At 60.5% G+C, this 229,312-nt stretch carries 207 protein-coding genes, 9 tRNA genes, 3 rRNA genes and 1 pseudogene (2 of these 220 cut by a window edge); 111 read left to right on the top strand and 109 right to left on the bottom strand.

The features are described from left to right. The 7 genes from KSS96_RS05155 to mreB all read right to left on the bottom strand — a co-directional run. Positions 1-220: the 5' end (the start) of a carbon-nitrogen hydrolase family protein gene (locus KSS96_RS05155; protein WP_017529089.1), read on the bottom strand. Its footprint begins 629 nt before the window's first position; the window shows 220 of its 849 coding nt (coding positions 1-220); its start codon is at positions 218-220; the stop codon falls past the left edge of the window. A 48-nt stretch (positions 221-268) separates the two neighbouring features. After that, positions 269-4,084, bottom strand: a complete 3,816-nt coding sequence (locus KSS96_RS05150; protein WP_068936332.1) for a YhdP family protein — start codon at positions 4,082-4,084, stop codon at positions 269-271. A 75-nt stretch (positions 4,085-4,159) separates the two neighbouring features. Beyond that, positions 4,160-5,617 (bottom strand): ribonuclease G, encoded by a 1,458-nt coding sequence (gene rng / locus KSS96_RS05145; RefSeq protein ID WP_003171790.1) that lies wholly within the window; start codon positions 5,615-5,617, stop codon positions 4,160-4,162. A 70-nt stretch (positions 5,618-5,687) separates the two neighbouring features. Further along, positions 5,688-6,284 (bottom strand): Maf family protein, encoded by a 597-nt coding sequence (locus KSS96_RS05140; RefSeq protein WP_065877287.1) that lies wholly within the window; start codon positions 6,282-6,284, stop codon positions 5,688-5,690. Positions 6,285-6,334: 50 nt separating this feature from the next. Beyond that, entirely contained in the window at positions 6,335-6,823 is a 489-nt protein-coding gene (gene mreD / locus KSS96_RS05135) for a rod shape-determining protein MreD (RefSeq protein ID WP_017530097.1), read from the bottom strand. Then, positions 6,823-7,944 carry a rod shape-determining protein MreC gene (mreC, locus tag KSS96_RS05130; protein ID WP_116078458.1) on the bottom strand — a complete coding sequence of 374 codons (1,122 nt, stop codon included), beginning with the start codon at positions 7,942-7,944 and terminating at the stop codon, positions 6,823-6,825. Before mreC ends, mreD begins: the two co-directional genes overlap by 1 nt. Positions 7,945-8,082: 138 nt before the next feature. Beyond that, positions 8,083-9,120, bottom strand: coding sequence for a rod shape-determining protein MreB (gene mreB, locus KSS96_RS05125; protein ID WP_002555108.1), 1,038 nt, complete (start codon positions 9,118-9,120; stop codon positions 8,083-8,085). Between the two features lie 210 nt (positions 9,121-9,330). Here mreB and gatC point away from each other — a divergent pair, with 210 nt between their 5' ends. From gatC to KSS96_RS05095, 6 genes are all read left to right on the top strand, one after another. Continuing rightward, positions 9,331-9,618, top strand: a complete 288-nt coding sequence (gene gatC / locus KSS96_RS05120; protein ID WP_065877289.1) for an Asp-tRNA(Asn)/Glu-tRNA(Gln) amidotransferase subunit GatC — start codon at positions 9,331-9,333, stop codon at positions 9,616-9,618. Positions 9,619-9,634: 16 nt separating this feature from the next. Next, positions 9,635-11,086 carry an Asp-tRNA(Asn)/Glu-tRNA(Gln) amidotransferase subunit GatA gene (gene gatA, locus KSS96_RS05115; protein WP_065877290.1) on the top strand — a complete coding sequence of 484 codons (1,452 nt, stop codon included), beginning with the start codon at positions 9,635-9,637 and terminating at the stop codon, positions 11,084-11,086. 10 nt (positions 11,087-11,096) lie between these two features. Continuing rightward, the gene (gene gatB, locus KSS96_RS05110; protein ID WP_017530101.1) at positions 11,097-12,542 is read left to right on the top strand and encodes an Asp-tRNA(Asn)/Glu-tRNA(Gln) amidotransferase subunit GatB; all 1,446 of its coding nucleotides are present in this window, start codon (positions 11,097-11,099) and stop codon (positions 12,540-12,542) included. A 96-nt stretch (positions 12,543-12,638) separates the two neighbouring features. After that, positions 12,639-13,010 carry a septal ring lytic transglycosylase RlpA family protein gene (locus tag KSS96_RS05105; protein WP_017530102.1) on the top strand — a complete coding sequence of 124 codons (372 nt, stop codon included), beginning with the start codon at positions 12,639-12,641 and terminating at the stop codon, positions 13,008-13,010. A 58-nt stretch (positions 13,011-13,068) separates the two neighbouring features. Beyond that, positions 13,069-14,115: a calcium/sodium antiporter gene (locus tag KSS96_RS05100; RefSeq protein ID WP_083221626.1), complete on the top strand. Its 1,047-nt coding sequence runs from the start codon at positions 13,069-13,071 to the stop codon at positions 14,113-14,115. Then, positions 14,112-14,492, top strand: a complete 381-nt coding sequence (locus KSS96_RS05095) for a carboxymuconolactone decarboxylase family protein (protein WP_065877292.1) — start codon at positions 14,112-14,114, stop codon at positions 14,490-14,492. Before KSS96_RS05100 ends, KSS96_RS05095 begins: the two co-directional genes overlap by 4 nt. On the opposite strand, the gene KSS96_RS05090 is transcribed toward KSS96_RS05095, so the two are convergent. The 5 genes and pseudogenes from KSS96_RS05090 to kdgD all read right to left on the bottom strand — a co-directional run bounded on the left by KSS96_RS05090 (position 14,489) and on the right by kdgD (position 21,221). Then, a complete protein-coding gene (locus tag KSS96_RS05090) occupies positions 14,489-15,430 on the bottom strand; it encodes an AEC family transporter (RefSeq protein ID WP_017530105.1) in 942 nt (313 codons plus the stop codon). The two genes, KSS96_RS05095 and KSS96_RS05090, sit on opposite strands and share 4 nt — an antisense overlap. Positions 15,431-15,603: 173 nt before the next feature. Beyond that, on the bottom strand, positions 15,604-17,157 hold the full coding sequence (gene garD / locus KSS96_RS05085) for a galactarate dehydratase (RefSeq protein WP_017530106.1): 1,554 nt from the start codon (positions 17,155-17,157) through the stop codon (positions 15,604-15,606). Between the two features lie 314 nt (positions 17,158-17,471). Next, positions 17,472-18,713, bottom strand: a pseudogene (locus KSS96_RS05080) (MFS transporter); the annotation flags it as partial. Between the two features lie 96 nt (positions 18,714-18,809). Next, on the bottom strand, positions 18,810-20,255 hold the full coding sequence (locus KSS96_RS05075) for an aldehyde dehydrogenase family protein (protein ID WP_065877293.1): 1,446 nt from the start codon (positions 20,253-20,255) through the stop codon (positions 18,810-18,812). A gap of 54 nt (positions 20,256-20,309) precedes the next feature. Then, positions 20,310-21,221: a 5-dehydro-4-deoxyglucarate dehydratase gene (gene kdgD / locus KSS96_RS05070; RefSeq protein ID WP_017530109.1), complete on the bottom strand. Its 912-nt coding sequence runs from the start codon at positions 21,219-21,221 to the stop codon at positions 20,310-20,312. Positions 21,222-21,455: 234 nt separating this feature from the next. On the opposite strand from kdgD, the gene KSS96_RS05065 reads away from it, so the two are divergent. Together KSS96_RS05065 and KSS96_RS05060 are read left to right on the top strand one after the other, a co-directional pair. Beyond that, positions 21,456-22,613: a phospholipase gene (locus tag KSS96_RS05065; protein WP_068936141.1), complete on the top strand. Its 1,158-nt coding sequence runs from the start codon at positions 21,456-21,458 to the stop codon at positions 22,611-22,613. A gap of 137 nt (positions 22,614-22,750) precedes the next feature. Beyond that, the gene (locus KSS96_RS05060) at positions 22,751-23,074 is read left to right on the top strand and encodes a hypothetical protein (protein WP_017530111.1); all 324 of its coding nucleotides are present in this window, start codon (positions 22,751-22,753) and stop codon (positions 23,072-23,074) included. An 11-nt stretch (positions 23,075-23,085) separates the two neighbouring features. Here KSS96_RS05060 and KSS96_RS05055 read toward each other — a convergent pair whose 3' ends face one another. The 8 genes from KSS96_RS05055 to rplM all read right to left on the bottom strand — a co-directional run bounded on the left by KSS96_RS05055 (position 23,086) and on the right by rplM (position 28,882). Then, a complete protein-coding gene (locus KSS96_RS05055) occupies positions 23,086-23,835 on the bottom strand; it encodes a FadR/GntR family transcriptional regulator (RefSeq protein ID WP_116078461.1) in 750 nt (249 codons plus the stop codon). 157 nt (positions 23,836-23,992) lie between these two features. After that, entirely contained in the window at positions 23,993-24,412 is a 420-nt protein-coding gene (locus KSS96_RS05050) for a ClpXP protease specificity-enhancing factor (protein ID WP_065877296.1), read from the bottom strand. A gap of 17 nt (positions 24,413-24,429) precedes the next feature. Beyond that, positions 24,430-25,047, bottom strand: coding sequence for a glutathione S-transferase N-terminal domain-containing protein (locus KSS96_RS05045; protein WP_017530114.1), 618 nt, complete (start codon positions 25,045-25,047; stop codon positions 24,430-24,432). Between the two features lie 146 nt (positions 25,048-25,193). Further along, a complete protein-coding gene (locus KSS96_RS05040) occupies positions 25,194-25,976 on the bottom strand; it encodes a cytochrome c1 (protein WP_217855780.1) in 783 nt (260 codons plus the stop codon). Continuing rightward, complete coding sequence (locus KSS96_RS05035) at positions 25,976-27,187, bottom strand: cytochrome b (RefSeq protein ID WP_003171746.1); 1,212 nt, start codon at positions 27,185-27,187, stop codon at positions 25,976-25,978. Before KSS96_RS05035 ends, KSS96_RS05040 begins: the two co-directional genes overlap by 1 nt. Then, positions 27,187-27,780 carry a ubiquinol-cytochrome c reductase iron-sulfur subunit gene (gene petA, locus KSS96_RS05030; protein ID WP_034095877.1) on the bottom strand — a complete coding sequence of 198 codons (594 nt, stop codon included), beginning with the start codon at positions 27,778-27,780 and terminating at the stop codon, positions 27,187-27,189. The genes KSS96_RS05035 and petA overlap by 1 nt, the downstream gene beginning before the upstream one ends. A 266-nt stretch (positions 27,781-28,046) precedes the next feature. Beyond that, positions 28,047-28,439 (bottom strand): 30S ribosomal protein S9, encoded by a 393-nt coding sequence (gene rpsI / locus KSS96_RS05025; RefSeq protein WP_003216038.1) that lies wholly within the window; start codon positions 28,437-28,439, stop codon positions 28,047-28,049. 14 nt (positions 28,440-28,453) lie between these two features. Next, positions 28,454-28,882 carry a 50S ribosomal protein L13 gene (rplM, locus tag KSS96_RS05020; protein WP_003171742.1) on the bottom strand — a complete coding sequence of 143 codons (429 nt, stop codon included), beginning with the start codon at positions 28,880-28,882 and terminating at the stop codon, positions 28,454-28,456. Between the two features lie 248 nt (positions 28,883-29,130). On the opposite strand from rplM, the gene KSS96_RS05015 reads away from it, so the two are divergent. Further along, positions 29,131-30,171 carry an NADP(H)-dependent aldo-keto reductase gene (locus KSS96_RS05015; RefSeq protein WP_017530118.1) on the top strand — a complete coding sequence of 347 codons (1,041 nt, stop codon included), beginning with the start codon at positions 29,131-29,133 and terminating at the stop codon, positions 30,169-30,171. Positions 30,172-30,279: 108 nt separating this feature from the next. Here the strand turns inward: KSS96_RS05015 and KSS96_RS05010 are convergent, their stop codons facing one another. Then, the gene (locus KSS96_RS05010; protein WP_065877298.1) at positions 30,280-31,416 is read right to left on the bottom strand and encodes an acyl-CoA dehydrogenase family protein; all 1,137 of its coding nucleotides are present in this window, start codon (positions 31,414-31,416) and stop codon (positions 30,280-30,282) included. Positions 31,417-31,636: 220 nt separating this feature from the next. Between KSS96_RS05010 and KSS96_RS05005 the strand changes: the two genes are divergently transcribed. Continuing rightward, entirely contained in the window at positions 31,637-32,557 is a 921-nt protein-coding gene (locus tag KSS96_RS05005) for a GlxA family transcriptional regulator (RefSeq protein ID WP_175404191.1), read from the top strand. Positions 32,558-32,692: 135 nt separating this feature from the next. Here the strand turns inward: KSS96_RS05005 and zapE are convergent, their stop codons facing one another. The 3 genes from zapE to KSS96_RS04990 form a co-directional block, all read right to left on the bottom strand. Next, positions 32,693-33,787 carry a cell division protein ZapE gene (gene zapE, locus KSS96_RS05000; protein ID WP_017530121.1) on the bottom strand — a complete coding sequence of 365 codons (1,095 nt, stop codon included), beginning with the start codon at positions 33,785-33,787 and terminating at the stop codon, positions 32,693-32,695. Between the two features lie 79 nt (positions 33,788-33,866). Then, complete coding sequence (locus tag KSS96_RS04995) at positions 33,867-35,222, bottom strand: tryptophan--tRNA ligase (protein WP_017530122.1); 1,356 nt, start codon at positions 35,220-35,222, stop codon at positions 33,867-33,869. A 25-nt stretch (positions 35,223-35,247) separates the two neighbouring features. Next, positions 35,248-35,877 (bottom strand): alpha/beta hydrolase, encoded by a 630-nt coding sequence (locus tag KSS96_RS04990; protein WP_116078465.1) that lies wholly within the window; start codon positions 35,875-35,877, stop codon positions 35,248-35,250. A gap of 146 nt (positions 35,878-36,023) precedes the next feature. Here KSS96_RS04990 and KSS96_RS04985 point away from each other — a divergent pair, with 146 nt between their 5' ends. Beyond that, on the top strand, positions 36,024-36,461 hold the full coding sequence (locus tag KSS96_RS04985) for a Z-ring associated ZapG family protein (RefSeq protein WP_003171734.1): 438 nt from the start codon (positions 36,024-36,026) through the stop codon (positions 36,459-36,461). Positions 36,462-36,589: 128 nt separating this feature from the next. Here the strand turns inward: KSS96_RS04985 and KSS96_RS04980 are convergent, their stop codons facing one another. The 3 genes from KSS96_RS04980 to KSS96_RS04970 form a co-directional block, all read right to left on the bottom strand. Continuing rightward, entirely contained in the window at positions 36,590-38,314 is a 1,725-nt protein-coding gene (locus KSS96_RS04980; RefSeq protein ID WP_065877299.1) for an ABC transporter ATP-binding protein/permease, read from the bottom strand. 100 nt (positions 38,315-38,414) lie between these two features. Further along, the gene (locus KSS96_RS04975; protein WP_003171731.1) at positions 38,415-38,975 is read right to left on the bottom strand and encodes a response regulator transcription factor; all 561 of its coding nucleotides are present in this window, start codon (positions 38,973-38,975) and stop codon (positions 38,415-38,417) included. Then, positions 38,968-40,230: an ATP-binding protein gene (locus KSS96_RS04970; RefSeq protein WP_017530125.1), complete on the bottom strand. Its 1,263-nt coding sequence runs from the start codon at positions 40,228-40,230 to the stop codon at positions 38,968-38,970. Before KSS96_RS04970 ends, KSS96_RS04975 begins: the two co-directional genes overlap by 8 nt. Before the next feature lie 204 nt (positions 40,231-40,434). Here KSS96_RS04970 and KSS96_RS04965 point away from each other — a divergent pair, with 204 nt between their 5' ends. The 11 genes from KSS96_RS04965 (at position 40,435) to KSS96_RS04915 (ending at position 56,828) form a co-directional block, all read left to right on the top strand. After that, entirely contained in the window at positions 40,435-41,145 is a 711-nt protein-coding gene (locus KSS96_RS04965) for an SIMPL domain-containing protein (protein ID WP_065877300.1), read from the top strand. 281 nt (positions 41,146-41,426) lie between these two features. Continuing rightward, entirely contained in the window at positions 41,427-44,129 is a 2,703-nt protein-coding gene (locus KSS96_RS04960; RefSeq protein ID WP_225913310.1) for a hypothetical protein, read from the top strand. A 94-nt stretch (positions 44,130-44,223) separates the two neighbouring features. Beyond that, positions 44,224-45,825 carry an ABC transporter substrate-binding protein gene (locus KSS96_RS04955; RefSeq protein WP_017530128.1) on the top strand — a complete coding sequence of 534 codons (1,602 nt, stop codon included), beginning with the start codon at positions 44,224-44,226 and terminating at the stop codon, positions 45,823-45,825. Between the two features lie 258 nt (positions 45,826-46,083). Further along, entirely contained in the window at positions 46,084-47,712 is a 1,629-nt protein-coding gene (locus KSS96_RS04950; protein WP_017530129.1) for an ABC transporter substrate-binding protein, read from the top strand. A 364-nt stretch (positions 47,713-48,076) separates the two neighbouring features. Then, positions 48,077-49,621: an ABC transporter substrate-binding protein gene (locus KSS96_RS04945; protein ID WP_370737714.1), complete on the top strand. Its 1,545-nt coding sequence runs from the start codon at positions 48,077-48,079 to the stop codon at positions 49,619-49,621. Positions 49,622-49,792: 171 nt separating this feature from the next. Further along, positions 49,793-51,190, top strand: coding sequence for an OprD family outer membrane porin (locus KSS96_RS04940; protein WP_017530131.1), 1,398 nt, complete (start codon positions 49,793-49,795; stop codon positions 51,188-51,190). A gap of 80 nt (positions 51,191-51,270) precedes the next feature. Further along, a complete protein-coding gene (locus tag KSS96_RS04935; RefSeq protein ID WP_017530132.1) occupies positions 51,271-52,869 on the top strand; it encodes an ABC transporter substrate-binding protein in 1,599 nt (532 codons plus the stop codon). A gap of 76 nt (positions 52,870-52,945) precedes the next feature. Next, complete coding sequence (locus KSS96_RS04930; RefSeq protein WP_026067443.1) at positions 52,946-53,956, top strand: ABC transporter permease subunit; 1,011 nt, start codon at positions 52,946-52,948, stop codon at positions 53,954-53,956. Positions 53,957-53,966: 10 nt separating this feature from the next. Next, the gene (locus tag KSS96_RS04925) at positions 53,967-54,878 is read left to right on the top strand and encodes an ABC transporter permease subunit (protein ID WP_017530134.1); all 912 of its coding nucleotides are present in this window, start codon (positions 53,967-53,969) and stop codon (positions 54,876-54,878) included. Between the two features lie 10 nt (positions 54,879-54,888). After that, positions 54,889-55,857, top strand: a complete 969-nt coding sequence (locus tag KSS96_RS04920; protein WP_017530135.1) for an ABC transporter ATP-binding protein — start codon at positions 54,889-54,891, stop codon at positions 55,855-55,857. Then, entirely contained in the window at positions 55,857-56,828 is a 972-nt protein-coding gene (locus KSS96_RS04915; protein ID WP_068938064.1) for a peptide ABC transporter ATP-binding protein, read from the top strand. Before KSS96_RS04920 ends, KSS96_RS04915 begins: the two co-directional genes overlap by 1 nt. A gap of 198 nt (positions 56,829-57,026) precedes the next feature. Here KSS96_RS04915 and KSS96_RS04910 read toward each other — a convergent pair whose 3' ends face one another. Continuing rightward, positions 57,027-58,610, bottom strand: a complete 1,584-nt coding sequence (locus KSS96_RS04910) for a peptide chain release factor 3 (protein ID WP_017530137.1) — start codon at positions 58,608-58,610, stop codon at positions 57,027-57,029. Positions 58,611-58,904: 294 nt separating this feature from the next. Here KSS96_RS04910 and KSS96_RS04905 point away from each other — a divergent pair, with 294 nt between their 5' ends. The 5 genes from KSS96_RS04905 (at position 58,905) to KSS96_RS04885 (ending at position 63,974) form a co-directional block, all read left to right on the top strand. Beyond that, a complete protein-coding gene (locus tag KSS96_RS04905; protein WP_263290767.1) occupies positions 58,905-59,657 on the top strand; it encodes an ABC transporter permease in 753 nt (250 codons plus the stop codon). A 20-nt stretch (positions 59,658-59,677) separates the two neighbouring features. Beyond that, positions 59,678-60,571 (top strand): glycine betaine ABC transporter substrate-binding protein, encoded by an 894-nt coding sequence (locus KSS96_RS04900; protein ID WP_135196376.1) that lies wholly within the window; start codon positions 59,678-59,680, stop codon positions 60,569-60,571. A 12-nt stretch (positions 60,572-60,583) separates the two neighbouring features. After that, a complete protein-coding gene (locus tag KSS96_RS04895) occupies positions 60,584-61,237 on the top strand; it encodes an ABC transporter permease (RefSeq protein ID WP_017530140.1) in 654 nt (217 codons plus the stop codon). Then, positions 61,234-62,391 carry an osmoprotectant ABC transporter ATP-binding protein OsmV gene (locus tag KSS96_RS04890; protein WP_017530141.1) on the top strand — a complete coding sequence of 386 codons (1,158 nt, stop codon included), beginning with the start codon at positions 61,234-61,236 and terminating at the stop codon, positions 62,389-62,391. The genes KSS96_RS04895 and KSS96_RS04890 overlap by 4 nt, the downstream gene beginning before the upstream one ends. A gap of 419 nt (positions 62,392-62,810) precedes the next feature. Beyond that, the gene (locus tag KSS96_RS04885) at positions 62,811-63,974 is read left to right on the top strand and encodes a type III PLP-dependent enzyme (RefSeq protein ID WP_014716890.1); all 1,164 of its coding nucleotides are present in this window, start codon (positions 62,811-62,813) and stop codon (positions 63,972-63,974) included. A gap of 55 nt (positions 63,975-64,029) precedes the next feature. On the opposite strand, the gene KSS96_RS04880 is transcribed toward KSS96_RS04885, so the two are convergent. Both KSS96_RS04880 and KSS96_RS04875 read right to left on the bottom strand, forming a co-directional pair. Further along, a complete protein-coding gene (locus KSS96_RS04880) occupies positions 64,030-64,785 on the bottom strand; it encodes a tetratricopeptide repeat protein (RefSeq protein ID WP_068938061.1) in 756 nt (251 codons plus the stop codon). Position 64,786: 1 nt separating this feature from the next. After that, complete coding sequence (locus KSS96_RS04875; RefSeq protein ID WP_017530143.1) at positions 64,787-65,467, bottom strand: Fe2+-dependent dioxygenase; 681 nt, start codon at positions 65,465-65,467, stop codon at positions 64,787-64,789. A 205-nt stretch (positions 65,468-65,672) separates the two neighbouring features. Here KSS96_RS04875 and KSS96_RS04870 point away from each other — a divergent pair, with 205 nt between their 5' ends. Both KSS96_RS04870 and KSS96_RS04865 read left to right on the top strand, forming a co-directional pair. Continuing rightward, on the top strand, positions 65,673-67,973 hold the full coding sequence (locus KSS96_RS04870; RefSeq protein ID WP_065877304.1) for a TonB-dependent receptor: 2,301 nt from the start codon (positions 65,673-65,675) through the stop codon (positions 67,971-67,973). A 136-nt stretch (positions 67,974-68,109) separates the two neighbouring features. Continuing rightward, a complete protein-coding gene (locus tag KSS96_RS04865) occupies positions 68,110-70,635 on the top strand; it encodes a PepSY domain-containing protein (protein ID WP_065877305.1) in 2,526 nt (841 codons plus the stop codon). 56 nt (positions 70,636-70,691) lie between these two features. Here the strand turns inward: KSS96_RS04865 and KSS96_RS04860 are convergent, their stop codons facing one another. From KSS96_RS04860 to ptsP, 4 genes are all read right to left on the bottom strand, one after another. Further along, on the bottom strand, positions 70,692-72,233 hold the full coding sequence (locus tag KSS96_RS04860) for an alkaline phosphatase D family protein (RefSeq protein WP_135196375.1): 1,542 nt from the start codon (positions 72,231-72,233) through the stop codon (positions 70,692-70,694). Positions 72,234-72,355: 122 nt separating this feature from the next. After that, positions 72,356-74,074, bottom strand: coding sequence for a PTS fructose-like transporter subunit IIB (locus KSS96_RS04855; RefSeq protein ID WP_135196374.1), 1,719 nt, complete (start codon positions 74,072-74,074; stop codon positions 72,356-72,358). Positions 74,075-74,085: 11 nt separating this feature from the next. Continuing rightward, a complete protein-coding gene (gene pfkB, locus KSS96_RS04850) occupies positions 74,086-75,006 on the bottom strand; it encodes a 1-phosphofructokinase (RefSeq protein WP_217855778.1) in 921 nt (306 codons plus the stop codon). Then, positions 75,007-77,865, bottom strand: coding sequence for a phosphoenolpyruvate--protein phosphotransferase (ptsP, locus tag KSS96_RS04845; RefSeq protein ID WP_217855776.1), 2,859 nt, complete (start codon positions 77,863-77,865; stop codon positions 75,007-75,009). 294 nt (positions 77,866-78,159) lie between these two features. Here ptsP and cra point away from each other — a divergent pair, with 294 nt between their 5' ends. Then, positions 78,160-79,155 (top strand): catabolite repressor/activator, encoded by a 996-nt coding sequence (gene cra, locus KSS96_RS04840; RefSeq protein ID WP_017529851.1) that lies wholly within the window; start codon positions 78,160-78,162, stop codon positions 79,153-79,155. Between the two features lie 2 nt (positions 79,156-79,157). Next, the gene (locus KSS96_RS04835) at positions 79,158-79,934 is read left to right on the top strand and encodes a TatD family hydrolase (protein ID WP_217855774.1); all 777 of its coding nucleotides are present in this window, start codon (positions 79,158-79,160) and stop codon (positions 79,932-79,934) included. On the opposite strand, the gene KSS96_RS04830 is transcribed toward KSS96_RS04835, so the two are convergent. The 5 genes from KSS96_RS04830 to KSS96_RS04810 all read right to left on the bottom strand — a co-directional run bounded on the left by KSS96_RS04830 (position 79,881) and on the right by KSS96_RS04810 (position 86,252). Further along, positions 79,881-80,312, bottom strand: coding sequence for a hypothetical protein (locus KSS96_RS04830; protein WP_017529853.1), 432 nt, complete (start codon positions 80,310-80,312; stop codon positions 79,881-79,883). The two genes, KSS96_RS04835 and KSS96_RS04830, sit on opposite strands and share 54 nt — an antisense overlap. Before the next feature lie 127 nt (positions 80,313-80,439). Then, the gene (locus tag KSS96_RS04825) at positions 80,440-82,470 is read right to left on the bottom strand and encodes a methyl-accepting chemotaxis protein (RefSeq protein WP_065877310.1); all 2,031 of its coding nucleotides are present in this window, start codon (positions 82,468-82,470) and stop codon (positions 80,440-80,442) included. A 176-nt stretch (positions 82,471-82,646) separates the two neighbouring features. Then, positions 82,647-83,483 carry a regulatory signaling modulator protein AmpE gene (gene ampE / locus KSS96_RS04820; protein WP_017529855.1) on the bottom strand — a complete coding sequence of 279 codons (837 nt, stop codon included), beginning with the start codon at positions 83,481-83,483 and terminating at the stop codon, positions 82,647-82,649. Continuing rightward, complete coding sequence (gene ampD, locus KSS96_RS04815) at positions 83,480-84,043, bottom strand: 1,6-anhydro-N-acetylmuramyl-L-alanine amidase AmpD (protein WP_017529856.1); 564 nt, start codon at positions 84,041-84,043, stop codon at positions 83,480-83,482. Before ampD ends, ampE begins: the two co-directional genes overlap by 4 nt. Positions 84,044-84,104: 61 nt before the next feature. Further along, positions 84,105-86,252: a DUF1631 domain-containing protein gene (locus KSS96_RS04810; RefSeq protein ID WP_217855772.1), complete on the bottom strand. Its 2,148-nt coding sequence runs from the start codon at positions 86,250-86,252 to the stop codon at positions 84,105-84,107. A 245-nt stretch (positions 86,253-86,497) separates the two neighbouring features. Between KSS96_RS04810 and nadC the strand changes: the two genes are divergently transcribed. Then, the gene (nadC, locus tag KSS96_RS04805) at positions 86,498-87,346 is read left to right on the top strand and encodes a carboxylating nicotinate-nucleotide diphosphorylase (protein WP_017529858.1); all 849 of its coding nucleotides are present in this window, start codon (positions 86,498-86,500) and stop codon (positions 87,344-87,346) included. Positions 87,347-87,398: 52 nt separating this feature from the next. Here the strand turns inward: nadC and KSS96_RS04800 are convergent, their stop codons facing one another. The 4 genes from KSS96_RS04800 to KSS96_RS04785 all read right to left on the bottom strand — a co-directional run bounded on the left by KSS96_RS04800 (position 87,399) and on the right by KSS96_RS04785 (position 89,841). After that, complete coding sequence (locus KSS96_RS04800) at positions 87,399-87,704, bottom strand: DUF6388 family protein (protein ID WP_017529859.1); 306 nt, start codon at positions 87,702-87,704, stop codon at positions 87,399-87,401. A 164-nt stretch (positions 87,705-87,868) separates the two neighbouring features. Further along, positions 87,869-87,941: transfer RNA gene (locus KSS96_RS04795), tRNA-Thr, on the bottom strand. 50 nt (positions 87,942-87,991) lie between these two features. Beyond that, positions 87,992-89,392 carry an O-antigen ligase family protein gene (locus tag KSS96_RS04790; protein ID WP_065877312.1) on the bottom strand — a complete coding sequence of 467 codons (1,401 nt, stop codon included), beginning with the start codon at positions 89,390-89,392 and terminating at the stop codon, positions 87,992-87,994. 35 nt (positions 89,393-89,427) lie between these two features. Next, positions 89,428-89,841, bottom strand: coding sequence for a pilin (locus tag KSS96_RS04785; RefSeq protein ID WP_026067420.1), 414 nt, complete (start codon positions 89,839-89,841; stop codon positions 89,428-89,430). A gap of 202 nt (positions 89,842-90,043) precedes the next feature. On the opposite strand from KSS96_RS04785, the gene KSS96_RS04780 reads away from it, so the two are divergent. The 4 genes from KSS96_RS04780 to yacG are packed head-to-tail and all read left to right on the top strand — an operon-like array spanning position 90,044 to position 92,932. After that, positions 90,044-91,252 carry a type II secretion system F family protein gene (locus KSS96_RS04780; protein WP_065877313.1) on the top strand — a complete coding sequence of 403 codons (1,209 nt, stop codon included), beginning with the start codon at positions 90,044-90,046 and terminating at the stop codon, positions 91,250-91,252. Next, positions 91,249-92,115: a prepilin peptidase gene (locus KSS96_RS04775; RefSeq protein ID WP_068938053.1), complete on the top strand. Its 867-nt coding sequence runs from the start codon at positions 91,249-91,251 to the stop codon at positions 92,113-92,115. Before KSS96_RS04780 ends, KSS96_RS04775 begins: the two co-directional genes overlap by 4 nt. Next, the gene (coaE, locus tag KSS96_RS04770) at positions 92,112-92,735 is read left to right on the top strand and encodes a dephospho-CoA kinase (protein WP_017529864.1); all 624 of its coding nucleotides are present in this window, start codon (positions 92,112-92,114) and stop codon (positions 92,733-92,735) included. Before KSS96_RS04775 ends, coaE begins: the two co-directional genes overlap by 4 nt. Then, complete coding sequence (gene yacG, locus KSS96_RS04765) at positions 92,732-92,932, top strand: DNA gyrase inhibitor YacG (RefSeq protein ID WP_003188437.1); 201 nt, start codon at positions 92,732-92,734, stop codon at positions 92,930-92,932. Before coaE ends, yacG begins: the two co-directional genes overlap by 4 nt. Here the strand turns inward: yacG and KSS96_RS04760 are convergent. Both KSS96_RS04760 and KSS96_RS04755 read right to left on the bottom strand, forming a co-directional pair. Continuing rightward, entirely contained in the window at positions 92,929-93,144 is a 216-nt protein-coding gene (locus KSS96_RS04760; RefSeq protein WP_003171680.1) for a hypothetical protein, read from the bottom strand. The two genes, yacG and KSS96_RS04760, sit on opposite strands and share 4 nt — an antisense overlap. Before the next feature lie 66 nt (positions 93,145-93,210). Further along, positions 93,211-93,900, bottom strand: coding sequence for an energy-coupling factor ABC transporter permease (locus KSS96_RS04755; RefSeq protein ID WP_017529865.1), 690 nt, complete (start codon positions 93,898-93,900; stop codon positions 93,211-93,213). 129 nt (positions 93,901-94,029) lie between these two features. On the opposite strand from KSS96_RS04755, the gene KSS96_RS04750 reads away from it, so the two are divergent. The 3 genes from KSS96_RS04750 to KSS96_RS04740 are packed head-to-tail and all read left to right on the top strand — an operon-like array spanning position 94,030 to position 96,248. Further along, positions 94,030-94,659, top strand: coding sequence for a DUF1780 domain-containing protein (locus KSS96_RS04750; protein WP_010213242.1), 630 nt, complete (start codon positions 94,030-94,032; stop codon positions 94,657-94,659). Positions 94,660-94,715: 56 nt separating this feature from the next. After that, complete coding sequence (locus KSS96_RS04745; RefSeq protein WP_065877314.1) at positions 94,716-94,889, top strand: DUF3094 family protein; 174 nt, start codon at positions 94,716-94,718, stop codon at positions 94,887-94,889. 60 nt (positions 94,890-94,949) lie between these two features. Further along, on the top strand, positions 94,950-96,248 hold the full coding sequence (locus KSS96_RS04740) for an NAD(P)/FAD-dependent oxidoreductase (RefSeq protein ID WP_065877315.1): 1,299 nt from the start codon (positions 94,950-94,952) through the stop codon (positions 96,246-96,248). Positions 96,249-96,361: 113 nt separating this feature from the next. Here the strand turns inward: KSS96_RS04740 and KSS96_RS04735 are convergent. The 7 genes from KSS96_RS04735 to rluD form a co-directional block, all read right to left on the bottom strand. Continuing rightward, positions 96,362-96,438: transfer RNA gene (locus KSS96_RS04735), tRNA-Pro, on the bottom strand. A gap of 94 nt (positions 96,439-96,532) precedes the next feature. Then, positions 96,533-96,608, bottom strand: a tRNA-Lys gene (locus KSS96_RS04730). A 5-nt stretch (positions 96,609-96,613) separates the two neighbouring features. Then, positions 96,614-96,690, bottom strand: a tRNA-Pro gene (locus tag KSS96_RS04725). Positions 96,691-96,699: 9 nt separating this feature from the next. Further along, positions 96,700-96,775, bottom strand: a tRNA-Asn gene (locus tag KSS96_RS04720). A 297-nt stretch (positions 96,776-97,072) separates the two neighbouring features. Continuing rightward, positions 97,073-99,637, bottom strand: coding sequence for an ATP-dependent chaperone ClpB (gene clpB, locus KSS96_RS04715; RefSeq protein WP_065877316.1), 2,565 nt, complete (start codon positions 99,635-99,637; stop codon positions 97,073-97,075). 131 nt (positions 99,638-99,768) lie between these two features. Further along, on the bottom strand, positions 99,769-100,494 hold the full coding sequence (gene pgeF / locus KSS96_RS04710; RefSeq protein WP_065877317.1) for a peptidoglycan editing factor PgeF: 726 nt from the start codon (positions 100,492-100,494) through the stop codon (positions 99,769-99,771). Then, positions 100,491-101,453, bottom strand: a complete 963-nt coding sequence (gene rluD / locus KSS96_RS04705) for a 23S rRNA pseudouridine(1911/1915/1917) synthase RluD (RefSeq protein WP_003171668.1) — start codon at positions 101,451-101,453, stop codon at positions 100,491-100,493. Before rluD ends, pgeF begins: the two co-directional genes overlap by 4 nt. A gap of 149 nt (positions 101,454-101,602) precedes the next feature. On the opposite strand from rluD, the gene KSS96_RS04700 reads away from it, so the two are divergent. Together KSS96_RS04700 and KSS96_RS04695 are read left to right on the top strand one after the other, a co-directional pair. Next, positions 101,603-102,628 (top strand): outer membrane protein assembly factor BamD, encoded by a 1,026-nt coding sequence (locus KSS96_RS04700; protein ID WP_017529870.1) that lies wholly within the window; start codon positions 101,603-101,605, stop codon positions 102,626-102,628. 124 nt (positions 102,629-102,752) lie between these two features. Further along, complete coding sequence (locus KSS96_RS04695; RefSeq protein WP_017529871.1) at positions 102,753-102,986, top strand: PP0621 family protein; 234 nt, start codon at positions 102,753-102,755, stop codon at positions 102,984-102,986. On the opposite strand, the gene thiO is transcribed toward KSS96_RS04695, so the two are convergent. The 5 genes from thiO to pilV all read right to left on the bottom strand — a co-directional run bounded on the left by thiO (position 102,973) and on the right by pilV (position 106,276). After that, a complete protein-coding gene (gene thiO, locus KSS96_RS04690) occupies positions 102,973-104,082 on the bottom strand; it encodes a glycine oxidase ThiO (protein WP_065877318.1) in 1,110 nt (369 codons plus the stop codon). The genes KSS96_RS04695 and thiO overlap by 14 nt on opposite strands. Positions 104,083-104,144: 62 nt before the next feature. Beyond that, complete coding sequence (locus tag KSS96_RS04685; RefSeq protein WP_065877319.1) at positions 104,145-104,546, bottom strand: type IV pilin protein; 402 nt, start codon at positions 104,544-104,546, stop codon at positions 104,145-104,147. A gap of 11 nt (positions 104,547-104,557) precedes the next feature. Beyond that, entirely contained in the window at positions 104,558-105,082 is a 525-nt protein-coding gene (locus KSS96_RS04680; protein WP_116078484.1) for a pilus assembly PilX family protein, read from the bottom strand. 10 nt (positions 105,083-105,092) lie between these two features. Further along, the gene (locus KSS96_RS04675; protein ID WP_017529875.1) at positions 105,093-105,800 is read right to left on the bottom strand and encodes a PilW family protein; all 708 of its coding nucleotides are present in this window, start codon (positions 105,798-105,800) and stop codon (positions 105,093-105,095) included. Beyond that, complete coding sequence (gene pilV / locus KSS96_RS04670; protein ID WP_065877320.1) at positions 105,797-106,276, bottom strand: type IV pilus modification protein PilV; 480 nt, start codon at positions 106,274-106,276, stop codon at positions 105,797-105,799. Before pilV ends, KSS96_RS04675 begins: the two co-directional genes overlap by 4 nt. 202 nt (positions 106,277-106,478) lie before the next feature. On the opposite strand from pilV, the gene KSS96_RS04665 reads away from it, so the two are divergent. Next, positions 106,479-107,051 (top strand): GspH/FimT family pseudopilin, encoded by a 573-nt coding sequence (locus KSS96_RS04665; RefSeq protein WP_017529877.1) that lies wholly within the window; start codon positions 106,479-106,481, stop codon positions 107,049-107,051. Here KSS96_RS04665 and ispH read toward each other — a convergent pair. The 6 genes from ispH to murJ all read right to left on the bottom strand — a co-directional run bounded on the left by ispH (position 107,014) and on the right by murJ (position 114,530). Then, a complete protein-coding gene (gene ispH, locus KSS96_RS04660) occupies positions 107,014-107,961 on the bottom strand; it encodes a 4-hydroxy-3-methylbut-2-enyl diphosphate reductase (protein WP_017529878.1) in 948 nt (315 codons plus the stop codon). The two genes, KSS96_RS04665 and ispH, sit on opposite strands and share 38 nt — an antisense overlap. 179 nt (positions 107,962-108,140) lie before the next feature. Then, the gene (fkpB, locus tag KSS96_RS04655) at positions 108,141-108,578 is read right to left on the bottom strand and encodes an FKBP-type peptidyl-prolyl cis-trans isomerase (RefSeq protein WP_175404195.1); all 438 of its coding nucleotides are present in this window, start codon (positions 108,576-108,578) and stop codon (positions 108,141-108,143) included. A 7-nt stretch (positions 108,579-108,585) separates the two neighbouring features. Then, on the bottom strand, positions 108,586-109,095 hold the full coding sequence (lspA, locus tag KSS96_RS04650) for a signal peptidase II (RefSeq protein WP_017529880.1): 510 nt from the start codon (positions 109,093-109,095) through the stop codon (positions 108,586-108,588). Next, complete coding sequence (gene ileS / locus KSS96_RS04645) at positions 109,088-111,919, bottom strand: isoleucine--tRNA ligase (protein WP_065877322.1); 2,832 nt, start codon at positions 111,917-111,919, stop codon at positions 109,088-109,090. The genes lspA and ileS overlap by 8 nt, the downstream gene beginning before the upstream one ends. 14 nt (positions 111,920-111,933) lie before the next feature. Then, the gene (ribF, locus tag KSS96_RS04640; protein WP_017529882.1) at positions 111,934-112,872 is read right to left on the bottom strand and encodes a bifunctional riboflavin kinase/FAD synthetase; all 939 of its coding nucleotides are present in this window, start codon (positions 112,870-112,872) and stop codon (positions 111,934-111,936) included. A gap of 119 nt (positions 112,873-112,991) precedes the next feature. Further along, a complete protein-coding gene (gene murJ / locus KSS96_RS04635) occupies positions 112,992-114,530 on the bottom strand; it encodes a murein biosynthesis integral membrane protein MurJ (RefSeq protein ID WP_065877323.1) in 1,539 nt (512 codons plus the stop codon). 253 nt (positions 114,531-114,783) lie between these two features. Here murJ and rpsT point away from each other — a divergent pair, with 253 nt between their 5' ends. Further along, complete coding sequence (gene rpsT, locus KSS96_RS04630) at positions 114,784-115,062, top strand: 30S ribosomal protein S20 (protein ID WP_016976313.1); 279 nt, start codon at positions 114,784-114,786, stop codon at positions 115,060-115,062. Positions 115,063-115,244: 182 nt separating this feature from the next. On the opposite strand, the gene KSS96_RS04625 is transcribed toward rpsT, so the two are convergent. Then, a complete protein-coding gene (locus KSS96_RS04625; protein WP_003171645.1) occupies positions 115,245-115,730 on the bottom strand; it encodes an FKBP-type peptidyl-prolyl cis-trans isomerase in 486 nt (161 codons plus the stop codon). On the opposite strand from KSS96_RS04625, the gene KSS96_RS04620 reads away from it, so the two are divergent. The 3 genes from KSS96_RS04620 to yihG all read left to right on the top strand — a co-directional run bounded on the left by KSS96_RS04620 (position 115,729) and on the right by yihG (position 119,095). Beyond that, positions 115,729-116,016 carry a DUF3565 domain-containing protein gene (locus tag KSS96_RS04620; protein ID WP_065877324.1) on the top strand — a complete coding sequence of 96 codons (288 nt, stop codon included), beginning with the start codon at positions 115,729-115,731 and terminating at the stop codon, positions 116,014-116,016. The genes KSS96_RS04625 and KSS96_RS04620 overlap by 2 nt on opposite strands. A 79-nt stretch (positions 116,017-116,095) precedes the next feature. Beyond that, on the top strand, positions 116,096-118,195 hold the full coding sequence (pta, locus tag KSS96_RS04615; RefSeq protein ID WP_017529885.1) for a phosphate acetyltransferase: 2,100 nt from the start codon (positions 116,096-116,098) through the stop codon (positions 118,193-118,195). Beyond that, positions 118,196-119,095, top strand: coding sequence for a 1-acylglycerol-3-phosphate O-acyltransferase, YihG family (yihG, locus tag KSS96_RS04610; RefSeq protein ID WP_068935949.1), 900 nt, complete (start codon positions 118,196-118,198; stop codon positions 119,093-119,095). A 50-nt stretch (positions 119,096-119,145) separates the two neighbouring features. Here the strand turns inward: yihG and cysN are convergent, their stop codons facing one another. From cysN to KSS96_RS04595, 3 genes are all read right to left on the bottom strand, one after another. Continuing rightward, positions 119,146-121,044, bottom strand: coding sequence for a sulfate adenylyltransferase subunit CysN (gene cysN, locus KSS96_RS04605; protein ID WP_017529887.1), 1,899 nt, complete (start codon positions 121,042-121,044; stop codon positions 119,146-119,148). A 9-nt stretch (positions 121,045-121,053) separates the two neighbouring features. After that, positions 121,054-121,971 carry a sulfate adenylyltransferase subunit CysD gene (cysD, locus tag KSS96_RS04600; protein WP_017529888.1) on the bottom strand — a complete coding sequence of 306 codons (918 nt, stop codon included), beginning with the start codon at positions 121,969-121,971 and terminating at the stop codon, positions 121,054-121,056. Positions 121,972-122,127: 156 nt separating this feature from the next. After that, positions 122,128-122,886: a Nif3-like dinuclear metal center hexameric protein gene (locus KSS96_RS04595; protein ID WP_017529889.1), complete on the bottom strand. Its 759-nt coding sequence runs from the start codon at positions 122,884-122,886 to the stop codon at positions 122,128-122,130. 102 nt (positions 122,887-122,988) lie between these two features. On the opposite strand from KSS96_RS04595, the gene algW reads away from it, so the two are divergent. Next, the gene (gene algW / locus KSS96_RS04590) at positions 122,989-124,143 is read left to right on the top strand and encodes a Do family serine endopeptidase AlgW (RefSeq protein WP_017529890.1); all 1,155 of its coding nucleotides are present in this window, start codon (positions 122,989-122,991) and stop codon (positions 124,141-124,143) included. A gap of 112 nt (positions 124,144-124,255) precedes the next feature. Continuing rightward, positions 124,256-126,349, top strand: a complete 2,094-nt coding sequence (locus tag KSS96_RS04585; protein ID WP_065877325.1) for a TonB-dependent siderophore receptor — start codon at positions 124,256-124,258, stop codon at positions 126,347-126,349. Positions 126,350-126,411: 62 nt separating this feature from the next. On the opposite strand, the gene hemH is transcribed toward KSS96_RS04585, so the two are convergent. Next, positions 126,412-127,437 (bottom strand): ferrochelatase, encoded by a 1,026-nt coding sequence (hemH, locus tag KSS96_RS04580; protein ID WP_217855770.1) that lies wholly within the window; start codon positions 127,435-127,437, stop codon positions 126,412-126,414. Between the two features lie 14 nt (positions 127,438-127,451). Beyond that, positions 127,452-128,351, bottom strand: coding sequence for a TIGR01777 family oxidoreductase (locus KSS96_RS04575; protein WP_137219983.1), 900 nt, complete (start codon positions 128,349-128,351; stop codon positions 127,452-127,454). Between the two features lie 222 nt (positions 128,352-128,573). Between KSS96_RS04575 and KSS96_RS04570 the strand changes: the two genes are divergently transcribed. The 12 genes from KSS96_RS04570 to KSS96_RS04515 all read left to right on the top strand — a co-directional run bounded on the left by KSS96_RS04570 (position 128,574) and on the right by KSS96_RS04515 (position 138,554). Then, positions 128,574-129,560, top strand: coding sequence for an NAD(P)/FAD-dependent oxidoreductase (locus KSS96_RS04570; RefSeq protein ID WP_065877327.1), 987 nt, complete (start codon positions 128,574-128,576; stop codon positions 129,558-129,560). After that, positions 129,557-129,772: a TIGR02450 family Trp-rich protein gene (locus KSS96_RS04565; RefSeq protein WP_217855768.1), complete on the top strand. Its 216-nt coding sequence runs from the start codon at positions 129,557-129,559 to the stop codon at positions 129,770-129,772. The genes KSS96_RS04570 and KSS96_RS04565 overlap by 4 nt, the downstream gene beginning before the upstream one ends. Before the next feature lie 112 nt (positions 129,773-129,884). Then, complete coding sequence (locus KSS96_RS04560; RefSeq protein WP_017529896.1) at positions 129,885-130,844, top strand: YbgA family protein; 960 nt, start codon at positions 129,885-129,887, stop codon at positions 130,842-130,844. Positions 130,845-130,847: 3 nt separating this feature from the next. Further along, positions 130,848-131,777 carry a MerR family transcriptional regulator gene (locus KSS96_RS04555; protein ID WP_217855766.1) on the top strand — a complete coding sequence of 310 codons (930 nt, stop codon included), beginning with the start codon at positions 130,848-130,850 and terminating at the stop codon, positions 131,775-131,777. After that, on the top strand, positions 131,778-133,220 hold the full coding sequence (gene phrB, locus KSS96_RS04550) for a deoxyribodipyrimidine photo-lyase (RefSeq protein ID WP_116078496.1): 1,443 nt from the start codon (positions 131,778-131,780) through the stop codon (positions 133,218-133,220). Next, positions 133,213-133,635 carry a nuclear transport factor 2 family protein gene (locus KSS96_RS04545; protein WP_017529899.1) on the top strand — a complete coding sequence of 141 codons (423 nt, stop codon included), beginning with the start codon at positions 133,213-133,215 and terminating at the stop codon, positions 133,633-133,635. Before phrB ends, KSS96_RS04545 begins: the two co-directional genes overlap by 8 nt. Beyond that, positions 133,632-134,414, top strand: coding sequence for an SDR family NAD(P)-dependent oxidoreductase (locus tag KSS96_RS04540; RefSeq protein WP_017529900.1), 783 nt, complete (start codon positions 133,632-133,634; stop codon positions 134,412-134,414). The genes KSS96_RS04545 and KSS96_RS04540 overlap by 4 nt, the downstream gene beginning before the upstream one ends. Then, a complete protein-coding gene (locus KSS96_RS04535; protein WP_217855764.1) occupies positions 134,411-135,658 on the top strand; it encodes an NAD(P)/FAD-dependent oxidoreductase in 1,248 nt (415 codons plus the stop codon). The genes KSS96_RS04540 and KSS96_RS04535 overlap by 4 nt, the downstream gene beginning before the upstream one ends. Continuing rightward, the gene (locus KSS96_RS04530) at positions 135,655-136,464 is read left to right on the top strand and encodes a DUF1365 domain-containing protein (protein WP_017529902.1); all 810 of its coding nucleotides are present in this window, start codon (positions 135,655-135,657) and stop codon (positions 136,462-136,464) included. Before KSS96_RS04535 ends, KSS96_RS04530 begins: the two co-directional genes overlap by 4 nt. Then, the gene (locus tag KSS96_RS04525; RefSeq protein ID WP_065877331.1) at positions 136,451-137,722 is read left to right on the top strand and encodes an SAM-dependent methyltransferase; all 1,272 of its coding nucleotides are present in this window, start codon (positions 136,451-136,453) and stop codon (positions 137,720-137,722) included. The genes KSS96_RS04530 and KSS96_RS04525 overlap by 14 nt, the downstream gene beginning before the upstream one ends. Next, positions 137,715-138,194 (top strand): DUF2878 domain-containing protein, encoded by a 480-nt coding sequence (locus KSS96_RS04520; RefSeq protein WP_017529904.1) that lies wholly within the window; start codon positions 137,715-137,717, stop codon positions 138,192-138,194. Before KSS96_RS04525 ends, KSS96_RS04520 begins: the two co-directional genes overlap by 8 nt. A gap of 54 nt (positions 138,195-138,248) precedes the next feature. Beyond that, complete coding sequence (locus tag KSS96_RS04515) at positions 138,249-138,554, top strand: YkgJ family cysteine cluster protein (RefSeq protein WP_017529905.1); 306 nt, start codon at positions 138,249-138,251, stop codon at positions 138,552-138,554. Between the two features lie 74 nt (positions 138,555-138,628). Here the strand turns inward: KSS96_RS04515 and KSS96_RS04510 are convergent, their stop codons facing one another. The 6 genes from KSS96_RS04510 to hemA all read right to left on the bottom strand — a co-directional run bounded on the left by KSS96_RS04510 (position 138,629) and on the right by hemA (position 143,985). Then, a complete protein-coding gene (locus tag KSS96_RS04510; protein ID WP_065877333.1) occupies positions 138,629-139,147 on the bottom strand; it encodes an acyloxyacyl hydrolase in 519 nt (172 codons plus the stop codon). Positions 139,148-139,249: 102 nt separating this feature from the next. Beyond that, positions 139,250-140,044 (bottom strand): glutamate racemase, encoded by a 795-nt coding sequence (murI, locus tag KSS96_RS04505; RefSeq protein ID WP_017529907.1) that lies wholly within the window; start codon positions 140,042-140,044, stop codon positions 139,250-139,252. Beyond that, the gene (locus KSS96_RS04500; RefSeq protein ID WP_017529908.1) at positions 140,037-140,792 is read right to left on the bottom strand and encodes a molybdopterin-synthase adenylyltransferase MoeB; all 756 of its coding nucleotides are present in this window, start codon (positions 140,790-140,792) and stop codon (positions 140,037-140,039) included. The genes murI and KSS96_RS04500 overlap by 8 nt, the downstream gene beginning before the upstream one ends. Beyond that, on the bottom strand, positions 140,786-141,616 hold the full coding sequence (gene prmC, locus KSS96_RS04495; protein ID WP_217855762.1) for a peptide chain release factor N(5)-glutamine methyltransferase: 831 nt from the start codon (positions 141,614-141,616) through the stop codon (positions 140,786-140,788). Before prmC ends, KSS96_RS04500 begins: the two co-directional genes overlap by 7 nt. Beyond that, complete coding sequence (prfA, locus tag KSS96_RS04490; protein WP_017529910.1) at positions 141,617-142,699, bottom strand: peptide chain release factor 1; 1,083 nt, start codon at positions 142,697-142,699, stop codon at positions 141,617-141,619. Next, positions 142,696-143,985, bottom strand: a complete 1,290-nt coding sequence (gene hemA / locus KSS96_RS04485) for a glutamyl-tRNA reductase (protein ID WP_017529911.1) — start codon at positions 143,983-143,985, stop codon at positions 142,696-142,698. The genes prfA and hemA overlap by 4 nt, the downstream gene beginning before the upstream one ends. Positions 143,986-144,167: 182 nt before the next feature. On the opposite strand from hemA, the gene KSS96_RS04480 reads away from it, so the two are divergent. The 17 genes from KSS96_RS04480 (at position 144,168) to hrpT (ending at position 157,857) form a co-directional block, all read left to right on the top strand. Then, the gene (locus tag KSS96_RS04480) at positions 144,168-145,892 is read left to right on the top strand and encodes a tetratricopeptide repeat protein (protein ID WP_065877337.1); all 1,725 of its coding nucleotides are present in this window, start codon (positions 144,168-144,170) and stop codon (positions 145,890-145,892) included. A gap of 4 nt (positions 145,893-145,896) precedes the next feature. Continuing rightward, the gene (gene lolB / locus KSS96_RS04475) at positions 145,897-146,514 is read left to right on the top strand and encodes a lipoprotein insertase outer membrane protein LolB (RefSeq protein WP_017529913.1); all 618 of its coding nucleotides are present in this window, start codon (positions 145,897-145,899) and stop codon (positions 146,512-146,514) included. Between the two features lies 1 nt (position 146,515). After that, complete coding sequence (ispE, locus tag KSS96_RS04470; RefSeq protein WP_065877338.1) at positions 146,516-147,367, top strand: 4-(cytidine 5'-diphospho)-2-C-methyl-D-erythritol kinase; 852 nt, start codon at positions 146,516-146,518, stop codon at positions 147,365-147,367. A gap of 37 nt (positions 147,368-147,404) precedes the next feature. Beyond that, positions 147,405-147,479: transfer RNA gene (locus KSS96_RS04465), tRNA-Gln, on the top strand. A gap of 46 nt (positions 147,480-147,525) precedes the next feature. Beyond that, positions 147,526-148,467 (top strand): ribose-phosphate pyrophosphokinase, encoded by a 942-nt coding sequence (locus tag KSS96_RS04460; protein ID WP_003171603.1) that lies wholly within the window; start codon positions 147,526-147,528, stop codon positions 148,465-148,467. 138 nt (positions 148,468-148,605) lie between these two features. After that, entirely contained in the window at positions 148,606-149,205 is a 600-nt protein-coding gene (locus tag KSS96_RS04455) for a 50S ribosomal protein L25/general stress protein Ctc (RefSeq protein WP_003171597.1), read from the top strand. A gap of 166 nt (positions 149,206-149,371) precedes the next feature. Continuing rightward, positions 149,372-149,956 carry an aminoacyl-tRNA hydrolase gene (gene pth, locus KSS96_RS04450; protein ID WP_017529915.1) on the top strand — a complete coding sequence of 195 codons (585 nt, stop codon included), beginning with the start codon at positions 149,372-149,374 and terminating at the stop codon, positions 149,954-149,956. A 21-nt stretch (positions 149,957-149,977) separates the two neighbouring features. After that, positions 149,978-151,078: a redox-regulated ATPase YchF gene (gene ychF, locus KSS96_RS04445; protein ID WP_017529916.1), complete on the top strand. Its 1,101-nt coding sequence runs from the start codon at positions 149,978-149,980 to the stop codon at positions 151,076-151,078. A 257-nt stretch (positions 151,079-151,335) separates the two neighbouring features. Beyond that, the gene (locus KSS96_RS04440; RefSeq protein ID WP_017529917.1) at positions 151,336-152,250 is read left to right on the top strand and encodes a sigma-54-dependent Fis family transcriptional regulator; all 915 of its coding nucleotides are present in this window, start codon (positions 151,336-151,338) and stop codon (positions 152,248-152,250) included. A 167-nt stretch (positions 152,251-152,417) separates the two neighbouring features. Continuing rightward, positions 152,418-152,576, top strand: a complete 159-nt coding sequence (locus KSS96_RS04435) for a hypothetical protein (protein ID WP_017529918.1) — start codon at positions 152,418-152,420, stop codon at positions 152,574-152,576. An 87-nt stretch (positions 152,577-152,663) separates the two neighbouring features. Further along, the gene (locus KSS96_RS04430; protein WP_017529919.1) at positions 152,664-153,029 is read left to right on the top strand and encodes a hypothetical protein; all 366 of its coding nucleotides are present in this window, start codon (positions 152,664-152,666) and stop codon (positions 153,027-153,029) included. A gap of 4 nt (positions 153,030-153,033) precedes the next feature. Then, positions 153,034-153,816 (top strand): type III secretion system inner membrane ring lipoprotein SctJ, encoded by a 783-nt coding sequence (sctJ, locus tag KSS96_RS04425; protein WP_017529920.1) that lies wholly within the window; start codon positions 153,034-153,036, stop codon positions 153,814-153,816. Beyond that, on the top strand, positions 153,809-154,390 hold the full coding sequence (locus KSS96_RS04420; RefSeq protein ID WP_017529921.1) for a hypothetical protein: 582 nt from the start codon (positions 153,809-153,811) through the stop codon (positions 154,388-154,390). Before sctJ ends, KSS96_RS04420 begins: the two co-directional genes overlap by 8 nt. Continuing rightward, positions 154,368-154,958: a type III secretion system stator protein SctL gene (gene sctL / locus KSS96_RS04415; RefSeq protein ID WP_068933662.1), complete on the top strand. Its 591-nt coding sequence runs from the start codon at positions 154,368-154,370 to the stop codon at positions 154,956-154,958. Before KSS96_RS04420 ends, sctL begins: the two co-directional genes overlap by 23 nt. A 107-nt stretch (positions 154,959-155,065) precedes the next feature. Beyond that, on the top strand, positions 155,066-155,299 hold the full coding sequence (locus KSS96_RS04410) for a hypothetical protein (RefSeq protein ID WP_017529923.1): 234 nt from the start codon (positions 155,066-155,068) through the stop codon (positions 155,297-155,299). 225 nt (positions 155,300-155,524) lie between these two features. Continuing rightward, the gene (gene sctC, locus KSS96_RS04405; protein WP_017529924.1) at positions 155,525-157,657 is read left to right on the top strand and encodes a type III secretion system outer membrane ring subunit SctC; all 2,133 of its coding nucleotides are present in this window, start codon (positions 155,525-155,527) and stop codon (positions 157,655-157,657) included. Continuing rightward, positions 157,654-157,857, top strand: a complete 204-nt coding sequence (gene hrpT / locus KSS96_RS27930; RefSeq protein ID WP_017529925.1) for an HrpT family type III secretion system protein — start codon at positions 157,654-157,656, stop codon at positions 157,855-157,857. The genes sctC and hrpT overlap by 4 nt, the downstream gene beginning before the upstream one ends. Positions 157,858-157,971: 114 nt before the next feature. Here hrpT and sctU read toward each other — a convergent pair whose 3' ends face one another. Genes sctU through KSS96_RS04350 form a run of 11 tightly spaced genes read right to left on the bottom strand, consistent with a single transcriptional unit; the run spans position 157,972 to position 168,070 of the window. Next, complete coding sequence (sctU, locus tag KSS96_RS04400; protein ID WP_017529926.1) at positions 157,972-159,069, bottom strand: type III secretion system export apparatus subunit SctU; 1,098 nt, start codon at positions 159,067-159,069, stop codon at positions 157,972-157,974. After that, entirely contained in the window at positions 159,066-159,854 is a 789-nt protein-coding gene (sctT, locus tag KSS96_RS04395) for a type III secretion system export apparatus subunit SctT (protein ID WP_217855760.1), read from the bottom strand. Before sctT ends, sctU begins: the two co-directional genes overlap by 4 nt. 10 nt (positions 159,855-159,864) lie before the next feature. Beyond that, positions 159,865-160,128, bottom strand: a complete 264-nt coding sequence (sctS, locus tag KSS96_RS04390) for a type III secretion system export apparatus subunit SctS (RefSeq protein WP_017529928.1) — start codon at positions 160,126-160,128, stop codon at positions 159,865-159,867. A 7-nt stretch (positions 160,129-160,135) separates the two neighbouring features. Further along, the gene (gene sctR, locus KSS96_RS04385) at positions 160,136-160,786 is read right to left on the bottom strand and encodes a type III secretion system export apparatus subunit SctR (RefSeq protein ID WP_217855758.1); all 651 of its coding nucleotides are present in this window, start codon (positions 160,784-160,786) and stop codon (positions 160,136-160,138) included. Next, a complete protein-coding gene (locus tag KSS96_RS04380) occupies positions 160,783-161,796 on the bottom strand; it encodes a FliM/FliN family flagellar motor switch protein (RefSeq protein WP_017529930.1) in 1,014 nt (337 codons plus the stop codon). The genes sctR and KSS96_RS04380 overlap by 4 nt, the downstream gene beginning before the upstream one ends. After that, positions 161,793-162,242, bottom strand: coding sequence for a type III secretion system HrpP C-terminal domain-containing protein (locus KSS96_RS04375; RefSeq protein ID WP_068933659.1), 450 nt, complete (start codon positions 162,240-162,242; stop codon positions 161,793-161,795). Before KSS96_RS04375 ends, KSS96_RS04380 begins: the two co-directional genes overlap by 4 nt. Beyond that, positions 162,239-162,652 carry a type III secretion system stalk subunit SctO gene (sctO, locus tag KSS96_RS04370; RefSeq protein WP_017529932.1) on the bottom strand — a complete coding sequence of 138 codons (414 nt, stop codon included), beginning with the start codon at positions 162,650-162,652 and terminating at the stop codon, positions 162,239-162,241. The genes KSS96_RS04375 and sctO overlap by 4 nt, the downstream gene beginning before the upstream one ends. Beyond that, positions 162,639-163,997: a FliI/YscN family ATPase gene (locus KSS96_RS04365; protein ID WP_017529933.1), complete on the bottom strand. Its 1,359-nt coding sequence runs from the start codon at positions 163,995-163,997 to the stop codon at positions 162,639-162,641. Before KSS96_RS04365 ends, sctO begins: the two co-directional genes overlap by 14 nt. After that, the gene (locus KSS96_RS04360) at positions 163,994-164,887 is read right to left on the bottom strand and encodes an FHA domain-containing protein (protein ID WP_217855756.1); all 894 of its coding nucleotides are present in this window, start codon (positions 164,885-164,887) and stop codon (positions 163,994-163,996) included. The genes KSS96_RS04365 and KSS96_RS04360 overlap by 4 nt, the downstream gene beginning before the upstream one ends. A 37-nt stretch (positions 164,888-164,924) precedes the next feature. After that, positions 164,925-167,018, bottom strand: coding sequence for a type III secretion system export apparatus subunit SctV (gene sctV, locus KSS96_RS04355; RefSeq protein WP_017529935.1), 2,094 nt, complete (start codon positions 167,016-167,018; stop codon positions 164,925-164,927). Beyond that, positions 167,015-168,070, bottom strand: a complete 1,056-nt coding sequence (locus tag KSS96_RS04350; protein ID WP_026067423.1) for a TyeA family type III secretion system gatekeeper subunit — start codon at positions 168,068-168,070, stop codon at positions 167,015-167,017. Before KSS96_RS04350 ends, sctV begins: the two co-directional genes overlap by 4 nt. A gap of 262 nt (positions 168,071-168,332) precedes the next feature. On the opposite strand from KSS96_RS04350, the gene KSS96_RS04345 reads away from it, so the two are divergent. From KSS96_RS04345 to KSS96_RS04305, 9 genes are all read left to right on the top strand, one after another. Next, on the top strand, positions 168,333-168,884 hold the full coding sequence (locus KSS96_RS04345) for an RNA polymerase sigma factor (RefSeq protein ID WP_017529938.1): 552 nt from the start codon (positions 168,333-168,335) through the stop codon (positions 168,882-168,884). A 325-nt stretch (positions 168,885-169,209) separates the two neighbouring features. Then, positions 169,210-169,286, top strand: a tRNA-Met gene (locus KSS96_RS04340). A 196-nt stretch (positions 169,287-169,482) separates the two neighbouring features. After that, positions 169,483-170,007 (top strand): sigma-70 family RNA polymerase sigma factor, encoded by a 525-nt coding sequence (locus tag KSS96_RS04335; protein WP_017529939.1) that lies wholly within the window; start codon positions 169,483-169,485, stop codon positions 170,005-170,007. Further along, complete coding sequence (locus KSS96_RS04330; protein WP_137219990.1) at positions 170,004-170,948, top strand: FecR domain-containing protein; 945 nt, start codon at positions 170,004-170,006, stop codon at positions 170,946-170,948. Before KSS96_RS04335 ends, KSS96_RS04330 begins: the two co-directional genes overlap by 4 nt. 93 nt (positions 170,949-171,041) lie before the next feature. After that, positions 171,042-173,471, top strand: coding sequence for a TonB-dependent siderophore receptor (locus KSS96_RS04325; RefSeq protein ID WP_217855754.1), 2,430 nt, complete (start codon positions 171,042-171,044; stop codon positions 173,469-173,471). A gap of 183 nt (positions 173,472-173,654) precedes the next feature. Continuing rightward, positions 173,655-174,434, top strand: coding sequence for a PhzF family phenazine biosynthesis protein (locus KSS96_RS04320; RefSeq protein ID WP_065877345.1), 780 nt, complete (start codon positions 173,655-173,657; stop codon positions 174,432-174,434). Positions 174,435-174,469: 35 nt separating this feature from the next. Next, complete coding sequence (ggt, locus tag KSS96_RS04315) at positions 174,470-176,299, top strand: gamma-glutamyltransferase (RefSeq protein WP_217855753.1); 1,830 nt, start codon at positions 174,470-174,472, stop codon at positions 176,297-176,299. A gap of 22 nt (positions 176,300-176,321) precedes the next feature. Then, positions 176,322-177,047: a purine nucleoside phosphorylase YfiH/LACC1 family protein gene (locus KSS96_RS04310; protein WP_026067424.1), complete on the top strand. Its 726-nt coding sequence runs from the start codon at positions 176,322-176,324 to the stop codon at positions 177,045-177,047. 112 nt (positions 177,048-177,159) lie between these two features. Continuing rightward, positions 177,160-177,474 carry a helix-turn-helix domain-containing protein gene (locus tag KSS96_RS04305; protein ID WP_017529945.1) on the top strand — a complete coding sequence of 105 codons (315 nt, stop codon included), beginning with the start codon at positions 177,160-177,162 and terminating at the stop codon, positions 177,472-177,474. A gap of 25 nt (positions 177,475-177,499) precedes the next feature. Here KSS96_RS04305 and ddlA read toward each other — a convergent pair whose 3' ends face one another. Continuing rightward, positions 177,500-178,594 carry a D-alanine--D-alanine ligase gene (gene ddlA / locus KSS96_RS04300; RefSeq protein ID WP_065877347.1) on the bottom strand — a complete coding sequence of 365 codons (1,095 nt, stop codon included), beginning with the start codon at positions 178,592-178,594 and terminating at the stop codon, positions 177,500-177,502. A 44-nt stretch (positions 178,595-178,638) separates the two neighbouring features. Continuing rightward, positions 178,639-179,277, bottom strand: coding sequence for a LysE family transporter (locus KSS96_RS04295; protein WP_116079863.1), 639 nt, complete (start codon positions 179,275-179,277; stop codon positions 178,639-178,641). A 141-nt stretch (positions 179,278-179,418) separates the two neighbouring features. Here KSS96_RS04295 and KSS96_RS04290 point away from each other — a divergent pair, with 141 nt between their 5' ends. Together KSS96_RS04290 and KSS96_RS04285 are read left to right on the top strand one after the other, a co-directional pair. Further along, the gene (locus tag KSS96_RS04290; RefSeq protein WP_135196356.1) at positions 179,419-180,228 is read left to right on the top strand and encodes an AraC family transcriptional regulator; all 810 of its coding nucleotides are present in this window, start codon (positions 179,419-179,421) and stop codon (positions 180,226-180,228) included. 208 nt (positions 180,229-180,436) lie between these two features. Next, positions 180,437-181,807: a GntT/GntP/DsdX family permease gene (locus KSS96_RS04285; protein WP_017529949.1), complete on the top strand. Its 1,371-nt coding sequence runs from the start codon at positions 180,437-180,439 to the stop codon at positions 181,805-181,807. Between the two features lie 6 nt (positions 181,808-181,813). On the opposite strand, the gene KSS96_RS04280 is transcribed toward KSS96_RS04285, so the two are convergent. Then, positions 181,814-183,103 carry an MFS transporter gene (locus KSS96_RS04280; protein WP_017529950.1) on the bottom strand — a complete coding sequence of 430 codons (1,290 nt, stop codon included), beginning with the start codon at positions 183,101-183,103 and terminating at the stop codon, positions 181,814-181,816. A 184-nt stretch (positions 183,104-183,287) separates the two neighbouring features. On the opposite strand from KSS96_RS04280, the gene KSS96_RS04275 reads away from it, so the two are divergent. From KSS96_RS04275 to KSS96_RS04255, 5 genes are all read left to right on the top strand, one after another. Next, positions 183,288-184,706 (top strand): short-chain fatty acid transporter, encoded by a 1,419-nt coding sequence (locus KSS96_RS04275; RefSeq protein WP_065877350.1) that lies wholly within the window; start codon positions 183,288-183,290, stop codon positions 184,704-184,706. Between the two features lie 319 nt (positions 184,707-185,025). Then, positions 185,026-185,346: a hypothetical protein gene (locus KSS96_RS04270; protein ID WP_017529952.1), complete on the top strand. Its 321-nt coding sequence runs from the start codon at positions 185,026-185,028 to the stop codon at positions 185,344-185,346. A gap of 80 nt (positions 185,347-185,426) precedes the next feature. After that, positions 185,427-187,127 (top strand): acid phosphatase, encoded by a 1,701-nt coding sequence (locus KSS96_RS04265; protein WP_065877351.1) that lies wholly within the window; start codon positions 185,427-185,429, stop codon positions 187,125-187,127. A 121-nt stretch (positions 187,128-187,248) separates the two neighbouring features. Next, a complete protein-coding gene (locus KSS96_RS04260; RefSeq protein ID WP_065877352.1) occupies positions 187,249-188,418 on the top strand; it encodes a hypothetical protein in 1,170 nt (389 codons plus the stop codon). Between the two features lie 147 nt (positions 188,419-188,565). After that, positions 188,566-189,090: a hypothetical protein gene (locus KSS96_RS04255; RefSeq protein WP_017529955.1), complete on the top strand. Its 525-nt coding sequence runs from the start codon at positions 188,566-188,568 to the stop codon at positions 189,088-189,090. On the opposite strand, the gene can is transcribed toward KSS96_RS04255, so the two are convergent. Next, the gene (gene can / locus KSS96_RS04250) at positions 189,087-189,731 is read right to left on the bottom strand and encodes a carbonate dehydratase (protein ID WP_003188288.1); all 645 of its coding nucleotides are present in this window, start codon (positions 189,729-189,731) and stop codon (positions 189,087-189,089) included. The genes KSS96_RS04255 and can overlap by 4 nt on opposite strands. Before the next feature lie 139 nt (positions 189,732-189,870). Here can and KSS96_RS04245 point away from each other — a divergent pair, with 139 nt between their 5' ends. After that, the gene (locus KSS96_RS04245) at positions 189,871-190,275 is read left to right on the top strand and encodes a hypothetical protein (protein WP_017529956.1); all 405 of its coding nucleotides are present in this window, start codon (positions 189,871-189,873) and stop codon (positions 190,273-190,275) included. A 68-nt stretch (positions 190,276-190,343) separates the two neighbouring features. Here KSS96_RS04245 and rimI read toward each other — a convergent pair whose 3' ends face one another. Then, positions 190,344-190,796, bottom strand: coding sequence for a ribosomal protein S18-alanine N-acetyltransferase (gene rimI, locus KSS96_RS04240; protein WP_017529957.1), 453 nt, complete (start codon positions 190,794-190,796; stop codon positions 190,344-190,346). Beyond that, complete coding sequence (locus KSS96_RS04235) at positions 190,789-191,532, bottom strand: energy transducer TonB (protein ID WP_065877353.1); 744 nt, start codon at positions 191,530-191,532, stop codon at positions 190,789-190,791. The genes rimI and KSS96_RS04235 overlap by 8 nt, the downstream gene beginning before the upstream one ends. A gap of 187 nt (positions 191,533-191,719) precedes the next feature. On the opposite strand from KSS96_RS04235, the gene mksB reads away from it, so the two are divergent. The 3 genes from mksB to mksF are packed head-to-tail and all read left to right on the top strand — an operon-like array spanning position 191,720 to position 196,531. Further along, the gene (gene mksB, locus KSS96_RS04230; protein WP_017529959.1) at positions 191,720-192,997 is read left to right on the top strand and encodes an Mks condensin complex protein MksB; all 1,278 of its coding nucleotides are present in this window, start codon (positions 191,720-191,722) and stop codon (positions 192,995-192,997) included. Next, positions 192,987-193,694, top strand: coding sequence for an Mks condensin complex protein MksE (gene mksE / locus KSS96_RS04225; protein WP_017529960.1), 708 nt, complete (start codon positions 192,987-192,989; stop codon positions 193,692-193,694). The genes mksB and mksE overlap by 11 nt, the downstream gene beginning before the upstream one ends. Beyond that, complete coding sequence (gene mksF / locus KSS96_RS04220) at positions 193,691-196,531, top strand: Mks condensin complex protein MksF (protein ID WP_137219995.1); 2,841 nt, start codon at positions 193,691-193,693, stop codon at positions 196,529-196,531. Before mksE ends, mksF begins: the two co-directional genes overlap by 4 nt. Before the next feature lie 168 nt (positions 196,532-196,699). On the opposite strand, the gene KSS96_RS04215 is transcribed toward mksF, so the two are convergent. From KSS96_RS04215 to aptA, 10 genes are all read right to left on the bottom strand, one after another. Then, positions 196,700-199,003, bottom strand: a complete 2,304-nt coding sequence (locus KSS96_RS04215) for a PqiB family protein (protein ID WP_217855751.1) — start codon at positions 199,001-199,003, stop codon at positions 196,700-196,702. Then, complete coding sequence (locus KSS96_RS04210) at positions 198,996-199,619, bottom strand: paraquat-inducible protein A (protein WP_017529963.1); 624 nt, start codon at positions 199,617-199,619, stop codon at positions 198,996-198,998. Before KSS96_RS04210 ends, KSS96_RS04215 begins: the two co-directional genes overlap by 8 nt. Beyond that, entirely contained in the window at positions 199,606-200,265 is a 660-nt protein-coding gene (locus tag KSS96_RS04205) for a paraquat-inducible protein A (RefSeq protein ID WP_017529964.1), read from the bottom strand. The genes KSS96_RS04210 and KSS96_RS04205 overlap by 14 nt, the downstream gene beginning before the upstream one ends. A gap of 163 nt (positions 200,266-200,428) precedes the next feature. Further along, a 5S ribosomal RNA gene (gene rrf / locus KSS96_RS04200) occupies positions 200,429-200,544 on the bottom strand. 157 nt (positions 200,545-200,701) lie between these two features. After that, a 23S ribosomal RNA gene (locus KSS96_RS04195) occupies positions 200,702-203,593 on the bottom strand. A gap of 234 nt (positions 203,594-203,827) precedes the next feature. Continuing rightward, positions 203,828-203,903 (bottom strand) — tRNA-Ala (locus KSS96_RS04190). A 30-nt stretch (positions 203,904-203,933) separates the two neighbouring features. Then, positions 203,934-204,010: transfer RNA gene (locus tag KSS96_RS04185), tRNA-Ile, on the bottom strand. 82 nt (positions 204,011-204,092) lie between these two features. Then, positions 204,093-205,629 (bottom strand): 16S ribosomal RNA (locus KSS96_RS04180). The 16S, 23S and 5S rRNA genes sit together here with 2 tRNA genes alongside, the layout of an rRNA operon. 571 nt (positions 205,630-206,200) lie before the next feature. Further along, a complete protein-coding gene (locus KSS96_RS04175; RefSeq protein ID WP_017527825.1) occupies positions 206,201-207,694 on the bottom strand; it encodes a CoA-acylating methylmalonate-semialdehyde dehydrogenase in 1,494 nt (497 codons plus the stop codon). A 39-nt stretch (positions 207,695-207,733) separates the two neighbouring features. Next, the gene (gene aptA, locus KSS96_RS04170; protein ID WP_116079073.1) at positions 207,734-209,083 is read right to left on the bottom strand and encodes an omega-aminotransferase AptA; all 1,350 of its coding nucleotides are present in this window, start codon (positions 209,081-209,083) and stop codon (positions 207,734-207,736) included. 125 nt (positions 209,084-209,208) lie between these two features. Here aptA and KSS96_RS04165 point away from each other — a divergent pair, with 125 nt between their 5' ends. From KSS96_RS04165 to KSS96_RS04140, 6 genes are all read left to right on the top strand, one after another. Further along, positions 209,209-210,129, top strand: coding sequence for a LysR family transcriptional regulator (locus tag KSS96_RS04165; RefSeq protein WP_065879397.1), 921 nt, complete (start codon positions 209,209-209,211; stop codon positions 210,127-210,129). A gap of 87 nt (positions 210,130-210,216) precedes the next feature. Then, on the top strand, positions 210,217-211,611 hold the full coding sequence (locus tag KSS96_RS04160; protein ID WP_065879398.1) for a uracil-xanthine permease family protein: 1,395 nt from the start codon (positions 210,217-210,219) through the stop codon (positions 211,609-211,611). Between the two features lie 87 nt (positions 211,612-211,698). Continuing rightward, positions 211,699-212,358, top strand: coding sequence for a TetR/AcrR family transcriptional regulator (locus KSS96_RS04155; RefSeq protein ID WP_017527829.1), 660 nt, complete (start codon positions 211,699-211,701; stop codon positions 212,356-212,358). Between the two features lie 12 nt (positions 212,359-212,370). Beyond that, positions 212,371-212,952 (top strand): IMPACT family protein, encoded by a 582-nt coding sequence (locus KSS96_RS04150; protein ID WP_017527830.1) that lies wholly within the window; start codon positions 212,371-212,373, stop codon positions 212,950-212,952. Between the two features lie 43 nt (positions 212,953-212,995). Then, positions 212,996-213,682, top strand: coding sequence for an SDR family oxidoreductase (locus KSS96_RS04145; RefSeq protein ID WP_017527831.1), 687 nt, complete (start codon positions 212,996-212,998; stop codon positions 213,680-213,682). 184 nt (positions 213,683-213,866) lie between these two features. After that, positions 213,867-215,222, top strand: a complete 1,356-nt coding sequence (locus tag KSS96_RS04140; protein WP_017527832.1) for an 8-oxoguanine deaminase — start codon at positions 213,867-213,869, stop codon at positions 215,220-215,222. Here KSS96_RS04140 and KSS96_RS04135 read toward each other — a convergent pair whose 3' ends face one another. Then, entirely contained in the window at positions 215,223-216,314 is a 1,092-nt protein-coding gene (locus tag KSS96_RS04135; protein ID WP_065879399.1) for a calcium:cation antiporter, read from the bottom strand. Positions 216,315-216,507: 193 nt separating this feature from the next. On the opposite strand from KSS96_RS04135, the gene KSS96_RS04130 reads away from it, so the two are divergent. Beyond that, positions 216,508-217,461 carry an adenosine deaminase gene (locus tag KSS96_RS04130; RefSeq protein WP_065879400.1) on the top strand — a complete coding sequence of 318 codons (954 nt, stop codon included), beginning with the start codon at positions 216,508-216,510 and terminating at the stop codon, positions 217,459-217,461. Between the two features lie 42 nt (positions 217,462-217,503). Here the strand turns inward: KSS96_RS04130 and KSS96_RS04125 are convergent, their stop codons facing one another. Next, the gene (locus tag KSS96_RS04125; RefSeq protein ID WP_017527835.1) at positions 217,504-218,190 is read right to left on the bottom strand and encodes an ArsR/SmtB family transcription factor; all 687 of its coding nucleotides are present in this window, start codon (positions 218,188-218,190) and stop codon (positions 217,504-217,506) included. 134 nt (positions 218,191-218,324) lie between these two features. After that, positions 218,325-219,254, bottom strand: a complete 930-nt coding sequence (vimR, locus tag KSS96_RS04120; protein ID WP_065879401.1) for a transcription regulator VimR — start codon at positions 219,252-219,254, stop codon at positions 218,325-218,327. Positions 219,255-219,370: 116 nt separating this feature from the next. Between vimR and KSS96_RS04115 the strand changes: the two genes are divergently transcribed. The 3 genes from KSS96_RS04115 to KSS96_RS04105 all read left to right on the top strand — a co-directional run bounded on the left by KSS96_RS04115 (position 219,371) and on the right by KSS96_RS04105 (position 221,024). Then, a complete protein-coding gene (locus KSS96_RS04115; RefSeq protein ID WP_017527837.1) occupies positions 219,371-219,664 on the top strand; it encodes a putative quinol monooxygenase in 294 nt (97 codons plus the stop codon). Positions 219,665-219,689: 25 nt separating this feature from the next. Beyond that, positions 219,690-220,703, top strand: coding sequence for a zinc-binding alcohol dehydrogenase family protein (locus KSS96_RS04110; protein ID WP_065879402.1), 1,014 nt, complete (start codon positions 219,690-219,692; stop codon positions 220,701-220,703). Between the two features lie 147 nt (positions 220,704-220,850). Continuing rightward, the gene (locus tag KSS96_RS04105) at positions 220,851-221,024 is read left to right on the top strand and encodes a hypothetical protein (protein WP_017527839.1); all 174 of its coding nucleotides are present in this window, start codon (positions 220,851-220,853) and stop codon (positions 221,022-221,024) included. A 7-nt stretch (positions 221,025-221,031) separates the two neighbouring features. Here the strand turns inward: KSS96_RS04105 and KSS96_RS04100 are convergent, their stop codons facing one another. After that, positions 221,032-222,225: a multidrug effflux MFS transporter gene (locus KSS96_RS04100; RefSeq protein WP_017527840.1), complete on the bottom strand. Its 1,194-nt coding sequence runs from the start codon at positions 222,223-222,225 to the stop codon at positions 221,032-221,034. A gap of 84 nt (positions 222,226-222,309) precedes the next feature. Next, a complete protein-coding gene (locus KSS96_RS04095) occupies positions 222,310-222,507 on the bottom strand; it encodes a heavy-metal-associated domain-containing protein (RefSeq protein ID WP_017527841.1) in 198 nt (65 codons plus the stop codon). A gap of 147 nt (positions 222,508-222,654) precedes the next feature. Between KSS96_RS04095 and KSS96_RS04090 the strand changes: the two genes are divergently transcribed. The 3 genes from KSS96_RS04090 to cueR all read left to right on the top strand — a co-directional run bounded on the left by KSS96_RS04090 (position 222,655) and on the right by cueR (position 225,700). After that, positions 222,655-223,035 carry a hypothetical protein gene (locus KSS96_RS04090; RefSeq protein ID WP_017527842.1) on the top strand — a complete coding sequence of 127 codons (381 nt, stop codon included), beginning with the start codon at positions 222,655-222,657 and terminating at the stop codon, positions 223,033-223,035. Positions 223,036-223,100: 65 nt separating this feature from the next. Further along, a complete protein-coding gene (locus KSS96_RS04085) occupies positions 223,101-225,302 on the top strand; it encodes a heavy metal translocating P-type ATPase (protein WP_065879403.1) in 2,202 nt (733 codons plus the stop codon). Then, entirely contained in the window at positions 225,299-225,700 is a 402-nt protein-coding gene (gene cueR / locus KSS96_RS04080) for a Cu(I)-responsive transcriptional regulator (protein ID WP_065879404.1), read from the top strand. Before KSS96_RS04085 ends, cueR begins: the two co-directional genes overlap by 4 nt. A gap of 158 nt (positions 225,701-225,858) precedes the next feature. Here the strand turns inward: cueR and KSS96_RS04075 are convergent, their stop codons facing one another. Then, complete coding sequence (locus tag KSS96_RS04075; RefSeq protein ID WP_017527845.1) at positions 225,859-226,758, bottom strand: PA4780 family RIO1-like protein kinase; 900 nt, start codon at positions 226,756-226,758, stop codon at positions 225,859-225,861. A 134-nt stretch (positions 226,759-226,892) separates the two neighbouring features. Beyond that, positions 226,893-228,170, bottom strand: coding sequence for an acetyl-CoA C-acetyltransferase (locus KSS96_RS04070; protein ID WP_065879405.1), 1,278 nt, complete (start codon positions 228,168-228,170; stop codon positions 226,893-226,895). Between the two features lie 116 nt (positions 228,171-228,286). Between KSS96_RS04070 and KSS96_RS04065 the strand changes: the two genes are divergently transcribed. Then, positions 228,287-229,312 carry the 5' portion of a 3-oxoacyl-ACP reductase gene (locus KSS96_RS04065; protein WP_217855749.1) on the top strand. The gene runs 318 nt beyond the window's last position, so 1,026 of the gene's 1,344 nt are visible here — the first part of the coding sequence; it begins with the start codon at positions 228,287-228,289; its stop codon lies beyond the right edge, outside the window.

The following is a 229,312-nucleotide window of genomic DNA, read 5'->3' as shown; positions in this document are numbered from 1 at the left end:
CGCGGGCGGTCTGTTTCAACCAGGGCAGTATCGGACCTTCACCCAGCGCTTCGGCACGACCGATATCCGCCACATCGCGACGGCCCATGGCGGCGAAGTTTTCCGGCAGCACCGCAAGCTTCGCACCGCCGGCCGCCGCTTGTTCCAGCAAACGCCGGGCCTGGGCCAGGTTGGCCAGTACATCGCTCTGGCTGACCATTTGAATTACCGCAAAGGACATGGGCCGACACTCCGTAATGGGCATGCGGCCATGCTACTCCACAGACCCTCAGTTTGGTTTTTCAAATGGTTTGTCGAAGCTGATTTTCGGGTCCTTCCACGGCCCTTCCACTTTGTATTGCACGCTGGCAAAACGCGAAACCCGGTCGCCGATCAGCTTGTCGATCAGGAACAATGCACCGCCAATGGCCGGTGCGCCGACGATCAGCGCCGCGATCGGCAAGTTGTTGGTCACCGGCAACGTCACCAACAGCTTGGCATCCACGCGGTCAGCCACAAGGTCCAGGGTGCCGTTGAGCTCCAGGTTGCTCGACGGGCCGGTCAATGTGATCGGTTCGCGGGTCACGAACACACCATTGCTCGCGGCCAACAACCCTTTGACCCGGTCATAGCTCAAGCCTTTGCCAAGCAGGTCCGAAAAGTCCAGGCGCAGTCTGCGCCCGATGGAGTTGAAGTTGAGCAGGCCGAAAACCCGCAGCGCCTGCGCACCGCCTTCCACTTCAACGAACTGGCCCTTGCGAAAGGTTGCATCCAGGCTGCCGGAGAAGCGTTTTGGCCCGACCCAGGCCGGCGAACCCGGCCAACGCCCATCCACATCCAGATGGAAGTCCTCGCTGGTTACCGTTGGCGCATAGCCCCAACCCTTGAGCACGTCGCCGATGTTCTTGCCGTCCAGGCGCCCCTTGTACCAACTGCCGCTGTCGCCCTGTGCGCCTTCCCATCCTCCGGCCCCCTTGAGCAGCATGCCCTTGAGGCCCAGGTCCAGATCGTTGAAGGCCAGGCCCTTGGCGGTAGGTCGAATCTTCAGCGACCAGGCGCCCACCAGGTCCGGGCCCTGGAACAGCTGGTCAATAGCGATATCCAGCGCTGGAATATCCTTGGGGTCGATGCTCGCCAGTGGGTCCGGCGCATTTTCATCCGCCTGTACGGAAGGGTCCACTGCCGGCAGTTTTACGTATTGCAGGTTGATCGCAATCGGTGCGCCCTTGGCATCCGGCAGGTTCACGCGCCCCTTGGCCTGCTGACTGTCGAACTGCAGGCCCCACGCCGCGGCTTTGCGATCGAGTTGCAAATTGACCTGATCGAACTGGGTGCCTAAACCCGTGAGCTTGCCAATCTTGAAATCGGCACTGCTCAACAGTTGCTTGGCGCTGCCGCCCGGATCGTTGCCGGCGTATTGGTTGACCAGCTTTCTCCACGGATCGATGTCCAGCTCCGACAGCACGCCCCGAATGCGCAAACCCTTGGCGCCCGGCAGTACTGCGTCGCCATCGCCGAGGAACAACTCGCCACGGCCCTCATTGAATTTGTCCGGCGGCGCGGCGAAGGTGAAGTTCGCCAGTTCACCATAATCGAACCAATACCGGCGCTCGGCGCCTTGCAAGGTCATGCGAAAGACGCTGTCACGCCCCTGGCTGGCCGGCATGCCGAACGGCGCCGGCAGGTCCAGCGCAACGCCCTTGAGGTTGGAACTGATCATCAACTGGCTGTCGGCACCGTCCAGGTTCAGTTGTAACTGGTACGGAATGTCGCCGGACACCGGCAGCGGCTGAGTTATTTTTAGCCAGTCCATCAGTCGCTTGACCGTGACCTGCCCTTTGGCTGCGACACGGGTACTGATATTGCCCGGCTTGCCATCGGCAAAAATCTGCGCGGTGATAGGCCGGTCAAACGCCTGGGCGGTAATTTTTTCGCCACTCAGGCCCTTGGTGCTGTCAAAACGGAAATCGCCCTTGAGCTGCGTCAGGTCCAGGGTGGGTTCCGCCAATTGCAGCCGTGCCTTATCGGTCTGGAAGTCCACCACGATCTTGGGCTCAGTGCCTTTGGCCAACGGAATATCCAGGTCCAGCTTGCCTTGCAGGTCGCCCTCGCCCTTCCAACCGGCAAAGGTCGAAGCGGTGCCGATCGGCGCCTCTTGAAGAATTTTCAGGCCATCACCCAGGCCGCCGGCAAACGCCCCGGTCAGCAGTAAATGGCTGTCCTTGCCGGGCAGAGCGTGGGGAATATTGACGTAGATGTCCTTGACCTGGGTGTCGAGCAACTGGCCTTTGTCGGCCAGAATGCGGACGCCGCTCTCCTCGACAAACACCTCGCCATCAACCTTGCTCACATGGGGCCAGCCCGGCTGGAACGCCAACTCGGCGTCATGCACCTTGAAGAACAGGCTGATATTGCGCGAGGCCGGCAGCGCACCATGGCTCAGCGAGCCCTGATACTGGAAGAACCCCTGGTCTACCGCGCCCTTGAGAATCGCGGTGCGCAGCCACTCATCCAATGCGGGGCTCAGCACTGCGGGGAGGTATTTGGGGGTGAAGCGCCCATCGCCATCGACCAGGCCGACCCGCAGGTCCATATAGTCTTCCTGGTTATGGTCGAAATTGAGGCGAATAAGGAAGTCGGCGGCAATCTTGCCCTCTTCACCCAGCACCTTGATATAAGGGGCGATCAGGGTGAAGCCTTGCTTATCGAGCTTCCAGGTCAGCCGCGCATTGGCCTGCAGGTATTGCCAGGGCTTGGCGAAGATCGGGTCGAGGTGCAGGGAGAAATCCTTGCTGTCCATGCGCAGTTCGCCATGGCCCAGGTCGCCGCTGATGCTACCGGATACATTGCGTGCGGCCGGCGCGCCAAAGTAGGCATCAAAGCCCACCCGTTCCAGGTTGGCGGCAAAACTGACTTTTTGATCGGTAGTGTCCTGGGGACGAAAATCCACCAGCACATTACGCAGCAGGCCAGTGGCCTTGAGATGTTCGACGGTTTTGGCGAAGCCTTCCGGCAATGGCGCCAGAGCGTTGAGCAGCGGCGTGATCGGTGTCAGGTCGAGGCGGTCAGCCTGCAGTTTCCAGACCTCCTGGCCCTTGTCGGTCGCCAGGCTCTGCTGCAATTGCAGGCGCGATTCCCAACGGGTATCGCCCAGGTTCATCGCCAACGAATCAAACAGCACTTTCATGCCGCTATCACTGCGTTGCAGGTAGGCGGTAAGGGCGAGGTTTTCGATGTGCACCGGCTTGCGCTCGGCGTAACTGCCCTTGACCTGCGGCGAGTTGAGGCGCACCACCGCGCTTTGCACGGCGCCTTTGCCCCAGTTCAGCCAGAACTCCCCGCCGGCCTTGAACTGCGTGAGCTTCCACTGCTGGGTCAGCTTGCTCGGAATCCACTTGGCCCAATCGCTCTGCGGCAGGCTGAGGTAGGCCTGGACTTCGGCGTCTTTCCATTGACTGGCACGTATGCGGCTGCGCAGGCTGACAGCCAGGGGCTGGCCGTCGGGCAGGGTCAGGCGCGCGTCGAGACGTTGGCGGGTGATGCCGGTATGCAGGCTAAAGCCCACATAGGTAAGGGTGAGGGGCGATTGGTCGAGCGGTTGCAAGGTGACCTGGCTGTCGAGCAGCGACACGCGCTTGACCCTCTGCAGGCGCGTGAGCAGTTGCTGCGGGTCCAGCGGTTGGTCGTCCTGCATCGGCAGGCCTTGCAGTGCCCAATGGCCGTCCCTGTCTTCCTTGGCACTCAGTTGCAGGCCACTGACTTGCAAGTGAGCCAGGCGCACTTCACGCGCCATCAGGCTGGCCCAGATATCCGGCACCACTTCCACCTGATCCAGGCGCAAGGCATTGCTGCCTTCGCCCACCATCACATCGCGGGCCAGCAGCACCGGTGCGAAACCGCTCCAGCGCCCTTCAAGCATGCCGATGTGCATCGGCATGCCGACCGCGGCCTGGGCCTTGGCCTCGACCTGCGCTCGGTATTCGGCAACAAGCGGTGTCAACTCACGCCCCAGGCTCACGTACACCGCCGCCAAAACCAGCAGCAAGGCGCACAGGCCCAAGCCCCAACGGGTCAAAGCGGCAAAAAAGCGTGTCAGACGCTCCATGTCAGGCGACCCTCAAGGCAGTAGGCAGGCGGCAGACAAGGTCTGCCGGGATCAAAAAAGGCAAGCGAATGGGGATCAGAGCAGCACCACGTCGTATTGTTCCTGGGAATACATGGTTTCTACCTGGAAGCGAATCGTGCGCCCGATAAATCCCTCCAACTCGGCAACGTTACCGGACTCTTCATCCAGCAGGCGGTCGACCACTTTCTGGTTGGCAAGCACTCTATAACCTTCGGCCTGGTAGGCCCGCGCCTCTCGTAAGATTTCCCGGAAAATCTCGTAGCAAACCGTTTCCGGAGTTTTCAACTTACCGCGCCCCTGGCAACTGCTGCACGGCTCGCACAGCACCTGCTCCAGGCTTTCGCGGGTACGTTTGCGGGTCATTTGCACCAGTCCCAGCTCGGTAATACCGATGATGTTGGTCTTGGCGTGATCGCGTTCCAGTTGTTTCTCGAGCGTGCGCAGCACCTGGCGCTGGTGCTCTTCGTCTTCCATGTCGATGAAGTCGATGATGATGATGCCGCCCAGGTTGCGCAGGCGCAGTTGGCGCGCAATCGCGGTGGCCGCTTCGAGGTTGGTCTTGAAGATGGTCTCTTCGAGGTTGCGATGGCCGACAAAAGCGCCGGTGTTGACGTCGATGGTGGTCATGGCTTCCGCCGGGTCCACCACCAGATAGCCACCGGACTTGAGCGGCACCTTGCGCTCCAGGGCCTTCTGGATTTCATCTTCGACGCCGTATAGGTCGAAGATCGGCCGCTCACCAGGATAGTGTTCCAGGCGGTCGGCAATTTCCGGCATCAGCTCGGCAACAAATTGCGTGGTGCGCTGGAAGGTTTCCCGCGAGTCGATGCGAATTTTCTCAATCTTGGGGCTGACCAGGTCGCGCAGCGTGCGCAAGGCCAGGCCCAGGTCTTCATAAATGACACTCGGCGCGCCGATGGTCTTGATCTGGGCGCCGATCTGATCCCACAGCCGTCGCAGGTAACGGATGTCCATCAGAATCTCATCGGCCCCGGCGCCTTCCGCGGCGGTACGCAGGATAAAACCGCCGGCCTCCTTGATGCCTTCGGCGGCCACGCAGTCGCTGACCACCTTCTTCAGGCGTTCGCGCTCGCCTTCATCCTCGATCTTGAGGGAGATACCGACGTGGGCGGTACGCGGCATGTACACCAGATAACGCGAAGGAATCGACAGTTGCGTGGTCAGGCGCGCGCCCTTGGAACCGATGGGGTCCTTGGTGACTTGCACCACCAGGCTCTGCCCTTCATGCACCAGGGCGCTGATACTTTCGACCGCCGGGCCTTCACGCAGGGAGATTTCCGAAGCATGGATAAACGCGGCACGGTCCAGGCCGATGTCGACGAATGCCGCCTGCATCCCCGGCAGCACGCGCACTACCTTGCCTTTGTAGATATTGCCAACGATCCCGCGCTTCTGGGTGCGCTCGACGTGTACTTCCTGCAAAACACCGTTCTCTACCACCGCCACGCGCGATTCCATCGGCGTGATATTGATCAGAATCTCTTCACTCATGGCTGGGTCTCGTTCAGGCGTTTTCACAATAGTGGCCGGTCGCTTAAGGCTGGGCGCTGGAGTAACGCGTTCAGCGCGCGGTAAGGTGTTGCCAACAGGGTATGCCGAATCGGCCAAGCAGTTGCGCGGTTTCGCACACCGGCAGGCCTACCACGGCGGAATAACTGCCGTTGAGCCCGGCGACAAACACCGAGCCAAGCCCTTGAATAGCATAGCCGCCCGCCTTGTCTTGCGGTTCGCCGCTGTGCCAGTAGGTTGTAGCCTCCTCGACAGAAACCTCGCGAAAAAGTACACGACTCCTGACACATCGGGTTTCGCAGCGCAGCCCATCGGTGAGGGCAATGGCCGTGAGCACCTCATGCTCACGGCCCGCCAAGGCCATCAACATCGCCAAGGCGTCGGCTTGGTCTACCGGCTTGCCGAGGATCTTGCCGTCGACAATCACCGCCGTGTCGGCACCCAACACGCAGGCATCCGACGTTTGCTCAAGCGCAGCAAAACCCGCCGCCGCCTTGCCGCGCGCAAGACGCTCGACATAGGCAACAGCGGATTCATTGGGGATGGGAGTTTCGTCAATAGCGGCGCTGACCACCTTGAAGGGCACACCGATCTGGGTCAGCAGTTCACGTCGCCTCGGGGAGCCGGAGGCCAGATAAAGCGAATTCATGCAGACTCTCCCTGTAGGGTTCGATAACCAGGCAGAGCCTCGCAATCCATTCAATTGATTTTATAGCGACGACGCAGCCCACGCAGACCGAAACTGATCCATGGCCACAGCAGCGCGCTGACCAGCGCCGGCAGCACCAGCGCCAGGGTTGGCTGGCGGTTGCCGGTCAAGGCGCTGAGCCATAACTGAACAAGCTGCGCCAGGCCGAAAATCACCAGGATCACTAGGCATTGCTGCCACATCGGGAACATACGCAAACGCTGCTGCAGCGACAGTACCAGGAAGGTGATCAAGGTCAGGATCAACGCGTTCTGGCCCAGCAAGGTGCCATACAGCACATCTTCCGCCAAGCCCAGGAACATGGCCGTGACCATGCCCACTTTATGTGGCAGGTTCAGCGACCAGAACGCCAGCAACAAGGCCAGCCACAGCGGGCGCAGGATTTCCATGAATTGCGGCAGCGGCGAAACGCTGAGCAGCAGGCCGACCGCGAATGTCAGCCACACGATCCAACCATTGCGCGAATGAGTACCGGCCATTATTCCTCCCTCTGCCGCGTGGTCGCCGGGGCTGCAGTCGCAGGCTTGACGGCAGGCGTGGTGGTAGCAGGCGTGGTGGCCGGCGGTTTGGCGGCCGCCGGTTTTACCGGGTGGGTGTTATGCGCTGCAGGCTTGACCGGCGTGGCCACTGGCGCCGCTGCGGCCGGAGTGGCCACCGGTGCAGTTGGGGCCGCCGGCGCAGGCTTGGGCACGGTTGCAGGAATGATCGGCGCCGTGCCGTTCTTCTTGTCCTCCGCTTCCTGGGCCTGGGCGGCGTCATTGGCGCGCTCTTCCGGGGTGCGGTTATCACTGAACACCAGCAGCAGGTAGCGGCTGCGGTTCAGGGCTGCGGTGGGAACGGCGCGCACGATGGCAAATGGCTGGCCGGAATCATGGATCACTTCCTTGACCGTCGCCACCGGGTAGCCGGCCGGGAAACGCTGGCCCAAGCCGGAACTGACCAATAGGTCGCCTTCCTTGATGTCGGCGGTGTCGGCCACGTGACGGAGTTCAAGGCGCTCGGGGTTACCGGTGCCGCTGGCGATGGCGCGCAAGCCGTTACGGTTGACTTGCACGGGAATGCTGTGGGTTGTATCCGTCAGCAGCAATACCCGCGAGGTGTAGGGCATCAGCTCCACCACTTGGCCCATCAGGCCACGCGCATCGAGCACCGGCTGGCCCAGGACCACACCATCGCGCTCACCCTTGTTGATGATGATGCGATGTGTGAAGGGGTTGGGGTCCATGCCGATCAACTCGGCCACTTCGACTTTCTCGTTGACCAGCGCGGAAGAATTGAGCAACTCGCGCAGCCGTACGTTCTGCTCGGTGAGGGCCGCGAGCTTTTGCATGCGCCCCTGCAACAGCAGGTTTTCGGTCTTGAGTTTTTCGTTTTCGGCGACGAGCTCGGTGCGGCTGCCGAATTGGCTCGCCACGCCCTGGAACAGACGTTGCGGCAGGTCGGTGATCCAGTAGGTCTGCATCAACACCAGCGACATCTGGCTACGCACGGGCTTGAGCAGTGCAAAACGAGCATCGACCACCATCAGCGCGACCGAAAGCACGACCAGCACCAATAAGCGCACGCCCAATGAGGGGCCTTTGGCGAAAAGCGGTTTAATAAGCCGCTCCTCCCAGGCAAATGTTCTCTTTATTCATACGGCATCTAACCGGCCTGGATGCAGATTGAAGAAGATAAACGCCAACAGGCAGCACTGCAAAGTGCTGCCTGAGGGCAAAACATGGCGCAACCAACGATCTTATTCGCTGGAAAGCAGGTCCATGGTGTGTTTATCCATCATTTCCAGTGCACGACCACCGCCACGGGCAACGCAGGTCAGCGGGTCTTCGGCGACGATAACCGGCAGACCGGTTTCCTGGGCCAGCAACTTGTCGAGGTCGCGCAGCAAGGCGCCACCACCGGTCAGTACCAGCCCGCGCTCGGCGATATCCGAAGCCAGTTCCGGCGGCGATTGCTCCAGGGCACTCTTCACAGCCTGAACGATGGTGGCCAGGGACTCTTGCAGAGCTTCCAGCACTTCATTGGAGTTCAGGGTGAAGGCACGTGGAACGCCCTCGGCCAGGTTGCGACCGCGAACATCGACTTCGCGAACTTCGCCGCCCGGGTAAGCGGTACCGATTTCCTGCTTGATGCGTTCGGCGGTGGATTCGCCGATCAGGCTGCCGTAGTTACGACGCACATAAGTGATGATCGCTTCGTCGAAGCGGTCGCCGCCCACACGCACGGATTCGGCATACACCACACCGTTCAGGGAAATCAGGGCGATTTCAGTGGTACCACCACCGATATCCACCACCATCGAGCCGCGCGCTTCTTCAACCGGCAGGCCGGCACCGATCGCAGCGGCCATGGGCTCTTCGATCAGGAACACTTCACGGGCACCGGCACCGAGGGCCGACTCACGGATAGCACGACGCTCTACCTGGGTGGACTTGCACGGAACGCAGATCAGCACACGAGGGCTGGGCTGCAGGAAACTGTTTTCGTGAACCTTGTTGATGAAGTACTGCAGCATCTTCTCGCAGACACTGAAGTCGGCGATCACGCCGTCTTTCATCGGACGAATGGCGGCAATATTGCCAGGTGTGCGGCCGAGCATGCGCTTGGCCTCGGTGCCGACGGCAACGACACTTTTCTGATTACCATGGGTCCGAATGGCCACAACCGATGGCTCATTCAGAACGATACCGCGCTCGCGCACGTAAATAAGGGTGTTGGCAGTGCCCAGGTCAATGGAAAGATCGCTGGAAAACATGCCACGCAGTTTCTTGAACATGGGAAAGGGACCCTAGGCAACGCGTGGGTAAAAAAGTGCGGCAAACTCTAACAACGACAGGGATTTTGGGCAAGGCGCCAATGTGCTAAATTGGCCGACTTTCTGTGCACCAACCCCCACAATCGCGGCCGTAAGACCGTAGAAATGCGGTAGTGTTCCGACAATCTAACACACGGACAGCCTCCGTTCTGTTTTCCACTGGAGATTCCCATGGCGCTTGAACGCTCCGACGTGGAAAAAATCGCTCATCTGGCCTCGCTTGGCCTCAATGATGCCGATCTTCCACAGACCACCGCAGCCCTGAACAGCATTCTCGGGCTGGTTGATCAAATGCAGGCCGTCAATACCGACGGCATCGAGCCCCTGGCTCACCCGCTCGAAGCCAGCCAGCGCCTGCGCGCAGACCTCGTGACCGAGCGCAATCATCGCGAGGCCTATCAGTCCATCGCGCCAGCGGTCGAAAACGGCCTGTACCTGGTTCCGAAAGTCATCGACTAAAGGGAAAGAGCCTTTCATGCATCACATGACTCTGGCCGAGATCGCCCGCGGTCTCGCCGATAAAAAGTTTTCTTCCGAAGAGCTGACCAAGACCCTGCTGGCGCGTATCGCCGAGCACGACCCCAAGGTCAACAGCTTCATCAGCCTCACCGAAGAGCTGGCCTTGAGCCAGGCCAAGGCCGCCGACGTACGTCGCGCCAACGGTGAAAACGGCGCATTGCTGGGCGCACCGATCGCCCACAAAGACCTGTTCTGCACCCAGGGCGTGCGTACCAGCTGCGGCTCGAAGATGCTCGACAACTTCAAGGCGCCCTACGACGCCACCGTGGTCGCCAAGCTGGCCGCCGCCGGGGCCGTGACCCTGGGCAAGACCAACATGGACGAATTCGCCATGGGGTCGGCCAACGAGTCGAGCTACTACGGCGCAGTGAAAAACCCGTGGAACCTGGAACACGTGCCCGGCGGCTCGTCCGGTGGTTCGGCCGCGGCCGTTGCCGCCCGCTTCCTGCCGGCGGCCACGGCCACCGACACCGGCGGCTCCATCCGCCAGCCCGCTGCGTTCACCAACCTTACCGGTCTGAAGCCGACCTACGGTCGCGTTTCCCGCTGGGGCATGATCGCCTACGCGTCCAGCCTCGATCAGGGCGGCCCATTGGCCCGCACGGCCGAAGACTGCGCCATCTTGTTGCAAGGCATGGCAGGTTTCGACACGCAGGACTCCACCAGCATCGATGAGCCGGTGCCGGACTACAGCGCCCACCTCAACACCTCGATCAAGGGCCTGCGCATCGGCGTGCCGAAGGAATACTTCAGCGCCGGTCTCGACCCGCGTATCGCCGAGTTGGTGCAAAACAGTATCAAAGAGCTGGAAAAGCTCGGCGCCGTGATCAAGCACATCAGCTTGCCGAACAACCAGCATGCGATTCCTGCCTATTACGTGATCGCACCGGCGGAAGCCTCCTCCAACCTGTCGCGTTTCGACGGCGTGCGTTTCGGCTATCGCTGCGAAAACCCGAAAGACCTCACCGACCTGTACAAGCGCTCCCGTGGCGAAGGCTTCGGTGCTGAAGTGCAGCGCCGGATCATGGTCGGAGCCTACGCTCTGTCGGCCGGTTACTACGATGCCTACTACCTCAAGGCGCAGAAAATCCGGCGCCTGATCAAGAACGACTTCATGGCAGCCTTTGAAGAAGTCGACGTGATCCTCGGCCCGACCACGCCGAACCCGGCCTGGAAGATCGGCGCCAAGACCGGCGACCCGATCGCCGAGTACCTGGAAGACCTCTACACCATCACCGCCAACCTCGCGGGCTTGCCGGGCTTGTCGATGCCTGCAGGTTTCGTCGACGGCCTGCCGGTCGGCGTGCAATTGCTCGCCCCGTATTTCCAGGAAGGCCGCCTGCTCAATGTGGCGCACCAGTACCAGTTGAACACTGACTGGCACACTCGCACCCCTACCGGCTTCTGAGGAGAACACTATGCAATGGGAAGTTGTGATCGGGCTGGAGATTCATACCCAGCTCGCCACCCAATCGAAGATTTTCTCCGGTAGCGCCACCACGTTCGGCGCCGAGCCCAACACCCAGGCCAGCCTGGTCGACCTGGGCATGCCCGGCGTACTGCCGGTGCTGAACCAGGAAGCGGTGCGCATGGCGGTGATGTTCGGCCTGGCGATTGACGCCGAGATCGGCCAGCACAACGTGTTCGCGCGCAAGAACTACTTCTACCCGGACCTGCCCAAGGGCTACCAGATCAGCCAGATGGAACTGCCGATCGTCGGCAAGGGCCACCTGGACATTCCCCTGGAAGACGGCACCATCAAGCGCGTCGGTGTGACCCGCGCGCACCTTGAAGAAGACGCCGGCAAAAGCCTGCACGAAGAGTTCCCGGGCGCCACCGGTATCGACCTCAACCGTGCGGGCACGCCGCTGCTGGAAATCGTGTCCGAGCCGGACATGCGCAGCGCCAAGGAAGCGGTGGCCTACGTCAAGACCATCCACGCGCTGGTGCGCTACCTGGGCATCTGCGACGGCAACATGGCCGAAGGCTCGCTGCGTTGTGACTGCAACGTGTCGGTGCGGCCAAAAGGCCAGGCCGAATACGGTACCCGTTGCGAGATCAAGAACGTCAACTCGTTCCGTTTCATCGAGAAGGCGATCAACACCGAAGTGCGTCGCCAGATCGAACTGATCGAGGACGGCGGCAAGGTGATCCAGCAAACGCGCCTGTACGACCCGAACAAAGACGAAACCCGCGCCATGCGCAGCAAAGAGGAAGCCAACGACTACCGTTACTTCCCCGACCCGGACCTGTTGCCGGTGGTGCTGGAAGACTCGTTCCTCAATGACGTGCGCGCCACCCTGCCGGAACTGCCGCAGCAGAAACGCGAGCGCTTCAAGGAGCAATTCGGCCTGTCGGTCTACGATGCCAGCGTTTTGGCCTCCAGCCGTGAACAAGCGAACTACTTCGAAAAAGTTGTGAGCATTGCCGGTGACGCCAAGCTGGCGGCCAACTGGGTCATGGTTGAGCTGGGCAGCCTGCTGAACAAGCAAGGTCTGGAAATCGACGAAGCCCCGGTGACCGCCGAACAATTGGGCGGCATGCTGCTGCGCATCAAGGACAACACCATCTCCGGCAAAATCGCCAAGACCGTGTTCGAAGCGATGGCGGCCGGCGAAGGCAGCGCCGACGAGATCATCGAAAAACGCGGGCTCAAGCAAGTCACCGACAGCGGCGCCATTTCGGCCGTACTCGATGAAATGCTGGCGGCCAACGCCGAGCAGGTCGAACAATATCGCGCGGCGGACGAAGCCAAGCGCGGCAAGATGTTCGGCTTTTTCGTCGGCCAGGCCATGAAAGCCTCCAAAGGCAAGGCCAACCCGCAGCAGGTGAACGAACTGCTGAAAAGCAAGCTCGAAGGCTGATTGCGATGCAGGATCCGGGCAAGACTTCATGCTTGACTCGGACCTCCTGTGGGAGGGGGCTTGCTCCCTCCCACATTTGATATGGGGATACCTTGAATGAAGCGTTTACTTGGCCTTTTAGCCTTGTTCTCTCTGCTGACCGGTTGCGCCAGCGGCCTCATCGACCCCAACGGCTACGACGAAACCGGCACCGCCTCGTATTACGGCGCCCGGCACCATGGTAAAAAAACCGCCAGCGGTGAACCCTTCAACCAGAACGCCCTGACCGCCGCCCACCGGCGACTGCCCTTCGGCACGCGGGTCAAGGTCACCAATCTCGACAACGACAAATCCGTCGTGGTCCGCATCAATGATCGCGGCCCGCATACCCGTGGACGCCTGATCGATCTTTCGCGCGAAGCCGCCGAGCAACTGGGCATGCTGCGCAGCGGCACCGCGCGGGTTCGCGTGCAAGCCATGAGCAACTGACCGAGGGAGCCTGGCCATTTTCGGATTAACCGCCCTTTCGCCCTGGAGCCTGCTCGAACTGGCCAGCGGCCTGCTGCTGCTGATCGCCGGCGCCGAAATCCTGGTGCGCGCCGCCGTGCGCCTGGCGGCCAGCCTCAAGGTGCGCCCGCTGATCATCGGCCTGACCATCGTCGCCTTCGGCAGCAGCGCGCCGCAGATGACCGTCAGCCTGCAGGCCACCCTGGCCGGCAACACCGATATCGCCGTGGGCAGCGTAATCGGCAGCAGTATCTTCAACATCCTGGTGACCCTCGGCCTGTCGGCGCTGATCATTCCGTTACGTGTCTCGCGGCAACTGGTGCGCCTGGATATCCCGGTGATGATCCTCGCCGGCCTGCTGGTGTTCACCCTGGCGGCCAATGAAGAGCTGACGCCGGTCGATGGGCTTTGCCTGCTGACCGCCTTGCTGGCCTACCTCGGCGTGCTGCACTACCAGACCCGTCACTCACGCCGCCCACGCAGCCTGGATACGGTGGCCCGAGCGCCCTGGCTGAGCAGCGTGCTGCTGATGCTCGGCGGGTTGTTGGTGCTGGTGCTGGCCGGGCACCTGCTGCTGGGCGCGGCCGTGGATGTAGCGAGCGACCTGGGCTTGTCGGAACGCATTATCGGCCTGACGCTGATCGGCGTCGGCACTTCGCTGCCATGCCTGGCCACCTCGCTGATTGCCGCGTTGCGCGGCCAACGGGAAATTGCCGTAGGCAACGTGATCGGCAGCAACCTGTTCAACCTGCTGGGAGTACTGGGGCTGACCGCGCTCTTGGCGCCGTCGCCGTTGTCGGTATCGCCCAACGCCCTGGACTTCGACCTGCCGGTGATGCTCGGCGTCGTGGTGTTGTGCTTGCCGGTGTTCTACACCGGCTACCGTGTGACTCGCGCCGAAGGTCTCGTGCTGCTGGGGTTATACCTGGCGTATGGGTTGCACGTGATGTCATTCACCACCGGCATGCCCCTGGCCGGCAAGCTGGAACAATTGATGCTGCATTACGTCCTGCCGGCGCTGCTGGTGTTCCTGGTGTTCACCTCGCTGCGCGCCTGGCGCCGCCAACATAAGAGGGAATCGCAATGACCGATCAGAAAAAGCCCGGGGTTGAAATGCGTCGCCAGGTCATGGGCGATGCGTTCGTCGACCGCGCCCTGGGCAATGCCACCGAGTTCACCCAGCCGTTGCAGGATTTCGTCAACGAACATGCCTGGGGCAGCGTGTGGAACCGCGAAGGTTTGCCGCTGAAGACCCGCAGCCTGATCACCCTCGCCGCCCTCACCGCGCTCAAGTGCCCCCAGGAACTCAAGGGCCACGTGCGTGGTGCGCTGAACAACGGCTGCACCGTGGAGGAAATTCGCGAAGCGCTGCTGCATTGCGCGGTGTATGCGGGTGTGCCGGCGGCGATTGATGCGTTTCGTGCCGCTCAGGAAGTGATCGATACCTACCAGAAAGAAGGCTAGATCCAGCCACCCGCCTGCAGCACAAAAATACCGATATTCGTGGTCACCGCCGCCATCAGGGTGGTGATCACAATAATCGCCGCCGCCAGCTCGTGATTGCCCTCGGCCGCCCTGGCCATCACGAAGCTAGCGGCGGCCGTCGGCGCGCCGAAATACAGGAACAGAATCCCCAGTTCAGGCCCGCGAAAGCCCAGCAGCCAGGCACCCAAAGTGGCGACCACCGGCAACCAGACCATCTTCATCAAGCTCGCGCTCAACGCCATGTTGCCGCTCTTGCGCAGCGCCGCCAGGGACAGGGTGCCGCCGATGCAGATCAATGCCAACGGCAAGGTGGTGTCGGCCAGGTACTGCATGGATTTTTCCAGCCAGCCGGGCAGGCCAATCTGAAAATACGCGAACGGCGCCGCCACGATAACGCTGATGATCAACGGGTTGGCCACCACACTTTTGAAGATGCTCCAGGGGTCGGACTTGATCACCGGGCTGTACACCGCCAGCACAATGGTCGAGAGGGTGTTGTAGAACAGGATCACCAGCGCGGCGAGGACGGCCCCGAGCGAGATCCCATAGTCACCGTACATGCTGGCCGCCAGTGCCAGGCCGATCACGCCGTTATTGCCGCGAAACGCGCCTTGGGTGTAGATCCCACGGTCCTCACGCTTGCAACGAAAGATCGCCCAACCCCAGGCCAGGGCAAAGCTCACCAGGGTGGCGACCGAAAAGTAAATCAGCAAACCCGGCTTGAGCGCCGAGTGCAGGTCGGCATGCAGGATGCCCAGGAACAGCAACGCCGGCATGGTGACGTTGAACACCAGGGACGAGGCCGTGTGGATAAAGTTGTCGTTAATCCAATTGATGCGCTTGAGCAGCACACCGAGAAACAGCATGGCAAACACCGGCGCGGTGATGGTCAGGGTGGTGAGGAAGATAGCCAGCATGCCGGGGGACCTTGGGTGGGCGTCGTTAGGTGGCTAATGATAAGCCATACAGCCCAACGGCGTCTGGGAGACCGCTATCGGGAGCAAGCCCCCTCCCACCCTTGATCGCGCTTTCATGCTGGAACTCGGTCAAAGGTGGGAGGGGGTTTGCCCGCGATGCAGGCAACTCGGTCTCAGGTAATCGGCGCCGGGTTGAACAAGGTGATGTCGTTGTGCAGCTTGTGATGCTCCGCCCAGGTCTGCTTCTTGCCGCTGGCCACGTCCAGGTAGAAGTGAAACAGCTCCCAACCCAGCTCTTCGATGCTCGCGCGGCCGGTGGCGATGCGCCCGGCATCAATATCGATGAGGTCCGGCCAGCGCTGCGCCAATTCCGTACGGGTCGACACTTTCACCACCGGGGCCATCGCCAGCCCGTAAGGCGTGCCGCGCCCGGTAGTGAACACATGCAGGTTCATGCCCGCCGCCAGTTGCAGGGTGCCGCACACAAAATCACTGGCCGGCGTGGCGCAAAAGATCAAACCCTTGCCCTTGAACCGCTCGCCTGGGCCCAACACGCCGTTGATCGCGCTGCTGCCGGACTTGACGATGGAGCCCAAGGACTTCTCGACGATATTCGACAACCCGCCCTTCTTGTTACCCGGCGTGGTGTTGGCGCTGCGATCCGCCTCGCCCTTGGCCAGGTAGCGGTCGTACCAGTCCATTTCCCGCACCAACTCTTCGGCAACTTCCTTCGTCTTTGCGCGAGAAGTCAGCAGGTAGATCGCATCGCGGACTTCGGTAACTTCGGAAAACATCACCGTCGCCCCCGCCCGCAGCAACAGGTCCGAGGCATACCCCAGCGCCGGGTTGGCGGTGATGCCGGAAAACGCATCACTGCCGCCACACTGCATGCCCAGAATCAGCTCGGACGCCGGCACGGTTTCGCGGCGGCGCTGGTCGAGTTTTTTCAGGCGGGTTTCAGCCAGGTCCATGATCTGCTCGATCATTTCGGTAAATCCGTGGCTGGAGTCCTGCAGCCGATACAACCACGGCTCGCTCAAGTCCACGGAACTGTCGTTGTCATGCATCACCTGCCCGGCCTGCAATTTCTCGCAGCCCAGGCTGATCACCAACGCTTCGCCCCCCAGGTTCGGGTTGCGCGCCAGGTTGCGCACAGTGCGGATCGGGATGTAGGCGTCGGTGGCGGTAATCGCTACCCCACACCCGTAGCTGTGGGTCAGCGCCACCACGTCATCGACGTGCGGGTACTTGGGCAGCAGCTCGTCCTTGATGCGCTTGACCGCATGGTCCAACACCCCGGTCACGCACTGCACCGTGGTGGTGATGCCGAGGATATTGCGCGTGCCCACGGTGCCATCGGCGTTGCGGTAGCCCTCGAACGTGAAACCTTCCAACGGCGCCTGAGCCTCAGGCACCTCGGTGGACAGCGGCAAGCTGTCCAGGGGCGGCGCGGTGGGCATGCGCAGTTGATCCTCCTGCACCCAACTGCCGCGCGGGATCGGCGCCAAGGCGTAACCGATGGTCTGGCCGTAGCGAATAATCTGACCACCTTGCGGGATATCTTCCAGGGTCACCTTGTGGCTCTGGGGGATGAATTCCACGGTCACCAGGCCGTCCGGAAACTCGGTCCCGGCCGGTACGCCCTGGTCATTCACCACGATCACTACGTTGTCGCGCTCGTGCAAACGAATGGAGCGTGGCGAGTCGGCATGTTCAATCAACTGCATCACGGTGCCTCTCAGGAATGCGCTTGGGTTAGGTTGGTCAACTCTGGCCCCTTGCTTGGCGGCTCTTTGAGTACTACACGCTTGATCGGGCCGACAATGACCAGGTAACTGAACACCGCCACCAGCGCGTTGGCGCCGACGAACACCAGGGCCCATTTGAACGAGCCGGTGGTGCTGATGATGTAGCCGATCACGATCGGCGTGGTGATCGACGCCAGGTTACCGAAGGTGTTGAACAAGCCGCCACTGAGGCCGGCGATTTGCTTGGGCGAGGTGTCGGACACTACCGCCCAACCCAGTGCGCCAACGCCCTTGCCGAAGAAGGCCAAGGCCCATTTGAACGAGCCGGTGGTGCTGATGATGTAGCCGATCACGATCGGCGTGGTGATCGACGCCAGGTTACCGAAGGTGTTGAACAAGCCGCCACTGAGGCCGGCGATTTGCTTGGGCGAGGTGTCGGACACTACCGCCCAACCCAGTGCGCCAACGCCCTTGCCGAAGAAGGCCAAGGCCATGAAGCCCACCACCATCCATTCAACGTCGACGTAGTTACACGCAATGATGCTGCTGGAAACCAGCAGACCGGCAATGATCGGCGCTTTGCGGGCGAAGGTCAGGGAATGGCCCTTGCGCAGCAGGTAGTCGGAAATCACCCCACCCAGCACGCCGCCGATGAAGCCGCAGATCGCCGGCAACGAGGCGATGAAACCGGCCTTGAGGATGGTCATGCCACGGTCCTGCACCAGATACACCGGGAACCACGTCAGGAAGAAGTAGGTGATCCCATTGATGCAGTACTGGCCCAGGTACACGCCCAGCATCATGCGATTGGTCAGCAGTTGACGAATGTAATCCCACTTCGGACCGTCGGTTTTTTTACCCTTGCCCTTGTCCTGGTCCATATCGACCATCGCGCCGTTGGCCGCGATGTGATTGAACTCTGCTTCGTTGATCATCGGGTGCTGGCGCGGGCTGTGGATAACTTTCAGCCAGACCAGCGAGAACACGATGCCAATCACGCCCATCACGATAAATACGTGCTGCCAGCCGAAGCGGTAGACGATCCAGCCCATCAGCGGCGCGAACAACACCGTGGCGAAATACTGCGCGGAGTTGAAGATCGCCGATGCCGTACCGCGTTCAGCCGTCGGGAACCAGGCCGCGACGATACGCGCATTGCCCGGAAAGGATGGCGCTTCGGCCAAGCCCACCATAAAGCGCAGCATAAACAGCGCAACGACCGCTGTGGAGACACCGAACTCACCCACATAGCCTTGCAGCACGGTGAACAGTGACCAGGTGAAAATGCTCAGCGCATAGACTTTTTTCGAGCCGAAACGGTCCAGCAGCCAGCCACCGGGAATTTGCCCGGCCACGTAGGCCCAACCGAATGCGGAGAAGATGTAACCGAGGGTGACCGCGTCGATGCCGAGGTCTTTTTGCAGGCTGGAGCCGGCGATGGCGATGGTGGCCCGGTCGGCGTAGTTGATCGTGGTCACCAGGAACAGCATGAGCAGGATCAAATAGCGGACGTGGGTCGGCTTGGTCGTTTGCATCTGGAGGTGCTCCCACTAATTATTTTTTTTGCGGGTAATTAATTGTGTGCGCGGGAACCGCTCCAGGTGAAAGCCGGTTCCCGCGGGTGTTGCGTATTACGAACCGATGTAGCTGGTTTTCACCACGGTGTAGAACTCTTGCGCATAGCGTCCTTGCTCACGCGAACCATAGGACGAGCCCTTCCGGCCACCGAATGGAACGTGGTAATCCACACCGGCGGTCGGCAGGTTGACCATCACCATCCCGGCCTGGGAATGGCGCTTGAAGTGGTTGGCGTACTTCAACGAGGTGGTGGCAATGCCCGCCGACAAGCCGAACTCGGTGTCGTTGGCCATGGCCAGCGCCGCCTCGTAGTCCGCCACGCGCACCACGTTGGCCACCGGCCCGAAGATCTCTTCACGGCTGATGCGCATGGCGGCTTCGCTGTCGGCGAACAGCGTCGGCGCCAGGTAGTAACCTTCGGTGTCGCACGTCACCACGCCGCCACCGCTGACCAGCCGCGCGCCTTCGCTTTGGCCGATGTCGATGTATTTAAGGTCTTGGTCCAACTGCGCCTGGGACACTACCGGGCCAATGTCAGTACCGCTTTTCAATGCGTGACCAACCTTGATCGACTTCATGCGCTCGGCCATGGCCGCGACGAATTGGTCGTGAATGCCGGCGGTGACAATCAAACGGCTCGATGCCGTGCAACGCTGGCCGGTGGAGTAGAACGCACTCTGTACCGACAGCTCGACGGCCTGCTTGAGGTCGGCGTCATCGAGAATGATCTGCGGGTTCTTGCCGCCCATTTCCAACTGCACTTTGGCCTGGCGCGACACGCAGCTGACGGCGATCTGACGCCCCACACCCACGGAACCGGTGAAGCTGATGCCGTCGACCTTCGGGCTGTTGACCAGCACATCGCCGACCACACGGCCGCTGCCCATCACCAGGTTGAACACGCCGGCAGGGAAGCCGGCACGGGAAATAATCTCCGCCAGGGCCCAGGCGCAGCCCGGCACCAACTCGGCCGGCTTGATCACCACGCAGTTACCGTAGGCCAGGGCCGGAGCGATTTTCCAAGCCGGGATAGCAATCGGGAAGTTCCACGGAGTGATCAAGCCGACCACGCCCAGGGCTTCGCGGGTGACTTCAACATTGACGCCCGGGCGCACCGACGGCACGTAATCACCGGACAGGCGCAGGCATTCACCGGCGAAAAACTTGAAGATGTTACCGGCGCGGGTCACTTCACCGATGGCCTCGGGCAGGGTCTTGCCCTCTTCCCGGGCCAGCAGCGTGCCGAGCTCTTCGCGGCGCGCGAGAATTTCGCTGCCGACTTTGTCCAACGCGTCATGACGCGCCTGGATGCCGGAAGTGGACCAGGCCGGGAAAGCGGCGCGGGCGGCGTCGATGGCGGCGTTGACTTGAGCGACATCGGCCTTGGCATACTCACCAATGACATCAGACAACTCCGACGGGTTGAGGTTGACGCAATAGTCGGCACCCGCCACCCATTGGCCGTTGATGTAGTTTTCAAAACGCTGTGCTTGAGACACGAATCTTCTCCTGACGCAAAAGGCCGCTGATTACTCAGCGGCCTCGTTGATGGGTTATTGCGGGCCTTGCTTGTCGATCAGCGCGGCCAGGGCCTCGTACTCTTCCGGCAGCAGGTCGGTCAGCGGGGTGCGCACAGGGCCTGCGTCGTAGCCGACGATTTTTGCGCCTGCCTTGACGATGCTCACGGCATAACCGGCCTTGCGGTTACGGATGTCCAGGTAGGGCAGGAAGAAGTCGTCAATGATCTTGGCCACGGTGGTGTGATCTTCGCGGGCAATCGCGTGGTAGAAGTCCATCGCGGTTTTCGGGATGAAGTTGAACACCGCCGAGGAGTACACCGGCACGCCCAGGGCCTTGTAGGCAGCGGCGTAAACCTCTGCAGTCGGCAGGCCGCCGAGGTAGCTGAAACGGTCGCCCAAACGACGGCGAATCGACACCATCAACTCGATGTCACCCAGGCCATCCTTGTAACCGATCAGGTTCGGGCAACGCTCGGCCAGGCGCTCCAACAACGGTGCAGTCAGGCGGCACACGTTACGGTTGTAGACCACCACACCGATTTTTACCGATTTGCACACGGCCTCAACGTGGGCGGCAACGCCGTCCTGGCTGGCTTCGGTGAGGTAGTGCGGCAGCAGCAGCAGGCCTTTGGCACCCAGGCGCTCGGCTTCCTGAGCGTATTCGATGGCTTGGCGCGTCGAGCCGCCGACACCGGCGAGGATCGGCACGCTGGTGGCGCAGGTATCAACAGCGGTCTTTACCACTTGGGAATATTCGCTGGCGGCCAGGGAGAAAAACTCACCGGTGCCGCCGGCTGCGAACAAGGCGGTGGCGCCATAAGGGGCCAGCCACTCAAGGCGCTTGATATAGCCCGCCTGGTGGAAGTCACCCTGGGCATTGAAATCGGTCACGGGGAAAGACAGCAGACCGTGGGAGAGGATGGACTTCAGTTCTTGTGGATTCATTATTCGAACACCCTGGTAAAGACTTTCTGTCGAAAGGTTGTTGTTGGTTTTTGATGATGTCGTACGTCATCGTACAACTATAAAAAGATTCGTCAACTGCAATTCATCGACCTTCACGTTGAGGCGTGTTTATACCGCGCTTCTTGACGTAGGAAATTTATCCTCTATGCTCGCTACAACTGTATATGCATACAGTTAAAAAGGAAGATTCCTACGACATAGCAAGGAGCTAACATGTCAGGTCTTGAACTCGCAGCACCCGAAAAAAAATCCCCGCCCCTGCGCTTCGAAGGCAGCGAACACACCGCCATCGGCGACGACACACTGTTGCGCTTCGCCAAGGACGCGCCGGCCATTCCCGCACGCCAAGTCGAACTGCACCTGCCCAACGGGCTGGCCCTGACTTACGGCCAAGTGATTGCCCTGGGCGGCGACTTCTATGGCGTTCCCGGCCGCCCCATCAGCGATGGCGCCTCCCCTGCCGACCGTGTGCAACGTTTTATGGCGGCCTTCAACTCGCTGGCGGTGTTGCCAGCCTCGCGGGAAGAAGCCGGCAAGATCCTCGCGGTGATGCAAAAGGAGATCAACGCGATCAACCAGGCGATCCAGGACGGCAAACAACCCCACGAAGCCTACGATGCCCTCGGTGATACGTTTTCCGAGGAATGGAACCGCATCACCGGAGGCGGCAGCGCGGTTTCGGCGCTGATTCCGCTGGGGCGTTATTTGAAGCTGGCGGCGGACAACGCTGACCACTTCGGTGAATGGGCCCTATCGGCCTACCTGGCAGGGCACACGGCAGCCTTGCAACAAGCCGTCGCGGCCCATCAAACCGGTACCGACCAGGCACTGGAGTTGGCGTATGCCATGAACAGTTTCGCTGATCACTTTTTAACCGATCTATTTTCCGCCGGACACCTGCGCGTACCCCGCAAACAGCTGGCGGCGGTGGTGACGCCTGGCGAACTGGGCTCGTTGATCAGCCGCTTCATGCACGATGAAGACAGCCAGTTTGGGCTCAAAGTACGCAATGCCCTGGGTGATGAGTGGCATGCCTATGGGGATAAACGCTACTTCGACGGCATCGATGCGGCTAATCGGCTGCAGGTCAAACGCGCGGTGCAGGCGTCCGCCGATGAAATCTTCGCAACGTTTGCCAGCGGTGTGGCGCCCTCCCCGGCCAACTTCAAGGCGCCGCTGCATGTGCCGGACTTGAACGCTGCACAAAACCCGGCGAATAACTTTTCGCCGCTGTTCAAGGTTGAGGGTGACAAGGTGCTGCGACGCAAGGACGTGAATGACCTGAACGACAAGCACTGGACTCACGATTGGTGGGGGTGGAGTACGTATTTGTTGCTCAAGGACTACAAGCCGAATACGCCGCTGAGTTGAGTGACTCTGGTCCCATGCGCGCCGTGAACCGTACGCATGGGACCATTTGTCGGAACTGTGATTTCTGACAGTTTCGCGGGCGCTTGATCATCGCGGATAAATGAACAGGCACATATACCTGAAAAGGAGACCTCGACATGACCTACCCAGCCCCAACCTTAATCACCTCGTCATTGGAGCGGATTGAACTCCAGCTGCCATCTAACGCGCCGCAGCCGGAAAATGCGAACGTCCAAGCTATTTTGTTTGAAAGGAATCCAGATGAGGAAGACGACCTTACCTACTACGAATCTGTTTTCGGGGTTCCTACAGAACTCTCCCCGCAGGTAACACTCGTTATTACGCCGACTAAAGACCAGCAGGAACGCCTTCAAGGCAAAACGTTGGAACTGGGCTATCGAGTAACGAAGCGAGAAACTTCAATGGAAGCCGACTCCGAACGTTTGAAAGTTACGCTTTAGCGTTAGCTAATTCACCCCCGCTGTGCCTGCGCCTCTTCATGCGCCTGGCGCAGCCGCTCGCGGCTGTTGGTCAGGTGCAAACGCATCGCCGCGCGCGCCGCATCCGAATCCTGGCGCGCGATCGCTTCATAAATTTCTTCGTGCTCGCGGCTCAGACGGCCCATGTAATGCTGCTGGTCATCATGGGCCAGGCGCGCCGAGTTCAGGCGGGTTCGCGGAATGATGCTGGTGCCCAGGTGGGTCATGATGTCGGTGAAATAGCGGTTGCCGGTGGACAGGGCAATCTCCAGGTGGAATGCGAAATCGGACGCCACCGCATCGCCAGCATGCGCCGCGCTTTCATTCAGCGCATCGAGCGCCGCGCGCATGGCCGCCAGTTGTTCGTCGCTGCGGCGCAGGGCCGCCAGACCGGCTGATTCCACTTCCAGGCTGATACGCAGCTCCAGAATGGCCAACACATCACGCAACGTGACCACCGTGGCCGGGTCGATACGAAAACCGCTGGGGCTCGGCGTGTCCAGCACAAAGGTACCGATGCCATGGCGGGTTTCTACCTGCCCCGCCGCCTGCAGGCGCGAAATGGCTTCGCGCACCACCGTGCGGCTTACACCATGGGCTTCCATGATCGCCGACTCAGTGGGCAGCTTGTCGCCCCGTTTGAGCTCACCATCGCGGATTTGCTCGGACAACACCGTGACCAATTCCTGGGCAAGGCTGCGGCGCTTGCGGGGAAGACGAGGGGCGGTGTTGGCGTTTTCCATGATGAATCATCTTTCTCGGCGAACTTGAGCACGCATCATAGCCCATGGCGGTTGTACGATCACCGTCCGGGCACGACTTTCATCTATATCCTGCGCGCAAAAAAATGCCCCGACATCAATCGAGGCATTTTTCAGACAGGTCTGACGGAAAAACCGCTTACTTCACCACTTTCAGACTTGGCCGGCCGCTAGGGCGCGGTGGCTCCGTATCCGGTGGTGGCAGATCATCACCGTCTTCGCTGTCGATCGTTTCGTCGTCTTCAAAAGGCGACTCCAGATCGAACACCATGCCTTGGCCATTTTCCCGGGCGTAGATCCCGAGGATGGCACCAATCGGCACGAACAGCGTATGCGGCACACCGCCGAAACGCCCTTCGAAGCTGACGGCTTCATTGTCCATATGCAAATGGCGCACGGCACTGGGTGATACGTTCAGCACAATCTGCCCGTCACTGGCAAAACCCTGCGGTACCTGAACCGCAGAAAATTCGGAATTGACCAGCATGTGCGGGGTGCAATCGTTGTCCACAATCCACTCATAGAGCGCGCGGACCAGGTAAGGTCGACTGGAGTTCATCAACGGTTCCTTAAGCCTTAGCGCATATCGCGTTCGACACCAGACAGACTCGCCTGGAAAGCCTCACGCGCAAACTGGCGCTCCATGTAATCAAGCAGCGGTTTGGCCGGCCGCGGCAGTTCAATACCCATTATCGGCAAGCGCCAGAGTATGGGTAATAGGCAGCAATCCACCAGGCTTTGTTCCTCGCTGAGGAAAAAAGGCTTATCGGCGAACAACGGGGAAACGCCGGTCAGGCTCTCGCGCAATTCCTTGCGCGCCACGACACGGGCCGCCTCTTTGCTGCGCGAATCCAGAATGACATCCACCAGCCCACACCAGTCACGCTGGATCCGATGGATCAGCAGACGGCTGTTGGCACGCGCCACCGGGTACACCGGCAGCAAAGGCGGATGCGGGTAACGCTCATCCAGGTATTCCATCACCACGGTCGACTCCCACAACGCCAGGTCACGATCGACCAGGGTGGGCAAGCTGCCGTAAGGGTTCACTTCGATCAGCTTCGGCGGATGACGACCCGCTTCCACACTGATGATCTCGGCGCTGACACCCTTCTCTGCGAGCACGATGCGTACTCGGTGGGAATAGTGGTCGGCGGGGTCGGAGTAACAGGCCAACCGATTGGTCACGCCCATGGCGGTCCTCCTCGCTTGTTGAAATTATCGAAAGCTCAAAAACGAGCGCGCCCAGAGAGCATCTCTGTAGGACCTGGTAACCAGGTCACTATGGGTCAGGGATGCCGCTGGGCGCGCAAGATTAACAGCAATTGCTTACGGTTGGATCAATGCACATCTTTCCAGTATTCGCGTTTGAGCAGATAGGCGAATACGAAGAAGAAAGCCAGGTACAGCAAGACGTAAGTACCAATGCGCTGGTGCTGCAGTTTGACCGGGTTGGCCGAGTAGGCCAGGAAGGTCACGAGGTTCTTGATCTTCTCGTCAAACTGCTCTTCGTTCAGCGTACCGGTCTTGGGCACAATGGTCAGTTGATCGCACGCTTCATGAGTCAGAGGCGTACCGGTCAACGGATCATATTGCTTCTTGCCATTGTCCACGACCTGAACCTGCTTGCATCCTACCACTTGGCGACCCTGCAAGCCGACCAGAACGTTAGGCATGCCGACGTTCGGGAACACTTTGTTGTTCACACCCCACGGGCGGGCCGGGTCTTCGTAGAAAGACTTGAGGTAGCCGTAGAGCCAGTCGGTGCCGCGCACGCGGGCTACCAGGGTCAAGTCAGGCGGTGCAGCCCCGAACCAGGCCTTGGCGTCTGCCGGTTTCATACCGATGTTCATGTGGTCACCAATCTTGGCGCCGGTGAACACCAGTTTCTCCAGCATCAACTCGTGGGGAATGCCCAGGTCGTCGGCGACGCGCTCGTAACGTTGGAACTTGGCGCTGTGGCAGCCCATGCAGTAGTTGGCGAACGTTCGCGCGCCGTCTTGCAGGGCAGCCTTGTCAGACACATCGATGTCGACTTTTTCCAGCTCCGGGCCACCGTGCTCGGCGGCGAAGGACAGTAGCGGCAAGGCCGCAAGCATCAATGCAACGAATAATTTTTTCATCAGCCAGTCACCCTTTCCGGAACCGGTTTGGTCTTCTCGAGCCGGGTGTAGAACGGCATCAGAATGAAGTAGGCGAAGTACAGGAAGGTGCAGACCTGCGACAACAACGTACGCTCAGGCGTTGGCGCCAGTACGCCCAATACGCCCAGGATCACGAAGGCAATGCAGAACACCCACAGCCAGATCTTGCTTAGCCAGCCTTTGTAGCGCATGGACTTGACCGGGCTTCGGTCGAGCCAAGGCAGTACGAACAGCACGGCAATGGCCGCACCCATGGCAATTACGCCCATGAGCTTGTCGGGGATCGCACGCAAGATCGCGTAGAACGGCGTGAAGTACCAGACCGGGGCAATGTGCTCAGGCGTCTTGAAGGCGTTGGCCTGTTCGAAGTTAGGTTTCTCCAGGAAATAACCGCCCATCTCCGGGAAAAAGAACACGATCGAGCAGAATACAAACAAGAACACCACTACGCCGACGATGTCTTTCACGGTGTAGTAAGGGTGGAATGGAATGCCATCCAGCGGGATGCCGTTCTCGTCCTTGTGCTTCTTGATGTCCACGCCGTCCGGGTTGTTGGAGCCCACCTCATGCAGCGCCAGGATATGCAACACCACAAGGCCAAGAATCACGATAGGCAGGGCTACCACATGCAACGCGAAGAAGCGGTTCAAGGTGATACCGGAGATCAGGTAGTCACCGCGGATCCACTGGGTCAGGTCATTGCCGATCACAGGGATCGCGCCAAACAGCGAGATGATCACCTGCGCGCCCCAGTACGACATCTGGCCCCACGGCAGCAGGTAACCCATGAAGGCTTCGGCCATCAGCGCCAGGTAGATCAGCATGCCGAACACCCACACCAACTCACGAGGCTTCTGATACGAACCGTAGAGCAGGCCACGGAACATATGCAGATAGACCACGATGAAGAACGCCGACGCACCGGTGGAGTGCAGCAGACGCAGGATCGAGCCGTACTCGACGTCACGCATGATGTATTCGACGGAGGCAAACGCCTCTTCCGCCGAAGGGGTGTAGCTCATCGTCAGCCAGACGCCGGTAACGATCTGGTTGACCAGCACCAGGAGTGCCAGGGAGCCAAAGAAATAGAAGAAGTTGAAGTTCTTCGGGGCGTAGTACTTGCTGAGATGGTCTTCCCACATTTTAGTGGCGGGGAAGCGCGCATCGACCCAATCCATGAACTTGCTCATCACGCGTTCTCCTTATCGAGGCCAATGACAATAAGGTCGTCAGTTTCGTAGGTATGCGGTGGCACGGGCAGGTTCAATGGCGCGGGTTGGGACTTGTAGACGCGTCCGGCAAGGTCGTAGTGGGAACCGTGGCATGGGCAGAAATAACCACCGACCCAGTCCTTGCCCAGATCGACAGGAGCGACTTCCGGGCGGAAGGTAGGCGAGCAACCCAAGTGGGTACACAGACCGACCAGCAACAGAATCTCTGGCTTGATCGAACGTGCTTCGTTTTTGGCGTAGGCGGGTTGGTCGGATTTCTCGGATTTCGGGTCGGACAACTGACCTTCGATCTTTTTCAGATTTCCCAGGATTTCCTCGGTACGACGAACAATGAACACCGGCTGGCCGCGCCATTCAGCAATCATCTGCTGGCCTGGCTCGATCTTGCTGACATTCACCTTCACCGGTGCACCTGCGGCTTTCGCCTTGGCACTGGGAAACCATGACCCCACGAACGGGACCGCAGCCCCCACCGCTCCTGCAGCACCCACCACGGATGTGGCTGCTACCAAGAAGCGACGCCGGCCTGCATTCACGCCGTCATTGCTCATTCAGTCCTCTCCCATCAGCTTTTTGGCCTGTTAAATCAGGCGTCTACTAAGTATTAAATCTGAACTTATAAAAATTTTGCCGAATGGTAATGAAAAGCCCCACGTCTGACAAGGGAATTGCCCAGGGCTCAGCCTCCAGGCCTTGTAGTATAGGGGGTCTACGGATGTGGCAAGTTGTCACGGTGAAAAATGTGTATAAATCGCAGGCAATAAAAAACGCCCAGCTCCGTAAGGAGGCTGGGCGTTTTTGTGGAACGTAAAGCGAATTAACGCTTCGAGTACTGCGGACGCTTACGCGCTTTACGCAGACCGACTTTCTTACGTTCAACTTCACGGGCATCGCGAGTTACGAAGCCAGCTTTGCGCAGAGCGCCACGCAGGGTTTCGTCGTACTGCATCAGAGCGCGAGTGATACCGTGGCGGATTGCGCCAGCTTGACCACTTACACCGCCACCGATAACGGTGACGTAGATGTCGAACTTTTCAACGGTCTCGGTCAGTTCCAGCGGCTGACGAACTACCATGCGGGCAGTTTCGCGACCGAAGAAATTTTCCAGAGTGCGGTTGTTGATCGAGATGTTACCAGTGCCCGGACGCAGGAAAACGCGTGCGGTTGCGGTTTTGCGACGGCCAGTGCCGTAATTTTGAGTCGCCGACATAATGAACTATTCCGTTAAAACTTCAGTTCTTGGGGCTGCTGAGCAGCATGAGGGTGTACAGCGCCCGCATAGACTTTCAGCTTGCGAAACATATCGCGACCCAGTGGGCCCTTAGGCAGCATGCCTTTGACCGCGATTTCGATCGGGGCTTCAGGCTTCTTGGAGATCAGGCCTTCAAAGTTGGAAGACTTGATACCGCCTGGGAAACCGGAGTGACGGTAGTACATTTTGTCTTGCGCTTTGTTGCCGGTAACACGTACCTGCTCAGCGTTGATGATCACGATGTAGTCACCGGTGTCAACGTGAGGGGTGTACTCAGGCTTGTGCTTGCCACGCAGACGGCTGGCGACTTCAGTGGCCAGACGACCCAGGGTCTGACCAGCGGCGTCGACGACAAACCAGTCGCGCTGAACTGTTTCCGGTTTTGCAGTAAAAGTTGTCATTCTTTAATAGCCTCAGGGGCCGCCCTGTAAATTAGACGGCGGATCTTACTGAATAGTGCGTACTTTGACAAGTCAAAGGCAGCCGGATACAGACGCTATCGGGGGCTCGGGTCGGCGCGTCCGTTCAACGGCAAGATTCTTCGGCAGACGGCGCATCACTTCCACTGCAGAAAGAGGTGGGCAATTATGCAGATTGCGAAAAAAAATTCAACCTGCTTTTATGATTGTTTTCCCTGAAGGAGTACCCGATGGATTATCGACAGCTGGGCCGTACGGATCTGAACGTGAGCGCGATAGCCCTGGGCACCATGACCTGGGGTGAGCAGAACAGCGAGGCAGAGGCCTTCGCGCAGATCGAGCGGGCCAAGTCCGCGGGAATCAACTTCCTCGACACGGCGGAAATGTACCCGGTGCCGCCCAAAGCAGACACCTACGCCACCACCGAACGCTACATCGGTAATTACTTCAAAAGCCGTGGCGACCGCAACGACTGGATCCTTGCCAGCAAGATCGCCGGCCCCGGCAACACCATTGACTACATCCGCGACGGCCACCTGCGCCATAACCGCAAGCACATCACCGAAGCCCTCGACGCCAGCCTCAAGCGCCTGCAAACCGACTGGATCGACCTCTACCAGTTGCACTGGCCGGAGCGCAGCACCAACTTTTTCGGCCAGTTGAGCTACAAGCACAAGGACGAAGACGACCTCACACCGCTTGAAGAAACCCTCGAAGCGCTGGATGAACAGGTAAAAGCCGGCAAGATCCGCCACATCGGCCTGTCCAACGAAACGCCGTGGGGCACCATGAAATTCCTGGCCCTGGCCGAAGCCCGTGGCTGGCCGCGCGCGGTGTCGATCCAGAACCCCTACAACCTGCTCAACCGCAGCTTTGAAGTGGGCCTGGCGGAAGTCGCCATTCGCGAGCAATGCGGCCTGCTGGCCTACTCGCCCCTGGCGTTCGGCATGCTCAGCGGCAAGTACGAAGGTGGCGCACGCCCGGCGAAGGCGCGCCTGACCGAATACAGCCGCTTCAGTCGCTACTTCAACCCGCAGTCGGAAGCGGCGTGCAGCCGTTATGTCGCCCTGGCGCGCGAGCACGGCCTGGACCCAGCGCAGATGGCGTTGGCGTTCGTGACGCAGCAGCCGTTTGTGACCAGCAATATTATTGGCGCCACATCACTGGAACAGTTGGATAGCAACATTGCCAGTGCCGAGTTGAAACTGTCCAAGGAGGTACTGGAAGGGATTGAGGCGATTCAGAAGGATCATCCAAACCCCGCGCCGTGATTGATCTTTAGGCCGCCATCGGGAGCAAGCCCCCACATTTGACTGGGTTCACACATTCAAGTGTGGAAGGGGCTTGCCCCGATGAGGCCCAAACAAACACCAGATTACTCAAAGCGCCCGCGCAATAATCTCTTTCATGATCTCGTTGGTCCCCGCATAAATTCGCTGCACCCGCGCATCCGCCCACGCCCGCGCGATCGGGTATTCCCACATGAAGCCGTAGCCACCGTGCAACTGCACGCATTCATCCAGCACCTTGCACTGCAGGTCAGTGGCCCAGTACTTGGCCATCGCCGCCGTGGGCACGTCCAGCTTGCCTTCCAGGTGCAACGCCATGCACTGGTCGACGAATACACGACCGATTTGAATCTCGGTGGCCATCTCGGCCAGCTTGAAGCGTGTGTTCTGGAAATCGGCAATCGCCTTGCCGAACGCCTTGCGTTCGCGGGTGTATTCCAAGGTCCATTGCAACGCCGCCTCGGCGGATGACAAGGCCCCGATCGCCACCGTCAAACGTTCTTGAGGCAACTCCTGCATCAAATACGCGAAGCCCATTCCGGCCTGGCCTAGCAGGTTTTCCCTGGGCACGCGCACATCCTGGAAGAACAGCTCCGAGGTGTCCTGAGCCTTCATGCCCACCTTCTCCAGCCGCTTGCCCTTGGCGAAGCCCGGCGTATCGGCCTCCACCAGAAACAGGCTGGTGCCCTTGGCGCCCGCCTTGGGATCGGTCTTGGCCACCACGATCACAAGGTCGGCAAGATAGCCGTTGGTAATGAACGTCTTGGAGCCGTTGATTACATACTCATCGCCCTCCAACACGGCGCTGGTCTTGACCCCTTGCAGGTCGGAGCCGGCCCCCGGCTCGGTCATGGCGATAGCGGTGACCATTTCGCCGGCGATCAATTTGGGTAGGTATTTGTGTTTCAGCGCCTCACTGCCGTAATGCAGGATGTACGGCGCGACGATATCCGAATGCAGGGAAAAACCGATGCCGGTCAGGCCCAGCCGGCTGATCTCCTCGATCACCACCGCACTGTAGAGAAAGTCCGCCCCCAGGCCACCGTATTCCTCCGGCAGATGGGAACACAGCATTCCGGCCTCCCCCGCCTTGCGCCACAGATCGCGGTCGATGAAACCCTGCTTTTCCCATTGCCCATGGAAAGGAGCAGCGTCTTTTTCGAGGAAAGTGCGCACGCTTTCGCGGAAGAGCTCGTGTTCCGGAGTGAACAAAGTTCTGGGAATCATGGGTCACCTGCATGGATTGTCGGACAAAGATCAGCTTACAGAGCCTATGCCGCGAAAGGCTCACGGGACACTGGACACATGCGACAAAAAATAAGACGATCCAGCCGTCTGGTGACCACTTTCCCCTATAAGAATAAATGAAATTATGTCTAACCAAATCTCCACGCCCCTGCGGCGCGTCAGCATTTTGGCCATTGATCGGGTATTCGCTTCAACCCTCATGCAAGCCAAGGATTTCTTCCACCTCGCCAGCCTGCGCTATGGCAAACAGCAAGGCCTGGGCCTGACGCCAGCATTCGCAACGCGCCTGGTCAGCCCCGACGGGCAATCGGTGTGCAGCTTCAGTGATGTGATCATGCCCGTGGATGGCGGCCTGGAAGATGCGGACATCATCGTCCTGCCCGCCTTCTGGGATGACTTCGATGCCCTCTGCACGCGCTACCCGCAAGTGCTGCCATGGTTGCGCGAACAACATGCGCGCGGCGCCGTGCTCTGCGGTGAAGCCACCGGGGTGTTCTGGCTGGCCGAAGCCGGGTTGCTCGATGGCAAGGAGGCGACCACCTATTGGCGCTTCTTCAATGCCTTCAGCGAACGCTTTCCCAAGGTCCAGCTCAACCAGGACAAGCACCTCACGGACGCCGATAACCTGTATTGCGCCGGCGGCACTACCTCAGCGTGCGACCTCTATATTTACCTGATCGAGCGCTTCTGCGGCGCCAACATTGCCCAGGCCGTGGCCCGCGACATTCTGTATGAAGTGCAACGCAGCTATGCGCCGGGGCGTATCGGTTTTGGCGGGCAGAAACTTCACCAGGACGTGATCATCCTGCAGATCCAGCACTGGCTCGAAGAGCACTTTGCCGACAAATTCCGCTTCGAGGATGTCGCCCGCGAACACGGCATGAGCATCCGCAACTTCATGCGCCGCTTCCAGACCGCCACCGGCGACAAGCCGTTGCACTACCTGCAACGCCTGCGAATCGAGACGGCCAAAGGCCTGCTCTCGGGCAGCCGCAAGAGCATCAAGACCATCAGTTATGAGGTGGGTTACGACGACGCGAGTTTCTTTGCGCGGCTGTTCAGGCAGCACACCGAATTGTCGCCGAACCAGTATCGCCAGCAATTCCAGCAGGCGGCATAACCCCAGCCAACAAACACAGTAAAAAAATGTGGGAGGGGGCTTGCTCCCGATAGCGGTGGGTCAGTCCACATCTTCAGTGACTGACATTCTGCTATCGGGAGCAAGCCCCCTCCCACATTCTGATTTGTGTTGCTTTTAAGGCTTGTGCCCGCGCGACAGGAACTCGTGGGACTGCATCTCCAGCAAGCGGCTCAGGGTGCGCTGGAACTCGAAGTTCAAACGGCCACCGGTGTACAGATCCTTAAGCTCAACTTCCGCCGAGATGATCAGCTTGACGTTGCGGTCGTAGAATTCGTCGACCATGTTGATAAAACGCCGCGCGATATCGTCAGTAGTGACACTCATCTGCTCCACGCCACTCAAGATCACCGCATGGAAGATCTTGCCCAGTTCGATGTAGTCGTTCTGGCTACGCGGGCCGTCGCACAGTTGGCGGAATTCGAACCAGGCCACGTCATCGCAGGTACGCAGGGCGATGATCTCGCGGTTCTCGATCATCAACTTGTCGTTTTCCACCGCCTGGGTGCATTCCGGTGTCAGCGCGCGGAAGCTTTTTTTCAAGCTTTCATGGGCCGCTTCGTTCAGCGGGAAGTGGAACAGCTCCGCTTGCTCCAGGTGACGCAGGCGGTAGTCGACGCCGCTGTCGACGTTGACGATCTCGGTGTGCTGCTTGATCAACGCGATGGCCGGCAGGAAGCGCGCGCGTTGCAGGCCATCCTTGTACAGGCCGTCGGGCACGATGTTCGAGGTGGCCACCAGGGTCACGCCATTTTTGAACAGCTCTTCCATCAGGGTGCCGAGGATCATGGCGTCGGTGATGTCAGAGACAAAGAACTCATCGAAGCAGATCACCCGCGCCTCGTCGGAGAAGCGCTTGGCGATGATAGTCAGCGGGTTTTTCTCGCCCGGCAGGGTCTTCATCTCTTCATGCACGCGCTTCATGAAGCGGTGGAAGTGAGTGCGGACCTTTTCCTTGAACGGCAGTGCTTCGAAGAAGGTATCGACCAGGTAGGTCTTGCCGCGTCCCACGCCGCCCCAGAAGTACAGGCCCTTGACCGGTGCGCGGTCTTTCTTGCCAAACAGCTTGCCGAGCATCCCTGGCTTGCTTTGCGAGGCCGCGAGCAGGTCGTCGTAGAGGCGCTGCAAATGACGCACCGCCGTTTCCTGGGCCGCGTCATGGAAGAACTCAGGGCGTTTCAGATCAGCTTGATATCGTTCTAGGGGCGTCATAATTTCGTTAGCAAGGCAACAAAAACGGGCCGTCACTGTAACGACGGCCCCGGATAATGGCAATCAACCCTTGGTCGGGTTAATCCTCGAGTGGCGTCAACGCAGTGCGCAAAGCCTCAATGCCGGCATCACGTGATGCACCGTCGGCGAACTCGGCGCCGTCGGCGACCACGGCGCCGTCCAGCCAGACGCTAAAACTCAGAGCTTCGGGGCGTACATCCAAAGCGTCGCCGCTTTGCAGTTGCTTGGTCACCGCGCCCGCCGCTTTGCCGTCGGCAAAATTGCGTGACAGCAGCAATTGCTCGCCATCGGCAGCCAACAGGCGGAAGCGAAAGCTGCCGTCGTCTTCGCGAAAACTCACAAAGCGCGCCGCTTTCGCAGCTTTCTTTTTGCTGGCGACCGGCGCTGCCGCCTGGTTGACGAACGAACGCAGGCCCACCGCTTCACGCAGCTCGGCCAGGAACGGCGCCGCCACGGCACGGGCTTTTTTGGCGCCTACCAGCAAGAGGTCTTCCATGTCCGATGGGCGCGACATCAACTGGTGGTAACGCTCGCGAGCTTCGCCCAGTTGGCCGTCGAGCAGTTGGAACAGACGGTTCTTCGCCTCGCCCCAGCCCAGACCTTGCAGGAGTTCGGCGCGGAACGCCTCTTCCTGGGCCTTGCTGGCAAACGCCTGGTACAGGGTGAACAGGTGTGAGTTATCCGGGTCCTTGGCTTCGCCAGGGGCGCGCGAGTCGGTGACGATCCGCGAGATGGCGTCCTTCATGTCCTTGGCGCTGGTGAACAACGGGATGGTGTTGTCGTAGCTCTTGGACATCTTGCGGCCATCCAGGCCCGGCAAAGTGGCGACGCTTTCTTCGATCAACGCCTCAGGCATGGTGAAGAATTCTTTGCCGTTGCCGAACAGGTGGTTGAAACGCTGGCCGATGTCGCGCGCCATTTCCACGTGCTGGATCTGGTCGCGGCCGACCGGCACTTTGTGCGCGTTGAACATCAGAATGTCCGCCGCCATCAGCACCGGGTAGCTGTACAGCCCCATGGTGATGCCCGCGTCCGGGTCTTCGCCGGTTTCCACGTTCTTGTCCACCGAGGCCTTGTAGGCGTGCGCGCGGTTGAGCAAGCCTTTGGCGGCCACACAGGTCAGCAACCAGGTCAGTTCGGGAATTTCCGGAATGTCGGACTGGCGATAGAACGTTACCCGGTTCACATCCAGGCCACCGGCCAGCCAGGTCGCGGCGATTTCCATACGCGAGCGCTGGATGCGCTGCGGGTCATCGCATTTGATCAGGGCGTGGTAGTCGGCCAGGAAGTAGAAGGAATCGGCATTTGCGTCCTGGCTGGCAAGAATCGCGGGGCGGATCGCGCCGGCGTAGTTGCCCAGGTGCGGCGTGCCGGTGGTGGTGATGCCGGTGAGGATACGGGTACGCGTCGTCATGGGTTTATCGCTTATCAGACTGCTATCAATTCGAGAGGCGCGGCAGCACCAGATCCTTCAGATCGGTGAGCTTGCCATGAAAAAAGTGCCCGCATTCTGCCACTTTCAGCAGCTCATGGGGGCGTTTCAAGGCGCCGGACCAGTCGTAGACGAGTTGCGGGTCGACCACTTCGTCGGTTTCGGGCTGGATCAGGGTCAATGGGCAGCCTTGGGGCAGTACATCCGTATCACGCAGGCGCATCACGGCGGCGGCGACCATGAACAGGTGCGCGAGTTTTTCGCCCTTGGCTTCCAGACGGCCACCGAGGCTGGCGGCCACGTAGCCACCAAAGGAAAACCCGAGCAAGGTGATCGGCAGGTCGGGGTGTTTTTCACGCAGCCAGATGACGGCCGCTTCGGCATCGTCGACTTCACCGGTGCTCATGTCATGCGTACCGGCACTGGCGCCGACGCCACGGTAATTAAAACGTAACGTAATCAAACCGGCATCGCGAGCCGTGCGTTGCAGGGTCGACACAACTTTATTGAGCATGGTCCCGCCTTGCACCGGGTTAGGGTGGCAGACCAGCGCCAGGCCACGTGGTTCGGGGTGGTCGAGGTACAAGGCTTCCAGTTGGCCCACCGGGCCATCGATCAAAACGGGGGTTTCACGCATGAGCAAGGATGAACTCCGTGACCTCTCAAGGGGTCGACTCGTCTAGCTAAAAGTCTGTGCATGGCATCATTGCGAGCTTAATCGCGGTATACAGCGCAGGTTTGAGCCGTTAACGTAAAGCAAAGCCGTTTATAGAGGAAGGACTCGTGGAACACTCGCTCTTAGTTTGGTTGTTGCCGACTCTTGCCCTGGTTGCCGGTGTCGCCATTGGATTCCTGGTTGCTCGCCTGCTGCCGAATGCCGCGCCTAACCGCACGCAGCGTCAGTTGGATGACATTCAGGAACGTTTTGACAGTTATCAGAACGAGGTTGTTACCCACTTCAATAGCACCGCGACCCTGGTCAAGAAGCTCACTCAGAGCTACCAGGAAGTACAGGATCACCTCGCCGATGGCGCAAACCGCCTAGCCCTCGACGACATCACCCGTCAGCGCCTGCTGGCCGCGCTGCATTCCGATGCTCCGCAAACCCCACGGGAACGCCTGACCCCACCTCGGGAAAACCAGGAGCCACCACGGGACTACGCACCCAAAACGCCAAACGCTCCAGGCATGCTGGATGAGCATTACGGCTTGAAGAAGTAAGTTTCTTCAAGCAAAAAAAGCCCGGCTGATCGAAGATCAACCGGGCTTTTTGTTGTCGCTGACTCGCGAAAACACTGAGGTCAAATGTGGGAGGGGCGTGCCCCCTCCCACACTGACCGAGTAAGACCTTAGGCCACGGGTTGCTCCTGCAGCCAACCACCCTCGATCCGCACATGCCGCTCATGGAAACGCTTGAGGCTGCTGCGATGTCCGACACTGACGATGCTCAGCCCCGGCAATTCATCGATCAACGCTTGATACAGCGTCGCCTCGTCCTCTTCATCCATGGCAGAGGTCGCTTCATCCATGTACAACCACTGCGGCGCGAACAACAAGGCGCGGGCGAATGCCAAGCGTTGTTGCTCGCCCGGTGAGAGCATGCGTTGCCAATGATTGGCTTCGTCCAGGCGCACGACCAGGTGCGCCAAGCGGCACGTTTGCAGGACCTGTGCATAACGTTCCGGCGAGTAGACGCTGTCTTCCTGTGGGTAACTCAACACGGCCTTCAGTGTGCCGATCGGCAGGTAGGGCTTCTGCGGCAGGAACAGGTAACGCTTGGCCGGCAGGCGAATGCTGCCGTGACCCGCCGGCCACAGATGGCCCATCGCGCGCAACAAGGTACTTTTGCCGCTGCCGGAACGGCCGCTGAGCATGACGCGCTGGCCCGGCTCAACGATCATGTTGGCGTCGGTCAGCAAGTGGCGACCATCGCCCAGGTTCATGCCCAAGCCTTGCACCACCAGGCGTTCACCCTGCGTGCTCACATCGATGGCTGCCGGGCGTTGCTCGTTTTCAGTCATGGCCTGCTGAAAGCTCAATAGACGGTCGCTGGTCGCGCGCCAGCCGGCGAGGTCGGAATACGCGCTGATAAACCAGCTGAAGTTGCCCTGCACGTTGCCGAATGCGGAGTTGATTTGCATCAACTCGCCCAGCTCGATCTTGCCGGCGAAATACCGCGGCGCCGCGACGATAAACGCAAAGACGATTGCAATCTGCTCATAGCCGGCGGTGAAAAACGTCAAACGCTTGGACACTTTCATGATGTCCCAATAGTTATGCCAGACCTTGCCGAACCGCGCGCTCAGACGCTGCTTCTCGTTAGGCTCGCCGTTGTACAGGGCGATGCTTTCGGCATTCTCCCGCACCCGCACCATGGAGAAACGCAGGTCCGCTTCGAAACGTTGTTGCTGGTTACTCAAGCCGATCAAACGACGCCCGATCAGGTGCGTCAGCCAACTGCCGACAGCGGCGTAGAGCAACGCGCACCAAAACATATAGCCGGGAATGGTGATGCCGAACACATCAATGCTGCCCGACACGCCCCACAAAATCACCGAAAACGACACCAGGCTGACGACATTGCGCAACAGCCCAAGGCCCAGGCTCAGGGTGTTGGAGGTAAAGCTGTTGAGGTCTTCGGAGATCCGCTGGTCCGGGTTATCGGTGTAGCCGCCCTGCTCCAACTGGTAGTAATTTTTGTCGCCCAGCCAACGTGCAAAGTGCTTGTCGGTAAGCCACGCACGCCAGCGAATAGTCAGCATCTGGGTCAGGTAGAGGCGGTACACCGCGCCCAGAATCGCCACCGTGGCGATACCGCAGAAATAGACGATCTGCTGCCAGAACGCAGCGGTGTCCTTTTTCTCCAGGGCGTTGTAGAAGTCCTTGTACCAATGGTTGAGCCACACCGAAATGGCCACGCTGAACAGCGACAAACCAATCACCACGGCCAGCAGCAGCCAGGCCTTGCCCTTCTCTTCACTGCGCCAGTAAGGCGTGATCATCGCCCAGGTTCGGCGCAAGAATTGCCCACGCACTGCGTCATTGACCGCGGAGTACTCAGCGTTCTGATTCATCGTTCAGGCTCGGTAGGAAAGAAGTGACAGGCGTTTGAACCGATCATAATTGATCGGTTCAGGGCTCCGTGCGGCCTGAAGCGGGTCGTTCAGCCTAGGTTCAGCGTCGTACCGGACGTTTTTGCAACTTGCGTTGCAGGGTGCGGCGGTGCATGCCCAGGGCACGCGCGGTGGCGGAGATATTGCCTTCGTGTTCGGTCAGCACGCGCTGGATGTGTTCCCACTGCAAGCGGTCTACCGACATTGGGTTTTCCGGCACCAGGGTGTCGAGATCGGCGTGCTCGGAAAGCAAGGCGGCCAGTACATCATCGGCATCCGCCGGTTTGCACAGGTAGTTGCAGGCGCCGCGCTTGATAGCCTCGACGGCGGTGGCAATGCTGGAGTAACCGGTGAGGATCACCACGCGCATTTCCGGGTCCAGTTCCAACAACTTGGGCAGCAGCACCAGGCCGGAATCGCCGTCCATTTTCAGGTCGAGCGCGGCGTAGTCCGGCAGGTCGGCCTGGGCGATGGTCAGGCCTTCTTCGGCGGAACCGGCGGTGCTTACACGGAAACCGCGACGGCTCATGGCGCGCGCCATCACGCGGGTAAAAGTGGCGTCGTCATCTACCAGCAACAGGTGCGGCAGTTCTTCGCCTTCGACTTGGATCTCGTCACTCATCGATATCTCCTCGTGCGACACGGGGCAGGCGCAGCTCGGTGAGCGTGCCACCTTCCTCATGACTATAGAGCTTCACTGAGCCGCCCGCGCGGGTCACGCTGGCCTTGCTCAAAAACAGGCCGAGGCCGAAGCCTTTGCCTTTGGTGGTAAAGAACGGTTTGCCGATCTGCTCGGCAATGGCCAGCGGCACGCCGGCACCGTGGTCGCGAATGCTGATGGTCACGTTTTCCATATCCCAGTCCAACTGCACGCCCAGGCCTTCGGGGCAAGCGTCGGCGGCATTGTTGAGCAGGTTGAGCAGCGCCTGGGTCAGGTCCGGCGGCGGTGCCATGCGCGGCACGGTACCCTGCCCCAGCAGATGGAAGCGGTAGCTGGCCTCGGGACGCATCAGGTGCCAGCGGTTCAGGGCCTCATCGAGCCAGTGGGTGACGTCCTGCATCTCCACCGCCAGGCGGCGATTGGCTTCGGCGGCACGCACCAGTTGCTGCAAGGTTTGCTTGCATTGCTTGACCTGCTCGCGCAATACGCCGAGATCTTCTTGCAGGACGGGGTCGTGGTGATCCTGCGTCATTTCGTTGAGCAAAACGCTCATGGTGGCCAGCGGCGTGCCCAACTCGTGAGCGGCACCCGCGGCCTGGGTGGCGACGGCCAGCAGTTGCTGGTCACGCAGCCCCTCTTCACGGCGGATAGCGCGCAGTTCTTCCTGGCGGCGCAGCTCTTCGGCCATGCGCGCCGCAAAAAAAGTGATCACGGCGGCGGACAACGCAAAACTCAACCACATCCCATAGATCTGCAGGTTTTCTCGGGCGATGGGAAACGTCTGCAACGGATAGAACTGGGCCAACAACAAGGTATACAAGGTCAGCGCGATGCCCGACAGCACCACCGAATAGCGCCACGGCAACGTCACCGCAGCGATGGTCAGCGGCACCAGGTAATACGAAACGAACGGGTTGGTGGAACCACCGGAGAAATACAGCAACACACTGTGGATAAATAAGTCGCAAGCCAATTGCAGGGCATATTCCAACTCGGTCACCGGCCAGGTGGTGCGCAACCGGATCGCGGTAAACACGCAAAGCACGGTGGAGAACCCGAGGGTCACGCCCAGTGGCAGCCAGGGCAGCGGCAGCAGGTCGAACCAATAGGCAAGCCCAACCGAACCGGCCTGTGCGGCCAGTACCAGGGTACGAATGAACGTCAGGCGCCAGAGGTTCTGGCGGGTGGCGGAAGTCAGTTTTACGGCGGCGAGCATGAGCTCTCCCGGTGGGCGCTGCTAGCAGATCGGCAGGAGTATAAACGAAGCAGGCCTGCCGGCACGGCGTGTGTGGCTCTTTGCCGCAGGCCACCCAAATGACCGCTCGTCGCCGCCCAGACAATTTGTAGCTGATGTGTAAACCCGAAGAACCCGACGTTACCGTCTACAGTCATACCGATACGAACCGCCCAAGGAGCTTCCATGTCACGTTTCACTCGCAATGCAGCCATCATCACCCTCAGCGTCGGCACCCTGGCCAGCGTTCCGGCACAGGCTGGCGATGACCTTCATTACAACCAGATCTCCCTGCGCGCCGAAGCCAGCCAGGAAGTGGCCCGCGACAAGATGATCGTCACCCTCTACACCGAGTCCCAGAACGCCGACCCGGCCAAGCTCGCCGCCGAAATCACCACCACTCTCAACAAGGCCCTGGGCCAGGCCCGCGAAGTCAAGGCCGTGACCCTGCGCCAGGGCAGCCGTAACAGCTACCCGATCTACGACAACAAGAACCAAAAGATCACCGGCTGGCGTGAGCGCGCCGAACTGCGCCTCGAAAGCGCGGATTTCCCGGCGTTGTCCAAACTCACCGGCGAACTGCTTAACACCCTGAAAATGCAAAACATGGATTTCGCCATCGCCGACGCCACGCGCAAAGCCAGCGAAGATGCCCTGCTCAAGGACGCAGTCACTGCATTCAAAGCCCGTGCGCAACTGGCCACCGACGCGCTGGGCGGCAAGGGCTACAAGATCGTCAACTTGAACTTCAATACCAATGGCTACCCACAACCTTACGCCCGTGGCGCGATGATGATGAAAGCGGCGGCCATGGAGGACTCGGCGATCCCTGAGGTCGAGGCCGGTACCAGCCAGGTCACGATGTCTGCCGATGGTGTGATCGAAGTTATTCAGTAGTTTTTTCACGGATAAAAAACGGCGCGACCTCAGGTCTGCGCCGTTTTTTTTCGGCTGTGCAATCGCAACGTTTGGTCATTAATTGCGACGTTTATGCGGGAATCGTGGCGGCGGTTTTCAACACCTACATACAGTCCCGCCTGACAAGGAGCGTGCAGCGGGTATGTATTCAGATCACCGCCGAGGAGCACCCACATGACTATCCGCCCCACACACCGCTTGCGACCCGCCGACTCAAAAAACCATCGTGTTTCAAACGCTCCGACAATAAGGAACCGAGGATGAATATAAATCCGAGTCCTTATGTGGTCGGCGCCCATTCACCCGCGCATAGCCGCCCTCCTCGATCGATTGATGAATCAGTCTCTGCCGATAACCAGCTGCCGGGCCAGGTAAATCGTGCAGAGGACAAAACGATCGGGCTTGGGCAAAAGCCGCCTCCAACGCCTCGGCACACAGCTGAATCGGCCCCCTACAACGCCACGATTTACGGTTCGAACACCGCGATGGCGCTGGATGCGAGCGTGTCCATTCATCAGCGGGAGCAGCGTATCGGTGCTTATGCCGATCGCGTAAAAACGCAGATCCGGAATATAGAAAGCGGCAGCGAAGGCGAAAGAAACGTTAAGTTCCAACGCGCACGCCAGTTCATGGAACCCGCAGGGTACTTCAGCGGGGGGTTATTGGCTGCGGGGGTCGACCCGCACGAAAAGATCACATTGACATTTACTTCCTATACGGGCTTGGGCAAACCAGAACATCTTACCGACACCGAAAAGCGTACTTATTTTGCTTGGGAAATCGCAGCGGGTGCGTTTGCTCACGACAAAGTAGAACGCGGCGGCCCGCTCAATTTTCATTTTATGGAAATCGACGAAATAGACCGGGGCAAGGTCAACGATCTGGAAACCATCGGTAAGAAACTTCAAGATCATTGGGAAAAAGAGATAGCGACACCAATGCGGAACGCCTCGGGCGTCATTGCGCGACGCTCAGGAAAATCGGATGCCTATGTATTAAAGGGCAGTTTACAAAGCCTCGCTAACAACAAGGACAGCTTTGAAAAGCTCAGTGCGCAAGCCCAAGCGGCAGTCAAGCGAACACTGGAGCAGAACGGCCAAGTTATCATTCCCAATATTTATGGCTACCCACTGGCGGATTATGCATTTGTTCCTTATACGCCCTATGACGGCAATTACAGGAATAGGCCTAATCAAGGCCTGATGATCGACTTACGACATGGCGCCGCCTATGAAATACATGGCGATAAGGGTTTTGTCGATTGGGCTAAAAACAATCGCAACCACCTGCAACTCAGCTTCAATGCCAGTGACCGGCAAGGAGGCCATGACGCCCATTGGCCAAAGGCTGGCGAGGTTCTTGATAATTTAATCGCCGACAATCACGCCACTTATCCTGGGTATCAAAACTTCCTCAAGGACCAGGCCATACCGATCCGGGAAACCTTTAATTACACCCGCGGGCGACACGCCGACTATCGGTTGAAATACGCCAACGTGGATAAAGTTGCCTCCCAATACCAGGCTCAGAACGCCAAAAACGCGGTATGGAACGACCAGACCGAGGTCTTTGGTTCTTCACAACAAAGCTGGAAGGCCGCAAAGGAATTTTGGGGCAATACCTTCGGCTACCTGCCCGTGGTTGGCAACGCCGGCAACATCGTCTTCGGCGTGCACGATGGCATCTATGGCATGACGGCCGAGGATCGCGTTGGCGGCAATGCCGCAGCCGTCATCTGCAGCCTGCAGCTGGTGCACGAGGTCGCAACCGCAGGGGCAGAGCGTGGCCTGGGCAGTGTCCCGGTGGCCCCCGACAACAGCGACTTCAGATGGCGGCTAAATCCGCAGACGAGCGATTTTGAACTGGTGCGCGTCCCCGAAACGTTGAACAACCGCGATCTGGCCTCAACCACACCCAAGGCAGCGCCTGATGTAGAACCCACCAACGAGCCCGCGCAATCCTTCCCGGGTATGCGGGAAATCGAGTTCAAGGATAAAAAATATTTCGTCGCTGATAAGCCTGATGCCAGCGACGGCGAGCATTACTTATTGCGCGTCAGGGACCCGGCTGACCCGTCGAAACTGGCGCACAGCGCAATTGTCGCCAAGCCTGACGAAGCCGGGGTCTGGCAACGACGAGGAATAGAGGGCGGCGGCATATGGCCTTGGAGTCGCGCACCTTCGAGCCCCCCCACAGAGAACGTGAAGATTCAGCCACGGCTTTCCGACGGATTCGATGTACTGGGCGATCCCAAGACCAGCGGTGCCGATCGTTTTGACAAAGTCTTTAACTACAACAGCAATACCGCTTATGAGCAATCGATCAGCAACTTCAACGAAGGGGACGTTCTTAAACGCAAACTCAATGTTTCCTGGAGCGTTGCAGAGGACAACTTCGAGGTTTCTTCCAGCGAAAAAGCGCAGCGCAACGAGCACAGTGAAACGCCCTACTCACAGAACTTTCTCAAGGATTTGAACCGTGACCGTTATACCGTCCAAATAAAGCAACCCGACGGTTACACCACGGTAAAACTGGACGCCTCGGGAAAAGCCGATGGTGAAACACTGGCCCTGCGACTCAAGCAATTTGAAAGTGCCATTCCCGACCCCCTCTTGCGCTCGCGCATCTCCGAAGTCGCGCATCAGGGCAGTGTAGCGCCCACAGCGGTCGAGTTGAAAATCAACCAATTACAGGAACATGTGGGATTTCGGGGCAAGGACACTCACTACATCATTACTTATGACCCACAAACACCTACGGCCCAGGTCAAACTGGAGGCTGACATCAACTTACTCGACCTCGATAACGATGCGGCGCCCATACCCGATATGGAGGTCACCGCGCGTCGAACCTTCGATATCGCAGAAACCAATGAACTGAACGAAGACGCAAACCCTTACGCCATTAATAAAAAGGCACCGTTCACCCTGACGGCGTCGAGCATCGTCGATCTAAAACAGTAACCACGCCTTCCTGATACAACATAACGGCGGTAACCTCGGTGACCGCCGTTTTCGTTTGAGCAGCCTTTATATACCTGCCCTATCAGGAGTCTCCATGGACAGAATCGCGTTGAAACCGCTCCTCCTCGCCGCCGGGCTGCTGGCGTTCATGCCGATGGCCCACGCCGCCAGCACCCTGGTCTATTGCTCTGAAGCCAGCCCCGCCGGTTTCGACCCGAGCCAGTACACCAGCGGCACCGATTTTGATGCGTCGGCCGAAACCGTGTTCAACCGCCTGACCCAGTTCAAGCGCGGCGGCACCGAAGTCGAACCCGGCCTGGCGACACGCTGGGAGGTGTCCCAGGACGGCCTGGCATACACCTTCCACCTACGTGATGGCGTCAAGTTTCATACCACTGACTTCTTCACCCCTACCCGCGATTTCAATGCGGACGATGTGCTGTTCACTTTCAACCGCCTGCTGGATGCCGACAGCCCGTTCCGCAAGGCCTACCCGTCCGAATCGCCGTATTTCACCGACATGGGCTTGAACACTACGATCAAGAATGTCGAAAAACTCGACGACCACACCGTGCGTTTCAACCTGAATAACGTCGACGCCGCCTTCGTGCAAAACCTGGCCATGAGCTTCGCCTCGGTGCAATCGGCCGAATACGCTGCGCAATTACTCAAACAGGGCACGGCCTCGGACATCAATCAGAAGCCGGTGGGTACCGGGCCATTTGTGTTCAAGCGTTACCAGAAGGATTCGCAGATTCGTTACTCGGCCAATAAACAGTACTGGAAGCCCGAGGATGTGAAACTCGACAACCTGGTGTTCGCCATCACCCCGGATGCGGCGTCGCGCCTGCAGAAACTCAAGGCCGGCGAATGCCAAGTCAGCGGCTACCCACGCCCCGCCGACATCGAGGTGATGAAACAGGACCCGAACCTGCGCGTGTTGCAGCAGGCCGGGTTCAACCTGGGCTTTTTGGCCTACAACGTCAATCGCCCGCCGCTGGACCAACTCAAGGTGCGCCAGGCACTGGACATGGCCATCGACAAGCCGGCAATCATCAAGGCCGTGTACCAAAGCGCCGGACAATTGGCGCAGAACGCCCTGCCACCGGCGCAGTGGTCTTATGACCCGACCATCAAGGACGCCCCATACGATCCGGCCAAGGCCCGGGCGCTACTAAAAGAAGCAGGGGTTGCACCGGGGACCACCATCAACCTATGGGCAATGACCGTACAACGCGCGTCCAACCCGAATGCGCGCATGTCGGCCCAGATGATCCAGCAGGATTGGGAAAAGATCGGCATCAAGGCCAATATCGTCAGTTATGAGTGGGGCGAATACATCAAGCGCGCCAAAAATGGCGAGCACGACACGATGATTTACGGCTGGACCGGCGATAACGGTGACCCGGATAACTGGCTCGGCGTGCTCTACAGTTGTGCCGCGGTCAAGGGCAGCAATTACGCCAAATGGTGTAACCCGGCGTACGACAAGCTGGTTCAGCAAGCCAAGCTGAGCAGTGACCGCGAGCAACGCATAAAGTGGTATCAACAGGCGCAAAAAATCCTTAAGGAACAGGTACCTATAACGCCTATTGCGAACTCGACGGTTTTCCAGCCCCTGCGCAAAGAAGTGAAAGATTTCAAGATCAGCCCCTTTGGGCTGACGCCGTTCTATGGCGTGAGTCTAGATAAGTAACAAACACGCACCAACCGAGTGCGCCAGACGCCTCGGTTGGGCTGTTTTAGTGCGCTGTTTGCACCTAAAAAACCCTCAAAATGTACGTAATTATGTCGAAACTTTCATAATTGCGACATTCCTGTACGTTCGTCCCACTCTTTGCGCCTTGCACCGGTTCAGCATCTTGCAATGGGTATGGCGCCTGCATAAGTATCCGCAGGCCGACTCACGAGGTCGCCCTCACCACCAAAAATGACAACAAATCATGAGGCCAACATGCTTAAACACGCAGTCCTTCCGTTATTAGTGAGCGCGGGCCTTATGGCCGCAGCCCCTTTTGCCCAAGCGGCAACTAACCTGGTGTTCTGCTCCGAAGGGAGCCCGGCCGGTTTCGATCCAGGCCAGTACACCACCGGAACAGACTTCGATGCCTCGGCCGAAACCATGTTCAACCGTCTGAGCCAGTTCGAACGTGGCGGCACCGCCGTTATTCCGGGCCTGGCCACCAGCTGGGACGTGTCCCCGGATGGCCTGACGTACACCTTCCACCTGCGCGAAGGCGTCAAGTTCCATACCACCCCGTACTTCAAGCCTACTCGTGAATTCTCGGCTGACGACGTACTGTTCACCTTCAACCGGATGATCAATAAAGACGATCCGTTCCGTAAGGCCTACCCCACCGAGTTCCCGTACTTCACGGACATGGGGATGGACACCAACATCAAGAACATCGAGAAAATCGACGAGCACACCGTCAAGTTCACCCTTGGCACCGTGGACGCAGCCTTCATCCAGAACCTGGCAATGAGCTTCGCGTCGATCCAGTCGGCTGAATATGCCGCCCAACTGTTGAAGAACGGCACGCCACAGGACATCAACCAGAAGCCGATCGGCACTGGCCCGTTCGTATTCAAGAGCTACCAGAAAGACTCGAACATTCGCTACACCGGCAACAAGGACTACTGGAACCCTGCCGATGTGAAGATCGACAACCTGATCTTCGCCATCACCACCGACCCGTCGGTGCGTATCCAGAAGCTCAAGAAAAACGAATGTCAGATCACCCTGTTCCCACGCCCGGCCGACCTGAAGGCGCTGGGCGAAGACAAGGACCTGAAACTGCCGCACCAGGCCGGTTTCAACCTCGGTTATGTGGCTTACAACGTGATGGACAAGGTCAAAGGCGACGACAAGCCCAACCCACTGGCTGACCTGCGCGTTCGCCAAGCGTTGGACATGGCGGTGAACAAGCAACAGATCATCGACTCCGTTTACCAAGGTGCGGGCCAGCTGGCGGTCAACGCCATGCCACCGACCCAGTGGTCCTACGACACCACCATCAAGGATGCCAAGTACGACCCGGAGAAAGCCAAGGCGCTGCTCAAGGAAGCCGGCATCAAGGAGGGCACCGAGATCGTGCTCTGGGCCATGCCGGTTCAGCGTCCGTACAACCCGAACGCCAAGCTGATGGCTGAGATGCTGCAGAACGACTGGTCCAAGATCGGCCTGAAGGTCAAGATCACCAGCTATGAGTGGGGCGAGTACATCAAGCGTTCCAAAGGCGGCGAGAACCAGGCCATGATCATTGGCTGGAGCGGCGACAATGGTGACCCGGACAACTGGCTGAACGTGCTGTTCGGCTGCGATTCGCTGAACGGCAACAACTTCTCCAAATGGTGCGACAAAAAATTCGATGGCATCGTGAAAGAAGCCAAGGCTACCTCGGATGTCGCCAAACGCACCGAGCTGTACAAGCAGGCGCAACATATCCTCAAAGATGCAGTCCCGATGACACCTATCGCGCACTCGACGGTGTATCAACCCATGCGCACGACCGTGCAGGACTTCAAGATCAGCCCGTTTGGCTTGAATTCCTTCTACGGCGTGAGCGTAAGCGGCAAGTAAGGACCACTGGCGGCGACGTTTCCTAACGTCGCCGTTATTGCATCCGCCAGGCCCGTATGAAACAGACCACGTTCGCAGTCGCTGCTTCCTACAGAAATGAACTGCGGTACGCGACTCCGTTGCCTACAGGGTCAATCCTATTTGGCGCATTTACTGCGAAGTCCTCGGCCCATAACGTCGTAGGACAGCAGAGGCTTCAATTTGGGAAAGGCACTTGCTGTGCGTGGGATCAGTGATGTCCTCCTGGCCGAAAGCCAGGCTGATTGCTCGCTGATGACAATTACAAACAAGGATCGGGATCGTCATGCGCCATACCACCGCTCTCTCCGCAATCTTTGCCACCAGCCTGCTGGCGGTGACCACCATGGGCCAAGCCGCCGACAAGAAGAGCCTGGTGTTCTGCTCCGAAGGCAGCCCGGCAGGCTTTGATACCGCGCAGTACACCACCGCCACCGACAACGATGCGGCCGAGCCGCTGTATAACCGCCTGGTCGAGTTTGAAAAAGGCGCGACCAACGTGATACCTGGCCTGGCGACCAAGTGGGATATTTCCGAAGACGGCCTGACCTACACCTTCCACCTGCGTGAAGGGGTGAAATTCCACAGCAACAAGGAGTTCAAGCCGACCCGGGACTTCAATGCCGACGACGTGCTGTTCACCTTCAACCGCATGCTGGACCCCGACCACCCGTTTCGTAAGGCCTACCCCACCGAGTTTCCGTACTTCAACGGGATGAGCCTGAACAAGAACATCGCCAAGGTCGAGAAGACCGACGCGCATACCGTGGTGATGACGCTGAACACGGTGGACGCCGCGTTCGTGCAGAACATCGCCATGAGCTTTGCGGCGATTCTTTCCGCCGAGTACGCCGAGCAGTTACTCAAGAGCGGCAAGCCCAGCGACATCAACCAAAAGCCGATCGGCACCGGCCCGTTCGTGTTCCAGCGCTACCAGAAAGACTCGCAGATCCGCTATGCGGGCAACAAACAGTACTGGGACCCGAGCCGGGTCCAACTCGATCAACTGATCTTCGCCATCAACACCGACGCCTCGGTGCGCGTGCAGAAACTCAAGGCCGGCGAATGCCAGGTGACCCTGCATCCGCGCCCGGCTGACGTCGATGCGCTCAAGGCCGACCCCAACCTGCAATTGCTGACCAAGCCGGGCTTTAACCTCGGTTACATCGCCTACAACGTGCGCCACAAGCCGTTCGATCAGCTCGAAGTGCGCCAGGCGCTGGACATGGCGGTGAACAAGCAGAGCATCCTGAACGCCGTGTACCAGGGCGCGGGGCAGTTGGCGGTCAACGCCATGCCGCCGACCCAGTGGTCCTACGACGACACCATCAAGGACGCCGCCTACAACCCGGAAAAAGCCAAGGAACTGCTCAAGGCCGCCGGCGTGAAGGAAGGCACCGAGATCACCCTGTGGGCGATGCCGGTACAACGTCCGTATAACCCCAACGCCAAGCTGATGGCCGAAATGCTGCAGAACGATTGGGCCAAGATCGGCCTGAAAGTGAAGATCGTCAGCTACGAGTGGGGCGAATACATCAAGCGCACCAAAAATGGTGAGCACGATGTCAGCCTGATCGGCTGGACCGGCGACAACGGTGACCCGGACAACTGGCTGGGCACCCTCTACAGCTGCGACGCCATCGGCGGGAACAACTACTCCATGTGGTGTGACCCGGCGTACGACAAGCTGATCAAGCAAGCCAAGGTCGTCACCGACCGTGAACAACGGACTGCTCTGTACAAACAGGCGCAGCAATTGCTCAAGCAGCAAGTGCCGATCACGCCTGTCGCCCACTCGACGGTCAACCAGCCGTTAAGCGCCAAAGTCGAAGGCTTCAAGGTAAGCCCCTTCGGCCGCAACGTGTTCTCGGGCGTCAGTATCACCCCATAAGAAAATAACCGGATGACAGCAGAGCCAAACGGCTCTGCGGCAAACGTGCAGCCTTTTATTGGGATTTTTCCTACAGCAAACGTTTGCAATAGCTTGAACGAGTTACACACCCAATAGCCGGTCCACCTAAAAAGACCGGCATAAAAAAGAGAACCAAAGGAGCTTCAACCCATGAAACTGAGCAGCAAAGCGCTTCTGGCCCTGGCCATCAGCAGCATCACGGCCACCGCCTATGCCGAACCCGCCAGCCAGGACTTCGTGCCTACCACGCTGGCCGGCACCAGCGCGCAAAGCGAGGCCAAGGGCTTTATCGAAGACTTCACCCTGGGCGGCACCACACGTAACTGGTACTCCCACGAAAGCAAATACCGTGGCGGCACCTTCTCGTACACAAAACACGGCAAGACTGAAACCGACCGCAACCGTACCAACTGGGTACAAGGCACGATCCTCAACGCCAGCTCGGGTTTCACCCAAGGCACCGTGGGCGTGAAGACCGAAGTGGCGCTGTACAACGCGCTGGTTCTGGATCGCAGCAAGCGTGATATCAAGGGCGGTTCCAACCGCACCCTGGCCGGCTCGGACGGCGATGCAGTCGATCAGTGGAGCAAACTGGGCCTGGCCAACATGCAGTTCCGCGTGTCCAACACCACCCTGACCGCCGGTCGCCAGAACTTCAGCAGCGGCATCGTCGACACCATCGGCAACCGTGCGCTGCCTTCCAGCTTCCAGGGTGTGAGCTTCAACAGCGAAGAGTTCAGCAACCTGTCGTTCCAGGGCGGCATTTTCGATCGCGTTTCGCCGCGTACCGAACAGAGCCTGTCGAAATTCAGCTCCGAATACGGCAATGGCCAGACAACCGACAAGGTCAAGACCCTGGGCTTCAACTACCAGCCGTTCAAGAGCCTGAAAACCAGCGTGTTCGCGGCCAACGTCGAAGACTTCTGGAACCAGTACTACTTCGGCGCCACCCACGAACTGGGTGATGCACAGACCCTGGCACTGACCACCGGCCTGAACTACTACAAGACCACCGACACCGGCAGCAAGAAGATGGGCGACATCGACAACGATACCTACTCGTTGTCCCTGGGACTGACTCACCAGGCTCACAGCCTGACCTTCGCATACCAGGAAGTGAACGGTGACGAGTACTTCGACTACCTGCACGAAACCAACGGCATCTACCTGGCCAACTCCCTGACGTCCGACTTCAACAGCCCGAACGAGAAGTCGTTCCAGGTGGCCTACGCCATCAACATGGCCGAATACGGCGTGCCTGGCCTGAAGTTCAACGTCTACTCGGCACGCGGCTGGGGCATCGACGGTACTCACTACACCGGCACCGCCTACGGCGAAGCTGGCAAGTCGCGCAGCGACTTGCGTTTGATGGATGGCGAGAAACACCAGGAATACGGTGTAGGCGCGGCGTACGCCGTGCAGAGCGGGCCACTCAAGGCCACCGCGATTCGTGCCACCTACGTCGAACACCGTGGCAGCGCTCAACAGGCTGACGGCAACATCAAAGAGTTCCGTCTGGTCACCACCATCCCATTTAAAATTCTTTAATTAGCGCCAGGTAAACGGCGGGCTCAGGACGAGCCCGCCGTCTACGTTTTACTGGTCCCATCGATTGCAGAGGGTTCCGAATGAAAATGCTCCCGCTACAAGCCGCCATGGCTGCCGCGCTGTTGAGCGTGGCGATTGGCGTTTCGGCCAAACCACTGGTGGTCTGCACCGAAGCCAGCCCGGAAGGTTTTGACCCGGTTCTTTACACCACGGCCGTGACCGCTGACGCCGCCGCCGAAACCATGTTCAACCGCCTGGTGGACTTCAAGCCCGGCACCACCGAAGTGGTCCCCGCGCTGGCCAAAGACCTGCCAGAGATCAGCGCCGATGGGCTGACCTACACCTTCCACCTGCGTGACGACATCAAGTTCCACACCACCGACTACTTCAAACCCACGCGCAACCTGAATGCCGACGACGTGCTTTGGAGCTTCCAGCGCCAGCTGGACCCGAAACATCCGTGGCACAACAAGTCCAACGTGGGCTACCCGTACTTTGAAAGCATGGGCTTCAAGGAACTGCTCAAAAGCGTGGAGAAGACCGACGATCACACCGTCGTCTTTACCCTGACCCGTCCTGAAGCACCGTTTTTGGCCGACTTGGCCATGGCGTTCTCCTCGATCCACTCCGCCGAATACGCCGACCAATTGCTCAAGTCCGGCAAGACCGATGACCTGAACGCCAAGCCGGTCGGCACCGGGCCGTTTATCTTCATCCGCTACGCCAAGGACGCCCAGGTGCGCTTCAAGGCCAACCCGGAGTACTTCCGTGGCAAGCCGCCGGCCGATCCGCTGATCCTGGCGATCACCACCGACAACAACGTGCGCCTGCAGAAGCTCAAGGCCAACGAGTGCCAGGTCGCGCTGTATCCCAAGCCGGATGACATTCCGAGCATCAAGAAAGACCCGAACCTGAAAGTCGATGAACTGGCCGCAATGACCACCGCGTACACCGCGTTGAACACCACCCACAAGTACATGAGCGACGCGCGGGTGCGCCACGCGATCAACATCGCGTTCGATAAAAAGGGCTACAACGAATCGCTGTATGGCAAAGGCAACGCCGTCGACGCCACCGGCCCGTACCCACCGACCCTGCTGGGCTTCAGCGACAAGCTGAAAAACCCCGAGCGCGACCTCGCTAAGGCCCGTGCCCTGCTCAAGGAAGCCGGCGTACCGGAAGGCACCGAGTTCACCCTGTTCACCCGTAACGGCGGTGGGCCGACCAACCCCAACCCGCTGCTCGGCGCCCAGCGCATGCAGGCGGACCTGGCGCAGATCGGCCTGAAAGTGAATATCAAGGTCATGGAATGGGGCGAAATGCTCAAGCGTGCCAAAGCCGGCGAGCACGACATGGTCTCGGCCGGTTGGGCCGGTGATAACGGCGACCCGGACAACTTCCTCACGCCGAACCTGAGTTGCGACGCCGCCAAAAACGGCGAAAACTACGCCCGTTGGTGTAACAAAGAGTTTCAGGCCTTGATCGACAAGGCCCGCGCCGACGCTGAACCCCAGGAACGCGCCGCACTCTATCAACAAGCACTGGACGTTTTCGCCAAGGACCAACCCTGGATCCCCATGGCCTACCCGAAAATGTTTACCGCCATGCGTAAAAACGTCGAGGGGTATACCCAAAGCCCTCTGACCACCAATAACTTCGCCACTACCCAGGTGAAGTAAATAAGAAAAACGCTCGGCACCGCCCACAGGGACGGTGCCGGACCTGCCTAACCGGCTGATTGAGGTACACACCAAGATGTTTAGTTTTATTGCGCGCCGATTGGGGTTATTGATCCCCACGTTTTTCGGCATCACGTTGCTCACGTTTGCGTTGATACGCATGATCCCTGGCGACCCCGTCGAAGTCATGATGGGCGAGCGGCGCGTCGACCCCGAGATGCACGCACAGGCAATGGAACGCCTTGGCCTTAACAAGCCGTTGTATGCGCAGTACCTGGATTACGTCGGCAAGCTCGCCCAAGGCGACCTTGGCGAATCGCTGCGCACGCGCACCAGCGTATGGAGCGAGTTCACCGCCCTCTTCCCCGCGACCCTGGAACTGTCCATGGCCGCCCTGTTGTTCGCCGGCATCCTGGGCCTGTTGGCCGGGGTGATCGCGGCATTGAAACGAGGATCGCTGTTCGACCATGGGGTGATGGGCATCTCCCTGGCGGGCTATTCGATGCCGATCTTCTGGTGGGGCCTGATCCTGATCATGTTCTTCTCGGTGAGCCTGGGCTGGACCCCGGTTTCCGGGCGGATCGACCTGCTCTACGACATCGAGCCGCGCACCGGCTTCATGCTCATCGACACGCTGCTGGCTGACGAGCCGGACGCGTTCTTCGACGCCCTGCATCACTTGATCCTGCCGGCCATCGTGCTCGGCACCATCCCGTTGGCGGTGATCGCGCGGATGACCCGTTCGTCGATGCTCGAAGTGCTGCGCGAAGACTACATCCGCACCGCCAAGGCCAAGGGCCTTTCGCCGGCACGCGTGGTGTTCGTACACGGCCTGCGCAACGCGCTGATCCCGGTGCTCACCGTGGTCGGCCTGCAAGTCGGCACCCTGCTGGCAGGTGCGGTACTGACCGAAACGATCTTCTCGTGGCCCGGCATCGGCAAATGGCTGATCGAAGCCATTGGCGCGCGGGACTACCCGGTGGTGCAAAACGGCATTCTGCTGATCGCCTGCCTGGTGATCCTGGTGAACTTCGTGGTGGATATCCTCTACGGCTTCGCCAACCCACGCATCCGTCATCAGCGCTGAGATCATGACCATGACCACACCTACACAAGCGTCGGCAGTCGATCAAAGCCTGCTGTACCCGTCCCCGTACAAAGAATTCTGGCAAGCCTTCTCCAAGAACAAAGGCGCGGTTGCCGGCCTGCTGTTCATGCTGCTAATCGTGTTCTGCGCGATCTTCGCGCCATGGGTGGCACCGCATAACCCGAGCGAGCAGTACCGCGACTTCCTGCTCACCCCGCCGTCGTGGCTCGAAGGCGGGCAGATCCAGTTCCTGCTCGGCACCGACGAACTGGGCCGCGACCTGCTCTCGCGCCTGATCCAGGGCTCGCGCCTGTCGCTGCTGATCGGTTTGTCATCGGTAGTGATGTCGTTGATCCCGGGCATTCTGTTAGGCCTGTTCGCCGGGTTCTTCCCGCGCCTGCTCGGCCCGACCATCATGCGTCTGATGGACATCATGCTGGCCCTGCCGTCGCTGCTGCTGGCCGTGGCCATCGTCGCGATCCTCGGCCCTGGCCTGATCAACACCGTGATCGCCATCGCGATCGTGTCGTTGCCGTCCTATGTGCGCCTGACCCGCGCGGCCGTGATGGGCGAACTGAACCGCGACTACGTGACCGCCGCGCGCCTCGCCGGTGCCGGCCTGCCGCGCCTGATGTTCATCACCGTGTTGCCCAACTGCATGGCGCCGCTGATCGTACAGGCCACCTTGAGCTTCTCCTCGGCGATCCTCGACGCCGCGGCGCTGGGCTTCCTTGGCCTGGGCGTACAACCGCCAACGCCTGAGTGGGGCACCATGCTGGCCTCGGCCCGTGACTACATCGAACGCGCCTGGTGGGTGGTGAGCCTGCCTGGTTTGACTATTTTGCTCAGCGTGCTGGCAATCAACTTGATGGGTGACGGCCTGCGCGATGCGCTGGACCCGAAACTCAAGAACGCCGCCTGAGGAGATTCCCATGTCACTGTTAGAAATCAAGAATCTCAATGTGCGCTTCGGCGACAAAACCGCCGTGCCGGTGGTCGATGGCCTCGACCTGTCGGTCGACAAAGGCGAAGTCCTGGCCATCGTTGGCGAGTCGGGTTCGGGTAAGTCCGTGACCATGATGGCGCTGATGGGCCTGATCGAGCACCCCGGCATCGTCACCGCCGATGCGCTGACCTTCGACGGCAAGGACATGCTCAAGCTGAGCAACCGCCAGCGCCGCCAGATCGTCGGCAAAGACCTGGCGATGGTGTTCCAGGACCCGATGACCGCGCTGAACCCCAGCTACACCGTGGGTTTCCAGATTGAAGAAGTGTTGCGCCTGCACCTGAAGATGTCCGGCAAGCAAGCCCGCAAGCGCGCCATCGAACTGCTGGAAAAAGTCGAAATACCGGGCGCCGCCAGCCGCATGGACGCCTACCCGCACCAACTGTCCGGTGGTATGAGCCAACGCGTGGCCATTGCCATGGCGATTGCCGGCGAGCCGAAGCTATTGATCGCCGACGAACCGACCACAGCGTTGGACGTGACGATTCAAGCGCAGATCATGGACCTGCTGCTGGCCCTGCAAAAAGAGCAGAACATGGGCCTGGTGCTGATCACCCACGACCTTGCGGTCGTCGCGGAAACCGCCCAGCGCGTGTGCGTGATGTACGCCGGCCAAGCGGTGGAAGTCGGCCAGGTACCGCAACTGTTCGACATTCCGGCGCACCCGTACAGCGAAGCGTTGCTCAAGGCGATCCCCGAGCACAGCCTCGGCGCGACACGCCTGGCCACGTTGCCCGGCATCGTGCCCGGCCGTTACGACCGCCCGCAGGGCTGCCTGTTGTCGCCGCGTTGCCCGTATGTGCAGGAAAACTGCCGCACCCAGCGCCCCGGCCTTGATCCGAAAAGCAACAGCCTTGCGCGCTGCTTCTACCCCTTGAACCAGGAGGTGGCGTAATGGCCGTCGTTCTTACCGCCCGCGACCTTACCCGTCACTACGAAGTGTCCCGTGGCCTGTTCAAGGGCCATGCGTTGGTACGCGCGCTTAATGGTGTGTCATTTGAACTCGAAGCCGGCAAGACCCTTGCCGTGGTCGGCGAGTCGGGCTGCGGCAAATCCACCCTGGCCCGTGCGCTGACGCTGATCGAAGAGCCGTCTTCAGGCTCGCTGAAAATCGCCGGCCAGGAAGTCGCCGGCGCCGACAAGGCCCAGCGCAAGCAATTGCGCAAAGACGTGCAGATGGTGTTCCAGAGCCCCTACGCGTCGTTGAACCCGCGCCAGAAGGTCGGCGATCAACTCGGCGAGCCGCTGTTGATCAATACCAACCTGTCCGCCGCCGAACGCCGCGAGAAAGTGCAGGCGATGATGAAGCAGGTGGGCCTGCGCCCCGAGCATTATCAGCGCTACCCGCACATGTTCTCGGGTGGCCAGCGCCAACGCATCGCCCTCGCCCGCGCAATGATGCTGCAACCCAAAGTGCTGGTGGCGGATGAACCGACCTCGGCCCTGGACGTGTCGATCCAGGCCCAGGTGCTCAACCTGTTCATGGACCTGCAACAGGAGTTCAACACCGCCTACGTGTTCATCTCGCACAACCTGGCGGTGGTGCAACACGTGGCCGATGACGTGATGGTGATGTACCTCGGTCGCCCGGTTGAGGTGGGCCCCAAGCAAGATATCTACGCCCGCCCGCTGCACCCCTACACCCAGGCGCTGCTGTCGGCCACACCGACCATCCACCCGGACCCGAACAAGCCGAAGATCAAAATCGTCGGCGAGTTGCCCAACCCACTGAACCCGCCGTCCGGCTGTGCTTTCCACAAGCGCTGCCCGTATGCGACGGCACGCTGCAGCACCGAGGAGCCGCAACTGCGCGCCTTGGACAACCGCCAGGTGGCTTGCCACTACGCGGAGCAGTTTGTGGCCTGACCGCCACAAAAAAGGCTCTGGGTTTTCAATCCAGAGCCTCTCTTGAGTTTTACAGCCCTTCCCATCAGGTTGCGCATCAGCCTGGCGGGAGGGGCTTTCTTTTTGGCGACTTAGCTACCGGATTCCCATGGCTGCTGGAGATCAAAAAAGTGGGAGAGGATCACCCCTCCCACTTTTTTGTTCAGCCGCGCTCAGGAATCAGTGGTGCTCGCGGGTCGCGCGGAATTTCACGTCCGGCCAACGCTCTTCCATCAATGCCAGGTTGACCCGTGTCGGGGCCAGGTAGGTCAGGTGGCCGCCGCCGTCCACCGCGAGGTTTTCCACGGCCTTGTTGGAGAACTCTTCCAGCTTCTTCTTATCGCCGCACTCGATCCAGCGCGCGGAGTACACGGTGATCGGCTCGTAGGAGCACTCGACCTTGTATTCCTCTTTCAGGCGGCTGGCCACCACATCGAACTGCAGCACACCGACGGCGCCGAGGATGATGTCGTTGCTGCGCTCGGGGAAGAACACCTGGGTGGCGCCCTCTTCCGCCAATTGCTGCAGGCCCTGGCGCAGTTGCTTGGATTTGAGCGGATCACGCAGGCGTACGCGGCGGAACAGTTCCGGGGCGAAGTGCGGGATACCGGTGAAGCCCAGCGCTTCGCCTTCGGTGAAGGTGTCGCCGATCTGGATGGTGCCGTGGTTGTGCAGGCCGATGATGTCGCCGGCAAACGCCTCTTCCAGTTGCTCACGCTCGGAGGAGAAAAACGTCAGGGCATCGCCGATGCGCACGTCCTTGCCGGTGCGCACGTGGCGCATCTTCATGCCTTTTTCGTATTTGCCGGAGCAGATGCGCATGAAGGCAATGCGGTCGCGGTGCTTGGGGTCCATGTTCGCCTGGATCTTGAACACGAAGCCGGTGAATTTTTCTTCGACCGGTTCCACCGTGCGCTCATTGGCGACACGGGCCAGGGGTTTCGGCGCCCAGTCCACGACGGCGTCGAGCACATGGTCGACACCGAAGTTGCCCAGGGCCGTCCCGAAGAACACCGGGGTCAACTGGCCGTCGAGGAATTCCTGCTGGTTGAACTCATGGCAGGCGCCCTGCACCAGTTCCAGCTGGTCGACAAAGCGGTCGTACTCGTCACCCAGGTGGGCGCGGGCTTCGTCCGAGTCGAGCTTCTCGATGATCTTGGTTTCGGTGCGTTCGTGACCGTGGCCGGCGGTGTAGACAATGATGTAGTCGTCGGCCAGGTGGTACACACCCTTGAAGTCGCGGTAGCAACCGATCGGCCAGGTGATCGGCGCGGCCTTGATTTTCAGGACCGCTTCGATTTCATCCAACAGCTCGATGGGGTCGCGGATGTCGCGGTCGAGTTTGTTGATGAAGCTGACGATCGGCGTGTCACGCAGACGGCACACGTCCATCAGCGCGATGGTGCGTGGCTCGACGCCCTTACCGCCGTCGAGGACCATCAAGGCCGAGTCCACCGCCGTGAGGGTACGGTAGGTGTCTTCGGAGAAGTCTTCGTGGCCCGGGGTGTCGAGCAGGTTGACCATGTGGTCGCGATACGGGAACTGCATGACCGACGTGGTAATGGAAATACCCCGCTGCTTCTCCATCTCCATCCAGTCGGATGTTGCATGGCGGTCGGATTTGCGCGACTTCACCGTGCCGGCCACAGCGATTGCCTTGCCCATCAGCAACAGCTTCTCGGTGATGGTGGTTTTACCGGCATCGGGGTGGGAAATAATGGCGAAAGTGCGGCGTTTCGCGACTTCGGCGGCCTGGTGGGTCATGGGAAATCGCCTGGCAGGTGAGTCAAAAAAGGGCGGCGAGTATAGCGCAAACGCGAGGGCACGGACCACCGTTGGGCCCATCAGGGGTGGCTAAATGCGCCCAAGTGTGGAACCTTTTAAAAGGTGGAGACGTCCACTCCCCTGCTACCGCACTCGGAACAGGGGCTGAAAAATCAGCAAGTTAGCCTTACGAGGCTGCGCTCATGGCTCGATACATACCGCGTTGCCGGTATCGACGAGCTGCTTTTCGCGACCACACTCAAAGGCAGCCAGCAATGGCATTGCCGCCGGAGAATGTGTTCGCCGACAAAAGAAAAAAGGAGTCCGCCTGTGGCTATTCGCTATGGCAAAGGGCTTATAGGAGGCGCGGTTGTCGTCGCGCTCCTGGCCCTGCTGGTCCACTGGATCGGCATCAACACGATCGAACTGTACCGCGACGATTTGTTGTTTTACCTGCAAGCACATTTGATCCTCGTTCTAGCCTCCATGCTGGCGGCCCTCGTTGTGGGCATCCCCGCCGGTATCCTGCTCAGCCGACCGAACATGGTCGGGCGCGCAGAACGCTTCATGCAGATCTTCAACATCGGTAATACCGTCCCTCCCCTGGCCGTACTGGCCATCGCTCTCGGCGTCCTTGGCATCGGCAGTGGCCCGGCCATCTTCGCGCTGTTCCTTGCCTCCCTGCTGCCCATCGTGCGCAACACCTACGAAGGCCTGAAAAACGTTCAAGGTTCGCTCAAGGAAGCCGCCACCGGCATCGGCATGACGCCGCGCCAGGTGCTGTTTCGCGTGGAGTTGCCCAACGCGGTGCCGATCATCATCGGCGGTGTGCGCGTGGCCCTGGCGATTAACGTCGGCACCGCGCCGCTGGCCTTCCTGATTGGCGCCAACAGCCTGGGCAGCCTGATCTTCCCCGGCATCGCCCTGAACAATCAGCCGCAACTGCTGCTCGGCGCCGCGTGCACCGCATTGCTGGCATTGCTGCTCGACGGTTTGGTGACCATGGCCAGCCGCCTCTGGCTGGAGCGCGGAGTACGCGCGTCTTAAGGCTTGCCCAAGGAAATCACATGAAAAAACTAAGCTTGATATTAGGCTGCGCCCTGCTGCTTGCAGGCATTGCGCAAGCCGCCGAAAAACCCGTGATCCGTATCGGCGCCCGGGTGTTCACCGAACAGACCCTGCTCGCCGAAATCACGTCCCAGTACTTGCGTACCAAGGGCTACGATGCTCGCGTGACCGGCGGCCTGGGCAGCAACCTGGCGCGCAGTGCCCAGGAAAGCGGGCAACTGGATCTGATCTGGGAATACACCGGCGTGTCGTTGGTGGCCTACAACCACATCGATGAAAAACTCGACAGCGAACAGTCTTACGCCCGTGTGAAAGAACTCGACGCGAAAAAAGGCCTGGTCTGGCTGTCGCCGTCGCGTTTCAGCAACACCTACGCCCTGGCGCTGCCGGAGAAAGTCGCCGAGCAACATCCCGAGATCAACAGCATCAGCGACCTCACCAAGGCCATGACGCAAGACACCAAGGAACACCGCCTGGTCGCCCTGGACACTGAGTTCGCCAACCGCTCCGACGGCCTGGCGGGCATGGTCAAGCTGTACGACATGAACCTGACGCGCAAGAACACCCGGCAGATGGACGCTGGCCTGGTCTATACCGCGCTGCGTAACGGCCAGGTGTTCGCCGGTTTGGTCTACACCACCGACGGTCGCTTGAATGCGTTCAAATTGAAGCTGCTCGAAGACGACAAGCACTACTTCCCGGACTACACCGCAGCCCCCGTGATCCGCCAGGAATACCTGGACCAGCATCCGCAGCTGGCCGCCGAACTCAAGCCACTGGCCAACCTGTTCGACGATGAAACCATGCGCCAACTGAACGCTCGGGTCGACGTCGGCCATGAAAGCCCGTCCGCCGTTGCCGCCGACTTCCTGCGCCAACGCCCCATCAACTAAAGAGGAGAAGACATGGAATTTTTAAACGCCTTTTCCCATCTTGATTGGGCCCAGGTCCTGCACCTGACCTGGCAGCACATCACCCTGGTCGGCATCGCGGTGATCCTCGCGATTTTTATCGGCGTGCCGCTGGGCATCCTGATGACACGTTTCCCGACCCTGGCCGGCCCGTTGCAGGCCAGCGCGACGGTGCTGCTGACCGTGCCGTCCATCGCCCTGTTTGGCCTGCTGCTGCCGTTCTACTCCACGTTCGGTCAGGGCCTGGGGCCGATGCCGGCGATCACCGCCGTGTTCCTCTATTCCCTGCTGCCGATCATGCGTAACACCTACCTGGCCCTGACCGGCGTCGAGCCCGGCATACGCGAAGCCGCCAGAGGCATCGGCATGACCTTCGGCCAGCGCCTGCGCATGGTCGAGCTGCCGATCGCCGTGCCGGTGATCCTCGCCGGTGTGCGCACCGCCGTGGTGATGAATATCGGTGTGATGACCATCGCCGCCACCATCGGCGCCGGTGGCCTGGGTGTACTTATTCTGGCTTCCATCAGCCGCAGCGATATGTCGATGCTGATCGTCGGCGCCGTGCTGGTCAGTCTCCTGGCCATCTTCGCCGACCTGCTTCTGCAGTGGTTGCAACGCTCGCTGACTCCAAAAGGATTACTCAAATGATCGAACTTCAAAACCTGTCCAAGACTTTTCAAAGCAACGGCAAAACCGTGACTGCCGTTAACGACGTAAGCCTGACCGTCAATGAAGGCGAAATTTGCGTGTTCCTCGGTCCCTCGGGCTGCGGCAAAAGCACCACGCTGAAAATGATCAACCGCCTGATCAAGCCCACCTCGGGCAAGATCCTGATCAACGGCGAAGACACCACTGACCTTGACGAAGTGACCCTGCGTCGCAACATCGGCTACGTCATCCAGCAGATCGGCCTGTTCCCCAACATGACCATCGAGGAGAACATCGTGGTCGTGCCCAAGCTGCTCGGCTGGGACAAGCAGAAATGCCACGACCGCGCCCGCGAGTTGATGAGCATGATCAAGCTGGAGCCCAAGCAGTACCTGCACCGCTACCCGCGTGAATTGTCGGGCGGGCAGCAACAGCGCATCGGTGTAATCCGCGCCCTGGCGGCGGATGCGCCCTTGCTGCTGATGGATGAGCCGTTCGGCGCGGTCGACCCGATCAACCGCGAAATGATCCAGAACGAGTTCTTCGAGATGCAACGCGCGCTGAACAAGACCGTGATCATGGTCAGCCACGACATCGATGAAGCGATCAAGCTGGGCGACAAGATTGCGATCTTCCGCGCCGGCAAGCTGTTGCAGATCGACCATCCGGACACCTTGCTGGCCCACCCGGCCGACGAGTTCGTCAGCAACTTCGTGGGCCAGGACAGCACCCTCAAGCGCCTGTTGCTGGTGAAGGCCGAAGACGCAGCCGACAACGCCCCCTCGGTGAGCCCGGAAACGCCGGTGGCCGAAGCGCTGGAGTTGATGGACGAGACGGACCGCCGTTATGTGGTGGTCACCTGCGCCGAGAACAAGGCGCTGGGTTATGTGCGCCGTCGCGACCTGCACCGCCAGGCCGGCACTTGCGGCCAGTACCTGCGCGAGTTCAATGCCACGGCGGCGTATGACGAGCATTTGCGCATCCTGCTGTCGCGCATGTACGAGTTCAACCGTTCGTGGTTGCCGGTGATGGATGCGGAGCGCGTGTTCCTGGGTGAAGTGACCCAGGAGTCGATTGCCGAGTACCTGAGCTCCGGTAAGTCGCGTGGGGGCAAGACCAGTATTGTTTCGCCTGCCGAAACCGCCCTCGCCTGATCTGAACTGACACGACGCCGTTCAAAATGTGGGAGGGGGCATGCCCCTCCCACTTGGGCCTCCCGTGTGTCAGCGAAATACCGTCGATTTGCCTCATCCGGGGAACATCAATCCGTCACACCGGTCGGTTACATAAGTAGCTGCACGCCATCGCGCGACGAACGCGTGCAGAAACGCGACATTTTTAGTTGATCCCACGCCCATCAAGCCCTAAAGTTCGCGCCGAACGTCCATGCTGGAAACGATCCATCCGGCTCAAGTACTGACGACGAGACAGCAAGGCCAAGGGAAGCGGTAACTCCCATGGCCTTTTTGCTTTCGGCGACATGCCTTGGGAAGTAGGCGAACCAAAGTGGGGATACGGAGGACGTTCAGTTGCACCCATTGATTAATACAGTTTGCCCTTAGGAGTTCCCAGCATGTCGATCAACGTCGAAGACTATTTCGCACGCGCCACTTTTGACAAAATGAAGGCGTTTGCCGACAAGCAAGAAACCCCGTTCGTGGTGATCGACACCGCGATGATCAGCCAGGCCTACGACGACCTGCGCGCCGGTTTCGAATTCGCCAAAGTGTATTACGCGGTCAAGGCCAACCCGGCCGTCGAAATCATCGACCTGCTCAAGGACAAAGGCTCGAGCTTCGACATCGCCTCGATCTATGAGCTGGACAAGGTCATGGACCGCGGCGTCAGCGCCGACCGTATCAGCTACGGCAACACCATCAAAAAATCCAAAGACATCCGCTACTTCTATGAGAAGGGCGTGCGCCTGTTCTCCACCGACTCCGAAGCCGACCTGCGCAACATCGCCAAGGCCGCGCCGGGTTCGAAAGTGTATGTGCGTATCCTCACCGAAGGCTCGACCACGGCTGACTGGCCGTTGTCGCGCAAATTCGGCTGCCAGACCGACATGGCCATGGACCTGCTGATCCTGGCCCGTGACCTGGGCCTGGTGCCTTACGGCATCTCCTTCCACGTCGGCTCGCAACAGCGCGACATCAGCGTGTGGGACGCGGCGATCGCCAAGGTCAAAGTGATTTTCGAACGCCTGAAGGAAGAAGACGGCATCCATCTCAAGCTGATCAACATGGGTGGCGGCTTCCCGGCCAACTACATCACCCGCACCAACAGCCTGGAAACCTACGCAGAAGAAATCATCCGCTTCCTCAAGGAAGACTTCGGCGACGACCTGCCGGAAATCATCCTGGAGCCGGGCCGTTCGCTGATCGCCAACGCCGGCATCCTGGTCAGTGAAGTGGTGCTGGTAGCGCGCAAATCGCGTACCGCCGTGGAACGTTGGGTGTACACGGATGTGGGCAAGTTCTCCGGCCTGATCGAAACCATGGACGAAGCCATCAAGTTCCCGATCTGGACCGAGAAGAAAGGCGAGATGGAAGAAGTGGTCATCGCCGGCCCCACCTGCGACAGCGCCGACATCATGTACGAAAACTACAAGTACGGCCTGCCGCTGAACCTGGCGATCGGTGATCGTCTGTACTGGCTGTCGACCGGTGCGTACACCACCAGCTACAGCGCGGTTGAGTTCAATGGCTTTCCACCGTTGAAGTCGTTTTATGTTTAACAGCAGCAGCAAGTTTTAAGCTGCAAGAAAAACCCATGACGTGTCATGGGTTTTTTTATGCCTCGGGAAGGCTGGCGGCGCGTTGTCGGTAGGCCTCGGCCATCGCGCGAATCGGCGGATCGTTGGCCGCCGCCAGCGCCTTGTGGGCCACCCGCAAAAACTTCAGATTGCCGCCGGCAAGCGCTTTGTGCAGCCACTCCAGCGCCGCCTCGACCTGGCCTCTATCCGCCAGCACCGCCGCATAACTGAACTGCCCACGGAAATCCCCGCCTTCGGCTGAGCGGCGATACCAGTCCACGGCGGCCTGCGGGTCCCTCGGGCAATACAGGCCGTCTTCCAGGTAGCGCCCCAGCAGGTTCATCGACTTGGCGTGGCCCTGCTCCGCCGCCAGACGATACAAGCGCAGTGCTTGCGGCTGGTCCTCAGCCACACCGCGACCGGTCGCCAGCAGGTTGGCGTAGTTGTACTGCGCCCAATCCAGCCCCGCCTCGGCGGCCAGACGGTATTGTTGCGCCGCCGCGACCGCATCGGCCGGGCAGCCCCAGCCATGTTCCAGGCAACGCGCGACCATATTGCGCGCCATCAGGTGACCGCCCTGCGCCGCGATGCGAAACCAGCGCAGCGCCAGCGCTTCATCACGGGCAATACCGCGTCCTTGCAGCAGGATTTGCCCGAGCAGGGCCTGGGCATCGACCACGCCCTCCTTCGCCGCGATCAGGATCGCCTGGGCGGCGCCCACCGGCGAGTCGTCAAGCATGCGCTGCAATTGTTCGACGTTGAGCACTTCTGCGCGGCGCAATAAAAACCCCATCTCAGACCTCCACCCAGCGACGCAACAGGTTGTGGTAGGTGCCGGTGAGCTGGATCAACGCCGGGTGGTCGGGTACGTCGGCGGTCAGTTGCCGGATCGCACCGTCCATCTCGAACAACAGGGTGCGCTGGCTGTCTTCGCGCACCAGGCTTTGGGTCCAGAAGAACGAGGCGTAGCGCGCGCCACGGGTTACGGCGTTGACTTTGTGCAGGCTCGAGCCTGGGTACAGCACCATGTCGCCGGCGGGCAACTTGACGCGCTGCAGGCCGAAGGTGTCCTGGATCTCCAATTCGCCGCCGTCGTATTCGTCGGGGTCGCTGAAGAACAGGGTGGATGACAGATCAGTGCGCACACGCTCGTGGCTGCCTTTGGGCTGGCGCACCGCGTTATCGATATGAAAGTCGAAACTGCCGCCAGCGGTATAGCAGTTGAGCAGCGGCGGGAAGACTTTGTGCGGTAACGCCGCCGACATAAACAGTGGGTTTTGCCACAGGCGCTCAAGCATCGCCGCGCCGATTTCCTTGGCCAACGGATGGCCTTCGGGCAATTGCAGGTTGTGTTTGGCCTTGGCGGACTGGTGCCCGGCAGTGATTTTACCGTCGGCCCAATCGGCGCTTTCCAGAGCCTGGCGGATGCGCTGCACTTCCTCGCGAGAGAACAGGCCGGGAATATGCAGCAACATGAGGCACTACCTGTCAGCGGAAAGGCGCCAATGGTATTGATTCTTATCCGCTGTGTAAAACGCAGGGACGAACGAGATCGCAAAAACCGTAAGGAAAAAGTGTAAAGAATGTAAATTCAATGCAATTAGCAATGTATCGCAATTGATATGGAGTCTTGTTCAACCTATATTCCGCGGCCTCACATCCTTGGGGAAAGGACACGTCATGTCGCGCACCACACTAAAAACAACCGCCGGTTCACCACGTCTGCTGGCCTCGGCCATCGGCGTTGCCCTCGGTGCCAGCTCTGCCGCCCACATGGCGCAAGCGGCCGAAGACACGGAACAAAAAGGCCAGCGCAACAGTATTTCCCTGGGTGCCACCAGCATCACCGGCGAAGCACAGGACGACACCTCCTACCAAGTCGAAAAAGCATCCTCGCAGAAATACACCGCGCCCCTGGTGGATACCCCTCGCTCGGTCACCGTAGTGCCACAGCAGGTACTCAAGGACACCGCCGCCACCTCGTTGCAGGATGCCTTGCGTACCGTACCGGGCATCACGTTTGGTGCCGGTGAAGGCGGCAACCCGCAGGGCGATCGCCCGTTTATCCGTGGTTTTGACGCCCAGGGCGACACCTACCTGGACGGCGTGCGCGACACCGGCGGCCAGAGCCGCGAGATCTTCGATATCGAGTCGATTGAAGTCAGCAAAGGCCCGAACTCTTCGTTCGGCGGTCGCGGTTCGGCCGGCGGCAGCCTCAACCTGGTGAGCAAGACCCCACAGGCGCGGGACTTCACCAACGGTGGTTTCACCTACGGCTCCGACCAGACCCGTCGCTACGTACTCGATGTGAACCGCCAGTTCCTCGACGACAGCGCCGCGTTCCGTCTCAACCTGATGACCCACGAGCAGAACGTGGCGGGCCGCGATGCGGTGAACTACGACCGCTGGGGCGTCGCCCCATCGCTGACCTTCGGCCTGGGCACCCCGACCCGCGTCAATCTCAGCTACTACCACATGGAAAGCAACGACCTGCCGGACTCGGGCATTCCCTACGGCTACGGCTCTTCGACCGCCACCGCCCACGTGCATGACAAACCCACCGACGGCGGCGACAGCAGCAACTTCTACGGCCTCAAGGACCGTGATTTTCGCAAGACCCGCGCCGATATCAGCACGGTCTCTGTCGAGCACGACCTGAACGACAACATGACCCTGAAAAACACCCTGCGCCACGGCAGCACCGGCCAGGACTACGTGCTCACCCAGCCGGATGACAGCAAGTTCAACGTCAACCGTTTCGGTACCGTGTGGCGCCGCGCCAACACCCGCGTGTCCACCACCACGACCACCACCAACCAGACCGACCTGTTCGGCAGCTTCCAGGCGCTGGGCTTCAAGCACAGCTACTCCACCGGCCTGGAATTTACCGGTGAAGAAACCCGCGTCAGCAGCTACACCGTCAGCCCGAACGCCAACCCGGTCTGCACCGTGGCCGGCGGTGGTCGCGGCGGCCAATGCACCTCGCTGAGCAACCCGAACCCGGACGACGCCTGGGCCGGCAGCACCGCGCGCAACTACCTGGGCACCAACACCAAGGCCACCAGCCGCGCTGCTTATGTGTTCGACACCATCGAACTCGACCCGAAATGGCTGCTCAACGTCGGCCTGCGCTACGACACCTTCGACACCGAAGCCAACACCAACGCGGTACCGACCGCCACCGTCAAAGCGCGCAGCAAAATCAAGGATGACAGCCAGTTCTTCAACTGGCAGGCCGGCCTGGTCTGGAAGCCGGTGGAGAACGCCAGCATCTATGCCTCCTACGCCACCTCGGCATCGCCAGCCGGCGGCCTGGTGGGTGAAGGCGCCGACGGAAACCCACTGTCGGCGGGCGCCGCATCGAGCGACCTGCAGCCCGAAGAAACCGTCAACTACGAGTTGGGCACCAAGTGGGACCTTTTCCACGATCGTCTGTCGCTGACCGCCGCGGTGTTTCGCACCGAGAAGAAAAACACGCGCATCCTGGTCGACGCGCTCACCTACCAGAATGCCGGTGAATCCCAGGTCGATGGCATCGAGTTGTCCGCCAGCGGCAAGCTCACCGATCACTGGCAAGTGTTCGCCGGCTACAGTTATCTGGACAGCGAGTTGGTCAAGGCCGGTCGTAACGGGCGCAACGGGGTAATCAGCGCCGGTTCCAACGAGGGCAACCAAATGCCCAACACGCCGAAGAACAGCTTCAGCCTGTGGACCACCTACGACGTCACCGCGAAGCTGACCGTCGGCGGCGGCGCGTTCTATGTCGACGACGTTTACGGTGATGTGGGCAACACCGTTTACGTGCCGTCGTACACCCGCTACGACGCCATGGCCAGCTACAAGCTGACCAAGAACGTCGACTTGCAACTGAACGTGCAAAACCTGACCGACAAGGTCTACTACGACAAGGCCTACGGCTCGCACTTCGCCAACCAGGCGGCTGGGCGTACGGCATTGTTGACCACCAGCTTCCACTTCTAAACCGCCGCGACACGCAGCAAACAGCCCCACGCATCGGATGCGCGGGGCTTTTTTATGTAAAACAGAATGTTTCTCGACAAGCCACGGCATAATGCGCGCCGTGCCCTACATACCCAGATAGACGAGGCGGTCAGACGTGTTGAAGAAAACCCTGTTCCAGTTGCACTGGTTCTTCGGCATCACTGCCGGGCTGGTGCTGGCCTTGATGGGGATCACCGGGGCGGCGGTCTCGTTTCAGGATGAACTACTGCGCGCGCTCAACCCCAGCGTACTGAGCGTAGAAAAACGCGAAGCCGGCGTGCTGCCACCCGCCGAACTGGTGCGCAAACTGGAAGCCACCGAAGGCAAAACCGTGGCCATGCTCTGGGTAGAACGCGACAGCGGCCTCGCCGCACGCGTGTCCTTCACCCCGCCGCCGGGCGAACGCCGGGGCCAGATGCGCTACTTCGACCCCTACACCGGCGACTATCGGGGTGATGTGGTCGGCCAGGACTTCTTCGGCTTTATCCTGCAATTGCACCGTTTCCTCGCCATGGGTGAAACCGGGCGGCAGATCACCGGCGCCTGCACCCTGATCCTGGTGTTCTTCTGCCTCTCCGGCCTGTACCTGCGCTGGCCGCGCCAGGTCGCGAACTGGCGTGCGTGGCTGACCCTGGACTGGCGCAAAAAGGGCCGCAGTTTCAATTGGGACCTGCACTCGGTATTCGGCACCTGGTGCCTGTTGGCCTATCTGCTGGCGGCGTTGACGGGCCTGTCCTGGTCCTACGACTGGTACAGCCAGGGCCTGACCAAGCTGCTGTCCGACGCCCCGCAAAACGAACGGGTGCGCACACGCGGCCCAGCCCCCGCCGGCCCGGCGCCGGTCGCCAATTACGAGGCGATCTGGAGCAGTATCTACAGCAACGCCGGCCCCGGCTTGAGCGCCTACAACATCCGTATGCCGGCAGTCGCCGGGCAGCCCGCCACGGTCTATTACCTGCTGCAAAACTCACCCCATGACCGCGCGCTGAACCAGATCAACCTGGACCCGGCCACCGGCGAGGTCAAATCCCACGATCAGTACGCCAACAAAAGCTTCAAGGCGCAGTTGCTGACCAGCCTTTACGCACTGCACACCGGCAGCTATTTCGGCCTGACCGGGCGCATTCTCCTCACCCTCAGCTCGATGCTGATGCCGTTGTTCTTTATCACCGGCTGGCTGCTGTACCTGGACCGTCGTCGCAAAAAGCGCCAGGTGCGCGATGCCCGCCAAGGCCTCGGCGCCAACCACAGCGATGCACCGGCCTGGCTGATCGGCTTTGCCAGCCAGAGCGGTTTTGCCGAACAGCTGGCCTGGCAGACCGCCGCGCAATTGCAGGCGGCCGGCCTGCCGGTGAAGGTGCAGCCGCTGGGTAGCGTCAGCCAGGATGACCTGTGCCAATCGCACCACGCACTGTTTGTGGTGAGCACCTTCGGCGACGGCGAAGCGCCCGACAGCGCCCGCGGTTTCGAACGCAGCGTGCTTGGGCAAGCCCTCTCCCTCAAGGGCCTGAACTACTCGGTGCTGGCCCTGGGTGATCGCCAGTACGAGCACTTCTGCGGCTTTGCCCGGCGCCTGCATTTCTGGTTGACCAACCAGGGCGGCAACCCGCTGTTCGCCCCGGTGGAAGTGGACAGCGGCGACACCGCCGCGCTGCTGCATTGGCAACAACAACTGGGGCAACTGACCGGCCACGCGCCCGCAACGGCATGGCCCACCGCGCAGTACGAACTCTGGACGCTCAGCCAGCGCCGCCTGCTCAACGCCAACAGCAGCGGCTCGGCGGTATACCTGCTGGGCCTCACCCCGCCCAAGCCGCACACCTGGCAAGCCGGTGACCTGGTGGAAGTGCTGCCGCGCAACTGCCCATCGGCCATCGAGCACTTCCTTGACGGCCTGGGCCTGGCGGGCAGCGACGATGTACTGATCGACGGGCTGGCGCAGCCTCTCAACCAGGCCCTGGCCAGCCGTCAACTGCCGGACAACCGCACCCATCTGGTCGGCCTGCACGCCCAGGCGCTGGTGGACGCGCTGGTGCCCCTGGGCATGCGTGAATATTCCATCGCCTCGATTGCCAGCGACGGCGTCCTGGAACTGATCGTGCGCCAGGAACGCCACCCCGACGGCAGCCTGGGCCTGGGTTCGGGTTGGCTCACCGAGTACGCGGCGGTCGGCTCGGGCATCAGCCTGCGCCTGCGGCGCAACAGTGGTTTCCATCTGCCGGATGCGCCGGTGCCGCTGATTCTGTTGGGCAACGGCACCGGCCTCGCCGGACTGCGCAGCCTGCTTAAGGCACGCATTGCCGATGGCCAGCAGCGCAACTGGTTGTTGTTCGGCGAACGCAATATCGCCCACGACTATCTGTGCCGGGATGAGCTGCAAAGCTGGCTGGCCAGCGGTGATCTGGCCTTGCTGGACCTGGCGTTCTCGCGGGATCAGGCAGAGAAGATCTACGTACAGGACCGACTGCGCGAATCGGCGGATGTCGTGCGCAAATGGCTGGCCGATGGCGCGGCGATTTATGTGTGCGGCAGTTTGCAGGGGATGGCGGCGGGCGTGGATCAGGCACTGCTGGATATCCTCGGACGTGAGGCGGTGGAACGCTTGATCGAGCAAGGCCGTTACCGTAGAGACGTGTACTGACGCGATCCAATGTGGGAGGGGGCTTGCTCCCTCCCACATTTGGATTGCATTTCAAGTCAGGTTGGTTGCAGCTTCTGTTGGAACACCGAGATCCCATCCAAGTCCCGCAATATCACGGTCAACTCCGCCGTCTGACCATCGATGTTCACCTCGCCAAAAAACTGAAACCCGGCAAATGGGGAGGTGTTTTGCGCCGGCGGTGCCTTCTCGAACACCACCTCCGGGCCAAAGGTTTTATCCAATGGATTGGGCCCGAAGCTCCCCGCATTCAGGGGCCCGGCGACAAACTCCCAGAACGGCTCGAAATCCTGGAACGCTGCGCGGTCCGGGTGATAGTGATGCGCTGCGCAGTAGTGCACATCCGCCGTCAGCCACAGGTGGTTACGCACCTGTTGCGCCCTTAAAAAGCCCAGCAGCTCGGCAATTTCCAGCTCGCGACCTTGCGCCGCGCCAGGGTCACCATTGGCAATGGCTTCCCAGCGTGGCACGCCGGGGCTGACTTCACCGTCGGGTACACCCAGGCCAATCGGCATATCCGCGGCAATTACCTTCCACTGCGCCGTGGAAGCCTTGAGTTCGCGCTTGAGCCAATCGAGTTGCTCGCGGCCCAGGAAGGGTTTGGCGCCGCCCAGGTTGTCATCGTTGCCACCGCGATAGCTGCGCATGTCGAGCACGAACACATCCAGCAACGGGCCGTAGCTGAGCTTGCGATAAATCCGCCCACCGCCGTCGGCGCTCTGCAGGCGCATCGGCGCATATTCGAGCCAGGCCTGACGCGCGCGCCCCACCAAGGTGTTGACGTCCTTGGTCTGGTAACGCTCATCGAGCTGCTTGCTTGGCGACCAGTTATTCACCACCTCGTGGTCGTCCCACTGCCAGATCTGCGGCACCTCGGCATTGAAGCGGCGCACGTTTTCATCCAGCAGGTTGTAGCGGTAATTACCGCGATATTCGTCAAGGGTTTGGGCGACCTTGCTCTTGGCTTCGGTGGTGATGTTGCGCCAGATGCGCCCGTCCTCGGTGGTCAGTTGCGTCGGTACCGGGCCGTCGGCGTAGATGGTGTCGCCGCTGTGGATAAAGAAGTCCGGCAGGCGCAGGCGCATGGCTTCGTAGATGCGCATGCCGCCGATGTCCGGGTTGATGCCGAAGCCCTGGCCGACGGTGTCGCCACTCCACACAAAGCGGATGTCGCGCCGCTGTTGCGGCACGCTGCGCAGGTGGCCAAACCAGGGCTCGCTGGCGATGCCCGTCTGGGCATCTTCGAAGTGCACGCGGTAGAAAATCGCCTGGTCGGCGGGCAGCCCGCTGAGTTCAACGCGGGCGGTAAAGTCGCTGCGGTTATCGGCCAGCGGCGAAACGAATCGACGCGGGTTGCTGAAGACACTGCGGGTGTCCCACTCCACCACCATGCGCGCCGGGCGGTCGCTGCGGCTCCAGATCATGGCGCGGTCGCCAAGCAGGTCGCCGGACTGCACACCGTCAGTGAGTTGCGGCCGGTCCTTGACCGACGCGATCACCGCAGGCGCCAGGCCCGGCAGCAAAAGACCGGCGCCGACGGCTTGCATCACGCGGCGACGGCCCAGATCGAAGTGGCTCATGCGGGTGCCCTCTTGAGAATCAAAAGGGCACTTAAACACGCAGGAATGAAGCGAATGTGACACTCACCCTGCGGTGAGCCGAGCTCCAATGTGGGAGCAAGCCCCCACATTATTGAAGGGTGTCAGGCCTTGGCGGTGGTGACTGCCAGCTCCACCGCTTCCGGGCGCTTGATCAACGCGTACACCACGCCGGTCAACAGGCTGCCGGCCATAATCGCCAGTAGGTACAACAGCGCATGGTTGATTGCATTCGGGATCACCAGGACGAACAATCCGCCATGGGGCGCCGCCAGCACACAGCCGAAGTACATCGACAAGGCGCCGGTCAATGCACCGCCGGCGATGCTGGCCGGGATCACGCGCAGCGGGTCTTTGGCGGCAAACGGAATCGCGCCCTCGGAGATAAAGCACAAACCAAGGATCATCGCGGCCTTGCCGGCTTCGCGCTCGGTCTGGGCAAATTTGCGCCGTGCCAGGAACGTGGCGATGCCCATACCGATTGGCGGCACCATGCCGGCGGCCATGGTCGCGGCCATCGGCGCGCCACTGGACGCCGCCAGTAACCCCACCGAAAACGCATACGCGGCCTTGTTGATCGGCCCACCCAGGTCCACACACATCATGCCGCCCAGCAAGATACCCAGCAGCACCGCGTTGGTGGTGCCCATCGTGCTGAGGAAGTCGGTCAGCCCGGTGAGCATGCGCGCCACCGGCGGCCCCACCAGATAGATCATCGCAAGGCCGGTGAACAGGCTCGCCAGCAACGGGATGATCAGGATCGGCTTGAGCGCCTCCATGCTCTGCGGCAAGCGCACGGCACGGCTGATCAGCTTGACGCTGTAGCCCGCCAGGAAACCCGCCAGGATCCCGCCGATAAACCCCGCGCCCAACGTGCCGGCCAACAGGCCGCCGATCATGCCGGGCGCAATGCCAGGACGGTCGGCAATCGAGTACGCGATATAACCCGCCAGCAGTGGCACCATCAACGTAAAGGCGCTGTTGCCGATGGTTTTCAACGCCGCCGCGAGAGTGCCTGGCTGTTCAAACGCGTGAATGCCGAACGCGAACGACAACGCGATCAACAACCCGCCCGCCACCACCATCGGCAACATGAACGACACCCCGGTGAGCAGGTGTTTGTACACGCCGGTTTTTTCCGGCTTGGCCACCGCGCCGCTGGCCGCGCTTTCAACGCTGCCTTCGGCCAGGGCCTTGTTGAGGGTCGCCTCGGATTGCTTGAGGGCAATGCCGGTGCCGCAACGGTAGATTTTCTTGCCGGCGAAGCGCTCGGTGGCGACTTCGATGTCGGCCGCGAGCAACACCACATCGGCATCGGCGATGGCCTGCGGGCTCAACGGCGTACGCGCCCCAACCGAGCCTTGGGTCTCGACCTGCAAGTCGTAACCAAGGCGCCTGGCCGTCTGCTGCAAAGCTTCGGCGGCCATGAAGGTGTGGGCGACGCCGGTCGGGCAGGCCGTGATCGCCACGATCCGCGGGGCACTCTTCGGCGCAACGGGGGCTAGGCTGGCGACAAATACCTGGGCTTCTTCAGCACCGCGACGCAGCACCGCTTCGACATCCGCCAACGCCTGCGCCGGGGTGCTCTGGAATACGCGCTTGCCGACAAACCGCTGCATATCCACTGGTGTGCTGCTGACCAGCAACACCCATTCGGCGCCGTCGATCGTGGCCTGGGACAACGCGCGCTCCGGGTGCTGCGTATCCACCACTTCGACGCTGGTGCTCCAACCCTGGCGTTGCGCGGCGGCGTCCAACAAGCGGGCGCACAGCACACTGGTGACCATGCCGTTGGGGCAGGCAGTAACAATGGCTAACTTCATCACAAACCCTCTTATTGTTCTGTCAGCGGGCGTACAACAACGCCGCTTTCGAGACGCGCCAAGTGCGCGTCATCGCTGATGCCGAAACCGATCTGCGTCACCGCCATCGCGGCAATCGCGGTGGCACGGCGCAGCGTTTGCTCGGGCGTGTCGCCGCTGAGCAGACCATGCAGCATGCCGGCCAGCAGCGAGTCGCCGGCGCCCACGGTGCTGGCCACCGTCACCCGTGGCGGCGTGGCATGCAGCGTCGCACCCGAGCTGTACCAGGTCACGCCTGCGGCACCGTCGGAAACCACCACGTGCTCCACACCCTGTTGACGCAGTTGGCTGACGGCATCGGTGGCGTTGTCCAGCGCCTCGGCCAGTTCTTCGGTATTGGGCTTGACCATCCAGGGGCCTGCCTTCAAACCGGCGCGCAGCGCTTCGCCGCTGGTGTCCAACACGACTTTCAATCCGAGGTTTTTGAGGTGCTCCAACATGCCCTGAAACCACTGCGGGCTGACGCCGCGCGGCAAGCTGCCGGCCACCACCACCACATCGAAGTCGAGGCCGACGGTTGCGATCCTGTTGAGCAGGTCTTGTTGCGCCTGCTCACTCACCAGCGGCCCCGGCGCATTGATATCGGTAACCCGGCCATCCTGTTCGGCAATCTTGATATTGCTGCGGGTTTCGCCCGGTACACGAATGAACACGTCGCCAAACCCACGGCCGGCGATCAGCGCCTCGAACGCCTGGGGGTTTGCGCTGCCGAGAAACCCGCCGACGCTTACGTGATGCCCCAGGTCGGCCAGCACTTGGGCGACATTCACGCCCTTGCCGGCGGCATGGGTCAGCAGGGTTTCGCTGCGGTTGACTGCACCGGGCGCCAGGCGCGGCAAACGCACCGTCAGGTCCAACGCCGGGTTCAGCGTCAGGGTTAGAATCCTTGCCATTTACACGGCCTCCACTAGGGCACGCACTTCGGCAGGGGAACCCACCGCCAGTGCTTGTTGCGCCAGGCGCTGGGCCTCGCTCAGACTGAATTCACGCACCCGCGCTTTCACTTCGGGAATGCTGCGGGCCGACACGCTCAACTCATCCACGCCCAGGCCGACCAGCACCGGCACCGCCAGCGGGTCCGCCGCCAGCTCGCCGCACACGCCGACCCATTTGCCATGGGCATGGGCCGCGCGCACGGTGATGTCGATCAGTTGCAACACCGCCGGGTGCAGGCCATCGGCCTGGGCCGACAAGGTCGGGTGGCCACGGTCGATGGCCAGGGTGTATTGGGTCAGGTCGTTGGTGCCGACGCTGAAAAAGTCGACCTCCTTGGCCAGCACCGGCGCCAACAACGCGGCGGAGGGCACTTCGATCATGATGCCCAATTGCAGATCCGCCACCGGAATATCCAGGCGCAGGCGTTCGGTCATGTCGCGGGCCGCGCGCCATTCATCCACGCTGCCGACCATGGGGAACATGATGCGCAACGGGCGGCTGTCGGCGGAACGCAGCAATGCGCGCAACTGCGCTTCCATGATCTGCGGGCGCTGCAGGGTCAGGCGAATACCGCGCACACCGAGAAAGGGGTTTTCTTCCTCGGCAATCGGCCAGTAAGGCAACGGCTTGTCACCGCCCACATCGAGGGTACGCACCACCAGCGGGCGCCCGCCGAGGCCATCGAGCACGCGGCGGTATTCGGCTTCCTGGGTGGCTTCGTCCGGGGCTTGGGGGTGCGCCATGAAAATCAGTTCGGTACGCAGCAAACCGATGCCTTCGGCGCCCTGCTCCACCGCGCTGGCCACCCCGGCGCTTTCGCCGATGTTGGCGAACACTTCCACGGCATGACCATCGCGGGTCAGGGCCGGTTCGTGGCGCTGGGCCGCAGCGGCTTGCAGGCGTTGTTCGCGGGTGTCGCGTTCAACGGTGGCGCGTTGCAGGGTCGCGGCGTCGGCGTCCACATGCAGGCGGCCGCGCTGACCATCGAGCAACAGCGGCGTGCCGGCGGCCAACAACAACACGCCGGGGCCGGCGCCCACCAACGCGGGAATGCCGAGGGCGCGCGCGACGATGGCACTGTGCGCCGTGGCGCCGCCACGGGCGGTGAGGATGCCGGCGACGCGAGTCGGGTCCAGGCGCGCAACATCGGAGGGGCCGACTTCGTCCATCACCAGGATGTAAGGCTCACTCGGCTCCTGGGCGCCTTCGACGCCGCACAATTGCGCCAATACACGCCGGCCGATGTCGCGCAGGTCGGCGGCGCGCTCGGCGAGCAAGGCGTCCTGCAATGCCTCCTGCTGCTTGGCGGCGGCTTCGATCACGCTCATCCACGCGGCTTCGGCGCTCTCGCCCTGCTTGAGGCGCGTGTCGACTTCGTCGGTCAGTTCGGGGTCGTCGAGCATTTCCTGGTGAGTGATGAAAATCTCACGGATCGCCTTGGACGGGTTACGTTCGATCAAGCCCTGGATATCCCGGCGCACGTCCGCCAGGGCGGCTTGCAGGCGCTGACGCTCAACGGCCGAGGTTTCGCCGCGCAGCGGGTAGTCGAAGACTTGCTGGACCTGGATATGCGCAGGGCCGATGGCAATGCCCGGCGCGGCGGCAATTGCCTGCACCTGGCTGCCGGCCGGCGGCGCGCTGACTGCCGGCTCGATATCGAGCACTTCGGGCTGGGCGCTCACCGTCGGCAACGCCTCGACCTCTTCGCCGAGGCCCTCTTGCACCGCCGCCAACAGCGCGGGCAGGGCATCACCGGCAATGCTCGGCTCGGCGACAAATTCCAGCACCTGGCCGCGACGCGCGCCGAGGCTGAGCAGCTTGCTCAGGCTTTTCACCGACACGGCGCCTACCGGACCATCGACGATGCGCACACGCAGGTCGCCGTCAAAACTCTTGGCCAGTTGCGCGAGGATCTTCGCCGGGCGTGCATGCAGGCCGTGGGCGTTGGCCAGGGTGATGCGGGCGCTCGGCCAGTCAGGCGGCAGTTCGCCGCCCAATACTTCCAGCACCGCGCGACTGCTGGTAGCGCGCCCCAACTCTTGGCCGCGGCCTTCAATCAACAAGGCGCACAGGCGCTCCAGCAAGGCCTGGTGCGCTTCGCCAAGGCTGGCCAGGCAGAACAGACCGTTGAGCGGCTGGCCGAGGTAACGCATGGGCTTGTCCGGTGTGACAAACGCCAGGCCCGGACGCTTGACCGTCTGCTCACTGTGCAGCCACCACAGGCCATCGCCCAGTGGCAGTGCATCGACCTGCTGCAGCACCGCGGCAAAGCCATTGCTCACGCAATCGGCCTGGCGCAACAGGCGCGCACCTCGCCACACCAGCTCTTCGAAGTCGTCGGCGGACACGCCGAGGCTGATCATCTGCGCATCCAGCGCCAGTTCCTGCGGCGCGCCTTGCAACAGTTTCAGCAAGGCTTCGGCGCTCGCGGCACGGCGCAGCGCCTGGCCCAGGTCGGTTTCGCCGAGGGCACGGGTAAGCAGTTGCAGCAGGCGCAGGTGTTCATCCGATTGGGCGGCAATACCAATCGCCAGGTAGACGATCTGGCCGTCGCCCCAGTCCACCCCTTCGGGGAACTGCAGCAGGCGCACGCCGGTAAGAAAAACCTGGTCGCGGGTTTCGGGAGTGCCGTGGGGGATGGCAATACCTTGGCCGAGAAAAGTCGAGCCTTGGGCTTCACGGGCCTGCAAACCGCTGAGATAACCCTCGACGACCAGGCCATCGGCCACCAGTTTGTCTGCGAGCAGGTGCAAGGCAGCAGATTTATCCACAGCCACTTGGCCCATGGATATCTGCTCTACAGTGAGCTCAAGCATGCCGTTCTCCTAGTTAGTGCAAAGGGTGCACTAGGTATTGTTTTGAATAAAACAGTGTAAAGGTGTTCAGTGATAGCTGACTGAGTAGTCAATTGGCAGTAGTTACTCAGTAGCGAACGTCTTAAAAATACGCTGGCTGAAACGTTTAATCTAGAATTTATGGCAGATTACGCGTTTATTGCGCATCCTTGAAGAACCACTCGGCGTTTGAGCGCGGACATGGGCGGCAGGCTGGAATCGGTTACGATTGGACAAAATGTCGGGGCAAGCTCCAAAAAACAAGGAAATCCCGGTTTGAAACTCAGTGATATCGCACGCCTGGCCGGTGTCTCCGTGACCACCGCCAGTTACGTGATCAATGGCAAGGCCGCACAGCAACGCATCAGCAACGCTACCGTCGAGCGGGTGCGTGCGGTGGTCGAGGCCCATGGTTTTACCCCCAACCCCCAGGCCGCCGGACTGCGCAGTCGGCACACGCGCACCTTGGGCTTTATCCTGCCCGACCTGGAAAACCCCAGTTACGCACGAATCGCCAAGCTCTTGGAACAAGGCGCGCGCGCGCGCGGCTATCAGCTACTGATCGCCAGTTCCGACGACGACGCAGACAGCGAGCGCCAACTGCTGCAACTGTTCCGCGCACGACGCTGCGATGCGTTGTTCGTGGCCAGTTGCCTGCCCGCCAGCGACGACAGTTACCGCGAGCTGCAAGCCAAGGGCCTGCCGGTGATCGCCATCGACCGGGTGATGGCGCCGGAGCAGTTCTGCTCGGTGGTCAGCGACGACCGCCAGGCCTGCCAGCAACTGACCAGCAGCTTGCTGCAGCCGTTGCCCAAACAGATTGTGCTGATCGGCGCACGGCCCGAGCTGAGCATCAGCCAGGAGCGCGCCGCCGGCTTCCGTGAAGCGCTGCAAGGGTTCGCGGGTGAGGTGATCGTCGAACACGGCGAAGCTTTCAGCCGCGACTGTGGCCGCCAGTTGATGGAGCAACTTCTGCATCAACTGGGGCATCTGCCTGACGCGCTGGTGACCACGTCCTACGTGTTGCTGCAGGGTGTGTTTGACGCGCTGCATGACTTCCCGCTGAAATCACGCCCGTTGCGCCTGGGCACCTTTGGTGACACCCAACTGCTGGACTTCTTGCCGCTGCCCGTGAACGCCATGGCCCAGCAGCATCAGCTTATTGCCGAAACCGCCCTGCGCCTGGCCCTGGCGGTCATTGAAGAAGAACAGTACCAACCGGGCGTACACGCCATCGGCCGGACCTTCAAGCAGCGCATTGTCGAGGCTTGAGCGTGGAGCTGATCGACACCCACACCCACCTGGACTTCGCGGACTTCGACACCGACCGCCGCGAAGTCCTCGCCCATAGCCGTGAAGTGGGCGTGCGGCGCATGGTGCTGCTGGGGGTGTATCAGCAGAATTGGCAGCGCGTGTGGGATTTGGTACAGGCTGATGAAGGTTTGTTCGCCGCCTTTGGCCTGCACCCGGTGTACCTCGACGATCACCGCGCCGCCGACCTGACGGCCCTGGGCGACTGGCTGAGCCGCCTGCGCGGCCATCGGCAATTGTGCGCGGTAGGCGAGATCGGCCTGGATTACTTCCTTGAACACCTGGACCGCGAACGCCAGCAAAGCCTGTTCGAAGCCCAACTGCAACTGGCGGCGGACTTCCAGCTTCCGGCGCTGCTGCACGTGCGCCGCAGCCACGCGGTGGTCATTGCCACCCTCAAACGCATCCGCCTGGCACGGGGCGGCATCATCCATGCCTTCGCCGGCAGCCGGGAAGAGGCGCGCGAATACATCAAGCTGGGCTTCAAGCTTGGCCTGGGCGGCGCCGCCACCTGGCCCCAGGCGCTGCGCATGCACAAGGTACTGGCGCAACTGCCGCTGGACGCGGTGGTACTGGAAACCGACTCGCCGGACATGGCCCCCGCCATGTACCCAGGCCAGCGCAATAGCCCCGAGCATCTGCCGGCTATCTGCGCCGCGCTGGCCGATCGCATGGGCATCAGCCCGTCATTGCTGGCCGAGGCGAGCACACGCAATGCGTGCGAGTTGTTTAATTGGTAGCGCCGGGTTCACGGCTTGCAGGTTCAAGGTCAACCGTTGCTGGTGACGGGCATAGCGCAACACCGCGAAATGCACCAACACCACCAGTGATGAAAGGTTGAACTGCCCAAGCACACTGAGCAGCCCCAGCCACTCGGCCACCAGCGCCACGATCAACACCACGCACGTCAGCGCCACCATGCCCGGGCGTACCAGCGCCCAGTGGTCCAGCGCCTTGAAGTGGCGCAACTGCCGGGGGCAATTGAGCGCCAGGACCCGCTGGCAATAGGGGCAATCGAAAGGTACTTCGATGGCGATGGCATTCAATTGCCAAGCCTTGAGTTCAAACGTGATGTCGCAATGGGCGCAATGCCCTTTGATGCCAATTGCACCGGTCATCGTCGTGCCTACCCTGGACTGTGATTGAGTGAAACAAATTCTCACCCATTCACTCGACGAGAAAACCCGGCCAGGCAAATCCAGACATGCGCCACACCGGCAGCAGCGCCCCTCCTACATCTGCGCCCTACACGCGAAAGGCACCTATCAATTGCTTCAATTCGACCACCTGCATCGATAGCTGTCGGCTCGCCGCTTCGGTCTGATGCGCGCCTTGGGCGGCATGTTCGCCGGCGCGATTGATTTCGACGATGTTCTGATCGATGTCGTGGGCTACCGCCGTCTGCTGCTCCACGGCGGCGGCGATCTGCTGGTTTTGATCAACGATCATGCCGATGGCGCCGAGGATATTCTCCAGGGCCTGCTGGACCTGCTGCGACTGGCCCACCGTGCCGTTAGCCACTTCATGGCTGGTGCCCATGGCCCGCACCGCCGCGTCTACTCCGCTGAGTAAACGGCTGATCATTTGTTCGATTTCTTCGGTGGAATGCTGCGTGCGCCTTGCCAGCGTGCGAACCTCGTCGGCCACCACCGCAAACCCTCGCCCTTGCTCACCTGCCCGCGCCGCCTCGATCGCCGCATTGAGCGCCAGCAGGTTGGTTTGCTCGGCAATGCTTTTGATCACTTCCAGCACGCTGCTGATGGACTGGCTGTCGGTGGCCAATTGGTTGATCACCCGTACCGACTGGTCGATTTCGCCGGCCAACCGCGCAATGCTGGCTTGCTGGGATTGCACCAGGCCGCGGCCGCTGACGGTTTCTGCGTTGACACTATGGGCACTGCTCACCGCAGCAGCCGCATTGCGCGCGACTTCCTGGGCAGTGGAAGACATCTGGTTCATGGCCGTCGCCACCTGTTCGATTTGCGTGCGCTGGCCCGAAACCGCCTGGTTGCTCTGGGCCGAAACCGTTTGCACCTGGCCCGCCTGCACTTCGACCTGGCCGACGGTGTGCCCGACGCGCTCGATTAAATCATGGATTTTCGCCACCGTGCCGTTGAACACCTGGCCGAGGTCACCCAGCTCATCACGGCTGTGGGCGACGAAGGTGACGGTCATGTCGCCGGCCGCCACCTTGTCCATCATCGCGCCCAGGCTGCGCAGCGTCGTGCGGGTGGACGCGTAGAACCCGGCATATAAATAGAAGATCAGCAAAAACACCGCCGTCAGCGCCGAAACCAGTAGCACCATGTGCAGGCGATTCTGCGCCAGGCGCTGCTCCAACTGCTGCCCGAGGAACGTCAGCGTGGCCTCGTCGAGTTGGTAGGTCTGGGCCATCAATTGGCTGACCGCGTCATAGAAACCCTGCCAGGGCGCGTCGAGGGTTTCGGCCATGACCACCTGTTCTTCAAACAACTCGCTGGCGTGTTTGAGGCTGGCATTGCTGGCCTTGGCCAGGCCATCGAGCGCGCCGTGGGCGGCTTTGCTGGAGCCCAGGGCATCCTGCAACTTCAACCCGTATTCGGCCTGCAGCTTTTCCAACTGCTGCAACAGTTCGTCAAACCGCGTGCTGGAGGAAGAATTGAGAAAGCCCTGGCCCAGTGAGTACGCGCCCATTGCCCGCCCTTCTCCCAAGGTCTGGGTGACTTGCGGGGTGACACTGGTGATCAGCTCGCTGAGCTGGCGCAAGTCGCTCTGGGGGTCGCGGCTCAAGCCTGACTGGCTGGCGATGATCTGGCTGAGCATCTGCGCTTGGTTGAGCAATTTGCCGATCAATGCACTTTTGCTCAGCAGCGAGGTTTCCTGTTGCTGAGCCTTGAAGGCGGCGATCAATTCGTCGCGCTTGCCGTCAAAGACTGCAATTTGCTCAGGGTCGGTGGCCATTGCGCTGAAGCCTTGCAGGCGGCTGAGCGCGCCCTGCTCCAGGCTGTTGATCTTGCTTTCAAGGTCACCCGCCTTGCCGGACTGGCCGAGGGTCGCGTTGATTTGCACCTGGTTGTTGAGCGTTTCCAGGTCGCGGCGCAGGGCCAGGCTGCTGCCAAGCAGGTCCAGGCTTTGCAGCTCGACACGGGTGCCCTGGAATTCGCGCCAGGAATCGCGCACCAGATAATAGTTGGTCGCCAGCATCGGTAGCAGGAACAGCACGCTGATCAAGCTGAACTTCATGCCAAAGCTCAAGCGATTCATCAGCGCGACGGCGGGATAGAGCAAGCTCTTCACAGGTGAACTCCCTTTTTATTTTTATTGAGGCGCAGGGCGGCGGCACAAAGCCACTATTTGGCGCTCTGTCTGTATAGCTCAATTCGAAAGGGAGTTTTGTAACTTAAGGTTAACGAGCGAGAATCGGGGCTGCTGTTACGCAGCCCCTTGCGGGCAAGCCCGGCTGACCATTGAGATCAAGGCAACACGGTCCAGATGGCAAACCCCGCGTACCACAACACCGCCGCGCGCAACAGCAACTCCCACAGACGATCCAGACTGTTGATGCCGTCGGCGCCCACTGCCGGCGGTGGGATTTCGGCGGCCACCAGGCCGACTTTTTCGACCAACTGCGCGGCACTGATGTCCCAACTCAGGAGTTCATGCAGCATCACCCGGCTGACCGCAACGAAATTGCCCACCAAGGCAAAACTGGCGGCCAGCAAGCGCACCGGCAACCAGTCAAACGCATGCCGCAGTTGCCCGGCGCGCTCGGCCACCAGAGGGTTGCGGCTGTGTTCACTGGCCAGCGCCAGCAGGCGATAAGCCAGGGCGGCGACCGGGCCCAGCAGGAAGTACCAGAAAATCACCGCAAAAAAGCTCTGATAGGCCTGCCACAACAGATGGCCCTGAACGCGCTCCAGCAGTTGCTCGCCGCTGTCGGCGCCCAGTTTCAGGTCGCGTTCGGCTACATGTTCGGCGGCTTGCAGGTCCCCACGCCGCCAGGCATCGCGAAACGGACCGAGGCCGGCCAATAGATCACCACGCCCCAGGCTGTAGATCACCACCAACAGGTGCACCGGCAGCGCCAACAGGCCATACGCCACGGGCTCCAGCACCAGCAGCAACAGCGCCAGCAACGCCACCGGCAGCAACACCAATACGGTCAGGATCAGCCACGGGCGCTTGCCCATGCGCGGGCTCGCTTCCAACTTGGCCAATTCGCGCAACCAGCCGCCGTCACGCTGCAACCGCTGGCGCAGGGCCGAGAACTTCTCGATCCACACCGCCAGCACCAAAACCAGAAAACTCATCGTGCGTGTCCTCCATCCTGCAGGGCGCTGCGAAAGCGCGTCCAATCAAAAGCGGGGCCGGGGTCGGTCTTGCGTCCCGGAGCAATATCGCTGTGGCCACAAATACGCTGCGCGGTGATGCCTGGGTAGGCCTTGAGCAACTGGCGGCTCAGGTCGATCAATGACGCATATTGAGCGTCGGTGAAGGGCAGATCGTCCGTCCCCTCCAGTTCGATGCCCACGGAAAAGTCATTGCACGTTTCACGCCCTTCGAAACACGAGACTCCAGCATGCCAGGCCCGGTCGTTGCAGGACACAAACTGCGTCACATCGCCGTCGCGCTCAATCAGAAAATGCGCAGACACGCGCAGGTCGGCGATCCCTTCAAAGTAGGGATGTTCCGTGACATCCAGGCGATTCTGGAAAAACTCCTGCACCTTGCCGGTGGCGAACTGTGCCGGAGGCAGGCTGATGTTATGCACCACCAACAGTGAGATTTCGCCTGTGGGGCGCTCGTTGAAGTTGGGCGAAGGGCAATGGGGAATGCCCTGACACCAACCACTGGCGGGGTCCAACTGCATACAGGATCCTTGAATGTGACTAATTATGACCAGTATGCCGCGTTCGACCCTGTGGTTGCGATCACTTGCCGCGATTGAGTTGACGCAATTGACTGATCACAGCCGTCAGCGCGCGTTCGAACAATGGCCCATCGTCCAGGGTATGCAGTGCGCCGCGCTTGAACGCCCGCGCCAGTTGGCCGGCGTTTTTCTCCAGGACCTTGAGCCCCGTGCGGCCGACAAAAATATAGGTATTGGCCGGCGCCATGATCGCCAGCAATTTGCAACGCAGGGCGTCAGCCTGGTCTTGCTGGAACACGACCCAGCTACCGAGCCGTAGTTGGCGCACCTTGAGCAGATCAGGATCATCGTCCGCCAGGCCTTCGGCCGAATCGGGCGGCAGCACACTGAACACAAAAGGCTCGCGCACTTCGAGCAAACCTTCGCCGTCGGGCGGCCGAACATGCAGGGCCTGCAGGCGAACAAAAAAATCACGGCTGCTGAACGGGTCGAACGCGGCGCTGGCCAAGCCGTCGCGCAATGCCTTGAGCAAGCGCGGCAACTGCTCCAGCAAGTGCCGTCCGGCTTCGGTATCTGCCTGCAGGCCGACGCTCCATATCAGCTCGTCCATGGTGCGCAGCGCCGCCTGCCATTGCACCGACTGCTCGCCGTGCTTAAGGCAGGTCAAAAGCAGCACCTGGCTCCAGGCCTGCTGTAAAAACTGCACGACCGCGTGCGGCAACACCTTGCCCAGCAGCCGTCGATTCAAGGCGTCGGCTACCCGCTGCCGGGCGGCTTCGGTGAGGACGCGCCCGGCCTCGGTATCGAGGGTGTGCTGTTCAAGCAGCTCGCTGCGGCGCTGCTCTTGGGCGATAAACCCACAGAACTCGGCGAGCAGTTGGGAAAAAATCAGCGGATCTTCGACATATTCATTGAGCAAACGCTGCACCACCTGCTCGATGCGCATGTACAGGCTGTCGCGCGCGTAGTCATCCACAGGGCTCCAGGCCATGGCCGCTGCCGCGAGTTCATTGAGCAGGCGCCGGGCCGGGTGGCCGGCACGGCTGAAGAAGCTCTTGTCCTGCACCGCCACTTTCAACAGCGGGATCTGCAAGCGCGCAATCAGGGCCTTGAAGGCATCCGGCACGGCGCGGTCATTGAGGATAAATTCGAACAGCAACGCGATCAGGTTGATCACGTCTTCATCCACCGCTTCCACCACCCGTGACTTGCCACTTTTGACGCTGACGCGGGTTAGCAACTGCTCGAGTTGGTTGCGCAGGTCAAAATCGTCCTCCGCATCAGGCTCCGGCACGTATTGCTGCAAATGCGATAACAGCCGCACGAGGTCGCGGGTGGCGATGGGCTGGGGTGCGGCGCTGGCTTCCAGGGTGGGCGCGACACTACCGCGTACTGCGGCCAGCAACGTCTGCAAGGCGGCGAATGCCTGTTGGCCATTTTCATCGACGGGCTGATCGGCCGCCGGCATTGCCGCTTCGCGCTGGTGATCACGGGCGGCGCGCCCGCCGGGGCGACGGGACGGTACAGCCTTGAGTTCGGGCAACACCCCGGTAGCCACCAGCAATTGATTGGCTTCGCAGTAGAGCTGGTCGGCGTCACTGAGCACGTATTTCTCAAACAGCTTGAGCATGATCAGTTTGACCCGGATCTCAACGCCCAGGCTGCGCCCCGCCTGCAGAAAAAATTCGCACAGCTGCGCCGGCCCCAAGGGGTTTTCACGATCATCCAGGCGATTGCCCAGCACGGCGCTCAAGCGCGCGGTGAGTTGTGACAGCGCCAGGCCGTCGCGGTGGTGTACCCGGCCAAGCATGGCGTCAAGCGCCACGGCTTTTTCCTGCTCATCCTTGGAGGTGCCCGGCGTCGTGTCATAGGACAAAGCCGGCACCCGTTGAAGCACACCACGCCCCGCCAGGCCCAACTCGGCAAAGGCGTCGAACAGCCTCTGCATGAACACGCGCTCAAAGTTCTTGCGCTTGAGGCGCAGGTCGCGCATGGCTTCGAAAAAAATATGGTGGTCGAGGTTGTTGCCGGCCTTGTCAGCCATTTCGAACAAGGTGTCGTCGGCGTTATCGAACAGCTCTTGCAGGCCCTGCTGCAATTGTTGCGCAGCCTTGTCGCGAACCTGCTGCAACACTATCGGCAGACGGGCCAGCGGCGATGGCATGGCATGCGCCGTGCTGATTGGCACCACCTTTCCGTCATTGTGCATCCTGGCCTCCTGAAACGGCGGTATTGAGTTGGGAAATATCGGGTACAGGCCCGTTGGGGCGCTGCGAATAACCGGTTATCACCAGCACGTCAAAGCTATGACGCCAATTGCAAGGCGCGAGATTATCTTGCAAATGAGAGGGGTTGCGCCAGCAAACTCTGACATTGCGCTGTAAATGAGTGGTGAGCCTGGGTTCGCACGCACGCAGCCCCTATAATCGGGGCACTTTGTTTGTGGAGCCTGTTATGCCGAACCTCCGTCTTGCCGACCTCACCGCCGAAATCGAAGCCAACGTGCGCCGCGCACTGCTGGAAGACATCGGCAGTGGCGATATCACCGCGCAGTTGATCCCGGCCGAACGGCTGGCCACGGCCAACATCATTACCCGTGATGCCGCCGTCATCGCCGGCACGGCCTGGGTGGACGCGGTGTTCCGCCAACTGGACCCACGCGTCGCCGTGCATTGGCACGTGGCCGACGGTGAGCGCGTCAGCCCCAACCAGGCACTATTTCACCTTGAAGGCCCGGCACGTTCATTGCTCAGCGGCGAACGCTCTGCGCTGAATTTCCTGCAATTGCTGTCCGGGGTAGCCACGCGCGCGCAATCCCTGGCGGACTTTGTCGCCAGCACCCAGGTCAAGTTGCTGGACACCCGCAAAACCCTGCCGGGCCTGCGCCTGGCGCAAAAGTATGCTGTGACCTGCGGTGGCTGCCACAACCATCGCATCGGTTTATATGACGCGTTCCTGATCAAGGAAAACCATATCGCAGCCTGCGGCGGCATCGCCCAGGCCATCACCGCCGCCCACAAAATCGCCCCCGGCAAGCCGGTGGAAATCGAAGTGGAAAGCCTGGATGAACTGCGCGAGGCACTGGCGGCGGGCGCCGATATCATCATGCTTGATGAACTGAGCCTGGAGGATATGCGTGAAGCCGTGCGCCTCAACGGCGGCAAGGCAAAGCTGGAAGCCAGCGGCGGGATCAATGAAACCACCCTGCTGCCCATCGCTGAAACCGGGGTGGACTACATCTCCATCGGGGCGATGACCAAGGATGTGAAGGCGGTGGATTTGTCGATGCGGCTGAGCATCTGAGGGCTGATCGTTTTAGTGAGCGGGCTTGCCCGCTCACTACGGCGTGTCTGCGTCAGACGACCAGATTATTCATCTCGCAATACTCTTCCCAATCGACACCCAACACCTCGGCCGCCTCTTTGTGCAAGGCCAGCCGTGCCGCTTCGAATTCTTCCGGCGTGGAGGTGTACTTGAGGGTCAGCTCCCAAGGCTGAAGACTCTGGCTCTCGGCCTCGTCCTCGAATGCCCACTGAATCTGGTCGCGCTGGTCATCGGCGCTCAGGTCCTTGATTTCGTCTTTAAGCTGCGGCGTGGCCTCAAGGTATTTCTTGAGTGCTTCTTCGTGCCGAGCTTCCTGGGTCATTTCAGTTGTGGTCATGTCGTTCTCTTAGATCGAGGAATGGGGATGCATCTGGGACATCAAGGTTGCGCAGATACAAAAGAGCAGGCACGAATGCCGACTCGTCTGGCCTTCAGAACCATTCTGGGATCATCTGAAAACATTGCCTTTGAAACACGTCTATTGAAACAGTGATGCTCTTTTGCCCGAGACAGGAATCGAACCTGCGACCTTCGCGTTACGAGTGCGCTGCTCTACCGACTGAGCTACACGGGCGGTGGGCTAAAGCTAGCACCGCATCCGGCGTCCGGCAACTCGCGCCTTTTTTAGCGGGCAATAACGCCTTGGGCCCAGAAGCGCGGTTGCAGATGACGGCCTTCCCCGCTCAGGTACGCCTGCTGGGCATGCTTGATGTGCGGCACGTCGCGAAGCGCAACCCCGACCAGCAGACCAACGGCCAGCACGCTCAATACCCTCCACGCGAACCAGGCCGGCGGCAGCGCGGCGGTGGCGGGCGCCTGCCACACATGCAACGCCATCAGCCAGCCCACCACCAGCGCCAGCCAGACCTGGGAGTTGGGCATCACGATCACCCCATCGACCATGGATTGCACCAACGCCGCGACCAACGCGGCAAACAGGCATAACCGCAGCAGGTCCACGCGCGCGGCGCAAAGCATGCGCCTGCGCAGCAGGCCCCACGTAGCCCATCCGGCTCGCCACGCCAATACCGCCACGCACAGGGCCGAGGGCACGCCCCATTCGCTGGCCCACTGCAGGATTGCTTGATGGGGATGGGCGGCAATCTCGTTGGCGATATCCGCAAAATGCATCGGGCCAAAGCCCAGCCACGGATGCTCGACAAGCATGTGCCACGCCTGCCACCAGATCGCCTCCCGGCCCGACAGTGTCGTAGTGAGACGATCACCAGCGTCCTTGGTTGTCTCGAACCCCAGGTATTGCGCCAGCAGCGTGAATGCCAGCCAATACAACACCAGCCCGCCCAGCACCGCCGCCAGTTGCCACCCCAGCCAACGTCGACCAACCGGCCCCAGCACCGCGAGCACCAGCCCCGCCGCGCTCATGCCGAGCCAGGTGCCGCGCGTGCCACCGCTGATCGCTATCAGCCACCAGACGCACAGCAACGCCAACACGCCCCCTCGCCAAACGCGGGAGACAGTGGGCATCAGCAAGGGCAGCGCCAGCAACGGCAGGGTGAATGTCTGGAACTGGCCGTAGAAGCGCTTGTTGGAAAAGCCGGACAGCAGCAGGTCTGGGTCCAGGGTGCGTTCGCCACTGGTGAACGCCAGGGCACCGGCATACAGGTATTGGATCGATTTGATCAGGCACAGCAGCACCACAATAAGGATCAGCACACGATCCAGCGACTCTCCGCCGTGACGGCGGAGCAAGGCAAATGCCAGCGTGATCGCCGCACAGCTGACAAACAGTGCCACTTCAATCAGTGCCCACACAGGCTGATGGGCCAGCGCCGAAGACACCAGGCCCAACCCGATGATCAGCGTCAGGCCCAGGGCCGTGGGCCGATCCACCAGCGACACGGCAGGGGCGACCGACAACCCGTAAAGCACCGCACAGAGCCCGATGGCGATCTGCATGACACGCTGCAGGTCATGCCCGCTGAACGGCGCGCAAATCCCAACCGCCAGCAGGCACACCACGACCACCAGGAAAATATTGCCTCGCTGCGGTACGGATAACACCATCGGCCACCTCTACGTCCCTGTGGATGGTTGAGCAGTTACGCCCCGTCAGTGCCGCAACCTTTACCGACGTATTTCCCTTCGGCGGTTGTGGTGCACTTCCAGCCGGTGGCGGCGGTGCGCGTCAGGCTGATGGTCTTGCCCAGCACCGGCGCAGGGGCGTCGAGGATTTCGCAGCTGATGCTGCCCGCCCCCGTGGCCACATCACCTACCACGTCGATTTTGCAGTTGGCGGTGGGGCTGGTGCCGCCGATCAACTCCAGTTTCGGCACGGTGCCCTCGTTGATGACGCTTTCGTATCCGGCCTTCAGCGCAGTGATTTCAGCCAGGCCGGCGGTGAACTTGGCCTTGGCCTGGTGGGTGGTGTACATGGGCAGGCCGATAGTGGCCAAAATGCCGATGATCGCAACGACGATCAGCAATTCAATCAGGGTAAAGCCTTTCTGACGTATCACATTCACTCTCCAGAATAGAACTCATGACAAGGCGCATCCTGCGCCCCGTGTTGTGCTGCGGCGCCAGTGTACTCACCCGCGAGTGCTCAATCGCCCGCAAGACGCACATTCTGACATTTTATTGGCCAACGCCAGCCAGCCCGAATCCGTCACCTGACTAAGCTATAAATCTTCTACGACCCGTGTGCGGAACCGTTACATGAACAACGCTTCGACGACATATACCTGGGAAGGCATCAACCGCAAAGGGCGCCGGGTGGGCGGACACACCCGCGCGCACAACCCCGCCCTGGTCAAGGCGCAATTGCGCCAACAAGGCATCAGCCCCGGCCGCGTGCGCAAAAAAAACCCGTTACTGCCCAGCCTCTACCCACCGATAAAAACAGCCGACATCACCCTCTTCACTCGCCAACTGGCTACGCTGCTCAAAGCCGGGATCGCCCTGCTGCAGGCCTTCGACATCATCAGCGAAGGCTTCGAAAACCGCCCAGTCCGCGCGCTGGTGCACGGGCTCAAACAGCAAATCGCCGCCGGCACCAGCCTGGCTGAAGCACTGCGCAAACAACCCCGCTATTTCGATGAGCTGTATTGCAACCTGGTGGCTGCTGGCGAACAGGCCGGGGCGCTCGAAACCCTGCTGGAGCGCGTGGCGACCCATCGGGAAAAAAGCGCGCAACTCAAGGCCAGGATCCAAAAGGCCATGACTTACCCTATCGCGGTATTGGTGATTGCCAGCCTCGTGACGGGCGTGCTGCTGATCCACGTGGTGCCACAGTTCCAGGCGCTGTTTGCCGGCGTCAACGGCCAACTGCCAGGGTTTACCTTGCACGTCATCAATCTGTCTGCGTTCATGCAGCAGGCCTGGTGGCTACTGGCGCTGGGCCTGGGCGCGGGCGTCATCGGGCTGCGCCATGCCTATCGAGCCTCGCCGGGTTTTCGCTACTGGCTGGATGCCGGTTTGTTGAAAGCGCCTCTGGCAGGCAAACTGCTCACAAAATCCGCCGTCGCCCGCTTCGCCCGTACCCTTTCCACTACCTTCGCCGCCGGCGTCCCGCTGGTGCAGGCATTGGATTCGGTGGCAGGGGCTGCCGGGAGCGGTCCGTTCAAACAGGCAATCGAACATATGCGTCGCGATGTATCCACCGGCATGCAATTGAATCAATCCATGGCCATCAGCGGCCTGTTCCCAGGCATGGCGATCCAGATGACGGCGATCGGCGAAGAGTCGGGCACACTCGAGCGCATGCTGGAAAAGGTCGCCAGCCACTATGAAGCGGATGTCGACAACCTGGTCGATAACCTCACCAGCCTGATGGAGCCGCTGATTATGCTGGTACTCGGGGGTATTGTCGGAGCGCTGGTCATCGCCATGTACCTGCCGGTCTTTCAACTGGGGAGCGCATTTTGAGCCAGCTGCTAAGCGAGCACCCGTGGGCCTTGATCACGATGGCAGCGGTGCTGGGGCTGATAGTCGGCAGCTTTATCAACGTGCTGGTGTGGCGCCTGCCCAAAATGCTCGACCGCGAATGGCGCGCGCAGGCCCTTGAAGTGCTGGGTCTGCCCGCAGAACCCGCCGAGCCGACCTACAACCTGTTACACCCCAATTCCTGTTGCCCACGCTGCGGGCATGCGATCCGCCCCTGGGAAAATATTCCAGTGCTCAGCTATCTGGCGCTCAGGGGCCGCTGCGCTCACTGCCGGGGGGCAATCAGCGCACGCTACCCTTTCACCGAGCTTGCCTGCGGGTTGACCTCGGCGTTGGTGGCCTGGCATTTCGGCTTCGGCTGGCAGGCTGGCGCGGTGCTGGTGGTGAGCTGGGGGCTGCTGGCAATGAGCCTGATCGATGCCGACCATCAGTTGCTACCGGATGTGCTGGTGCTGCCGCTGCTGTGGCTGGGGCTGATCGTCAATGGCTTTGGGCTGCTGACCACGCTACCCGACGCCCTGTGGGGCGCGGTGCTCGGATACATGAGCCTTTGGAGCGTGTTTTGGCTGTTCAAGCTGGTCACCGGCAAGGACGGCATGGGCCACGGCGACTTCAAGTTATTGGCATTGCTCGGAGCCTGGGGTGGCTGGCAGATGCTGCCGATGACACTGTTGATGTCGTCGCTGGTGGGGGTGTTTATCGGCCTGATCCTGATGCGTGTGCGCAAGGCTCAAGTATCGACACCCATGCCGTTTGGTCCGTATCTGGCAATTGCCGGCTGGATTGCATTGCTCTGGGGTGGTCAAATAACCGACTTCTATTTGCAGTCTGTCGGTTTCAGATGACCACTTCTGTTGCAGCACCTTGGATTCTCGGCCTTACCGGCGGCATCGGCAGCGGTAAAAGCGCGGCGGCCCAACATTTTATCGACCTTGGCATAGACCTGGTGGACGCCGACCATGCCGCCCGCTGGGTGGTCGAACCCGGCCGTCCGGCACTGGCACGCATCGCCGAGCATTTTGGTGACGGCGTGCTGCAGCCTGACGGCCAGTTGGACCGCGCCGCATTGCGCAAGCTGATCTTTGAAGTTCCCGAAGAGCGCCTGTGGCTCGAAGGCTTGCTGCACCCGCTGATCGCCGAAGAGATTCGCAGCCACCTGGCGCGAGCGCGCTCGCCGTACGCGATCCTGGTATCGCCGCTGCTGATCGAATCCGGCCAGTACAGCATGACCCAACGCATCCTGGTGATCGATGTGCCGCAAGCGCTGCAGATACAGCGTACCCTGCAGCGCGACGGCATCAGCGAGCAACAGGTGCAGGCGATCCTCAAGGCGCAATCCAGCCGCGAAGACCGCCTGAACCATGCCGATGACGTGCTGGTCAACGATAAAGACCTCGCCTGGCTACACGCAGAGGTCGAGAGACTGCATTACTTTTACCTTACTTTGCGTGGAGGCCGATCATGAGCCAACCCTTGACCGTCGACTGCCCAACCTGCGGCGCACCCGTGGAATGGAAAGCGACCAACCTCAACCGGCCATTCTGCTCGGACCGTTGCAAACTCATCGACCTGGGTGCCTGGGCCGCTGAAGAACACAAGATCCCAGTGGCACCGGACGCTGAAGACGAGCTGTTTTCCGAGGACCTGCCGCCGCGCCATTAAGGCCGCATAAAAGCATATTCCTGCTGGTCGTCGAGGTTCTCTGCAAGGTATTGCAGCTCGTCGGCCAGATCTTCGAAACTGCGCACACCCTTGCTCTGCTGTACCACGGCGCTGAGCATTGCGCGCAGGGTCAAGCCGGGGTCAAAACCGATTTCCTGTGCCGCATCCTGACTTCTGCGTAGCTCCTGCCGTGCCCACTCGTACACACTCATGACCCGCGCTCCTGAAGAAATTTGGCAGAGCATGGGCCCGCTTGGCCGCCTGGGGTTTGATCTGGATCAACGCTGTGAATCGTCATCCTTCCAGGGCGCCGAGAGGTAGCGCGTACGGTTGAAGGTCTCCAGCCATTCCGGGCAGAACACCACCAGGGCGCTGATCAGCATGCCGTTGATAAAGGCTTCGGGGAAGATGATCAACCACAGGTAGCCGACGAAATCCTCCAGCCATTCGGGCATCGCAAACCGGCCGTCGAACCACAGCACGCCCAACCCCAGCAACAGGCAGAGCAAAGCCGACAGCGCGGCAGCAAAAAAACCGGAACAAAAGATATACACAAAGGGATTGCGCGGTTGCGCTCGTTCCACCAGCAGTGCGCAGCCTTCGGTGACCAGCACCGGCAACGCAATCAATAACAAACCGTTGACGCCCAGAGCGGCGAGGTCCTGACGCCCGAGTAACATCAAACCCAATTGCGCCGCGAAGCCGCCGACGATTGCCAGGGGCCAATCCAGTAACAGGGTTACGGCCGTCATGCCGATAAAGTGGTAGGAAACGCCGGTGTCGAAATCCCGCCGGACCAACCACAACATGAACAACGCGAATACCGTACCGAACAGCAGATGTTGACGTCGGCGATCGGCAAACAACTCAACCCACGGCGAGCGCAGGACCGCCCAGGCCACCACCGGCGCATACAGCAGCCAGCCGATGCTCAGAGTGCTCGGTGCCAGCACTGCTGCACTGATCACAGACGAAATACCGCTGCAAAAAACCTCACCACACACCTCTACATTGGCGTTGAAGTAGAGTCGCCAGTCTACACCGACCTTTTATAGCAGGACTTCCTGCGGTCATCATTTGAGCGCTAAGCTGCAAACATGGATGACTCAGATTACTTGCGCCTGCTCACCGTGGCGGCCGAACAAGCCAATGCGTTCCTGTCCAATGCCCGCAAATGGGAGCGTGAGCGTTGGGTCTGCCAACGCCTGCTGCAAGGCCTGAACGTGCCTTACCGCGCCGAAGAATTCCACGCCGCAGGGCAAGAGCCGCCGGATGTGCTGTTTCGCGACGCCAGTTTCGAGGTGTTTTTTGTGCTCGATGAAGGCCGGCGCCTGAATGACGAATGGCGCGACGAGTTACTGCGCCGTCGCAGCGCCTTCTCCTTGAGCCAACTGGTGCGGCGCGAGGCAAAGCCGCGACGCATCCCTGCCCATGAATTCCTGTTGCGCCTGGCGCCCACATTGCGCAAAAAGGCGCACAACTACAAAGAACGCGGCATGGACCTGGGCGAGTTGGATATCGTCGCCTTCACCAGCCTCAAGCGCGAAGTGCTCGACCTCAACAGTCACTTCCCTCCTCCCACGGAATACCTGCGCCAAGGCTGGCGCTCGCTGTCATTGGTGGGGCCGACGTTTGCGCGGGTGCTGTTCGCCCACCCGGACGCGCCGGATTTCTTGCGCAATAACCTGGGCCGCAGCATAGTGTTCGACGTGGGCATCAGCCTCTGATCCCCCCGGACTGTAACTTGGCGCCCCCTTGCAACGTCTACCTGACGAGGCTCTATATGACCAGCCGCCTGAAACCCGACGACCAACAGCGTGTCGAAGAGTACCTGCAACTCTCCCAGAACAGAGTCGAGCGCAAGCCTTTCCGGCCGTGGCTGCTCTTCTGTGTGGTGCTGGTGGCGGTGATTGGGCTCGGCCTGCTGAGCCGCCTTTTGAGTTACCTGACGCTATGAGCTGCCTGGCGCTCGCGGGGGTAACTGCTCCGATTTCTTTTAGCCTTGCGAGATATCCCCATGACCCATCGTATTATTATCGTCGGCGGCGGCGCCGGCGGCCTGGAGTTGGCTACCCGCCTGGGTAAGACTCTGGGCAAGCGCGGTACCGCCAGCATCACGCTGGTAGATACCAACCTGACCCATATCTGGAAACCCCTTCTGCACGAAGTGGCTGCCGGGTCGCTGAACTCTTCTGAAGACGAACTTAATTATGTCGCCCAGGCCAAATGGAACCACTTCGAGTTCCAACTGGGGCGCATGAGCGGGCTTGACCGTGAACAGAAGAAAATCCAGCTGGCCGCCACCCTCGACGAAGAAGGCCGCGAGCTAGTGCCTGCGCGCGTGCTGGCCTATGACAGCCTGGTGATCGCGGTCGGCAGCACCACCAACGATTTCGGCACCGAGGGCGCGGCGCAACATTGCCTATTCCTCGACACCCGCAAGCAGGCCGAACGCTTCCACCAACAATTGCTCAACCACTATCTGCGCGCTCATGCAGGGCAGAGCGATGTGGTGGAGAAAATCAGCGTCGCGATCGTCGGCGCCGGCGCAACCGGCGTTGAACTGGCCGCCGAGCTGCATAACGCCGCCCATGAACTGGCGGCGTATGGCCTGGACCGCATCAAGCCGGAAAACATGCACATCACCCTGATCGAAGCCGGCCCACGGGTACTGCCTGCCCTGCCGGAGCGCATCGGCGCGCCCGTGCATAAAACCCTGGAGAAGCTCGGCGTGACCGTGCTGACCGACTCGGCGGTCAGTGAGGTGACGGCTGACGCGCTGATCACAAGCAGCGGCCAGGTGATTCCGGCCAGCTTGAAAGTGTGGGCCGCCGGGATTCGCGCGCCGGCGTTCCTCAAGGACATCGATGGGCTGGAAACCAATCGCATCAATCAGCTGCACGTACTGCAGACACTGCAAACCACCCGCGACGAAAATATCTTTGCCTTCGGCGACTGCGCGGCCTGCCCGCAACCGGGCACCGACCGCAACGTGCCGCCCCGTGCGCAAGCCGCTCACCAGCAGGCATCACTGCTGGCCAAGTCGCTGAAACTGCGAATTGAGGGCAAGGAGTTACCGTCGTACAAGTACACCGACTACGGGTCGCTGATTTCGCTGTCTCGCTTCTCGGCGGTGGGCAACCTGATGGGCAACCTGACCGGCAGCGTAATGCTGGAAGGCTGGCTGGCGCGGATGTTCTATGTGTCGCTGTACCGCATGCACCAGATGGCGCTGTATGGGTTCTTCCGTACGGCGATGTTGATGTTGGGCAGCAAGATCGGACGTGGCACGGAGCCGCGCCTCAAACTTCACTAAAAACGCATAAGCCATGTGGGAGCAAGCCCCCTCCCACAGTTACTCTTCAGCGCACTTGGGTTTCGTGCACGCAAAAAAAATCCCCGTATCTTTCGATACGAGGATTTTCAATATGGTCGGGGTAAGGGGATTCGAACTCCTGACATCCTGCTCCCAAAGCAGGCGCGCTACCGGACTGCGCTATACCCCGGTAATAAAAAGGCGACCTTTCAGTCGCCTTCTTCGATCAGCGCTTTTGGCCTCTGATCTTAAGATTCGATTCCAGCCTGAGCTGGTTTCAAAAATGGTGGGTCGTGTGGGATTCGAACCTACGACCAATTGGTTAAAAGCCAACTGCTCTACCAACTGAGCTAACGACCCAAATATGGTCGGGGTAGGGGGATTCGAACTCCCGACATCCTGCTCCCAAAGCAGGCGCGCTACCGGACTGCGCTATACCCCGGTTTGAAATTGGCTCCGTGACCAGGACTCGAACCTGGGACCCAATGATTAACAGTCATTTGCTCTACCGACTGAGCTATCACGGAACTACATATTTCAATTTTACTGCGGTGTAACCTTCCTCTTCGACCCTGTCCGTATCGCTACGTTAGCGTCTCTGAGGCGCGCTATTCTACAATCTTAAAAACCCCTGTCAACCCTTTAAATTGCTTTTAAGACAATGATTTGCGCTTCTTTCTGATTTCTTCTTGGGGAGAAGAAACCCGTGGGCTGACGTTGCTGCGGGGCGCACTTTACAAGCCTTTGCCTTACAGTTCAACGCCCTATCGAAAAAAAAGGCCCCGCAATGCGGAGCCTTCTCTTATCAGCCTTGCAGGATGGGCTTAGTGAAAGACGATTTCGTCGTTTTCCACCGTCGCTTCAACGCTGGTACCCGGCATGAAGCTGCCCGACAGGATCAACTGCGCCAGCGGGTTCTCGATCCAGCGCTGAATGGCACGTTTCAGAGGCCGTGCGCCATACACCGGGTCGTAACCTACCGCGATCAGCTTGTCCAACGCCTCGCGGCTCAGTTCCAGCGACAGCTCGCGCTCTGCCAGGCGAGCGCGTAGACGGCCCAACTGAATCTCAGTGATACCGGCGATCTGATCCCGCGCCAATGGTTCGAAGATCACTACTTCGTCGACCCGGTTGATAAATTCCGGGCGGAAGTGCGAGGTCAGCGCATCCATCACCGCCGCGCGCTGCGCCTCACGATCACCAACCAGCTCCTGGATCTGTGCCGAGCCCAGGTTGGACGTCATCACGATCACCGTGTTGCGAAAGTCCACGGTACGCCCGTGGCTGTCCGTCAACCGACCATCCTCCAATACTTGCAGCAAGATGTTGAACACATCCGGATGCGCCTTCTCCACTTCATCCAGCAGGATCACCGAGTAAGGCTTGCGCCGCACCGCTTCGGTCAGGTAACCGCCCTCTTCATAGCCCACATAGCCTGGCGGCGCACCGATCAGGCGAGCCACCGAGTGTTTCTCCATGAACTCAGACATATCGATCCGCACCATGGCCTCTTCAGTATCAAAGAGAAACTCGGCCAACGCTTTGCAAAGCTCTGTCTTACCCACACCGGTCGGGCCGAGGAACATAAACGAGCCGCTTGGACGGTTCGGGTCGGACAGGCCGGCCCGGGAACGGCGCACCGCATTGGACACCGCCACCACAGCTTCTTCCTGGCCGATCACGCGCTGGTGCAACAGGTGCTCCATCTTCAGCAGCTTATCGCGCTCGCCTTCGAGCATTTTCGACACCGGAATGCCGGTCCACTTCGAGACGACTTCGGCGATTTCCTCTTCGGTCACCTTGCTGCGCAGCAGCTGGTTTTCCGCCTTCCCGTGCTGGTCAACCATTTGCAGGCTGCGCTCCAGGTCGGGAATGACCCCGTACTGCAACTCGGCCATGCGGTTCAAGTCGCCTTTACGGCGCGCGGCTTCCAGTTCCTGGCGGGATTGCTCGATCTTCTGCTGGATTTGCGCAGAGCCCTGCACTTCGGCTTTTTCCGAAGTCCAGATTTCTTCGAGGTCCGAATATTCACGCTCCAGGCGCACGATTTCTTCCTGGAGTTTTTCCAGGCGTTTCTTCGCGGCGTCGTCCTCTTCTTTTTTCAGCGCCTGGGATTCGACTTTGAGTTGAATCAAGCGTCGGTCGAGACGGTCGAGCACTTCCGGCTTGGAATCGATTTCCATGCGAATACGGCTGGCCGCTTCGTCGATCAAGTCGATCGCCTTGTCCGGCAACTGACGGTCGGTGATATAGCGATGGCTCAGTTTGGCCGCCGCAATGATCGCGCCGTCGGTGATCGCCACCTTATGGTGGACCTCGTAACGCTCCTTCAGGCCGCGCAGGATCGCGATGGTGTCTTCCTCGCTCGGCTCTTCTACCAGCACTTTCTGGAAACGCCGCTCAAGGGCTGCGTCTTTTTCAATGTATTGGCGATATTCGTTGAGCGTGGTCGCACCGACGCAATGCAATTCGCCCCGCGCCAAGGCGGGCTTGAGCATGTTGCCTGCATCCATGGAGCCCTCGCCTTTACCGGCGCCGACCATAGTGTGCAGTTCGTCGATGAACAGAATGATCTGCCCTTCCTGCTTCGACAGCTCATTGAGCAGGGATTTGAGGCGCTCTTCGAACTCGCCACGGAACTTGGCACCCGCGATCAACGCCCCCATGTCCAGGGACAGCAAGCGCTTGCCTTTAAGGCCGTCCGGCACTTCACCATTAATGATGCGCTGGGCCAAACCCTCGGCAATCGCGGTTTTACCCACGCCAGGCTCACCGATCAGTACCGGGTTGTTCTTGGTACGCCGCTGCAGGACCTGGATGGTGCGACGGATTTCATCGTCACGCCCGATCACCGGGTCAAGCTTGCCGTCTTCGGCGCGCTTGGTCAGGTCGACGGTGTACTTGTCCAGGGCCTGGCGCGACTCCTCGTGGTTGGGGTCGTTGACCGCGTCGCCACCACGCAGGTTGTTGATGGCATTTTCCAAGGCTTTCTTGCTCACGCCCTGCCCCAACAGCAATTTGCCGAGCTTGCTGTTTTCGTCCATCGCGGCGAGCAACACCAGTTCGCTGGAAATGAACTGGTCGCCTTTTTGCTGGGCGAGGCGGTCGGCCTGGTTAAGCAGGCGCGCCAAGTCCTGCGACATGTTCACGTCGCCGGTCGGGTTCTGGATTTTCGGCAGTTGGTCGAGCTCTTTGCTCAACTCCTTGCGCAGGCTGTTGACGTCAAAGCCCACCTGCATCAGCAAAGGTTTGATAGAACCACCTTGCTGCTCCAGGAGCGCCTGCATCAAGTGCGCGGGCTCGATGGCCGGGTGGTCGAGGCCGACCGCCAAGGATTGGGAGTCCGATAAGGCCAACTGCAATTTGCTGGTTAAACGATCAATACGCATTAGTCACCTTCCTTTTGAGCAGGCCGGAGCTATAAAACATTCCTGAATGAAGAAACCTGCCAGATACCCTTATAGATGGGGTGGATTCTGGAGGATTCAAGCGGGCGATGCTTGATATGGATCAGGAGAGTCTAGCGTTCCAGCCAGATAAGGGAGGCAAACCGACCGGTGCGCGGGCTGCGGCGGTAAGAGAAGAAACGCGGGTCGGTCACCGTGCACAAACCGCCACCGTACACGGCCGTGACGCCACGCGCAGCGAGGCGCAGACGCGCCAGCATATAAATGTCGGCCATGAACTTGCCAAGGTTGCGGCTCGGCACAAAGGCGTCGACGGTACCCGGCAGTTGCTTCACGAAGGCGTCACGCACTTCCGGGCCGACCTCGAAGGCTTGCGGACCGATTGCCGGGCCCAGCCAGACCAATACATCGGCGGGCTCTGCGGCCAGGCTTTCAAAAGCAGCTTCCAACACACCCGCCGCCAGCCCACGCCAACCGGCATGGGCCGCCGCGACACGGGTACCCGCACGGTTGCAGAACAACGCAGGCAGGCAATCGGCGGTCATGGCGGTGCAGGCGATGCCCGGCGTGCTGGTCCAACTGCCATCGGCTTCAGCCGTGCGGTCGGGGTCGGCCTCGACCACACTCACGCCATGAACCTGGCGCAGCCAGGCCGGCTGAATACCAAAGGCTTCGGTAAGACGGCGGCGGTTCTCGAGGACGGCCTCAAGGCTGTCCTCGACATGATCGCCCAGGTTGAGGCTGTCGAACGGCGCCAGGCTCACGCCGCCCGCACGGGTGGTGACGCAGGCCTTTACCCGGTCCGGCGCGGGCCAGTCAGGTATCAGCCAGTCACTCATCCGACAAACGCCTCGCGATCTTGCTTGAGCAGCGACAGCAACCAGACAAAATCGTCAGGAAGTGGCGATTCCCAGCTCATGCGCTGACCGCTCGTCGGATGGTCCAGCTCCAGGAAGCGCGCATGCAGCGCCTGGCGCGGGAACGTTTTGAGCGACTCGACCATGGTCTGGCTGGCTGCCGGCGGAATACGGAAACGACCACCGTAGGCAGGATCGCCGACCAGCGGGAAGTTGATATGGGCCATGTGCACGCGAATCTGGTGGGTACGACCGGTTTCCAGCTTAACCCGCACGTGGGTGTGGGAACGGAAACGCTCCAGCACGCGGTAGTGGCTCACGGCCTGCTTACCACCTTCCATCACCGCCATACGCTGGCGCTGCTGGCCGTGGCGACCGATCGGGGCGTTGATCTTGCCACCCGCCACGACCACGCCGATCACGATGCACTCATAGATCCGGCTGACGCTACGGCTCTGCAACTGCGTAACCAGTTGCGTCTGCGCCTGAATGGTCTTGGCCACCACCATCAAGCCGGTGGTGTCCTTGTCCAGACGGTGCACGATGCCGCAGCGAGGCACATTGATAATGTCGGGGATGTGGTGCAACAAGGCATTGAGCAAAGTGCCATCAGCGTGCCCGGCCGCCGGGTGAACCACCAGGCCTGCGGGTTTATTGATGACCAGGATGTCGTCGTCTTCATAGACGATATCCAGCTCGATGTCCTGGGCGACCCATTCTCCCTGGGCTTCCTGCTCGGCAGTCAGCTCAAGAATCGCACCGCCATGGACTATGTCTCGCGGGCGGATAACCGCTCCATCCACAGTCAGGCGGCCGTCTTTGATCCAGGCGGAAAGGCGCGAGCGCGAGTGCTCAGCGAATAATTGTGCGGCGACTTGATCGAGGCGTTGGCCGCCCAATTCGGACGGCACCTCTGCGCGAAGTTCAATTTTATCGGACATGCTCAGACTAGGCGTGGCACAGCCTTTGGTTTCGGCTGCGCGCTTGTGGTTAAATACGGCGTCTTTTGCCCCGAGGCTTTCAACGGGGCGCTCATCATAACAGGACGGCCCCGCCCAAGACAGCGGCCGTCATAGGGACGCAAGCCGCCATGCAAGTGAAACACCTGCTGCTGATCGCCATCCTCGCCATGACTGCTGCTTGCTCGTCAACAAAGGAAGTCGTCGACGAAAACCTGAGCGAAGTCGAGTTGTACCAACTGGCTCAGAAAGACTTGGACAATAATAGCTACACCAGCGCCACAGCGAAGCTGAAGGCACTGGAGTCGCGCTATCCGTTCGGGCGCTATGCTGACCAGGCGCAGCTTGAACTCATCTACGCCAACTACAAGAACGCCGAGCCGGAGGCCGCCAAGTCCGCCGCCGAGCGCTTTATCCGCTTGCACCCACAGCACCCGAACGTCGACTACGCCTACTACATGAAGGGCCTGACCTCGTTCGATCAGGATGTTGGCCTGCTGGCGCGCTTCCTGCCGCTGGACATGACCAAGCGTGACCCCGGCGCCGCCCGCGATTCCTACAACGAGTTCGCCCAGCTGACCAGCCGCTACCCCAACAGCCGCTACGCGCCGGACGCCAAGCAGCGCATGATCTACCTGCGCAACCTGCTGGCGTCCTACGAAATTCACGTGGCGCACTACTACCTGACCCGTCAGGCCTACGTCGCTGCCGCCAACCGTGGCCGTTACGTGGTCGAGAACTTCCAGGAAACCCCTTCGGTGGGTGATGGCCTGGCCGTGATGACCGAGGCTTACCAGCGCCTGCACCTGGACGATCTGGCCAGCACCAGCCTGGAAACCCTGAAGCTCAACTACCCGGATCACCCTAGCCTGAAAGACGGCCAGTTCGTGCCTCAGGTCGCCGAAGCGGACAACCGTTCGTGGTTGAGCAAATATACCCTGGGCCTGATCGAGTCCCGCCCACCATTGCCGCCGGGCGAAACCCGCGCCAATCAGGACGTGATCAAGCAGTACCAGGACGCGAAAGACGCCATCCCTTCGGATCTCAAGCCTCACGACGAGAACGGCGACGTGATCGAAGAGGAAGCACCGCAAGCCCTGGGCAACAATCAGGACCGCTCGTGGTTCAGCTACATGACGTTCGGCGTGTTCGACTGATCAGTCGGCGAAACGTAAAAAGGAGCCCCCAGGGGGCTCCTTTTTTATGGGTGAGCATTATTACTCTGTGCGCCCGACATGTCCTTGGCTAAACTGGCGCATTACTTGTCGAGAACTGCCTACTATGCTTCGTCTTCTGTTCTGGATCGCCGTTATTGCTGCCGCGGTATGGTTCTGGCGCAAATTCAAAAGCCCAGCCGCCAAGCAACAGCGTGCCGGCGAGCCCCATTCGGCACTGATGGTGCGCTGCGCTCACTGCGGCGTGCACCTGCCGCAGGACCGCGCCCTCAGCTTGCGCCAGGAGTGGTACTGCACCCAGGCGCATTTGGAGCAAGGGCCGAAGTCTATCCAGCGTTGACTCGCCCTTCAGGCGCATAAGGTGAAGGGTCGATGATCGGCGTACGAGCCAGCAACAGATCGGCGAACAACTGACAGGAAGCCGGCGCCAGCACCAGGCCATTGCGATAATGCCCGCAATTGAGCCACAACCCTTCGAAGCCCGGCACCTGGCCGATATACGGAATGCCTTCCGGCGAACCTGGCCGCAAACCGGCCCAGTGCCCAACCACCTCGGCGTCCGCCAGTGCGGGAATCAGCTCGACGGCTGAGGCCTTGAGGCTTTCCAATGCGGTGTCAGTGGGGGTCTTGTCGAAGCCTTCGTGCTCCAGAGTACTGCCAATCAGGATATGCCCGTCGCGCCGCGGGATCGCATAACGCCCCTTGGCCAGCACCATGCACGACAGAAAATCCGCAGCGCATTTGTAGAGGATCATCTGGCCTTTTACCGGCTCCACTGGCAGCGACAAGCCCAGCGTGCCCAGCAGTTCACCGCTCCACGCGCCCGCCGCCAGCACCACCTGTTTGCCCAGGATCGGGCCATGTGCCGTATTCACCCCCAACACGCGCCCATCGCCGAGGACAAACCCGCTGACTTCGCACTGTTCGTGGAGGGTGACGCCGGGTAGAGCCAGCAACGCAGCCTTGAGCGACTTGACCAGGCGCGGGTTACGCACATTCGCCACGTCGGCCATATGGATCGCCTGGGAATACCCACCACCCAGCACCGGAACCGCGTCATGGGCAGCCGCCATATCGACCTTGCTCAGGGGGCGACCTTCACGGGCAGCCCAAGCCAGCGCCTCGGTTTCGTCGTCCAGGTCCAGCCAGTACAGGCCAGTGGTATGTACCTGCGGGTCGATACCCGTAGCGGCAAACAGCCGCTCGGCCAGTTGTGGATAAAAATCTTGGGACCAATGCGCCAGCGCGGTGACCGCCGGGCTATAGCGCCACGGATACAGGGGCGAAACAATACCGCCCCCCGCCCAGGACGACTCCTGCCCCACGCCCGCGCGCTCCAGCAGCACCACCGCCTGCCCCTGGGTCGCAAGGTTGTACGCCGTCAACAAACCGATGACTCCGCCACCGACGATCACCACTTGCTGTTGCCTAGCCATCATTCGATCCAGCCGATAAAAAGAAACAAGCGCACCCGGCGCCCAGTCATCCAACACTCTCATCACTGCCCCCAGCACTGGTGCCGCGACATTTCAGGCGCTGCACCCGGGTTTTCCCGCGCACCGGTGCTGGTCAAGCTGAAGTTACCGCACGGGTCGTCGACCATAGCTGAGCCTGTGATCGGCACCGCCAGCAGGTGGAAATCCTGAGGATTCAACACAGCGGTGATTCTATAGCGATCATTGCCCGCGCTGATGCCACTGGCGTCAATAAAAGTGCCGTTGCTCGTATAAAAGCGCTCCAGGTGCTGGGCTTGCTCGTTCAACAACGCGACAATTTCCGCGCGATAAACCTTCTTCACATGGCCGGAGTAGCCGGGGTAAGCGATCCCGGCCATAAATGCGATGATCGCCATGGCGATCAGTAACTCGATCAGGGTAAAGCCCAGGCTGTCCTTGCCCATCCCACTGCTCCTCATTGAAGTTGTCGCCACGCCACTCGCTGAAACCGCGAGCGCCCCTGCTCTTCTACCCGCGCATACACGGTCTCCAATACGGTGCGCGATTGACCACTGAGGCCGACCGCCGTGACCCGGAACAACGCCGCAGAACTGTGCGGCGGCAAATGCGCCAGCCCGGTCCCAACCCCCAAGGATTGAACCCCATAAAGCCCAGCCTTGAGGGCAACCCAGCTAACCGCCGAAACAGGATGAGCCCCGGCGCCCAGCACCGAAAATGCCTCGCCCGGCGGCGCACAATGGATGATCGACCGGCACAGGGGCATGACGGCGCCCATTTGCTGCACAGCCCGTTCCCCCAGCCTCAAGCCGCTCTCGGCACTTTGGAACGACTGGTTGCGATGCCAAAGGCTGCCGGCGATCTTTTGCTGGGTAACGGCCCCCTGCATCGACGACAAGCCGATCAACGACAACAGCAGCAGAAGGACCAGGCTGGTCAGCAAGACCATGCCCGTCTGTCGCGAAGAAATACCCACCATCATCAAGATGCCCCTACCCCAGGCGGTTTCGCAGCGCCGCCACGACACTGTAGGTTTGGTCTTTGACACGGCCAGCTGGGTCTTGCAGAGTCATGCGCAGGCGCACGCTGCGGATCAAGGCTTCGTCGGCGGGGCGGGTCTCGTAACGCACAACGCCTGTCGAATCCAACCTGGCGGCCACGCCGAAACTGATATCGAATGCCCGTACGTTATCCACCAGTACCGCCTTGGCCGGTGCATTGGGCGTGGCGACCTTCAACTGCCCGGTCTCGAAGGTATAGGTGAGTTGGCGTATAGCAAAACGGATCTGCCCGGGCTCGGGCGCAGGAGCGTTACCGATATAGGCGTGGGCAGTGGACGTGCAGTCCGACAGTACCGTCCAATCCGGCCTGCCACCCTCTTCGCCAACCTGCGCCGTGAGCAACGTCAGCGAAGTCGAACCGCCCCCGGCACTCCAGGTGATGGGTCGATCAAAGGCTAAAGGCGCATTCTCGATAAACGCCGGGGCCAAACAGCCAAACATGCCTGCCTGACGAATATCCTGGATCATTTTGCTCAGTACAAAGCGTGCGTCATCTTGCAGCAGCATCGCCGCCTGTTGACTGGCGTGGGTCACGCGGGAACTGATCAGCACCTGGCTTGCGCCAAGCAACAGCACAAGCCCGATAACCAAGGCCAATAACAACTCCACCAGACTGAAACCGCGAACCCGGTACCTCATTGCGCCACTCGTGACGCAGAGCCGATGCGACTGGTCAGCGTGAACGTTTCCCGGGCTCCGGCCGTGTGCGTCGCCCTGCTGTCATCCCAACGGATGCTCACGGTCACTTCATCTGCACTGACCGCTACCGCGCCTTTGGCGCTCTCGCCGGCAAACCCGAGGATGTTGCTCTGGAAATCGCGCAGATCCAGGTCGCGCACCCCGGCAGAGGTGGTCGGGGCTCGCTCAATTCGCCCCCATTGGTAGTCCGCGCTGGAATTGGCGCGGATTCGGTCGAGCATGTCATAGGCGATGAAACTGGCTTGGCTGGCCATCCTCGCGCTGTCGGTGTACTTGAGCGCATTGAGCTGAAGCGCAGCCGCACCTAACAGACCAACGGTAAGAATCAGCACCGCTACCAGCGCCTCGATCAGCGTCATGCCGATTTGGTACCGGGGTAAAGAGCAGGAAAAACAAGTGTTCACATAAATCTGCATTACCGTCGCGATCCGTGTCGAAGGCCAGAAAAGCAGGCAAAGCCCGCCGTGCGACTCAAGCCTAGCGCTGGTTTTTCGCCCGTGCCGCTCGCGGAACAAAGGGAAATACTTTGGACGTAAAGGCCATCATCCAGCGCCTCGTTCCAGCCGCTATACCTTTGACTGAGCCGCATCCAGACCTGCGTCCACGGAGGGACATTACATGCGCCAACGGGGTTTCACTTTAATAGAGCTGCTGCTCGGGCTGCTGGTGAGCGGCATCCTGGCGCACCTGGCCGTGCCCGGTTTCAAGAGCCTGCTCGAGTCACAGCAACGACAGAGCGCGGCACGATCACTGGCGAGCGGGCTTCGCTTCGCCCGCACTGAAGCCATCGTACGCAACCGGGCGGTGGTCATTTACGCCGTCAATGATGACTGGAGCCAAGGCTGGCGGGTAATCGCGGATCTGAGCGGGCGCGGTCAAGAGGACGATGACAACCCCGTACTGCTGGAGCGCCAGGACAGCGGGCGCGTGCCCATCGTCGGCAATGGGCCGGTCAAGAGCCAGGTACGTTTCAACGGGCTGGGCGAACCGGTGTTTTCAGGAGGAGGGTTTCGGGCCGGCACGGTGCATGTCTGCGCCACGGACCAGCCCCAGAGCTTGCACCAGGTGGTGTTGGCACCCAGCGGGCGCATCAGCCTGCGCAGCGACAAAGCCGAGCAGGCGTTGTGCCGGAGCTATTCCGGCATCCCGGCCGTCACAGCAGCGAGCGCACCCGCAGCTCCTTGGGCATAGAGAACGTGATGTTCTCCTCACGGCCAGCCAATTCATCAGCGCCGGTAGCACCCCAGGCATGCAGTTGCTGGATAACGCCGCGCACCAGCACTTCCGGGGCCGAGGCGCCGGCGGTGATACCAATCCGCTCGACACCGTCGAACCAGCTGCGCTGCAGGTCTTCGGCACCGTCGATCAGGTATGCCGGTGTCGCCATGCGCTCAGCCAACTCGCGCAGGCGGTTGGAGTTGGAGCTGTTTGGGCTGCCGACGACCAGTACCACATCGCATTCATCAGCCAGTTGCTTGACCGCATCCTGGCGGTTTTGGGTGGCGTAGCAAATGTCGTCTTTGCGCGGGCCGCCAATGGCTGGAAAGCGGGTGCGCAGGGCATCGATCACGCGACTGGTATCGTCCATGGACAAGGTGGTCTGGGTCACGAAGGCCAAACGTTCAGGGTTATTCACCTGTAGGCTGGCGACGTCTTTTTCGTCTTCCACCAGGTAAATCGCGCCGCCATTACTGGCGTCGTACTGGCCCATGGTGCCTTCAACTTCCGGGTGGCCGGCATGGCCGATCAGGATGCATTCACGACCGTCGCGACTGTAGCGCGCGACTTCGATATGCACCTTGGTGACCAGCGGGCACGTGGCGTCGAAGACTTTCAGGCCACGGCCTGCCGCTTCGGTACGCACGGCCTGGGAAACACCATGGGCGCTGAAGATAACGATAACGTCGTCCGGCACCTGATCCAGCTCTTCGACAAAGATCGCACCGCGTGCGCGCAGGTCCTCGACCACGAATTTGTTGTGGACGACTTCATGGCGCACGTAGATAGGCGGCCCGAAGACTTCAAGGGCGCGGTTGACGATTTCGATCGCCCTATCCACGCCGGCGCAGAAACCACGGGGGTTGGCGAGTTTGATTTGCATGCTGTGCCTCGTGTTTTGCAGCCACATTGAGTCAATTTGACACTGACTCAACCAACAATGGAGATCAAAGGTGGGAGGGGGCTGGCTCCCGATATCGGTATATCAGTCTGTACATATTTAGCTGATACGCCGCTATCGGGAGCTAGCCCCCTCCCACATTTTAGAGCGCGTACGCTCAGTTACAGCGCTTTGACGTTAATAATCTCGACGTCAAAGGTCAGTGTCTTGCCAGCCAACGGGTGGTTGAAGTCGATGGTCACTTGCGCGTCATCAAATGCTTTCACCACGCCAGGCAATTCAGTGTTCGCCGCATCGTTGAAAATCACCAGCAGGCCTTCCGACAGTTCCATATCCTGGAACTGCGAACGCGGGATGATCTGTACGTTTTGCGGGTTGGGCTGGCCAAAGGCGTTTTCCGGCAGGATCTGCAGGGTGCGCTTGTCACCGGCCTTGAAACCGAACAGTGCCGCTTCGAAACCCGGCAGCAGGTTGCCGTCGCCGACTTTGAAGGTCGCCGGGGCCTTGTCGAACGTGCTGTCGACCGTGTCGCCATTTTCCAGACGCAGTGCGAAATGCAAAGTGACTTCCGTGTTCTGGCCGATGCGTTGCTCAGCCAATACCTGATCAGTCATTGACGGTCTCTCCGGTTTTCTTACTTTTGAACATATCCAGCGCCAGCATGATTGCGCCCACGGTGATGGCACTGTCGGCGAAGTTGAACGCAGGGAAATAATGACGGTTCTGCCAATGCACCAGGATGAAGTCGATCACATGGCCGAGGGCAATGCGGTCGTACAGGTTACCCAGTGCACCGCCCAGCACCAGGGCCAGGGCGACGGCAAGCCAGGTGTCATCACGGCCCAGGCGCTTGAGCCAGACCACCAGCACCGCACTGACCACCAAGGCGATCAGGGCAAACAACCAACGCTGCCAACCACCACCATCGGCGAGGAAACTGAAGGCGGCGCCGGTGTTGTAGGCCAGGGTCCAACTGAAGTAATCCGGGATCACCACGATTTGCTGGAACATTTCCAGGGAGCCTTCGAAGTGAGCCTTGCTGACCTGGTCAATGATCAGGATCAGCAGGCTCAACACGAGCAAGCCCAGGCGTCCGAAACGACGGGTGTCAGGCATAGTGACGAACCTCGCCTTCACCGGAAATGTTGTCGACGCAACGACCGCAGATTTCCGGATGCTCCGGGTTTACGCCGACATCTTCACGGCAGTGCCAGCAACGCGCGCACTTGGGGAAGGCCGACTTGACCACTTTGAGCTTGAGGCCCGGCACTTCGGTGGCCACGGCGTCCGCCGGGGCCTGGGCGAATGGCGCCAGGCTCGCGGTGGAGGTGATCAGCACAAAGCGCAGTTCGTTGCTCAGCTTGGCCAGGTCGGCCGTCAGGCCTTCCTCGGCAAACAGGGTGACTTCGGCTTGCAGGTTGCCGCCAACGGCTTTGGCCGCACGCTGAACCTCCAGCTCCTTGTTCACCGCGACCTTGACGGCCATTACGCCTTCCCAGTATTCGCGGCCCAGTTCGAAGTCAGCCGGCAACTCGGTCAGGCCTTCATACCAGGTGTTGAGCATGACCGATTCGTTACGCTCGCCCGGCAGGTATTCCCACAGCTCGTCGGCGGTGAAGGCCAGGATCGGCGCGATCCAGCGCACCAGCGCTTCAGAGATGTGGTACAGCGCGGTCTGCGCCGAGCGGCGTGCCTTGCTGTTGGCGCCGGTGGTGTACTGGCGGTCCTTGATGATGTCGAGGTAGAAACCACCGAGCTCCTGCACGCAGAAGTTGTGGATTTTCGAGTAGACGTTCCAGAAGCGGTATTCGCCGTAGTGTTCCTGCAACTCGCGCTGCAGCAACAGGGTACGGTCCACGGCCCAACGGTCCAGGGCGAGCATGTCCTCGGCCGGCAGGATGTCGGTGGCCGGGTTAAAACCGGTCAGGTTCGACAGCAGGAAGCGCGCGGTATTACGGATACGGCGGTAGGCATCGGCGCTGCGGGCCAAGATCTGGTCCGACACGGCGATTTCGCCCGAGTAATCGGTAGACGCCACCCACAGGCGCATGATGTCGGCGCCCAGGGTGTCGTTGATTTTTTTCGGTTCGATCACGTTTTTCAGCGACTTGGACATCTTGCGACCCGTCTCGTCGACGGTGAAGCCGTGGGTCAGCAGTTCGCGGTACGGCGCGTGATTGTCGATAGCGCAACCGGTCAGCAACGAAGAGTGGAACCAGCCACGGTGCTGGTCGGAACCTTCCAGGTACAGGTCGGCACGCGGGCCAGCGTCATGGCCCATCGGGTGCGAACCACGCAGCACGTGCCAATGGGTGGTGCCGGAGTCGAACCACACGTCGAGGGTGTCGCTGATCTTGTCGTACTGCGGCGCTTCGTCGCCCAGCAGCTCGGCGGCGTCCAGCTTGAACCAGGCTTCGATGCCTTCCTGTTCAACGCGCTGGGCCACGACTTCCATCAGTTCGACGGTGCGCGGGTGCAGTTCGCCGCTTTCCTTGTTCAGGAAGAACGGGATCGGCACGCCCCAGTTACGTTGGCGGGAGATGCACCAGTCCGGGCGATTGGCGATCATCGAGTGCAGGCGCGCCTGGCCCCAGGCCGGCACGAACTGGGTGTCTTCAATGGCTTTGAGCGAGCGAACACGCAGGGTGTCGCCGCTGGTCGGCGCTTTGTCCATGCCGATGAACCACTGCGCAGTGGCGCGGTAGATCAGCGGAGTCTTGTGGCGCCAGCAGTGCATGTAGCTGTGCTTGATGGTGTCGGTTTGCATCAGCGCACCGACTTCACGCAACTTGTCGATGATCGGCTGATCGGCCTTGAAGATGAACTGGCCGCCGAAGAACTCCAGCGACGGCACGTAGACACCGTTGCTCTGTACCGGGTTGATGATGTCGTCGTTGACCATGCCGTATTTCTTGCAGATCACGAAGTCGTCCACGCCGTAGGCCGGCGAGCAGTGGACAATGCCAGTACCCGAACCCAGCTCGACGTAGTCAGCCAGGTACACCGGCGACAGGCGGTCATAGAACGGGTGACGGAAGTTGATCAGTTCCAGCGCGGAGCCGGTGGTGGTGGCGATCACCGAGCCTTGCAGTTCGTAACGCGCCAGGCACGCCTCGACCATTTCCTCGGCGAGCACCAGCAGGCGATCACCCACGTCCACCAGGGCGTAGGTGAATTCCGGGTGCACGTTCAGCGCCTGGTTGGCGGGAATGGTCCAGGGGGTGGTGGTCCAGATCACGATGGCAGCCGGCTTGGCCAGGCTTGCCAGGCCGAAAGCCTCGGCCAGCTTGGCGTCGTCGGCGATCGGGAAGGCCACGTCGATGGTCGAGGACTTCTTGTCTTCGTACTCGACTTCCGCTTCAGCCAGGGCCGAACCGCAGTCAAAGCACCAGTTCACGGGCTTGAGGCCCTTGAACACGAAACCGCCCTTGACGATTTCGGCCAAGGCACGGATTTCACCGGCCTCGTTCTTGAAGTTCATGGTTTTGTACGGGTTGGCCCAGTCGCCCAGCACACCCAGGCGGATGAACTCGGACTTCTGCCCTTCGATCTGCTCGGTGGCGTAGGCACGGCACAGTTCGCGGGTTTTATCGGCACCCAGGTTCTTGCCGTAGGTCACTTCGACTTTGTGCTCGATCGGCAGGCCGTGGCAGTCCCAACCCGGGACATAGGGTGCGTCGAAGCCCGAAAGGGTTTTGGAGCGCAGGATCATGTCCTTGAGAATCTTGTTCAGCGCATGACCGATGTGAATCGTGCCGTTGGCATAAGGAGGGCCGTCGTGCAGGACGAACTTCGGACGATCCTTGCCAATTTCGCGCAACTTTCCGTACAGGCCAATACTGTCCCAGCGCTGCAGGATCTGCGGTTCGCGCTGTGGCAGGCCGGCCTTCATTGGGAAGGCGGTGTCCGGAAGGTTTAGCGTGGCTTTATAGTCGGTCATTTAAGGCTCTTCGGTTAGCGATGGGCGCTAGGTGCGGCTAGTGCACGGGCGGCGGCGACATCCGCATTGATCGCCGTTTTCAACGCCTCAAGGGAGGCGAAACGCTGCTCTTCACGCAGCTTTTGGTGGAAAACCACCGTCAAACGCCGGTCGTATAAATCACCGGCAAAATCCAAAAGGTGAACTTCCAGGTGGGCCTTGCCATCACCTGCAACCGTGGGCCTGACGCCTATATTGGCGACTCCCGGCCACGATTGGCCGTCGATGTCGACGCTCACCAGGTAAACCCCGGTCAGCGGCACTCGACGGCGCTTGAGTTGCACGTTGGCGGTAGGCGTGCCTAATTGGCGCGCCAACTTCTGGCCGTGCAACACCCGCCCGGCAATGCGGAACGGGCGACCGAGCAATCGCTCGGCCAAGGCGAAGTCGGCAGCGGCCAGGGCGTTACGCACCTGTGTACTGCTCACGCGCAGGCCGTCCAGTTCGACGGTTTGCGCGGCCTCGACGGTAAAACCCTGCTCTACGCCAGCGTGTTGCAGGAAATCGAAATCGCCGACGCGGTCGCAACCAAAACGGAAGTCGTCACCGACCTCCAAGTGTTGTACGCCCAAGCCATCCACCAGGATGCGATCGACGAATTCGGCGGCGCTGAGGCTTTGCAAGCGCTGGTTGAAAGCCAGGCAGAGAACGCGGTCCACGCCTTCTTCAGCCAGCAGTTGCAGCTTGTCCCGCAAGCGGGCCAGGCGGGCCGGAGCCGTTTCTGGGGTAAAGAACTCCCGCGGCTGTGGCTCAAAAATCACCACGCAGCTGGGTACGCCCAACTCGACGGCGCGCTCGCGCAGCCGGGCCAGGATAGCCTGGTGGCCACGGTGAACACCGTCAAAGTTGCCAATAGTGGCGACGCAGCCCCGATGCTCGGGGCGCAGGTTGTGGAGACCTCGAACCAGCTGCATAACGCGCTTCTTGCTCATAAAGTGGTCGATTATAACCACACCCGGCCCCGGACGACAGGCAACAGCGCAGGCCAAATGGGTCGAATCGATAAAACTGCCGTTTTATCGCGGCAAACTCTCTAACTCAGGGACTTGCGATTGAAATCCCGCAAACGGAAACCCTGCAGCAGCAACATACCGAAGTACACCACCACGCCAGCGACGACCAGCACGCCCAGGCGCATGAAGCGCTCCAGCATATGGCCTTCGCTCCAGGCGGGCATCACGTGCATCAGCCCGAGCAGCACCGCCGACATCATTGCCACCGCCACCAGCAGCTTGAGCGCAAACAGGCCCCAACCCGGCTGCGGCTGGAACATCTGCTGTTTGCGCAGTTGGTAAAACAAAAGGCCAGCGTTGATGCACGCACCGGCGCTGATCGCCAGGGCCAGGCCGGCGTGGGCCAGCGGGCCGATAAACACCAGGTTCAGCAGTTGGGTGACGATCAAGGTGAAGATCGCGATTTTTACCGGCGTACGGATGTTCTGCTGCGCATAAAACCCCGGTGCCAGCACTTTGATCACGATGATGCCCAGCAGGCCCACGGAATAGGCGACCAGCGCGTGCTGCGTCATTAACGCGTCATGGGCATCGAATTGCCCGTATTGGAACAGCGCCACCGTCAGCGGCTCGGCGAGGATGCCCAGGGCCAGGGCGCAGGGCAACACCAGGACGAAGCACAGGCGCAGCCCCCAATCGAGGATGCGCGAGTATTCCTGGCGGTCCTTGCTCGCGTAGGTACGCGCCAGGGTTGGCAGCAGAATGGTACCGAGGGCCACGCCGAGCACGCCGGAGGGCAGTTCCATCAGGCGGTCGGCGTAGTACATCCACGACACAGAGCCCGACACCAGCAACGAAGCGAACGCAGTGTTAATGATCAGGGAGATCTGGCTGACCGACACGCCGAGGATCGCCGGCAGCATATTGCGCATGACGCGCCACACGCCGGTGTCCTTGAGGTTCAAACGCGGCAACACCAGCATGCCGATCTTTTTCAGGTGCGGCAGCTGGTACAACAATTGCGCCAGGCCACCGGCCAGCACGGCCCAGCCCAGGGCCATCACCGGCGGCTCGAAGTACGGCGTGAGGAACAACGCGAAGACGATCATGCTGACGTTAAGCAGGGTCGGTACGAATGCCGGCACCGAGAAACGGTTCCAGGTATTGAGGATCGCCCCGGCCAGGGACGACAGGGAGATCAGCAATATATAAGGAAAGGTCACTCGCAGCAGGTCGGTGGTCAGCGCGAATTTTTCCGGGGTATTGGCAAAGCCGGGGGCCGTGGCCCAGATGACCCAGGGCGCCGCAAGCATGCCGATGAGCGTCACCAGCATCAACACCAGGGTCAGCAGGCCCGAGACGTAGGCAATAAAGGTTCGGGTCGCCTCCTCGCCCTGCTGGGTTTTGTATTCCGCCAGGATCGGTACAAATGCCTGGGAAAAGGCCCCCTCGGCGAAGATACGCCGCAGCAGGTTGGGCAATTTAAAGGCAATAAAGAACGCATCCGTGGCCATACTGGCGCCAAAAATACGCGCCAGCAGGGTGTCACGCACAAACCCTAAAACCCGGGAGATCATCGTGATAGAGCTGACGGCGGCCAACGATTTGAGCAGATTCATTGAAAGAGTTTGCGCCTATGGATAAAGAGCAGGCGAACAAAGCGCCTACTTATGCGATACTGCGCGCCTGCAACAGCACAGAGCCAAAGCTCGCGAGTTTACAGGTCAAGCGCCGGAAATAAATCACCCGCCTCTTCAGATCGACCACTCAGCAGTTCGCATCAGCCGCCCTTGACAACCCGTCAAGTCATCGGCATGATTCGCGGCCTATTTTGTTTGCTATTTCCTAAAAAGTCTTTCGAGGAGCTCGACGGTGGCCAACACACCTTCCGCCAAAAAACGTGCAAAACAGGCTGAGAAGCGTCGCAGCCACAACGCCAGCCTGCGTTCCATGGTTCGTACCTACATCAAGAATGTAGTTAAAGCCATCGACACCAAAGACGCTGAAAAAGCTCAAGCAGCTTACGTTCTGGCTGTGCCTGTTATCGACCGTATGGCCGATAAAGGCATCATCCACAAGAACAAGGCCGCTCGTCATAAGAGCCGCCTGAATGGCCACATCAAGGCTCTGAGCGTTGCTGCCGCAGCCTAAGTGGTAACAACTGCAACGCAGCCCAGGTTGCGAAACAGTTAAGAAATGCCCCGTACCGAAAGGTCCGGGGCATTTTTGTTTTCTGAAGTGCGCCTTCCACATTTGGAACGCGGTGAATTTCAGATAAAAAAACGCCCCGAACAGGTCGGGGCGTTTTGGCTACCGCTTGATCAAAACATCAATCAATGGTGATGACCGCCTTCACCGTGGACGTGACCATGGGCCACTTCTTCCTGGGAGGCGTCGCGGATGGCAACGATCTTCACCTGGAAGTTCAGGCGCTGACCCGCCAGCGGGTGGTTGCCATCAACGGTCACGTCGTCGCCGTCCAGATCACGGATGGTCACGATCTGCATTTGGCCATCCGGCGCGGAAGCGTGGAACTGCATGCCCACTTCCAGTTCGTCGACGCCTTCGAACATGCTGCGGCTCAGGGTGCTGACCAGTTCGGCGGAATATTCGCCATACGCATCTTCAGGTTCTACGGCAACGGTCAGTTCATCACCAACTGCCTTGCCTTCCAGAGCCTTTTCCAGGCCTGGGATGATGTTACCTGCGCCTTGCAGGTAGACCAGCGGCGCGCCGCCGGCTGAGCTGTCGATGACCTCACCAGCGTCGTTGGTCAGGGTATAGTCGATGGAGACAGCCTTGTTAGCGGCGATCGTCATGGGGCGAGACCTTTTGCATAAGAATGAAGAACGGACAAGTCTAAACAAGGATTTGCCCGAAAGCGAACGGAACCCGGACAGACGGGGCCGACAAACGGTCACTGTCTGTGGTTTTCATCAGGACGAAGACGGGCACTGGGTGGCCGAGCTGTCCTGCGGCCACACCCAGCACCTGCGCCACCAGCCGCCATGGCAGTCGCGCGCCTGGGTGCTCGACCCCGCACAACGTCTGGAAAAAATAGGCCAGCCCTTTGCCTGCGGCTGGTGTACGCAAGCGCGTGAATAACGATAACCTTGGCGCCTGATTCCCGGTAGGCACTCAGCCATAGAGCGCCGCCGAAGCCATGCACCTCCAGAGAATTCGCATGCAGACTTTTTTTATCGCGCCCACCGATTTTGGTGTGGGCCTGACCTCCATCAGCCTTGGGCTGGTGCGTACCCTTGAGCGAGCCGGGCTTAAAGTCGGCTTTTTCAAGCCGATTGCCCAACCGCACCCAGGCGATACCGGCCCTGAGCGCTCCACCGAACTGGTGGCACGCACCCACGGCCTCAAACCGCCGCCCCCGCTGGGCCTGCCCCATGTCGAGCGGATGCTCGGCGACGGCCAGCTCGACGAGTTGCTCGAAGAAATCATCACGCTGTATCAGCAGGCGGCCGTGGGCAAAGACGTGCTGATCGTCGAAGGCATGGTGCCCACGCGCAGCGCCAGTTATGCGGCGCGGGTCAACCTGCACTTGGCCAAGAGCCTGGATGCCGAGGTGATCCTGGTATCGGCGCCGGAAAACGAAGTGCTCACCGAACTCTCCGGCCGCGTGGAATTGCAGGCACAACTGTTCGGCGGCCCAAAAGACCCGAAAGTACTCGGCGTCATCCTGAACAAGGTGCGCACCGACGAGAGCATGGAAGCGTTCTCGGCGCGCCTTAAAGAACATTCGCCGCTGTTGCGCAGCGGTGATTTCCGCCTGCTTGGCTGCATTCCTTATCAGCCCGAACTCAACGCGCCGCGCACCCGCGACGTGGCCGACCTGATGGGCGCACAGATCCTCAATGCCGGCGACTATGAAACCCGGCGCATGACCAAGATCATTATTTGCGCGCGCACCATGCGTAACACCGTGGAACTGCTCAAGCCCGGCGTGCTGGTGGTAACGCCCGGCGACCGTGACGACATCATCCTCGCCGTCAGCCTGGCCGCGATCAACGGCGTGCCCTTGGCCGGCCTGCTGTTGACCAGCGATACCCTGCCCGACCCGCGCATCATGGAGCTGTGCCGCGGCGCGTTCCAGGCCGGGTTGCCGGTGCTGTCGGTGAGTACCGGCTCCTACGAGACCGCCAACCTGCTTAACAACCTGAACAAGGAAATCCCCATCGATGACCGCGAGCGGGCCGAGATCATCACCGATTTCGTCGCCAGCCACCTCGATGCGCGCTGGCTGCACCAGCGTTGCGGCACGCCACGGGAAATGCGCCTGTCGCCGGCGGTGTTCCGCTACCAACTGATCCAGCGAGCCCAGGCCGCCAACAAACGCATCGTGTTGCCCGAAGGCAGCGAACCGCTGACCGTGCAGGCGGCCGCCATCTGTCAGGCCCGTGGCATTGCCCGTTGCGTGCTGCTGGCCAAGCCTGCGGATGTGGAAGCGGTGGCCCGCGCCCAAGGCATCGAATTGCCCGAAGGGCTGGAGATCCTTGACCCGGACCTGATCCGCCAGCGCTATGTCGAGCCAATGGTGGCGCTGCGCAAGAGCAAGAGCCTCAACGCGCCGATGGCCGAGCAGCAACTGGAAGACACCGTGGTGATCGCCACCATGATGCTCGCGCTGGATGAAGTCGACGGCCTGGTCTCCGGCGTCATTCACTCCACCGCGAATACCATCCGCCCCGCCCTGCAACTGATCAAGACCGCGCCGGGCTGTACGCTGGTGTCGTCGGTGTTCTTCATGCTGTTCCCCGAGCAGGTGCTGGTGTATGGCGACTGCGTGATGAACCCGCACCCAAGCGCCGCCGAACTGGCAGAAATCGCCCTGCAAAGCGCCGACTCGGCGGCCGCGTTCGGCATCACCCCGCGCGTGGCGATGATCAGCTATTCCAGCGGCGATTCCGCCAGCGGCGAGGAAGTGGAGAAGGTTCGCGAAGCCACCCTGCTCGCCCATGAACAGCAAAGCTCTCTGCTGATCGACGGCCCGCTGCAATACGACGCCGCCGCCAACGAAAACGTGGCACGGCAGTTGGCCCCCAATAGCCAGGTCGCCGGCAAGGCCACGGTGTTTGTGTTCCCCGACCTGAACACCGGCAATACCACCCACAAAGCGGTGCAACGCAGCGCCGATTGCGTGAGTCTGGGGCCGATGCTCCAAGGCCTGCGCAAACCGGTCAACGACCTGCCGCGCGGCGCCCAAGTGGATGACATCGTGTACACCATCGCGCTGACTGCGATCCAAGCCGCCAACCGACCTATGGATATCTAAATGCTGGCTTTTCTACCTGCCGCCATGCGCGGGGTGATCGCATCACTGCTGTTGGCGCTGAACACGATCCTGCTGTGTTCGTTCCTGTTTATCGTCGCGCTGTTCAAGGCACTGCCGTTTGCCAAGCGTTTCAGCGAATGGCTGATGAACCACACTCACGAAGCCTGGGTCACCAACAACAAAGGCTGGATGAACCTGGTGCAACGCACGCGCTGGCACCTCAAAGGGCTTGAGGGCCTGGACTATCAGCACTCGTACCTGGTGACCAGCAACCACCAGAGCTGGGTCGACATCATGGTGCTGCAATACGTGCTCAACCGCCGCATTCGCCCGCTCAAGTTCTTTCTCAAGCAAGAGCTGATCTGGGTACCGGTGATTGGCCTGGCGTGGTGGGCGCTGGGCTTTCCGTTCATGAAGCGCTACACCAAGGCCTACCTGGAGAAACACCCGGAGAAGAAAGGCAAGGACCTGGAAACCACCCGCAAGACCTGCGCGAAATTTCGCGACAACCCGGTGGGCATTTTCAACTTTGCCGAGGGCACACGGTTTACGCCGGGCAAACATGCGCAGCAGAACTCACCGTTTCGCTATTTGCTCAAGCCCAAGGCTGGCGGTATCGCGTTTGTGCTGGATGCCATGGGGGAACAGCTCAAATCACTGGTCAACGTGACCATCCACTACCCTGCCGGGCGCCCAGGCTACTGGGATTTGCTGTGCGGTAAGGTGAAGGACGTGGTGGTGCAGTTTGAAGAAGTGCCGATCCCGGCCGAGTTCATTGGCAAGAATTATGAGCAGGATGCCGAGTACAGGCTGGCGTTCCAGGGCTGGATCAACCGGCTGTGGGAAGAGAAGGATCAGTTGCTGGACAAGCTGCACACCGATTACCCAGACAAAAAATGATCAAAATGTGGGAGGGGCTTGCTCCCTCCCACATTTGACCGCGGCGAGTGTTAGATCGCGCCGCGCTGACGCAACAGCTCCAGCACTTGCTTGACGCTCTCTTCCAGCGACAGGGCCTGGGTGTCGATTACCAGATCGGCGTTCAACGGCACGTCGTAAGGGAAGGATTCGCCAGGGATGTTATCCCCGCCCGCAGCGTACAAACCTTGCGGATCACGCTCGGCACACACCAGCGGCGACGCCTGCACGTACACGGTCAACAGGCGATCGGCGCCAATCAGCGACTTGGCCTGTTCACGGCCTTCGGCATCCGGGGCGACAAACGCGGCCAGCGTCAACAGGCCGGCTTCGTTGAACTGGCGCGCAACGTGGGCGGCACGACGCCAGTTCTCGGTACGCCCGGCACGGTCATGCGGCAAGCCCTTGTTCAGGTCATGACGCAGGTTCTGGCCATCCAGTACGAACACGGCACGACCCATGTCGAACAGCTTGCGCTCAACCGCATAGGCCAGGGTGCTCTTGCCGGCGCCCGACAGGCCGCTGAACAACACGGTGGCCGGCTGCTGGCCGAAGCGCAGGGCGCGCTCCTCGGTGGCTACATGGGCCAACTTGCCGTGCTGCGCCGCGCTGCCGTGAGTGACCGGCGGTGCGATGATCATGCCGGCGGCCACGGTGCCGTTGGTCAAGCGGTCGATGACGATAAACGCGCCGGTGGTGCGGTTGCTGTCATAACCGTCCAGGGCGATGGCTGCGTCGAGGCTGACCTTGACCCGGCCAATCTCGTTCAATTGCAGCGAACTCGCAGGGCCTTCGGCCAGGGTGTTCACGTCCACGCGGTGCACGATGCTGGTGATGGAGCCCGGCACGTAGCTGGTGGCACGCTTGATGTCATATTTCTTGCCCGGCAGCATCGGTTCTTCGGCCATCCACACCAGCATGGCGTCGAAGGCGTCGGCCACTTGCGGCACGTTGTCGGCATGCACCAGCAGGTCGCCACGGGAGATGTCGATCTCGTCTTCCATGGTCAGGGTCACGGCCTGGCCTGGGCCGGCATGCTCCAGTTCACCGTCGAAGGTGACAATGGATTTGACGCGGCTGCTCTTGCCCGACGGCAGCACCACGACTTCGTCGCCCTTGTGCACGATGCCGCTGGCCAGGGTGCCGGCGAAACCACGGAAGTTCAGGTTCGGACGGTTGACGTACTGCACCGGGAAACGCAGGTCGGTGTAGTTGCGGTCGTTGGCGATCTCGACGGTTTCGAGGATCTCCATCAGCGACTGGCCGGTGTACCAAGGCGAGCGCTCGCTCTTGTTCACCACGTTGTCACCCTTGAGCGCCGACATCGGCACAAAGGCCATGGTGCTCGGCTTGAACGCGATACCGTCGGCAAACTTCAGGTAATCGGCCTTGATGGCCTCAAATACGCTTTGGTCAAAGCCATTGATGTCCATCTTGTTGACGGCGATCACGATGTGCTTGATACCCAGCAACGAGGCGATATAGCTGTGGCGACGGGTCTGGGTCTGCACGCCGTAGCGGGCGTCGATGAGGATGATCGCCAGGTCACAGGTAGACGCGCCAGTGGCCATGTTGCGGGTGTACTGCTCATGGCCTGGGGTGTCGGCGATGATGAATTTGCGCTTGGCGGTGGAGAAGTAGCGGTAAGCGACATCGATGGTGATGCCCTGCTCACGCTCAGCCTGCAAGCCGTCGACCAGCAACGCCAGGTCGATGTCATCGCCGGTGGTGCCGGACTTCTTCGAATCGCGGGTAATGGCTTCCAGGTGATCTTCGTAGATCATCTTGGAGTCGTGCAGCAGGCGCCCGATCAGGGTGCTCTTGCCGTCGTCGACGTTGCCGCAGGTCAGGAAGCGCAACATCTCTTTGCGCTCGTGCTGGCCCAGGTAGGCGAGGATGTCCTCGCTGATCAAATCAGATTGATGCGACATGACAGCCCCTTAGAAATAACCTTGACGTTTTTTATCTTCCATTGAGCCTGCGCCATCGTGGTCGATGACCCGGCCCTGGCGCTCGGAAGTTCGCGTCAGGAGCATTTCCTGGATGATGTCCGTCAGCGTCTCGGCTTCGGACTCCACCGCGCCCGTCAACGGGTAGCAGCCAAGGGTACGGAAACGTACTTTCTTTTTGACGATGCGGGCTTTGTCTTCGTCGGACAGGTGCTCGAGGATGCGGTCGTCGTCGATCATGATCAACGTGCCGTTCTTCTCGATCACGTCACGCTCGGCGGCGAAATACAGCGGAACGATCGGGATGCCTTCGAGGTAGATGTATTGCCAGATGTCCAGCTCGGTCCAGTTGGACAGCGGGAACACGCGAATCGACTCGCCCTTGTTGACGTTGCCGTTATAAACGTTCCACAGCTCCGGGCGCTGGTTCTTCGGGTCCCAGCGGTGCTTGCTGTCGCGGAACGAGTACACGCGCTCTTTGGCGCGGGATTTCTCTTCATCGCGACGGGCACCGCCGAACGCGGCATCGAAACCATGCTTGTCCAACGCCTGCTTGAGGCCTTCGGTCTTCATGATATCGGTGTGCTTGGCGCTGCCGTGGGTGAACGGGTTGATGCCCTGCGCAACACCATCCGGGTTGACGTGGGTGATCAGGTCCAGGCCAAGCTCCTCGACCATCTTGTCGCGGAACCTGTACATCTCCTGGAATTTCCAGCGGGTGTCGACGTGCATCACGGGGAACGGCAGTTTGCCCGGGAAGAAGGCCTTGCGTGCCAGATGCAGCATCACGGCGGAGTCTTTACCGATCGAGTAGAGCATCACCGGGTTGTCGAACTCGGCGGCGACCTCGCGGATGATGTGGATGCTTTCCGCCTCCAGCTGTTTCAGATGCGTCAGTTTGTCGACCATGGCTACTCACGGAAAAACGATCTTATGGACGGCCAGCGGGCCGTGTTCGAGCGGGGCATGCTAGCACAGCACCTTCTTCTATTCAGGGCGCCGGCTAGATCGAAACGGTATATGAATATGCCCCCGAGTTTGGGCTTCCTGCGGGAGCTGTGTGGCTTAGATCGGATTCGGGCAATCGATAAACAAATGCTCCAGGGCGAAGCGCCGGGCCAGGTAGTCGCCCAGTGCCTGCACGCCGTAGCGCTCGGTGGCGTGATGGCCGGCAGCGATGAAGCTGATGTCGTTTTCGCGCGCGCTGTGGAAGGTTTGCTCGCTGGCTTCGCCACTGAGGAACAGGTCGACACCGGCGGCAATTGCGTCATCGATATAACCCTGGCCACCACCGGTGCACCAGCCGACGCGGCGGATCATCTCGCTGCCTTCGATCAGCAGCGGCTCGCGGCCCATGACCTCCTGCACGCGGCGCGCAAAATCGCGCGGCGACAGGGGTTCGGCGAGGGAGCCGACCAGGCCGACGACCTTGGGGTTGCCAGGGTCCAGCGGGCCTTCGACGGTGATGTCCAATTGGCGGGCCAGTTGCACGTTGTTGCCGACATCCGGGTGCAGGTCCAGAGGCAGGTGGTAGGCCAGTAGACTGATATCGTGCTTGAGCAAGGTTTTCAGGCGACGCTGCTTCATACCGGTGATGCAGGGGTTTTCGCCTTTCCAGAAATAACCGTGGTGCACCAGGATCAAATCGGCCTGGGCCTCGACGGCGGCGTCCAGCAGGGCCTGGCTGGCGGTCACGCCGCTGACGATGCGCATCACCTGCGGGCGACCTTCGACCTGCAGGCCATTGGGGCAATAATCAGCAATTTTTGCGCTGGCGAGGTAGCGGTCCGCTTCCTCGACGAGGGTGGTAAGAGGGACGGCCATAAAAGACTCCTAAATATCCGGTTCCGAGGTGCTCGCAGCCTCGTATAATGCGCGACATTATGGGCGCTCTCCCGCCCCCTGCAACCTGTCAGGACTTACTTGATGCTCAAGGCACTGCGTTTTTTTGGATGGCCATTGTTGGCTGGCGTGCTGATCGCGATGCTGATTATTCAGCGTTTCCCACAGTGGGTGGGCTTACCAAGCCTTGACGTAAACCTGCAGCAGGCACCGCAGACCAGCGCGGTGGTGCAAGGCCCGGTGACCTACGCGGATGCGGTGGTCATTGCCGCGCCGGCCGTGGTTAACCTGTACACCACCAAAGTCATCAACAAACCGGCGCACCCGCTGTTTGAAGACCCGCAGTTCCGCCGCTATTTCGGCGACAACGGGCCCAAGCAGCGTCGAATGGAATCCAGCCTGGGTTCCGGGGTGATCATGAGCCCCGAAGGCTACATCCTCACCAACAACCACGTGACCACCGGCGCCGACCAGATTGTGGTGGCCCTGCGTGACGGCCGCGAGACCTTGGCCCGCGTGGTCGGCAGCGACCCGGAAACCGACCTGGCGGTGCTGAAGATAGACCTCAAGAGCCTGCCGGCCATCACCCTGGGCCGCTCCGATGGCCTGCGGGTGGGCGACGTGGCGCTGGCCATCGGCAACCCTTTCGGCGTGGGCCAGACCGTGACCATGGGCATCATCAGCGCCACCGGGCGCAATCAGTTGGGGCTTAACAGCTACGAAGACTTCATCCAGACCGACGCCGCGATCAACCCGGGCAACTCCGGCGGCGCGCTGGTGGATGCCAACGGCAACCTGACCGGCATCAACACGGCAATCTTCTCCAAATCCGGCGGTTCCCAGGGCATCGGTTTTGCGATCCCGGTGAAGCTGGCGATGGAGGTGATGAAGTCGATCATCGAGCACGGCCAGGTGATTCGCGGCTGGCTGGGCATTGAAGTGCAACCGCTGACCAAGGAACTGGCCGAGTCATTTGGCCTGACCGGGCGCCCTGGCATCGTGGTCGCCGGGATCTTCCGCGACGGCCCGGCGCAAAAAGCCGGTTTGCAACTGGGGGATGTGATCCTCAGCATCAACGGCGAACCGGCCGGCGATGGGCGCAAGTCGATGAACCAGGTGGCGCGGATCAAACCCACCGACAAAGTTGCGATCCTGGTGATGCGCAACGGTAAAGAGATCAAATTGGCGGCCGAAATCGGTCTGCGTCCGCCGCCCGCCCCGGTCAAAGAAGAAGAATAAGCCGTTGCGCACAGGAGCCCGTTCGCGGGCATCTGTGCGCTGACATTTAAAAGCGATTCAGTCTCATCTGGCATGTTATATTGTTTCAATATCGACATTGGAACGCTCTATCATGCCGTCTCGAAAAATCGCTCCCCTGGCCGGCCTGGCCTTGGGTTTACTGCTGGACCCCGCCTTCGCCGAAGAAAACACCCTGGAACTCGATACCATCAGCGTCACGTCTGATGCCTATGAGTCCGCCACCGGCCCGGTCGATGGCTACCGTGCCACCCGTTCGACCAGCGCGACAAAAACCGACACGGCCCTGCGCGACATCCCACAGTCCATCAGCGTAATTCCCGCTACGGTGCTCAAGGACCTAGGCAGTACCAATGTGGAACGCGCTCTGGAATTTGCCGGCGGTGTGTCCAAGCAAAACAACTTCGGCGGCCTCACGCTCTACGAATACAGCGTGCGCGGTTTCACTACGTCGGAGTTCTATCAGGACGGTTTCAGCGCCAACCGTGGCTACCCGAGCACACCGGATGTGGCCAACATCGAACGCATCGAAGTGCTCAAAGGTCCCGCTGCCAGTTTGTACGGGCGCGGCGATCCGGGCGGCACGGTCAATATCGTTACCAAAAAGCCCCAGCCGCAAGCCTTCACCACCCTGCAAACCAGTGCCGGCAGCTGGGACCGCTATCGCACCGCCCTGGACGTCAACACTCCGCTGGACGCCGAAGGCAATCTGCTGTCACGGGTCAATCTGGCCGTGGAAGACAACAACAGCTTCCGTGATCACGTCGAAAGCAAGCGCGTGTTCGTCGCGCCTTCATTCAGTTGGCAACTGAGCCCGGACACCAGCTTGCTGGTAGAAAGCGAATTCGTGCGCCACAGCTCCACCTTCGATCGCGGCATCGTCGACGCACCCGGGGTATCACGCTCCACTTTCCTCGGCGAACCCAACGACGGCGACATCGACAACCACAACAATCGCATCCAGGCCACCCTGGAACATCACCTCAACGATGCCTGGAAACTGCGCCTGGCCAGCCACTACAAACAGGGCAGCCTGTGGGGCGACGCGTCGGAAAACCGGGCCCTGAACGCCGACGGCCACACCCTCAACCGGCGCTACCGCGAGCGCTCCATGGGCTGGCACGACAGCATCACTCAGTTGGAACTGCGCGGCCTGTTCGACATCGGCAGTTGGCAGCATGAACTGCTGGTGGGCACCGAATACGAGGACTACCGCAAGAACGAACGCGTTACCGCTATCGCGGGCAGCTACCCCATCGACCTCTACAACCCGGTCTACGGCCAGCCAAAACCCAACGGCACACGCTCCGGTACCGACTTCTTTGAGCAGACCAAAAGCCACGCGCTCAACCTGCAAGACCAGATCGTCTTTACCGACCGCCTGCGCGGCATGATTGGCGCGCGCTTTGAGCATTTCGAGCAAACCGTCGACGACTTCACCCGTAACGCCCCACCCAGCCGGCAAACCCACGACGCGCTCACCCAGCGCGCCGGCCTGCTTTACCAGCTCACGCCCGAAATCGGCGTGTTTGCCAACGCCTCGACCTCGTTCAAGCCCAACAGTGGCCTGGACGCCACCGGCAATACCTTCAAGCCTGAGGAAGGCGTGGGTTATGAAGTGGGGGTCAAGAGCGAATTGTTCGACGACCGCCTCAGCGCCACACTCGCCGCGTTCCATATCGAGAAGGAAAACGTGCTGGCCCTGGACCCGTCCACCAACCTCAACCGCGCCATGGGCAAGGCCCGTAGCCAAGGTTTCGACCTGCAACTGACCGGGCAAGTGACCGATGCCGTGCGAGTGATCGGCGCCTTCGCCTACATCGACGCCGAAGTGACCAAGGGTGACAAAACCATTCCAACGGGCAGCCGCATTCTTGGCGTGGCCAAGCGCAGCGGCAGCCTGTTGGGCGTGTATGAGTTCCGGGATGGCGCATTGCGCGGCTCAGACCTGGGCGCGGCGTTCACCTACGTGGGCGACCGCTCCGGCGAGGCCGGGGGCAGCTTCGAACTGCCCGCCTACCACACCGTGGATTTACTGGCTCATTACAAAGCCACTGACAACGTGACCGTGGGCCTGAACCTCAACAACCTGTTTGACGAGAAGTACTACGAGCGGTCCTACAGCAACTACTGGGTCAACCCCGGTGAACCGCGCAATTTAACGGTTAGCCTGACCCTAAAGCTCTAACACAAATCAAACATGTGGGAGGGAGCAAGCCCCTCCCACATTTGGATCTGCGCCAGGTTCAATTACAGGGAAAGAGGTGCTCTTTCACACAGCGTATTGAGCGCCGCCGCCCACTGCGGGTCATCATTCAAACACGGCACCAACACCAACGCCTCCCCCCCGGCCTCGCGGAACTGCTCCCGCCCGCGATCGCCGATCTCTTCCAGGGTCTCGATGCAATCGGCCACAAACGCCGGGCACATCACCAGCAGCTTTTTCACGCCTTGCCGGGCCAGTGCATCCAGGCGCGCCTCGGTGTAGGGTTCGATCCACTTCGCACGGCCCAGGCGCGATTGGAACGCCACCGACCATTTGCCGTCAGGCAAGCCCAAGCGCTCGGCAACGTCGCGAGCAACGCTGAAGCATTGCGCCCGATAGCAGGTGGCGAGCACCTCGGCAGAGGCGTTTTTGCAGCAGTCGGCGTCCTTGAAACAATGCTGGCCGGTGGGGTCGAGCTTGGTGAGATGACGCTCGGGCAAGCCGTGGAAACTCAACAGCAAATGATCGTAGTCCTGCTCGACATAAGACCGTGCGCTCGCCGCCAGGGCATCTAGGTATTCCGGCTGATCGTAGAACGGCTGCAGGATCGAGAATTGCACATTGAGTTTTTTGTCCTGCACCACGCGGCGCGCCTCTTCGATCACCGTGGTGACGGTGCTGTCGGCAAACTGTGGGTACAGTGGCGCCAGGGTGACGTTCTGAATACCCTGGGCGGCCAGACGGGTGAGGGTCGTTTCCAGGGACGGCTCGCCGTAGCGCATCGCCAACTCCACGGGCCCCTGGGTCCACTGGGCGGTCATCTGCTGTTGCAGGCGGCGGCTGAGCACTACCAGCGGCGAGCCTTCATCCCACCAGATCGACGCATAGGCATGGGCCGACTGCTCGGGGCGCTTGATCAGGATCAGCGACACCAGCAAGCGCCGCACCGGCCACGGCAGGTCGATCACGTAAGGGTCCATCAGGAACTGATTGAGGTAGCTGCGCACATCGGCCACCGAAGTGGAGGCCGGTGAACCCAGGTTGACCAGTAACAACGCGTGATCCGTCATGCAACATCCTATGGCTAGAGGCGGCTGGACAGGTCGTCCAGAGCCGCGCGCAACTCAGTGAACTGAAAAGTGAAACCGGCGGCCAGCAGGCGTTCGGGCACCGCCTTCTGCCCGCCCAGCAACAAGCCGGACAACTCCCCCAAGCCAACCTTCAAGGCAAACGCCGGCATCGGCATGAATGCAGGGCGGTGCAACACCTGGCCCAGGGTCTTGGCGAACTCGCGGTTACGCACCGGGCGCGGCGCGCACGCATTATAAGGACCGCTGGCGTCATCCTTGTGCAGAAGAAAATCAATCAGGGCGATTTGATCCTTGATATGCACCCATGGCATCCACTGCCGCCCATTGCCGATAGGCCCGCCCAGCGCCAGTTTGAAGGGCAGCAGCAACCGCGACAAAAAGCCGCCCTCGGCCGCCAGCACCAGGCCGGTGCGCACCAGCACCACACGAATACCCAGGGCTTCGGCGCGTTGGGCGGTTTCTTCCCAGGCGATGCACAGCTGACTGGGAAAATCGTCCAGTACCGGGCCGCCGGCCTCGGTCAATTCACGTTCGCCACCGTCGCCGTACCAACCCACCGCCGAGCCGGACACCAACACCGCCGGTCTTTGCGCAAGGCGCTCCAGCCACGCCAGCAGGGTTTCAGTGAGCCCGATACGGCTACTCCACAACAACGCCTTGCGCTTGTGGGTCCAGGGGCGGTCGGCGATGGGCGCGCCGGCCAGGTTGACCACCGCATCCACGACGCCGATCACCTCTTCCAGGCGCGCAACCCCCAACACCTGCGCACCGCACAAGGCGGCAACGCGTTCAGGTTGACGGCTCCATACGGTCAGGCGATGCCCCTGGGCCAGCCAGTGTCGGCAGAGTTGGCGGCCGATCAAACCCGTACCGCCGGTCAGCAAAATATGCATGGGATCTTCCTCATGTAACGTTCGCCGCCCGTCATTGGTCTATTTTATAAGCAGGGATCAACTTAATCGGGCGCGGCCTTTGTTTAGGCATCAGGTTTAAGTCTTAGCTTAACCATAGGTCACGCCACACGTTCAGGCACGCCAAAACTTATACCAAAAAACGAGATTGTACAGCTATTGGTGTCGGCGTAGTCTGTACCCAACGGTAAAACGAGGCCTCCCATGACTGTCCCCATCGCGATCATCGGTACCGGCATAGCCGGTCTCTCCGCCGCCCGAGCGCTTAAAGACGCCGGGCATGTCGTACAACTCTTCGATAAAAGCCGCGGCAGTGGTGGCCGCATGTCCAGCAAGCGCAGCGATGCCGGCGCACTGGACATGGGCGCCCAATATTTCACCGCCCGCGACCGGCGCTTCGTCAACGAGGTGCAACGCTGGCAGAGCAACGGCTGGGCCGAGCAGTGGAAACCGCAGCTGTACAATTTCAAGTCCGGCCAGCTCACACCCTCCCCTGATGAGCAGATCCGCTGGGTCGGCACGCCGCGCATGAGCGCCATTACCCGCGCCTTGCTCGACGACCTGCCCGTGGAGTTCGGCTGTCGCATCACCGAGGTGTTCCAGGGCGCACAACATTGGAACCTGCTCGACGCCGACGGCGGCAACCATGGCCCCTTCAGCCATGTGGTCATCGCCACACCGGCACCCCAGGCCACCACTCTGCTGGCTGCAGCGCCCAAACTGGCGAGCGCCGCCGCCGGGGTAAAAATGGACCCGACCTGGGCCATTGCGCTGGCCTTCGACAAGCCGCTGGACACGCCGATGGAAGGCTGTTTCGTACAAGACAGCCCCCTCGACTGGCTGGCGCGCAACCGCAGTAAACCGGGGCGTGACAGCACCCTCGACACCTGGGTGCTGCACGCCACCAGCGCCTGGAGCAAAGCGCACCTGGACCTGCCCAAGGAAGCCGTGATCGAGCACCTGCACGGCGCCTTCGCCGAGCTGCTGCACAGCGCAATGCCCGCGCCGTCGTTCAGCATGGCGCACCGCTGGCTCTACGCCCGACCGTCCGGCGCCCACGAGTTTGGCGTGCTGGCCGATGCCGACCTGGGCCTATACGTGTGTGGTGACTGGTGCCTCTCCGGCCGCGTGGAAGGCGCCTGGCTCAGCGGCCAGGAAGCCGCCCGACGCTTGACGGAACACCTGCAATGAACCGCATCAACCCGGCAAAACTGCTGCTGTCGAAGTGGACGGCAACCCGCCCCTTGCGCAAGGAAAAACACTTTCTGGTCACCGAGTTGTTTCGCGATGAGGAAGGCACCGTGCTGGAAATCGAGCTGCAAGCCGTCCTCACCCGCCGCGGCGAACGCCTGCCGTGGCAAACGCTGCAGAACGCCGACGCGTGGAAAATGGGGTGGAAATAGCCTCAACGCACAAACCTGTACAAATAATTTGACTTGTACAGCTTCAAACCTATGATAAGACCTAGTTGTACAGCGACTTTAGTTTGTACAGGAATCTTGCAGAGGTTTGCTTATGTCCACTCCCGCGAAACCGAAGATCGGCATCAGCGCCTGCCTTTTGGGCGAGAACGTGCGTTTCAACGGCGGACACAAACAATCCCTGCTGTGCAGCCAGACCCTGGCTGACTATTTCGACTTTGTGCCGCTGTGCCCTGAAGTCGCCATCGGCCTGGGTATCCCTCGCGAGACCATTCGCCTGGTGGGCGACGCCGCCAACCCACAGGCCGTGGGCACCGTGCACCGCGAGCTCAACGTGACCCAGCCGCTGGATGAATACGGTCAGCAAATGGCGCGCGAACACACCGACCTGTGCGGCTACATCTTTATGCAAAAGTCGCCGTCCTGTGGCTTGGAACGGGTCAAGGTTTACCGCGACAACGGCGCGCCGGTGGACGGCGGTGGGCGCGGCATCTACGCCCAGGCGTTCTGTGCCCGGCACCCCCACCTGCCGGTCGAAGAGGATGGCAGGCTGAATGACCCGGTATTGCGGGAAAACTTCCTGACACGCGTCTTCGTCTACGCCAGTTGGCAACGCTTGCTGGCCGAGGGCCTGACCCGTCATCGCCTGCTCGCATTCCACTCGCGTTACAAATACCTGCTGATGGCCCACAGCCCGGCGCATTACAAAAGCCTCGGCCACCTGCTGGGCAGCATGGACAAACACATCGACCTTAAAGCACTGGCCACCGGCTACTTTGGCGAATTGATGGCCGGGTTGAAAAAGTGCGCCACCCGCGGCACCCACACCAATGTGCTGCACCACATCAGCGGTCATCTCAAACAGGTGATCAGCGCCGACGATAAACAGGAAATGCAGGCGCTCATTGGCCAATACCGCCACGGCATCGTGCCACTGGTGGTGCCGCTGACCCTGCTCAAGCATCACTTTCGCCAACACCCGGACCGTTACATCGCGCAGCAGGCCTACCTGCAACCGCACCCGGAAAATCTCAGCCTGCGTAATGCGATCTAGACCATGAAAGCCGCCTTGCAAGACGAACCCGGCGAAGACATCGCCCAAGCCCTCCAGGACGGCTGGTTGCCGATCCGTGAAGTGGCGCGCCAGACCGGCGTCAACGCCGTGACCCTGCGCGCGTGGGAACGCCGCTATGGCCTGATCGTGCCCCAGCGTACGCCCAAGGGTCATCGGTTGTTCAGTGCCGAGCACGTGCAACGCATCCACGCCATCCTGACCTGGCTCAATCGTGGCGTGCCGGTCAGCCAGGTGAAACACCTGATCGACTCCGCCCAAACCAGCCCCGACGCGGTCGAAAATGAATGGCATGCCCTGCGCCAGACTCTGGTGCAGGCCATCGGCGAACTGGCCGAACGCCGGGTCGACGACGCCTTTAACCAGGCCATGGCGCTGTATCCGCCGCGCACCCTATGCGAACAATTGCTGTTGCCGCTGATCAACGAACTGGAGCAGCGCTGGCAAGGCCAGTTCGGCGCACAGATGGAACGGGTGTTTTTCCTGTCCTGGCTGCGCAGCAAATTCGGCGCGCGCATCTACCACAACAACCGTCAGCTACAGGGCCCGCCGCTGTTGCTGGTCAACCAGTCCGACCTGCCGCTCGAGCCGCACCTGTGGCTCAGCGCCTGGCTGGCCAGCAGCGCCGACTGCCCGGTGGAAGTGTTCGATTGGCCGCTGCCCGCCGGCGAATTGGCCCTGGCGGCGGAGCATCTGCAACCGCGTGCGGTGCTGCTGTATTCAAGCAAGGCCCTGCACCTGCCCACGCTGCACAAACTACTGGGCGGCGTCAGTTGCCCAACGTTGATCGTCGGGCCGACCGTGTGTATCCACCAGGCCGAGTTGGCCCTGCTGACCCGTGACAACCCAACACTGTCCGTCGCCGAAGACCCCTTGTCGGCCCACCAGTTGTTGCTCCAGCGTGGACTCCTGTAAATGCACCTGATCTGGCTGCGCACCGACCTGCGCCTTCACGACAACACCGCCCTGGCCACCGCGAGCCAGCGCGGCCCGGTTGCGGCCGTGTACCTGATCACGCCCGAGCAATGGCTGGCCCATGACGATGCGCCGTGCAAAGTGGACTTCTGGCTGCGCAACCTGCAGCACGTGAGCCGGGCCCTGGGCGAGTTGAACATTCCCCTGCTGATCCGCAGCGCCGCCACCTGGGACCAGGCGCCCGGCGTACTCAGCGCACTGTGCCGGGAGCTGTCGGTAAAGTCGGTACACGTCAACGAGGAATATGGCATCCATGAAAGCCGCCGCGATGCGGCAGTGGCCCAGCAATTGGAAGCCTGCGGCGTGACCTTCCACAGTTACCTGGACCAATTGTTTTTCCAACCGGGCAGTGTGCTGACCAAGACCGGCACTTATTTCCAGGTGTTCAGCCAGTTCCGCAAGGTCTGCTACGCGCGCCTGCACAGCGCCTTGCCGCCTATCATCGCGACGCCGAAAGCCCAGCCGAAACTCGACCTCGCCAGCGACCCGGTTCCGACAACCGTCGACGGCTTCGAGCCGCCGAGCGCCACCCTGCGCGCGCTGTGGCCCGCAGGCGAGGACGAAGCCCGTCGCCGCCTCGACGCCTTTGCCGACCAACAGATCAGCTACTACAAAGACGAACGCGACTATCCCGCCAAGCCCGGCACCAGCCAACTATCGGCGTACCTCGCCGCCGGCGTGGTTTCGCCGCGCCAGTGCCTGCATGCGGCATTGCAAAGCAACAGGGGCGAGTTCGAGAGCGGTGACATCGGCACCATTACCTGGATCAACGAGCTGCTCTGGCGCGAGTTCTACAAGCACATTCTGGTGGGCTACCCACGGGTCTCGCGCCACCGCGCATTCCGCCCCGAGACCGAAGCCGTGGCCTGGCGACAGGCGCCCAAGGACCTCGCCGCCTGGCAAGAAGCGCGCACCGGCCTGCCGATCATCGACGCAGCCATGCGCCAGCTATTGGAAACCGGCTGGATGCACAATCGCCTGCGCATGGTAGTGGCGATGTTCCTGACCAAGAACCTGTTGATCGACTGGCGTGAAGGCGAGCGCTTTTTTATGCGCCACCTGATCGACGGCGATCTGGCGGCCAACAACGGGGGCTGGCAATGGAGTTCGTCCACCGGCACCGATTCGGCGCCCTACTTCCGGATTTTCAGCCCCTTGAGCCAGTCGGAAAAATTCGACAGCGAAGGCCTGTTTATCAAGCACTGGCTGCCGGAGCTGGCCGCATTGAATAAAAAGGAAGTCCATAACCCCGAGGCCGCCGGCGGTCTGTTTGGCGTGGCGGATTACCCACGCGCCATCGTCGACTTGAAAAAATCCCGCGAGCGCGCCTTGGCCGCTTTCCGCAGCCTGCCTTCACGCCAGGAGGTGGCCGAGCATGAGTGATTTCCTGCGCCGCTTCGCCCACACCTTCGCCACGCTGGACAAGCACAACCTGCACCTGCTCGACAGCTTGTACAGCAAGGACGTCGCCTTCACCGACCCGCTGCATGAGGTCCACGGCCTGACGGCGCTGCACCGTTACTTCGAAACGCTGTACAGCAACGTCAGCCAGCTGCGCTTCGATTTTCATGGCTTCGATCAGGTGGCCGAGGGCGAAGGCTACCTGCGCTGGAACATGAGTTTTTGCCACCCGCGCCTGGCCAAGGGCCAAGTCATACGGGTGGAGGGTTGCTCGCACCTGATGTGGCGCGACAAGGTTTACCGCCATCGCGACTATTTCGATGCCGGCGCCATGCTGTACGAACACCTGCCCGTGCTGGGCAGAGTCGTCAGTTGGCTGAAAAGGAGAGTGGGATGAACGCTGTATCACCCCGTCGTTATTGGCTGACCGGCGCCAGCAGTGGCATTGGCGCCGCATTGGCCGTGGAACTGCTCGACAGCGGCGCCCATGTGGCCTTGAGCTCACGCAGCAAAGCGCCGTTGGACGCCCTGGCGCAACGTTACCCTGGCCAAGTGTTGGTAGTGGCCGGCGACCTGACCAACAGCCAGACCGTGCGCGAAATCGGCGAACGGATCGCCGCGGACTGGGGCTCGCTGGATACGGTGATTCTCAATGCCGGCACCTGTGAATATGTCGACGCGCGGCAGTTCGATGCATCCATCATCGAACACGTGGTGCGCACCAACCTGCTGGCCAGCAGTTACTGCATCGAAGCGGCCCTGCCGTTGTTGCGCGCCGGGGTTACCCCGCACCTGGTAGGCGTCGCCAGCGCCGTGACGTACCTGCCGATGCCTCGCGCCGAAGCCTACGGCGCGTCCAAAGCCGGCCTGCGTTACCTGTTCGAATCCCTGCGCATCAGCCTGTCGCCGGAAAACATCGACGTCACGGTGATCAGCCCAGGCTTTGTCGACACCCCGCTGACCGAGCGCAACGACTTCCCCATGCCCCTGAGCTGGCCGGCCGACAAAGCCGCTCGGCATATCTTCGCCAAGCTGGAAAAACGCCCGCTGGAAATCGCCTTCCCGGCGTTGTTTATCGCCACGCTGTGGCCGCTGTCGAAACTGCCCAACCGCGCGCAACTGATCATCGGTAAACGCATGCTGCGCAGCCCGCCACCGAAAAAGGACAACCCGTGAAAATCGCCATTATCGGCAGCGGCATTGCCGGGCTGACCAGCGCCTACCTGCTCAGCCGGCGGCACGACATTACCGTGTTCGAAGCGGGCGACCGCATCGGCGGGCATACCCACACGGTCAATGTCACGGTGGAAGGCAAAGGCTACGCGGTGGACACCGGTTTTATCGTGTTCAACGACTGGACCTACCCCAACTTCATTCGCCTGTTGGGGCAAATCGGGGTGACGTTCAAACCTACCGAGATGAGCTTTTCGGTGTGCGATGAAAGCACGCAGTTCGAGTACAACGGCAACAACCTCAATAGCCTGTTCGCGCAGCGGCGCAATCTCTTGTCGCCGGGCTTCTGGGGCATGTTGCGCGATATTTTGCGCTTCAACCGCGAGGCGCCGCGAGACTTGCAAGAGCAGCGCATCAGCGCCGAGATGACCTTGGGCGATTACCTTGCCGCCGGCGGCTACGGCGAGCGCTTTGTGCGGCATTACATCGTGCCGATGGGCGCGGCGATCTGGTCGATGTCCCTGGCCGACATGCTGGGCTTTCCCTTGCAGTTTTTCGTCCGCTTCTTCAAGAACCACGGTTTGCTCTCGGTCAACAATCGCCCGCAGTGGTGCGTGATCGAAGGCGGCTCCTCCTGCTATATCGAACCGTTGACCCGCAGCTTTCGCGAGCAGGTACGCCTCAATTGCCCGGTACACCGGGTTGAGCGCAACGCAGACGGGGTGATTATCCACAGCGCGGCCGGCACCGAGGCGTACGACAACGTGGTGTTTGCCTGTCACAGCGACCAGGCACTGGCGTTGCTCGGCGACCCAAGCCAGGCCGAGCAGGAGATCCTCGGTGCCCTGCCCTACGCTGACAACGACGTGGTGCTGCACACCGATACACGCCTGTTGCCCGACCGCAAACTGGCATGGGCCAGCTGGAACTACCGGCTGAGCGGCCCTGCCCAGGCCCAGGCGGCCGTGACCTATGACATGAACATCCTGCAAGGCATCGACAGCGCCACGACCTTTTGCGTGAGCCTGAACCAGACAGCCATGATCAACCCGTTGAAGATCCTTGCGCGCTACACCTATGCCCACCCGCAATACAGCCTGGCGGCGGTGGCCGCGCAAAACCGCTGGGAAGAACTGGCGGGCGCGCAAAACACCTTTTATTGCGGCGCCTATTGGGCCAATGGTTTCCATGAAGACGGCGTGGTCAGCGCCTTGCGCGTAGCCCGAGCCTTTGGAGAGGCCCTGTGAACAGTGCCTTGTACAGCGGCTGGATCGCCCATCGCCGGTTTGCGCCCAGGGCCCACGCCTTTCGCTACCGCATCGGCCTGCTGTACCTGGATCTAAGCGAAGAAGAGCACGTACTTGGGCTATCGCCCCTGGCCGGACGCAGCCTGTTCGCGCCTTTTGGCTTTCGCCAGCAGGATTACCTGCGTGAATTGACGCGCCACGGCATGAGTTTGAGCGATGCCGTGCGCCAGGAAGTCGGCAAGGCCCTTGGGCATGCGCCCCAGGGCGTTATCTGCCTGCTGACCCAGGCCCGCAGTTGGGGCCTGGCTTTTAACCCAGTGAGTTTCTTCTATTGCTTCGAGGCCGATGGGCAATTGGCCGCGATCCTCTGTGAAGTGACCAACACCCCATGGCGCGAGCGCTACCACTACGTGCTGCCGGCCCAAGCCCTGGGCGCGGATGAACACCAGCATTTCGCCGTGGCCAAGGCCTTTCATGTGTCGCCGTTTTTACCGCGCGACCTGGAATACCGCATGAGCTTCAGCCCACCCGCTGCCCGGCTCGGCGTGCACATGGCCGACTGGCAGGGCGAGCTGAAAATCTTCGACGCCACCCTGAGCCTGCAAAAACACACACTGAACCGCGCCAGCCTGCATCGCTACTTGTGGCGTTTTCCGTGGATGACCGCCAAGACCTGCCTGGCGATTTATTGGCAGGCGCTGCGCCTGCTGCTCAAACGCACACCGATTTTTCCCCACCGGGCCGCCGATGGCGCCTCTCGCACAGCCGTCGGTTACACCAAGGATCGCCGCCATGAAACCCCCTAGCTTATCGGTCAAGGCCAACCGCCTGAACGTCAACGGCATGACCACCGCGCTGCTGCGCAAGGGTGTGCTGCGTCAACTCAGCCAATTGCGCCACGGCCAACTGGTGGTGATTGAAGACGGCGAACGGCAAATATTCGGCGCACGGGAAGCGCATTTGCTGGGAGAGATCCAGATCCTCGACCCGGCCGTGTGGGGCCTGGTGGCAGCCAACGGTTCCATTGGCGCCGGCGAAGCGTTTATCCATGGGTACTGGACCAGCCCGGACCTGACCGCCGTGGTGCGCGTGATGGTCAGCAACCTGGACGTACTCGACGCAATGGAAGGTGGCCTGGCGCGCCTGGCTCGGCCATTGACCCAAGGCCTGCACTGGTTGAACCGCAATACACGCAAGGGCTCGCAGAAAAACATCGCCGCCCACTACGACCTGGGCAATGACCTGTTCGAAGAGTTTCTCGACCCGACCATGATGTATTCGGCGGCGCAATTCTTGAGCGCCGACGACACGCTGGAACAAGCGCAACTGAACAAACTGGAGCGCATCTGCCAGAAACTCGCGCTCAAACCCACCGACCACTTGCTGGAAATCGGCACCGGTTGGGGCAGCATGGCGCTATATGCGGCGCAGCATTACGGCTGCAAGGTCACCACCACGACGCTGTCCAAGGAGCAATTCGCCTACACCGAACGGCGCATCGAAGCCTTGGGCTTGCACGGCCAGGTCACGCTGTTGCTGCAGGACTATCGCGACCTGACCGGCCAGTACGACAAGCTGGTGTCCATCGAGATGATCGAAGCGGTGGGCCATCGCTTTCTGCCGACCTACTTCAAACAATGCGCGCATCTGCTCAGGAACGACGGCTTGATGCTGCTGCAAGCCATCACCATCCGCGACCAGCGGTTCGAGCAGGCCAAGAACAGCGTCGACTTTATCCAGCGCTACATCTTCCCCGGTGGCGCGCTGCCGAGCGTGCAGAACATGCTGCATATCGTCAGCCGTGACACCGATATGAACCTGCTGCACATGGAAGATTTCGGCCTGCATTACGCGCGAACCCTGCGCCTGTGGCGTGAGAACTTTCGCCGCGCCCACGGCCGCCTCGCGGAACTGGGCTATGACGAGTACTTCCTGCGGCTGTGGGAGTTTTACCTGTGCTACTGCGAAGGCGGCTTTATGGAGCGCACCATCGGCACCGCGCAATTGCTGTTGGCCAAGCCCTCGGCGATCAACCCGCCGCTGCTGGGACGCTTCGATGCTTAAAAACCTGGCCAATGCCGTGCTGTTCCAGTGCGGCTGGTTTGCCTGTGTGCTCGGCGGTGACAGCCTGTGGCTGCTGGTGGGGGTGGCGGCGCTGGTCATTCACCTGTTGTGGATAAGTTCGGCCGCCGAGGATGGCGTGTTGATTATCAGCGTCACGCTGGCAGGCACGCTGCTGGACACGCTGCTACGTAGCCTGGGCGTGTTCCACTTCAGCGAACCGGGGCCATTGATTCCGTTTTGGCTGATGTTGCTGTGGGCGTTGCTGGCGACCACGTTGCATCATTGCCTGGCCTGGAGCGCTCGGCCCTGGTGGCGCGCCGCCCTGCTCGGCGCGATGGGGGGGCCGTTGTCCTACTACGCCGGGAGCCAGCTGGCAGGCGTGCAGTTCGGTTTCGGCCTGGGGCCGACGATGGCCGGGTTGGCCGTCATCTGGGCCTGGGTTTTCGTCGGGCTACACCGGCTGGCGCGCTGACGTCCGTCAGAGCATTCATACGCACAGCATCGGCTTGCCTTACACTGCGCGCCTATGACCAACATCCCCCACACCCAAATCACCGAACCCGCCGTCACCTGCTCAACGTGCGCCGCCTGCTGCTGCCAGCTGGAAGTCATGTTGATCACCGACACCGGCGTGCCGGAGCGCTATATCGACACGGACGATTGGGGCGGCGAAGTGATGCTGCGCCTGGACGACGGCTGGTGCGCGGCGCTGGATCGGGACACGATGATGTGTACGATTTATGAACGGCGGCCGCTGATTTGCCGGGAGTTCGAGATGGGCGCGCCGGAATGCCTGGAAGAGCGCGAAGGAATCGCCACGGCCTACCGCTGATCTAAAACTTATGGAGATCAAATGTGGGAGGGGGCTTGCTCCCTCCCACAGGAGACCTGCAGTGTTGTGAGGAATTACAACGGCAGGGTGTAGTGCAGCGAGTAGCTCTCGACCCCATCGTTATGACTGCTGATGCCGGCGTTGGAGTAGTGCGTGGCGCGAATGCCCACTTCATGTCCACCGGTAAACCGCAGGCCGAACCCCAGGCGGTCTTCGAACTGGAAGGCCTGCCCGATGTTGTTGTCTTCCAGTTGGGTACGGGAGAACACCGCCACGCCGATCCCGGCTTCGATGTAGGGTTTGACCGATTGCCCGGCAAACTCGTACACAAACACCGGCGAAAACGACAGGCTGCTGGCACCGGCACGCTCGTCGCCATCCCAGTAGGTGTAGGCGCCGCTCCAGTAGCCGGTCAACCGGCCCACGTCGCTTTGCCACCAGCTTTTATCCCACTCCGAAGTCAGCCCCAACCGATAGGTCATGGTGGAGTCGCTGGTGCTTCCCACCCCCAATTCCAGGCCGGCAGCCTGGGCTGAAACCGAGTGTCCCACCACTACGGCTGCGATTGCAGCCAAACAGAACAAGCGCTTCATAAGAAACAATCCTTTGAAAACGAAGTTGTATGGTTTTGTACAGGCCATCTCGCTATAGAAGCTGACCCACAGCCAGAAGTTCAGCGACGTTTCACGAAATTTTCACGAATCGAAGCTTCGCACAACTCCGGAATGTTTCCATAGTGTCGGTAGGATATTTCTGAGATGACGCACATCGCCGCTGGTCCAGAACTGTGCGGGCTCGGGCGGGCCGACCGCCAGCAGGTCGCGCTCGCCCAGCAAGCGCTTGAGCTGGCGGGCCACGGCGGCGCCGGTGTCGATGAGGATGATGCTGGGGGGCAGCATCTGTGCCAGCAGGGGCTTGAGGAAGGGATAGTGGGTGCAACCGAGGATAATGGTGTCGCAACCGGCACTGAGCAGCGGGCGTATATAGCCCAGCAACAACTGGCGCAGGGCCGGGCTGTTCAGGTCGCCGGTTTCAATCAATTCCACCAGGCCCGGACATGGCTGGGTGATCACCCGCACATCGGTGGCGAAACGGTCGAGCAAGGCTGCGAACTTGGCGCTTTGCAGGGTGCCGGTGGTGGCCAGCACGCCGACCACACCACTGCGGGTAGCGGCAGCGGCGGGTTTGACGGCGGGCTCCATGCCCACCAGTGACCAGTCGGGGTAGTCCTGGCGTAAATCGGCCACTGCCGCGACGGTGGCCGTGTTGCACGCGATCACGAATGCCTTGGCGCCTTTCGCGCGGAAAAACTCGGCCACCCGCCGCGAGCGTTCAAGAATGAATGCGGGGGTTTTCTCGCCGTAGGGGATATGCCCGCCATCGGCGACATACAGCAGTGATTCGTGGGGCAATAGTTGCTGGATTTCATCCAGCACCGACAAGCCGCCGACACCGGAATCGAACACACCGACCGGCGCGCCCTTAACCATGCTGCGTCCCGCAGACGCTGCAACCTGGGTCACGCTTGACGCGCAACTCGCGAAAGCGCGTGGTCAAGGCATCAATCAGCAACAAGCGGCCCACCAGCGGCTCGCCGAAGCCGGCCAGCAGCTTCAAGGCTTCCAGCGCTTGCAGGCTGCCCACCAAACCGACCAGCGGCCCTACCACGCCGGCTTCGCTGCAGGTGAGCTCGGTGTCGCTGCCGTGCCCATATAAACAGTGGTAACACGGGCTGTCGGCGCGGCGCGGGTCGAACACCGACAATTGCCCCTCCAGGCGAATCGCCGCGCCGCTGATCAAGGGCGTGGCGCCAGCGACACAGGCCGCATTGACGGCTTCGCGGGTGGAGAAGTTGTCGCTGCAATCGAGCACCACATCCACCGCTGCCACGGCCGCCGCCAGGGAGTCCGCATCGAGTGCGCGGCGATGAGGAACCAAGGCGATGTCCGGGTTGATCGCCGTCAGGCGGCGCATGGCCGAATCGACCTTGGCCTGCCCGACACTGTCGGTGTCATGGATGATCTGGCGTTGCAGGTTGGTCAGGTCAACCGTATCGAAGTCGGCCAGATGCAACTCGCCCACGCCGGCGGCCGCCAGATACAGCGCCACGGGCGCGCCCAGGCCACCCAGGCCGACAATCAACGCGCGGGCGTTTTTCAGACGCAGTTGGCCGTCGATGTCGACATGCTGCAACAGAATCTGTCGGCTATAGCGCAACAGCTCTTGGTCGGTCAGCACGGCCGGTGCCCCAACGTGATGCGTTCGTGGCCGCCCAGATCGATGCGGCTATGCACGTCGTCAAAGCCCTGGCTCAGTAACAGATCGCGCACGGCCAGAGCCTGGTCGTAACCGTGTTCGAGCAGTAGCCAGCCACCGGCATTCAAGTGGGCCGGAGCCTCTTTGATGATCAAGCGCAGGTCGTCCAGGCCATCATGGCCCGCTACCAGCGCGCTGGCCGGTTCGAAACGCACATCGCCCGCCGCCAGGTGCGGGTCGTTATCGGCGATGTAGGGCGGGTTACTGATGATCAGGTCATAAGTACGACCTTGCAGGGCGCTGAACCAATGGCTGTTGAGCACCGTGGCGTTGTTCAGGTGCAGGCGCTGGCGGTTGCGTTCGGCCAAGGCCACTGCCTCCAGCACGCGATCAACGGCCGTGACCCGCCAGGCGGGACGCTCGCTGGCCAGGGCCAATGCAATGGCGCCGCTGCCGGTGCCCAGGTCGAGGACCTGGGTGGGCGTGGCCGGCAATAATTCCAGCGCCGCTTCCACCAGCAATTCGGTGTCCGGACGCGGGATCAGCGTGTGCGGCGCGACCTCCAGGTCGAGTTTCCAGAAACCTTGCTGGCCAAGAATGTAAGCCACCGGCTCGCCGGCGCGGCGGCGTTGCAGGTAGCCGGCGAAGGTCAGCGCATCTTCGCTGCTGACGATTTTCTCCGGCCAGGTGTGCAGGTAGCTGCGCGATTTTCCCAGGGCAGCGGCCAGCAGCAATTCGGCGTCCAGGCGCGCGGTGGGCGAGTCCGGCAGGTCGGCGGCGCGCAATAGGCTGGCGATGATGGTCATTTATTCACCTATCGCCGCCAATTGATCGGCCTGGTATTCGGCGAGCAGCGGCTCGATCACCGCATCGACGCCACCGGCGAGGATCTCGTCAAGGGAGTAAAGGGTGAGGTTGACCCGGTGGTCGGTGACCCGGCCCTGGGCGAAGTTGTAGGTACGGATGCGCTCGGAACGGTCGCCCGAGCCCACCAGCAATTTACGCTCGCTGGCAATCGCATTGGCGGCGGCGCTGGTCTGCTGGTCGTTGAGCTTGGCCGACAGCCAGGACATGGCGCGGGCACGGTTCTTGTGCTGGGAACGTTCTTCCTGGCACTCCACCACGATGCCCGACGGCAAGTGGGTGATGCGGATCGCCGAATCGGTTTTGTTGACGTGCTGGCCACCGGCGCCCGACGAGCGGTAGGTGTCGACGCGCAGGTCCGCCGGGTTGATCTCGATCGCTTCCTGCTCATCCGGCTCGGGCAATACGGCCACCGTGCACGCCGAGGTATGGATGCGGCCCTGGGATTCGGTCGCCGGCACCCGCTGTACACGGTGCGCGCCGGATTCGAACTTCAGCTTGCCGTAGACATTCTCGCCTTCGACCCGCGCGATGACTTCTTTATAGCCCCCGTGCTCGCCTTCGTTCTCGGACAGGATCTCCACCCGCCAGCCACGCCGCTCGGCATAGCGCGAATACATGCGGAACAGGTCGCCGGAAAAAATCGCCGCCTCGTCGCCACCGGTGCCGGCGCGTATTTCGAGGAACACGTTGCGCCCGTCGTTGGGGTCCTTGGGCAGCAACATGCGTTGCAGGTCGCCTTCCAGCTCGGCCAGTTTGTCCTTGGCTTCGCGGACTTCTTCCACGGCCATTTCGCGCATGTCCGGGTCGCTGTCCTTGAGCAGCGCCTGGGCACCTTCAAGGTCGGCCTGCACTTTCAGCAAGTTTTTGTAGGTCGCCACGACAGGCTCGACTTCGGCGTATTCCTTGGAATAAGCGCGGAACCTGGCCTGATCGGAGATGACCTCGCCATCGCCGAGCAAGGCGGTCAGTTCTTCGAAACGGTCCTGGAGCACGTCCAGTTTATTGAGCAGTGACGCTTTCATTGCGGTTTTTTATCCGAAGAGCTTTCTGACGCGCCCTCACCGAGGGCAAAGAGTTCCTGGGCCATGGCCAACGCATCGAGGCGGCCTTCGGCGGTAAGCTTTTTCAATTGCACGCTGGGCGCGTGGAGCAGCTTGTTGGTAAGGCCGCGAGCCAGTTGCATCAGCACCTCTTCGGCGCTGCTGCCGTTGGCCAGCAAGCGCTGAGCCTTGAGCAACTCCTCGTCGCGCAGGCGTTCACCCTGCTGACGATACGCCTTGAGCACGTCCACCGCCGCCAGTTCACGTAAGCGCACCATGAAGTCTTCGGCGCCGGTGCTGACCATTTCCTCGGCGGCCTGGGCAGCGCCCTGGCGGCTCTTGAGGTTTTCGGCGACCACTTCATGCAGATCATCGACGCTGTAGAGGTAAACGTCGTCCAACTCGCCGACTTCGGGCTCGATATCCCTGGGAACGGCGATATCCACCATAAAGATCGGCTTGTGCTTGCGCAGCTTCAGCGCGCTTTCCACCGCGCCCTTGCCAAGAATAGGCAATTGGCTGGCGGTGGAGCTGATCACGATATCGCTTCGCACCAGCTCGGCCGGAATATCCGCCAGCAGCACGGCGTGGGCGCCAAACTGTTCGGCCAGGATGCTTGCGCGCTCCAGGGTGCGGTTGGCGACCACGATGCGCTTCACACCCAGATCATGCAGGTGGCGGGCCACCAGAGTGATGGTTTCACCGGCGCCGATCAGCAAGGCCTGGCTGCGCTGCAAGTCGCTGAAAATCTGCTTGGCCAGGCTGACGGCGGCAAACGCCACGGACACTGGGTTTTCGCCGATGGCGGTGTCGGTGCGCACCTGCTTGGCCGAATTGAACGTGGCCTGGAACAGGCGACCCAGCAGCGGGCCGACGGTACCGGCCTCGCGCGCTACCGCGTAGGCGGACTTCATCTGGCCGAGGATCTGCGGCTCGCCGAGTACCAGCGAATCGAGACCGGCAGCCACACGCATCATGTGACGAACTGCCGCATCCTCTTCGTGCACATAGGCACTGGCGCGCAGGTCATCGAGGCTTAAATGGTGATAATCCGCCAGCCAGCGCAAGACGACATCCGCGCTGAGATGTTCCTGCTCTATATAAAGTTCGCTGCGATTGCAGGTTGAAAGGATCGCAGCTTCGCGGCTGTCGGTGAGCCGGCAGAGCTGCTGCAAGGCCTCAACCAACTGCTCTGGGGTAAACGCCACGCGCTCGCGCACGTCTACGGAGGCAGTCTTGTGGTTAATACCGAGTGCGAGGAAGGCCATTCAATATCGCTGATGATGTCGGGAAGCCGACAATTGTCCTACTTCGAAAGATTCAGAACAACCACCGTCGTCTATTGTCCCTATACCTTGTGCCTATAAAGGTATCCACTGAGACTCGGTTATGTTTGGCCGAAGGCTTGTGTCATGATGATCCGACCGCAGGTTAGTCGTCCTCTTCCTATATGAATAGATCTTCCGCGTTGCTCCTTGCTTTTGTCTTCCTCAGCGGCTGCCAGGCCTTGGCCCCCGTGTCGCCGGACGGTACCCCGCCGGTGGAAGACAGCACTCCCGCCCCTGAAAAGCCCAAGGTTTACTCCTCGTTCAGTGAAGAAACGGTGTTCAGCCTGCTGAGTGCGGAACTGGCCGGCCAACGCAATCGCTTCGACATTGCGCTGGATAATTACGTGACCCAGGCCATCAACACCCAGGACCCGGGAATCTCCGAGCGAGCGTTTCGCATCGCCGAGTACCTGGGTGCCGATCAGGCTGCGCTGGATACCTCGTTGATCTGGGCGAAAAACGCGCCCGATGATCTGGAAGCGCAGCGCGCAGCCGCCATTCAGTTGGCACGAGCAGGGCGTTATGACGACTCCATGGTGTATATGGAGAAAGTCCTGCAGGGCAAGGGTGACACGCATTTCGACTTTCTCGCGCTATCGGCCGCCGACACCGACCAGGACACGCGCAATGGGTTGATGAAAGGTTTCGACCGCCTGCTGCAAAAGCATCCAAAGAACAGCCAGCTGATTTTCGGCAAGGCGTTGTTGCTGCAACAGGATGACGAAGCCGAAGCGGCCCTTAAGCTGCTGGAGCAGAACCCGCCGGAAGAGGGCGAGGTCGCGCCGATCCTGCTGCGCGCGCGCCTGCTGCAGAACCTCAATCGTGGCAAGGAAGCGATTGTACTGCTGGAAAAAAGCATCAAGAAGTACCCGGAAGACAAACGCCTGCGCCTGACTTATGCGCGCATGCTGGTCGAGCAGGACCGCATGGAGGACGCCAAAGTGCAGTTCGCCAGCCTGGTCCAGCAATACCCGGACGATGACGAACTGCGTTACTCCCTGGCGCTGGTGTGCCTGGAAGCCAAGGCCTGGGACGAGGCCAAGGGGTATCTGGAAGAGCTGATTGCCCGGGAAAGCCACGTGGACTCCGCGCACCTGAACCTGGGCCGTATCGCTGAAGAGCGCAACGACCCACAGGCCGCCCTGCTCGAATACGCCCAGGTCGGCCCCGGTAATGACTACCTGCCGGCTCAGTTGCGCCAAGCCGATATCCTGATAAGCAACGGCCGCACCGACGAGGCCGAAAAACGCCTGGCCGCCGCCCGCGATGCCGAGCCGGATTACGCAATCCAACTGTACTTGATCCAGGCCGAAACCTTGTCAGCCAACAATCAGGGCGAGCGCGCCTGGAAACTGCTGCAACAAGCCTTGCTGCAATTCCCCGACGACTTGAATCTGCTGTACACCCGCGCCATGCAGGCGGAAAAACGCAACGATTTGGCGCAGATGGAAAAAGACCTGCGGCTGATCATCAAGCGCGACCCCGACAACGCCATGGCGCTGAATGCATTGGGCTACACCTTGTCCGACCGCACCACGCGCTACGACGAAGCCAAGGTACTGATCGAACAAGCGCACAAGCTCAACCCCGAAGACCCGGCCGTGCTCGACAGCCTGGGCTGGGTGAACTACCGCCTGGGTAACCTGGACGAAGCCGAACGTTTGCTGCGCCAGGCGCTGGAGCGCTTCCCCGATCAGGAAGTCGCCGCCCACCTGGGCGAAGTGTTGTGGGCCAATGGCAAACAGCGCGAAGCACGCCAAATCTGGGAAAAATTCCTCAACGAACAACCCGAAAGCCCCATCCTGCGCGGCACCATCAAGCGCCTGACCGGATCCGAGACCCTTTAAGCTTATGTTCTTGCGCCACGTTGTAATGTTCAGTCTTATCGCCCTGCTCGCCGGTTGCGCAGGCCTGGGCAACCGTGAATCCGTTGAAGGCCAGGGCAACCCGGCGCAATGGAAGCAGCATAAGGATCAGCTAGCCAGCATTGATGGCTGGCAGATCGAAGGCAAAGTCGGGGTGCGCGCACCGAAAGACTCCGGCAGCGGCACGTTGTTCTGGCTGCAACGCCAGGATTATTACGACATTCGTTTATCGGGCCCACTGGGCCGTGGCGCGGCTCGCCTGACCGGGCGTCCGGGGCAGGTGAGCCTTGAAGTGGCCAACCAGGGCCGCTATGAAGCGACGTCACCGGAAGCTTTGCTGCAAGAGCAGATCGGCTGGAAGCTGCCTGTCTCGCACTTGGTGTGGTGGGTTCGCGGCCTGCCCGCGCCGGACAGCAAGAGTCGCCTGAGCCTCAACGGTGACAGCCGCCTGGCCACCCTGGAACAGGATGGCTGGCAGGTCGAGTACCTCAGTTATGTGCAACAAAGCGGTTATTGGCTGCCCGAGCGCATCAAGCTGCACGGTACCGACCTGGACGTGACGCTGGTGATCAAGGACTGGCAACCGCGCAAATTGGGGCAGTGACGTGAGCGTAGACAAACTGACTCTGCCCTCCCCGGCCAAACTGAACCTGATGCTGCACATTCTGGGGCGCCGCGAAGACGGCTACCACGAGTTGCAGACGCTGTTTCAATTTCTCGACTATGGCGATGAGCTGACCTTCGCCGTACGCGACGATGGCATGATCCAACTGCACACCGAATTCGACGGCGTGCCCCACGACAGCAATCTGATTGTGCGGGCGGCAAAAAAACTTCAGGAACAATCCGGCTGTTCGCAGGGCATCGACATCTGGATCGATAAAATCCTGCCGATGGGTGGCGGGATCGGCGGGGGCAGCTCAAATGCCGCGACCACCCTGCTGGGTCTCAACCACTTGTGGCAACTGGGCTGGGGCCAAGATCGCCTGGCCGCGCTGGGCCTCACGCTGGGCGCCGATGTCCCGGTTTTCGTGCATGGGCATGCGGCTTTTGCCGAGGGCGTAGGGGAGAAACTTACCCCGCAATTCCCCGAAGAGCCGTGGTATGTCGTGCTTGTCCCGCAAGTATCTGTAAGTACAGCAGAAATTTTTTCAGATCCGTTGTTGACACGTAACTCTTCTCCCATTAAAGTGCGCCCCGTTCCCAAGGGAAACAGTCGAAATGACTGCTTACCGGTTGTAGCAAGGCGTTATCCAGAGGTACGTAACGCTTTGAATTTGTTAGGTAAATTTACCGAAGCAAAATTAACCGGAACTGGAAGTTGTGTGTTTGGGGGCTTCCCAAGCAAAGCTGAAGCTGATAAAGTCTCGGCCCTTCTTACAGAGACCCTTACAGGGTTTGTAGCAAAGGGAAGCAACGTTTCGATGTTGCATCGCAAGCTGCAAAGTCTGCTCTAAAAGGAATCGAGTACTGGGTACTCGTTGCAACAGATACAGGGGCGTCGCCAAGCGGTAAGGCAGCAGGTTTTGATCCTGCCATGCGTTGGTTCGAATCCAGCCGCCCCTGCCATTTTCTAATACTCATCCAGGTTACCCTCAGCCTCTAGGTACTGCGCGTGTCCAAGATGATGGTCTTTACGGGGAACGCCAACCCCGATCTGGCTCGACGTGTCGTACGTCAGCTGCATATCCCTCTCGGTGACATCTCTGTCGGTAAGTTCTCCGACGGCGAAATTACAGCCGAGATCAATGAAAACGTTCGCGGTAAAGACGTATTCATTATTCAGCCGACCTGCGCTCCGACCAACGATAACCTGATGGAACTCGTCGTGATGGCTGATGCCTTCCGCCGCTCCTCAGCGACTCGAATCACAGCTGTAATCCCTTACTTTGGTTATGCCCGTCAGGATCGCCGTCCGCGTTCCGCACGTGTGGCTATCAGCGCGAAAGTCGTTGCTGACATGCTCACCGTGGTAGGCATCGACCGTGTTCTCACGGTTGACCTGCACGCTGACCAAATCCAGGGGTTCTTCGATATTCCGGTAGATAACATCTACGGCTCCCCCGTATTGGTGGATGACATCGAAGATCAGCGCTTTGAAAACCTGATGATCGTGTCCCCGGACATTGGTGGCGTCGTGCGTGCACGGGCCGTTGCCAAATCCCTGGGTGTGGATCTCGGGATCATCGACAAACGCCGCGAGAAAGCCAATCACTCTGAAGTGATGCATATCATCGGTGATGTCGAAGGGCGTACCTGTATTCTGGTTGATGACATGGTCGACACCGCCGGCACCCTGTGCCACGCGGCTAAAGCCTTGAAAGAGCACGGTGCGGCTAAAGTCTTCGCCTACTGCACACACCCTGTGCTGTCGGGCCGAGCGATCGAGAACATCGAGAATTCCGTGCTGGACGAACTGGTGGTGACCAACACCATCCCGTTGTCCGCCGCTGCTCAAGCCTGTGCGCGTATCCGTCAACTGGATATCGCACCGGTCGTTGCCGAAGCGGTTCGCCGTATCAGCAATGAAGAATCGATCAGCGCGATGTTCCGTTAAGGGTCAAACCTTAGCGACATCAACCTGACGAAAAGCGCCCCGCCCCAGCATTCTGTTGGGGCGGGGCTTTTTTGCCCATATCGCCTTTAGCGCTGGTCGCAAACGCTGGGGCGAATGTGGTTAATTTGGAGATACAACATGAACAACTTTACTTTGAATGCTGAACTGCGTTCCGACCTGGGGAAAGGTGCGAGCCGCCGCCTGCGTCGTCTCGCAAGCCTGGTTCCAGCTGTAGTTTACGGTGGCGACAAAGCCCCTGAATCCATCAGCATGCTGGCTAAAGAAGTTGCCAAACTGCTCGAAAACGATGCTGCCTACAGCCACGTTATCGAACTGAACGTTGGCGGCAAAAAGCAGAACGTCATCATCAAGGCCCTGCAACGTCACCCGTCCAAGGGTCACGTACTGCACGCCGACTTCGTACGCGTCGTAGCCGGTCAGAAACTGACCGCTATCGTTCCAGTACACTTTGTTGGTGAAGAAGCTCCGGTCAAGAAAGGCGGCGAGATCTCTCACGTCCTGAACGAAATCGAAGTGACTTGCCTGCCGAAAGATCTGCCTGAGTTCATCGAAGTCGACCTGTCGGCTCTGGAAATCGGCGCAATCGTTCACCTGTCCGACCTCAAAGCCCCTAAAGGCGTTGAGTTCGTTGCACTGGCTCACGGTGACGACAAAGCTGTTGCAAACGTACACGCTCCACGCGTTGCACCAGAAGCTGAAGAAGGCGCTGCAGAGTAATTCACTCTGTCTTGCCGGAGCTTGAGGCAACATCGCGGACCGGAACGTAGCGAGAAAGCGGGCGACAACGCGAAGTTTATCTCTGGATAAGTGAGCTCCTGTCATCCACTTTCGCCGCACTCAGGTCGGCGATGTTATCCACAACTCCAAAGGAAGGGCCCCTGTCGTGACTGCCATTAAACTGATCGTTGGCCTGGGAAATCCAGGCGCCGAATACGAACAGACCCGGCATAACGCGGGGGCCCTTTTTGTTGAGCGTATCGCCCATGCCCAGGGTGTAAACCTGGCGGCCGATCGCAAGTATTTTGGCCTGACCGGGCGCTTCTCGCACCAGGGTCAGGATGTTCGTCTGCTGATTCCCACCACCTACATGAACCGCAGCGGCCAGTCTGTCGCGGCGCTTGCGGGCTTCTTCCGGATCAAACCCGAAGAAATCCTGGTGGCCCATGACGAACTGGACCTGCCACCCGGCGTTGCCAAGCTCAAGCTGGGCGGCGGGCACGGTGGGCACAACGGCCTGCGCGACATCATCGCGCAGTTGGGTAATCAGAATAATTTCTACCGCCTGCGGCTCGGCATTGGCCACCCAGGCGTTGCCAGTATGGTTTCAAATTTCGTCCTGGGTCGTGCGCCACGCGCCGAACAGGAAAAACTCGATGCCAGCATCGACTTTGCCCTCGGCGTGCTGCCGGATATCTTCGCCGGGGAATGGAACCGTGCGATGAAAAACCTGCACAGCCAGAAGGCCTGACTCTTACCGAGGGGAAACACCATGGGATTCAATTGCGGCATCGTCGGCCTGCCCAACGTCGGCAAATCCACCTTGTTCAACGCTTTGACCAAGTCCGGTATTGCGGCGGAGAACTTCCCCTTCTGCACCATCGAACCCAACAGCGGTATCGTGCCGATGCCGGACCCGCGTCTTGACGCGCTGGCAGCCATCGTCAACCCCAAGCGCATCCTGCCAACCACCATGGAATTCGTCGACATCGCCGGCCTGGTGGCTGGCGCATCGAAAGGTGAGGGCCTGGGCAACAAGTTCCTGGCCAACATCCGCGAAACCGATGCCATCGCCCACGTGGTCCGCTGCTTCGAAGACGAGAACGTGATTCACGTCTCCAACAGTGTCGACCCGAAACGCGACATCGAGATCATTGACCTGGAACTGATCTTCGCCGACCTCGACAGCTGCGAAAAGCAATTGCAGAAAGTTGCGCGTAACGCCAAGGGCGGTGACAAGGACGCAGTGGTCCAGAAAGGCCTGCTGGAGCAGTTGATCGCTCACTTCACCGAAGGCAAGCCTGCGCGCAGCCTGATGAAGAACATGGGCGTTGATGAGAAGGCCGTGATCAAGGGCTTCCACCTGCTGACCACCAAACCGGTAATGTACATCGCCAACGTGGCTGAAGACGGTTTTGAGAACAACCCGCTGCTGGATGTGGTCAAGGCCATTGCCGACGAAGAAGGCGCCATAGTTGTTCCGGTGTGCAACAAGATCGAAGCGGAAATCGCCGAACTCGACGACGGCGAAGAAAAAGATATGTTCCTTGAGGCCCTGGGCCTGGAAGAGCCTGGTCTGAATCGCGTGATCCGTGCCGGCTACGAAATGCTCAACTTGCAGACCTACTTCACCGCCGGCGTCGAAGAAGTCCGCGCCTGGACCGTCAAAGTCGGCGCCACCGCGCCACAGGCTGCCGGCGTGATCCACACCGACTTCGAAAAAGGCTTTATCCGCGCCGAAGTGATCGCCTACAACGACTTTATTCAGTTCAAGGGTGAAGCCGGTGCCAAGGAAGCCGGTAAATGGCGCCTGGAAGGCAAGGAATACATCGTCAAGGATGGCGACGTGATGCATTTCCGTTTCAACGTGTAAGTAGTATTCGCGGCTTACCCCGCACTTAAAAAGCCGATGCATTGCATCGGCTTTTTTGTGGGCCATTATTTAACACCCGAACTTTGACGCGTTCGTAATTAGCCACAACAAAACATAAACCTATCTAACTTTTCCTACAGCATTCACGTAACTTCCTACTTCAAGCTCCGTGTGAGAAACCTATAATTTTTCGCGCCAGTGAAGGCGTGGCTGATCACGGCCTTCTCAATCGCGAAACATAATGGAGCACCCCTTCGATGTTGAATTCCTGTCATGGGGAAGTTGAAACGGACATGTCGTTCCTGGAAGACCCAGACATTGAAAGTACGCTTCACAGCACCGCGAAACTCAACATCGATATTTTATTGCTGGGAGAAACCGGCACCGGCAAGGACACGCTGGCCCAACGGGTTCATCGTTTATCGGGACGGCGCGGTAACTTCGTTGCCGTGAACTGTGCGGCCATCCCCGAAAGCCTTGCGGAAAGCCAGTTGTTTGGGGTCAACAGCGGCGCCTTTACGGGGGCGGTGCAGTCGCGGGCAGGCGTTGTGGAAGCCGCTCATCTGGGCACGCTTTACCTCGACGAGATCGACAGCATGCCGTTGAACCTGCAAGCCAAACTGCTGCGGGTACTGGAGTCTCGCGGCGTGGAGCGCCTAGGCTCAACCCGTTTCATCCCGGTGGATATGCGCGTCATTGCCTCAGCCCAGCAGTCGCTGCACCAGATGGTCGAATCAGGCACTTTCAGACGTGACCTGTACTTTCGATTGAACATTGTCAGCCTCCAGCTTCCCGCCCTGCGCGACCAACGAGAACGGATCATCCCGTTGTTTCTCAACATGGTCCGGCAGGAGGCCGAACAGTTCCAATGTCCTGCGCCAACCCCGCCCGCCCAGTTGTTGCAACAAATACTCTGCCATTCCTGGCTGGGAAACATTCGTGAGCTACGTTCGGCCGCCAAACGCTTCGTATTGGGCCTGGCACCGCTCGCAACCCCGATGAGCAACCCACAAGGTAACGAAATAGGCCTCAAGACCCGCCTGCAACAAATCGAAAAAGCGCTGATTGAAGAGTCACTGCAGCGCAACGACCACTGTGTCGATAGCGTGGCGACTGAGTTGGGGGTGGTAAAGCGCACACTCTATTACCGGATGAAACAACTCGAAATATAAACACTACCGCACCAACCGAAATGAATTTAAATATTTCACGCGCAATAAAATGGAACGTTTCATTTGTAACCAACCACCCAAAGCCTGAGCAACTTCAACGTCGCTCAACATGCACAGATAGCAGGTTACTTGCTATCACTCTTTATTTAAAACTTGAAAGGTGATCTATGATCTCTGGCATTGGTGGTAGCGCTGGCAACCAAGCACAATTGGACGCAATCAACGCAGACAAAGAACGAAAAGTGGTTGAAGAAGCAAAAAAAACCGCTGAGCAAGAACTGACCACAGCTAAAGCGGGCCGCATTAAATCCCTGCGATTCGCCTAAGTAAGACGAGCCTCCTCAACCCGCAGGTTGAGGAGGTTTTTACGCTCACTGCAGGCACAGCACCTGATTCGTTCGATAGAGGTTCACATGGATATTACCCATGCCGGGTTTCGAAAAAACGCGACCATCGCTGCCCAGGTCGACACGCCAGACGCGAACAGCGCGGTTTCTGACATTAATTTTTTCAACGCCCAACTCAACACCACCGAACAGTCCGGTAACGGCATTGCGCCCGCCCTGGCCTCTGCCGCATCGCCCTGGGACTCCACTGAGTCGCAAACACTGTCCAGACGCGTATCCAAAGGGTTTCGGGATGCAAGCCAGAACAAGAAGACCAAAGATGCGAACGAGTTTCCCCAATCGCTCGCCGAGGCGCATATAGACGTGATGTCACGCGTCAAGGTCATTGGCGCAATCGCAAAAGGCGTCGATAAAATTTCAAACCTGGGGTAGATGCATGTATCGCCGCCTGATCGCCCTCGTGTTTCTGTCATCGGCGCTGATGCTGACTGGCTGTGGTGAAAGCGTAGAGCTTCATCGCAACATCTCTGAGCAGGAAGCTAACGAAGTCATCGCAGAACTGGCCGATAAACAGATCCGCGCCCAGAAAATCCCAGGCAAAGACGGCGTCGCCGTTCGCGTCAATGCCAGTGACATAAGTCGAGCGGTGCGTACCCTGGACGCTGCGGGGCTGCCCAGGCTGGCCCGTTCGACACTGGGGGACGTATTTCGCAAGGAAGGCGTCATCTCCACGCCTCTGGAAGAGCGTGCACGCTACATCTACGCGCTGTCCCAGGAACTGGAGTCGACCCTATCGAACATAGACGGTGTGATCGTCGCCCGGGTTCACGTGGTGCTCCCTGAACGAGTCGCGCCAGGCGAGCCGGTACAGCCGGCCTCCGCCTCGGTATTCATCAAGCATGACCCGCGATTGGACCCGGACAAAATAAACCCGCGTGTGCGCAGGATGGTGGCCAGCAGCATCCCCGGGATGGCCTCGGCCCTAGACAACACCGTAAAACTGACCGTGATTTTCGTACCGGCCATCGCCTACAAAGAAGAGCAACAGCTGGTGTATTTCGGCCCGTTCCTGGTGCCGGAGCATGACCTGGGGTTTTGGCGCGCCAGCGTTTTATTACCTCTGGTCGCCCTCATCCTGGCTGGCGTTGGCTGGCGGTTATGGCGCCGCGGCAAACAGCCCAACCCTGTAGAGCCTGCATTGGCACAGGCTCATGAGTGAAGACCTGAGTTGGGCAACATGGTGGGCCTTGCCGTGGAAACATGCCCACATCGATTGGCTCACCCAAACGGGCTTTGTCGACGCCGCAGCGCTTTCACGCAGCCATCACCGCCGTGTGAGCAGCCTGTTCGGCATCGAGCCCGAGCTGCCCCCGGCCGCGTCTTCGGCATTGTTACACCTGGTGCTGAGCAGCGCGCAGCAACGGGACCTCGTGCTCATCCTCGTCAATGAGGTGTACAACGCGCCCCATGACAAGCGCTTGAATCAGGAACAACTGCTTTGGTGCCAGCGCTTGGCCAAGGCACTGCCGCCTGGCCCGGCCTCGTCGAGCATCGATGATCCCTTGCAATATCTGCGCGCGTGGGTCGCCCCTGCTATCTGGCAGCGGCTGCGCTTGTGCTTTGCGCGCCCAAGGGTGCTCGAGCTGGAACGACATCCCAAACCGGCGGACACCCATGGCCGGCTGGATACCCTGTGGCAAGCCACTGTCTGGCGCGCAACCTCTCCCACCGTCGATAACACCCTGCGTGCCTCCCAAGAGAATTCCCAGCATGTTTTGCGCCCACAAGATTGAGCTGAAGACCCAGCCTCACGATCTGCCAACGGCGCTGATCCCCAGGCAAATGCTTGCCGAACACTCCCAGGCGCAGCAATTGCTTGATCACGCCCAAACCCAAGCGCAGGCGCTCATACGCCAAGCCGAGGACCAATGCGAGCAGATGCTCGAACGCGCCAGCGATGAGTTCTGGCAGCGTGCCAATGCCCAGCTGCATCGTTGGGAGTCTGAGCGCCAGATGATGGTCGACCATCTGGAACACGCCGCGACCTCGGTCATTAATACCGCCATTCGAAGCCTCCTGGAGGAGGCCGTACCCGCTCAACGCCTCAGCGCATTGCTCAATAAGCTGCTGGCGGCGCAACTGCCTGCGGTCGAGGCAAACCTGATGTGCAACCCACTGGACCGCGAGCACGTCGAGCTATGGCTCAACCTGCACTGCAACGTGCCCTGGACACTTCAAGTGGAAGATGGACTCGCCGCCCAGTCGCTGCTGCTTGAGACACAAGAGGGTGGGTTTCACATCAACTGGGCCCATGCCCTCGATAACCTGGTGGTAATCCCCCCCAAGGCCCAGACCAAGTAACAACTTTTATCGCTGGAGCCTTTCTTCTTTTATGAAGTATGTCGGTCAATGGAACTGGCCATCACTCAGGCACCACACAGGAGCAGACCCCCACCGGAGCTCAAGCGATGAATACCGACTCACGCGTATCCAACAGTCTCTACAGAGAGCAAGTCCGTTCCGAAAAGCGCCTCGACCAGATCGGTAGCGAGGTTATTACCAGCGAAGACACTGAAGAATTCGCACGGCTCTTCGAACAGCTCAATGAGCAAAAGTCCGCCCTTGTGAACAACCTGGCGGTGAACTCGACCTATCTCAGCTACAAGCACGAAACGCTTAAATCCGCCATCAATGTCGTCTAGTGACTGGCAGCCAATCCCGGCTGACGTTGGGAGTGGCCCACGAGTACACACTCCGCCGCGGCCCTGGTCTCACCTCGATCAGCCCAGCCTGACGAGTTCCCCGCCAAAGCACTTTCCAACCACCGTGATACCTGGCGCAGCGTCACTGCGCGCCGGAACAAGGCCGGGCGGGAATCTGCGCCCACCTCATTTCGTAAGCTACGGCACTGAAACAGAGAACCTGTCATGTATAGCAAACTCAACAAGCCCACCGGCCTGCGTTTAAACCCGCGCCCTGCGCCAATAAAAAGCCCTCACTGGCGCTGCCTGCTCGCCCTGCCCTTTTTGCTGGCGCCGCTGCACAGCGCGCTTGCCGCTATTCCCACCGAATGGAAAAACACCGCCTATGCGTATGAAGCCGAGCATAAGCCCCTACAAGAAGTGCTGGAGGACTTCGCTCAGACCTTTGGTATACAGGTGCAAATAGACGGCCTGCTGGAGGGGAGCGTGAATGGCAAGATACGCGCCAATACCCCGCAGTCGATGCTCGACAGGCTGGCGGTAGAGCACCGTTTCCAGTGGTTCCTGTACAACAAAACGCTCTATATCAGCACCCTGGACCTGCAGGAGTCCGCGCGTCTGGAGGTGTCTGCCGAGACCGTTGCCGACCTCAAGAGGGCGCTGACCGACATCGGTCTGCTCGATAGCCGTTTCGGCTGGGGTGAATTGCCGGATGAAGGGGTCGTGCTGGTCTCTGGCCCCAAGCGTTACATCGAGCAGATCAAGCAATTCAGCAGCCAGCGTAAATCTCCCGACGAAAAACAGAGCGTACTCAGCTACCCGCTGAAATTTGCCAACGCGGGAGACCGACAGATAGACTATCGCGGCGAAAAACTAACCCTCCCTGGCGTCGCCAGCATGTTGCGTGGGTTATTGGAGCCTCGGGCAACGTCCTCGCTCTCCAGCCTTAACCCCCGCCCCTCCGCATCACAGCCCTCGCCCATCACGCCGAACTTCCCCCGGCTGAGCAACCCGATGCTGGGGCAAATGCTCGGCCAGACGACGAACGCTGGGGAGTTGGGCACGGGAGCGACGCTCACCCCCAGGGCCCCGGTTCCCACAAGCAAAATCCGCGTCGAGGCCGATATACGCAACAACGCCGTGCTGATCTATGACCTCCCGGAGCGACAGGCGATGTACCGCGAGCTGATTGCCCAGCTCGACGTGGCGCGCAAAATGGTGGAAATCGACGCGATCATCCTCGACATAGAACGCGAACAATTGCGCGAATTCGGGATCAATTGGGGCAACCGTCATTTCAGCAGCGACATGAGGCTGGCACCGGGTAGCTCATCGCAGCTGTCGATCGAAAACCGTGACCGTTTCTTTGCCAAAATACGTGCACTGGAGCAACGCGGACTGGCGACCATGGTCTCCAACCCCTCCGTGCTCACCCTGGAAAACCAGCCGTCGGTGATTGACTTCAACCGCACCCAATACCTCACGGCGGGTACAGAAGTCGCCACCGTGCTGCCGATTACAGTGGGTACCAGCCTGCAAGTCGTGCCCAGGGTGATTACCACACGCGGCACTCATCAGGTTCACCTGCTGGTGGATATCGAAGACGGCAACTTCGACGAATCCAACCCCAACCGCCTGGGCCCCGATGTACGCCGGGGCAATGTCAGCACCCAGGCGGTCATGGCGGAAAAGCGCTCACTGGTAGTGGGTGGGTTTCATGTCACCGAAAGCGTCGACAAGCGCAACAAGGTTCCCCTTCTGGGGGATATACCCTTGCTGGGCAAGGCGTTGTTCTCTTCCAGCGAGCGCCAGAACAATCGTCGCGAACGCCTGTTTATCCTGACTCCACGCGTGGTCGGTGATCAAGCCGACCCTTCACGTTACTTGCCGCAGGACGATCAGGTCGAGCTTCAGGCCGCGCTCAAGCCATTAGCCAGGCGTTATGCCGAACACGAGCCGGTCATCAAACGCAGTGACATCACCAGCACCCTGGCCCATCTGGTTGCGGGGGAAGTGCCCCAGGCATTCAAGGCGGCCCCCATGCCACTGGGGCTGGACACCTTGTGCAGCACTCGCGAGCTGCTGGCCATGAATACCGAACGCAGTCAGTGGTACGCCGGCCCGCAGTTCAACGTAGCCGTGGTCGTGCTGCGCAATCAGTTCAAACGCAATGTGCGCATCGACGAAAAAGAATGCAGCAATTCGCAGACCCTGGCGGTCACCGTATGGCCGCGTGCCTGGCTCAAACCCGGTGAAGAAGCCGAGGTATTCATCGCCATGCGCCCGGTAGTCAAAGATGAGTACCTCAGCGTGCCCCGCCCCTCCTTGATCACTCCCGTTCAGAAGGCCACCCCATGAAACACCGCTCGTTGTGCCTCATCTTGATCAGCACAGTGCTGCTTATCAGCGGCTGCAGCCCCACTTGCAGAGGCGACTCCTGCTCCCGCCCACAAGCGACCAAAGACACCATCGTGATCTGGTGGCCACCGCAGATGCGCAGCGAGCCCGGCCCGTCCGGCGAGCGCGCGGACTACCAGACGATCTCGCTGGAACGATGAGTTTTCAGTCGCGCTGCAACCGTTAACGCCCGAGGTTATCGGGTGAGCGGCGCTGCCGCTCACCTGCCCTCGGCCTGGGGCATCCGGCCTGGCACAACGCGGATGCGGCGCTGATCAGCGCAACTCCAGCTCCGGCAACTCCAGGGTTTCGCGCTTGGCCTCATCATCGAGCTCGCGCAACGTACGATAGATCAACGCTACAGCCTGCAAGGTTTCGCGGGGGATGCTCGCACCCAGCTTGTGCGTGTAGAGGGTGCGGGCCAACCACACACACTGAATCACCGGCACCTCGGCCGCCTTGGCCTGCCGGATCAATTCGCGGGCCTCGTCGTCCGTGCCTTTGTTCACCAGCACGGGCAAAGGCGTGTTGCCGGGCCGGTAGTACAGGGCCACGGCAAAGTGCGTCGGGTTGACGACCAACATGTCGGCCTCCTCCAATTTGGGCAGCTTGACCTTGGGTTCTTCCTGAGCCAATTGATAGGCCAACGAGCGGCGCTGGCCCTTCACATGCGGGTCGCCTTCCATGTCCTTGTACTCTTTGACGACCTCGACCTGGGTCATGCGCATGCTCTTGGCGAAAAAATGTTTTTGCATCGCCAGGTCAATCAGCGCCAGCACCAGCAGCAACCCCAGGCAGACATGCAGCAAATGGCGGAACAGCGTGATCAGCGCCACGATATAAGTGTGCAGGTCACTGTTGGCCAGGTTGATCAGCGTGCCCAATGACGGCCAGATCACCCCATACAACACCACCCCCAGGAGCACTGCCTTGGCAAGGCTCATCAGCAGGTCCATGACCGCTTTGGCCGAGAACATCTGCTTGAGTTGCTTGAGCGGGTTGATCCGGTTGAAATCGAGCTTCAACGTCTCTGGAGCAAACAGAAATCCGAACTGCATCCAGCCGCTGATCAGCTTCATGAGTATCGCCGTGCCGGCCATTAACAGCGCGAACGAGAAAAACACCTTCAGCCCTTCAAACAGCACTTCTTCCAATGCCCGTGCAAAGGGCTGGGCCATGCTCGACATGGGCAGTGCCATCAGTTGCTGAAAGCGTTGCATGCTGGTTTGGGCGGTGAACAACGCAAGCTCGCTGATGGCCGTGAGCACCAGCAACTTGCCGACGTCCTTGCTTTGGGAAACCTGACCTTTCTTGCGTTGATCGCGCAGCTTTTTGGCGGACGCCGGGTGCTTTTTTTCCCCCGAATCACTCATGGCGTCGAGGCCTGAAACATCAGCCCGAGTGAGTGCTTGAGGTCGCCTAGCAGGCTCAGGCGCCCGACGATCAAGTCCTGCAGCAACGCAAAGTACAGCAACAGAACGGCGATGCCCGCGAGGCTCTTGACCGGCGGCGCCAGGGTGCTCACCTGCAATTGCTGACTGTAAACCCCCAACAGTGCGATGCCGAACTCCAGGAGCAGCAGCACCGCAACAAAGGGCGCCACGTAGAGCATCATGTGGTTAAAGGTATCGCTGAGCAGGCCCAGGAAAATGCCGAACCCATTGACGGCCGGCAGCGGCACCCAGGCCGTGGCCGGCCACAGTTGGTAACTGTCCCAGATCACTTGTGTGAGGACGCTCAGCCCCAGCACGGCGATCAGCAGGTAAATCACCAACTGCTTGAACAGATGCCCCACGGGCGTCGCGTCCGGCCCCAGTGAAGGGTTGAGTTGGCCACCCGCCAAGGCGCCACGCTGGTTGTCCAACAGTGCGCCGACTGACTCGAACATCCAGAAGGGCATCGCCAACAGCACCCCCAGCAAAATACCCAGGGCCGCCTCCTTGAGTATCAGCCCGAGGATCATCAGCGCAGAGTAGTCCTGGCCCGCCAATACCGCGTGAATACCTGGCGCCGGAATGAACGCCAGGACCATCACGATGGCGTGCCGAGACAAACCGCGAACATGCTGAAAACAGAACGCCGGCACCAGAATGGCACACGGATAGATACGCGCCATGGCGATCAGCAGGCTGGGCAAAAGTTCGAGATAAAGCAGCACGGGCATGCCCTCAGTTGAGTGCCGAGCGGGCGATCATGTCGAACATCAGGTTGATCAGTTGAATCAACTCCACGCCGATCCAGCGCCCCGTCAATATCAGTGTGACGCCCACGGCAACCAGCTTGATGCCAAAGGGCAGGGTCTGGTCCTGTATCTGCATCAGGGCTTGGACCAGCGACGTCAGCACACCGACAATCACCGCCACGATCAGTGGCGGTGCCGACAGCACCACCACCAACAGCATGCCTTGCTTGAACAGCACGATCGGTTCCATGGGGCACTCAAAGGTAAGAAAGGAAAAGGCTGTCGAGCAACCGCGACCATCCGGAAACCATGACGAACAACAACTTGAGCGGCAGGGAAATGGTCATGGGCGACACCATCTGCATACCCAGCGCCAATAGCAGGTTGGACACAATCAGATCGATGACGATGAACGGAATGTAGATCAGGAAACCGATCTCGAACCCGGCCTGCAGCTGCGACACCACAAAGGCCGGGATCAGCAAAATCAAGTCTTCGCGCTGGGTGCTCTGCGCCATTTCAGGCGGCCACATGCGCACGCTGTTTTCGTGCAGATGGGTCAATACATCCGGATCGGTGTTGCGTTTCATGAACATGCGTAACGGTTGCACGGCCACAAGGCCGGTCTCTTGCATCGTCTGCACGCTACTCATGTCCAGGGGCGTGCTCTGGAGGTTTTCGGCGATCTGATAGCCCACGGGGGCCATGACGAAAAGCGTGGCGGCCAGAGCGATGCCATTGATCGCCATGCTTGGAGGCACCTGCTGAACACCGATGGCGTTACGCGTAATCATCAGCACAATGACAATTTTCAAGAACGCCGTGCACACCACTAACAGCATCGGCAGCAACGACAGCGCACCAAAAAACAACGCCAGGACAACGGGGTCGACGCCCTGGAATATCATCGCGAGAACACCACGCGCGACAACTGCAAACCGAGGCGCCCGTCTACTTCCACCAACTGCCCCTGCCCAATCGGCCGGTCGGCGTAATACAGGCCGGCGGTACCGGGGGCATAGCCGGTGATGCCCAACACAGCACCGGGCGCCAGATTGCGCAGTTCGCCCAGGGTCAGGTTCAAGACGCCACAGCGCACGGTCAGCGCCATACTCAAGTCATCAAAGGGTTCCCGGCCAAAGACATCCTCCATCGGCTGATCCGGCTCCTCTTGCGCATACTCCGGTATTACAAACTCTTCGTTCACACGCGCTTCCTCTATCGCAGTAAGGTTCAGGCACCACCGCCCGGATTCATCATCAATACGCCCGTGCAGCCGATGACGGCCGACATGCAGGTGGCCCTGGCCCTGCACATCGAAAAACGCCTGCTCGAGTATCAACACATCACCCGCGCGCAAGCCGCGCACTTGCGCGACGGGCAGGTTCAAGCGGCCAAGGGACGCCGTTATGACCAACGGAAAAGAGGCAGGCAGCGGATCGCACGTCGGCTCCCACGGGCCCGCCGCATACGCAGCCAGCAAGCTCTGCGGAGCCATCCACAGGTAACCTGCAACCCTGGAAGGCCCCAGCGTCACCGTAAAACGACAACCAAAGTTCAGCTTCCTGGGCGTCGGCAGCAAACGCAGGTAACCAAATAACGCCAACACTTGCGGGCTAAGGTGGTGCTGGAACAGCTCCCAGAACCAGGAGGTCGGGTCGTTGCCGGCCTCGGCCAGGGTCACCGGGCATTCACCCATCAGGCTGAACATCGCCTCGGGGTCGGAGAACGCGAGCACACCCAGGGCGCTCTCGAAAAAAAACGGGCTGGCCGCGTCAGGGGCACAGCCTGGCTCGAGCGAAAACGCGCCGTGCTGATCGCCAACCGCAAACGGCATGCGTAAGCCGCGCCCAAGCCGATGCAGCGCCGCCACCCTGGTGGCTTCAACCAATGGCAGTGTTAACGCGGACAGGATCATGCCGAGGTCACGCGCACATCGACAGCCTGCCCCAAGGCTTCGCTCAGCCGGTTTTGAAGGCTGTTGCTCACTGCGCCGAGCCATCGCGTGGCGTGCTGTTCTTCAGCGTGCAGCCCGATGTTCCAGACGCCCGATTGGCGCTGCACACAAGCCTTGATTCGCCCCTGCCCTCGCAGGTAAAGCACCGCCAGCAGCGGCCATTGCATACCTGCCTGTATTCGAGGCGCCAATTGCTCAGCCAGCGCCTCGATCATCAACCTGTTCGCCCACAACTGCGGTGCGGGAGCGCAGGAAACATAACCGCCTACGCCATCGGCATTGACCAGCAGCCGGGCGAACACACGCATGGCGTCCACCGGCACCGCACCGCCAACGGCGGGTTCCTCGTCGGCGCCATATTCGCGCGCACCAGGCCGCTCGGGCTTGCCTTCAGATATCTTGCTCATGTTTCTTCCTGCAGCAGTAACCTTGATAACTCCAAAAGCTTTTCGACTTCGCGCAAGCATTGGGTGGCCTGCTTTTGCGCAGTGTCGACCTGGGCCACCTGCTGCTCTTGCTGCCCGTGCAACCCACGCACCTGCGCTTCTTCGCGCAGCGTGCTGGCGGACAACGAGCGTTCCTGCGTATTCCACGATTTGAGTTCCTGAAACGAGATCACTTGCCCTTGATGCTTGCTCAATAGCTGCGCACCTTGCTGGGCTTCCTGCAGGCGGGTTTGCTCAAGGACGCGCTGCGCCTGCTCGACTTGCAATTGCAGCGCTCGCTGATGCCTTTTAGCCTCGCCCAGGACGCGCTCGGCGCGGTCTGCCCGATGCTTGCGCAGACGCCGCAGGGTTTCCAACTCAGAAAGGGACATAGGCCGTCAGCTCCGTCAGTTGTTGCAGGGTCGTCTCTATCGCTGAAGGCCCGCGCAAGTCCTGACGCAGAAAACCATCCACCGCCGCGCGACTGTCCACTGCCAGGTCGGTCAGCGCGTCACTGCCGGCCTGATACTCACCCAGCTTGAGCATCAACTCGATCTGCTGGTACGCCGATAACAGGCGTCGCAGCGCGGTGCCGGCATTAATATGCTCAGGCGTCGCGACATTGCTCAGAATCCGCGAAAGGCTGGCCAGTACGTCAACCGCTGGGTAATGACCACGCTCAGCCAGTTTGCGCGACAGCACAATATGACCATCGAGCAGCGAGCGGACCTCATCCGCCACCGGGTCGCTCATGGAGTCCTGCTCGATAAGCACGGTGTAGATCGCGGTGATCACGCCGTCGCGCGTCAACCCGGCGCGCTCCACCAACCGCGGCAGCAAGCTGTATACCGAAGGCGGCAAGCCGCCACGGCCCAAAGGCTCACCGGCCGCCAAGCCGATTTCCCGCTGCGCGCGCGCGAACCGGGTCAAGGAGTCGATCAACAGCAACACCCGCTTACCCTCACGGCGATAACCCTCGGCCAGCGCGGTGGCCGTGAACGCTGCACGGGCTCGTTCCATGCTGGAGCGGTCGGACGTCGCGCACACCAGCACGGCCTTGGCCCGCAATTGCTCATCCAGCTCATGGTCGAGAAATTCACGCAGCTCCCGGCCGCGCTCGCCGATCAAGCCGAACACAATCACGTCGCACTCGACGTTCCGGGCAATTTCGGCCAGCAAGGTGGTCTTGCCACAGCCCGCGCCGGCAAACAGACCCACACGCTGGCCCTCGCCAAGCGTCAACAAACCATCGATCGAGCGCACCCCGGTAGCCAGGGCCCGATGGATCCTCGGCCGGTCGGTCGGCAAAGGGGCCTCACACAACACCATGCTGGCATCGGGGCTCTCGGTCTCGACAAACGCGCTGGGGCCAACACCGGTAATCGGTCGTCCGAAGCCATCCAGCACTTGCCCCAGCAGCTCATCACTGACCCGCACCTGATGCGACACGCCCAGACGCTGCACGCCCGCGCCCACGCGTACCCCTTCAAGATTGCCCAAGGCGCTGAGGACGGCGTCCTGCTGATCGAACCCGATGATCTCGGCCAGCATGTGTTCATCGACAGACTTTTCAACCTGGCACAGGTCACCGATACGCGCGCCGGGCAACCGGCATTGCAGCAACATGCCGTTGACGCGTTGGACCCGACCGCGCATCGTCACCGGCAAAAGGTTGCTCAGTGACTGGGTCTGGCGCCGCTCCCAGGCGTCGAGGCGTGCTCGCAGCTCCTCACTCACCAGTGCACCTCATAACGCTGCGCGCCATCGAAGACCACCTTGGCATTGTCGATCAGCACCAACCGCACATTCTCCACTTCGTCACCCACAAACAGCCGACTGCCATCCTCCAGAACGACATGGCCGTTCGGCCCGCCGACGATCTGCACAATCTTGAACGGCAGCGTCCCATCGCGCGTACGCACGCGGCTGATCACCGGCACGGCGTTGTCGAACAACTCACCAAAGCGGTTGAGCATCCGCGACACCAGCTCCACATCGTCCGGGGAAACCGCGCCGTTGAGCACGATCTGGCCATTGACCACCTCCAGGCTGACCCTTTGGCTCAATTCGCGCTCGGCGAGCATCTTCAACAATTGCTCCCGCACTTCAAACGCAGAGGCCAATAGCGGTTTGGCCGTCGCGGGCGCTATCAAGGAGGCCTGGGCATCACGCTCCCCCGGGGAAACCATGCCCACTACCGCGATGATCACCGCAACCAACAGCACCACACTGATCAGGCGTTTTTGCTGCACATGGGACATGGACGACAACGGCAACGCACGCGACGCCTCATGGGCCCGTTGCGTCGGGGTGGGTGCGGGCAGCTCAGGCCACGGCTGCTCGGCGAGGGCAACAGACAGACGAATGGCCCCAACTGAAAACGGTACGTTCAGTGTCAGGCTCGTGATCTGCGCCAGCACCTGCCCCTCGGCGTCATGCAGCAGCCCCGCTTCGGCCTGCACGGACCAATTGGCGCCGATCAACCGCAACCGCGCGTGCTGCTCGGCGATGCCTGGATCATTCAGCACCAGGTCCGCGTCAGGGTGAGCGCCAATGCTCCACGTCTCGCCAAAAAGCGGCAACGCGGCCCCCTGACGCAGACCATTGAGCACGCGCAGCTCAACCATCAGCGAGCCCTTCCGCGCGTTGCAACGGGTTGGGCAATCATGCCGCCGCACCGCGCATCAGTTGATCCTGACCAAGGTCAAAACGCCCCAGCACCTTTACCTTGGATGTGCTTCCCAACTCGGCAAAGGACAACACCGGCACATGGTTGAACTCCTCCAGCAACAAGGTGCGCAATGGACTACGCAGGTCCTGCGCAACCAACATCACACTTTTAGTTTTGGCACGTAAGGTAAAAGCTTGGTTGAGAAGGTTGATCAACGCGGCACTGGTTTCGCTATCAAGCGCAAAGAACACCCCGGTCTGGGTCTGGCGCAAGGCATCGCGCAAGATGTTTTCGCTATGGGGGGACAGCAACCAGGCATGCAGACCATCCTCTTCGCTGTACTGGTGGAAGATCTGCGCCTTGAGGGCAATGCGCGCATAGTCGGCAAGCGCGTCCGGTTCGCGCTCATGCTGGCCGTACTCGATCAGCGCTTCGACAATCAGCCGCACCGCTCGCAGTGGTACGCCCTCACTGGCCAAACGTTGCAACACCGCTGAAAACCGCGACAACGGCATGATGCGCTGCAGCTCCTGCACCAGTTCCGACTGGTTGTGCTCAAGCCAACTGAGTATCGCCTTGCTCTCCTGGATCCCCAGGAACTGCGGCCCGCTGAGCATCATGGCCTGCCTCATGCGTTCGATGATCAGGCTCGTAGCGCTAAAGCGCTCCAACTGTGGGTCATCAAGCAGCGGATCATCGGCCGGCAACCACAGCCAGCCCTCTTCGTCACGCTCGGCCAGCCCCGGTATTGCGTGCTCGGGCTCTGCCGTGAAGGCCCCGCGATCAACGGCCAAGCGGGTGACGACCGAGGCTTTGATCATCGGTACTTCATGCACGCAAAAGCGCATTTCGTCGTCGGCCAGGGCGTCATCGAGCTCGACCTCGAACGGCGGCAATGTCAGGCCGATATTGGCGACCAGCGAATTTCGGGCCTGGCGGATCCCGTGAATAAGATCCGTCACCTCAGGTGTGCCGCGCAACGCCGGGGGGAACTGCAAAAGATAAGGCCGTGAGGGATCGAACCCGCGCAAATCCTCCTCTCCGTTCTCTTCGGGGCGGACGGCGTCGGCGGCTTCATCCTCGGGCTGGTCCTTGCGTTGACGCTGACGCATCAAGTAATACCCCAAGGCACCGGTTGCCGCGCCGAGCAGGATAAACACCAGGGTGGGCATGCCGGGCACCGCTGCAAACGCGAGCATCCCTATCGACGCAATCATCCAGCTCTTGGGTTCACTGGTCATTTGCCGGGCAATTTCAGCGCCCATGTGAGTGATGCCCTTGCCCCCAGCCGGCGCCACGCGAGTGATGATCATGCCGGCCGTAAGGGAGATCAGCAGCGCCGGAATCTGCGCGATCAGGCCGTCGCCGATGGTCAGCACCGAATACAATTGGATCGATTCGGCCGCACTCAGATCGTGTTGGAACATACCCGTGGTAAAACCGCCCAGCAGGTTGACCACCACGATAATCAAACCGGCGATGGCGTCGCCCTTGACGAACTTCATGGCCCCGTCCATCGCGCCGAACAGCTGGCTCTCGCGAGATAACTGCTCGCGTTTTTCCCGCGCTTGCATGCCGTCGATAAGACCGGCGCGCAAGTCACTGTCGATGGACATCTGCTTACCCGGCATCGCATCCAGGCTGAACCTCGCGGCGACCTCGGCGACCCGCTCCGAGCCCTTGGTGATGACCAGGAAATTGACCAGGGTCAGAATCAGGAAGATCACCATCCCCACTGCCAGGTTGCCCCCCACCACGAAATTGCCGAACGCCTCGACGATGTCGCCGGCGTCCTGTTCCAGCAGGATCAGGCGCGTGGTCGCGATCGACAGCGCCAGACGAAACATGGTGGTCAGCAGCAAGATCGACGGAAACGAAGAGAACGCCAGGGGCCCCGGCAAATACAGCGCCAGCACGATCAATAAGCATGAGATGCAGATGTTGACCGCGATAAGAATATCCACCAGCCAGGTGGGCAGCGGCACGATAAAGATAAACACGATGCCCAGGACCACCACGGCGCCCAGCACTTCGGCACGCTGTGCCGCTTTGAGCAACACCTTGTTGACGGTAGACAGCACGGTCACACCGGAGCCCCCAGACCACCGACAAAGCGTGCGGGGCCGCGCTCAACCCGGTCCAGCTCGCCCATTACCGCCAAAAAGCTATCCAGGGCGCTCTGACGCACTCGACTGTCCGGCCACAAGGCCAGGGGCAGTTGCCGAATCAGCGGGAAAAGCGCGTTAAGCAGGACCACTTGCTGGGTATTCGGGGCACTTCCCAGATCATGCCCAAGGCGCAGGACTTCACCCGCATCAATCCCGCTGCCGGCGTAACCCAGCAGACGCTGCAGCAGGCTCACGGCGTCGCAGTCCAGGGCCAGGCGCTGGTTCAACGCCTGGCAACCGGCCAACACGCTGCTCAACTGAGCGCAACTTTGCAGGGCCAGCAACAAGGTGCGCAGCCGAGGGGTGGGCATTGCAGAAACCAGCACTGCGATGTCGTCAGCCAAGGCCTTACGCATGCTGCCGAGCCGGGTGGAAAACGTATCGCCACCGTATACACCCAGCAGGGCCTGCATCATCGTCGCCAGGGATTGGCGCGTGGCCACGCTGGCGTAATAGAGAGCACGCAGCGCCTGGCGTTCCTGAGCATCGCCGCCGGCCTCCAGCAACGCCGTGGCGAATTTGAGGCCTGCCTGGATTTCCCCTTTGTAACCGATGCTCAGCATGGCAATGGCATCCCGCGCCTTGGCCGCTTCAGACGAGCGCACCTCAGCGTCCGCCTGGACTTCCAGGTACCGGAGCACCACGAACGCACGCGCCGGGTCGCCCTCGGCAAGCTCCAGCAACTTGTCGGCACTGGGGTTGTGCTGCAACTGCTGCCTGAACCGCCGAGAAATAGCCGCGAAGGTCTCCTGGGCCGGATGACCAAGCTGATCATAAAGTTGCGCAAGCTGCTCGACAGGCGGAACGCGTATCGACGTCGCGCGCAGCACTCGGTTATTGGCCACTACTTCTTGGTCGAAGAGCTGGGCAAGCTCCTCGAGCTTGACTGGCTCAGGCGTGGAGACGCGTGCAACGACCGATTGATCCAGGCGTTGGGACGATGGCACATCGTTAAGAGCTTCGACTTTCATGAGCATGCCAAGACGGGAAGAGTGTGTCCCTATGTGGCAACGCGCGCCGATACGGTTCCATCAAAGTTTATCCGTCGACTGCCTTGAAAAGACCGACACAAACCATCGAGGCCTTTTGCAAAAAATTGCGCAGCAGCACTCTATTTAAATATATTTATCTATATAAATCAGTAGGTTGAACGTTTCTCTCGGTTGGCACAGCCAGTGCTAAAGGGGTTCTCGTCGAAAACTTTTCGACAGTGTCTACCTTGAGGAAAACACCGTGAATATCCCTATTGATGCTTTAGCGCACCTTGTTGGCGGCTCGCCTCAATTCATGCTCGAACTGACGGACGACCAACAAAAAAAACTCCGCCGTTTTATTCACAAACGCGTGCTCAACCACGAAGATGCGGACGACATCCTGCAACTGACGTACCTGGAAGCATGGCGTAACAGGGAACGTTTCAGTGGCCAGGCGGCCCTCAGCACCTGGATGTGCGGCATCGCGCAGAACCTGATCCGCAACCACTTCAGGCGCCTGTATGCCAAGCCGGTGCATTGCGAATTCGACGAGTCGCTGTGGCATGGCCAGGAAGACAACAAAAACCTGGACTGGGAGTTCGAGATCAACCGGCGCCTGGAAAATACCTTGAGCGCCATTGACCACCTACCTGCGGAAATGCGTAAAACGCTGTACGCCTCACTGGAAACCGACGGCAGCTACCAGGACACTGCCGACGTGTTGGACATCCCCATAGGCACCGTTCGCTCACGCCTGTCACGGGCGCGCGAACACCTCAAGCGTGTCACCCACAGCTCGATTTACCCATAAGCAAAACCAAGTGTTGGGCGGCAGGGATATTGCCCAACTCGATCACAAATTTTTGGGTACGCCGCTGCAAGAGCGCCAGCAACCCGAAGCCCCGCCAGCGATCATCCGCATATCGCCCGGCCCCCCCACTCCCGCGTAGCCCTCGACTGCCTGCACACGTCTCCCATGAGGGCGAGTTCAACCCTCTGTGGCGAGAGCGCTGGTCCGCGTTGGGCTGTAGCCGCCCCAAAACTGGCATTTTTGGTTAAACAGTTGAAAGCGCAGATAAAAATTAAAAATAAACGCTTGACGCATTTCCGTTCTACGCGAATAATGCGCGCCACTTGGCTACGTAGCTCAGTTGGTTAGAGCATAGCATTCATAATGCTGGGGTCCGGGGTTCAAGTCCCTGCGTAGCCACCAAGTACCGATCCATAGATGTCTACAGCAGTCTGTGAATCACCCCAAGAAGCCCGCCTCGTGCGGGCTTTCTTGTTTCTGGCGTTCAGCGCCGTATCCCCCTACTCCTAAAACATGGCCAATGCCTGAAATCTCATGGCACCTTGAAAAAATCGCAACACCCGTGATAATGATAAGAATTATCATTAAGTACACTCCGATGACCCACGTTGCGCTCGCTTCTTCCAGTGTTCGGCAGACGGTTCTGCACAGTCTTTTTGGCGACCACCACGGGTGGCTGCTCAGCCGCCTGCGGGCGCGGCTTGGTTGTACTTATGATGCCGCTGACATGGCTGCCGAAGTGTTTGCGCAGGTTGTCGCCTTATCCGAGCCGCAGGCGATACGCGAACCCAGGGCGCTGCTGACCACCATTGCCAAGCGCTTGATGTATGACACTTGGCGCCGACGCGATCTGGAGCGCGCCTACCTGGAAGTGTTGGCGTTGCAACCCGAAGCCTTCGCCCCCTCCCCTGAAGCCCACGCCCTGGCAATTGAAGCATTGCTTGAAATCGATACCTTGCTGGCAGGCCTTTCGTCGCGGGCCCGTACCGCATTTCTGTGCAGCCAGGTAGACGGTATGAAGTATGCCGACATTGCCGAGCTGATCGGCGTCTCGACTATCCGGGTGCGCCAATACGTGGCCAAGGGTTTGAAGCTGTGCTGCCAGCAGCTGAGGCACGAATGAAACGCACGTGCTCAGCGGTCGATGAAGCCATCGAGTGGATGGCCTGCATGCGTTCGGGCGAAGTCCTGGCCGACGAACAAAAGGCCTTCGACGCCTGGTTTGCCAACCCGAGCAACGCCCAGGCCTGGGAGAAAGTGCAGGGGCATTTGGGTGCGACGTTTTCCCCCCTTGTACGCGGCGCGGACTCACAAGTACGCCGAGTGCTGCAAGCCCCCGACCTGCAGCGACGGCGCCTGCTGCGTGGCGCGCTGGTATTCGGCGGCGTGGGCATCGGTGTGGCGCTGGTGGGTCGGCAGAGCACACTGTTGAGCACCGTCGGCGCCGACTTTCGGACCGCCACCGCGCAACGGGCGAACTTCAACCTGGCGGATGGCAGCACGTTGCTGCTGGATGCGCGCAGTGCGGTGGATATCAATTTCACCAAGAGTGAACGCAACCTGATGCTGCATGCCGGCAAGCTGGTGATTGAGGCGAGTGACGACCCTCGACCGTTGGTTGTGCAAACGCCCTACGGATTTGCACGCGGCACCGCCACGCGCTTTATGGTTTCGCTGCAAGACGGCTCCGCGCACGTGTGGGGCATGCGGTCCAACCTCTGCGTTGCTCGCCCCAACGGCTTTTGTTCAGTGCTCCAGAGCGGCGCGGGGGCACGCCTGGACTCCAAAGGCATCACGCCACTGGCGGCGAATCGTAAAGGCGAAAGCAGTTGGGAAAGCGGCAAGCTCAGTGTGGACGACTGGTCGCTGGGCGACGTGATCGAGGCATTGCAGCCTTATCGGCGCGGGGTGTTACGCATCAGCCCGGCGGCGGCCAGGCTACGTGTCTCCGGTCTGTTCCCCCTGGACAGCAGTGACCGCGCACTTGCCGCGCTGGAGCAGATCCTGCCTGTACGCAGGAAGGAGTACCTGGGCTTCTGGACCCAGATCGAACTGCGCGGCTGAGTTTTTTTCATCTGCCCTGTATCGCTTTTTCAATCTCGTTGGACATAGACATAAACCGCTAATAAAAGCGGAGCCGCCAACATGGAGTGACCTATGTCCAATCGTTTTAACAGTGCGTTCAGGCTGACGTCTGTGTGCTTCGCCCTTTTACTGGCCCAGGGATACGCGTCGACCAGCCTTGCCGAATCGGCGTCGACGGGCAGCCAGTCTCTACACCATTTTGACTTGCCGGCCGACGCCCTGGCGGCGACCCTCGACCGCATCGCTCGCCAGAGCGACAGCGAAATTGTGTATGTGCCGAATCTCGCCGCCGGGCTGCGCGCGCCAGCCATCAAGGGCACCATGAACGCCGAGCAGGCTGCACAAATGGCCATTGAAGGCAGCGGCCTGTCAGTACGTACCACCTCTGGTGGCACCCTGACACTGGATGCCTTCGGCAGCATGACGCTACCGGCGCAAGCGATTGTCGGCATGCAGACCGAAGCCCCGACCGTCTCCGTGGGCACGAAAGTCCCGCTGCGTCTGCGCGAGGTGCCGCAGACGATCAACGTGATTGGCCAGGAGCGCATTCAAAAACAAAACCTGTATACCCTTGAAGATGCGTTGGGCAAGGTCGGCGGCGTAACCGTGCAGCGAATCGATGCCAGCCGCCTGAGTTTTTTCTCGCGGGGTTTCGAAATGACCTCGCTGCAATTGGACGGTACGCCGACCACCATGGACAACCGGGTGTTCCTGTCTCCCGACTTGACCATGTATGACCGCGTTGAGGTACTTAAAGGGCCGTCCGGCAGCTTGACCGGTGCCGGCGGCCCCGGCGGCAGCATCAACCTGGTACGCAAGCGACCGCTGGCCGAGGCGGCAGTCTCGGCGCAAATCAGCGCCGGCTCATGGGATGACTACCGTGGCATGGTGGACGCCACCGGCCCGTTGACCGAGAGCGGTAATGTGCGTGGGCGCCTGGTACTCAGCGAGCACGACAAGGGTTACTACTACGACGGTGGCGGCAAGCGTGAGTCGAATCAGATCTATGGCATTGTCGATATCGACCTGACGCCGGACACGGTCTGGACCATCGGAGCGAGCAATCAGAATACCGACATCCGCGGCGCCCAGCGCTCGCTGCCGGCCTATCGTTACACCAATGCGGCCGGTGAGGCGGCCATGTCGCTGCCGGATGCGTCGCGCAAACATTTTTACGGTGAAGACTGGAACCGTGACTACTTCTGGAGCACCGCCGTATTCACCGAACTCGAGCATCAGTTAGGGGATGGCTGGAAAACCAAGTTGTCCCTGCGACACGCCGACAATAACTACGACTTGACCCAGGCTTACGCGCGCAACGGTGGAGGCATAGACCCGGCGGACAAGCAGGTGTCGATGAGCTCGATCATGTTTGATTACCGGGAAAAACAGGACGAGGCCGACGTGTATGTCGACGGTCCATTCAGCTTGCTGGGGCGTGAACACAAAGTGCTGCTGGGCGCCAACTATTCGCGCTCCGAATTCGCCTCCAACGGGGGGTATTTCTCGGATTACCTGGGTGACGTAGATCTCAAGAATCCGCAGCCCGACTTTGCTTACCCGGCCTTCCCGGACTCGGACAAATTGCCCACCAGCGTGGCCAACACCCGCGCCAAAGCGCTCTACAGCAATCTGCGCCTGAGCCTTGCCGACCCGTTGACGCTGGTGCTCGGCGGGCGCTTGACCTGGCTTGAGATGCACCGCAGCCAGCACCAGCCCGAGGCGGGTTCACCGTCGCAAAAGAACGGTGACAGCGTGTCGCAGAAATTCACCCCGTTTTACGGGCTGATCTACGACCTCAACGATACCTACTCCTTGTATGCCAACTATGCAGGAGTGTTCCAACCGCAGGCCGTCAGCAACCTGGACATCAACAACAACATCCTCAAGCCGCTGGAAGGCAAGCAGCACGAAGTGGGAATCAAGGGCGAGTTCCTCGATGGCGCGTTGAACGCCTCGCTGGCCGCGTTCCAGATCGAAGAAGAAAACCGCGCGATTCCAGATATGAACGACCCTGCCTCGCGCGCCGTGGTGGCCGGCGGTAAGGCACGCACGCGCGGCTTCGAGGCGGAACTGAGTGGGCAGATGACGCCCGATTGGTTTCTCAGCGCAAACTTCACCCACACCTACAAACGCTATGACAGCGCCAACGAGCAGTTGCAGACCTACCTGCCGAAAAACATGTTGCGGGTCTGGAGCCTGTACAAACTGCCCGGTGAGCTGGAGAAGTGGAGTCTCCAGGGCGGCGTCAGCGTCGTCAGCGAGACCTACAACAAACTGGATGTCCCCGGCATCGGCATGAACGGCACCAAACTGCGCCAGGGCGGATACGCCTTGTACGATGCGGGCATTGGCTACCAGATCACGCAAAACCTCTCCGCCGACTTACTCGGCACCAACCTGGCCGACAAGAAGTACTTCCAGCGGATTAACACCTTCCAGGACGGGAATATCTTCGGTGATCCCCGTGCCGTGTCCATGACACTGCGCGCCAAGTTCTGACTACGATTGCCCGCCTCTCATTCGGCATACTTCGGTATGCCGTTTTTTTTGGCTATGTGCCAGCCAGGCAATCGCAGTGGCGCAATCACAGATGCACGCAAAAATACTGCCCATCTGTATTTTGACGCTCGCCCGACCCCACTGTTAGTGTCCAGCCTCCCCCCACACACGGAGTACGCCACAGTGATACTGGACATCTATCAAGTCGACGCCTTCACCCATCGGCCCTTTGGCGGTAACCCGGCGGCGGTGTGCCCGCTTGGCGAGTGGCTGGCGGATGAGCAACTGCAAAACATCGCCGCCGAAAACAACCTCTCCGAAACCGCTTACTTCGTGCCCCGTGATGGGTTCTATGAGTTGCGCTGGTTTACCCCGCAAGTCGAAGTGGAGCTGTGCGGCCATGCCACGCTGGCAGCCGCGTGGGTGTTGATCAACCAACTGCGCGATGCGCCTGACGTGCTGCGTTTTTCCACCCGCAGCGGTGAGCTTCGGGTCACGCGCCAAGGCGACGAACTGGCGATGGATTTTCCGGCCAGGCAACCTGAGCGCTGTGAGCCGCCAGCCGGCATGCTGAAAGCACTAGGGGTTGAAACCGCCGAGGTATTTGGCACCGATGACTACATCGTACGGGTGGACAACGAAGCCCAGGTCGCGGCGCTTGCTCCGGATTTCGCGAGCCTCAAGGGCCTGCCTAAGCGCGGCATCGCGGTGACCGCCAAGGGCACACAGTTTGATTTCATCTCACGTTGGTTCGGGCCGAATGTGGGCGTCAATGAAGACCCGGTTACAGGTTCGGCGCACACCTCGCTGGCGCCGTTCTGGGCCGAGCGCCTGGGTAAGACAACACTGACAGCAGAACAAGGCGGCCAGCGCCGTGGCCAGTTGCGCTGCGAGCTCAAGGGGGACCGCGTGATCATTTCCGGCAAGGCCGTGCTGTATCTGCAAGGCCAGATTCACCTGTAAAAAGCAGCTCCCCAGGACAACAGATCATTCTCAAAATGAACGGAGTTCAGCGCGTGTTTTCGATTTCCCGCCGTCAATTGTCGGTCATCGCCGCAGCCCTGGCCCTCGCGGCCTGCCACACCCCGGTCAACGAACAGCCACCGGCACCGGAGTTGGGGTCAGGCTATCGCACCGATCTGGCCACCCAACATGCCACACGCCATATGGCCGCCGCCGCCAACCCGCTGGCCGCCGAAGCCGGGCGTGAGATGTTGCGCCAAGGCGGTTCGGCGATAGATGCAGCCATTGCCATGCAGGCCGTGCTGACCCTGGTGGAACCGCAATCTTCCGGCATCGGCGGTGGCGCGTTCATCATGCTGTGGGACGGCAACAACGTGCACGCCTATGACGGCCGCGAAACGGCCCCGGCCGGAGCGACTGAGCGGTTGTTCCTGAACGCTGACGGTACGCCGCTGGCCTTCACCGATGCGCAGATCGGCGGGCGCTCGGTGGGTACGCCCGGCGTGTTGCGCGCGTTGCAAATGGCGCACCAGAAAACTGGCCGGCTGCAATGGGCCACGCTGTTCGAGCCGGCGATTCGTTTGTCTGAACAGGGCTTTGCCATTTCCCCACGCTTGCACAGTTTGATCGCCGCAGATCGCTTTATCCCGCAATCGCCAGAGATGGCAGCCTACTTCCTGAATGCCGATGGCACCCCCAAGGCCACCGGCACGCTGTTGAAAAACCCGGCGCTGGCCGCGGTGTTCAGGCGCATCGCCAAGGAAGGGCCGGATGCGCTTTACCACGGCGCGATTGCCGACGAGATTGCGCGCAAAGTGCAGGGCAACCGCAACGCGGGCACCCTGTCCCAGGCGGATCTCAAGGGCTACGCCGCCAAGGAACGCGCGCCACTGTGCACCGATTACAAACGCTGGAAAATCTGCGGTATGCCGCCACCGTCGTCGGGTGGGATCGCCGTCGCCCAGATCCTGGGGACATTACAGGCGTTGGAGGCCCGCGACCCGCGCCTGGCCATCGCGCCGATGACACCGGTGAAAACCGCATCACCTGCCGGGCTGGAGCCAGCACCCGAAGCCGTCCACCTGATTGCCGAAGCCGGCCGCCTGGCCTTCGCCGACCGCGCGCTATATGTGGCCGATGCGGACTTCACGCCCGTGCCGGTCGCGGGCCTTGTGGCCCCGGATTACCTGGCCCGACGCGCCACATTGATCGGTAAGCGCAGCATGGGCATCGCCAAGCCAGGCCAGCCTGCCGGTATTCAAGTAGCGTATGCGCCAGACCGTTCGCCGCTGCGCATCTCCACCTCACAAGTGGTGGCGGTGGATGACCAGGGTGGCGCCGTGTCGATGACTACCACGGTGGAAGCCGCGTTTGGCTCACATGTGATGGTGCAGGGCTTTTTACTGAACAACCAAATGACCGATTTCTCGTTCATCCCTGAAGAAAACGGCCAACCCGTCGCCAACCGTGTACAACCGGGCAAACGCCCGCGCTCGGCCATGGCACCCACCCTGGTGTTCGACCGCCAGAGCGGTGAATTGCTGGCCACGGTCGGCTCGCCCGGCGGTTCGCAGATCATTGAGTACGTGAGCAAATCCCTGGTGGCGATGCTCGACTGGCACCTCGACCCGCAAACCGCCATCAACTTGCCCAACTTCGGTAGCCGCAATGGGCCTACGGAGCTGGAGGCCGGCTTGTTCAGCCCAGGGTTGAAACAGGCGCTCAAGGAAAAAGGCCACGCCTTGAGCGACATTGAGATGACCAGCGGTATCCAGGCGATTGTTCGTACGCGGGATGCTCAGGGAAAAGTGTCATTGAGTGGCGGTGCCGACCCACGACGCGAAGGCGAAGCGGTCGGCGACTGAGGTACTGAGCGGAGGCAACCCCTTGCACCAGGCAAAAAATCTCGGCGCCATTGCGGGCGTCGATCATGGTTTCTGTTCGATCAACGATCCGCTGCGTCCGGATAACCTGTTTATCTGCAAGCAGGTGCACAGTGCCGCGGTGATTGAGTGGCAGGCAGGGCTGGTGGCCAATACGGTCGAGGCCGATGGGGTGCTTGCGCACACGCATCAACCTGTCGCAGTGATCACCGCAGATTGCCTGCCCATTCTGCTCGCATCGCAGGACGGTCAGCATGTGGCGGCGATTCATGGTGGCTGGAAGGGACTGCAACGCGGGATCGTGGCGAATACGGTGCGGCGTTTTGCCGATCTGGGGCTTGCGGCCGACCAACTGCACGTTGCAATCGGGCCGTCGATCAAGCCCTGCTGTTATGAAGTGAGCGAAGGGTTTATTACCGAGTTTCAGGCGGATCAAGGGCACACGTGGCGTGACGGCGAAGCACCATGGAGCGTTGCGCAACCCAAGCCGTTGTTGCCACCGCAGATCACCCCACCGCAGGCGCGGCAAGCACAAAGTGCCTGGTTTGACTTGAGCGGATACGGGCTGATGCTGCTGCAAGCGGCCGGGGTTCGGCGAGAACAGATCGAGGTGAGTGAGGTGTGTACGTATTGCACTTCAACGATGTTTGCCAGCTACCGCCGAAGGACGCATCACCCGGAGGAGGCGAAGACGTTGTTGTATTCGTGGATTGGTCGTACTGATCGGTGACATGGCTCCTACACCCTTCGCGGATCGCTGGTAGCACTGCTGATTTATGGCAAAGGCGCCACCGAGAATATTCCAGCGCATGTCCTGTATAAAATCGCGAAGGAAATGAACCATGCCACTCACTGAGAAAGAGCTAAGAGAACGCGACGCCAAGCGCAATATTGGCGAGGAATTGCTCGCCGCCATCGTGGACGTGAAGGCGGGCCGTCATGGCGGCGTCCATCACGTAGAAACCACTCAAGCGGCCGAAGCAAGCAGTAAAACAGGCTTGTCACAACCCAAATTCGCCGAGTTGCTGGGGGTTTCTGTAAGAACGCTTCAAGAATGGGAGCAAGGCCGGCGCTCACCCTCCGGCGCAGCACGCTCACTGCTGCACATTGCCACCATCCGACCAGACGTTTTTCGTGAGGTCCTCAGTAACGCCTGATGGCGTTACTGACCTCTTTCTAAGATCAGCGACTGATCTTCAACCCCTTGCGCCCCGCATGCCGCTCCAGCGCCAGCTCGATCAACCGGCTCACCAACTCGCTGTAGCTCATCCCAGCCGCCTGCCATAGCTTGGGGTACATGCTGATACGGGTAAAACCGGGCAGCGAGTTGATTTCATTGATCAATACTTCGCCGTCATCGGTGAGGAACACATCGACCCGCGCCAGGCCTGCACACCCCAGCACCCCGAACGCCTCAAGGGCCAGGCTGCGAATCCGCTCGTTGGCCGCGTGGCTGATAGCCGCCGGCACCACCACTCGCGCCGCCTGATCGTCGATGTATTTGCTGTCGTAGGAGTAAAAGCCATTGCTCACGACGATCTCGCCGCAACCGCTGGCGATGGGGTTGTCGTTACCCAGCACCGCGCATTCGATTTCGCGGCCCCGGACGGCTGATTCCACCAGCACTTTTTCGTCGAAACCCAACGCCAGTTCAACCGCGGCATGGTACTCGGCCTCACTGGCGATTTTGCTCACACCGACCGACGAGCCTTGATTGGCCGGTTTGACGAACATCGGCAGGCCGAGCTTATTCACGGCGGCCTCAAAAGAGGTGCGCGCGGCGTTGCGGCGGGTCAGGGTGATAAACGGGGTCACGGCAATGCCGGCGTCGCGCAGCAGGCGTTTGCTGACGTCCTTGTCCATGCACACGGCCGAGCCGAGTACGTCGGAGCCGACAAAAGGCAAGTCCGCCATGCGCAGCAGGCCTTGCAGGCAGCCGTCTTCGCCGAGGGTGCCGTGGACGATGGGGAAGATCACATCAATGTGTTCCAGCACGCCCTGGCCCGCGGTTTCCACCACTTGCTGGCTGGCCTTGCCGGGCACCACCGCCAGTTCGCGGTTGGATTGGTTGAGGGCAATGAGCGCCGGGTTTTCGCTGTTGAGCAGGAAGTTCGAGGTGTCGTTGAGGTGCCAGTGGCCGGCCTTGTCGATACCGATCAGCACCGGCTCGAAGCGCGAACGGTCCAGCGCATCGACGATATTGCGCGCCGATTGCAACGAGACTTCGTGTTCGGCCGAACGGCCCCCAAAAATAATCCCTACCCGCACCTTGCTCATGACCCAGCCTCACTGTTGAACGTAAGGCTTCTTACCACGGGCCGTCAGCGATTCGCCACCAGATGCGCGCCGAACAGCATGTAACAGCCGCCGGCAAAGCGGTCGAGCCACTTGCGCGAACGGCTGTAAAGGTTCGCCATGCGCTGGCTGGAAAACACCAGGGCCACGCTGGAATACCAACTGAACGACAAGGTGGCCATGGTGATCACCGCCAGGGTGAGCAACATCGGCGAGGGCGACGGCGGCATGGTGGACGCGAAGATAGTAGCGACGAACAGAGCTGCCTTGGGGTTCGACAGGTTGCCCAGCAAACCCAGACGCCAGGCAGAGCACAGCGAACGCTTGGGCTCATCCGGCAACAGGCGCTGGCCCATGGTTGGCGCGGAACGCTTGAACAGCTTCAGCCCCAGGTAGATCAGGTAACAACCGCCGATGACCTTGAACGCCAGGTACAACATGGGCGCCGCGGTAAACAGCGACTTGATCCCCAGCCCACCCGCCAGCCCCCACATGATCGTGCCAGTGGCTACACCCGCCGACGCCACCACGCCATGACGGCGCGAACAGCTCGCGGCCAGTTGCGCGGTATTGAAGAAGTTGGGGCCGGGCGTGACCACCGCCACGGTCCATAGCAGGGCCAGCGAGACCAGCGGGGCCACGTAAGCAGGGTTGAGAAAATCCATGGCGTTCAGCTCCATCAGCGCGATGCACGAGCCAGGATCATAGGCCTCGCCCCACGCCCGCACAATCGTACAAGACCCCGGCAGACAAGGACCCGCAGACTGGGTTAACGTGTTTCCACCTCTTTTTTATGACAAGTCACCATGGGCAACCTGACCCACACTCTCGACTGGCTGCACCGTGCCCCGCACGCCAGCGGCCTGGACCGTATCGAGGCGTACTTTGCCGGCTTCGCCTTCGACCCGCATCGCCACGACACCTACGCCATCGGGCGTACGTTGTTCGGCGTGCAGAGTTTTCACTATCGTGGCGGCATGACCCACAGCCTGCCGGGCACGACCATGGTGATTCATCCCGATGAGATTCACGACGGCCGCGCAGGCAGCGACGAGGGTTTCATGTACCGGATGATTTACGTAGAACCGGCGTTGATCCAGCAGATCCTCGGCGGCAAGCCACTGCCGTTTATCCCTGGCGGCTTGACCACCGACCCGAGGCTGTTCCGTGCCAGCGAAGTGCTGCTGCAAAGCCTGGATTGCCCGATCGACCCGTTGCAGGAACAGGACGCCCTGTTCGACCTGGCCCAGGCCCTCGACAATGCCTCGGGAGCCATTGTCAGCCGCAAAACCTTCGATTACCTGGCAGCTGAACGCGCTCGGGAATTTATCCACAGCGCCCTGGGCCGCAGCATCACCCTGGATGAAATGGCTGGCCACGCCGGCCGTGACCGTTGGGCCTTGTCGCGGGATTTTCGTGTGCTGTTCGGCACCAGCCCCTACCGCTACCTGACCATGCGCCGGCTGGACCTGGTGCGCAGTCTGTTGACCCAGGGTCAGTCATTGGTGGATGCGGCAATGACCGCCGGTTTCACCGACCAGAGCCACATGACCCGGCAATTTCGCAGCACCTACGGCATGCCGCCGTCGCGCTGGGTGAAAATGCTCGGGCGCTGACATCCTGTCGCCGTACTCACCGCCGCACTCCAGCGTACCTTGCCCACATTCGTTCGCCGGTAGGCCCAGGCCTCTGGGGCGCACCGCTGCCCGCACCAAAACGGCACATCCGTACTGCGCACTGGAAGCAGCTGCTATCAGGTATGCTTTTCAGGCATGAAACATAAAGAAACAATTTCCCAAGCCTCGTTCGATAAGGAGTCCCGTCTTGGAGTTATCGACTGCCGCGTGGATGGTTCACGACACCCGCCTGATGCTCTGCGTACTGCTGGCCATCGCCAGCATCATCGTGCTGATCAGCGCGACCAAGCTGCCCCCTTTTCTGTCGATTCTGATCGGCACCTTTGTCGCCGGTGTCGGCGCCGGCCTGCCGCCGGAAGAAGTCGCCAAGGCTTTCAGCAAAGGCGCCGGAGCGATCCTGGGTGAAGCCGGAATCATCATCGCCCTGGGCGCGATGCTCGGCGCGCTGATGGCCGAGTCCGGCGCGGCGGATCGCATCGCCACTACCCTGCTGGGGTTGGGCAAAGGCAAGTCATTGCCGTGGGTAATGGCGTTGGTGGCAATGGTGATCGGCTTGCCGTTGTTCTTCGAAGTGGGCCTGGTGATGATGGTGCCGATCATCTTTGTGATGGCCAAGCGTTCGAACCAGCCGCTGCTGAAAATCGCCATTCCGGCACTGGCGGGTATGACCACGCTGCACGCCTTGATGCCGCCGCACCCTGGGCCGCTGATTGCGGTGGGCGCATTGCACGCAGACCTGGGCCTGACCATGTTGCTGGGCTTTTGCCTGGCGGTGCCGGCGGTGATTCTCGCGGGCCCGATCTACGGCAACTGGTTGTCCAGGCGCCTGCACGTGGATGAGCCGACGGACATCGGCGCGCTGTTCAGTGCCCCGCCTAAAGCCGCGCGCCAACCGAGCTTCGGCGTGTCGTTGCTGATCATTCTGTTGCCGGTGATCTTGATGCTCGGCAGTACCTTGGCCAAAGTCGCGCTGCCGGCGCAAAGCAGCGTCGGCCTGACGTTGAAGTTCCTCGGTGAACCGCTGATCGCCCTCGGCCTGGCGGTGATCGCCGCCGTTGTCTGCCTGGGCTGGGCCGCTGGCATGCCGCGCGCGGACGTCGGCAACACGCTGCGCAAAGCCCTTGCGCCCATCGCCGTGCTGTTGCTGACTATCGGCGCCGGCGGCGGCCTCAAGCAAACCCTGCTTGACGCCGGTGTGAGCCAGACCATCAGCAAGGTCGCCGAAGGTGCGCACATGCCTTATTTGTTACTCGCCTGGTTGATCGCCGTGGCGTTGCGCCAGGCCACCGGTTCGGCCACCGTCGCGACCACCACCACGGCCGGTATCCTCGCGCCGATGATGGCCGGTCTGGCGGCGACGCAAAGCTCACTGGTGGCCCTGGCGATTGGCGCCGGCTCGGTGTTCTTCTGCCACGTCAACGACGCCGGGTTCTGGATGGTGCGTGAATACTTTGGCTTGCAGTTAAAGCAGACGATCTGGGTGTGGTCGGTGTTGCAAACCATCGTGTCGGTGGTCGGGCTGGTGGGGACGTTGGTGCTTTGGCACTTCCTGACCTGAGTACGCTTAGGCCGCCAAGGCGTGGCGCTTGCCAAACAACGCCACACTGCCCACCCCAACCGCGCCCATCACCACGCAGTACCCTACGCAAATCCATGGGCTGGTGGGCATCAGCGCGATCAGCATCAGCGGTGTGGTGCTGGCCCACAGCGCGTAGGCGATGTTGTAGGTGAAGGAAATGCCCGACACCCGCACCTGCGCGGGGAATAAACCGACCATCACCGAGGGCACCGCGCCCACCACGCCGCAACTCAAGCCTGCTACGGCGTAAGCCGCGCCCAGCCACACTCCGCCGCTGATCAGGCTGGCATACAGGAGAAAAATCCCCAGCGGCAGCAGCAGGCTGTACACCAACACCGCGCGCCAGGCGCCGATGCGGTCCACCAGCAGGCCGGCGAGCACGCAGCCGATATTCAGGAACACGATGCCCAGGGCGCTCAGGGCGAAGGTGTGGCCAGGGCTCATGCCGAAGGTTTTTTGCATCATGGTCGGGGTGATGACGACGAGGACGACCACTGCGGAGGTAAGCACGCAGGTGAGGATCATCGCCGGTAGCAGCACAGCGCGGTGGTCGCGCAATACGGTGCGCAGCGGGAGTTCAGCCGCCGCCTGGCGGCGCGCCTGCATTTCGAGGAACACCGGGGTTTCGCTGAGCCAGCGGCGCAGCCATACGCCGATCACGCCGAACACACCGCCGAGCAGGAAAGGGAAACGCCAGGCGTAGTCGAGGATTTCGGCAGGGGTGAAGACTTGCGCCAGCAGCGTCGCGGTCAAGGCGCCAAGCAGATAGCCGAAAGTCAGGCCGGCCTGCAGGAAACCCAGGGCATAGCCTCGGTGATGACGCGGGGCGTGCTCGGCCACGAATGTCCAGGCGCTGGGCACTTCGCCGCCCACCGCGGCGCCTTGCAGCACGCGCAGCACCAGCAGGATCAACGGTGCGAAATAACCGATTTGCGCGTAGGTCGGCATGATCCCGATCAGTAGGCACGGCAGCGCCATCATCAGGATGCTCAGGCTGAATACGCGTTTGCGTCCCAGGTGATCGGCAAAGTGCGCCATCAGGATGCCGCCCAGCGGGCGCGCCAGGTAGCCGGTGACGAAAATGCCGAAGCTCTGCAGCAGGCGCAGCCACTCGGGCATTTCTGGCGGGAAGAACAGTTGGCTGAGGGTCAGCGCGAAAAACACAAAAATAATGAAATCGTAGATTTCCAGGGCGCCGCCCAAAGCGGCCAGGCCCAGGGTTTTGTAGTCGGAGCGGGAAAAACGCTGCGCCTGTGGGACAAAGGTGGCAGTCATGTGCAAGCTCGGTAGACAGACAAAATGGCGTGCAGGTTATGAGCTGAGCCGGGGGATGGCAATCGCTGCAGATATATTTGTTTTCCTCATGGATCGATGAAGATAACTGCATTCCAATATCAATGGGCGTGGAGGAACATGCGCGAAAACTGCCGCCCCATAATAAATACAAGAGGTACGACTCGTGGCCGATGCTATCGAAGAAAGCCGCTATGCCCGATTTGCCCTGCGTTGCTCCAACTTCGCCGAACGCTGGTTCCCTGACTCCTGGGTGTTCGCCGCTCTCGCGGTGATCATTGTCGCGGTGGCGACCCTGAGCATGGGCGCCGCGCCCACCGAGGCCGCCAAGGCGTTCGGCGATGGTTTCTGGAGCCTGATCCCGTTCACCATGCAGATGGCCTTTGTGGTGATCGGCGGTTACGTGGTCGCCAGCTCGCCGCCGGCGGTGAAGCTGATTGACCGCCTGGCGCGCATCCCGAAAAACGGCCGCTCCGCCGTGGCGTGGGTGGCGTTGATCTCCATGCTCGCCTCCCTGCTCAACTGGGGCCTGTCTCTGGTGTTCGGTGGCCTGCTGGTGCGGGCGCTGGCCCGTCGCACGGATTTACGCATGGACTACCGCGCGGCCGGTGCCGCAGCTTATCTGGGCCTCGGCGCGGTATGGGCGCTGGGGTTGTCGTCGTCGGCCGCGCAATTGCAGGCCAACCCGGGCAGCTTGCCGCCATCGATTTTGTCGATCACCGGGGTGATCCCGTTTACCGAGACCATTTTTCTGTGGCAATCGGGCGTGCTGTTGCTGGCGTTGATCGTGGTATCGCTGATCATCGCCTACGCCACCGCGCCCGGCCCGAACAGTGCGCGTGACGCCAAGGCCTGCGGTGTCGACCCGGCCTTCAACTTACCCAAGCCGCAAGCACCGAGCCGCCCCGGCGAATGGTTGGAACACAGCCCGCTGCTGACTATTTTGCTGGCGCTGCTGGCGGCCGGTTGGCTGTTCCATGAGTTCTCGACCAAGCCGGCGATCAGCGCCATTTCGGGGCTCAACACCTATAACTTCCTGTTCATCATGGTCGGCGCGCTGCTGCACTGGCGCCCGCGCAGCTTCCTCGATGCGGTGGCCCGCGCGGTGCCCACCACCACTGGCGTGCTAATCCAGTTCCCGCTGTACGGCTCGATCGCCGCGCTGATGACCGTGGTCAAGGGCGGCGACGGCCAGACCCTGGCGCACCATATCTCGACCTTTTTCACGTCCATCGCGTCCCACGACACTTACGCGCTGCTGATGGGCGTGTACTCGGCGGTGCTGGGGTTCTTTATCCCCTCGGGCGGCGGCAAGTGGATCATCGAAGCGCCTTACGTGATGCAGGTGGCCAACGAACTGCAATACCACCTGGGTTGGGCGGTGCAGATCTACAACGCCGCCGAAGCGCTGCCGAACCTGATCAACCCGTTCTATATGCTGCCGCTGCTGGGCGTACTGGGGCTGAAAGCGCGGGATCTGATCGGGTTTTCGTTTGTGCAGTTGTTGGTGCACACGCCGTTGGTGCTGTTTTTGTTGTGGGCGTTGGGCACGACGTTGAAGTATTTGCCGCCGGTGATGCCTTGATCAAAGGACAACGCACCTGTTGAAGGTTTCACAGTTCACCTCGGTGCTATCCATCATCGAGCCAGTCTAGCAGCGCTGGCTGCCTGTAGACACAGGCAGCCCATCGCATCCTTGCTACCGCCTTGGTATAGGTGAGACTTTGCATTGATCTTCGAAAAATACACCGATGCTTTTATACAATCGACGCCTGCAAAACTACTTTTCGAGTTGAACGCACAGGTTTGTCCCACTCAACACGATGGCAACCCCTGACTTTTTTCCTCAACGCCTGTGATTAACCTGACGCGGATGATTCCTCACACAACACCAAGGAAATCCGATGACCCCGTTATCCAAGACGCTTGAAGAATTGCTCAGCGCTATTTACCAGGACGATAACGTGTCGTTCGTTGAATACAGAACCCTGCGAGACGATGCAGACCGCCGCATGTCTGCCGTTATCAAAGAGTTTGGCCTGCACAACAATGTCACGGCCTTTCAAAAAGCCATCGACGTTGCGATGCAGCTACTACAGACCAGCGTCATCGACGCAAAGAAAAACCAGCTGACCGACACTGGCGAAGCCATCGTCAAGGATGCCCTCACCGCGCAGGTCGAGTACTTGCGGGCCGGCAGCCAACTGGCACTGCGGTTGCTGTAATCGTCTGTCTCCGTTCCGTCACATTGCATTGCTACCGTCCTGCGAAATATCTTGCAACAACTCGCCAAGGACTCTCCGCAATGAGTGATGAGCACGAAGACCGCCCTTCCTCCGATTCCGCCATCCAACCGGCGGTAGACACCAGCCGTCGACGCTTCCTCGGAGGCGCGGCGGTGCTGGGGGTTGGCGCGACCTTGAGTGCCTGCGGCAATACCAGCGAAACACCGGGCAAACCGGTGGCGCGGCCGCTGACCTCACAAGAACTGGATAAAGCCCTGCACGACCAGGTGAAAACCGTGGTGGTGATCTATGCCGAGAACCGCAGTTTCAATAATTTATTTGCTGACTTCCCAGGCGTTGAGAAACCACTGTCGGCCCTTAAGGCCAACGATTACCAGCAACGCGACCGCAATGGCAGCGTCTTGTCCACCCTGCCCCCGTCCTGGGGCGGCGTACTGCAGGTGGGCCCGCAAACGGTGGACGGGGTCACGTACCCCAGCGAAGTACAATTCCAGGAAAACCTGCCCAACGCGCCCTACGCCCTCAAAGGTCCAAATGGCGAAGACCTGCCCTTGAGCCTGGTCACCCGCGACCTGTGGCACGTGTTTTACCAGAACCAAATGCAGATCAACGGCGGCAAGAACGACGGCTTTGTCGCCTGGGCCGATTCCGGCGGCCTGGTGATGGGCCATTACGCCCAGAGCCGTTATGCCCTGCGCCTGTGGGACGTGGCCAAGGAGTTTGTGCTCTGCGATAACTTCTTCCAGGGGGCGTTCGGCGGCTCGTTCCTGAACCATCAATACCTGATCAGCGCTACCGCGCCGGTGTACCCGAATGCCGCGCAATCGGTGGCCAAGGCCCAGATCGCTACGCTGCAAAGCGATGACCCGACCGATACGCGCCTCAAGCCCCTGGACAAATCCCCAGCCAGCGCCATGACCGGCCCACCGCAGTTCGGCCCCAGTGCGCTGACCCCGGACGGTTACGCCGTGAACACCCTGGCCCCGCCCTACTGGCCGACCTGGATTCGCGACCCGGACAATCCGGATTTTGCCAAGCCCGACCTGCCCAACGTACTGGTACCGCAAACCCACGAGCACATCGGCGACAAACTGTCGAAAAAGAATGTGGACTGGGCGTGGTACGCCGGCGCCTGGCAGGCGACGCTGGATCAGTTCAAGGACTCGGGCGGCATCCCGAAAATCCCGAATTTCCAGTATCACCACCAGCCGTTCAATTACTTCAAGCAACAGGGCCCGCACAATCGCGCCGAGCGTGACAAGCGCTTGCGCGACGGCGGCCTGGGCGATGAGTCCAGCACCAACAGGTTCTTCGCCGATGCCCAGGCGGGCAAGCTGCCGGCCGTGACCTTCTACAAGCCCCAGGGCAACTTGAACATGCACGCCGGTTACGCCGACATAGCCTCGGGCGACCGCCATATCGCGCGCGCCCTGAAAGTACTGCAGGAAAGCCCGCAGTGGAAAAACATGGTGGTGGTGGTGACGGTCGACGAAAACGGCGGCTGGTGGGACCACGTGGCGCCGCCCAAGGGCGACCGCTGGGGGCCTGGCACACGGGTTCCGGCGCTGGTGGTGTCGCCGTTCGCGCGCAAAGGCCTGGTGGACCATACGGTGTACGACACGGCGTCTATCCTGCGTTTGATCACCCGAGTATTCGGGCTGGAGACCCTGGATGGCCTCAAGCAGCGCGATGACGCCATGGTTGCACGCGGGCAGAAACCCATGGGCGATTTGAGCAACGCTTTGCAGTTCAGCGTGTAGGACGCTTATCCAATAGCGACATGCCCGACGATTTAGCACGCGGTTTTCCTGGTCAACCGCTACTGTGTGGAAGTGGGCTTTCAACCCGCGCAGACGGGCTTTCGCTGACAAGGAATCAACTATGTTCAAACCGACCAGGCTCTGCCTAGCCGTGGCCGCACTGATAGGCAGTGCGGTCGTACAGGCGGACATCGACGTACCACTGGGCAGCACGCAACGCGTCACCCAGTTGTTCGCTTACCCCAATAACTGCAACGTGATCTGCTATCGGCCCTGGACGCTGGAGCAGACCGCCGAGCACTATCTGAACCAGAGTGTGCAGCGCGACGGCTACAGCCGAGCCAAAGTCAGCGTCAAGGTCCATGACGGGCAGGTAAAGGCCACCTTCAGCGGCGTGCCCGACAGTTATGGCCAGCCCCTGACGAAGCTGCTCGATACGGCCGACCTCGCCTACCAGGGCGCCAGCAAGCTCAACAGCGACGGCAAGTGGGCCTATAACTGGTACCTGTTCCTGCCGCTGGGCATGGCCCTGGAAAATCGCAAAAGCATCGAATTGCTGCACTTTCCGCCGGACTACTCGCTGACCCAGGCCCAGGACTACCTGGAGTCCAAAACCACCGACCGCTGGGCTGACTTGCTCACCACCAACGGCGTGCCTGCCACCGAAACCCCGGCCTACCAGACGATCATCGATATCGCCCCTATCGCTGCGCCCTCCAATGCGGGCAAAGACCTGGAGGGCCTCTACAGCTATTTCACCGACTACCAGACGCGCATGGTCAAGGAACTGAGCCTGGGGCCCACCGGCTCGTTGCCGATGGTCGCGTTCGGCGCGCCGGTGCGCAGCTGGGTCAAGCAACAATACGGGCAAACCGTGGGCGTGCTGGGCCTGGCGCAGATCAGCCCCGAGGACGGCAAAAGCGTTTCGGTATTGGGCGCCAACCATCCCAGCTATATCTGGTATGCGGCCGACCCCGCAACCTATGACGGCAACGAGCAAAAGGCCGACGAGGCTGGTTTGAAGGTGATGGGCCAGGATTTAAGCGCGGCTTGCTGGCAGGCAGGAATGGGTCAGAAGCCGGCGAGCGACCCGAATGTACTGCTCAAGGCCTGCATAAACACCTGGCAAGTCACGCGCAAAGAGCAGACCTGCGAGTTGTTCTACACCTCGGTACGCGACCTGAGCCCGGAGCAGGCGAATGCCAAATGCGCTACGCCAACCATCAAAAACCAGTTGAAACAGCTCAAGAACGCCGCTCCAACCCCCGCAATCACAGCGCCAGCGCTCTAAGCTGCCAAAAAAATGATCGGTTTCTACTGTCATATTTGACAGTAGAAATCGAACCCAACTTCAGCCAGCCTTAACACGCGCCTATCCGCTGCAAGACTGGAACTCAGCTATCACCCGCAGGTCGATGCAGCCTCACCAAGGAGAGTTATGAAAACTCAAGCCATGGATAAGGTTAAAACGGCTGTGGGTGACTGTCTTTACCCCTTCAAGACGCTGCTTATTGAACAAGGCTACCCCTCGAGCGCGCAATTCAGTGTCGTGCCAAGCGTCGCTGACCAAGGCGGCGGAGTCCGGGCTCGCCGAGCCCTGGACGGGCGCATACGCATCGCCAACGTCTCCGGCTATGTCGTGGGCGAACGCCGCCTGCACACGTTGCAGCTATCGCCGCGCATCCACTTGTACGATTGTTGGTTCTGCGGCCTGTTACAGCATTCGTGCAACCCGAATGTGTTTTTCGACACCACGTACCTGGAGCTCTGGACCCTGCAGCCTATCGCCGCCCGCGCCCCGCTGACCCTGGACTACGCCAGCACCGAGGACGTGCTGTTCCGGCAGTTCGCTTGCGATTGCGGCGAGCTGAACTGCCGGGGCTGGATCACCGGCAGCCAGGAACCATTGAACGCCGAAGGGCAGGCATTCATGGCCCAGTGGCGGATGCGCAAACGCCCTTAGGCTTCGCCCAAGGGGCGCAGGCGGTATTGCGGCGGCAGCTGCTCGAAGCCACTGATCGTGGTGTTCAAGCTTTTCCAGCGACCGTCCTTGATCCCGTAGATGCATCCATGGATCGACAGGCTCTGCCCACGGTGCCAGGCGTTTTGCACAATGCTGGTATGACCGACGTTGGCCACTTGCTGAATCACGTTCAGCTCGCACATGCGGTCTACGCGCTCTTCTTCGGTTGGCAGTTGGGCCAGCACGTCGCGGTTTTCGTAGTAGAGGTCGCGGATGGTACGCAGCCAGCCGTCGATCAGGCCGAACTGGCGGTCCTGCATCGAGGCACGCACGCCGCCGCAGCCGTAGTGGCCGGTGACGAGGATGTGTTTGACCTTGAGTACATCGACCGCGTACTGGATCACCGACAGGCAGTTGAGGTCGGTATGCAGTACCACGTTGGCCACGTTGCGGTGCACAAACAGATCACCGGGCAGCATGCCGACGATCTCGTTGGCCGGCACACGGGCATCGGAACAACCGATCCACAGGTATTCCGGGGTTTGCTGGCGGGCGAGCTTGGCGAAGAATTCGGGATCTTCCTGTTTGATCGCATCCGCCCAGCGTTCGTTGTTATCAAGCAGGTCTTGTAATTCGTTCATCAGGGAAAGCCTCAGGAATGATGCGCAGGTGTGTGACTGACGAGCCTTCGTCCGGGTCACGCCGAGCGCCAATTAGCTTGAATCTTTGGGTAGCTGTGCCTGTCCACACACTATAAGCCCCACAGTATGAGGATTGGCCATGACTGAATCACGACGTCCCTACGGCGCTACGCAACCCGAACCGATTGATGACAACGAAGACCGCATGGGTGAAGTGCGCGAGCTGGATTTTGACGAACAAGACCAGACAGCAGAGATCGGCGACGAACTGCCAGGCCGCGAACGCGACCTGTTAATGCCCGACGAACGGGTGCGCGAAGCCGGGCTGACCGGGGCCTCGGTGGATGACCATGAGTCGACTGATGACGACATGAGCCCGGAAACGCTGATCCAGGAAGACGGTGCGCGGGATGCGCGCGAGGAAGGTGAAGCCGGCGCCGCCGACTACGACTTGAGCGTTGTCGGTGAAGATGACATCGGCGGTGGAAACGGATTGGACGAGGCCGAGCTGGCCGATCTGGACCCGCTCAACGCCAAGCGCTGATTGAAATGTGTGAAAGGGGGCTTGCTCCCGATAGCGGGAGCAAGCCCCCTTTCACAGGGTTCGTGTGCTTAATCGACCAGGGTGCAAGCCATCACGACGGCGTCTTCACGCCCACCCACGGCGGGGTAGTAATCGCGCCGACGGCCGACCTCGTTGAAACCGTAACGCTCGTAGAGGCGAAACGCGCCGGTATTGCTGTCACGCACTTCCAGGAAGCACTCCCGGGCGTTCGCCGCGTAGGCGCGGGACATCAAGTGTTCCAGCAACGCCAGGCCCAGGCCACGGCCCTGGTTTTCCGGCTTGACGGTGATATTCAGCAAATGCGCTTCATCGAGGATGATCTGCACCACGCCATGACCCACCTGCTGCTCACCTTCGAACATCAGCCAGATCTGGTATTTGCCCAAGCCGTCCAGAAAGATGCCGCGTGTCCACGGATGGCTGAACGCGGCGTATTCGATTTTCAGCACGGCGTCGAGGTCGGCCTCGGTCATCGGGCGGAAGGATAAAGCCTCACTCATCGGTTGTTTTCCAGCGCGCCATCAGCCGGCGCATGGCTTGCCAGACATCAGCCTTACGCTGTGGCTCTTCCATTAATAATTCCAGGCCCGGCAGGGCCCACACCGAACCCAGGCCTTCTACCTGCAGTTCGCGGTACCAGGCTTCGGCATTGGCTTCGCCGGCAAAGCGCACGGCGGGCAGGCCGATCAGCCACAGGCACACACAGGGTTCGTCTTCCAGGCGCGCCGAAACAAAGCCTTGTACAAAATCCCGCGCCGCTTCGGGGCCCTGGTCCATGGTGCCGCGCGCCAGCAGCGGCCAGCGCACCGGGTCACCGACGATTTGCGGGCTGTCGGGCAGGCCGGCGGCGCGCAGCATGTCTTTGAGCAGCATGTAGGCGGGGTCGCGGGTCTGGAAGCGCTCGCCGGTGGGCAGCTCCACCAACAGCAGGCAACGCCCGGCCCGCAGCAATTGCAGGGCAAAACGCGGCGGCGGTACCACCGGCGCCTTGGCCACCGGGGCCGCCACTTCGGCGATCGCCGGCTTGGCCATCGGCGCCGGACGCGGCACCTCGACCCTGGCCCGTTCAACCGACGGACGCACCTGCGGCTCCGGCTTGACCAGCGCCACCGGCGCCGCCGCCTCCTCGCCCGAGACCGCGAACGCCTCATAGGGCTCAAGCGCCTGCAACAGCTCGGGCCGCGACGGCGCGGCAAACGGCAGTTCGGTGCGGGGTAGCCAGTTGACCACCTGCATGGCGGTCAAGTAGGCGCGACGTCGGGACTCGATAAGCACAGCTCGGCCACTTGTGGATAAGTAAAGAGCGGGGATTCTACCGCTGTTCGGTAACAATCGCCCACTGCGCACTGACCGGCTGTGGATAAATCCCGCGCCTGATGCAGTACAATCGCGACTTTTAATCGCCAACCAGCCGGCCATTCCCATGATCGAACCCAAGCGCGTCCTGCGCGCCCTCGCCGAACACTGGGCCTTACTTGAGCCACTGTGCGAACACTTCGACCAAGGCACCCTGAGCCTCGGCGAGCTGCGCGCGCAACTGGCCGCCCAACAACTGGACAGCACGCCCCAGGACATCACCAGCCTGCTGGACGTGTGGATCCGCCTGGATATCCTGGTACCCGTCGCCAAAAGCCCGAACCGTTTCGAGCTCAACGCGCAGATCCACGATTTTCTGGCGTACCTGCGCAAGGAGCACCGGCTTGGCCTGTGCCTGGAGATCGAAGCCTACCTGCGCCACCTCGAACGCCTGGCCGGTTATATCCAGGACGCCTTTGATATCCGCGACGGCCACGACCTGGCGCGCCAACTGCGCCTGTTGGATATGCGCGTGCGCGACGTACTGAAAAAACTCGCCAACGACGAGCAGGCTCTCGCCGCCGTGGCCGACCGCGCCAAGACCAGCGACCGCCAGATCCCGTTGCGCCAGCGCTACGCCGAAGTCCTGGCGACCTGGGACGAATACGTCGAACCGATGATTCAACTGGTGAACGCCGACGGCGCCTTCGAGCAAGGCGTGCGCAAGGTGGAAAACGTGCTGCTGCGCCTGCTCACCGAGCAACAGCGCCTCGGCCACCTGGTGGACGACGACATGCTGCTGCGCACCCATGCGCGCATCCTCGAAATGCAGACCAGCGCCCAGTTGACCTTGCGCCATGCGCGCGAGCTGTTGTTGCCGCTGCGTGAAGAAGCGCGCCGGCACAACGCCGTGACCCGGGGCGCGGCGCTGGCCCTGTCGGCCATCCGCCGTAAAGGCCTGGACGCGGTGCCGCAAGCGGCGATGCCGATGTTTACCCGGCCGCAAAGCACCTTCCTCGGCAGCGCCAGCCAGGTCGAAGCCTATGTGTATGCGCTGGCCAATTTCGAGCCGAAGCCGGCGCGCTTTCCCAAGGCGCACAAATCCCACAAGGGCGAAGCCCAGCGCGCGCCGCGTACGGTCAAGGAAATGCTTGAGCGTTGCGAAGACGCGTTGCCGATGCCAGACCTGATGACCTGGCTGCTGGAGCAGGAACCGGACGGCGCCACCGACGAATTGCTGTACTGGTTCTCGCGTCTCTCGCGGGAAAAACGCTTCAAGCGCGAACGCCTGGAACGCCGCGACTACCACACACACGAGCACCAGGTCAGCCTGCGCTCATTCGCCCTGCTCCCGGCCACGCCTGACGCCGCCGAGCACTCTGCGAGTACACCTCATGCATCTTGATTTATCCGAACTGTCCCAGTTGGCGCCGATTTTTCGCGAGCTGTTCAAGGGTTACCACGTCAGCCGCCGCGACCCGGAGCTGTACGCGCAACTGTCGAACTTCCAGGACCAATACCGCACGTTGTTCAAGGCCCTGGGCTTCGAGCTGGTCTGCGATACCCGTGGTTTCTATTACTTCGTGCCGGACACCGCCGTGGCCGCTGCGCAAGTGAACAAGACCGCCCAGCGCCTGGCACTCTTCACCTTCATCATCGTCGAGCACCTGGCCGACCAGGGCCGTGACCCGATCGCCGTGCTCGACGGTGGCAGCCTGGGCCGTGATGAACTGCCGTCCCTGCTGGAAAAGTACCGCGACCTGTTTATCCAGGCCGAAGTGCAGACCCAGGAAGAACTCGAAGAGAAAATCATGCGCCGCATGACCCAACTGGGTTTTGCCAGCGAAGACAACGGCATCTATCGCTTTCTGCCGCCGATGCACCGCTTCCTCGACGTGTGCCTGTCGGTGCAGCAGGACCGCGACCTGGCTGCCAGCGTGCACAGCGTGTTGCCGTTGCCGGCGCCTGTGATCATCGACGAAGACAGCGATGAAAAACTGCTGAAGACCGATGACCCGCTCGACTTGAGCGACTTTGCAGAAGAAAGCGAAGAAGACGCCCTGGCCCGCGCCATTGCCGAAGAACAGGAGACCGATGCATGAGCAAGGAACGCTACGGCATCCGCCGCTTCGCCCTATTGAACACGGCCGGTTACAGCCTGGGCTTGTTCCCGCTGGAAGAACCGTTGTCAGTGTATGGCGCCAACAACCTGGGTAAATCGGCGTCGATCAACGCCTTGCAGTTCCCGATCCTGGCGCGCATGTCGGACATGAGTTTCGGCAAGTACACCCTGGAACAATCACGGCGCTTCTACTTTGCCACCGACACCAGCTACATCCTGGTGGAAGTTTCCCTGCCCCACGGCCCGCATGTGATCGGCGTGGTCGGGCGCGGCCCGGGCGGCGGTTTCGGTCATCAGTTTTTCGCCTACGCGGGCAAGCTCGACCTGGCCCACTACCAGAAGAACGACACTTGCCTGCGTCAGAAAGAGCTGTTCACCAACCTTGAGCGCGAGGGCCTGAAAGCCTACGAACTCAAGCCCGATGAGCTACGCCGCTTGCTGGTGGGCGGCCACACGTCGATCCCGCTGGACCTGACGCTGATTCCGCTGCGCTCCACCAGTGAGCAGAGCCTGAAGACCTTCCGCGCGCTGTTCATCAACTTGCTGCACATGCGCGAAATCACGGCGGCCAAGCTCAAGCAATTGTTCCTGGATGCGTTCGAACACAGCCTGCGCTCCGGCAGCGTGGACTACATCGCCGCGTGTGAAGAAGCCTTCCGCGATGTGCGACGCATGGAACAGGACTACAACTCTCTGGTCGCCGCCGGACCGTTGGTAGAAGCGCTGGCCAATGGCGTGAAGCAGCGCGACATCCTGCGCGGCAAACTGCATCGCCTGTCGCCGCTGCTGGATTCGCTGCTGGGGACCTGGTCGGACTACGCCAGTGCCCGCAAGGAAGAGCTGACCATCCAGGCCGAGCACTACCGTAACGAGCAGGACGCGCTGCAGAACGACCAGCGCGGCGGTACCCAGGAGCTGATGCGCCTGGAGCGCGAGATCAGCGGTATCCAGCGTTGGCTGGGCGAATTGTCGGTGCTCAAACATCGCTTTGCGCTGGTCGATGACGTGAGGGTGCTGGAGCAACAATTGCTGGCGGCCAAGGATGCCCACGATGAGCTGGCGGGCGCTTTGGCGCAGTCGCGGCAGTTCAGCGCCGAGGATCTGGATGAGCGCCTGCGCGATCTGGAAAAACGCTTGAAGTCGGTCAGGCAGCAGCTCGATCACGCGGACAACAACAGCTACGCCAAGCTGCGCGAAGAATTCTCGCAGCAGGATGTCGAGCGCCTGATGCGTCTATTCAACAGCTCGTTGTTCAGCCTGCCGTTGGGCGAGCATGGCATCACGCTGGATGAGGACGGCCAGTGGGTCAAATCCCTGGAGCAGATCCTGGATGGCTTCAAGGGCGAGCGTTTTGAAGTGCCGGGGTTGTCTATCGACATCTCGCACATCGAGCCGCCTGCGTTGCAGGCCCTGGCGGACCGTGCGGCCTTGCGTGATCAGAAAGAGCGCCTGGAAAAAGAACTCAAACAGCTGAAAACCCAGCAAGCGGTCGCCTCTGACCGTGCTGCCAGCAAGACCCAGACTGAAGCGCTGTATCAGCAAGTGCTGGACGCGCAAAAAGCCTTGGAAGATTTCCGCCGCGCGCAAACCTTGAGCGCCGAAGAAGGCGAGAAGCTGGAAAACCTGGCGCAGATGGAAGCGGCCCAGGATGAGTTGAAGCGCTCCAGCGATGCCTTTACCGAACGCGTCCAGCAATTGTCGGCCAAGCTGCAACTGGTCGGCCGCCAGATCGGTGATATGGAAGCCAAGCAACGGACGCTGGATGACGCCTTGCGCCGTCGCCAGCTACTGCCGGCGGACCTGCCGTTCGGCACGCCATTCATGGACCCGGTCGACGATTCCATGGACAACCTGCTGCCGCTGCTCAACGACTACCAGGACAGCTGGCAAGGCTTGCTGCGCGCCGATGGCCAGATCGAGGCGCTGTACGCTCAGGTACGCCTCAAGGGCGTGGCCAAGTTCGACAGCGAGGATGACGTTGAGCGTCGCCTGCAACTGCTGATCAACGCCTATGCGCATCGTACCGACGAGGCGCTGACGCTGGGCAAGGCTCGCCGTGCGGCGGTCACCGATATCGCGCGTACCTTGCGCAATATCCGTAGTGACTACGACAGCCTGGAACACCAGTTGGCGTTGTTCAACCGCGAGATCAACAAACGCCAGGTGTCCAACCTGCAGAGCTTTCGCATCGTACTGGCGCCAAACAAGGAAGCCCTCAAGCATATCGACCAGATCATCCACAGTGCCGGTCAGTATGAAGAAGGCGAAACCTTGTCGGTATTCGACCTCAGCCAGAGCGCAGAACAGGACAACAAGAACGAAGAGGCCAAGGAGTACCTGGCTCGTCTGGTAGCGGCCAACCATAACCAGTTGGGCCTCAAGGACCTGTTCGAGTTGGCATTCGAGATCACCAAGGTGCATGGCCAGCCGGTGATTCACACCGACATCGATGGCGCGGCGTCCAACGGTACGACCATGACCATCAAGGCGCTGACCAACATGTACTTGTTGCTGCACTTGATGGACCGCGACCAAGCCGGTCGCGTGCGTTTGCCGTACTACCTCGACGAAGCGGCAGACATCGACGAGAAGAACCAGGCGGCACTGCTGGAAACCAGCCTGCAACTGGGCTTCGTGCCGATTCTGGCGAGTGTGAAGCCGCAGGTATCGGCGCAGGTGGCGATCGACCTGGAAGGCGGCAGCGGACCGAACGGGATCTACATCGATGAGGCGGACTGGAAGTACATCCGTCGTCACGATGTGGTGAAGGCAACGATGAATGTGCAGGCGGATGAGCCGGAGCTGGATGAGGTCTGACGTGTTGCGCTGAAATGCAAAAAGGCCGCGATCTTATGGATCGCGGCCTTTTTTTGGGCTGGGGTTTTGCGGTGTCTTTGAAGGCCCTATCGGGAGCAAGCGCCCTCCCACATTTTGCATGCACTCATACATCGAATGTGGGAGGGGGCCCGATAGCCGCGCCTCGGTCTATTTGCCTAGTGGAATCTTGGGCGCCCAGGTCAGCCATTCATCCTCAAACTTGTCGAACAGCGGGAACGTTTGCTGCGGCCGTGCAGCATTGCCCATGCGCTCACCGTCTGGGGTGGCGAACGCGATGCCGCCGGCAACCAGGGTTTCCAGGGACTCCGTGCGTACAGTCGCGCCCTTGAACAGACCAAAGTCGAGGCCAAAACCACTCGTGTTCCAGAAGCGACTGCCGCTGCGCACCAAGGGTGCGTACTTGGGCTCGATCAGGATGTGGACCAGGACGCGATCGGCGGTCTGGCCCAACTCGTACCCGGTGACCTTGCCGACGGTAACTTCGCGGTAGGTGACCGGTACGCCTTCCTTCAACGAGCCGCGGCGCGCGGCGCTGAGGGTGAGGCTCAGGCCCGCCGCCTGGTGAACGGCTTCAGGCGGCTGGTCCAACGCGACGAAACTCTTTTGCGGGCCGGCGTTTTTCGCGGCTGGCTGTACTTCGATGTACTGGCCGGTGACCAGGGTTTCCAGGTTGGAGGTTTTCATCAGGCCCAGTTCAGGCTTGACCACCCAGAACTGAGTACCGACGCGCGCAATCCGGTCAGCCACTTGGGTGATACGGGCGCTGAGCAATACCGACTGCATGTCGGCACTGAGGTCGACGCTTTCGATCTTACCCACATCCAGGCCTTTGAAGCGTACGGGCGTGCCGGGACGCATGCCGTCGGCGCGGTCGACCTTGATGGTTACGAGGGTGCCGTGTTGATTGGCGGCCTCGCGATCAGCGAACAGGCGGAAGCGTGGGATGCGTTTTTTCAGGGGTACGTTCGGTTCCGGAGTTTCGAAGGCAATACCGCCAGCCATCAAGCTGGCCAGGGATTCACTCTTGACCTGGATGCCGCCGGTAAGTCCACCGGTCAGGGTGACGCCGCTGGCATTCCAGAAACGCGTCGAACCGTTGACCAGGTTTTCGTACTCCTTTTCGATGTGAACACCGATCACCAGTTGCTTGTTCTTGCGCGAGAACTGGTAGCTCTGCACCGAACCGACTTTGACTTGCTTGTAGAGAATCGGGCTGCCGACATCCAGGGAGCCCAGGTTGTCGGTGAACAGCACCAGATGCAGGCCGGGGGAACGCAGGTCCAATGGTGGCGCTTTGGCGCGGGCAACGTATTCACGCTGCGGGGCACTGCCCTTGTCGCCAGGACGGACGGCGATGTAGTTACCTTTCACCAAAGCTTCCAGCCCGGTGATGCCGGCCAGGGAGATGGACGGCTTGACCACCCAGAATTGGGTGTCCTGCACCAGGTAATCTTCGGCCAGCGGGTCGAGGGTCAGCTCGGCGTTGGCGCTGGAAAGGTCGGGGTCGATCTTCAAGGTTTTCAGGCTACCGACCTGAATGCCTTTGTACATCACCGGCGTGCGCCCGGCTTGCAGACCTTCGAAGTCGGTGAGCTTGACCTTGACCCTGATACCAGCGGCTGCGGCGTCGAAGTCTTCGTATAGGCGGAAGGGCAGGCTTGGGTCGGTCGGCGGGCTGTCCTTGCGGTTTTCCGGCGTAGCGAAGGCGATACCGCCGGCGACAATGCTGGAAAGCGACTCGCTGCGCACCTTCACACCAGAGAGATTGGCGTCGATGCTGATACCACTGGCGTTCCAGAAACGCGTGTGTTTGCGCACCAGGCTGGCATAGGTCGGCTCGATGTAGACCTTGATCTCAACGGTGCTCTGGTCCTCGGACAGCAGGTAGCTTTTGACCTGGCCGACCTGGATCTGCTTGTAGAACACCGGGCTGCCACGATTCAACGAACCAAGACGGTCAGCCTTGATGGTCAGGTGCAGACCGGGCTTGGCGTCAGACAGCGGAGGCTCCTCGGAGAGCGCCTTGAACTTGCGTGTGGGCTCTCCATCGCCAGGGCTGGCGGCGATGTAGTTACCCGATACCAGTGTTTCCAGGCCGGTGATACCCGCGAGGCTGACACTGGGCTTGACCAGCCAGAAGCGCGTGTTGGTCTTAAGATATTGATCGACGTCCTTGTTCATCTCGATGGTGGCGATCACGCCGCGATTGTTCCCTTCATCGTCCAGGGCCAGCGCCTTGACCTTGCCCACGGGCATGCCTTTGTAGACCACTTCGGTCTTATTGACCTGGATTCCTTCGCCGCTTTCGAAGCGCACCTGGATCTCAATACCTTGTTGGGAATAGGCGCGCCATCCCAGCCAGCCGCCAATGATCAGGGCAATCAGGGGCAATACCCAAATGGCCGACCAGTTGGAGGCTGGGCGGGTTTTAGCTTTAGGTAGATCACTCATGGTCGTCGTCCGACTCCGTGTTGTCCCAAATCAGTCGGGGATCAAAAGTTACAGCGGCAAGCATCGTCAAGATCACCACACTGGCGAACGCCGCAGCGCCGAGGTTGGCCTCGATACTGGCAAGTCGTCCAAAGTTAACGACCGCCACCAAGATGGCGATCACGAAGATATCCAACATGGACCAGCGCCCAATGAATTCGATAAAACGGTACATCACAATACGTTGTTGCGCGGAGAGCGGTTGGTGACGCTGCACCGAGAACAGTAGCAGACCAATGCCCACCAGCTTGAATGTGGGCACCAGGATACTGGCGATAAATACCACGGCGGCGATGGGATACATCCCATGCTGCACCAATTCGATTACGCCAGCCATGATCGTACTGGGAGAGCCTTGGCCCAGCGTGTTGATCGTCATGATCGGTAATAAGTTAGCGGGTATATACAAAATCGCCGCAGTGATCAGCAAGGCCCAGGTACGTGCAAGGCTGTTGGGACGACGAGCATGGATCAGTGCACCGCAACGCGTGCAGGTTTGCTCATCGCAATCCTCTTCTTGCCTGTTCAACTCGTGGCACTCGGTACAAATCAGAATGCCTGCATCAATCGCCCGCATGATCATCGCCCCCTGACAGCGCTTGCCAGATCTGGTGCGGCGACATCACCACCTCAAGCAGAACCTGAACCATTAATAAGCTGACGAAGCAGACCAGACCAAGACCGATCGTGATGGAGGCCATGTCGGCTAGCTTGACGATCGCCACCAGGACGCCCATCAGATAGACCTCCAACATTCCCCAATCCTTCATATGGTGATAGATGCGGTACAACAACAGCCCATAGCTGCGGCCGATCTTCCAACGAATACTGAGCAGCACGGCCAATTGGCAGAGCAACTTGAGTAAGGGAATGCCCATGCTGCACATGAACACCACGGCGGCTACACCTTGCATACCGGTGTCGAACAGGCCGACTACACCGCTCCATACCGTGTCCTCTGAGGATTGCCCGAGTAGATTGAGCTGCATGATGGGTAGAAAGTTCGCAGGGATGTACAACAGCAACGCAGCGAGCACCAAGGCGAGGCTTCGCTCAATGACGTTGTGGCGGTGAGCGTACAGCTCGTAACCGCAACGCGGGCATTGGGCTTTTTCACCGAGGGCAAGTACGGGTTTGCGCATCAGCAAGTCGCACTCATGGCATGCCACCAGATCGTCCAGTGGTAAATCCGACACCCCGAGGGCATCAACCGGATCGGGCATAGATAGGGCTCTGACTCTAAAAAGGTTAGGTGCCTATTCTAGTGGTCTGGTTCAGAAATAACTGTGCAAATTTGTCGGTCACTCGCTGGAGAATTCCGTCTGACTTTTCGAGCGCCCAAAACAAAACCCCATCTGCTTTCGCAAATGGGGTTTTGGAATTTAATCTTGACGATGACCTACTCTCACATGGGGAAACCCCACACTACCATCGGCGATGCATCGTTTCACTGCTGAGTTCGGGATGGGATCAGGTGGTTCCAATGCTCTATGGTCGTCAAGAAATTCGGGTACTGACTCGTGACCAGATGGCCTCGCTTCAGCAAATTGGGTATGTGACAGCAGTCGGTGTTTTGTGAGTTACAAACTTTCGGTTCGTTTCGTCTTCACACACCGCAATCTGATGCTCTTTCGAGTAGTCAAATTGCTTGGGTGTTATATGGTCAAGCCTCACGGGCAATTAGTATTGGTTAGCTCAACGCCTCACAGCGCTTACACACCCAACCTATCAACGTCGTAGTCTTCGACGGCCCTTCAGGGAACTCAAGGTTCCAGTGAGATCTCATCTTGAGGCTAGTTTCCCGCTTAGATGCTTTCAGCGGTTATCTATTCCGAACATAGCTACCCGGCAATGCCACTGGCGTGACAACCGGAACACCAGAGGTTCGTCCACTCCGGTCCTCTCGTACTAGGAGCAGCCCCTCTCAAATCTCAAACGTCCACGGCAGATAGGGACCGAACTGTCTCACGACGTTCTAAACCCAGCTCGCGTACCACTTTAAATGGCGAACAGCCATACCCTTGGGACCGGCTTCAGCCCCAGGATGTGATGAGCCGACATCGAGGTGCCAAACACCGCCGTCGATATGAACTCTTGGGCGGTATCAGCCTGTTATCCCCGGAGTACCTTTTATCCGTTGAGCGATGGCCCTTCCATACAGAACCACCGGATCACTAAGACCTACTTTCGTACCTGCTCGACGTGTCTGTCTCGCAGTCAAGCGCGCTTTTGCCTTTATACTCTACGACCGATTTCCGACCGGTCTGAGCGCACCTTCGTACTCCTCCGTTACTCTTTAGGAGGAGACCGCCCCAGTCAAACTACCCACCATACACTGTCCTCGATCCGGATAACGGACCTGAGTTAGAACCTCAAAGTTGCCAGGGTGGTATTTCAAGGTTGGCTCCACGCAGACTGGCGTCCACGCTTCAAAGCCTCCCACCTATCCTACACAAGCAAATTCAAAGTCCAGTGCAAAGCTATAGTAAAGGTTCACGGGGTCTTTCCGTCTAGCCGCGGATACACTGCATCTTCACAGCGATTTCAATTTCACTGAGTCTCGGGTGGAGACAGCGCCGCCATCGTTACGCCATTCGTGCAGGTCGGAACTTACCCGACAAGGAATTTCGCTACCTTAGGACCGTTATAGTTACGGCCGCCGTTTACCGGGGCTTCGATCAAGAGCTTCGCGTTAGCTAACCCCATCAATTAACCTTCCGGCACCGGGCAGGCGTCACACCCTATACGTCCACTTTCGTGTTTGCAGAGTGCTGTGTTTTTAATAAACAGTCGCAGCGGCCTGGTATCTTCGACCGGCATGGGCTTACGGAGCAAGTCCTTCACCCTCACCGGCGCACCTTCTCCCGAAGTTACGGTGCCATTTTGCCTAGTTCCTTCACCCGAGTTCTCTCAAGCGCCTTGGTATTCTCTACCCAACCACCTGTGTCGGTTTGGGGTACGGTTCCTGGTTACCTGAAGCTTAGAAGCTTTTCTTGGAAGCATGGCATCAACCACTTCGCTAACTAAAAGTTAGCTCGTCATCAGCTCTCGGCCTTAGAATCCCGGATTTACCTAAGATTCCAGCCTACCACCTTAAACTTGGACAACCAACGCCAAGCTGGCCTAGCCTTCTCCGTCCCTCCATCGCAATAACCAGAAGTACAGGAATATTAACCTGTTTTCCATCGACTACGCTTTTCAGCCTCGCCTTAGGGACCGACTAACCCTGCGTCGATTAACGTTGCGCAGGAAACCTTGGTCTTTCGGCGTGGGTGTTTTTCACACCCATTGTCGTTACTCATGTCAGCATTCGCACTTCTGATACCTCCAGCAAGCTTCTCAACTCACCTTCACAGGCTTACAGAACGCTCCTCTACCGCATCACTTACGTGATACCCGTAGCTTCGGTGTATGGTTTGAGCCCCGTTACATCTTCCGCGCAGGCCGACTCGACTAGTGAGCTATTACGCTTTCTTTAAAGGGTGGCTGCTTCTAAGCCAACCTCCTAGCTGTCTAAGCCTTCCCACATCGTTTCCCACTTAACCATAACTTTGGGACCTTAGCTGACGGTCTGGGTTGTTTCCCTTTTCACGACGGACGTTAGCACCCGCCGTGTGTCTCCCATGCTCGGCACTTGTAGGTATTCGGAGTTTGCATCGGTTTGGTAAGTCGGGATGACCCCCTAGCCGAAACAGTGCTCTACCCCCTACAGTGATACATGAGGCGCTACCTAAATAGCTTTCGAGGAGAACCAGCTATCTCCGAGCTTGATTAGCCTTTCACTCCGATCCACAGGTCATCCGCTAACTTTTCAACGGTAGTCGGTTCGGTCCTCCAGTTAGTGTTACCCAACCTTCAACCTGCCCATGGATAGATCGCCCGGTTTCGGGTCTATTCCCAGCGACTAGACGCCCTATTAAGACTCGCTTTCGCTACGCCTCCCCTATTCGGTTAAGCTCGCCACTGAAAATAAGTCGCTGACCCATTATACAAAAGGTACGCAGTCACCCAACAAAGTGGGCTCCCACTGCTTGTACGCATACGGTTTCAGGATCTATTTCACTCCCCTCTCCGGGGTTCTTTTCGCCTTTCCCTCACGGTACTAGTTCACTATCGGTCAGTCAGTAGTATTTAGCCTTGGAGGATGGTCCCCCCATATTCAGACAAAGTTTCTCGTGCTCCGTCCTACTCGATTTCATGACTAAGAGATTTTCGCGTACAGGGCTATCACCCACTATGGCCGCACTTTCCAGAGCGTTCCGCTAATCTCAAAGCCACTTAAGGGCTAGTCCCCGTTCGCTCGCCACTACTAAGGGAATCTCGGTTGATTTCTTTTCCTCAGGGTACTTAGATGTTTCAGTTCCCCTGGTTCGCCTCTTGCACCTATGTATTCAGTACAAGATAACCATCTTATGATGGCTGGGTTCCCCCATTCAGACATCTCCGGATCAAAGTCTGTTTGCCGACTCCCCGAAGCTTTTCGCAGGCTACCACGTCTTTCATCGCCTCTGACTGCCAAGGCATCCACCGTATGCGCTTCTTCACTTGACCATATAACCCCAAGCAATCTGGTTATACTGTGAAGACGACATTCGCCGAAAATCTGTAATCACTCACAAATTTTACCTTAGCCTGATCCGTTACCAGTGAAAGTAACGTTCAGTCTATCTTTCTATCACATACCCAAATTTTTAAAGAACGATCTAATCAAAGACTAGAAATCAACATTCACCATCGCTAGGATGGAATGCTCATTTCTAAGCTTTCATACGTCAGAAGCAGTAGTGGTGGAGCCAAACGGGATCGAACCGTTGACCTCCTGCGTGCAAGGCAGGCGCTCTCCCAGCTGAGCTATGGCCCCATATTTCTACAGGCGTTTCCCACACAAAATTGGTGGGTCTGGGCAGATTCGAACTGCCGACCTCACCCTTATCAGGGGTGCGCTCTAACCAACTGAGCTACAGACCCAATTTCGGGCTGCTTCTTATCGTCTTCTTCAATGAATCAAGCAATTCGTGTGGGAACTTATGGAGCAGCTGATGTCGTCGATTAAGGAGGTGATCCAGCCGCAGGTTCCCCTACGGCTACCTTGTTACGACTTCACCCCAGTCATGAATCACACCGTGGTAACCGTCCTCCCGAAGGTTAGACTAGCTACTTCTGGTGCAACCCACTCCCATGGTGTGACGGGCGGTGTGTACAAGGCCCGGGAACGTATTCACCGCGACATTCTGATTCGCGATTACTAGCGATTCCGACTTCACGCAGTCGAGTTGCAGACTGCGATCCGGACTACGATCGGTTTTATGGGATTAGCTCCACCTCGCGGCTTGGCAACCCTCTGTACCGACCATTGTAGCACGTGTGTAGCCCAGGCCGTAAGGGCCATGATGACTTGACGTCATCCCCACCTTCCTCCGGTTTGTCACCGGCAGTCTCCTTAGAGTGCCCACCATGACGTGCTGGTAACTAAGGACAAGGGTTGCGCTCGTTACGGGACTTAACCCAACATCTCACGACACGAGCTGACGACAGCCATGCAGCACCTGTCTCAATGTTCCCGAAGGCACCAATCTATCTCTAGAAAGTTCATTGGATGTCAAGGCCTGGTAAGGTTCTTCGCGTTGCTTCGAATTAAACCACATGCTCCACCGCTTGTGCGGGCCCCCGTCAATTCATTTGAGTTTTAACCTTGCGGCCGTACTCCCCAGGCGGTCAACTTAATGCGTTAGCTGCGCCACTAAGAGCTCAAGGCTCCCAACGGCTAGTTGACATCGTTTACGGCGTGGACTACCAGGGTATCTAATCCTGTTTGCTCCCCACGCTTTCGCACCTCAGTGTCAGTATCAGTCCAGGTGGTCGCCTTCGCCACTGGTGTTCCTTCCTATATCTACGCATTTCACCGCTACACAGGAAATTCCACCACCCTCTACCATACTCTAGTCAGTCAGTTTTGAATGCAGTTCCCAGGTTGAGCCCGGGGATTTCACATCCAACTTAACAAACCACCTACGCGCGCTTTACGCCCAGTAATTCCGATTAACGCTTGCACCCTCTGTATTACCGCGGCTGCTGGCACAGAGTTAGCCGGTGCTTATTCTGTCGGTAACGTCAAAACAATCACGTATTAGGTAACTGCCCTTCCTCCCAACTTAAAGTGCTTTACAATCCGAAGACCTTCTTCACACACGCGGCATGGCTGGATCAGGCTTTCGCCCATTGTCCAATATTCCCCACTGCTGCCTCCCGTAGGAGTCTGGACCGTGTCTCAGTTCCAGTGTGACTGATCATCCTCTCAGACCAGTTACGGATCGTCGCCTTGGTGAGCCATTACCTCACCAACTAGCTAATCCGACCTAGGCTCATCTGATAGCGCAAGGCCCGAAGGTCCCCTGCTTTCTCCCGTAGGACGTATGCGGTATTAGCGTCCGTTTCCGAACGTTATCCCCCACTACCAGGCAGATTCCTAGGCATTACTCACCCGTCCGCCGCTCTCAAGAGAAGCAAGCTTCTCTCTACCGCTCGACTTGCATGTGTTAGGCCTGCCGCCAGCGTTCAATCTGAGCCATGATCAAACTCTTCAGTTCAAACATCTTTGGGTTTTTAAGAAACCCTAAACTTGGCTCAGCAATCGTTGGTTACATCTTTGATTTCTCGCGGAGTAACTTGTGATGCTGATAATCTTGTTGACTATCAGTCTGACTCCACAAGCACCCACACGAATTGCTTGATTCAGTTGTTAAAGAGCGGTTGGTTAAGAGCTTTCGTCTCAACCGAGGCGCGCATTCTACAGCAGCCTCATTTGCTGTCAAGCGGTTATTTTCAGAAGCTTTCGAAGATTTCCTCAACAACTTCAACCACTTGCGCTTCCGATCTCTCGTCAGCGGGAGGCGAATTCTACAGCGTTACACGCTGCTGTCAACACCTCTTTTTCAACTTCCTTTTGGCTTCGATGAACTGAAGCAACTTGCTGCCGAAAACTGCGTAACTCATTGTTTACCAAGGAGTTTTCCGTTTCGACTGCGCCGGAAGTGGGGCGAATTATAGGCTTCCAGAATCTGGCGTCAACCTTCTTTTTCATATTTCTGTCATATGGACCAAAAAAGCCCAGAAACGCAAAAGCCGGCCCCAAAGGGCCGGCCTTCTGGCTACCGAGCCTTACAAGCTGGGGAACGCGAATTGCGACGCTTCATGGCTGGCCCGTTGCGGCCAACGCTGGGTAATCGCCTTGCGGCGCGTATAGAAGCGCACCCCATCCGGCCCATACGCATGCAAATCGCCAAACAGCGAACGCTTCCAACCACCAAAGCTGTGATAGGCCACCGGCACCGGCAAAGGCACATTCACCCCCACCATACCTACTTCAATCTCATCACAGAACAGACGCGCCGCTTCACCGTCGCGGGTGAAGATGCAGGTACCGTTGCCATATTCGTGATCATTGATCAACTGCATCGCCGCTTCCAGGCTGTCCACCCGGACTACGCACAATACCGGCCCGAAGATTTCTTCCTTATAGATGCGCATCTCAGGGGTCACACGATCAAACAGGCTGCCGCCGAGGAAGAACCCGTCTTCATGCCCCGCAACACTCAAGCCTCGACCGTCGACGACCAGTTCAGCACCCGCCGCCACACCGTCTTCTATATAGCCACTGACCTTATCCCGCGCCTGCCCCGTCACCAGCGGCCCCATATCCAGCCCGCATGACGTACCCGCACCAATCTTCAGCGCCTTGACCTGCGGTACCAGCTTGGCAATCAACGCATCCGCCACCTGGTCACCTACACACACAGCCACCGAGATCGCCATGCACCGCTCGCCGCAGGAACCATATGCCGCGCCCATCAAGGCACTCACCGCATTGTCCAGGTCCGCATCCGGCATCAGCACCGCATGGTTCTTCGCCCCACCCAGCGCCTGAACGCGCTTGCCACGCTTGGTCGCCTCCGAATAGATGTACTCGGCAATCGGCGTCGAGCCTACAAAACTCAGCGCTTTCACTTCCGGCGCCTCGATCAAGGCATCCACCGCGCCCTTGTCGCCGTGTACCACGCTCAGCACGCCTTTGGGCAAGCCGGCCTCCTGCAGCAATTGCGCGATCAACAGCGTCGAGCTCGGATCACGCTCCGAAGGCTTGAGAATGAAGCAGTTACCGCACACGATCGCCAGCGGATACATCCACAACGGCACCATCGCCGGGAAGTTGAACGGGGTAATACCTGCCACCACACCCAACGGTTGGAAATCCGACCAGGCATCAATATTTGGCCCGACGTTACGGCTGTACTCGCCTTTAAGAATCTCCGGCGCCGAACACGCGTACTCCACGTTCTCGATCCCGCGCTTCAACTCGCCAGCCGCATCTTCCAGAGTCTTGCCGTGCTCCTCGCTGATCAACTGCGAGATACGCGCTTCGTTCTGCTCCAGCAACTGCTTGAAACGAAACATCACCTGGGCACGCTTGGCTGGCGGCGTATTGCGCCACGCCGGGAAAGCCGCCTTGGCGGAGTCGATTGCACGCTGAATGGTGTCACGGCTGGCCAACGGCACTTGATGAATCACCTGGCCGGTGGACGGGTTGTACACGTCGGCACTGCGACCGCTGTCATTGACCAATTCGCCGTTGATCAAGTGTTGGATAAGGCTCATGCAGGGCTCCTGAAAAGTTGTTCTATATAGAAGGAGAAATCAGTCGATCTTGTTCAGCACTTCGCCGACCGCATCGAACAGGCGATCCAGGTCCTGCGGCTTGCTGTTGAAGGTTGGCCCGAACTGCAGGGTGTCCCCGCCAAAACGCACGTAGAAACCGGCTTTCCATAAGGCCATGCCGGCCTCGAACGGACGCACGATGGCATCACCGTCGCGCGGGGCAATCTGGATCGCGCCGGCCAGGCCGTAATTGCGAATGTCGATCACGTTCTTGCTGCCCTTCAAGCCATGCAGTGCATTCTCAAAGTGCGGGGCGACTTCGGCTACGCTCTGCACCAGGTTTTCCTTCTGCAACAAGTCCAATGCCGCCAGGCCGGCCGCGCACGCCACCGGGTGGGCCGAGTAGGTATAGCCGTGAGGGAATTCCACCGCGTATTCCGGCGTCGCCTGGTTCATGAAGGTCTGGTAGATCTCACTGCTGGCAATCACCGCGCCCATCGGGATCGCGCCGTTGGTGACTTGCTTGGCGATGCACATCAAATCCGGCGTCACGCCGAAGCTATCGGCACCGAACATCGACCCGGTACGGCCGAAACCAGTGATGACTTCATCGAACACCAAAAGGATGTTGTGCTGATCGCAGATCTCGCGCAGACGCTTGAGATAACCCTGTGGCGGCACCAACACACCAGCGGAACCGGCCATCGGCTCGACAAACACTGCCGCGATGTTGGAAGCGTCGTGCAGCTCGATCAGCTTAAGCAACTCATCGGCCAAGGCAATACCACCCTGCTCCGGCATGCCACGGGAAAAGGCATTGCTCGCCAGCAAGGTGTGCGGCAGATGATCAACATCCATCATCGCCTGGCCAAACAACTTACGGTTGCCATTGACCCCGCCCAGGCTGGTGCCGGCGATGTTCACGCCGTGGTAACCACGGGCACGACCGATCATCTTGGTCTTGGTGGCCTGCCCTTTCAGGCGCCAGTAGGCACGCACCATTTTCACCGCCGTATCGGCGCACTCGGAACCGGAGTCGGTGAAGAACACGTGGTTCAGGCTGCCTGGGGTCAGGTCGGTAATCTTTTCCGCCAACTGGAAGGACAACGGATGACCGTATTGGAAGCCCGGCGAGTAATCCAGGGTACCCAATTGCTTGGCCACCGCCTCCTGGATTTCCTTGCGCGTATGCCCGGCACCGCATGTCCAAAGGCCCGACAACGAGTCGTAGACCTTGCGGCCCTTGTCATCCGTCAGCCAGCTGCCTTCGGCGGCCACGATCAGGCGCGGGTCACGCTGGAAGTTACGGTTGGCGGTGTAAGGCATCCAGTGCGCATCCAACTTCAGTTGGCTGGCCAGGGACGATGGGGCGTTTTCATGCATGTTCATCAGCAAAACCTCGCAGGGCAGAAGGCAGCGTCGGGATTGAAAAGCGTAGTTGCAGCTAAATTGCCACGGGGATAAAGTCGGTGAAATCCAACTCTTCTAACCTTCAGTCAGGCCACTACTAAACTATGAGCAGCCGCCGACCCGATCCCCTGGCCCAAGTCAGCGACTTCGATATTCGCCTGCTGCGCATCTTTCGCAGTGTAGTGGAGTGTGGCGGCTTCTCGGCGGCGGAGACCGTGCTCGGCATTGGCCGCTCGGCCATCAGTCAACAAATGAGCGACCTTGAGCAACGCCTCGGTCTGCGGCTCTGCCAACGCGGCCGAGCCGGGTTCTCACTCACCGAAGAAGGCCGCGAGGTCTACCAGTCCGCCCTGCAACTGTTAAGCGCGTTGGAAAGCTTTCGCACCGAGGTCAACGGCCTCCACCAGCATTTGCGCGGCGAGCTGATCATTGGCCTCACCGACAACCTGGTGACCCTGCCCCATATGCGCATCACCCACGCCTTGGCGCAGTTGAAAGAGCGCGGCCCGGACGTGCAAATCCAGATCCGCATGATCGCCCCCAATGAAGTCGAACAAGGCGTACTCGATGGTCGCCTGCATGTCGGCGTAGTGCCGCAGGCCAGCGCCTTGTCGGGGCTGGAGTACCAGCCGCTGTACAGCGAACGCTCGCTGCTCTACTGCGCGGTCGGTCACCCGTTGTTTTACGCTGACGACAAGCAACTGGACGACGAACGCATCGACAGCCAGGACGCCATCGCCCCCACGTTTCGCTTGCCTGCCGAGATCCAGGCCCACTACCAGGCGCTCAACTGCACCGCCAGCGCCTCGGACCGCGAAGGCATGGCGTTCCTGATCCTCACCGGCCGCTATATCGGCTACTTGCCCGACCACTATGCCAGCCTATGGGTCCAACAAGGACGACTGCGCGCGCTGAAACCGGCTACGCGTTTTTACGATTTAAGCCTGGCATCGGTCACGCGCAAGGGCCGCCGCCCTCATTTGGTGCTGGAGAGCTTCCTGGAAAGTCTGGCCGCAACGCGCTAACTCGGGCCTCGCACAAAAAGCTGAGCAACTGGACAGCTTTTTGCAGGGCACATGGCACTTGAACCGTCCTCCACGAGTTTGCCCACCATGACACCTGAATCCTCCAGCCCCAGCGACCTGATCTACGGCCTCAACGACCGTCCCAAACCCGCCCCGGCCTTTTTGGCCGCACTGCAACATGTGCTGGCCGCTTTTGTCGGCATTATCACGCCGCCACTTATCATTGGTTCCACTCTGGGCCTGGCAGCCCATTTGCCCTACCTGATCAGCATGGCGTTGATGGTGTCGGGTGTTGGCACCTTCATCCAGGCGCGCAGGCCATTTGGGATAGGCGCCGGAATGATCTGCCTGCAAGGCACCAGTTTTGCGTTCCTCGGCGCCGTGCTGTCAGCGGGCTTTTTGGTGAAACAACGTGGCGGCAGCCCGGAAGACATCATGGCGATGATCTTCGGCGTGTGCTTTTTCGGCGCGGCGGTGCAGATCGTACTGAGCCGTTTCATCGGCCAACTACGCCGCGTGATCACGCCACTGGTCACCGGCATCGTGATTACGTTGATCGGCATCAGCCTGATCAAAGTCGGCATCACCGACCTCGGCGGCGGCTTCAATGCCCCCGACTTCGGCGCTCCCACCAATCTGGCCTTGGGCTTGTTCGTGGTGTTGACGATCATCCTCCTCAACCGCTCGAACACACCTTGGGTGCGCCTTTCAGCCATTATCATCGGCCTGGCCCTCGGTAGCCTCGCCGCCTGGCTCAGCGGAAAACTGGTGCCCCAGGCCCTGCCCGACTTGCCTTGGGTCAGCCTGCCAATCCCATTTCGCTTCGGGTTCAACTTCGACTGGAGCGCCTTCCTACCGATCGCGCTGATTTATCTGATCAGCAGCATCGAAACCGTCGGTGACCTCACCGCCAACTGCATGATCGCCCGACAGCCCATCAGCGGCCCCTCCTATATAAGCCGGCTCAAAGGTGGCGTGCTGGGCGATGGCGTGAGCTGTATGATCGCCGCCACCTTCAGCGCCTTCCCCAACACCACTTTTGCGCAGAATAACGGCGTGATCCAACTCACCGGAGTGGCCAGCCGTTATGTGGGTTTATACATCGGTGTGGTGCTGTTTTGTCTCGGCTTGTTTCCGTTGATCGGTGCCGTGCTGCAGCAAATTCCCAAACCGGTATTGGGCGGCGCAACCCTGGTGATGTTCGGCAGCGTGGCCGCCGCCGGCGTGCGCATCCTCGCCCAGGCACCGTTGGACCGACGCAGCATGCTGATCATCGCTACCTCGTTCGGCGTCGGCCTGGGCATCGCAGCCCAACCGAACCTGTTGCACCTGATGCCGACATTGGTCCAGAACCTGTTCGACTCCGCCATCACCAGCGGCGGCCTGACCGCCATTGTGTTGTGCCTCTTGTTGCCGGAAGCCAACGCGGCCCACGCGGGCGCAAACCACGCGCCGGAGAGCGACACACTGGAATCGCTTTGACGGTTTTATTGCATCGGGACTTGTCTGGGGCTTGAGGGTGGGTTATCTGTGCACACGTCGTCTCTATCGATCAGCACGGTAATCTCCATGAGCCTCGAAGTTCCTGCCCATAGCAACCACGCCGGTAAACCCGCCAGCCGCATTCGGCAAAAGAACGAACAAGCGATTCTGCAGGCGGCTGAAGATGAGTTCGCGCGCCATGGCTACAAAGGCACCAGCATGAACACCATCGCCGCGAGTGCCGGGCTGCCCAAGGCCAACTTGCATTACTACTTCACCAACAAGCTGGGCCTGTATATCGCAGTGCTCAGCAATATCCTCGAACTGTGGGACAGCACCTTCAACACACTGACCGCCGAGGACGACCCTGCGCTAGCGCTTACCCGCTACATCCGCACCAAGATGGAGTTCTCGCGGCGCCAACCCCAGGCGTCGCGCATCTTCGCCATGGAGATCATCAGCGGTGGCGAATGCCTTACCGAATATTTCAGCCAGGACTACCGCGCCTGGTTCAGCGGCCGCGCCGCGGTGTTCCAAGCCTGGATCGATGCGGGCAAGATGGACCCCATCGACCCCGTGCACCTGATCTTTCTGCTGTGGGGCAGCACCCAGCACTACGCCGACTTCGCGACCCAGATATGCCGCGTCACCGGTCGCACCAAACTGACCAAGCAAGACATGGAAGACGCCGGCACCAACCTGATCCACATCATTCTCAAAGGCTGCGGCATCAAGCCGGCCCTCTAGACGAAGCAACCTATGTCTTTCACGCTCACAGGCTGTTGCGAATTTCGTGAAGAAATACGCAAAAGCCGCTTTATCACCCTCGCCGCCCCCATCACCAGCCCGCAGGACGCCCAGGCGTTTTTCGAGCAGCACAGCGACCTGAACGCCACGCACAATTGCTGGGCCTGGAAGCTGGCCGATCAATACCGCAGCAATGACGATGGCGAACCCGGCGGCACGGCCGGCCGGCCGATCCTGGCAGCCATCGAGGCCCAGGGGTTCGATCAAGTCGCGGTGCTGGTGATCCGTTGGTACGGCGGCATCCAATTGGGCACCGGCGGCCTGGCCCGCGCCTACGGTGGCGGTGCAAATAAATGCCTGCAAAACGCCGAACGCATCGAGCTGATCAGCCGCGTGCCGTTGAGCTGCGCCTGTGGGTTTTCCGAATTGAACCTGGTGAAACTGCGCGTCGCCGAACTGGGCGGGCTGGTGGTGCAGGAAAACTTCACCGCCAACGGTGTGGAACTGCAACTGGCCCTGGGCGCCGCCCACATCGATACGCTGCAAACCCAGCTTGCCGACTTGAGCCGTGGGCGTATCCTGCTGCAACGTTGAAACTGCTTGCCCCTCTGAACCTCGACGCCAAAGGAAGCTTTTCATGTCTACGCCAAAAACCGCATTGATCATCGGCGCCTCGCGCGGGCTGGGCCTTGGCCTGGTCAAGCAACTGCTCCAGGACGGCTGGGACGTGACCGCCACCGTGCGTGACCCAAGCAAGGCCGATGCCCTGAAAGCCGTGGGCCCGGTGCAGATCGAGAAACTCGACATGGACGATCAGCAAGCCGTGATCGCCCTGGCCCTGCGCCTCAAGGAGCGCACCTTTGACCTGCTGTTCGTCAACGCAGGGGTAAAAGGCCCCGCCAACCAGGAGCCCGGCCACGCTACGTTGGCCGAAGTCGGCCAGCTGTTTTTCACCAACGCCGTGGCGCCGATCAACCTGGCACAGCGCTTTGTCGGGCAGATCCGCAAAAACAGCGGCGTACTGGCCTTCATGAGTTCAGTGCTGGGTAGCGTGACCATCCCCGACGGTTCGGACCTGGCGCTGTACAAGGCCAGCAAGGCCGCGCTCAACTCGATGACCAACAGTTTCATCACCCAACTCGGCGACCATAAGCTCACCGTCCTGTCGATGCACCCGGGCTGGGTCAAAACCGACATGGGTGGTGAAGACGCGCACATCGATGTCGACACCAGCGTGCGCGGCCTGGTCGACCAAGTGAACGCCTACACCGGCAAAGGCGGCCATCACTTCGTGGACTACAAAGGCGACACCATCGCCTGGTAAACACCACGGGGCAGACGGTGGGAGCAAGCCGCTCCCACACTGGCCGTATCCGCTTTCCTACATCTAGACCAGACCTCGAACTACACGTAGTCTAAGCATCTCGCCCTTCCCGGCGACCCTGGATCAGCAGACAGGGCAACACTGAGCTGGCAAACCTGAACCCATCATTCAGAGGAGCCGGCCAATGCCTGCGACCCGTATCTGGTTAAAAAACCCCCTCGCGATTTTCACCGCCAATGGCCTCGACGCGCGTGGCGGCCTGGTGCTGCAAGACCGTGTGATCACCCAAGTGCTGGCCCACGGGCAAGTCCCCACGCAGCCCTGCACACAGGTGTTCGATGCCCGTGAGCATGTGGTCCTTCCGGGGTTGATCAACACCCACCATCACTTTTACCAAACCCTCACCCGTGCCTGGGCGCCGGTGGTCAACCAGCCGTTGTTCCCGTGGCTCAAAACCCTGTACCCGGTATGGGCACGCCTGACCCCGGAAAAACTCGCCCTGGCCAGCAAAGTCGCGCTGGCCGAGTTGCTGCTCTCAGGTTGCACCACGGCGGCCGACCACCACTACCTGTTCCCCGATGGGCTGGAAAACGCCATCGATGTACAAGTCGCCAGCGTGCGCGAATTGGGCATGCGCGCGATGCTCACCCGGGGCTCCATGAGCCTGGGCGAAGCGGACGGCGGCTTGCCGCCCCAGCAGACGGTGCAGCAAGGCCAGGTGATCCTCGACGACAGTCAACGGCTGATCCGCCAATACCATGAGCGGGACGACGGGGCGCAGATCCAGATTGCCCTGGCGCCCTGCTCACCGTTTTCAGTCACTGCCGAAATCATGCGCGCCAGCGCCGAGATGGCCAGCAGCCTTGATGTGCGCCTGCACACCCACTTGGCGGAAACCCTCGATGAGGAAGACTTCTGCCTGCAACGCTTCGGCCTGCGCACCGTGGATTACCTCGACAGCGTCGGCTGGCTCGGCCCGCGCACCTGGCTCGCGCATGGCATTCACTTCAACCCGGATGAAATTGCGCGCCTTGGCGCTGCCGGCACCGGTGTCTGCCATTGCCCGAGTTCGAATATGCGCCTGGCCTCCGGCATCTGCCCTACCTTGGATTTGCTCGCTGCCGGCGCGCCTATCGGTATTGGCGTGGATGGGTCTGCGTCCAATGATGCCTCGAACATGATCCTCGAAGCGCGTCAGGCCCTGTACATTCAGCGCCTGCGTTATGGCGCAGAAAAAATTACTCCCGAAGGCGTACTGGGCTGGGCCACCAAAGGCTCGGCGCAATTGCTGGGACGTACGGATATCGGCGAATTGGCTGTGGGCAAACAGGCCGACCTGGCGCTGTTCAAGCTTGATGAGCTGCGCTTCTCCGGCAGTCATGACCCGATTTCGGCGCTGCTGTTGTGCGGCGCCGACCGAGCCGATCGGGTGATGATTGCGGGCAAATGGCGCGTGGTCGATGGCCAGGTCGAAGGCCTGGACCTCAAAGGCTTGATCGCCGATCACACCCAGGCCGCGCGACACCTGATTGCAGGCTGACTACACGCCCAGCAGCGACAACATGATAAAGGTCGCAAACAGCACAAAATGGGTCATCCCTTCGATGGCGTTGGTTTCGCCATCGTTGAGGTTGATCGCACTGACGATCAACGTGATAAACACCATCACCGTTTGCACCGGCGTCATCGCCATCTGGAACGGCTGGCCGGTATAGAGCGCCATGGCCTCCATCACCGGCACGGTCAAAATCACCGTCGACAGCGACGCGCCCAGCGCAATATTCACCACCGACTGCATGCGGTTGGCGAGTGCGGCGCGTAGCGCGGTCAGAATCTCCGGCGCGGCCGAAATAGCCGCCACCACAATCGCCGTGATCACCGGCGGTGCGCCCGTGCCTTCCAGGCCCAGGTCGAGGGTCTTGGACATCACCTCGGCCAGCGCGCCAATCACGATCACGCCAAACACCAGAGTGCCGATGGAAAACGCGAGGTTCACCGGCGTTTCCTGTTCTTCTTCCGGCAGTTTTTTGCGGCGTTTTTCCGGGTAGCTATAGCTGAAGAAATAACTGTGGGGCCCCACCTGCATGCGCAGGAACAAGGTATAGAGCACCACCATCGCGCCAATGGTGAAGGCCGAGTAAATTTTCCAGTCGGCTTCGGGGATAAATTCCGGCACCACCATCGATACGCCCATGGCGGTGAGAATCATCACGCTGTAGGTGCGTGCTGAATCATCGTTGTAGGACTGTTCGCCATGTTTGATGCCACCCATCAACGCGGCCAGGCCGAGGATGCCGTTGATATCCAGCATCACCGCCGAATAGATGGTGTCGCGCACCAAGGTCGGCGACGGCTCGTTACTCATCATGATCGCCAGGATCACCACTTCCACCAACACCGCCGCGAGGGTCAGGATCATGGTGCCGTAGGGGTCACCGACTTTTTCCGCCAGTTGCTCGGCGTGATGCGCCACACGCATTGACGCAACCACAATAAAAGCGATCAACGCCACACCGGCCAACAGCGCCACTATCTGCCCGCTGTGCAGCATCCAGTGCTCCAGCGGATAAGCGGCGATGGCGGCAATCAGCGCCAGCAGCATGAATTTTTCTTGCTTGAGGAGTGTGAGCATTACGGGCCTTTTCAAACGCCAAATCAGTCATTGATGGGGTAGAGACTGCGCCACGCTGCTAACGTTTCGTTACACCTTAGTTCACGTCGCCCTTGCGCGAATAAACCGAATACTCTCCTGCCGGTCAGGTTTTGCCGATTATTTCAGCCATGACCTGTAGAATGCCGCCATTGCACCTGATGAGAATTTAGACATGTACGATTGGCTCAACGCCCTGCCCAAGGCTGAACTGCACCTGCATCTGGAAGGCTCGCTGGAGCCGGAGTTGCTGTTCGCCCTGGCTGAACGCAACAAAATCGCGCTGCCGTGGAATGACGTCGAAACCCTGCGCAAGGCCTACGCCTTCAATAACCTGCAAGAGTTTCTCGACCTGTATTACCAGGGCGCCGACGTACTGCGCACGTCACAGGACTTCTACGACCTGACCTGGGCCTACCTGCTGCGCTGCAAAGCGCAGAACGTGATCCACACCGAACCCTTCTTCGACCCGCAAACCCACACCGACCGTGGCGTGCCGTTTGAAGTGGTGCTTAACGGCATCGCCGCTGCGCTTAAAGATGGCGAGCAGCAACTGGGCATCACCAGCGGTTTGATCCTGAGCTTCCTACGCCATCTGAGCGAAGACGAAGCGCAGAAAACCCTCGACCAGGCGCTGCCGTTCCGTGACGCGTTCGTGGCCGTAGGCCTGGACAGTTCGGAAATGGGCCACCCACCGAGCAAGTTCCAGCGCGTATTCGATCGTGCCCGCCATGAAGGCTTCCTCACCGTGGCCCACGCCGGCGAAGAAGGCCCGCCCGAGTACATCTGGGAAGCCATCGACCTGCTGAAAATCCAGCGTATCGACCACGGCGTACGTGCCATCGAAGACGAGCGCCTGATGCAGCGCATCATCGACGAGCAGATCCCGCTCACCGTGTGCCCACTGTCCAACACCAAGCTTTGCGTGTTCGATGACATGGCCCAGCACAACATCCTCGACATGCTCGAGCGTGGTGTGAAGGTGACGGTAAACTCGGACGACCCCGCGTACTTCGGCGGTTACGTGACCGAGAACTTCCACGCGTTGTACACCTCGCTGGACATGACCCAGGACCAGGCCAAACGCCTGGCGCAAAACAGTCTGGATGCGCGCCTCGTAAAACCCTGACACGCCCCGACGGTAGGCGTGGGCGCCTGAAGGCGCTGGCGCCTACCGCAGGGTCAATCGGGCGATCTCCTGAATGCCGATCTCGTTGACCTGCACGGCCTGGGACTCGTTGACCAGGCTGATCCAGTTCGACTGCAGGAACAATTGCATTAACCCCGCGCCCAGCGCACCGCCCAAGTGCGGTTGCTGCTGGCTCCAGTCGAAACAGTCGCACACCAGCGGCGATACCAGTGCCTGGGTAAAAATGCCCAGCTGCGCCAGGCAATGCGCGCCTTTGACCGTGACGTCGGTACGATGCTCATGACGTTCGAGCCACCCCGCCGCCATCATCCGTTCATACAGCCCCGCCGCCATTTCGCCACCGAGGTGGCCATGGCACAGTCGCGCCCGTCTCAACGAGGGCGGCGCCAGCAGCACCGCGGGTGAAGCATCCGGCGCGCTGCGTGCGGCACTGGCCAGGGTGGTACTGGCCAAGGCGTCGATGGCAGCGCAAACATCGGCGGCCGCCACGCGAAACAGCCGTTTGCCACGTCGCGCCTCGACACGCAGCAAGCCGCTACCCGTCAACCGTGCCAGATGCGCATTGGCCGAGGCCGCCGACAACCCGGCCACTGTCGCCAGTTCCTGCGATGACTTGGCCGAGCCGTCCATCAAGGACCAGAGCATGGCGGTGCGTTTGGGCTCGGCGAGCAAGCTGGCGATCTGACTGATGCAAGGTGCCTCTTCCATCTATTAACTCCCTGTCGAATTATTTTTGTACCGCAGTTGGCGCCAAAGTATAGGTGCGCCAAGCCCCAGTTCCGTGGCGTCTGACACCGGGAATAGGGACAGGGCTTGAGCGAAATTTCCGCTGATGGTGGAGGTTATTGCCCAACGCCCGCTCGGGACGGCAACTGCGCCGTCAATGTCGCACAGCGCGCCGCGAGCATTTCGCGCAGCAGGTTGATGGGTTTGCTCAGCTGGGCACGGTGGGCGCACAGCAGATTGAGCGGCGTAGGCTCGCCACGCAGCTCCGGCAGGATCAGGCGCAAGCGCCCGGCCAGCACGTCGCTGCTCACATCCAGCCAGGATTTATAGGCAATGCCCACTCCCGCCACAGCCCAGCGCCGGACGACATCGGCATCATCGCTGAATCGGTCTCCGGACACCGTCAGGCTGACTTCGCGCTTGCCGTCGTGGAATGTCCAGTGGTCATGCACCCGGCTGCCCAGCATGTAAAGCAGGCAATTATGCTGGGCCAGTTGCTCCAGGTGCCGGGGCTCGCCGTGGCGCGCCAGGTAACCGGGGGCGGCACACAGCACGCGAATATTGGTCGGCGCCACCGGCAATGCGATCAGGCTCGAATCTTCGGGCTCACCGTAGCGCAGGGCGATGTCCACCGGTTGGCGGAACAGGTCGGCAATCCGATCGCCCAGCAGCAGACGCACGGCGAGCTGGGGGTGTTCACGCTGGAATTCATCCAGCCATGGCAACAGCTGGTTGCGACCAAAATCCGAGGGCGCCGACAGTTGCAACACACCACTGACATGGTCCTGGCCGCTGGCCAATAGGCGCCGCCCTTCGTCCAGTGAGCTCAAGGCCGCGCGGGCATATTCCAAAAAGCCTTCACCTTCGGCAGTCAGCCGCAGGCTGCGAGTGGAGCGTGCCAGCAAGCGCGCGCCCAGTTGCTGCTCGATGCGTTTAAGCGCTGCGCTGGCTACAGCGGGTGACAGGTCCATCACTCGAGCCGCCGCCGACAAACTGCCCAGGTCCGCCGCGCGCACAAACAGCTGCAAATCATCAAAACGCAGCATTTTGCGCCCCATTATCAAAATTTGGTTGAAACAGCGTGCTGTTTTAGCCGCTTTTTTCGTGCGGGGAAATAGCCAATGATCTGTTCATCCCGTTCTTCACGTGCCTGGAGTTGAATATGTCTGCTGCCTTTAACGTTATCGCCACCCTGATCGCCAAGCCCGGCCAACAGGCCACCTTGGAACCCCTGCTGCGTGGCCTGCTGGAGCCGACCCGCCGCGAAGCCGGCTGCGAGCAGTACGACCTGCACCAAGACCTGCAACACCCCGAGACCTTCTACATGCTCGAACGCTGGAGCAACGACGCCGCGCTGGCAGACCACGACCAAAGCGCGCATATCCAGGAGTTTCGCGCCAAGGCCGCTGACGTACTCGAACACTTCGAGCTTAAGCGCCTGAAATTTCTTGCCTGATCACCGCCCTTTTTCCGGAGCCCCCATGAAAGCCATTGCCTACTACGCATCACTGCCCATCAACGACGAAAATTCCCTGCAGGACATCGACCTGCCGGAACCGGTCGCCGGCCCTCGCGACCTGCTGGTAGAAGTCAAAGCCATCTCGGTCAACCCGGTGGACACCAAGGTGCGCCAGAACGTCGCCCCGGAAAACGGCGCCGCCAAGGTGTTGGGCTGGGACGTGGCCGGTGTGGTCAAGGCCATCGGCAGCGAAGTGACCCTGTTCAAGGCCGGCGACAAGGTGTTCTACGCCGGCTCCCTGGTATGCCCGGGCGGCAACAGCGAACTGCACACCGTGGACGAACGTATCGTCGGCCATATGCCCAAGACGCTGGGCTTTGCCGAGGCCGCTGCGCTGCCGTTGACCGCCATCACGGCGTGGGAACTGCTGTTCGAACGCCTGCAAGTGCGTGAGGGTAAACAGGATGAAGGCCAGAGCCTGCTGATCGTCGGCGCCGCCGGTGGTGTGGGGTCGATCCTGACTCAATTGGCCAGCCAGCTCACTGCGCTAAAAGTCATCGGTACCGCCTCGCGGCCGCAAACCCAGGCATGGGCCAAGGCACTCGGCGCCGATCTGGTGATCGACCACAGCCAACCGCTGAGCGAAGCACTGAAGCAGGCCGGCCACGCGCAAGTGACCCACGTCGCGAGCTTGACCCAGACCGACCACCACCTGGACCAACTGGTAGAAGCGCTGCGGCCCCAAGGCAAGCTGGCCCTGATCGACGACCCCAAGGCGCTGGATGTGAGCAAACTCAAGCGCAAGAGCCTGTCGCTGCATTGGGAGTTCATGTACACCCGGTCGATGTTCGAAACACCGGACATGATCGAGCAGCACAACCTGCTCAACCGCGTGGCCGAACTGATCGACGCCGGCACCTTGAAAACTACGCTGGGTGAACACTTTGGCGTGATCAATGCCGCCAACCTGCGCCGTGCCCATGCGCTGCTGGAAAGCGGCAAGGCCAAGGGCAAGATCGTGCTGGAAGGCTTCTGACAGTAACGTCGGTCAGTGTCGTCCGTTATTCGCGTGAGTAAGGGACGACACCGCTAGTCAGAGACTTGATCCTTGTCATATTTGTGAGCGTATTCAGGTTTATATTGGCCGCCTTTGCCACGATTCTTTTACGTGAGGAAGTCAGCAATGAAGATCCTGATAAAAGCGTTAGCAAAATCCCAATGGGAGGTCCGTCTGGACCAGAAAGCCATTGTTTTCCACACCGAAGCCGAGGCTCGCGCCTTTGCCGATACCCTGCAGGCGCGCATCCAGGCGCCCCATCGTTTCCCGCTCAGCCAGCCACAATCCGCCGCCGGCTGAGCGTCCTTCAGGCCTGCGCCTGCAAGGCCCTGGCCCGCTGCAGGCGCTGGGTCGACACGGCTACCGCCACGGCCAATACACCGCACAAGCTGATGACCATCGCCATTGGCATAGCCGTGCCATCGTGCAACATCCCCACCAATGACGCGGCCCCCGCCGCCACGCCGAACTGGATGCAGCCCAGCAACGCCGAGGCGCTACCGGCACGGGCGCCCTGCCCGCTCATGGCGCAGGCCGAGGTGTTGGGCAAAATGCAGCCCAGGCTGGCGATGCAGATAAACAGCGGCACCAGCAATGGCCACAGTGCATCAGTGTGCAACGCCGAAATGCCCAGCAGCGTCATGCCTGCCAACGCGTAGAGCCACACCGTGCGCGACAGCAAAAACGCCGGGCCACGCTTGGCCAGCAGGCGCGCGTTGAGCTGCGCCACCAATATAAAACCGGCAGCGTTGGAACCGAACACCCAGCCGTAATGCTCGGCGGGCACGCCATAAAGCTTGATAAACACGAACGGTGAACCGGCGATATAGGCAAACATGCCGGCAATCGACAGCGCGCCGGTAAGCGCATAACCGAGGTAAACCCGGTCCGACAGCAGCCCGAAGTAGCGGCGCAACGATCCGGATAGCGGCTGGCGCGGCTGATGGGCCGGGAAAGTTTCCGGCAGGCCGAATGCAACGGCGACGGCGGCCATTACGCTGAAGATCGACAACGCCAGGAAAATCGACTGCCAGCCCCACACCCCAACCATCAAGCCGCCGGCCAGCGGCGCAAGGATCGGCGCCAGGCCGGTTACCAGCATCAATTGGGAAAACACCTTGGCCGAGCCCACCGCATCACATTTGTCGCTGACCACCGCGCGGGAAATCACCATGCCCGCGCAACCGCCCAGGGCCTGCACGAAGCGGGCGCCGATCAGCCAGTCGAGGGAAGGTGCGTAGGCACAGGCGAAAGACGCCAGGGTAAATAAGGTCACGCCGCTAAGCAGCGGCCCGCGCCGGCCAAAGCGATCCGCCAGCGGGCCGTAGATCAATTGGCCGATGGCCAACCCTGCGAAATACACCGCCAGGGTCAACTGGATGTGTTTTTCATCGGTGGCGAACGCCGTGGCCATTGCCGGAAAGCCCGGCAGGTAAAAGTCGATCGCCAGCGGGGCAAAGGCGCTCAAGGCCCCCAGGATCAGAATTATGCGAAGGTTCATCAGGCACCCAAGTGAGTCGGCAGCCCGACAGTCTAGCCGGGCCTGGGTGCCTTGAACATAACGATAGCTCGCTAACTATTAAAATCAGGCGAGCGTGGCTTTATAGCCTTCTTCTTTAATGAGGTTGATCACCTCGTCGGCAGACAAACGGCTTTCCACGCCCACTTCCCCGGCAGCCAGATCCACCTTCACACTGGCCGCCGGGTCCTGGCTCTGCACCGCCTGGGTCACCGCTTTGACGCAATGGCCGCAGGTCATTCCTTCAACGCTGAATACTTGCATGACATGACTCCTTTGATGAGGTTGACGCCAGTCTCGACCTTGCCACGATGGCAAGGTCAAGTTTTGAAAATATCGGCCGGGCTGGTATTCGGCGGCACGGTCGGCCAAGCTTGACGCATCGTTGATTCAACCCACGGAGCATTCGCCATGCGCTGGTCGTATTTTGGCCTTGTCGGCCTGATGAGCTTGTCTGCCGCTGCGCCCTTGGCCAGCGCCGCTGAAGACTATGCAGTGCTGATCATTTCCCGGGAGCGCCTGGAGGTGTCGACCAATTGTGAGATCGGCCTGTATCTCAATGACCAGCTCGCCGGTCGGCTGTTCCAGGAACAGGCCACCTCGTTCAACCTGGCGCCCGGAACGGTATCGCTGCGCCTCAAACTGTTGCCGGGCCAGGCAGCAGGCTGCTTGCCCGGTCTGCTCGCTCCGCCTGCGCAAAACATCACGCTCAAGGCCGGTGACGTGCGCAAGTTGCGTATCGCCCAAGGCCCGGACGGCATGTACCTCAAAGGCGCCAAATTGGACTACTAAGGCGCTTGACCTTCCCCACAGGTCAAGGTTGATCCTAGGCGCAACTTCTTCCGGAGGACTGCCCCATGAACGGATCCACCACCTTTGACCTGCCCATCAGCGGCATGACGTGCGCCAGCTGTGCCGGGCGTGTCGAGCGCGCGCTGGGCAAGGTGCCGGGGGTGCAAAGCGTCAGCGTCAACCTGGCCAACGAGCGCGCCCATGTTGAAGTCATGGGCCAGATGGACGCGGCCGTATTGATCGCGGCCGTCGACAAAGCCGGCTACACCGCCACCCTGCCCCAAAGTGAAACCGCCACCGACGCCAACCAGGCCCAGCGCCTGCACCGCGAGCGTTGGGCGCTGCTGCTGGCCATTGCGCTGGCACTGCCCCTGGTGCTGCCAATGCTGGTGCAACCCTTCGGCATGCACTGGATGCTGCCCGCCTGGGCGCAATTCGCGCTGGCCACTCCCGTACAATTCATCCTCGGTGCGCGCTTTTACAGCGCCGCCTGGAAAGCCGTGCGCGCCGGTGCCGGCAATATGGACTTGCTGGTGGCCATCGGCACCAGCGCCGGTTACGGCCTGAGCCTGTATGAATGGCTCACCGCCCCCGCAGGCAGCATGCCGCACCTGTATTTTGAAGCCTCGGCCGTGGTGATTGCCCTGGTACTGCTCGGCAAATACCTGGAAAGCCGTGCCAAACGCCAGACCGCCAGCGCCATCCGTGCGCTGGAAGCCCTGCGCCCTGAACGCGCCATTCGTGTGCAGGACGGCCGCGAAGAAGATGTGGCCATCAGCGCGCTGAAGCTGGATGACCGGGTGCTGGTCAAGCCGGGCGAGCGCTTCCCGGTGGACGGTGAAGTGCTCGAAGGGCAAAGCCACGCCGACGAAGCGCTGATCAGCGGGGAAAGCCTGCCGGTGCCCAAACAACCGGGCGATAAGGTCACCGGCGGCGCCATCAATGGCGAAGGCCGCCTGCTGGTACGCACCACCGCGCTGGGCGCCGAAAGCGTATTGGCCAGGATCATCCGCCTGGTGGAAGACGCCCAGGCCGCCAAGGCGCCGATCCAGAAACTGGTGGATAAAGTCAGCCAGGTCTTCGTACCGGCCGTGCTGGTGCTGGCCGTGATCACTCTGCTGGGCTGGTGGTTATACGGCGCCTCGCTGGAAACCGCGATTATCAACGCCGTGGCGGTACTGGTGATCGCCTGTCCTTGCGCCCTCGGGCTGGCCACCCCGACTGCAATCATGGCCGGCACCGGCGTCGCCGCCCGCTACGGCATCCTGATCAAAGACGCCGAAGCCCTGGAGCGTGCCCATGCAGTGAGCGCCGTGGTGTTCGACAAGACCGGCACCCTCACGTCCGGCGCACCCAAAATCGCCCACTTGGCGGCGCTGGATGGCAATGAAGCCTTGCTGCTGCAACAGGCCGGCGCGCTGCAGCGTGGCAGCGAACACCCGTTGGCCAAGGCAGTGCTGGATGCCTGCGACGAACGAGGGCTGGCAGTCGCGGATGTGAGCGCCAGCCAATCCCTGACCGGACGCGGCATCGCCGGCACCCTGGACGGCCGGCAACTGGCCCTGGGCAACCGCCGCTTGTTGCAAGAGAGCGGCTTGAGCGCAGGCGACCTGGCCACCCGCGCCCAAGACTGGGAGGCCGAAGGCCGCACCCTGTCGTGGCTGCTTGAACAAGGCGCGCAACCCAAGGTGCTGGGGCTGTTCGCCTTTGGCGACACCCTCAAGCCCGGCGCACTGCAAGCGGTGACGCAACTCAAGGCACGCAATATCAGCAGCCACCTGCTTACCGGCGACAATCGCGGCAGCGCGCGAGTAGTCGCGCAGGCGCTGGGCATCGACGACGTACACGCCGAAGTGCTGCCCGCCGATAAAGCCGCCACCGTCGCCGAACTGAAGAAAACCGCGGTGGTGGCCATGGTCGGCGACGGCATCAACGACGCCCCGGCCCTGGCCGCCGCCGATATCGGCATCGCCATGGGCGGTGGCACCGACGTGGCCATGCACGCCGCCGGGATCACCCTGATGCGCGGCGACCCACGCCTGGTGCCGGCCGCGCTGGAGATCAGCCGCAAGACCTACGCAAAAATCCGCCAGAACCTGTTCTGGGCCTTTGTGTATAACTTGATCGGCATTCCCCTGGCCGCATTCGGCCTGCTTAACCCGGTGCTTGCGGGCGCAGCCATGGCCTTGTCCAGTGTCAGCGTGGTGAGCAATGCACTGCTGCTCAAAACCTGGAAACCCAAGGATCTGGAGGATCAACGCCCATGAACATCGGCCAAGCCGCCCGCCAGAGCGGGCTGAGTGCAAAGATGATTCGTTACTACGAGTCCATCGGCCTGCTCAAGGCCGCCCACCGTACCGACAGCGGTTACCGCGTGTACGGCGCTGAGGACCTACACACCCTGGCATTCATCAAGCGTTCGCGGGATCTGGGGTTTTCACTGGAGGAGGTCGGCAAGCTGCTGACCCTGTGGCAGGACCGGCAACGGGCCAGCGCCGATGTGAAAGCCCTGGCACGCCAGCATATCGAGGAGTTGAATCAGAAAATTGTGGAACTGGGGCAACTGCGCGACACGTTGCAAGACTTGGTGGAACACTGCCACGGTGATGATCGACCGGATTGCCCGATTCTCAAGGAGTTGGCATCGGGCAGTTGCTGCCCCTGATCATCTTAGTGGCCCACCAAAAACCAATGTGGGAGGGGGCTTGCTCCCGATGACAGTGTGTCAGTCTCAATATCCGTCACTGACACACCGCCATCGGGAGCAAGTCGAATCGTCGCACCGCCCCTCCCACATTTTTCAGATCTTCATTTGCTGGAAGATCACTGCATCCAAGGCGGAGGCGGTGGCTCTTCGGACGCTTTGCTCGCCGGCGCATCATCCGCAGCCCGAATCGCCTGACGACGCTCTTCATCCAAACGTGCCGCTTCGATCTCGCGGATCACACCGCCCACGTCCGCCAATTCTTCCGGCTCATCGAACTCACCGGTCAATACGCTGGCCGGGTGCAAAGTGCCGGCTTCATACAGCGCCCACATTTCCTTGGCGTACTTGGTCTTCTTCAGCTCCGGGGCAAAGCGCCCGAAGTAGGAAGCCATATTGCCGACATCCCGCTCCAGCATGCTGAACGCGTGGTTGTTGCCCGCCGCATCCACCGCCTGGGGCAGGTCGATGATCACCGGGCCCGTAGGGGTGAGCAGCACGTTGAACTCGGACAGGTCACCGTGCACCAGGCCGGTACACAGCATCAGCACGATCTGGGAGATCAGGAAGGCGTGGTATTCACGCGCCTGGTCCGGCTCCAGCACCACGTCGTTCAGACGCGGCGCCGCATCGCCGTACTCGTCGGCCACCAGTTCCATCAGCAGTACGCCTTCGAGGAAGTCGAACGGCTGGGGCACGCGAACGCCAGCACCGGCCAGGCGAAACAACGCCGCGACTTCGGCGTTCTGCCAGGCATCCTCGGTTTCTTTCTTGCCGAACTTGGAGCCCTTGGCCATGGCCCGGGCCTGACGGCTGTTACGGACCTTGCGCCCTTCCTGGTATTCGGACGCCTGACGAAAACTTCGTTTATTCGCCTCCTTGTAAACCTTGGCGCAACGCAATTCGTTGCCGCAGCGCACCACATAAACAGCTGCTTCTTTACCACTCATGAGTGGGCGCAGCACTTCGTCGACCAGACCGTCTTCGATCAGGGGTTCAATGCGTTTAGGAGTCTTCATCAGCTTTTATTGTGGGTCCTTTATTACCAAATACGCGTATGGCACTCGTTATACGGCAATCGGCCCGCCGGTGGGAGAGGCGACCGACCTTTGACCACTCAAGAATGCATCCTATATGCCAGTTTCCATGGCAATCAACGCTCAATAATCGCCGTGACGCCTTGCCCACCCGCGGCGCAGATCGAAATCAACCCGCGCCCCTTGCCCGCCGTGCCCAGCAATTTGGCCAGGTTGGCGACGATACGGCCACCCGTGGCGGCAAACGGGTGGCCGGCCGCCAGCGAGCTGCCCTTCACATTCAACCGGCTGCGGTCGATGGAACCCAGTGGCGCGTCCAGGCCCAGGCGGGTCTTGCAGTAGTCGGCGTCTTCCCAGGCCTTGAGGGTGCATAACACCTGGGCCGCGAAAGCTTCGTGGATCTCGTAGTAATCGAAGTCTTGCAGCGTCAGACCATTCCTCGCCAACAACCGTGGCACGGCATACACCGGCGCCATCAGCAGGCCTTCGGCGCCGTTGACGAAATCCACGGCTGCCGCTTCGCCATCGCGCCAATAGGCCAGGATCGGCAAGCCACGTTCCTGGGCCCAGGCTTCGCTGCCCAGCAGCACCAGGGATGCACCATCGGTGAGCGGCGTGGAGTTGCCGGCGGTGAGCGTGCCCTTTTCGCTGCGTTCGAACGCGGGTTTGAGCGCCGCCAGTTTTTCCAGGCTCAGGTCGGGGCGCAGGTTGTTATCGCGGGTCAGCCCCAGGAACGGAGTGAGCAAATCGTTGTGCCAGCCTTCGGCGTAGGACGCGGCCATTTTCTGGTGGCTTTCAAGGGCGAGCTGGTCCTGCTCGGCACGGGGAATCTGCCAGGTCTGCGCCATCAACTCACAGTGCCGGCCCATGGACAACCCGGTACGCGGCTCGCCATTGCGCGGCAGCTCGGGCTTGAGGTGATGGGGACGAAGTTGTAACAGAAGTTTTAATTTATCGGCCATGGATTTGCTGCGGTTGGCCTGCAGCAGGATTTTGCGCAGCCCTTCATTCACGCCGATCGGCGCGTCGGAGGTGGTGTCCACCCCGCCCGCGATGCCGCATTCGATCTGGCCCAACGCAATTTTGTTGGCCACCAGCAGCGCCGCCTCCAGCCCGGTGCCGCAGGCCTGCTGGATGTCGTAGGCCGGGGTTTGCGGCGACAGGCGCGAGCCCAGCACGCATTCGCGGGTGAGGTTGAAATCACGCGAATGCTTGAGCACCGCGCCGGCGGCCACTTCACCCATGCGCAGGCCGTGCAGGTTGTAGCGTTCGATCAGGCCTTCGAGCGCCGCTGTCAGCATCGCCTGGTTGCTTGCCGTGGCATAGGGGCCATTGGAACGGGCGAACGGAATGCGGTTACCGCCAATGATCGCTACACGGCGCAATTGAGTCATGGAAAGCTCCCTCTGTGGGGTGGGCGGCTGCGGTGGGCCAGATAGCTGAGCCTAGTCGAACGACTGCTACCCTGGGATGGTCAACCCTTTGAACCCCAGCCTTCGGAGAGCGTTCCATGTCTGACCGTTATATCGACTTCGCCAACTCAAGCCTCGGCCATCGCCTGGTCGCCGCCCTTGGCCTGCCGTCACCGGTACGCCTGGAACGCTGGCAAGCCGGGCGCCTGCGCCCGGTGGACGGTGCCCTGCTGTTGGGCGGTGGCGCGCTGGCGAGCCGGGTGCAGGCGTTTGCCCATAAACTCACCGAGGCCATCTACAGCTACGGCACCGAGAGCTCGACGTGGATTCCAGGGCACGGCCCAAAACTCAAGGCCGTGGTGTTCGATGCCAGCCACTTGCAGCACACCGATCAACTCAAGCAACTGCGCGAGTTCTTCCAACCGCTGCTGAAAAACCTGGATAACAGCGCGCACCTGGTGATCCTCGGCCGTGCCCCGGAAAGCCTGCGCGACCCGTTCGCCGCCAGCGCCCAGCGCGCCCTGGAAGGGTTCAGCCGCTCCGTGGCCAAAGAGCTGCGCAACGGCGGCGTGCTGCAATTGCTCTACGTCGGCGACGGTGCCGAACACCAGTTGGAAGGCGCGCTGCGCTTCTTCCTCTCGCCAAAAAGCGCGTACATCTCTGGCCAAGTGATTCGCCTGCAGGCCTGCGCCACGCCCGTTGAAGACTGGACTCGCCCGTTGGCCGGGCGCAAGGCGCTGGTCACTGGCGCGGCCCGAGGCATCGGCGCATCCATCGCCGAAACCCTGGCCCGCGATGGCGCCGACGTCATCCTGCTGGATGTGCCCCAAGCCAAGGCCGATCTCGAAGCGTTGGCCGCGCGCCTGGGTGCGCGCACAGTGGTGCTGGATATCTGCGCCGAAGACGCCGCCGGCCAGTTGATCGAACAGTTGCCCGATGGCCTGGACATTCTGGTGCACAACGCAGGGATCACCCGCGACAAGACCCTGGCCAACATGACCCCGGAATATTGGGACGCGGTGCTGGCGGTCAACCTCAGTGCCCCGCAAGTACTGACCCAGGCACTGCTCGACAGCCACACCCTGCACGACAACGCACGCGTGGTGCTGCTGGCGTCCATCAGC

The sequence above is a fragment of the Pseudomonas asgharzadehiana genome (assembly GCF_019139815.1).
Taxonomy (GTDB): domain Bacteria; phylum Pseudomonadota; class Gammaproteobacteria; order Pseudomonadales; family Pseudomonadaceae; genus Aquipseudomonas; species Aquipseudomonas asgharzadehiana.
The sequence above is the reverse complement of the archived record's forward strand: the minus strand, read 5'-3'. Positions and strand labels throughout refer to the sequence as shown.

What these genes read in the sequence shown, in the direction of transcription:
- KSS96_RS05040 (WP_217855780.1), bottom strand. Translation starts at nt 25,976, where the DNA reads ATGAAAAAATTATTCGTTGCATTGATGCTTGCGGCCTTGCCGCTACTG.
- KSS96_RS05010 (WP_065877298.1), bottom strand. Translation starts at nt 31,416, where the DNA reads ATGATTCCCAGAACTTTGTTCACTCCGGAACACGAGCTCTTCCGCGAA.
- hemA (WP_017529911.1), bottom strand. Translation starts at nt 143,985, where the DNA reads ATGGCCTTCCTCGCACTCGGTATTAACCACAAGACTGCCTCCGTAGAC.
- KSS96_RS04685 (WP_065877319.1), bottom strand. Translation starts at nt 104,546, where the DNA reads ATGGGCAAGGACAGCCTGGGCTTTACCCTGATCGAGTTACTGATCGCC.
- KSS96_RS04130 (WP_065879400.1), top strand. Translation starts at nt 216,508, where the DNA reads ATGTACGATTGGCTCAACGCCCTGCCCAAGGCTGAACTGCACCTGCAT.
- rpsI (WP_003216038.1), bottom strand. Translation starts at nt 28,439, where the DNA reads ATGTCGGCGACTCAAAATTACGGCACTGGCCGTCGCAAAACCGCAACC.
- KSS96_RS04440 (WP_017529917.1), top strand. Translation starts at nt 151,336, where the DNA reads ATGTTGAATTCCTGTCATGGGGAAGTTGAAACGGACATGTCGTTCCTG.
- cueR (WP_065879404.1), top strand. Translation starts at nt 225,299, where the DNA reads ATGAACATCGGCCAAGCCGCCCGCCAGAGCGGGCTGAGTGCAAAGATG.
- KSS96_RS04160 (WP_065879398.1), top strand. Translation starts at nt 210,217, where the DNA reads ATGACACCTGAATCCTCCAGCCCCAGCGACCTGATCTACGGCCTCAAC.
- coaE (WP_017529864.1), top strand. Translation starts at nt 92,112, where the DNA reads ATGACCACTTCTGTTGCAGCACCTTGGATTCTCGGCCTTACCGGCGGC.
- KSS96_RS04925 (WP_017530134.1), top strand. Translation starts at nt 53,967, where the DNA reads ATGACCACACCTACACAAGCGTCGGCAGTCGATCAAAGCCTGCTGTAC.
- KSS96_RS04880 (WP_068938061.1), bottom strand. Translation starts at nt 64,785, where the DNA reads ATGGGGTTTTTATTGCGCCGCGCAGAAGTGCTCAACGTCGAACAATTG.
- KSS96_RS04545 (WP_017529899.1), top strand. Translation starts at nt 133,213, where the DNA reads ATGAGTGATTTCCTGCGCCGCTTCGCCCACACCTTCGCCACGCTGGAC.
- KSS96_RS04330 (WP_137219990.1), top strand. Translation starts at nt 170,004, where the DNA reads ATGAAACGCACGTGCTCAGCGGTCGATGAAGCCATCGAGTGGATGGCC.
- KSS96_RS04905 (WP_263290767.1), top strand. Translation starts at nt 58,905, where the DNA reads ATGTGTTCGCCGACAAAAGAAAAAAGGAGTCCGCCTGTGGCTATTCGC.
- KSS96_RS04205 (WP_017529964.1), bottom strand. Translation starts at nt 200,265, where the DNA reads ATGCCCGATCCGGTTGATGCCCTCGGGGTGTCGGATTTACCACTGGAC.
- zapE (WP_017530121.1), bottom strand. Translation starts at nt 33,787, where the DNA reads ATGACGCCCCTAGAACGATATCAAGCTGATCTGAAACGCCCTGAGTTC.
- KSS96_RS04090 (WP_017527842.1), top strand. Translation starts at nt 222,655, where the DNA reads ATGCGCTGGTCGTATTTTGGCCTTGTCGGCCTGATGAGCTTGTCTGCC.
- KSS96_RS05050 (WP_065877296.1), bottom strand. Translation starts at nt 24,412, where the DNA reads ATGAACTCCAGTCGACCTTACCTGGTCCGCGCGCTCTATGAGTGGATT.
- sctU (WP_017529926.1), bottom strand. Translation starts at nt 159,069, where the DNA reads ATGAGTGATTCGGGGGAAAAAAAGCACCCGGCGTCCGCCAAAAAGCTG.
- KSS96_RS04900 (WP_135196376.1), top strand. Translation starts at nt 59,678, where the DNA reads ATGAAAAAACTAAGCTTGATATTAGGCTGCGCCCTGCTGCTTGCAGGC.
- KSS96_RS04540 (WP_017529900.1), top strand. Translation starts at nt 133,632, where the DNA reads ATGAACGCTGTATCACCCCGTCGTTATTGGCTGACCGGCGCCAGCAGT.
- KSS96_RS04140 (WP_017527832.1), top strand. Translation starts at nt 213,867, where the DNA reads ATGCCTGCGACCCGTATCTGGTTAAAAAACCCCCTCGCGATTTTCACC.
- KSS96_RS04290 (WP_135196356.1), top strand. Translation starts at nt 179,419, where the DNA reads ATGGGCAACCTGACCCACACTCTCGACTGGCTGCACCGTGCCCCGCAC.
- KSS96_RS04970 (WP_017530125.1), bottom strand. Translation starts at nt 40,230, where the DNA reads ATGCTCGCCGCCGTAAAACTGACTTCCGCCACCCGCCAGAACCTCTGG.
- murI (WP_017529907.1), bottom strand. Translation starts at nt 140,044, where the DNA reads ATGGTTAAGGGCGCGCCGGTCGGTGTGTTCGATTCCGGTGTCGGCGGC.
- KSS96_RS05045 (WP_017530114.1), bottom strand. Translation starts at nt 25,047, where the DNA reads ATGGGCGTGACCAATCGGTTGGCCTGTTACTCCGACCCCGCCGACCAC.
- KSS96_RS04115 (WP_017527837.1), top strand. Translation starts at nt 219,371, where the DNA reads ATGTCTGCTGCCTTTAACGTTATCGCCACCCTGATCGCCAAGCCCGGC.
- KSS96_RS04935 (WP_017530132.1), top strand. Translation starts at nt 51,271, where the DNA reads ATGAAAATGCTCCCGCTACAAGCCGCCATGGCTGCCGCGCTGTTGAGC.
- KSS96_RS04515 (WP_017529905.1), top strand. Translation starts at nt 138,249, where the DNA reads ATGACCAACATCCCCCACACCCAAATCACCGAACCCGCCGTCACCTGC.
- KSS96_RS04280 (WP_017529950.1), bottom strand. Translation starts at nt 183,103, where the DNA reads ATGACTGCCACCTTTGTCCCACAGGCGCAGCGTTTTTCCCGCTCCGAC.
- lspA (WP_017529880.1), bottom strand. Translation starts at nt 109,095, where the DNA reads ATGCCTGACACCCGTCGTTTCGGACGCCTGGGCTTGCTCGTGTTGAGC.
- KSS96_RS04575 (WP_137219983.1), bottom strand. Translation starts at nt 128,351, where the DNA reads ATGCATATTTTGCTGACCGGCGGTACGGGTTTGATCGGCCGCCAACTC.
- KSS96_RS05015 (WP_017530118.1), top strand. Translation starts at nt 29,131, where the DNA reads ATGGATTATCGACAGCTGGGCCGTACGGATCTGAACGTGAGCGCGATA.
- KSS96_RS04260 (WP_065877352.1), top strand. Translation starts at nt 187,249, where the DNA reads ATGTTCAAACCGACCAGGCTCTGCCTAGCCGTGGCCGCACTGATAGGC.
- KSS96_RS05105 (WP_017530102.1), top strand. Translation starts at nt 12,639, where the DNA reads ATGAAGCGTTTACTTGGCCTTTTAGCCTTGTTCTCTCTGCTGACCGGT.
- KSS96_RS04435 (WP_017529918.1), top strand. Translation starts at nt 152,418, where the DNA reads ATGATCTCTGGCATTGGTGGTAGCGCTGGCAACCAAGCACAATTGGAC.
- KSS96_RS04665 (WP_017529877.1), top strand. Translation starts at nt 106,479, where the DNA reads ATGCGCCAACGGGGTTTCACTTTAATAGAGCTGCTGCTCGGGCTGCTG.
- algW (WP_017529890.1), top strand. Translation starts at nt 122,989, where the DNA reads ATGCTCAAGGCACTGCGTTTTTTTGGATGGCCATTGTTGGCTGGCGTG.
- KSS96_RS04335 (WP_017529939.1), top strand. Translation starts at nt 169,483, where the DNA reads ATGACCCACGTTGCGCTCGCTTCTTCCAGTGTTCGGCAGACGGTTCTG.
- KSS96_RS04930 (WP_026067443.1), top strand. Translation starts at nt 52,946, where the DNA reads ATGTTTAGTTTTATTGCGCGCCGATTGGGGTTATTGATCCCCACGTTT.
- KSS96_RS04790 (WP_065877312.1), bottom strand. Translation starts at nt 89,392, where the DNA reads ATGGTGTTATCCGTACCGCAGCGAGGCAATATTTTCCTGGTGGTCGTG.
- KSS96_RS04095 (WP_017527841.1), bottom strand. Translation starts at nt 222,507, where the DNA reads ATGCAAGTATTCAGCGTTGAAGGAATGACCTGCGGCCATTGCGTCAAA.
- mksE (WP_017529960.1), top strand. Translation starts at nt 192,987, where the DNA reads ATGCATCTTGATTTATCCGAACTGTCCCAGTTGGCGCCGATTTTTCGC.
- hemH (WP_217855770.1), bottom strand. Translation starts at nt 127,437, where the DNA reads ATGACGGATCACGCGTTGTTACTGGTCAACCTGGGTTCACCGGCCTCC.
- pgeF (WP_065877317.1), bottom strand. Translation starts at nt 100,494, where the DNA reads ATGAGTGACTGGCTGATACCTGACTGGCCCGCGCCGGACCGGGTAAAG.
- KSS96_RS04070 (WP_065879405.1), bottom strand. Translation starts at nt 228,170, where the DNA reads ATGACTCAATTGCGCCGTGTAGCGATCATTGGCGGTAACCGCATTCCG.
- KSS96_RS04455 (WP_003171597.1), top strand. Translation starts at nt 148,606, where the DNA reads ATGAACAACTTTACTTTGAATGCTGAACTGCGTTCCGACCTGGGGAAA.
- KSS96_RS04675 (WP_017529875.1), bottom strand. Translation starts at nt 105,800, where the DNA reads ATGAGGTACCGGGTTCGCGGTTTCAGTCTGGTGGAGTTGTTATTGGCC.
- KSS96_RS05140 (WP_065877287.1), bottom strand. Translation starts at nt 6,284, where the DNA reads ATGAATTCGCTTTATCTGGCCTCCGGCTCCCCGAGGCGACGTGAACTG.
- sctS (WP_017529928.1), bottom strand. Translation starts at nt 160,128, where the DNA reads ATGGAACCGATCGTGCTGTTCAAGCAAGGCATGCTGTTGGTGGTGGTG.
- KSS96_RS04995 (WP_017530122.1), bottom strand. Translation starts at nt 35,222, where the DNA reads ATGACGACGCGTACCCGTATCCTCACCGGCATCACCACCACCGGCACG.
- nadC (WP_017529858.1), top strand. Translation starts at nt 86,498, where the DNA reads ATGCCGAACCTCCGTCTTGCCGACCTCACCGCCGAAATCGAAGCCAAC.
- KSS96_RS04695 (WP_017529871.1), top strand. Translation starts at nt 102,753, where the DNA reads ATGCTTCGTCTTCTGTTCTGGATCGCCGTTATTGCTGCCGCGGTATGG.
- rplM (WP_003171742.1), bottom strand. Translation starts at nt 28,882, where the DNA reads ATGACAACTTTTACTGCAAAACCGGAAACAGTTCAGCGCGACTGGTTT.
- aptA (WP_116079073.1), bottom strand. Translation starts at nt 209,083, where the DNA reads ATGAACATGCATGAAAACGCCCCATCGTCCCTGGCCAGCCAACTGAAG.
- KSS96_RS04870 (WP_065877304.1), top strand. Translation starts at nt 65,673, where the DNA reads ATGTCGCGCACCACACTAAAAACAACCGCCGGTTCACCACGTCTGCTG.
- mreB (WP_002555108.1), bottom strand. Translation starts at nt 9,120, where the DNA reads ATGTTCAAGAAACTGCGTGGCATGTTTTCCAGCGATCTTTCCATTGAC.
- KSS96_RS04585 (WP_065877325.1), top strand. Translation starts at nt 124,256, where the DNA reads ATGCCGTCTCGAAAAATCGCTCCCCTGGCCGGCCTGGCCTTGGGTTTA.
- murJ (WP_065877323.1), bottom strand. Translation starts at nt 114,530, where the DNA reads ATGAATCTGCTCAAATCGTTGGCCGCCGTCAGCTCTATCACGATGATC.
- KSS96_RS05095 (WP_065877292.1), top strand. Translation starts at nt 14,112, where the DNA reads ATGACCGATCAGAAAAAGCCCGGGGTTGAAATGCGTCGCCAGGTCATG.
- KSS96_RS04100 (WP_017527840.1), bottom strand. Translation starts at nt 222,225, where the DNA reads ATGAACCTTCGCATAATTCTGATCCTGGGGGCCTTGAGCGCCTTTGCC.
- mreD (WP_017530097.1), bottom strand. Translation starts at nt 6,823, where the DNA reads ATGGCCGGTACTCATTCGCGCAATGGTTGGATCGTGTGGCTGACATTC.
- KSS96_RS04295 (WP_116079863.1), bottom strand. Translation starts at nt 179,277, where the DNA reads ATGGATTTTCTCAACCCTGCTTACGTGGCCCCGCTGGTCTCGCTGGCC.
- prmC (WP_217855762.1), bottom strand. Translation starts at nt 141,616, where the DNA reads ATGACCATCATCGCCAGCCTATTGCGCGCCGCCGACCTGCCGGACTCG.
- gatC (WP_065877289.1), top strand. Translation starts at nt 9,331, where the DNA reads ATGGCGCTTGAACGCTCCGACGTGGAAAAAATCGCTCATCTGGCCTCG.
- rimI (WP_017529957.1), bottom strand. Translation starts at nt 190,796, where the DNA reads ATGAGTGAGGCTTTATCCTTCCGCCCGATGACCGAGGCCGACCTCGAC.
- KSS96_RS04430 (WP_017529919.1), top strand. Translation starts at nt 152,664, where the DNA reads ATGGATATTACCCATGCCGGGTTTCGAAAAAACGCGACCATCGCTGCC.
- KSS96_RS04075 (WP_017527845.1), bottom strand. Translation starts at nt 226,758, where the DNA reads ATGAAGACTCCTAAACGCATTGAACCCCTGATCGAAGACGGTCTGGTC.
- KSS96_RS04235 (WP_065877353.1), bottom strand. Translation starts at nt 191,532, where the DNA reads ATGCAGGTGGTCAACTGGCTACCCCGCACCGAACTGCCGTTTGCCGCG.
- KSS96_RS04520 (WP_017529904.1), top strand. Translation starts at nt 137,715, where the DNA reads ATGCTTAAAAACCTGGCCAATGCCGTGCTGTTCCAGTGCGGCTGGTTT.
- KSS96_RS04380 (WP_017529930.1), bottom strand. Translation starts at nt 161,796, where the DNA reads ATGATCCTGTCCGCGTTAACACTGCCATTGGTTGAAGCCACCAGGGTG.
- KSS96_RS04085 (WP_065879403.1), top strand. Translation starts at nt 223,101, where the DNA reads ATGAACGGATCCACCACCTTTGACCTGCCCATCAGCGGCATGACGTGC.
- ileS (WP_065877322.1), bottom strand. Translation starts at nt 111,919, where the DNA reads ATGACCGACTATAAAGCCACGCTAAACCTTCCGGACACCGCCTTCCCA.
- KSS96_RS04875 (WP_017530143.1), bottom strand. Translation starts at nt 65,467, where the DNA reads ATGTTGCTGCATATTCCCGGCCTGTTCTCTCGCGAGGAAGTGCAGCGC.
- garD (WP_017530106.1), bottom strand. Translation starts at nt 17,157, where the DNA reads ATGCAGTTGATTGAACATGCCGACTCGCCACGCTCCATTCGTTTGCAC.
- KSS96_RS04890 (WP_017530141.1), top strand. Translation starts at nt 61,234, where the DNA reads ATGATCGAACTTCAAAACCTGTCCAAGACTTTTCAAAGCAACGGCAAA.
- KSS96_RS04510 (WP_065877333.1), bottom strand. Translation starts at nt 139,147, where the DNA reads ATGAAGCGCTTGTTCTGTTTGGCTGCAATCGCAGCCGTAGTGGTGGGA.
- KSS96_RS04595 (WP_017529889.1), bottom strand. Translation starts at nt 122,886, where the DNA reads ATGGCCGTCCCTCTTACCACCCTCGTCGAGGAAGCGGACCGCTACCTC.
- KSS96_RS04700 (WP_017529870.1), top strand. Translation starts at nt 101,603, where the DNA reads ATGCAAGTGAAACACCTGCTGCTGATCGCCATCCTCGCCATGACTGCT.
- KSS96_RS04245 (WP_017529956.1), top strand. Translation starts at nt 189,871, where the DNA reads ATGACTGAATCACGACGTCCCTACGGCGCTACGCAACCCGAACCGATT.
- mksB (WP_017529959.1), top strand. Translation starts at nt 191,720, where the DNA reads ATGATCGAACCCAAGCGCGTCCTGCGCGCCCTCGCCGAACACTGGGCC.
- ampE (WP_017529855.1), bottom strand. Translation starts at nt 83,483, where the DNA reads ATGAGTTTTCTGGTTTTGGTGCTGGCGGTGTGGATCGAGAAGTTCTCG.
- KSS96_RS04105 (WP_017527839.1), top strand. Translation starts at nt 220,851, where the DNA reads ATGAAGATCCTGATAAAAGCGTTAGCAAAATCCCAATGGGAGGTCCGT.
- KSS96_RS05065 (WP_068936141.1), top strand. Translation starts at nt 21,456, where the DNA reads ATGTCAGGTCTTGAACTCGCAGCACCCGAAAAAAAATCCCCGCCCCTG.
- cysD (WP_017529888.1), bottom strand. Translation starts at nt 121,971, where the DNA reads ATGGTCGACAAACTGACGCATCTGAAACAGCTGGAGGCGGAAAGCATC.
- KSS96_RS04620 (WP_065877324.1), top strand. Translation starts at nt 115,729, where the DNA reads ATGGGGCGAGACCTTTTGCATAAGAATGAAGAACGGACAAGTCTAAAC.
- KSS96_RS04165 (WP_065879397.1), top strand. Translation starts at nt 209,209, where the DNA reads ATGAGCAGCCGCCGACCCGATCCCCTGGCCCAAGTCAGCGACTTCGAT.
- KSS96_RS04680 (WP_116078484.1), bottom strand. Translation starts at nt 105,082, where the DNA reads ATGATGGTGGGTATTTCTTCGCGACAGACGGGCATGGTCTTGCTGACC.
- phrB (WP_116078496.1), top strand. Translation starts at nt 131,778, where the DNA reads ATGCACCTGATCTGGCTGCGCACCGACCTGCGCCTTCACGACAACACC.
- KSS96_RS04800 (WP_017529859.1), bottom strand. Translation starts at nt 87,704, where the DNA reads ATGACCACAACTGAAATGACCCAGGAAGCTCGGCACGAAGAAGCACTC.
- KSS96_RS04920 (WP_017530135.1), top strand. Translation starts at nt 54,889, where the DNA reads ATGTCACTGTTAGAAATCAAGAATCTCAATGTGCGCTTCGGCGACAAA.
- vimR (WP_065879401.1), bottom strand. Translation starts at nt 219,254, where the DNA reads ATGCTGCGTTTTGATGATTTGCAGCTGTTTGTGCGCGCGGCGGACCTG.
- kdgD (WP_017530109.1), bottom strand. Translation starts at nt 21,221, where the DNA reads ATGAATCCACAAGAACTGAAGTCCATCCTCTCCCACGGTCTGCTGTCT.
- KSS96_RS04325 (WP_217855754.1), top strand. Translation starts at nt 171,042, where the DNA reads ATGTCCAATCGTTTTAACAGTGCGTTCAGGCTGACGTCTGTGTGCTTC.
- can (WP_003188288.1), bottom strand. Translation starts at nt 189,731, where the DNA reads ATGAACGAATTACAAGACCTGCTTGATAACAACGAACGCTGGGCGGAT.
- KSS96_RS04210 (WP_017529963.1), bottom strand. Translation starts at nt 199,619, where the DNA reads ATGCGGGCGATTGATGCAGGCATTCTGATTTGTACCGAGTGCCACGAG.
- KSS96_RS04135 (WP_065879399.1), bottom strand. Translation starts at nt 216,314, where the DNA reads ATGCTCACACTCCTCAAGCAAGAAAAATTCATGCTGCTGGCGCTGATT.
- KSS96_RS04945 (WP_370737714.1), top strand. Translation starts at nt 48,077, where the DNA reads ATGGGCCAAGCCGCCGACAAGAAGAGCCTGGTGTTCTGCTCCGAAGGC.
- KSS96_RS05150 (WP_068936332.1), bottom strand. Translation starts at nt 4,084, where the DNA reads ATGGAGCGTCTGACACGCTTTTTTGCCGCTTTGACCCGTTGGGGCTTG.
- ddlA (WP_065877347.1), bottom strand. Translation starts at nt 178,594, where the DNA reads ATGAGCAAGGTGCGGGTAGGGATTATTTTTGGGGGCCGTTCGGCCGAA.
- KSS96_RS04305 (WP_017529945.1), top strand. Translation starts at nt 177,160, where the DNA reads ATGCCACTCACTGAGAAAGAGCTAAGAGAACGCGACGCCAAGCGCAAT.
- KSS96_RS04975 (WP_003171731.1), bottom strand. Translation starts at nt 38,975, where the DNA reads ATGAGTGACGAGATCCAAGTCGAAGGCGAAGAACTGCCGCACCTGTTG.
- sctC (WP_017529924.1), top strand. Translation starts at nt 155,525, where the DNA reads ATGTATAGCAAACTCAACAAGCCCACCGGCCTGCGTTTAAACCCGCGC.
- pilV (WP_065877320.1), bottom strand. Translation starts at nt 106,276, where the DNA reads ATGCAGATTTATGTGAACACTTGTTTTTCCTGCTCTTTACCCCGGTAC.
- KSS96_RS04270 (WP_017529952.1), top strand. Translation starts at nt 185,026, where the DNA reads ATGACCCCGTTATCCAAGACGCTTGAAGAATTGCTCAGCGCTATTTAC.
- KSS96_RS04990 (WP_116078465.1), bottom strand. Translation starts at nt 35,877, where the DNA reads ATGCGTGAAACCCCCGTTTTGATCGATGGCCCGGTGGGCCAACTGGAA.
- KSS96_RS05060 (WP_017530111.1), top strand. Translation starts at nt 22,751, where the DNA reads ATGACCTACCCAGCCCCAACCTTAATCACCTCGTCATTGGAGCGGATT.
- KSS96_RS04745 (WP_065877314.1), top strand. Translation starts at nt 94,716, where the DNA reads ATGACCAGCCGCCTGAAACCCGACGACCAACAGCGTGTCGAAGAGTAC.
- ampD (WP_017529856.1), bottom strand. Translation starts at nt 84,043, where the DNA reads ATGCAGTTGGACCCCGCCAGTGGTTGGTGTCAGGGCATTCCCCATTGC.
- sctO (WP_017529932.1), bottom strand. Translation starts at nt 162,652, where the DNA reads ATGTCCCTTTCTGAGTTGGAAACCCTGCGGCGTCTGCGCAAGCATCGG.
- KSS96_RS05005 (WP_175404191.1), top strand. Translation starts at nt 31,637, where the DNA reads ATGCAAGCCAAGGATTTCTTCCACCTCGCCAGCCTGCGCTATGGCAAA.
- KSS96_RS04960 (WP_225913310.1), top strand. Translation starts at nt 41,427, where the DNA reads ATGAATATAAATCCGAGTCCTTATGTGGTCGGCGCCCATTCACCCGCG.
- KSS96_RS04360 (WP_217855756.1), bottom strand. Translation starts at nt 164,887, where the DNA reads ATGGTTGAGCTGCGCGTGCTCAATGGTCTGCGTCAGGGGGCCGCGTTG.
- ggt (WP_217855753.1), top strand. Translation starts at nt 174,470, where the DNA reads ATGAACGGAGTTCAGCGCGTGTTTTCGATTTCCCGCCGTCAATTGTCG.
- lolB (WP_017529913.1), top strand. Translation starts at nt 145,897, where the DNA reads ATGTTCTTGCGCCACGTTGTAATGTTCAGTCTTATCGCCCTGCTCGCC.
- hrpT (WP_017529925.1), top strand. Translation starts at nt 157,654, where the DNA reads ATGAAACACCGCTCGTTGTGCCTCATCTTGATCAGCACAGTGCTGCTT.
- sctJ (WP_017529920.1), top strand. Translation starts at nt 153,034, where the DNA reads ATGTATCGCCGCCTGATCGCCCTCGTGTTTCTGTCATCGGCGCTGATG.
- KSS96_RS04565 (WP_217855768.1), top strand. Translation starts at nt 129,557, where the DNA reads ATGAACCGCATCAACCCGGCAAAACTGCTGCTGTCGAAGTGGACGGCA.
- KSS96_RS04555 (WP_217855766.1), top strand. Translation starts at nt 130,848, where the DNA reads ATGAAAGCCGCCTTGCAAGACGAACCCGGCGAAGACATCGCCCAAGCC.
- KSS96_RS04895 (WP_017530140.1), top strand. Translation starts at nt 60,584, where the DNA reads ATGGAATTTTTAAACGCCTTTTCCCATCTTGATTGGGCCCAGGTCCTG.
- KSS96_RS04410 (WP_017529923.1), top strand. Translation starts at nt 155,066, where the DNA reads ATGAATACCGACTCACGCGTATCCAACAGTCTCTACAGAGAGCAAGTC.
- rluD (WP_003171668.1), bottom strand. Translation starts at nt 101,453, where the DNA reads ATGTCCGATAAAATTGAACTTCGCGCAGAGGTGCCGTCCGAATTGGGC.
- KSS96_RS04625 (WP_003171645.1), bottom strand. Translation starts at nt 115,730, where the DNA reads ATGACGATCGCCGCTAACAAGGCTGTCTCCATCGACTATACCCTGACC.
- ispH (WP_017529878.1), bottom strand. Translation starts at nt 107,961, where the DNA reads ATGCAAATCAAACTCGCCAACCCCCGTGGTTTCTGCGCCGGCGTGGAT.
- KSS96_RS05035 (WP_003171746.1), bottom strand. Translation starts at nt 27,187, where the DNA reads ATGAGCAAGTTCATGGATTGGGTCGATGCGCGCTTCCCCGCCACTAAA.
- pta (WP_017529885.1), top strand. Translation starts at nt 116,096, where the DNA reads ATGCAGACTTTTTTTATCGCGCCCACCGATTTTGGTGTGGGCCTGACC.
- KSS96_RS04810 (WP_217855772.1), bottom strand. Translation starts at nt 86,252, where the DNA reads ATGCACAATGACGGAAAGGTGGTGCCAATCAGCACGGCGCATGCCATG.
- KSS96_RS04570 (WP_065877327.1), top strand. Translation starts at nt 128,574, where the DNA reads ATGACTGTCCCCATCGCGATCATCGGTACCGGCATAGCCGGTCTCTCC.
- KSS96_RS04950 (WP_017530129.1), top strand. Translation starts at nt 46,084, where the DNA reads ATGCTTAAACACGCAGTCCTTCCGTTATTAGTGAGCGCGGGCCTTATG.
- sctL (WP_068933662.1), top strand. Translation starts at nt 154,368, where the DNA reads ATGTTTTGCGCCCACAAGATTGAGCTGAAGACCCAGCCTCACGATCTG.
- KSS96_RS04155 (WP_017527829.1), top strand. Translation starts at nt 211,699, where the DNA reads ATGAGCCTCGAAGTTCCTGCCCATAGCAACCACGCCGGTAAACCCGCC.
- KSS96_RS04980 (WP_065877299.1), bottom strand. Translation starts at nt 38,314, where the DNA reads ATGAATCAGAACGCTGAGTACTCCGCGGTCAATGACGCAGTGCGTGGG.
- KSS96_RS05090 (WP_017530105.1), bottom strand. Translation starts at nt 15,430, where the DNA reads ATGCTGGCTATCTTCCTCACCACCCTGACCATCACCGCGCCGGTGTTT.
- mksF (WP_137219995.1), top strand. Translation starts at nt 193,691, where the DNA reads ATGAGCAAGGAACGCTACGGCATCCGCCGCTTCGCCCTATTGAACACG.
- KSS96_RS04420 (WP_017529921.1), top strand. Translation starts at nt 153,809, where the DNA reads ATGAGTGAAGACCTGAGTTGGGCAACATGGTGGGCCTTGCCGTGGAAA.
- KSS96_RS04350 (WP_026067423.1), bottom strand. Translation starts at nt 168,070, where the DNA reads ATGAAAGTCGAAGCTCTTAACGATGTGCCATCGTCCCAACGCCTGGAT.
- KSS96_RS04965 (WP_065877300.1), top strand. Translation starts at nt 40,435, where the DNA reads ATGTCACGTTTCACTCGCAATGCAGCCATCATCACCCTCAGCGTCGGC.
- clpB (WP_065877316.1), bottom strand. Translation starts at nt 99,637, where the DNA reads ATGCGTATTGATCGTTTAACCAGCAAATTGCAGTTGGCCTTATCGGAC.
- petA (WP_034095877.1), bottom strand. Translation starts at nt 27,780, where the DNA reads ATGAGCAATGACGGCGTGAATGCAGGCCGGCGTCGCTTCTTGGTAGCA.
- KSS96_RS05055 (WP_116078461.1), bottom strand. Translation starts at nt 23,835, where the DNA reads ATGGAAAACGCCAACACCGCCCCTCGTCTTCCCCGCAAGCGCCGCAGC.
- KSS96_RS04525 (WP_065877331.1), top strand. Translation starts at nt 136,451, where the DNA reads ATGAAACCCCCTAGCTTATCGGTCAAGGCCAACCGCCTGAACGTCAAC.
- KSS96_RS04265 (WP_065877351.1), top strand. Translation starts at nt 185,427, where the DNA reads ATGAGTGATGAGCACGAAGACCGCCCTTCCTCCGATTCCGCCATCCAA.
- prfA (WP_017529910.1), bottom strand. Translation starts at nt 142,699, where the DNA reads ATGAAAGCGTCACTGCTCAATAAACTGGACGTGCTCCAGGACCGTTTC.
- KSS96_RS04560 (WP_017529896.1), top strand. Translation starts at nt 129,885, where the DNA reads ATGTCCACTCCCGCGAAACCGAAGATCGGCATCAGCGCCTGCCTTTTG.
- gatA (WP_065877290.1), top strand. Translation starts at nt 9,635, where the DNA reads ATGCATCACATGACTCTGGCCGAGATCGCCCGCGGTCTCGCCGATAAA.
- ychF (WP_017529916.1), top strand. Translation starts at nt 149,978, where the DNA reads ATGGGATTCAATTGCGGCATCGTCGGCCTGCCCAACGTCGGCAAATCC.
- KSS96_RS04255 (WP_017529955.1), top strand. Translation starts at nt 188,566, where the DNA reads ATGAAAACTCAAGCCATGGATAAGGTTAAAACGGCTGTGGGTGACTGT.
- KSS96_RS04150 (WP_017527830.1), top strand. Translation starts at nt 212,371, where the DNA reads ATGTCTTTCACGCTCACAGGCTGTTGCGAATTTCGTGAAGAAATACGC.
- KSS96_RS04910 (WP_017530137.1), bottom strand. Translation starts at nt 58,610, where the DNA reads ATGACCCACCAGGCCGCCGAAGTCGCGAAACGCCGCACTTTCGCCATT.
- KSS96_RS04955 (WP_017530128.1), top strand. Translation starts at nt 44,224, where the DNA reads ATGGACAGAATCGCGTTGAAACCGCTCCTCCTCGCCGCCGGGCTGCTG.
- ribF (WP_017529882.1), bottom strand. Translation starts at nt 112,872, where the DNA reads ATGCAGCTGGTTCGAGGTCTCCACAACCTGCGCCCCGAGCATCGGGGC.
- KSS96_RS04780 (WP_065877313.1), top strand. Translation starts at nt 90,044, where the DNA reads ATGAACAACGCTTCGACGACATATACCTGGGAAGGCATCAACCGCAAA.
- KSS96_RS04860 (WP_135196375.1), bottom strand. Translation starts at nt 72,233, where the DNA reads ATGAGCCACTTCGATCTGGGCCGTCGCCGCGTGATGCAAGCCGTCGGC.
- KSS96_RS04145 (WP_017527831.1), top strand. Translation starts at nt 212,996, where the DNA reads ATGTCTACGCCAAAAACCGCATTGATCATCGGCGCCTCGCGCGGGCTG.
- yihG (WP_068935949.1), top strand. Translation starts at nt 118,196, where the DNA reads ATGCTGGCTTTTCTACCTGCCGCCATGCGCGGGGTGATCGCATCACTG.
- rng (WP_003171790.1), bottom strand. Translation starts at nt 5,617, where the DNA reads ATGAGTGAAGAGATTCTGATCAATATCACGCCGATGGAATCGCGCGTG.
- KSS96_RS04940 (WP_017530131.1), top strand. Translation starts at nt 49,793, where the DNA reads ATGAAACTGAGCAGCAAAGCGCTTCTGGCCCTGGCCATCAGCAGCATC.
- KSS96_RS04375 (WP_068933659.1), bottom strand. Translation starts at nt 162,242, where the DNA reads ATGAGCAAGATATCTGAAGGCAAGCCCGAGCGGCCTGGTGCGCGCGAA.
- KSS96_RS04750 (WP_010213242.1), top strand. Translation starts at nt 94,030, where the DNA reads ATGGATGACTCAGATTACTTGCGCCTGCTCACCGTGGCGGCCGAACAA.
- KSS96_RS04480 (WP_065877337.1), top strand. Translation starts at nt 144,168, where the DNA reads ATGAATAGATCTTCCGCGTTGCTCCTTGCTTTTGTCTTCCTCAGCGGC.
- gatB (WP_017530101.1), top strand. Translation starts at nt 11,097, where the DNA reads ATGCAATGGGAAGTTGTGATCGGGCTGGAGATTCATACCCAGCTCGCC.
- KSS96_RS04125 (WP_017527835.1), bottom strand. Translation starts at nt 218,190, where the DNA reads ATGGAAGAGGCACCTTGCATCAGTCAGATCGCCAGCTTGCTCGCCGAG.
- thiO (WP_065877318.1), bottom strand. Translation starts at nt 104,082, where the DNA reads ATGGCTAGGCAACAGCAAGTGGTGATCGTCGGTGGCGGAGTCATCGGT.
- sctR (WP_217855758.1), bottom strand. Translation starts at nt 160,786, where the DNA reads ATGATATTCCAGGGCGTCGACCCCGTTGTCCTGGCGTTGTTTTTTGGT.
- KSS96_RS04855 (WP_135196374.1), bottom strand. Translation starts at nt 74,074, where the DNA reads ATGAAGTTAGCCATTGTTACTGCCTGCCCCAACGGCATGGTCACCAGT.
- KSS96_RS04915 (WP_068938064.1), top strand. Translation starts at nt 55,857, where the DNA reads ATGGCCGTCGTTCTTACCGCCCGCGACCTTACCCGTCACTACGAAGTG.
- cysN (WP_017529887.1), bottom strand. Translation starts at nt 121,044, where the DNA reads ATGTCGCATCAATCTGATTTGATCAGCGAGGACATCCTCGCCTACCTG.
- KSS96_RS04830 (WP_017529853.1), bottom strand. Translation starts at nt 80,312, where the DNA reads ATGACCGGTGCAATTGGCATCAAAGGGCATTGCGCCCATTGCGACATC.
- KSS96_RS04110 (WP_065879402.1), top strand. Translation starts at nt 219,690, where the DNA reads ATGAAAGCCATTGCCTACTACGCATCACTGCCCATCAACGACGAAAAT.
- pfkB (WP_217855778.1), bottom strand. Translation starts at nt 75,006, where the DNA reads ATGGCAAGGATTCTAACCCTGACGCTGAACCCGGCGTTGGACCTGACG.
- ptsP (WP_217855776.1), bottom strand. Translation starts at nt 77,865, where the DNA reads ATGCTTGAGCTCACTGTAGAGCAGATATCCATGGGCCAAGTGGCTGTG.
- KSS96_RS04885 (WP_014716890.1), top strand. Translation starts at nt 62,811, where the DNA reads ATGTCGATCAACGTCGAAGACTATTTCGCACGCGCCACTTTTGACAAA.
- yacG (WP_003188437.1), top strand. Translation starts at nt 92,732, where the DNA reads ATGAGCCAACCCTTGACCGTCGACTGCCCAACCTGCGGCGCACCCGTG.
- KSS96_RS04175 (WP_017527825.1), bottom strand. Translation starts at nt 207,694, where the DNA reads ATGAGCCTTATCCAACACTTGATCAACGGCGAATTGGTCAATGACAGC.
- KSS96_RS04740 (WP_065877315.1), top strand. Translation starts at nt 94,950, where the DNA reads ATGACCCATCGTATTATTATCGTCGGCGGCGGCGCCGGCGGCCTGGAG.
- KSS96_RS04760 (WP_003171680.1), bottom strand. Translation starts at nt 93,144, where the DNA reads ATGAGTGTGTACGAGTGGGCACGGCAGGAGCTACGCAGAAGTCAGGAT.
- KSS96_RS04215 (WP_217855751.1), bottom strand. Translation starts at nt 199,003, where the DNA reads ATGAGTGATCTACCTAAAGCTAAAACCCGCCCAGCCTCCAACTGGTCG.